This window comes from Mongoliitalea daihaiensis, assembly GCF_021596945.1.
Classification (GTDB): domain Bacteria; phylum Bacteroidota; class Bacteroidia; order Cytophagales; family Cyclobacteriaceae; genus Mongoliitalea; species Mongoliitalea daihaiensis.
Genome location: NZ_CP063779.1, coordinates 876,873 through 1,107,558 on the forward strand (window position 1 = coordinate 876,873; position 230,686 = coordinate 1,107,558).

At 39.6% G+C, this 230,686-nt stretch carries 188 protein-coding genes and 3 pseudogenes (1 of these 191 running past the window's edge); 87 read left to right on the forward strand and 104 right to left on the reverse strand.

Features of this window, described 5'->3' with window-relative positions:
• On the reverse strand, positions 1 to 223 hold the 5' end (the start) of the coding sequence (locus IPZ59_RS03605; protein ID WP_236138519.1) for a LuxR C-terminal-related transcriptional regulator. The gene continues 695 nt to the left of window position 1, outside the view; the window shows 223 of its 918 coding nt (coding positions 1-223); the start codon lies at positions 221 to 223; its stop codon lies off the left edge, out of view.
• 311 nt (positions 224 to 534) lie between these two features.
• Between IPZ59_RS03605 and recG the strand changes: the two genes are divergently transcribed.
• Complete coding sequence (recG, locus tag IPZ59_RS03610) at positions 535 to 2,628, forward strand: ATP-dependent DNA helicase RecG (protein WP_236139764.1); 2,094 nt, start codon at positions 535 to 537, stop codon at positions 2,626 to 2,628.
• 219 nt (positions 2,629 to 2,847) lie between these two features.
• Positions 2,848 to 3,771, forward strand: a complete 924-nt coding sequence (locus IPZ59_RS03615; protein ID WP_236138520.1) for a sterol desaturase family protein — start codon at positions 2,848 to 2,850, stop codon at positions 3,769 to 3,771.
• Positions 3,772 to 3,773: 2 nt separating this feature from the next.
• Here IPZ59_RS03615 and mtgA read toward each other — a convergent pair whose 3' ends face one another.
• A complete protein-coding gene (gene mtgA / locus IPZ59_RS03620; RefSeq protein WP_236138521.1) occupies positions 3,774 to 4,469 on the reverse strand; it encodes a monofunctional biosynthetic peptidoglycan transglycosylase in 696 nt (231 codons plus the stop codon).
• Entirely contained in the window at positions 4,469 to 5,290 is an 822-nt protein-coding gene (locus IPZ59_RS03625; RefSeq protein WP_236138522.1) for a class I SAM-dependent methyltransferase, read from the reverse strand. The genes mtgA and IPZ59_RS03625 overlap by 1 nt, the downstream gene beginning before the upstream one ends.
• A gap of 97 nt (positions 5,291 to 5,387) precedes the next feature.
• Here IPZ59_RS03625 and IPZ59_RS03630 point away from each other — a divergent pair, with 97 nt between their 5' ends.
• Genes IPZ59_RS03630 through IPZ59_RS03640 form a run of 3 tightly spaced genes read left to right on the forward strand, consistent with a single transcriptional unit; the run spans position 5,388 to position 6,909 of the window.
• On the forward strand, positions 5,388 to 5,855 hold the full coding sequence (locus IPZ59_RS03630; protein WP_236138523.1) for a MaoC family dehydratase: 468 nt from the start codon (positions 5,388 to 5,390) through the stop codon (positions 5,853 to 5,855).
• A 2-nt stretch (positions 5,856 to 5,857) separates the two neighbouring features.
• On the forward strand, positions 5,858 to 6,325 hold the full coding sequence (locus IPZ59_RS03635) for a nucleoside triphosphate pyrophosphohydrolase family protein (RefSeq protein ID WP_236138524.1): 468 nt from the start codon (positions 5,858 to 5,860) through the stop codon (positions 6,323 to 6,325).
• Positions 6,322 to 6,909: a DJ-1/PfpI family protein gene (locus IPZ59_RS03640; protein ID WP_236138525.1), complete on the forward strand. Its 588-nt coding sequence runs from the start codon at positions 6,322 to 6,324 to the stop codon at positions 6,907 to 6,909. The genes IPZ59_RS03635 and IPZ59_RS03640 overlap by 4 nt, the downstream gene beginning before the upstream one ends.
• 16 nt (positions 6,910 to 6,925) lie before the next feature.
• Here IPZ59_RS03640 and IPZ59_RS03645 read toward each other — a convergent pair whose 3' ends face one another.
• From IPZ59_RS03645 to IPZ59_RS03655, 3 genes are read right to left on the reverse strand one after another with little or no spacing between them, the layout of a single operon-like run.
• Positions 6,926 to 8,080, reverse strand: a complete 1,155-nt coding sequence (locus IPZ59_RS03645) for a lycopene cyclase family protein (RefSeq protein WP_236138526.1) — start codon at positions 8,078 to 8,080, stop codon at positions 6,926 to 6,928.
• A gap of 8 nt (positions 8,081 to 8,088) precedes the next feature.
• A complete protein-coding gene (locus tag IPZ59_RS03650) occupies positions 8,089 to 8,784 on the reverse strand; it encodes a response regulator transcription factor (RefSeq protein WP_236138527.1) in 696 nt (231 codons plus the stop codon).
• Positions 8,781 to 10,478, reverse strand: a complete 1,698-nt coding sequence (locus IPZ59_RS03655; protein ID WP_236138528.1) for a sensor histidine kinase — start codon at positions 10,476 to 10,478, stop codon at positions 8,781 to 8,783. Before IPZ59_RS03655 ends, IPZ59_RS03650 begins: the two co-directional genes overlap by 4 nt.
• A gap of 154 nt (positions 10,479 to 10,632) precedes the next feature.
• Here IPZ59_RS03655 and lysA point away from each other — a divergent pair, with 154 nt between their 5' ends.
• The 4 genes from lysA (at position 10,633) to IPZ59_RS03675 (ending at position 17,003) form a co-directional block, all read left to right on the forward strand.
• Positions 10,633 to 11,865, forward strand: coding sequence for a diaminopimelate decarboxylase (gene lysA, locus IPZ59_RS03660; RefSeq protein WP_236138529.1), 1,233 nt, complete (start codon positions 10,633 to 10,635; stop codon positions 11,863 to 11,865).
• A gap of 609 nt (positions 11,866 to 12,474) precedes the next feature.
• Positions 12,475 to 14,331 carry a T9SS type B sorting domain-containing protein gene (locus IPZ59_RS03665; RefSeq protein WP_236138530.1) on the forward strand — a complete coding sequence of 619 codons (1,857 nt, stop codon included), beginning with the start codon at positions 12,475 to 12,477 and terminating at the stop codon, positions 14,329 to 14,331.
• Positions 14,332 to 14,335: 4 nt separating this feature from the next.
• A complete protein-coding gene (locus tag IPZ59_RS03670; protein ID WP_236138531.1) occupies positions 14,336 to 15,364 on the forward strand; it encodes a PorP/SprF family type IX secretion system membrane protein in 1,029 nt (342 codons plus the stop codon).
• 109 nt (positions 15,365 to 15,473) lie between these two features.
• On the forward strand, positions 15,474 to 17,003 hold the full coding sequence (locus IPZ59_RS03675; protein ID WP_236138532.1) for a cryptochrome/photolyase family protein: 1,530 nt from the start codon (positions 15,474 to 15,476) through the stop codon (positions 17,001 to 17,003).
• A gap of 18 nt (positions 17,004 to 17,021) precedes the next feature.
• Here IPZ59_RS03675 and IPZ59_RS03680 read toward each other — a convergent pair whose 3' ends face one another.
• Complete coding sequence (locus IPZ59_RS03680; protein WP_394800726.1) at positions 17,022 to 18,164, reverse strand: DmpA family aminopeptidase; 1,143 nt, start codon at positions 18,162 to 18,164, stop codon at positions 17,022 to 17,024.
• 6 nt (positions 18,165 to 18,170) lie between these two features.
• Positions 18,171 to 19,589 (reverse strand): aldehyde dehydrogenase family protein, encoded by a 1,419-nt coding sequence (locus IPZ59_RS03685; RefSeq protein WP_236138533.1) that lies wholly within the window; start codon positions 19,587 to 19,589, stop codon positions 18,171 to 18,173.
• Positions 19,590 to 20,179: 590 nt separating this feature from the next.
• On the opposite strand from IPZ59_RS03685, the gene IPZ59_RS03690 reads away from it, so the two are divergent.
• Positions 20,180 to 21,154 (forward strand): PorP/SprF family type IX secretion system membrane protein, encoded by a 975-nt coding sequence (locus tag IPZ59_RS03690; protein ID WP_236138534.1) that lies wholly within the window; start codon positions 20,180 to 20,182, stop codon positions 21,152 to 21,154.
• Positions 21,145 to 23,529 (forward strand): OmpA family protein, encoded by a 2,385-nt coding sequence (locus IPZ59_RS03695; protein WP_236138535.1) that lies wholly within the window; start codon positions 21,145 to 21,147, stop codon positions 23,527 to 23,529. Before IPZ59_RS03690 ends, IPZ59_RS03695 begins: the two co-directional genes overlap by 10 nt.
• Before the next feature lie 108 nt (positions 23,530 to 23,637).
• Here IPZ59_RS03695 and IPZ59_RS03700 read toward each other — a convergent pair whose 3' ends face one another.
• Together IPZ59_RS03700 and IPZ59_RS03705 are read right to left on the reverse strand one after the other, a co-directional pair.
• Entirely contained in the window at positions 23,638 to 24,096 is a 459-nt protein-coding gene (locus IPZ59_RS03700) for a phage tail protein (RefSeq protein WP_236138536.1), read from the reverse strand.
• Positions 24,097 to 24,165: 69 nt separating this feature from the next.
• Positions 24,166 to 25,611, reverse strand: a complete 1,446-nt coding sequence (locus tag IPZ59_RS03705; RefSeq protein WP_236138537.1) for a S41 family peptidase — start codon at positions 25,609 to 25,611, stop codon at positions 24,166 to 24,168.
• 354 nt (positions 25,612 to 25,965) lie between these two features.
• On the opposite strand from IPZ59_RS03705, the gene IPZ59_RS03710 reads away from it, so the two are divergent.
• Together IPZ59_RS03710 and IPZ59_RS03715 are read left to right on the forward strand one after the other, a co-directional pair.
• Positions 25,966 to 26,802, forward strand: coding sequence for a tyrosine-type recombinase/integrase (locus IPZ59_RS03710; RefSeq protein ID WP_262912250.1), 837 nt, complete (start codon positions 25,966 to 25,968; stop codon positions 26,800 to 26,802).
• Positions 26,792 to 27,945 (forward strand): annotated as a pseudogene (locus IPZ59_RS03715) (IS91 family transposase). Before IPZ59_RS03710 ends, IPZ59_RS03715 begins: the two are co-directional and overlap by 11 nt.
• Positions 27,946 to 28,232: 287 nt before the next feature.
• On the opposite strand, the gene IPZ59_RS03725 reads toward IPZ59_RS03715, so the two are convergent.
• Positions 28,233 to 29,342 (reverse strand): SIR2 family protein, encoded by a 1,110-nt coding sequence (locus IPZ59_RS03725; RefSeq protein ID WP_236138541.1) that lies wholly within the window; start codon positions 29,340 to 29,342, stop codon positions 28,233 to 28,235.
• Between the two features lie 151 nt (positions 29,343 to 29,493).
• Positions 29,494 to 30,039, reverse strand: coding sequence for a hypothetical protein (locus IPZ59_RS03730; protein ID WP_236138542.1), 546 nt, complete (start codon positions 30,037 to 30,039; stop codon positions 29,494 to 29,496).
• 723 nt (positions 30,040 to 30,762) lie between these two features.
• Here IPZ59_RS03730 and IPZ59_RS03735 point away from each other — a divergent pair.
• Together IPZ59_RS03735 and IPZ59_RS03745 are read left to right on the forward strand one after the other, a co-directional pair.
• Positions 30,763 to 31,599: a tyrosine-type recombinase/integrase gene (locus tag IPZ59_RS03735; protein ID WP_262912251.1), complete on the forward strand. Its 837-nt coding sequence runs from the start codon at positions 30,763 to 30,765 to the stop codon at positions 31,597 to 31,599.
• Positions 31,589 to 32,741, forward strand: a pseudogene (locus tag IPZ59_RS03745) (IS91 family transposase). The gene IPZ59_RS03735 and the pseudogene IPZ59_RS03745 overlap by 11 nt, the downstream one beginning before the upstream one ends.
• 288 nt (positions 32,742 to 33,029) lie before the next feature.
• Here IPZ59_RS03745 and IPZ59_RS03750 read toward each other — a convergent pair.
• The 8 genes from IPZ59_RS03750 to IPZ59_RS03790 form a co-directional block, all read right to left on the reverse strand.
• On the reverse strand, positions 33,030 to 34,139 hold the full coding sequence (locus IPZ59_RS03750) for an SIR2 family protein (protein ID WP_236138541.1): 1,110 nt from the start codon (positions 34,137 to 34,139) through the stop codon (positions 33,030 to 33,032).
• Positions 34,140 to 34,353: 214 nt separating this feature from the next.
• Positions 34,354 to 34,836: a hypothetical protein gene (locus IPZ59_RS03755; RefSeq protein WP_236138546.1), complete on the reverse strand. Its 483-nt coding sequence runs from the start codon at positions 34,834 to 34,836 to the stop codon at positions 34,354 to 34,356.
• Positions 34,837 to 35,474: 638 nt separating this feature from the next.
• Complete coding sequence (locus IPZ59_RS03760) at positions 35,475 to 36,476, reverse strand: DUF4238 domain-containing protein (protein WP_236138547.1); 1,002 nt, start codon at positions 36,474 to 36,476, stop codon at positions 35,475 to 35,477.
• 570 nt (positions 36,477 to 37,046) lie between these two features.
• Entirely contained in the window at positions 37,047 to 37,736 is a 690-nt protein-coding gene (locus tag IPZ59_RS03765; RefSeq protein ID WP_236138548.1) for a hypothetical protein, read from the reverse strand.
• Positions 37,737 to 38,359: 623 nt separating this feature from the next.
• On the reverse strand, positions 38,360 to 39,340 hold the full coding sequence (locus tag IPZ59_RS03770; RefSeq protein ID WP_236138549.1) for a hypothetical protein: 981 nt from the start codon (positions 39,338 to 39,340) through the stop codon (positions 38,360 to 38,362).
• 625 nt (positions 39,341 to 39,965) lie between these two features.
• Positions 39,966 to 40,784, reverse strand: coding sequence for a KilA-N domain-containing protein (locus IPZ59_RS03775; protein ID WP_236138550.1), 819 nt, complete (start codon positions 40,782 to 40,784; stop codon positions 39,966 to 39,968).
• A gap of 623 nt (positions 40,785 to 41,407) precedes the next feature.
• On the reverse strand, positions 41,408 to 42,088 hold the full coding sequence (locus IPZ59_RS20295) for a VOC family protein (protein WP_317208034.1): 681 nt from the start codon (positions 42,086 to 42,088) through the stop codon (positions 41,408 to 41,410).
• 207 nt (positions 42,089 to 42,295) lie between these two features.
• Entirely contained in the window at positions 42,296 to 43,564 is a 1,269-nt protein-coding gene (locus IPZ59_RS03790) for a peptidoglycan DD-metalloendopeptidase family protein (RefSeq protein ID WP_236138551.1), read from the reverse strand.
• Positions 43,565 to 43,846: 282 nt separating this feature from the next.
• On the opposite strand from IPZ59_RS03790, the gene aspS reads away from it, so the two are divergent.
• Positions 43,847 to 45,601 (forward strand): aspartate--tRNA ligase, encoded by a 1,755-nt coding sequence (gene aspS, locus IPZ59_RS03795; RefSeq protein ID WP_236138552.1) that lies wholly within the window; start codon positions 43,847 to 43,849, stop codon positions 45,599 to 45,601.
• A gap of 191 nt (positions 45,602 to 45,792) precedes the next feature.
• Positions 45,793 to 48,663, forward strand: coding sequence for an outer membrane beta-barrel protein (locus tag IPZ59_RS03800; RefSeq protein ID WP_236138553.1), 2,871 nt, complete (start codon positions 45,793 to 45,795; stop codon positions 48,661 to 48,663).
• 75 nt (positions 48,664 to 48,738) lie between these two features.
• On the opposite strand, the gene IPZ59_RS03805 is transcribed toward IPZ59_RS03800, so the two are convergent.
• Positions 48,739 to 49,305: a fasciclin domain-containing protein gene (locus tag IPZ59_RS03805; protein ID WP_236138554.1), complete on the reverse strand. Its 567-nt coding sequence runs from the start codon at positions 49,303 to 49,305 to the stop codon at positions 48,739 to 48,741.
• Positions 49,306 to 49,431: 126 nt separating this feature from the next.
• Between IPZ59_RS03805 and pheS the strand changes: the two genes are divergently transcribed.
• The gene (gene pheS / locus IPZ59_RS03810) at positions 49,432 to 50,460 is read left to right on the forward strand and encodes a phenylalanine--tRNA ligase subunit alpha (protein ID WP_236138555.1); all 1,029 of its coding nucleotides are present in this window, start codon (positions 49,432 to 49,434) and stop codon (positions 50,458 to 50,460) included.
• Between the two features lie 30 nt (positions 50,461 to 50,490).
• On the opposite strand, the gene IPZ59_RS03815 is transcribed toward pheS, so the two are convergent.
• The 4 genes from IPZ59_RS03815 to IPZ59_RS03830 are packed head-to-tail and all read right to left on the reverse strand — an operon-like array spanning position 50,491 to position 52,643.
• Positions 50,491 to 51,258 (reverse strand): phosphoglycerol geranylgeranyltransferase, encoded by a 768-nt coding sequence (locus tag IPZ59_RS03815; protein ID WP_236138556.1) that lies wholly within the window; start codon positions 51,256 to 51,258, stop codon positions 50,491 to 50,493.
• Complete coding sequence (locus IPZ59_RS03820; protein WP_236138557.1) at positions 51,248 to 51,631, reverse strand: hypothetical protein; 384 nt, start codon at positions 51,629 to 51,631, stop codon at positions 51,248 to 51,250. Before IPZ59_RS03820 ends, IPZ59_RS03815 begins: the two co-directional genes overlap by 11 nt.
• On the reverse strand, positions 51,621 to 51,980 hold the full coding sequence (locus IPZ59_RS03825; protein ID WP_236138558.1) for a phage holin family protein: 360 nt from the start codon (positions 51,978 to 51,980) through the stop codon (positions 51,621 to 51,623). The genes IPZ59_RS03820 and IPZ59_RS03825 overlap by 11 nt, the downstream gene beginning before the upstream one ends.
• 51 nt (positions 51,981 to 52,031) lie before the next feature.
• A complete protein-coding gene (locus IPZ59_RS03830) occupies positions 52,032 to 52,643 on the reverse strand; it encodes a YkgJ family cysteine cluster protein (RefSeq protein ID WP_236138559.1) in 612 nt (203 codons plus the stop codon).
• A gap of 156 nt (positions 52,644 to 52,799) precedes the next feature.
• Between IPZ59_RS03830 and IPZ59_RS03835 the strand changes: the two genes are divergently transcribed.
• The 5 genes from IPZ59_RS03835 (at position 52,800) to IPZ59_RS03855 (ending at position 57,683) form a co-directional block, all read left to right on the forward strand.
• On the forward strand, positions 52,800 to 53,195 hold the full coding sequence (locus IPZ59_RS03835; RefSeq protein ID WP_236138560.1) for a hypothetical protein: 396 nt from the start codon (positions 52,800 to 52,802) through the stop codon (positions 53,193 to 53,195).
• A gap of 251 nt (positions 53,196 to 53,446) precedes the next feature.
• Positions 53,447 to 55,249 (forward strand): TrkH family potassium uptake protein, encoded by a 1,803-nt coding sequence (locus tag IPZ59_RS03840; RefSeq protein ID WP_236138561.1) that lies wholly within the window; start codon positions 53,447 to 53,449, stop codon positions 55,247 to 55,249.
• Between the two features lie 15 nt (positions 55,250 to 55,264).
• The gene (locus IPZ59_RS03845; RefSeq protein WP_236138562.1) at positions 55,265 to 55,954 is read left to right on the forward strand and encodes a potassium channel family protein; all 690 of its coding nucleotides are present in this window, start codon (positions 55,265 to 55,267) and stop codon (positions 55,952 to 55,954) included.
• Positions 55,955 to 56,186: 232 nt separating this feature from the next.
• The gene (locus tag IPZ59_RS03850) at positions 56,187 to 56,732 is read left to right on the forward strand and encodes a carboxymuconolactone decarboxylase family protein (protein ID WP_236138563.1); all 546 of its coding nucleotides are present in this window, start codon (positions 56,187 to 56,189) and stop codon (positions 56,730 to 56,732) included.
• Positions 56,733 to 56,828: 96 nt separating this feature from the next.
• A complete protein-coding gene (locus tag IPZ59_RS03855; protein WP_236138564.1) occupies positions 56,829 to 57,683 on the forward strand; it encodes a helix-turn-helix domain-containing protein in 855 nt (284 codons plus the stop codon).
• A gap of 686 nt (positions 57,684 to 58,369) precedes the next feature.
• On the opposite strand, the gene IPZ59_RS03860 is transcribed toward IPZ59_RS03855, so the two are convergent.
• Positions 58,370 to 58,774 (reverse strand): GxxExxY protein, encoded by a 405-nt coding sequence (locus tag IPZ59_RS03860; RefSeq protein WP_236138565.1) that lies wholly within the window; start codon positions 58,772 to 58,774, stop codon positions 58,370 to 58,372.
• A gap of 624 nt (positions 58,775 to 59,398) precedes the next feature.
• On the opposite strand from IPZ59_RS03860, the gene IPZ59_RS03865 reads away from it, so the two are divergent.
• Positions 59,399 to 60,139, forward strand: coding sequence for an energy transducer TonB (locus tag IPZ59_RS03865; RefSeq protein ID WP_236138566.1), 741 nt, complete (start codon positions 59,399 to 59,401; stop codon positions 60,137 to 60,139).
• Between the two features lie 259 nt (positions 60,140 to 60,398).
• On the opposite strand, the gene egtD is transcribed toward IPZ59_RS03865, so the two are convergent.
• The 4 genes from egtD to IPZ59_RS03885 all read right to left on the reverse strand — a co-directional run bounded on the left by egtD (position 60,399) and on the right by IPZ59_RS03885 (position 64,345).
• The gene (egtD, locus tag IPZ59_RS03870) at positions 60,399 to 61,325 is read right to left on the reverse strand and encodes an L-histidine N(alpha)-methyltransferase (protein WP_236138567.1); all 927 of its coding nucleotides are present in this window, start codon (positions 61,323 to 61,325) and stop codon (positions 60,399 to 60,401) included.
• A gap of 5 nt (positions 61,326 to 61,330) precedes the next feature.
• Positions 61,331 to 62,485 (reverse strand): ergothioneine biosynthesis protein EgtB, encoded by a 1,155-nt coding sequence (egtB, locus tag IPZ59_RS03875; RefSeq protein ID WP_236138568.1) that lies wholly within the window; start codon positions 62,483 to 62,485, stop codon positions 61,331 to 61,333.
• A complete protein-coding gene (locus IPZ59_RS03880) occupies positions 62,478 to 63,965 on the reverse strand; it encodes a BCCT family transporter (protein ID WP_236138569.1) in 1,488 nt (495 codons plus the stop codon). The genes egtB and IPZ59_RS03880 overlap by 8 nt, the downstream gene beginning before the upstream one ends.
• 98 nt (positions 63,966 to 64,063) lie before the next feature.
• The gene (locus IPZ59_RS03885) at positions 64,064 to 64,345 is read right to left on the reverse strand and encodes a DUF427 domain-containing protein (RefSeq protein WP_236138570.1); all 282 of its coding nucleotides are present in this window, start codon (positions 64,343 to 64,345) and stop codon (positions 64,064 to 64,066) included.
• Positions 64,346 to 64,887: 542 nt separating this feature from the next.
• Here IPZ59_RS03885 and IPZ59_RS03890 point away from each other — a divergent pair.
• The 4 genes from IPZ59_RS03890 to IPZ59_RS03905 all read left to right on the forward strand — a co-directional run bounded on the left by IPZ59_RS03890 (position 64,888) and on the right by IPZ59_RS03905 (position 69,023).
• On the forward strand, positions 64,888 to 66,444 hold the full coding sequence (locus IPZ59_RS03890; RefSeq protein ID WP_236138571.1) for a SulP family inorganic anion transporter: 1,557 nt from the start codon (positions 64,888 to 64,890) through the stop codon (positions 66,442 to 66,444).
• Positions 66,445 to 66,513: 69 nt separating this feature from the next.
• Positions 66,514 to 66,618 carry an AraC family transcriptional regulator gene (locus IPZ59_RS03895; RefSeq protein WP_229800618.1) on the forward strand — a complete coding sequence of 35 codons (105 nt, stop codon included), beginning with the start codon at positions 66,514 to 66,516 and terminating at the stop codon, positions 66,616 to 66,618.
• Between the two features lie 327 nt (positions 66,619 to 66,945).
• The gene (locus tag IPZ59_RS03900) at positions 66,946 to 68,250 is read left to right on the forward strand and encodes a VOC family protein (protein ID WP_236138572.1); all 1,305 of its coding nucleotides are present in this window, start codon (positions 66,946 to 66,948) and stop codon (positions 68,248 to 68,250) included.
• Positions 68,250 to 69,023, forward strand: a complete 774-nt coding sequence (locus IPZ59_RS03905) for a sulfite exporter TauE/SafE family protein (RefSeq protein WP_236138573.1) — start codon at positions 68,250 to 68,252, stop codon at positions 69,021 to 69,023. Before IPZ59_RS03900 ends, IPZ59_RS03905 begins: the two co-directional genes overlap by 1 nt.
• A 27-nt stretch (positions 69,024 to 69,050) precedes the next feature.
• Here IPZ59_RS03905 and IPZ59_RS03910 read toward each other — a convergent pair whose 3' ends face one another.
• On the reverse strand, positions 69,051 to 70,244 hold the full coding sequence (locus IPZ59_RS03910; RefSeq protein WP_236138574.1) for an ATP-binding protein: 1,194 nt from the start codon (positions 70,242 to 70,244) through the stop codon (positions 69,051 to 69,053).
• A 196-nt stretch (positions 70,245 to 70,440) separates the two neighbouring features.
• On the opposite strand from IPZ59_RS03910, the gene IPZ59_RS03915 reads away from it, so the two are divergent.
• The 5 genes from IPZ59_RS03915 (at position 70,441) to IPZ59_RS03935 (ending at position 75,140) form a co-directional block, all read left to right on the forward strand.
• On the forward strand, positions 70,441 to 71,022 hold the full coding sequence (locus IPZ59_RS03915) for a Crp/Fnr family transcriptional regulator (protein ID WP_236138575.1): 582 nt from the start codon (positions 70,441 to 70,443) through the stop codon (positions 71,020 to 71,022).
• Between the two features lie 1,338 nt (positions 71,023 to 72,360).
• Positions 72,361 to 73,569 carry an MFS transporter gene (locus IPZ59_RS03920; RefSeq protein WP_236138576.1) on the forward strand — a complete coding sequence of 403 codons (1,209 nt, stop codon included), beginning with the start codon at positions 72,361 to 72,363 and terminating at the stop codon, positions 73,567 to 73,569.
• A 116-nt stretch (positions 73,570 to 73,685) separates the two neighbouring features.
• Positions 73,686 to 73,892: a hypothetical protein gene (locus IPZ59_RS03925; RefSeq protein ID WP_236138577.1), complete on the forward strand. Its 207-nt coding sequence runs from the start codon at positions 73,686 to 73,688 to the stop codon at positions 73,890 to 73,892.
• Between the two features lie 102 nt (positions 73,893 to 73,994).
• Positions 73,995 to 74,180: a nucleotidyltransferase gene (locus IPZ59_RS03930; protein ID WP_394800736.1), complete on the forward strand. Its 186-nt coding sequence runs from the start codon at positions 73,995 to 73,997 to the stop codon at positions 74,178 to 74,180.
• Between the two features lie 126 nt (positions 74,181 to 74,306).
• A complete protein-coding gene (locus IPZ59_RS03935; RefSeq protein ID WP_236138579.1) occupies positions 74,307 to 75,140 on the forward strand; it encodes a DUF4382 domain-containing protein in 834 nt (277 codons plus the stop codon).
• Positions 75,141 to 75,163: 23 nt separating this feature from the next.
• Here the strand turns inward: IPZ59_RS03935 and IPZ59_RS03940 are convergent, their stop codons facing one another.
• The 9 genes from IPZ59_RS03940 to rfbC all read right to left on the reverse strand — a co-directional run bounded on the left by IPZ59_RS03940 (position 75,164) and on the right by rfbC (position 84,156).
• Positions 75,164 to 76,372: a tetratricopeptide repeat protein gene (locus tag IPZ59_RS03940; protein WP_236138580.1), complete on the reverse strand. Its 1,209-nt coding sequence runs from the start codon at positions 76,370 to 76,372 to the stop codon at positions 75,164 to 75,166.
• Between the two features lie 78 nt (positions 76,373 to 76,450).
• A complete protein-coding gene (locus tag IPZ59_RS03945) occupies positions 76,451 to 77,701 on the reverse strand; it encodes a pyridoxal-dependent decarboxylase (protein WP_236138581.1) in 1,251 nt (416 codons plus the stop codon).
• A gap of 27 nt (positions 77,702 to 77,728) precedes the next feature.
• Complete coding sequence (locus IPZ59_RS03950) at positions 77,729 to 78,469, reverse strand: shikimate dehydrogenase family protein (RefSeq protein WP_236138582.1); 741 nt, start codon at positions 78,467 to 78,469, stop codon at positions 77,729 to 77,731.
• Positions 78,466 to 79,401: a DUF368 domain-containing protein gene (locus tag IPZ59_RS03955; protein ID WP_236138583.1), complete on the reverse strand. Its 936-nt coding sequence runs from the start codon at positions 79,399 to 79,401 to the stop codon at positions 78,466 to 78,468. Before IPZ59_RS03955 ends, IPZ59_RS03950 begins: the two co-directional genes overlap by 4 nt.
• A gap of 49 nt (positions 79,402 to 79,450) precedes the next feature.
• Complete coding sequence (locus tag IPZ59_RS03960; RefSeq protein WP_236138584.1) at positions 79,451 to 80,221, reverse strand: phosphosulfolactate synthase; 771 nt, start codon at positions 80,219 to 80,221, stop codon at positions 79,451 to 79,453.
• A 43-nt stretch (positions 80,222 to 80,264) separates the two neighbouring features.
• The gene (locus tag IPZ59_RS03965) at positions 80,265 to 81,662 is read right to left on the reverse strand and encodes a tetratricopeptide repeat protein (protein ID WP_236138585.1); all 1,398 of its coding nucleotides are present in this window, start codon (positions 81,660 to 81,662) and stop codon (positions 80,265 to 80,267) included.
• Positions 81,663 to 81,793: 131 nt separating this feature from the next.
• Positions 81,794 to 82,753: an NAD-dependent epimerase/dehydratase family protein gene (locus tag IPZ59_RS03970; RefSeq protein ID WP_236138586.1), complete on the reverse strand. Its 960-nt coding sequence runs from the start codon at positions 82,751 to 82,753 to the stop codon at positions 81,794 to 81,796.
• A gap of 102 nt (positions 82,754 to 82,855) precedes the next feature.
• Entirely contained in the window at positions 82,856 to 83,605 is a 750-nt protein-coding gene (locus tag IPZ59_RS03975) for a tyrosine-protein phosphatase (RefSeq protein ID WP_236138587.1), read from the reverse strand.
• A complete protein-coding gene (gene rfbC, locus IPZ59_RS03980; RefSeq protein ID WP_236138588.1) occupies positions 83,605 to 84,156 on the reverse strand; it encodes a dTDP-4-dehydrorhamnose 3,5-epimerase in 552 nt (183 codons plus the stop codon). Before rfbC ends, IPZ59_RS03975 begins: the two co-directional genes overlap by 1 nt.
• Positions 84,157 to 84,266: 110 nt before the next feature.
• On the opposite strand from rfbC, the gene hflX reads away from it, so the two are divergent.
• Positions 84,267 to 85,538 carry a GTPase HflX gene (hflX, locus tag IPZ59_RS03985; RefSeq protein ID WP_236138589.1) on the forward strand — a complete coding sequence of 424 codons (1,272 nt, stop codon included), beginning with the start codon at positions 84,267 to 84,269 and terminating at the stop codon, positions 85,536 to 85,538.
• Here hflX and IPZ59_RS03990 read toward each other — a convergent pair.
• From IPZ59_RS03990 to IPZ59_RS04005, 4 genes are all read right to left on the reverse strand, one after another.
• On the reverse strand, positions 85,535 to 86,917 hold the full coding sequence (locus IPZ59_RS03990; protein WP_236138590.1) for a methyltransferase RsmF C-terminal domain-like protein: 1,383 nt from the start codon (positions 86,915 to 86,917) through the stop codon (positions 85,535 to 85,537). The two genes, hflX and IPZ59_RS03990, sit on opposite strands and share 4 nt — an antisense overlap.
• A 51-nt stretch (positions 86,918 to 86,968) precedes the next feature.
• Positions 86,969 to 87,568 carry a hypothetical protein gene (locus IPZ59_RS03995; protein WP_236138591.1) on the reverse strand — a complete coding sequence of 200 codons (600 nt, stop codon included), beginning with the start codon at positions 87,566 to 87,568 and terminating at the stop codon, positions 86,969 to 86,971.
• A 69-nt stretch (positions 87,569 to 87,637) separates the two neighbouring features.
• Complete coding sequence (locus IPZ59_RS04000; protein WP_236138592.1) at positions 87,638 to 89,158, reverse strand: P-loop NTPase family protein; 1,521 nt, start codon at positions 89,156 to 89,158, stop codon at positions 87,638 to 87,640.
• Positions 89,158 to 90,261 carry a vWA domain-containing protein gene (locus IPZ59_RS04005; protein WP_236138593.1) on the reverse strand — a complete coding sequence of 368 codons (1,104 nt, stop codon included), beginning with the start codon at positions 90,259 to 90,261 and terminating at the stop codon, positions 89,158 to 89,160. Before IPZ59_RS04005 ends, IPZ59_RS04000 begins: the two co-directional genes overlap by 1 nt.
• 155 nt (positions 90,262 to 90,416) lie before the next feature.
• Here IPZ59_RS04005 and IPZ59_RS04010 point away from each other — a divergent pair, with 155 nt between their 5' ends.
• The 4 genes from IPZ59_RS04010 to IPZ59_RS04025 all read left to right on the forward strand — a co-directional run bounded on the left by IPZ59_RS04010 (position 90,417) and on the right by IPZ59_RS04025 (position 92,912).
• A complete protein-coding gene (locus IPZ59_RS04010; RefSeq protein ID WP_236138594.1) occupies positions 90,417 to 90,629 on the forward strand; it encodes a hypothetical protein in 213 nt (70 codons plus the stop codon).
• Between the two features lie 214 nt (positions 90,630 to 90,843).
• Positions 90,844 to 91,110, forward strand: a complete 267-nt coding sequence (locus IPZ59_RS04015; RefSeq protein WP_236138595.1) for an acylphosphatase — start codon at positions 90,844 to 90,846, stop codon at positions 91,108 to 91,110.
• Positions 91,111 to 91,201: 91 nt separating this feature from the next.
• Positions 91,202 to 92,275: a peptide chain release factor 1 gene (prfA, locus tag IPZ59_RS04020; protein WP_236138596.1), complete on the forward strand. Its 1,074-nt coding sequence runs from the start codon at positions 91,202 to 91,204 to the stop codon at positions 92,273 to 92,275.
• A gap of 97 nt (positions 92,276 to 92,372) precedes the next feature.
• Complete coding sequence (locus IPZ59_RS04025; protein WP_236138597.1) at positions 92,373 to 92,912, forward strand: GNAT family N-acetyltransferase; 540 nt, start codon at positions 92,373 to 92,375, stop codon at positions 92,910 to 92,912.
• Between the two features lie 55 nt (positions 92,913 to 92,967).
• On the opposite strand, the gene IPZ59_RS04030 is transcribed toward IPZ59_RS04025, so the two are convergent.
• Together IPZ59_RS04030 and IPZ59_RS04035 are read right to left on the reverse strand one after the other, a co-directional pair.
• Positions 92,968 to 94,218 (reverse strand): cystathionine gamma-synthase family protein, encoded by a 1,251-nt coding sequence (locus tag IPZ59_RS04030; RefSeq protein WP_236138598.1) that lies wholly within the window; start codon positions 94,216 to 94,218, stop codon positions 92,968 to 92,970.
• Positions 94,219 to 94,420: 202 nt separating this feature from the next.
• Positions 94,421 to 97,237: a YCF48-related protein gene (locus IPZ59_RS04035; protein ID WP_236138599.1), complete on the reverse strand. Its 2,817-nt coding sequence runs from the start codon at positions 97,235 to 97,237 to the stop codon at positions 94,421 to 94,423.
• 188 nt (positions 97,238 to 97,425) lie between these two features.
• Between IPZ59_RS04035 and IPZ59_RS04040 the strand changes: the two genes are divergently transcribed.
• The 3 genes from IPZ59_RS04040 (at position 97,426) to IPZ59_RS04050 (ending at position 100,029) form a co-directional block, all read left to right on the forward strand.
• A complete protein-coding gene (locus IPZ59_RS04040; RefSeq protein WP_236138600.1) occupies positions 97,426 to 98,058 on the forward strand; it encodes a c-type heme family protein in 633 nt (210 codons plus the stop codon).
• A gap of 21 nt (positions 98,059 to 98,079) precedes the next feature.
• The gene (locus tag IPZ59_RS04045; protein WP_236138601.1) at positions 98,080 to 99,114 is read left to right on the forward strand and encodes a WD40/YVTN/BNR-like repeat-containing protein; all 1,035 of its coding nucleotides are present in this window, start codon (positions 98,080 to 98,082) and stop codon (positions 99,112 to 99,114) included.
• Positions 99,115 to 99,288: 174 nt separating this feature from the next.
• A complete protein-coding gene (locus IPZ59_RS04050) occupies positions 99,289 to 100,029 on the forward strand; it encodes a 1-(5-phosphoribosyl)-5-[(5-phosphoribosylamino)methylideneamino]imidazole-4-carboxamide isomerase (RefSeq protein ID WP_236138602.1) in 741 nt (246 codons plus the stop codon).
• An 88-nt stretch (positions 100,030 to 100,117) separates the two neighbouring features.
• Here IPZ59_RS04050 and IPZ59_RS04055 read toward each other — a convergent pair whose 3' ends face one another.
• From IPZ59_RS04055 to IPZ59_RS04080, 6 genes are all read right to left on the reverse strand, one after another.
• The gene (locus IPZ59_RS04055; RefSeq protein WP_236138603.1) at positions 100,118 to 101,527 is read right to left on the reverse strand and encodes a TolC family protein; all 1,410 of its coding nucleotides are present in this window, start codon (positions 101,525 to 101,527) and stop codon (positions 100,118 to 100,120) included.
• Positions 101,517 to 104,696 carry an efflux RND transporter permease subunit gene (locus tag IPZ59_RS04060; RefSeq protein ID WP_236138604.1) on the reverse strand — a complete coding sequence of 1,060 codons (3,180 nt, stop codon included), beginning with the start codon at positions 104,694 to 104,696 and terminating at the stop codon, positions 101,517 to 101,519. Before IPZ59_RS04060 ends, IPZ59_RS04055 begins: the two co-directional genes overlap by 11 nt.
• A 4-nt stretch (positions 104,697 to 104,700) precedes the next feature.
• The gene (locus tag IPZ59_RS04065; protein WP_236138605.1) at positions 104,701 to 105,834 is read right to left on the reverse strand and encodes an efflux RND transporter periplasmic adaptor subunit; all 1,134 of its coding nucleotides are present in this window, start codon (positions 105,832 to 105,834) and stop codon (positions 104,701 to 104,703) included.
• 68 nt (positions 105,835 to 105,902) lie between these two features.
• Positions 105,903 to 107,144, reverse strand: coding sequence for a serine hydrolase (locus IPZ59_RS04070; RefSeq protein WP_236138606.1), 1,242 nt, complete (start codon positions 107,142 to 107,144; stop codon positions 105,903 to 105,905).
• Positions 107,145 to 107,149: 5 nt separating this feature from the next.
• Complete coding sequence (locus tag IPZ59_RS04075) at positions 107,150 to 108,226, reverse strand: aminotransferase class I/II-fold pyridoxal phosphate-dependent enzyme (protein WP_236138607.1); 1,077 nt, start codon at positions 108,224 to 108,226, stop codon at positions 107,150 to 107,152.
• A 278-nt stretch (positions 108,227 to 108,504) separates the two neighbouring features.
• The gene (locus IPZ59_RS04080) at positions 108,505 to 110,019 is read right to left on the reverse strand and encodes a hypothetical protein (RefSeq protein WP_236138608.1); all 1,515 of its coding nucleotides are present in this window, start codon (positions 110,017 to 110,019) and stop codon (positions 108,505 to 108,507) included.
• A gap of 1,588 nt (positions 110,020 to 111,607) precedes the next feature.
• Here IPZ59_RS04080 and IPZ59_RS04085 point away from each other — a divergent pair.
• The 3 genes from IPZ59_RS04085 (at position 111,608) to IPZ59_RS04095 (ending at position 116,598) form a co-directional block, all read left to right on the forward strand.
• Entirely contained in the window at positions 111,608 to 112,774 is a 1,167-nt protein-coding gene (locus IPZ59_RS04085; RefSeq protein ID WP_236138609.1) for an ATP-binding protein, read from the forward strand.
• A 3-nt stretch (positions 112,775 to 112,777) separates the two neighbouring features.
• Complete coding sequence (locus tag IPZ59_RS04090; RefSeq protein WP_236138610.1) at positions 112,778 to 115,345, forward strand: winged-helix domain-containing protein; 2,568 nt, start codon at positions 112,778 to 112,780, stop codon at positions 115,343 to 115,345.
• Positions 115,346 to 115,881: 536 nt separating this feature from the next.
• Positions 115,882 to 116,598, forward strand: coding sequence for a toll/interleukin-1 receptor domain-containing protein (locus IPZ59_RS04095; RefSeq protein ID WP_236138611.1), 717 nt, complete (start codon positions 115,882 to 115,884; stop codon positions 116,596 to 116,598).
• A gap of 390 nt (positions 116,599 to 116,988) precedes the next feature.
• Here IPZ59_RS04095 and IPZ59_RS04100 read toward each other — a convergent pair whose 3' ends face one another.
• The 4 genes from IPZ59_RS04100 to IPZ59_RS04115 all read right to left on the reverse strand — a co-directional run bounded on the left by IPZ59_RS04100 (position 116,989) and on the right by IPZ59_RS04115 (position 119,451).
• On the reverse strand, positions 116,989 to 117,843 hold the full coding sequence (locus IPZ59_RS04100) for a hypothetical protein (protein WP_236138612.1): 855 nt from the start codon (positions 117,841 to 117,843) through the stop codon (positions 116,989 to 116,991).
• Complete coding sequence (locus IPZ59_RS04105) at positions 117,833 to 118,060, reverse strand: hypothetical protein (protein ID WP_236138613.1); 228 nt, start codon at positions 118,058 to 118,060, stop codon at positions 117,833 to 117,835. The genes IPZ59_RS04100 and IPZ59_RS04105 overlap by 11 nt, the downstream gene beginning before the upstream one ends.
• 110 nt (positions 118,061 to 118,170) lie before the next feature.
• Complete coding sequence (locus tag IPZ59_RS04110; RefSeq protein WP_236138614.1) at positions 118,171 to 118,338, reverse strand: hypothetical protein; 168 nt, start codon at positions 118,336 to 118,338, stop codon at positions 118,171 to 118,173.
• Between the two features lie 507 nt (positions 118,339 to 118,845).
• A complete protein-coding gene (locus tag IPZ59_RS04115) occupies positions 118,846 to 119,451 on the reverse strand; it encodes a helix-turn-helix domain-containing protein (protein ID WP_236138615.1) in 606 nt (201 codons plus the stop codon).
• A gap of 381 nt (positions 119,452 to 119,832) precedes the next feature.
• Between IPZ59_RS04115 and IPZ59_RS04120 the strand changes: the two genes are divergently transcribed.
• The 4 genes from IPZ59_RS04120 to IPZ59_RS04135 all read left to right on the forward strand — a co-directional run bounded on the left by IPZ59_RS04120 (position 119,833) and on the right by IPZ59_RS04135 (position 126,830).
• On the forward strand, positions 119,833 to 120,039 hold the full coding sequence (locus IPZ59_RS04120; protein WP_236138616.1) for a hypothetical protein: 207 nt from the start codon (positions 119,833 to 119,835) through the stop codon (positions 120,037 to 120,039).
• A 714-nt stretch (positions 120,040 to 120,753) separates the two neighbouring features.
• The gene (locus IPZ59_RS04125; protein WP_236138617.1) at positions 120,754 to 122,091 is read left to right on the forward strand and encodes a TlpA family protein disulfide reductase; all 1,338 of its coding nucleotides are present in this window, start codon (positions 120,754 to 120,756) and stop codon (positions 122,089 to 122,091) included.
• 63 nt (positions 122,092 to 122,154) lie between these two features.
• On the forward strand, positions 122,155 to 125,361 hold the full coding sequence (locus tag IPZ59_RS04130; protein ID WP_236138618.1) for a SusC/RagA family TonB-linked outer membrane protein: 3,207 nt from the start codon (positions 122,155 to 122,157) through the stop codon (positions 125,359 to 125,361).
• Positions 125,362 to 125,474: 113 nt separating this feature from the next.
• The gene (locus IPZ59_RS04135) at positions 125,475 to 126,830 is read left to right on the forward strand and encodes a RagB/SusD family nutrient uptake outer membrane protein (protein ID WP_236138619.1); all 1,356 of its coding nucleotides are present in this window, start codon (positions 125,475 to 125,477) and stop codon (positions 126,828 to 126,830) included.
• Positions 126,831 to 126,883: 53 nt separating this feature from the next.
• Here IPZ59_RS04135 and IPZ59_RS04140 read toward each other — a convergent pair whose 3' ends face one another.
• Together IPZ59_RS04140 and IPZ59_RS04145 are read right to left on the reverse strand one after the other, a co-directional pair.
• Positions 126,884 to 127,144, reverse strand: a complete 261-nt coding sequence (locus IPZ59_RS04140; protein ID WP_236138620.1) for a DUF6520 family protein — start codon at positions 127,142 to 127,144, stop codon at positions 126,884 to 126,886.
• A 184-nt stretch (positions 127,145 to 127,328) separates the two neighbouring features.
• Positions 127,329 to 127,775: a MauE/DoxX family redox-associated membrane protein gene (locus tag IPZ59_RS04145; protein ID WP_236138621.1), complete on the reverse strand. Its 447-nt coding sequence runs from the start codon at positions 127,773 to 127,775 to the stop codon at positions 127,329 to 127,331.
• A 231-nt stretch (positions 127,776 to 128,006) separates the two neighbouring features.
• On the opposite strand from IPZ59_RS04145, the gene IPZ59_RS04150 reads away from it, so the two are divergent.
• Positions 128,007 to 128,594, forward strand: a complete 588-nt coding sequence (locus IPZ59_RS04150; RefSeq protein ID WP_236138622.1) for a cyclic nucleotide-binding domain-containing protein — start codon at positions 128,007 to 128,009, stop codon at positions 128,592 to 128,594.
• A gap of 2 nt (positions 128,595 to 128,596) precedes the next feature.
• Here the strand turns inward: IPZ59_RS04150 and IPZ59_RS04155 are convergent, their stop codons facing one another.
• The 4 genes from IPZ59_RS04155 to IPZ59_RS04170 all read right to left on the reverse strand — a co-directional run bounded on the left by IPZ59_RS04155 (position 128,597) and on the right by IPZ59_RS04170 (position 133,860).
• Positions 128,597 to 129,124, reverse strand: coding sequence for a hypothetical protein (locus IPZ59_RS04155; RefSeq protein ID WP_236138623.1), 528 nt, complete (start codon positions 129,122 to 129,124; stop codon positions 128,597 to 128,599).
• Positions 129,105 to 129,713, reverse strand: coding sequence for a hypothetical protein (locus tag IPZ59_RS04160; protein ID WP_236138624.1), 609 nt, complete (start codon positions 129,711 to 129,713; stop codon positions 129,105 to 129,107). The genes IPZ59_RS04155 and IPZ59_RS04160 overlap by 20 nt, the downstream gene beginning before the upstream one ends.
• Before the next feature lie 271 nt (positions 129,714 to 129,984).
• On the reverse strand, positions 129,985 to 130,518 hold the full coding sequence (locus IPZ59_RS04165) for a fasciclin domain-containing protein (protein WP_236138625.1): 534 nt from the start codon (positions 130,516 to 130,518) through the stop codon (positions 129,985 to 129,987).
• 18 nt (positions 130,519 to 130,536) lie between these two features.
• Positions 130,537 to 133,860 carry a TonB-dependent receptor gene (locus IPZ59_RS04170; protein ID WP_236138626.1) on the reverse strand — a complete coding sequence of 1,108 codons (3,324 nt, stop codon included), beginning with the start codon at positions 133,858 to 133,860 and terminating at the stop codon, positions 130,537 to 130,539.
• A gap of 352 nt (positions 133,861 to 134,212) precedes the next feature.
• On the opposite strand from IPZ59_RS04170, the gene IPZ59_RS04175 reads away from it, so the two are divergent.
• From IPZ59_RS04175 to IPZ59_RS04185, 3 genes are all read left to right on the forward strand, one after another.
• On the forward strand, positions 134,213 to 134,893 hold the full coding sequence (locus IPZ59_RS04175) for a lysoplasmalogenase (protein ID WP_236138627.1): 681 nt from the start codon (positions 134,213 to 134,215) through the stop codon (positions 134,891 to 134,893).
• Positions 134,894 to 135,257: 364 nt separating this feature from the next.
• The gene (locus IPZ59_RS04180) at positions 135,258 to 136,604 is read left to right on the forward strand and encodes a PhoH family protein (protein ID WP_236138628.1); all 1,347 of its coding nucleotides are present in this window, start codon (positions 135,258 to 135,260) and stop codon (positions 136,602 to 136,604) included.
• 282 nt (positions 136,605 to 136,886) lie between these two features.
• Complete coding sequence (locus IPZ59_RS04185; protein ID WP_236138629.1) at positions 136,887 to 137,186, forward strand: hypothetical protein; 300 nt, start codon at positions 136,887 to 136,889, stop codon at positions 137,184 to 137,186.
• Positions 137,187 to 137,386: 200 nt separating this feature from the next.
• On the opposite strand, the gene IPZ59_RS04190 is transcribed toward IPZ59_RS04185, so the two are convergent.
• The 4 genes from IPZ59_RS04190 to uvrA form a co-directional block, all read right to left on the reverse strand.
• Complete coding sequence (locus IPZ59_RS04190; RefSeq protein ID WP_236138630.1) at positions 137,387 to 138,142, reverse strand: LytR/AlgR family response regulator transcription factor; 756 nt, start codon at positions 138,140 to 138,142, stop codon at positions 137,387 to 137,389.
• A gap of 135 nt (positions 138,143 to 138,277) precedes the next feature.
• Positions 138,278 to 139,015 carry a LytR/AlgR family response regulator transcription factor gene (locus IPZ59_RS04195; protein ID WP_236138631.1) on the reverse strand — a complete coding sequence of 246 codons (738 nt, stop codon included), beginning with the start codon at positions 139,013 to 139,015 and terminating at the stop codon, positions 138,278 to 138,280.
• Between the two features lie 13 nt (positions 139,016 to 139,028).
• Entirely contained in the window at positions 139,029 to 140,081 is a 1,053-nt protein-coding gene (locus tag IPZ59_RS04200) for a sensor histidine kinase (RefSeq protein WP_236138632.1), read from the reverse strand.
• An 89-nt stretch (positions 140,082 to 140,170) separates the two neighbouring features.
• Positions 140,171 to 143,023: an excinuclease ABC subunit UvrA gene (uvrA, locus tag IPZ59_RS04205; protein ID WP_236138633.1), complete on the reverse strand. Its 2,853-nt coding sequence runs from the start codon at positions 143,021 to 143,023 to the stop codon at positions 140,171 to 140,173.
• A 199-nt stretch (positions 143,024 to 143,222) separates the two neighbouring features.
• Between uvrA and IPZ59_RS04210 the strand changes: the two genes are divergently transcribed.
• Positions 143,223 to 143,615, forward strand: coding sequence for a carboxypeptidase-like regulatory domain-containing protein (locus IPZ59_RS04210; RefSeq protein WP_236138634.1), 393 nt, complete (start codon positions 143,223 to 143,225; stop codon positions 143,613 to 143,615).
• A 146-nt stretch (positions 143,616 to 143,761) separates the two neighbouring features.
• On the opposite strand, the gene IPZ59_RS04215 is transcribed toward IPZ59_RS04210, so the two are convergent.
• The gene (locus tag IPZ59_RS04215; protein WP_236138635.1) at positions 143,762 to 145,540 is read right to left on the reverse strand and encodes a DUF748 domain-containing protein; all 1,779 of its coding nucleotides are present in this window, start codon (positions 145,538 to 145,540) and stop codon (positions 143,762 to 143,764) included.
• Positions 145,541 to 146,628: 1,088 nt separating this feature from the next.
• Here IPZ59_RS04215 and IPZ59_RS04220 point away from each other — a divergent pair.
• Positions 146,629 to 147,798, forward strand: a complete 1,170-nt coding sequence (locus IPZ59_RS04220) for an ATP-binding protein (RefSeq protein ID WP_236138636.1) — start codon at positions 146,629 to 146,631, stop codon at positions 147,796 to 147,798.
• Positions 147,799 to 148,982: 1,184 nt separating this feature from the next.
• On the opposite strand, the gene IPZ59_RS04225 is transcribed toward IPZ59_RS04220, so the two are convergent.
• From IPZ59_RS04225 to IPZ59_RS04285, 13 genes are all read right to left on the reverse strand, one after another.
• Positions 148,983 to 149,924 carry a lytic transglycosylase domain-containing protein gene (locus IPZ59_RS04225; RefSeq protein WP_236138637.1) on the reverse strand — a complete coding sequence of 314 codons (942 nt, stop codon included), beginning with the start codon at positions 149,922 to 149,924 and terminating at the stop codon, positions 148,983 to 148,985.
• Between the two features lie 2 nt (positions 149,925 to 149,926).
• Positions 149,927 to 150,661, reverse strand: a complete 735-nt coding sequence (locus IPZ59_RS04230) for an LOG family protein (protein ID WP_236138638.1) — start codon at positions 150,659 to 150,661, stop codon at positions 149,927 to 149,929.
• 847 nt (positions 150,662 to 151,508) lie between these two features.
• Entirely contained in the window at positions 151,509 to 152,471 is a 963-nt protein-coding gene (locus IPZ59_RS04235; protein ID WP_189581708.1) for a DPP IV N-terminal domain-containing protein, read from the reverse strand.
• 660 nt (positions 152,472 to 153,131) lie between these two features.
• Positions 153,132 to 153,851 (reverse strand): lipoprotein signal peptidase, encoded by a 720-nt coding sequence (locus IPZ59_RS04240; protein ID WP_236138639.1) that lies wholly within the window; start codon positions 153,849 to 153,851, stop codon positions 153,132 to 153,134.
• Positions 153,852 to 153,924: 73 nt separating this feature from the next.
• Positions 153,925 to 157,305: an isoleucine--tRNA ligase gene (ileS, locus tag IPZ59_RS04245; protein ID WP_236138640.1), complete on the reverse strand. Its 3,381-nt coding sequence runs from the start codon at positions 157,303 to 157,305 to the stop codon at positions 153,925 to 153,927.
• 206 nt (positions 157,306 to 157,511) lie between these two features.
• On the reverse strand, positions 157,512 to 157,910 hold the full coding sequence (locus tag IPZ59_RS04250; protein ID WP_236138641.1) for a hypothetical protein: 399 nt from the start codon (positions 157,908 to 157,910) through the stop codon (positions 157,512 to 157,514).
• Between the two features lie 653 nt (positions 157,911 to 158,563).
• Positions 158,564 to 160,015, reverse strand: a complete 1,452-nt coding sequence (locus IPZ59_RS20240; protein ID WP_394800737.1) for a S8 family serine peptidase — start codon at positions 160,013 to 160,015, stop codon at positions 158,564 to 158,566.
• Positions 159,975 to 161,066, reverse strand: a complete 1,092-nt coding sequence (locus IPZ59_RS20245) for a S8 family serine peptidase (protein WP_262912253.1) — start codon at positions 161,064 to 161,066, stop codon at positions 159,975 to 159,977. Before IPZ59_RS20245 ends, IPZ59_RS20240 begins: the two co-directional genes overlap by 41 nt.
• 27 nt (positions 161,067 to 161,093) lie before the next feature.
• Positions 161,094 to 161,615, reverse strand: coding sequence for a hypothetical protein (locus IPZ59_RS04265; RefSeq protein WP_236138642.1), 522 nt, complete (start codon positions 161,613 to 161,615; stop codon positions 161,094 to 161,096).
• A gap of 259 nt (positions 161,616 to 161,874) precedes the next feature.
• A complete protein-coding gene (locus IPZ59_RS04270; protein ID WP_236138643.1) occupies positions 161,875 to 162,705 on the reverse strand; it encodes a TonB-dependent receptor in 831 nt (276 codons plus the stop codon).
• Positions 162,702 to 163,529: a hypothetical protein gene (locus tag IPZ59_RS04275; RefSeq protein ID WP_236138644.1), complete on the reverse strand. Its 828-nt coding sequence runs from the start codon at positions 163,527 to 163,529 to the stop codon at positions 162,702 to 162,704. The genes IPZ59_RS04270 and IPZ59_RS04275 overlap by 4 nt, the downstream gene beginning before the upstream one ends.
• A gap of 421 nt (positions 163,530 to 163,950) precedes the next feature.
• The gene (locus tag IPZ59_RS04280; RefSeq protein WP_236138645.1) at positions 163,951 to 164,295 is read right to left on the reverse strand and encodes a hypothetical protein; all 345 of its coding nucleotides are present in this window, start codon (positions 164,293 to 164,295) and stop codon (positions 163,951 to 163,953) included.
• 129 nt (positions 164,296 to 164,424) lie between these two features.
• Positions 164,425 to 164,676, reverse strand: a complete 252-nt coding sequence (locus tag IPZ59_RS04285; protein ID WP_236138646.1) for a hypothetical protein — start codon at positions 164,674 to 164,676, stop codon at positions 164,425 to 164,427.
• A gap of 98 nt (positions 164,677 to 164,774) precedes the next feature.
• On the opposite strand from IPZ59_RS04285, the gene IPZ59_RS04290 reads away from it, so the two are divergent.
• Positions 164,775 to 165,926, forward strand: coding sequence for an ATP-binding protein (locus IPZ59_RS04290; RefSeq protein WP_236138647.1), 1,152 nt, complete (start codon positions 164,775 to 164,777; stop codon positions 165,924 to 165,926).
• Here IPZ59_RS04290 and IPZ59_RS04295 read toward each other — a convergent pair.
• The gene (locus tag IPZ59_RS04295) at positions 165,923 to 166,546 is read right to left on the reverse strand and encodes a M48 family metallopeptidase (RefSeq protein ID WP_236138648.1); all 624 of its coding nucleotides are present in this window, start codon (positions 166,544 to 166,546) and stop codon (positions 165,923 to 165,925) included. The genes IPZ59_RS04290 and IPZ59_RS04295 overlap by 4 nt on opposite strands.
• A gap of 535 nt (positions 166,547 to 167,081) precedes the next feature.
• Here IPZ59_RS04295 and IPZ59_RS04300 point away from each other — a divergent pair.
• From IPZ59_RS04300 to IPZ59_RS04320, 5 genes are all read left to right on the forward strand, one after another.
• Positions 167,082 to 167,534 (forward strand): DUF1569 domain-containing protein, encoded by a 453-nt coding sequence (locus IPZ59_RS04300; RefSeq protein WP_236138649.1) that lies wholly within the window; start codon positions 167,082 to 167,084, stop codon positions 167,532 to 167,534.
• Positions 167,535 to 169,468: 1,934 nt separating this feature from the next.
• On the forward strand, positions 169,469 to 170,224 hold the full coding sequence (locus IPZ59_RS04305; RefSeq protein ID WP_236138650.1) for a hypothetical protein: 756 nt from the start codon (positions 169,469 to 169,471) through the stop codon (positions 170,222 to 170,224).
• 16 nt (positions 170,225 to 170,240) lie between these two features.
• On the forward strand, positions 170,241 to 170,669 hold the full coding sequence (locus IPZ59_RS04310; protein ID WP_236138651.1) for a DUF2846 domain-containing protein: 429 nt from the start codon (positions 170,241 to 170,243) through the stop codon (positions 170,667 to 170,669).
• Positions 170,669 to 171,715, forward strand: coding sequence for a sensor histidine kinase (locus IPZ59_RS04315; RefSeq protein ID WP_236138652.1), 1,047 nt, complete (start codon positions 170,669 to 170,671; stop codon positions 171,713 to 171,715). The genes IPZ59_RS04310 and IPZ59_RS04315 overlap by 1 nt, the downstream gene beginning before the upstream one ends.
• A 1-nt stretch (position 171,716) precedes the next feature.
• Positions 171,717 to 172,403, forward strand: a complete 687-nt coding sequence (locus tag IPZ59_RS04320) for a LytR/AlgR family response regulator transcription factor (RefSeq protein ID WP_236138653.1) — start codon at positions 171,717 to 171,719, stop codon at positions 172,401 to 172,403.
• A 126-nt stretch (positions 172,404 to 172,529) separates the two neighbouring features.
• Here the strand turns inward: IPZ59_RS04320 and IPZ59_RS20250 are convergent, their stop codons facing one another.
• Genes IPZ59_RS20250 through IPZ59_RS04345 form a run of 6 tightly spaced genes read right to left on the reverse strand, consistent with a single transcriptional unit; the run spans position 172,530 to position 177,213 of the window.
• Positions 172,530 to 172,661 carry a hypothetical protein gene (locus IPZ59_RS20250; RefSeq protein WP_262912254.1) on the reverse strand — a complete coding sequence of 44 codons (132 nt, stop codon included), beginning with the start codon at positions 172,659 to 172,661 and terminating at the stop codon, positions 172,530 to 172,532.
• 58 nt (positions 172,662 to 172,719) lie between these two features.
• The gene (locus IPZ59_RS04325; protein WP_236138654.1) at positions 172,720 to 174,015 is read right to left on the reverse strand and encodes a TRAP transporter large permease; all 1,296 of its coding nucleotides are present in this window, start codon (positions 174,013 to 174,015) and stop codon (positions 172,720 to 172,722) included.
• Positions 174,016 to 174,019: 4 nt separating this feature from the next.
• Positions 174,020 to 174,490: a TRAP transporter small permease gene (locus IPZ59_RS04330; RefSeq protein WP_236138655.1), complete on the reverse strand. Its 471-nt coding sequence runs from the start codon at positions 174,488 to 174,490 to the stop codon at positions 174,020 to 174,022.
• A gap of 58 nt (positions 174,491 to 174,548) precedes the next feature.
• Positions 174,549 to 175,532 (reverse strand): TRAP transporter substrate-binding protein, encoded by a 984-nt coding sequence (locus IPZ59_RS04335; protein ID WP_236138656.1) that lies wholly within the window; start codon positions 175,530 to 175,532, stop codon positions 174,549 to 174,551.
• Positions 175,529 to 176,188 carry a beta/alpha barrel domain-containing protein gene (locus IPZ59_RS04340; RefSeq protein WP_317208035.1) on the reverse strand — a complete coding sequence of 220 codons (660 nt, stop codon included), beginning with the start codon at positions 176,186 to 176,188 and terminating at the stop codon, positions 175,529 to 175,531. The genes IPZ59_RS04335 and IPZ59_RS04340 overlap by 4 nt, the downstream gene beginning before the upstream one ends.
• A 29-nt stretch (positions 176,189 to 176,217) precedes the next feature.
• Positions 176,218 to 177,213, reverse strand: coding sequence for a sugar kinase (locus IPZ59_RS04345; RefSeq protein ID WP_236138657.1), 996 nt, complete (start codon positions 177,211 to 177,213; stop codon positions 176,218 to 176,220).
• A 104-nt stretch (positions 177,214 to 177,317) separates the two neighbouring features.
• On the opposite strand from IPZ59_RS04345, the gene IPZ59_RS04350 reads away from it, so the two are divergent.
• From IPZ59_RS04350 to IPZ59_RS04385, 8 genes are all read left to right on the forward strand, one after another.
• Positions 177,318 to 178,964, forward strand: coding sequence for a UxaA family hydrolase (locus IPZ59_RS04350; protein WP_236138658.1), 1,647 nt, complete (start codon positions 177,318 to 177,320; stop codon positions 178,962 to 178,964).
• Positions 178,965 to 179,009: 45 nt separating this feature from the next.
• Entirely contained in the window at positions 179,010 to 180,215 is a 1,206-nt protein-coding gene (locus IPZ59_RS04355; protein WP_236138659.1) for an alginate lyase family protein, read from the forward strand.
• A gap of 70 nt (positions 180,216 to 180,285) precedes the next feature.
• Positions 180,286 to 180,552: a hypothetical protein gene (locus IPZ59_RS04360; protein WP_236138660.1), complete on the forward strand. Its 267-nt coding sequence runs from the start codon at positions 180,286 to 180,288 to the stop codon at positions 180,550 to 180,552.
• Positions 180,553 to 180,852: 300 nt separating this feature from the next.
• The gene (kduI, locus tag IPZ59_RS04365) at positions 180,853 to 181,692 is read left to right on the forward strand and encodes a 5-dehydro-4-deoxy-D-glucuronate isomerase (protein ID WP_236138661.1); all 840 of its coding nucleotides are present in this window, start codon (positions 180,853 to 180,855) and stop codon (positions 181,690 to 181,692) included.
• Between the two features lie 2 nt (positions 181,693 to 181,694).
• Positions 181,695 to 182,477: a gluconate 5-dehydrogenase gene (locus tag IPZ59_RS04370; protein ID WP_236138662.1), complete on the forward strand. Its 783-nt coding sequence runs from the start codon at positions 181,695 to 181,697 to the stop codon at positions 182,475 to 182,477.
• An 11-nt stretch (positions 182,478 to 182,488) separates the two neighbouring features.
• Positions 182,489 to 183,511 carry a LacI family DNA-binding transcriptional regulator gene (locus IPZ59_RS04375; protein WP_236138663.1) on the forward strand — a complete coding sequence of 341 codons (1,023 nt, stop codon included), beginning with the start codon at positions 182,489 to 182,491 and terminating at the stop codon, positions 183,509 to 183,511.
• 23 nt (positions 183,512 to 183,534) lie between these two features.
• Positions 183,535 to 184,956, forward strand: a complete 1,422-nt coding sequence (gene uxaC / locus IPZ59_RS04380; RefSeq protein ID WP_236138664.1) for a glucuronate isomerase — start codon at positions 183,535 to 183,537, stop codon at positions 184,954 to 184,956.
• Between the two features lie 13 nt (positions 184,957 to 184,969).
• Positions 184,970 to 186,385: a tagaturonate reductase gene (locus tag IPZ59_RS04385; RefSeq protein ID WP_236138665.1), complete on the forward strand. Its 1,416-nt coding sequence runs from the start codon at positions 184,970 to 184,972 to the stop codon at positions 186,383 to 186,385.
• A 252-nt stretch (positions 186,386 to 186,637) separates the two neighbouring features.
• On the opposite strand, the gene uxuA is transcribed toward IPZ59_RS04385, so the two are convergent.
• The gene (gene uxuA, locus IPZ59_RS04390; protein WP_394800727.1) at positions 186,638 to 187,813 is read right to left on the reverse strand and encodes a mannonate dehydratase; all 1,176 of its coding nucleotides are present in this window, start codon (positions 187,811 to 187,813) and stop codon (positions 186,638 to 186,640) included.
• Positions 187,814 to 187,947: 134 nt separating this feature from the next.
• Here uxuA and IPZ59_RS04395 point away from each other — a divergent pair, with 134 nt between their 5' ends.
• The 5 genes from IPZ59_RS04395 to IPZ59_RS04415 all read left to right on the forward strand — a co-directional run bounded on the left by IPZ59_RS04395 (position 187,948) and on the right by IPZ59_RS04415 (position 194,019).
• A complete protein-coding gene (locus tag IPZ59_RS04395; protein ID WP_236138666.1) occupies positions 187,948 to 188,961 on the forward strand; it encodes a LacI family DNA-binding transcriptional regulator in 1,014 nt (337 codons plus the stop codon).
• A gap of 87 nt (positions 188,962 to 189,048) precedes the next feature.
• Entirely contained in the window at positions 189,049 to 189,873 is an 825-nt protein-coding gene (locus tag IPZ59_RS04400) for an SDR family oxidoreductase (protein WP_236138667.1), read from the forward strand.
• A gap of 88 nt (positions 189,874 to 189,961) precedes the next feature.
• Positions 189,962 to 191,356: a 3-keto-disaccharide hydrolase gene (locus IPZ59_RS04405; RefSeq protein WP_236138668.1), complete on the forward strand. Its 1,395-nt coding sequence runs from the start codon at positions 189,962 to 189,964 to the stop codon at positions 191,354 to 191,356.
• Between the two features lie 12 nt (positions 191,357 to 191,368).
• Positions 191,369 to 192,718, forward strand: coding sequence for a Gfo/Idh/MocA family protein (locus IPZ59_RS04410; RefSeq protein ID WP_236138669.1), 1,350 nt, complete (start codon positions 191,369 to 191,371; stop codon positions 192,716 to 192,718).
• Between the two features lie 116 nt (positions 192,719 to 192,834).
• On the forward strand, positions 192,835 to 194,019 hold the full coding sequence (locus IPZ59_RS04415; protein WP_236138670.1) for a Gfo/Idh/MocA family oxidoreductase: 1,185 nt from the start codon (positions 192,835 to 192,837) through the stop codon (positions 194,017 to 194,019).
• A 251-nt stretch (positions 194,020 to 194,270) separates the two neighbouring features.
• On the opposite strand, the gene IPZ59_RS04420 is transcribed toward IPZ59_RS04415, so the two are convergent.
• From IPZ59_RS04420 to IPZ59_RS04440, 5 genes are all read right to left on the reverse strand, one after another.
• A complete protein-coding gene (locus IPZ59_RS04420) occupies positions 194,271 to 195,389 on the reverse strand; it encodes a hypothetical protein (RefSeq protein WP_236138671.1) in 1,119 nt (372 codons plus the stop codon).
• A gap of 764 nt (positions 195,390 to 196,153) precedes the next feature.
• The gene (locus IPZ59_RS04425; RefSeq protein ID WP_236138672.1) at positions 196,154 to 197,278 is read right to left on the reverse strand and encodes a DUF4221 family protein; all 1,125 of its coding nucleotides are present in this window, start codon (positions 197,276 to 197,278) and stop codon (positions 196,154 to 196,156) included.
• A 193-nt stretch (positions 197,279 to 197,471) separates the two neighbouring features.
• Positions 197,472 to 198,614, reverse strand: coding sequence for a cysteine desulfurase family protein (locus IPZ59_RS04430; protein WP_236138673.1), 1,143 nt, complete (start codon positions 198,612 to 198,614; stop codon positions 197,472 to 197,474).
• A gap of 77 nt (positions 198,615 to 198,691) precedes the next feature.
• On the reverse strand, positions 198,692 to 200,080 hold the full coding sequence (gene glmM / locus IPZ59_RS04435) for a phosphoglucosamine mutase (RefSeq protein WP_236138674.1): 1,389 nt from the start codon (positions 200,078 to 200,080) through the stop codon (positions 198,692 to 198,694).
• Positions 200,081 to 200,139: 59 nt separating this feature from the next.
• On the reverse strand, positions 200,140 to 200,370 hold the full coding sequence (locus tag IPZ59_RS04440; protein ID WP_236138675.1) for a hypothetical protein: 231 nt from the start codon (positions 200,368 to 200,370) through the stop codon (positions 200,140 to 200,142).
• Positions 200,371 to 200,441: 71 nt separating this feature from the next.
• On the opposite strand from IPZ59_RS04440, the gene mazG reads away from it, so the two are divergent.
• Positions 200,442 to 201,248 (forward strand): nucleoside triphosphate pyrophosphohydrolase, encoded by an 807-nt coding sequence (gene mazG, locus IPZ59_RS04445; RefSeq protein ID WP_236138676.1) that lies wholly within the window; start codon positions 200,442 to 200,444, stop codon positions 201,246 to 201,248.
• A gap of 1,280 nt (positions 201,249 to 202,528) precedes the next feature.
• Positions 202,529 to 203,683: an alanine racemase gene (gene alr / locus IPZ59_RS04450; RefSeq protein ID WP_236138677.1), complete on the forward strand. Its 1,155-nt coding sequence runs from the start codon at positions 202,529 to 202,531 to the stop codon at positions 203,681 to 203,683.
• A 73-nt stretch (positions 203,684 to 203,756) separates the two neighbouring features.
• Here the strand turns inward: alr and IPZ59_RS04455 are convergent, their stop codons facing one another.
• The 3 genes from IPZ59_RS04455 to IPZ59_RS04465 form a co-directional block, all read right to left on the reverse strand.
• Positions 203,757 to 205,832 (reverse strand): protein-disulfide reductase DsbD family protein, encoded by a 2,076-nt coding sequence (locus IPZ59_RS04455; RefSeq protein WP_236138678.1) that lies wholly within the window; start codon positions 205,830 to 205,832, stop codon positions 203,757 to 203,759.
• A 197-nt stretch (positions 205,833 to 206,029) separates the two neighbouring features.
• Positions 206,030 to 207,418, reverse strand: a complete 1,389-nt coding sequence (locus tag IPZ59_RS04460) for a dipeptidase (RefSeq protein ID WP_236138679.1) — start codon at positions 207,416 to 207,418, stop codon at positions 206,030 to 206,032.
• A gap of 3 nt (positions 207,419 to 207,421) precedes the next feature.
• A complete protein-coding gene (locus IPZ59_RS04465) occupies positions 207,422 to 207,697 on the reverse strand; it encodes a UPF0175 family protein (RefSeq protein WP_236138680.1) in 276 nt (91 codons plus the stop codon).
• A 78-nt stretch (positions 207,698 to 207,775) separates the two neighbouring features.
• Here IPZ59_RS04465 and IPZ59_RS04470 point away from each other — a divergent pair, with 78 nt between their 5' ends.
• Positions 207,776 to 209,338, forward strand: a complete 1,563-nt coding sequence (locus IPZ59_RS04470; RefSeq protein ID WP_236138681.1) for a zinc-binding dehydrogenase — start codon at positions 207,776 to 207,778, stop codon at positions 209,336 to 209,338.
• A 30-nt stretch (positions 209,339 to 209,368) separates the two neighbouring features.
• Positions 209,369 to 210,481, forward strand: coding sequence for a glycoside hydrolase family 130 protein (locus tag IPZ59_RS04475; protein ID WP_236138682.1), 1,113 nt, complete (start codon positions 209,369 to 209,371; stop codon positions 210,479 to 210,481).
• 4 nt (positions 210,482 to 210,485) lie between these two features.
• Here IPZ59_RS04475 and IPZ59_RS20370 read toward each other — a convergent pair.
• The 4 genes and pseudogenes from IPZ59_RS20370 to IPZ59_RS04490 form a co-directional block, all read right to left on the reverse strand.
• Positions 210,486 to 210,621, reverse strand: a pseudogene (locus tag IPZ59_RS20370) (BamA/TamA family outer membrane protein); the annotation flags it as partial.
• Between the two features lie 130 nt (positions 210,622 to 210,751).
• The gene (locus IPZ59_RS04480; RefSeq protein WP_236138683.1) at positions 210,752 to 211,570 is read right to left on the reverse strand and encodes a KilA-N domain-containing protein; all 819 of its coding nucleotides are present in this window, start codon (positions 211,568 to 211,570) and stop codon (positions 210,752 to 210,754) included.
• Positions 211,571 to 211,660: 90 nt separating this feature from the next.
• Entirely contained in the window at positions 211,661 to 212,791 is a 1,131-nt protein-coding gene (locus tag IPZ59_RS04485; protein WP_236138684.1) for a BamA/TamA family outer membrane protein, read from the reverse strand.
• A gap of 24 nt (positions 212,792 to 212,815) precedes the next feature.
• Positions 212,816 to 213,748, reverse strand: coding sequence for a hydrogen peroxide-inducible genes activator (locus IPZ59_RS04490; RefSeq protein ID WP_236138685.1), 933 nt, complete (start codon positions 213,746 to 213,748; stop codon positions 212,816 to 212,818).
• 111 nt (positions 213,749 to 213,859) lie between these two features.
• Between IPZ59_RS04490 and IPZ59_RS04495 the strand changes: the two genes are divergently transcribed.
• From IPZ59_RS04495 to IPZ59_RS04505, 3 genes are read left to right on the forward strand one after another with little or no spacing between them, the layout of a single operon-like run.
• Positions 213,860 to 214,891 (forward strand): Fe(3+) ABC transporter substrate-binding protein, encoded by a 1,032-nt coding sequence (locus tag IPZ59_RS04495; protein ID WP_394800728.1) that lies wholly within the window; start codon positions 213,860 to 213,862, stop codon positions 214,889 to 214,891.
• A gap of 3 nt (positions 214,892 to 214,894) precedes the next feature.
• Complete coding sequence (locus tag IPZ59_RS04500; protein ID WP_236138687.1) at positions 214,895 to 216,526, forward strand: ABC transporter permease; 1,632 nt, start codon at positions 214,895 to 214,897, stop codon at positions 216,524 to 216,526.
• A gap of 16 nt (positions 216,527 to 216,542) precedes the next feature.
• Positions 216,543 to 217,580 (forward strand): ABC transporter ATP-binding protein, encoded by a 1,038-nt coding sequence (locus tag IPZ59_RS04505; RefSeq protein WP_236138688.1) that lies wholly within the window; start codon positions 216,543 to 216,545, stop codon positions 217,578 to 217,580.
• Positions 217,581 to 217,582: 2 nt separating this feature from the next.
• Here the strand turns inward: IPZ59_RS04505 and IPZ59_RS04510 are convergent, their stop codons facing one another.
• On the reverse strand, positions 217,583 to 219,577 hold the full coding sequence (locus IPZ59_RS04510; RefSeq protein WP_236138689.1) for an IPT/TIG domain-containing protein: 1,995 nt from the start codon (positions 219,575 to 219,577) through the stop codon (positions 217,583 to 217,585).
• A gap of 73 nt (positions 219,578 to 219,650) precedes the next feature.
• A complete protein-coding gene (locus tag IPZ59_RS04515; protein WP_236138690.1) occupies positions 219,651 to 220,778 on the reverse strand; it encodes a metallophosphoesterase in 1,128 nt (375 codons plus the stop codon).
• Positions 220,779 to 221,766: 988 nt separating this feature from the next.
• Between IPZ59_RS04515 and IPZ59_RS04520 the strand changes: the two genes are divergently transcribed.
• From IPZ59_RS04520 to IPZ59_RS04545, 6 genes are all read left to right on the forward strand, one after another.
• Positions 221,767 to 222,360, forward strand: coding sequence for a hypothetical protein (locus IPZ59_RS04520; RefSeq protein ID WP_236138691.1), 594 nt, complete (start codon positions 221,767 to 221,769; stop codon positions 222,358 to 222,360).
• Between the two features lie 27 nt (positions 222,361 to 222,387).
• Positions 222,388 to 223,140 carry a hypothetical protein gene (locus tag IPZ59_RS04525; protein ID WP_236138692.1) on the forward strand — a complete coding sequence of 251 codons (753 nt, stop codon included), beginning with the start codon at positions 222,388 to 222,390 and terminating at the stop codon, positions 223,138 to 223,140.
• A gap of 79 nt (positions 223,141 to 223,219) precedes the next feature.
• The gene (locus IPZ59_RS04530) at positions 223,220 to 223,951 is read left to right on the forward strand and encodes a PorT family protein (RefSeq protein ID WP_236138693.1); all 732 of its coding nucleotides are present in this window, start codon (positions 223,220 to 223,222) and stop codon (positions 223,949 to 223,951) included.
• 826 nt (positions 223,952 to 224,777) lie between these two features.
• Positions 224,778 to 225,650, forward strand: coding sequence for a carbon-nitrogen hydrolase (locus IPZ59_RS04535; protein WP_308428169.1), 873 nt, complete (start codon positions 224,778 to 224,780; stop codon positions 225,648 to 225,650).
• Positions 225,640 to 226,692, forward strand: a complete 1,053-nt coding sequence (locus tag IPZ59_RS04540; protein WP_236138694.1) for an agmatine deiminase family protein — start codon at positions 225,640 to 225,642, stop codon at positions 226,690 to 226,692. Before IPZ59_RS04535 ends, IPZ59_RS04540 begins: the two co-directional genes overlap by 11 nt.
• 1,132 nt (positions 226,693 to 227,824) lie before the next feature.
• Positions 227,825 to 228,250: a MarR family winged helix-turn-helix transcriptional regulator gene (locus IPZ59_RS04545; RefSeq protein ID WP_236138695.1), complete on the forward strand. Its 426-nt coding sequence runs from the start codon at positions 227,825 to 227,827 to the stop codon at positions 228,248 to 228,250.
• Positions 228,251 to 228,253: 3 nt separating this feature from the next.
• Here the strand turns inward: IPZ59_RS04545 and IPZ59_RS04550 are convergent, their stop codons facing one another.
• Entirely contained in the window at positions 228,254 to 229,108 is an 855-nt protein-coding gene (locus IPZ59_RS04550) for an HIT family protein (RefSeq protein ID WP_236138696.1), read from the reverse strand.
• The gene (locus IPZ59_RS04555; RefSeq protein WP_236138697.1) at positions 229,105 to 230,166 is read right to left on the reverse strand and encodes an HNH endonuclease domain-containing protein; all 1,062 of its coding nucleotides are present in this window, start codon (positions 230,164 to 230,166) and stop codon (positions 229,105 to 229,107) included. The genes IPZ59_RS04550 and IPZ59_RS04555 overlap by 4 nt, the downstream gene beginning before the upstream one ends.
• A 151-nt stretch (positions 230,167 to 230,317) precedes the next feature.
• Between IPZ59_RS04555 and IPZ59_RS04560 the strand changes: the two genes are divergently transcribed.
• The gene (locus IPZ59_RS04560) at positions 230,318 to 230,578 is read left to right on the forward strand and encodes a Kazal-type serine protease inhibitor family protein (protein WP_236138698.1); all 261 of its coding nucleotides are present in this window, start codon (positions 230,318 to 230,320) and stop codon (positions 230,576 to 230,578) included.
• Positions 230,579 to 230,686 lie beyond the last annotated feature (108 nt).

Genomic DNA, 230,686 nt, shown 5'->3' on the forward strand with positions numbered 1-230,686 from the left:
ATTCTTGGTCTAAGCCCACTATAGGAAAGAAAAATGAGGAATTATAGGTATAGAAATCCTTAAACTTACTGTAAAATCCAATTACTTTAGAAATATCTCTTCTGACATCTACAAAATGTAAAATTGGATTGACGGACCTTTTGATCTCCTCAATAGCCTCCTCTTCCGAACAATCTAAAAATTCAGAAATCTGAACTGCCACGCAACTTTTTAATAAATTCATCAGTTCAATCTTTAAAGTTTCGTCTGATGATGTGATTATAACATTAAAATAAACTCCCATACAACACAAATTATCTGAGCAATTATACTCCAACTACTTTTTTTTGTTTCACAAATACATTTTTTTGTATGTTAAATATTTGTTAAGGCCCTAATCTTTTTATAAATGGTTATTTTTTTGTTTGAACGCATATTCTTTACCAAACGCTTCACTTAATTAATTTAACAGCTTCCAAAATCTTTTTTTAAAGCATAGATGTTTTATTACTTTGCTGTATGTATGTTTAATCTCATTCATTAGTCAAAACCACAATAGTGTCATTTTTCGATACCAAAATAGAGTACCTCAGGGGCGTTGGTCCCCAAAAAGCTGCCTTATTGAATAAGGAGTTGAATCTTTTTACCTATGGAGATCTATTGCAGCATTATCCTTTTCGGTATGAGGACCGAACACAATTCTACAAAATCAAGGATATCCACGAAGACCTAGAAAATGTACAGGTTATTGCGCAAATCAGACATGTGGAGACATTGGGGGACGGACGAAAAAAAAGACTCGTGGCCTATGTTTATGATGATACAGGCGAATTAGAATTGACCTGGTTTAAGGGGATTCAATGGGTAGTGAAAAAGTTGGTTAAAGGGATTCCGTTGGTCTTTTTTGGTAAACCAAACCGTTATGGCCGAAAAATCAGCATTGCTCATCCTGAAATCGAACCTTTGAGTCAATCAGCAGAGGATAAAAGTTTTTTCCAACCAGTATACTCAACCACTGAAAAACTGAAGGCTAAATTTTTGGATTCAAAAAACATATCCAAAATCATGGAGGGGCTGATAGCACTTGCCTACCCGCAGATTCATGAAACACTGCCAGCACATATTCTAGACCGATTCAGCTTGATACCTAAGCATGAAGCAATCAAGCAGATCCATTTTCCTACAAGCGTAGATCTCTTAAAAAAGGCACGCTTTCGACTGAAATTTGAGGAATTCTTTTTTATCCAATTGCGCTTGCTACACTTGAAATTATCCCGGACGGAAAAGTCTCAAGGGCAAGTACTGAATCAAACAGAATTACTCACCAAGTTCTACAAAGCGCATTTACCCTTTGAATTGACAGAGGCCCAAAAACGAGTAGTGAGGGAATCCTATGCCGACATGAAATCGGGGAAGCAAATGAACCGGTTGATTCAAGGAGATGTGGGATCTGGTAAAACCATGGTGGCATTTATTTGTATACTGATAGCGATTAGTTCAGGAGCACAAGCCTGCCTCATGGCGCCTACAGAAATATTGGCCAATCAACATTATGAAGGACTTAAGGAATATGCAGACCTGATGGGATTAAATATCGCTTTGCTTACTGGTTCTACAAAAAAATCTGCAAGAAAAGTCATCCACGAAATGTTACTCTCAGGAGATTTACATATCATCATTGGAACCCATGCGCTCTTGGAGGACATTGTACAGTTTAACAACCTAGGCTTGGCAATTGTGGACGAGCAGCACCGCTTTGGTGTAGCTCAGCGAGCCAAATTATGGGCTAAAAATGAACGCTTTATTCCCCATGTACTGGTCATGACGGCAACACCGATTCCACGAACGCTAGCCATGACTTTATATGGGGACCTAGACATTTCTGTCATCGATGAGCTGCCAGCTGGAAGAAAACCCATCCAAACCGTGCATCGCTATGACAAGGATCGATTAAAAGTATTTGGTTTTATCCGCAAACAAATCTTAGAGGGACGTCAAATTTACATTGTTTATCCATTGATAGAGGAATCCGAAACCTTGGATTTAAAAAATCTGATGGATGGATATGAAAGTATTTGCCGGGCCTTTCCGGAATTTCCTATATCCATCGTACACGGAGGCATGAAAGCGGCCGACAAGGACTTTGAAATGCAGCGCTTCATTAAGAAAGAAACAAAAATCATGGTTGCAACCACGGTGATCGAGGTGGGAGTAAATGTTCCCAATGCATCGGTAATGGTCATTGAAAATGCCGAGCGCTTTGGGCTTTCCCAGTTACATCAACTCAGAGGAAGAGTCGGCCGAGGTGCAGATCAATCCTATTGTATTTTGATGAGCAAGTATGAACTTAGCAAGGATAGTCGGATACGATTGGAAACTATGGTCAGAACCAATGATGGATTTGAAATCGCAGATGTAGATCTAAAACTCCGTGGACCTGGAGACTTGATGGGAACGCAACAGAGTGGGGTTGCAGATTTGCTAATTGCTGACCTCAGCAAGGACGCCCCCATATTGACAATGGCAAGAGATGCTGCCAGCATACTAATTACCGAAGATCCAAATTTAACTCAACCGCAGCATGGGATGGTACTCCGACAAGTCCGTGCTCAGAAAAAGCATGCGGTCAATTGGAGCCGCATAAGCTAATCTTTTCTTCAGCTACACAAAGCTCTCTCACTATATTTCCGCACCAAGAAAGTGGTTATTTTCCAAGCAATTGCAACGCTTTCTGAAATATTTCCAATATACTTTCACCAAATGAACCGTTGATAAACTTTACAAGGTGCATCCATCATAAAACATTTGCTTATTGGTCTAATTATGAATAATTTATAGAATATTCACAGTCACCTGTACTTTAAGTTTATGTCCAAAGAAAAACTCACAGTTGAGCAAATTTTAAGTTTAGATCTTCCAAATATCATCTTGTACGCTGCACCCATCTTGATTGGCCTCGTTGCATTAGAATGGTTCTTGTCCTACAAACAGAAAAAAGACTATTACGACAGTAAAGATACCATCGCTGCAACTTTTATTGGTTTGGTCAATGTAGGCATGAGTGCTGGAATCAAAGTTTTAACCTTTGGGATTATCTTGTTTTTTTACAATTTGGTCCCTTGGGCGATTCCACATACCTGGTGGGCCTATGTACTTTGTTTCATTTGGATAGATTTTTGGAGATATTGGGCGCACAGAATAGCACACGAGAATCGATTTTGGTGGGCCACCCATGTCACCCATCACAATTCAGAGAAATACAACTGGTCTGTTGCGTTTCGACTCAGTTGGACTCAGCATATCAAAATAGTGTTTTTCATACCTGTAGTCTTGGTCGGCTTTGACCCCATCATTTTCTTTATCTGTCATCAAATAGCAGTATTGTATCAATTTTGGATACACACGGAATACATCCAAAAATTGCCAGCAGTCATCGAATATGTATTTACTACTCCTTCTCATCATCGGGTCCATCATGGGAGTAATAAAAAGTATTTGGACAAGAATTATGGATCCACATTTATCATTTGGGACCGAATGTTTGGAACGTTTATACCTGAAGCGGAAAGACCTACTTATGGTTTGACTACCAACGTCCATTCTTATAATCCAATTACCTTAAATTTTCATGAATGGAGCGATATCATCAAAGATGTAAGAAATGCCAAATCATTCAAAGAGGCATATACCTTGGTCATGGCAAAACCCAGTGAATTGGCATCTATAAAAGAGCGATTCGATAAGATCAATAAGTTGGCAACGAAAAGTTTTAAAAAAGCAAAAGCTATCTAAAACTAACTCCCCATTCCTACAGGATTTAGATTATTCATTTGCCTCATAATCCACTCTTTTCTTCCTATGATATAAGGGGTAGGTCTAGCAGGGGTCCAACGACGGGGATTGGGTAACACCGCTGCTATCAGGGCTGCTTCACTTTTACTCAGCTTTTCTGCGGGCTTTTTGAAATTTGCCTGAGCTGCTGCTTCAATGCCATAGATCCCCTCGCCCATTTCAATGACATTGAGATACACTTCCATGATCCTTTCTTTGCCCCATATCAGTTCAATCAAAAAGGTAAAGTAAGCCTCCAACCCTTTTCTAACCAATGTTCGGCCAGGCCATAAAAACACATTCTTAGCTGTTTGCTGGGAAATGGTACTTGCTCCCTTGAGTCTTTTTCCTTTTTTATTATTCTCCCAAGCCTTTTCCATCGCCTCAAAATCAAATCCATTATGATCTAAAAATTTTTGGTCCTCGGCGGCCACTACAGCCTGAGGGGCATGCTTGGTTATTTTTTTTAACGAGACCCAGTCCTTGTAAAGCCTCATTTCTTTTTGAGGATCTTTTGCCTGCTCAACCAATCGGATCAGCATGAGGGGTGTAATTGGAACCATCACAAATTTATAAACGATGACCAAGCCAATGGTTACTCCGAAAAACCATAGGAGGGATTTCAACAGAAAGCGGAAAATGCGTTGCAAGATTTTCATTAGCAGATAGCAGAAGCTTGGATAAAACTATAATAAAAAATAGAATCTTCCATAGACTTCAATACATCCAGCCCTTCTTGCATAGCCAACACTTCTTCTGGCTTTAGTAATCCTTCAGAAATCAAAAGGGGAGCGCCACTGCTCATCAAATTTTTCCAATAGTCAAATACACGGTCTTTTTGAACTCGATCACGTTGATCTAAATGAAAGCCATCTGCTCGTAGAGAAATCTTTTGATATCCTGCTTGATCCAATAGATTGCCTATCTGTGCCCCAATATCCGGGTTACCACCTAACGATCGCTGAAATTCATTATATACCTGCCAATAGTGCATCACCGCCGGAATTACTGGATAAATGTAAAAGCTCGCATTGAATACTTCCGTAATTGAAACCGGTGCGCCAGACTTTAGAAATGGCTTCATGCTTTTCAATACTTGAAGGGGATTACCCACATGCTCCAATACCCAACAGACAAAAGCCCCATCGTACTGCTTTGGGAGGTCCAACTGATGAGCATCTTGCTGAATAAAATTTACCTGATCACTCGAATACCCCAAGCGATGCATATTTTCTATGGCCTTTTGAATCTGCTTGGCCTCATATTCCACACCGGTAATCTGCAAATGAGGAAACCTCCGCAGGAGTACCTCAGTTTGGGCGCCTACTCCACTGCCTATTTCAAGGAGATGCGTAACAGAGTTAAAATCTAAGGCATCGTAAATAGGTTTTTCTATCACAAGAGCTTGCTCTCGGAGCCTTTCTTGCTCTACTTCCTGATAACCATGAATGTAGCGTTTTTCTAAAGCTTGTTGTTCCATACAACGAATGTTTATACAAAGAAAGCGACTTTCTAGGATGGATTTAAAATTTTAGATTTTTTTCTACCTTTAAGCCTTCATCAAATAAAATGTACCTATGAGTCAGCTCATCATTGGCAGCTTTGAAGATTTTGAAAAATATATCGGCCAAGATCTTGGAGTATCGGAATACCACAGCATTAGCCAAAGCCAAATCAACCTTTTTGCAGATGCAACATTGGATCACCAGTGGATTCATACGGATCCGGAGCGAGCAAAAAAAGAAGGAAGTTTTGGAAATACCATTGCTCATGGTTATTTGACACTCGCCTTAGTACCCTACCTGTGGGAACAAATTGTTCAAGTTGAAAATCTGAAAATGATGGTCAATTATGGCATTGAAAATCTACGATTTGCACAAGCCGTATTGGTAAATAATAGAGTGAGGTTACATGCCAATCTCAAAAATGTGAGCAACCTCCGCGGCACAATCAAGGCTGAGGTCAATGTTAAATTAGAAATCGAGGATCAAAAGAAGCCTGCTTTCACGGGCACCTTGGTCTTTTTATATCATTTTAATGCATAAAAATGGAAGATCCTAAAAGTTTGACCTCCGTCGCAGCATTCCACCAAACCTTCAAACACCCCATTCTTTCCAGCCCACAGGTTCCCGATGAAAAACGGGCAGCACTCCGAGTTTCTTTATTAGCAGAGGAACTGAAAGAACTGGAAGAAGGCATACAGAATAAAGACATCGTTGAGATTGCGGATGCGCTGTGTGATTTGCAATATGTACTTTCCGGCGCCATCCTTGAATTTGGATTAGCAGATAAATTCAAAGCACTTTTCGATGAAGTGCAACGCTCCAATATGAGTAAAGCCTGTACCTCACTTGAAGAAGCAGAGGCCACAGTCACTCATTATCAAAACCAAGGCACGGCCTGTTTCTATGAAAAAGAAGGTGACTTATTCTTAGTGTATCGAACCGAAGATAGAAAAACCTTAAAATCGGTTCAGTACTCTCCAGCTGACTTAGCAAAGATTATCCATTCATGAGTAGACGCCTACAGCTCGGAATATTGGCTTTCCAAGAGATGGAAGTATTGGATTTTGCAGGTCCATTTGAAGTATTTTCCGTTGCCAACCAACTTGCTGACTATGCCATTTTGGATATTCAAGTGATTGGACTAGACTCTTCTGTTGTTATTGCAAAAAATGGATTGAAGATCATCCCAGATTGCAGCATCGAAGTGGTATCACGCTTAGATATCTTAATTATTCCGGGTGGTGATGGAAGCAAAGAATTGCTGAGGCATACCCGTGGAATGGATTGGATCTACAAGATTTCGAACATTTCTGGAATAGTCGCAACTGTTTGTTCTGGAGCCCGTATCCTCGCCCAATTAGGCTATCTAAAAGAGAAAACGTTCACCACCCATAAAGAAGTATTTGAAGATGTCTTGGCAATTGAACCCAGTGCTATACCTGTGAGAGATGTGCGCTACATTGACCATGGGAAAATCATGACCGCTGCAGGGGTGGCAGCGGGAATTGATCTTTCCTTGCACATCGTCGAAAAGCTATTTGGAACAGCCTCCAGAGAAACAACTGCTCGGTATATGGAATATCCTTTCCACTAGAAGAATCAGAGCTTGTTTATTGAAACAGTACCTTCATGCCTGATGTAATAAATGGGGCTTGAGGTACTGCATTTCGGATGCTAAACTCCTCCCAAAACCCACTTTCATTCGCTAAAAATGCTAAAATCCGCTCAGGATCTACCTTGCTGAACAGGTGTGAAAAAATTTGTTCTCCTGTCAAACTTTTACTCATCAAAACATCCAAAAGGGTCATATCGTACCATAAAAACATTTTTTCTCTCCAAGTAGGCTCCACCAGGGGAGAGTCTCCAGCTTCCAACCGTTGCGCAATTTTTGCTACTTGCTTTTGTACAAATTGGAAGGTGTACCCTGTGCTTGGTTTCGTATGGCCTCCTGCGGTACCGATGTTGATGATGCGTTGCTGCGGACCTATACTGGCTTGAAACTTTGCTTTGGACATGGGGATGATCCCGAATTCCTGATGCGTTATTTCGTAATGATGAATATGCAGGTTTTTTTCTATGTAATTTTCTAGGGCCTGCACATACTCTTCTTTTTCCAAGACTCTAGGTGAAAATAAAGTGTACTCCACCAAAGCCTCTGTCGGGCTTGTCGGTAACATGTACATAAAAGTTGCTCCATGCTGCTGGGAGAGTGTAAAATCCATAAGGGTCGCTACTCCACTTGTAAAGACCGGGGTATCGGTTTTGATAAACCAGCCCATAAAATGCTGCAACAAGGTATTCCCCTCATCCATTTTTGGATTGAAAATAGCTGTAGAATTAAATACATAGTCTGCCAAATACCGCTCCTGTGTGGTCTGAACGCTCGCCCCAGCCTGTTCTTCCTGAATGGATTGAATTTCATCATGTATGAAAACAACCTGCGGATGCTGCTCTGCCAAGTCTAGCACTTGACTATAAAAATCACCAGACTGTATCATTTTATAGCGATACTCTTTCATCTGAAACTCCTTGGTAACCTTAGGAGAGAAAAACTGCAAGGTGTCCCAGGCGTGGCACACCAAGGATTCGAAAGGTCCCGGTTCTTTTTCCCAAAAACACCAGGTCCTATCATTGAGATTTTTTTTGGCACTGTCAATGACGAGGATTTTTTTCTGGCTCAAGGACTTATTGGAAAGTAATTGGTGCAATAAGCTCAACCCTGCCAATCCAGAACCAGCGATGATAAAATCGTATTTCAGTGCCATTCAATAAATTAATTATCGGTTACTACCATTTTGAAGCCTTCGCCGTGGATCGTGATAATCTGTACTTTCGGATCCTCTTTCAAGATTTTCCTGATTTTGCTTAGATATACATCCATACTGCGAGCATTGAAATAAGAGTCATCACCCCAAATTTGTTTCAAGGCATGGCTTCTATTTACAATTTTATTCATTTCTGAAGCTAATAGACGTATCAATTCATTTTCCTTAGACGTGAGTTTGTGCCTCCCACTAGGGCTGTTGATATATTGTTCGTCATAGTGCAATTCAAAATCTCCAAACTGATATACCTTCAGAACTTCAGAATCTTCGGACTTTTTGGTTCTTCGTAAAATCGCAGCTATCCGTAGCAAGAGCTCTTCCATGCTGAAAGGCTTGGTGATGTAATCGTCAGCACCGATTTTCAATCCTTCAATGATATCTTCTTTCAGGTTTTTAGCGGTCAAGTAAATAATGGGTAAATCCGGCTGTACGATTTTGATCTCTTTCCCAAGCGTAAATCCATCCTTTTTAGGCATCATGATATCTAATATGGCCAAATCAAACTTATCTTTCTTGAATTTTGACCATCCTTCATCACCATCTCTGCATAGGGTGGTTTCGTACCCTTTCATGGTAAGGTATTCCTGTAAAATGTCTCCCAAATTTGGGTCATCTTCTACTACTAAGAGTCTCGATTTGCTCATGGCTGTTTTGGTAGTTTTATGGTAAATGTACTTCCTTTTCCTAATTCACTGCTGACGGTTACCAGACCTTGATGTGCTTCCACCATCGTTTTTACATAGGCAAGACCCAGGCCAAATCCCTTCACATCGTGAATATTTCCTGTAGGAACCCTGTAAAATTTTTCAAATATTTTTTTAGCAGAATCTTTGGACATGCCTAACCCGTTATCCTTTACACTTACACAGAGGTATTGACCATCCTCCCACAATCTTATTTCGATCGTAGGTTTGCTAGGTGTATATTTTAAAGCATTGTCCAGCAAGTTATTGATGATGTGAGCAATATGAAAAGCATCTCCTTGCAATTGGGTATGTTCAACTTCTGCAACCAAACTGATTTCCCCTCCTTTTTTCTCTACTTGCAAAGCAAATTGAGCAGTAATTTTTTCAACTATTTCACGGAGTTCGATCTGCTCCAACTTCAATTTAAGATCTTGCTTATCTAAGGTCGCCGCCTGCAATACTTTCTCTACCTGCGTTCCTAAGCGCTTATTTTCATCCTTGATGATATTTAGATACCGCTTTCTAAATGTCTCCTCCTGAGCAAAGGCTGGGTCTTGCAAAGCCTCCACAGCCAAACTCACCGTAGCAATAGGCGTCTTAAACTCATGAGTCATATTATTGATAAAGTCATTTTTGATTTCTGACAGCTTTTTCTGCAAAATAATGACCCGAATAGCATATACAAAACAGAAGATCACGATAGTCAAAAAGCTTAACGAGCTGATCAATGGAACCCATATTTGGCGTAAAATGTAATTTCGTTTATTTGGAAAATTCACAACCAAAAAATTATCTTTTCCTAAAATATCACTTGGAAAAAGCTTTGCCTGAATTCCCTTTGATACCAAAGAAGAAGAATCAAGAATATCTGTCAGTGGGATCATCACCTTGGCATCTTCAATAATTGCAAGTTCAAAGGGCTGTCCTATACCCCGCTCCTTCAATTGATTCCTGAACAATTCCCGTACTTGTACGGTATCAAGCCTGCTCAAGATATTTTGCTGGCCTTCCAATAATTCTGCCCAAGCCTGGTTCATAGCCTCTATCTTCATATTGGCTCGCCGGATTTTTTCCAAGGCATCGGCAATATTGTACTCCGTCACAATCTCTTGACCCCTCCTTTGCGAAAACGTTGACTCTGTTTGATCCAAATATTGCAATTGCCGCTCTTTTTCCTGTAAAAGAATTTCCATTTCATCAGGAGTAAATAAAGAAGAGGCAATTTCAGGTGTTAAATACAAAAAAAATTGCTCCAAATCACTGCGAACATTAATCTCTACACCGCTGGACTGAATGATTCTCCTGAATCGCTGACTCACATTGGGAATCGTCAACTGCATCATGGAGTCCCGCACCGACGGTCTTCTGCGCTGTAGGGACCGCGTACTAACTTGAATATCGATGGGCTCGATTTTTTGAAATAAAAATTCCTGTAAATTGGGGTCTTTCGCAAGGTAACTTAAAAAGATTTCGCTAGTCTCTCCTTTTTCCAGTTGACTAATCGTACTAAAAAGAGATTGGTAAATGTTTTGCTCGAAGCGTTCCTCATTGATTTTGAAAGCATTCTTAACCCAATAGTACTGAAAGCCGATCAGTCCAATACTGGCCAGTGTCATCAATACAATGATTACATTCATTTGGAACTTTGACATAGAACAAATTTAAAGGGATTCATGTTGGGATTACTCAACTTAACAAAATTTAACCCACCAACGAGCAGTTTGAACCCTGCGAACCATCAATTTACATCCCTCATCCAATAAATTCAGAGGATAACTGTATCTTTGAGCATCAATTTACAAGAGTATGCAAATCAACGAAAACTTCTACCATATTCAGGGTATACCATTGACTTCTTTAGTTGAGCAATATGGCTCCCCCTTATATGTATACGATGCCGACAAAATCCTTCATCAAGTAGGTTTGTTAAAACAAGCTTTTTCAACAGTAGATTTAAAAATCAAATACGCCACCAAAGCCCTGTCCAATATCAATATTCTTAAATTATTGAGAAAAGCAGGAACAGGTGCGGATGCTGTTTCCATAGAAGAGGTATTGCTATGCTTGCATGCGGGTTTTGAACCCAAGGATATCATGTATACGCCCAACAGTGTGGGCTTTGCTGAAATCCAGCAAGCTGTCGATTTGGGAGTCATGATCAACATTGATAGCATCCCCATGTTGGAACACTTTGGGACATTTTATGGCAACCAAGTCCCTGTCTGCATTCGATTAAATCCACACATCCTCGCTGGAGGAAATGCAAAGATTTCTGTCGGTCATATCGATAGTAAATTTGGTATTTCGATCTTACAGCTAAAGCATATTCTAAAAGTAGTAGAGGCCTATGACCTAAATATCACAGGACTACATGTGCATACTGGTTCGGATATCCTGGATGCTGACGTTTTTCTGAAAGGTGCAGAGATTCTATTTGATGCAGCGCGTGAATTTCGTGACCTGCAATTTTTGGATTTCGGGGGAGGCTTTAAAGTCGCTTACAAGCCAGGGGATATCGCAACAGACATTTTAGATGTTGGTGCAAAAGTATCCAAGGCTTTTCAGGAGTTTTGCGAAGAATATGGAAGACCATTGGAAATTTGGTTTGAGCCTGGAAAGTTTTTGGTGAGCGAGTCAGGTGTTTTGCTTACAAAAGTGAATTTGATCAAATCTACTCCTGCATCTACATTCATTGGGGTGGATACCGGCTTAAATCATTTGATTCGCCCAATGATGTATGATGCCTATCATCATGTAGTCAATATCTCTAAATTAGATGGACCTGAGCGCGTGTATACCATTGTAGGATATATCTGCGAAACGGATACCATTGCTGCTGATAGGAAACTCAAGGAGGTGCAGGAAGGAGATATCATAGCCATCAAAAATGCTGGAGCCTATGGTTTTTCCATGGCATCCAATTACAATTCCCGATTAAAGCCAGCTGAAATATTGATTTTGGATGGAAAGGCCCATGTTATCCGGGAACGAGAGAGCTTTGAAGATATTTTAAGACATCAGATTGATATAACATTATAAGTAACCAAACCCGGGATATCCCGGGTTTAGTTTTTTAGAACCTTTTTTTAAACCACTTTTATCTTCTTCTAGCAATCTTTCAGACAACTTACGTTCAAGCGTTGGCCCATGTGTTTTATTCGGCAACTTTGTAGAACATTTGATACCTACTTGGTTGCCTCCACATACCTGTGCATTTTTTACGATTATCCAACTATCACATTCTCGGGCATATATGGAGCCGGTAAGTCCATTTGTGAGAATTTTTTTGAAGACTCAAAAAAATATTTCTAAATCAAAAAAAATTTTTTCCTAGCTGAATTGATCAAAGCCTGTATTACATATACAGAAAAAAGTACCCTCAAAACAAGATTTTGAAACCTATAACAATTCAAAGAAAAACAGTACAATTTAGCGATGATCGCCTTCTAAATGTTTTTCGTGAAACGTTTGTTTTTCATAATATTATTTGCTAAAATATAGATGAAGACAAGTTTTTAGCAATATCATTTTGATAGTTATAAAAAACAAAAAATAATATTCTAAATCTCAATCTTCAAAAATCCGATTTTGAAATACAAAATTGGTACTAGCAAAAGGGACTAAATCGGGCAAGAGCCCACCAAAGAAATGAAAGCGATCATCACACAAGTTTCTCTTATTATGGGGTTGGTTACCGCCCTAATGGTAGGGAATTGTGTATTTGCACAGCAACTCAACTTCAGCAACAATCCACTCAAGGAATTTGCAACCACCCAGAGGGTAGAGAGTCAACCCACAACTCCTGAAATCCAAGTAACCGTTTCTGGTAAACTAGCCCTTTGTTCTCATCAGGAGAGGGGCCACATACTTTTAGACATCGTCGGGGGAACTGCTCCCTACCGCTTTTTATGGAACAATAATGAAACAGTTCAAAATCGCTACAACCTCTTTGCAGGAACCTACACGGTAACAGTAACAGATAGTCAAAATATTTCAGTAACTCAGAGAATCATTGTTCAGCCTCCTTTCCCATTTATAGTTGACCTAGTAGAAAAAGTAGATGCTACCTGCGCCACTGGAAATGTTGGTTCTGCCAAGGTCCATGTACGCTTTGGAAGAGGAGAGCCATACAAAGTAAAATGGAGTCATGGCTTGGAAGGCAGTATGGAAGCCAACAATCTCCGTCCAGGATCTTATCATGTGACTATTTCAGACCTTTATAATTGTGAAATGACCGTTTCTTTCGCAATTCAGGGAGATCCTGAAGGTATGAAAATCACTGAAAAATTGGAGCAACCTTCTTGCGATAATGGGCAAAAAGGTGCTATCAGCCTAGAGGTTAGTGGTGGTAAAGCTCCCTACAGCTTCTTGTGGTCTAATGGCAGCACTGCTCGGGAATTGAAAAACTTAGATCAAGGAACTTATGTAGTGCTTGTAAAAGACGCCAATGGCTGTACATATCAGCAAGAATTTGCTATCGAAGCTGGAGAGGCATTAGAGATAGAAGCGCTCAAAGTTATTGACAACTTTTGTGCAGCTGGGCAAGATGGAGAAATTGAAGTATCCATCTCCGGAGGAAAAGCACCCTATCAGATCCGTTGGAACAATGGTCAGCAGACTGCCGCTATCAAAAATCTGAGTGCAGGAGTATTCACCATTGAGGCCATTGATGCAGAGGGTTGCAAAGTGAGTAAATCATTTGAAATCAAGGCGCCAGAATTGCTTCAGGCCAAACTCGAGTCTTCCGTTGAAATGAACTGCGAAACAGGAAGAGCACTAGGCTATGCTTGGGTAGAAATCGCAGGAGGTATCGCACCTTACAACATTCAATGGAGTAATGGAAACTCCAATACCAGAGAAATTACTTTTACTCAATCTGAGGATTTAACTGTACAGATTACCGATGTCAATGGATGTACAGTCCAAGCAAAGATTAAAGTGGACTTACCCTATTATGGGGAACTCGGAAGATTAGACTTCGAATACCGAAAACTAGAAATCAGTTCCGAGGATGAAGTCTTCATTGCTGAACCCCTGCAATTCATCAGCTTTATTTCTCCGGACTTTATCGCTTGGGAATGGGAATTTGGTGATGGTACTACTAGCACCGAAAAAGATCCCATCCATATCTACAAGCAAGCTGGAGTTTACAGCGTCACTCTCAGAGCATTTGATATGTATGGATGTTCTGCAACTCAAATACATGAGGTATTGGTACTCAAAGCCAATGAGTGGGTAACAATCCCAAGTGCTTTCACACCTAATGGTGATGGATTAAACGATTTTTTTAAGCCTGTTGCAAATGGCATCAGCAAATTTGAAATGAGCATATTTAACAACTGGGGAGAGGAGTTATTCAGAACTTCCGCTATCGAGTCCGCCGGTTGGGACGGTACCCATAGAGGTCGATTGTTGCCAAGAGGCAATTACATGTACAGGATTTCGATGATTACCTTGACAGGAGAAGTCATCCAAAAATCAGGTTCTATCACATTAATCAGATAAGGCCATGAAAAAGATACTCGTATTGATCGCCCTCATGATGCTTGCAATTTCTGTGAAAGGCCAAGATATTCAGTTCTCTCAGTTTTATGCTGCTCCGGTTTTCTTAAACCCAGCCTTTGCAGGAAGCTCTGAGATGACACGATTTGGAGTCAACTACAGAAATCAATGGCCTGGAATGTCCCATACTTTAAATGCTTATTCCGCCTATTTGGATCACTATGCATTCAACATCAATAGTGGATTTGGTATCATTGCCAACGGCGTGACTGAAAGCATGTCAAACTTGAGAACCAGTGAAATAGGAGCAGCTTACAGCTACAGATTACAATTAGGCTTCAATAGCTTTTTAAGATTTGGAGGTCAGGCAAGCTTTGTCAGCAGAGATGCGGATTTCAGTAATGTACTTTTTGGAAGCAGCATTGATCCACTCACCGGCGAAAGCAGCTTGCCTTCCGGGGAAAACCTTGGATTGGATGTCAATCATCGCTATGTAGACTATCATTTTGGAATGCTCTATACCAATGAAAAAGCTTGGTTGGGAGTATCAGCACATCACATTGGTCAACCAAATATATCTTTCATAGATGACCAAATATCCAAGTGGCCAATCAAATACTCTGTCCATGGGGGAGTCAGCTTTGATTTAGCTGGAGGAATGGGAAGAAATTACATGAATAGAAATGAAAATCAACGAAATTTGGTGATTGCGTTCAACTATAAGCATCAAGATCCGTTTAATCAGTTGGATTTGGGAACTCAACTTGTATTACAACCCCTCACCTTAGGTCTCTGGTACAGAGGTTTACCCACTCCTGGACTTAAAAGGCCAAACAATGAATCGTTGATAGGTGTTGTTGGAATATCTTTAGGCAATGGTATAGATATCGGATATAGCTACGATTATACCTTGTCAAACTTGGGCATAGCCAATACAGGAGGAGCACATGAAGTCTCTATGAGATTTTCCTTCTTAGCAGGCAGTTCCCAAAACGCAGCAGGCAGAAAATCAAGTATGCCTTGCTTTAGATACTAGAATTTAGTCCCTATAAATACCAAAGCCTCTCTAACCCTTGGTTTTTGAGGCTTTTTCTTTTTTCAAACATTCTACTACATTTTTGATTTTATTAGCAAACAACTTTCGTATGTCCCAAACGCTTCGATTGATTTTAGGAGATCAACTCAACATTAAGCATTCTTGGTTTGATGAACCTCAAAAAAACGTTCGCTATGTTTTAATGGAAATGAGGCAGGAAACAGATTATGTACAGCATCATATCCAAAAGATCGTAGGATTTTTTTTGGCGATGAGAAATTTCGCCGAAGCGCTAAGACAAAAAGGGCATCAAGTCGATTATTTTCAGCTAGATGATGCTGACAATACACAGCAACTGGAAACTAACCTCACGTATCTTATTGAAAAATATGGGATAGAATCTTTTGAATATCAACTTCCGGATGAGTATAGACTAGATCAGCAATTGAGCGCTTTTTGCAAGCAGGTATCTATTCCGACAAAAGCATACGACACCGAACACTTTTTAACAAGCCGCACTTTTCTGCAAGAGTTTTTCAAAGGAAAGAAAACTTACCTGATGGAATCCTTCTACCGAGAAATGCGCAAAAAATACGATATCCTGATGGACGGCAAGGAGCCATTGACCGGAAAGTGGAACTATGACCATGATAACAGAAACAAATTAAAAGATCCTCTGCTCTTAAAAGCTCCCAAAACTCACCCCAAAGATGTAAGTAAACTAATGGATGTACTCACTGCCTCCGGTGCCAAATGGATTGGATCGATTGATGCAGCGACGTTTGAATGGCCAACTACTCGGGAAGAAGGACTGGAAATACTTTCTTATTTCTGTGAGCAATTACTCCCAAAGTTTGGACAGTACCAAGATGCCATGTACACAGGACATACCTTTTTATTCCACAGCCGGCTGAGTTTTGCCATGAACATAAAATTGATCAGCCCCTTGGAGGTGGTCAGTGAAGTGGAAAAATACTGGTACAGCCACCAAGACAAGGTGGACATTGCACAGGTGGAAGGATTTATCCGTCAAATCATTGGATGGAGAGAATATATGCGAGGAATTTATTGGGCTAAAATGCCGGATTATGCTTCCCTTAATTTCTTTGAACATTCACGAAAACTTCCTGAATGGTTTTGGACAGGAAAAACCAACATGAATTGCCTTCACCATGCCATCGGTCAGTCCTTAGACCATGCATATGCACACCACATTCAGCGACTCATGGTAACTGGAAACTTCATGCTTTTAGCAGGAATTGACCCATCTGAGGTGGACAAATGGTACCTGGGAATTTATATCGATGCCATCGAATGGGTGGAAATCACCAATACCCGTGGCATGAGTCAATTTGCTGATGGTGGGATTGTCGGTACCAAGCCTTACGTTTCTTCTGCCAACTACATTGATAAAATGAGTAATTATTGCGATGGCTGTGCATACGACAAGAAAAAGAAAACCGGCGCGAATGCCTGTCCCTTCAACAGCCTTTATTGGGATTTTTACCAGCGTAACGAGGATAAACTAGCTAAGAATCCGAGAATCGGCATGATGTACAGAACTTGGAGCAAAATGAAAGATCAACAGCAAATCTTAGAGCAGGCGAAAACCCACTTGGAAAATATTGAAAACTTGTAAGCTAGTATTGGTTTTGATTTAAGGTATTTTGACCTTTTGATAGGTTTTCATTAGTTCCAAAACCTTACCCTTTGGAAGGGCTTCTACTTTTCTCCCATCTTTTCCAATCATATCTTCTGCTGCAAAGAGGGAATTGATGATAGCCTCCTCCGTAGCTTCTATCACCGCTAGAAACAAGGCACTTGCATGGTCGTTTGAAAGCAAGATAGGCATATAATACTCTCCTTGTTTAACTTGGTGAGGAATTCTATTTTCCTGAAAAGTAGAAAAAGCAATGACATAATCCCCTGATCCATTGGAAGCAATCCCTCCCGTCTTTCCTAAGCCGAGCATCGCACGCGATGCCAGTCGCTTGAGGTTCCGTTCACTCAAAGGGGCATCCGTAGCCACTACAATCATGCATGAACCATCTGCTGATTCCAATTGATTTTTGAAAACATATTGACCTAATTCTTTTCCTATAGGGACACCATTGATTTGCAAGACCCCTCCAAAATTACTTTGCACCAGTACTCCTACCGTATAGCCTCCCAGAGACTCTGGTAACACTCGAGAAGAAGTACCTATGCCGCCTTTAAAGCCAAAACAAACAGTACCCGTGCCCGCTCCTACATTCCCCTCTTCCACTACACCTGAACCTGCTTGCTGAATTGCCTCTAGCACATCTTCTGAACTGATATGCATGCCCCGAATATCATTCAAAAATCCATCATTGGTTTCTCCTACCAACGCATTGACCGATTGGACTTGCTCATTGCCTGCTTGATTGAGTGTGTAACTCACCACAGCAGCGATGGCCGGAGCTACGCTTAAGGTATTGGTCAAGATGATGGGGCTTTCTAGATTCCCTAGCTCTTCCACCTGTGTACTTCCTGCAAGCTTACCAAAGCCATTGCCCACATAAATTGCAGCAGGAACTTTTTGCTGGAAAATGTTTCCCGGATGTGGCAGAATAGCTGTGACTCCTGTTCGGATCGAACTACCTTCTATTTTTGTCAGCTGTCCTACCTGCACACCCGTGACATCTGTGATTGCATTAAGGGCACCGGGCGATAATACGCCTATTTCCACTCCATATTTTCTTGCTGCCGATTGGGACATCACGTGATAGCTCGTCAAGAAAAGGAGCAGGGTTATTATATAGTTGCTACGGGTAAACATGTTGAATTAAAACCATTTCAATAAGGAGGCTACGACTTTTTTGGCCATGGCTCCGTAGGGTGGGTAAAGGGGTTTTGATGCAGTCAATCCAATGCGCTGCTCCATCACAGCCTTTTCATTGCTAAAAGCGAGGAATCCATAATAGCCATGTGCTTTTCCGATACCACTGTTATTGACTCCCCCAAATGGTAGCTCCGTTTGAAGAAAATGCAATACACAATCGTTGGCTACGGCGCCTCCGGAAGAAGTACTCGCAATCACATTTCGATTGAATGAATCAGAATTAGAAAACGTATACAGCGCCAACGGTTTAGGGTTAGCATTGATGTAATCAATCGCCTCGTCAATTTCTTGATACTCCATCAATGGAAGTAATGGACCGAAAATTTCTTCCTGCATGATAGCCATGTCTTGTGTCACATGTGAAATCAATGTTGGTTCAAAGTAGTTTTCAGATACATCTATGGTACCTCCATACTCGACCACGGCTCCTTTGGAAACAGCATCCTGCAAGAGTTGGGACAATCGCTGCAAATGCTTGGTATTCACGATACGGGCATAATCAGGGGATGCTTGAACCCCTTTTGCTGAGGGATTATACATGTCCTCCAAGCTTGTTTTAATCGCTTCCACGAGTTGTTTTTTGACCGAAGTCTGAACTAACAAATAATCCGGTGCTATACAGGTCTGACCACAATTGACAAATTTACCCCACACGAGTTTCGAGGCCGCATCTTTTAGATCCACTCGCTGATCAATTACCGCTGGAGATTTCCCCCCCAATTCCAGCGTAACCGAAGTCAAGTGCTCAGCAGCTGCTTTCATAATAAGTTTACCTACCATCGGACTACCAGTGAAAAATATATGGTCAAATGGCTTTTGAAGTAAGCGCTGGGCAACTTCCACTTCTCCTTCTATGACCGCAACCACGTTTTCATCAAACACTTCTGCACATAATCTTCTGATCAGTGCGGAGGTATGTGGAGTCATTTCGGAAGGCTTGATGATCGCTGTATTGCCAGCAGCCAAAGCAGATACCAAAGGCCCCAAAGCCAAATTGAAAGGATAATTCCATGGAGCAATTATCAGACAGACGCCTTTAGGTTCTAGCTGCACATAGGATTTGCTGCCGAGCATAGTTAAAGGAGTAGGAACTTTCTTCGGTTTCATCCATGAAGACAAATGTTTCAGCGTATGATTGATTTCAGATGTGACTACAAAGATTTCACTGATATCAATTTCTGTATACGGCTTTTTAAAATCTGCATGGATAGCTTTTCGAATGTCTTCTTGATGATCCTTGATCCAATTTAAAAGGGCCGTCAAAAGTTTGACTCTTGCTGCTACCGGGCTTCTCCGTTGCTTAATCGCTTGAGTTTGCTGTAAACTAAATATTCTATCAATGGTATGCGCGGTATTTTCCATGAGTTGCTCTGACAAGTTAAAGCTGATTGATGTTTCAAGTTATCAAATTTATTAGATCCTGTCACTGCAATGAATGAAAAAAACTAGGAAGAATAAACCTTCGTCTTTGTAATTCGTTATTTACTCATCACCTAAATAGTTGTTTTATGCAGTGGAGCCTGGAAAGGATTATTCCCAAAGAGATTTTGGGAGAAAATCATCGAATACGTATTATAAAAGAATACATCAAGAAAATTAAAAAAGAACGAAGAAAATAAGTTAAAAGAGGCTAAATGCCTCTTTTTTTTGCTTTTTACGCATTATCCATTGTTTAGAAATACATTAAAAAGTATTTCATTGCTAAAAAAATGAATTACAAATAAAAATTTTTTCGATTTCTCTTTGATATGAAAAACAAAAAAGTGTATTTTTACAGCAGAAATAAATATTTGAAATTTTAAGGATTTCAAATACTTATCATTTCAAAATAAAATATCCCTAAGAACAGCTTTAACCAAAGCATTCGATTGAACTCTAACTTGACTAGCCAGTGATTATTTCTGGAATCAACAACCGAATCGAGGTTATCAACTGCTAAAAATTAACGATGTATGAAAAAGATTTTTGGATTTCTGATAATCGCTTTGACCATAACCGTTTTGGTTCCATCAAAATCTTGGTCGCAACAGCTTCCGCAGTTTAGCCAGTACATTTTTAACGGGCTACACATCAACCCTGCTTATGCAGGGTATAAAAACCAAGGATACATTCAGAGCACCTTCCGTAACCAATGGGTAAATTTCCCAGGTGCTCCCCGTACCTTTACAATCACAGCTGACCTAAGTGCCAATGAAGGCCTGATGGGCTTCGGTGTATCCCTCTTGAGTGATCAGATTGGACCTACCAGTACTTCTACAGGAATGCTGACATACAGCTACCGCATTCAGACCGGTAAGGAGAGTTTCCTTGGTCTGGGTATCAGTGCTGGGGCCAGCCAATACATGATCGATGGAAGTATGCTCGATCCAGTAGATCAGTTGGATCCAAATCTTCCCCTAGGAACAGAGGTGATGTTTACCCCTAACATGAACATGGGTGCTTTTTTCCATACCGACCGCTTCTATGCAGGTGTGAGTGCCTTCAACATGGTCGGCAGAGGAGTTCTAGAGCGTGAGGATATTTCACTCGCTTTTCACGATTTTCATTACTACATTACCGCAGGGGCATTGATTCCCGTGTCCGATCGTGTGGAGTTTAAGCCTAGCTTTCTGATCAAGGAAGTAAAGGGTGCACCGACCAGTGTCGACATCAACGGAATGTTCTTGTTTATGGAGCGTCTGTGGCTCGGAGCCAGCTACCGTTCCAACATACGGATGTGGAACGAAAACCTAGAAGGTACGCTCAACAACCGCACAGCAGTGGCTTTCATAGCAGAGATCTTTGCGACAGAAAATCTGCGTATCGGCTATGCCTACGATGCCAATCTGAATGCCTTGCAGAATTATAGAAACAATTCCCACGAATTTTCGGTAGGTTATTATCTTACTCCGCGGAATGTTAAACTTAAAAACCCGAGATGGTTCTGATCATGAGAAGCAAAACTACTTATATCAAATTTTTGGCAGCCCTGCTGCTGTTCATGTACACAATCACCGCCGAGGCGCAGCGTCCCCTGCTCAGGTTTGCAGACAAGCAGTTTGAACTAGAAAACTACGCGCATGCAGCCCAGGTATACGGTGAAGCGTATGCACGCAAAGAAACGTACGAGACAGCCCGAAAGCTGGCAGTGACCTATCAGACCCTGAGGGATTATGACAAAGCCTTCGAATGGTGGGGTAAAACAGTAGCCTACGAAGAGTCTAACAAGGATGATTTTTACCTCTACCTGATGGCAGCGATGCAGGCAGGAGAGGCGGAAGACCTCAATGCTTTCCTCACAGCAGGCGGATACAGCAGCTTTGATTTTCCTGGCCTCGACCTGGAGACGCTTGAAAAACTTTACGGAGAGCGCAAAAACGTGAAACTGGTACAACCCAAAGGCATCAACAGCAGCGGCTCGGACTTCGGACTTTCCCGTCATGAAGACAGCCAATATTTTTCCAGCGACAGGGGTGGGGTTTCCTCCTCCAAGCGCAAGGCCATCAGACTGGATGCCAAAAACAACCTGTTCTCCGATGAGAAGAGTAATTTCAACGAGCGCGAGTACTACAGACTTTATGTCAAGGAAGGTTCGGAAGAGGCCAAGCCTATCGTGATCGATCTGGAAGGCGTACAGCACGTATCCGATGTTCACGTGTACGGGGAAGGAAGCAAAATCATGTACACCGCCTTTGTGGGGCAGACCAAGGTAGGCAGCAGAAAGCAGAGCATGAAGCTGACCAATTTCCCAGGGATTTTTTACGGAAATCTACAGGCAGATGGTACGGTCTCCGACAGTAAGCCTTTCCCGCACAACAGCATGCTGGAATACGGGATGATGAACGCCTTTTACGATGCGCAAAGCGGCAGACTCTATTTTGCTTCCAACAGGGAAGGAGGCTATGGGGGTTACGATATTTATTATGTGGAGTATGATGGGGTGGACACCTTCGGAGAGCCTGTCAACCTCGGCAGCGGGATCAATACCATGGAGAGCGAAAGCCATCCTTCCCGTGTAGGGGACTGGTTTTACTTCAGTTCCAGGGGCCATGTAGGATTGGGAGGCATGGATATCTTCCGTGCCCCGTACAGTGCAGCAAGCATCGGCACTCCTGAAAACATGGGCGTACCGTTCAACAGCCCAAGGGATGATTTTGCCTATGTAGAGTTTTCGGACGGCAAGCGTTACCTGTCTTCGGACCGAGAGGGCGGCATGGGTCTGGATGACATCTACTTGGTCGAAGATCTGCACAAGCGTCTGATCGCTCGGGTGATCGACTGCGACGGCAACATCATCGCCGAGGAGTTTGACGCAGACCTTCGCCAAAAAGGAGGCGATCAGCTAAATACCAAGCGAGGAGCCACTGGAGAACTATTGGCAGACCTAGAGCCAGAAAAGGAATTCGGATTGGTGATCAGCAAAAAAGGCTATTTCACCATCACGGACAACACCTTGAGTACGGTCAACCTGAAGGAGGAGAAGCTCGAGCGTGAATACAGGCTTGCAGCCATCCCTTATCAGACACCCGTATATGTGGATATTGTCTACTACGATTTGGACAGATCCAAAATCAGAAAAGATGCACAGGAAGCACTCGACAAGATAGCAGAGCTGATGAACCGATACAGCTTCCTTGATCTGTTGGTGGGCAGCCACACAGATTCAAGGGCGAGCAGGGCATACAACGAGGCACTGAGTCAGCGCCGGGCGGATGCTGTCAAGGATTACCTAGCAGGCTACAACATCGGGGCGGAGCGTATCAGGCTTGAATGGTATGGAGAGGAAGTACTCACCAACGACTGTGGGGACGGGGTACCCTGTCCGGAGCCGGCACATCAGCTCAACAGAAGAAGTGAACTGGTACTCGAGGCATTCCCCGACAAAGACAAGCAGTATGAGCTGCCCAAGGAGCTGATGGGTAAAGACCTCTGCGATATCAACGGCCTGTTTGACAGCCTGCGAAATGAACTGAACAGCCTTCCGACCATCTACTTTGATTTTGACAAAAATACATTGAGATCAGTGCATAAGAAAGAACTCGAACGTACGGCCATCATGCTTAACCGCATGAAAAACCTACAGCTATCTATCGCAGGCCATACCGATCAGCGAGGCAGCGAGGAGTACAACAAAGGGCTGAGCGAGCGCAGGGCACAGGTGGTGATGGACTACCTAGTCAACAGGGGAGTGGATGCTGCACGCATGCAGTACCAATGGTTTGGAAAAACCCAGCCGGTCAACGACTGTGGAGCCATCCCATGCACAGAAGCCATGCATCAGCTCAACAGAAGAACAGAACTCCGATTGGGAGGGGTAAACTAATGGTATTTATAAGGGACTAAAAATATTTACTTAGGGACTAAATTATGGTTAAAGCCAATGCTACTAAGCATTGGTTTTTTTCTTTATTTGCTGGGTATAGTTACCTGTTTATCTTTTATTTGTTTCAATCCCTCCATGATAAACTTCCATATGATCTATAGCTACTCCGCTTTGCCCTACCTCTGCATTATCTGTAAAAACAAGTTTTGCTAACGAAGCATTTCTTAAGGTCCATAGTATGATTACAGCCCCACTTTCATCCGCCAATGAAATGGTAAGATCTTGACGATAAACGGTACCCGACTGAATTTGTCTATACCAATCCCAAAAAATACTCTCTTTACTAACTAGCCCATTCTTCAAGAAAATAGGCTTATGCTGTCCACCACTCCCAGGTACGCTGCTGGTAGAAAATACAGGACTAAAGCTATGTCTATATTCTAACACTTGTGGCACCATTTCCAAGCCATCAACTTCTTGAAATGGAATATTTCTTAGTGATCCCCAATCTACCAAAAAGACAAGTTTCGGTACAGGCCAGGTGTTATCTGGTAATTCTTCTATCATGATGCTCACGTTTTTATCTTATATATGAAGGGGGCATGGACCACAGATACTCGGTTTTTTTGCACTCTTTCAGTTATCTATATAATTTCGGAAAATATAATTTACAGGATCCACTTCTAAGTTAAGAAATTCATCTGGCTCAACCGATTTCATGCCCTCTTCTTTTTTATTAGCTAAATTATAAACCGAAGAAATTTGATACGTCAGCTTAGAATTAGGCAAAGCAAAATGAGCCAAAGCAAAACCATTGAAAGAGTATAAATTACCCGTTGCTTGTCCAATTACCTGACCCATATTGTAAAACTTAAACATTTCAGCGAAGATTGATCCTGCCGAAAAGGTGTTATGGTCTGTAATCAAATATACATTTCCAATGAATCTTTCTGTAAGCGGAAGTGGATGGATCATTTCATAATTGACTTCTACCATTTCATTCAGTTTTGCACCATAAAAAATACTCGCATATTCATTCACTAAGTAAATTGGTTTAAACCATCGGATACTTTTAGGCACAAACTTTCTGTCAAATGCTTCTTTAAATTCCGGAGTTATTTTCCAATATGCTTTGGATAACTTTCTAAATGGTTCTGTGGCAAAATACCGTGCTAAATGTTCACCGTAGCTGTCAGCACCTCCTGTGTGCCCTCTAACATCTATTATTAAGTGCGCGGAATTATTGTTTTTTAATGTTTGAAAGGATTGTTTGTAAAAGCGTTTAATTTCTTTTTCATCACCAGTAAAGTCTGAAATTTTCATATAGCCAACTTGGTTATCCAATAAGTTGAAACTGTATGATTCAGTTTGATTTTTCATCAACCCTTTTCGGCTTTCCCATTTTATGCCGGTTACAAGAATTGAATCTATACTGGAACTTTCAATTGCTTTAAAATGAATGTTAAAATCTTCCTCCCAAGGGTAGGTTTTCCATAAATAGAACCCCAAATCATCCGATATTTCCAAAAGTTTTAGTGAGTGGGTTTCTCGTGTAGCGTGGGTGAGTAAATCGCTAATCAATTCATCAGAAGTCTTCCCATTAATTTTTATTATTTCTGTATTTTCGGGCAAAACCTGCTCTTGATTTTCACTTCCTGAAACAAGTATTTTATTATCAACTATTCTTGCCGAAAGGGGAAAGAATAGTTTCCCTTTTTGTACATAATCTGAGAGAACATACCTATCAATCGCATTGGAATGCGCATCATTGTAACCAATGATTATTTGGTCGATCATACGCCAAAAGTTTATCATGGTCAAACTATCTGGAAGCTGTAGCTTTATGGAGTCGATCTTTGATTGGTGATGGGTTTTTGGGAAAAATCTATAGGGATTCGGGTGAATCCTCTCAAAGGTGCTTGTTAAGTGATCCAGATCAATACACATTTCTTCCTTTGATATATATCTATTGATATCAACCAACCTGATGGATTCATCTTCTGATGAGTCAGACAATGAAGCTAAATAAGCAATCGTGACTATCAGTACCGCAATTAAAATCCATCTAATTTTCTTGTTCATTGCAAACTTTATATTTCTGATGTTCTAATGGCAGTTCTGTTAAAGTAATGGAGGACGGCAGTTTGCGGATATGACATGTTGCAGACTTCGGAGCACTTCACTGTCAACCAAGCATAACTTGTCCCGCAAAAGCGGGAAACTTTGACAGAAGCACGACTTGTTCCGCCAAAGTGGGAAAGCTTGATTTAACCACTGAACCGCCACTTTTGGGTAGGTGCTGTTGAACTGACACCCTACGGGTGAGCGATTTACCTAAATTCTACTTATTTTTAGTTATATCAAAATCTTTCATCATGAAAACTCAAAAAAAACACGCTGGGCACCGTAGCCCTCAATGATTCCGCTCAGGGGTATTTGCTAAAACTCGCTTCTTTCCTAGAAGCAAAAGCATATTCCCCCATGACCATCCGCAACTATATGGCCGAAATGCGCTTTATTTTTGCCTATTTCAATCATCTCAATCCTGAGCAGCTCACCCAAGATCACATCGCCTCCTACATCAACTACATCAAAAAAGAACATGCGGTGAGTAGAGATAAATGTAGAATGACAGCCCAAAGCTGTAGCTTCTTTTTTAAACACATTTTGCCTTCGCCCTACGTAGTGCCTCACGCCCTCTATCCCCGAAAGGAGTTCAGGCTTCCTGAGATTCTCACCCAAGAGCAGATCAGTCATGTAATCCAATCTACTACCAATATAAAGCATAAAGCCATCATTGCTCTGTTCTATGGAACAGGGATCAGGCTGAGCGAACTTCGTTTTCTTGAAATGAAACATATTTCTCGGACAGACATGCAGCTCAAAATTGTGGCTGGTAAAGGTAGTAGGGACAGGTTTACAATCCTTCCTGCTGCCGTTCTTCCTCTACTCGAAGCATATTACAGGGTACACAAGCCGAAAGTCTTTCTCTTTGAAGGACAAACTCCAGGCAAAGCTATGAACGACCGCTCCATACAGCATGCCATCCGCATGGCCATGAATCAGGCGGGCTTTGAACAGTATGGTTTTTCTGCACATTCTATCAGGCATTCCTTTGCTACACACCTCTTGGATGCCGGTACGGACATCCATACCATCAAGCAGCTACTTGGACATTCCAAGATAGAGACTACCATGATCTATCTCCACCTGACCAAACAGCGCAGGGATAAACTCGTCTCTCCTCTTGACCTGCTCGGTCATGGAAACTGATGTTTCTTTTCAGTCCCTGTTCAGGCATCAATCCATCTCCAACTTCAATCCTTACAGCAGAGCGGTCTTTGCCGATCTTACTGCCTGTCATACCGCCGCAAAAGGGTATCACCTCAGCAGGTGCAATGAGCTGCATTGTGGAAACATCGCCCATAGATACCATTCCTGCGGCAACAGGCACTGCCCCAACTGTGGAAGCATGAAAAGGGATGCCTGGATTGAGAGTAGAATGGACGAACTCCTACCTACCGCCTATTATCACATTGTCTTTACCCTGCCACATGAACTCAATCCAGTATTCATGGGGAACAGAGCTAAGCTATTCGACCTTTTGTTTCTGGCAGCTTCCCAAACCCTGCTCAAGCATGCAAAGATGCCTGAATACCTTGGTGCCGAACCGGGGATCACAATGGTACTGCACACATGGGGACAGGATCTTAGTTTTCACCCTCACGTCCACTGCATCGTCAGTGCCGGAGGATATGACGGACAGAGATGGGTAGATGCCAAACGCAAAAACAACCGATTCCTTTTTCCACAGAAAAGTATGGCAAATATATTCAAAGCAATCTTCATGGAAGGGTTGGAAAAAGACAGCTCAATTGGCTGGATTGGAAATAAAAACAGCTTACTGAAAGCCATAAGGTTCAAAAAATGGAACGTCTATGCCAAAGCTCCTTTCGGTTCGCCTGACAGGGTAGTGGAATATCTTGGACGTTACACACACAAGATTGCCATCACCAGACACCGAATCCTTGAGGTCAACGCAACACACATCAAGTTCAAATACAAAGACTATTCAGACGGTTCCAAAACAAAACAGATGTGGCTTACCCATCAGGAATTCCTTCGACGGTTTGAGCAGCATATATTGCCAAAAAGGTTTGTCAAAATCCGACACTTCGGATACCTGAGACTACAGGAAAAACTGAACGGTTGGCACTGATACGGTCGTCACTTAATATGCAACCAGCCAAACCCAAAGTCATCATCCCATTCCAGATCAGAATGTTTGAAAAATACGGCAGGGATATCCACAAATGTCCCTGCTGCGAACATGGAAGAATGGAGACCATCTTTGATACTAGGGACAAACCAGGAAGAAAGCCAAAACCTCTTAAACCAAATCCCGCACCTTCTTGATCCAATTTCTGGATCCAAGAAATCAAGGGTTGGGTCCAAGACATGCCGAAAATTCAAATCCCCAGGTGTTGGGTGGGGGAAGTCATGCCCAAAGCAAAGCAAAAACTCCCAAAGTCATCGAAAAACAGAAACAACCGCTTCCTAAAATCCACCAACCCGCCTACTATTCCACCTAGCAAGACCTTCACCCTGCGAATGTCAGTCAACAGCCACTAGCAAAAAGCCCTGATAGATTTTTTCTCCTATCAGGGCTTTTTTTCGAGGACTTTTCTCTAGTGGGCTAAATGTTACCTGCTGTTATTTTCATTCATTAAGTTGTCAAATAGTCGTGATTTTAAGAATTTCTCAAAAGTCATTTCTTTATAGTTTACATTTTTGGAAAGTGTTTCATATCTATGAACCAAGTCTTTCGCTGAACTTTTATTTATTACAATTATTTCATTTTCGGGATTGAAGTGTCTCTTTACCAAAGCACGGATATGAACGTCAGCTTCAGGAAATGAATAACCAATAAATATTAATTTTTTAGCTCCACGTATTGTATAGCCTGCTTCTTCGTATAGTTTGTTAAAAATAAAGTTGTTGTTGGATTTTAAATGCGAAGGGACTTGTATTAATGAGGTCAATTTATGTCCGTCAAAAGGGCAAGTTGTAATTTGACTTTCAGTAAAAGACTCAAAAGAATCAGTTTTAAGGTTAATTCTATGTTGCCAAGGTGTCAGACCTACTTGAGCACAACAGCTACAATACTTCCAATTTAAGCTTCCGTGAATTTTTATAAGTTTTGTCCTGATAGGTGTATGTTCACCGAATTGAGTTACCGGTCTATTGGGATTTTCCCACCAATCAAAAGGCGTTATGTTGTTTGGGTATCGGAAGTTTATTAGGTCAATGCAATAATCAACTAAATAATCACTATAAATTTTGTCAAAAGCTTCGTCAATTAGTGTGTCATAATTAGTTGTAATTACACCAATTTGTTTTCTGTTTATTCTGATTGTTTCCCAAAATTGCCTAAAATTTTCACTTGTCTTGGTTTTGCTACTGATTACATAGTGAAGTATTTTAGTCAGATTGGTTTTTAATTTAATCAATTCTGTTATAGTCCATTTACTTGATAAACTAAAGGAGTTATTTAGGTGAAAGTCTATAAAACCAAATACTTCTTCAAGTGTGGGTAGTTTTCCGTTTATCGAAAAATTTTCTTGTAAAAACTCTCTAATCTGTTTGCCTGGTTCCGATTTGGTTATTTGTAAGTCGTTATTGTTTAATATTATTGGGATAATATCAGATTGTATTGGTATTCCGTCTGGATATGAAGAGCCTGCACCAAAAATGAAAACTAATTCAGGTTGGTCATTCTGTAAAGGTAATATGTTGTTCTGTCGTGTCCTCATTTATAATAGCAGGTAACGTTTTGCGTATATGACTTGTGGCGGTTTTTGAAGCACTTTCTTGTCGGCTTGCAACAAACTTACTTAAAAGCACAAAGCTTGAATTTATCCCTTTTCCCGCCATAAGTTATATACGCTGTTGTGGTGTCGTTTTTTATTTTTTTCCTATTGGTACTTTCAATTCTTTACGAGTCCATTTTGTTTTAATCTCAATGAATTCAACAAATTTGGATAGTCCAACGAGATGTTGATGAACTTTTACTTGCTCGTTTTGTGTCTTCAAAACCAATAATCCCGAAAGAGCTTTAAATCTAATATCAGAAATGTCCGACCATTTTATTTCTTTCACTTTTCCGTACACATTGGTCGCAATTATCGAATTGTCGCCAAATGTTACTCTATGATTTCGGTAGTACATTAAGCAAGGTATTCCTGTTCCCCAAAAAATGAGTAGCATTAGAATAACGCCAATCCAAACTCCACTGTCATTTACCCCTGCTGTTAATGGAAGGAAAATCAGGAACAGTAGTCCGAAAAGTGAACCGACAATTCCCATAATCCCATAAAGCTTATTCATTCTTAAATTGAAATATCCACTTTCGTCCGATGCAACCGCTTTTCCTGTCGCTTTAGTCAAAAAGGCAAGAGCTGTCGAAACGGCTATTCCAATTATTGTATATAGAATTATCTTCTCTGTCATCGTTCGTCTTTAAATGCACCACAACTTACTTATATGTCTGAAAAACCCACCCATATATACCCTACGGAAGCTTGCTAAGTCTGATTTTTCAGCCGTATTTTCAACTCCCTAAACCTACTAAATACCCTCCAACGAAAAAATACCCTGATCAGGGTATTTATTTAGTTTTTTACATAGGTAAATGACTCATTGCTTTACTCATTCCAACATACGCCATCTTTTGAAGATTGTCAGTAAGGCCATGCTGTTGTCCCGGTGACGAATGATCTGTTTTACTTATGGATAGTGATCGTTTTTTTTCTCCATGATTTCCGATGGAAGTTATACCCTAAAGCAACTGATAACTGATCAAAAAAAGTGGTCAAGATTATCGGATTTATTGGTAAAGATTCTTCAGGGTATACCATCCACTCCATTCGTTTAATCCCCATAGCTAAACCAGCTCTGAACAGCGCTACACTTCTGTCAACGTTTTGGCGCTTGGCGAAGAAGCGGATTTCGAAGCACTAAACTGTCTGCCAGCACTGAACTTGATACGAAGCACAAAGCTTCAAGTAAGCCCTGAACCGCCACTTTTGGGTAGGTGCTGTTGAACTGACACCCTACGGGTGAGCGATTTACCTAAATTCTACTTATTTTTAGTTATATCAAAATCTTTCATCATGAAAACTCAAAAAAAACACGCTGGGCACCGTAGCCCTCAATGATTCCGCTCAGGGGTATTTGCTAAAACTCGCTTCTTTCCTAGAAGCAAAAGCATATTCCCCCATGACCATCCGCAACTATATGGCCGAAATGCGCTTTATTTTTGCCTATTTCAATCATCTCAATCCTGAGCAGCTCACCCAAGATCACATCGCCTCCTACATCAACTACATCAAAAAAGAACATGCGGTGGGTAGAGATAAATGTAGAATGACAGCCCAAAGCTGTAGCTTCTTTTTTAAACACATTTTGCCTTCGCCCTACGTAGTGCCTCACGCCCTCTATCCCCGAAAGGAGTTCAGGCTTCCTGAGATTCTCACCCAAGAGCAGATCAGTCATGTAATCCAATCTACTACCAATATAAAGCATAAAGCCATCATTGCTCTGTTCTATGGAACAGGGATCAGGCTGAGCGAACTTCGTTTCTTGGAAATGAAACATATTTCTCGGACAGACATGCAGCTCAAAATTGTGGCTGGTAAAGGTAGTAGGGACAGGTTTACAATCCTTCCTGCTGCCGTTCTTCCTCTACTCGAAGCATATTACAGGGTACACAAGCCGAAAGTCTTTCTCTTTGAAGGACAAACTCCAGGCAAAGCTATGAACGACCGCTCCATACAGCATGCCATCCGCATGGCCATGAATCAGGCGGGCTTTGAACAGTATGGTTTTTCTGCACATTCTATCAGGCATTCCTTTGCTACACACCTCTTGGATGCCGGTACGGACATCCATACCATCAAGCAGCTACTTGGACATTCCAAGATAGAGACTACCATGATCTATCTCCACCTGACCAAACAGCGCAGGGATAAACTCGTCTCTCCTCTTGACCTGCTCGGTCATGGAAACTGATGTTTCTTTTCAGTCCCTGTTCAGGCATCAATCCATCTCCAACTTCAATCCTTACAGCAGAGCGGTCTTTGCCGATCTTACTGCCTGTCATACCGCCGCAAAAGGGTATCACCTCAGCAGGTGCAATGAGCTGCATTGTGGAAACATCGCCCATAGATACCATTCCTGCGGCAACAGGCACTGCCCCAACTGTGGAAGCATGAAAAGGGATGCCTGGATTGAGAGTAGAATGGGAACTCCTACCTACCGCCTATTATCACATTGTCTTTACCCTGCCACATGAACTCAATCCAGTATTCATGGGGAACAGAGCTAAGCTATTCGACCTTTTGTTTCTGGCAGCTTCCCAAACCCTGCTCAAGCATGCAAAGATGCCTGAATACCTTGGTGCCGAACCGGGGATCACAATGGTACTGCACACATGGGGACAGGATCTTAGTTTTCACCCTCACGTCCACTGCATCGTCAGTGCCGGAGGATATGACGGACAGAGATGGGTAGATGCCAAACGCAAAAACAACCGATTCCTTTTTCCACAGAAAAGTATGGCAAATATATTCAAAGCAATCTTCATGGAAGGGTTGGAAAAAGACAGCTCAATTGGCTGGATTGGAAATAAAAACAGCTTACTGAAAGCCATAAGGTTCAAAAAATGGAACGTCTATGCCAAAGCTCCTTTCGGTTCGCCTGACAGGGTAGTGGAATATCTTGGACGTTACACACACAAGATTGCCATCACCAGACACCGAATCCTTGAGGTCAACGCAACACACATCAAGTTCAAATACAAAGACTATTCAGACGGTTCCAAAACAAAACAGATGTGGCTTACCCATCAGGAATTCCTTCGACGGTTTGAGCAGCATATATTGCCAAAAAGGTTTGTCAAAATCCGACACTTCGGATACCTGAGACTACAGGAAAAAACTGAACGGTTGGCACTGATAGGGTCGTCACTTAATATGCAACCAGCCAAACCCAAAGTCATCATCCCATTCCAGATCAGAATGTTTGAAAAATACGGCAGGGATATCCACAAATGTCCCTGCTGCGAACATGGAAGAATGGAGACCATCTTTGATACTAGGGACAAACCAGGAAGAAAGCCAAAACCTCTTAAACCAAATCCCGCACCTTCTTGATCCAATTTCTGGATCCAAGAAATCAAGGGTTGGGTCCAAGACATGCCGAAAATTCAAATCCCCAGGTGTTGGGTGGGGGAAGTCATGCCCAAAGCAAAGCAAAAACTCCCAAAGTCATCGAAAAACAGAAACAACCGCTTCCTAAAATCCACCAACCAGCCTACTATTCCACCTAGCAAGACCTTCACCCTGCGAATGTCAGTCAACAGCCACTAGCAAAAAGCCCTGATAGATTTTTTTCTCCTATCAGGGCTTTTTTTCGAGGACTTTTCTCTAGTGGGCTAAATGTTACCTGCTGTTATTTTCATTCATTAAGTTGTCAAATAGTCGTGATTTTAAGAATTTCTCAAAAGTCATTTCTTTATAGTTTACATTTTTGGAAAGTGTTTCATATCTATGAACCAAGTCTTTCGCTGAACTTTTATTTATTACAATTATTTCATTTTCGGGATTGAAGTGTCTCTTTACCAAAGCACGGATATGAACGTCAGCTTCAGGAAATGAATAACCAATAAATATTAATTTTTTAGCTCCACGTATTGTATAGCCTGCTTCTTCGTATAGTTTGTTAAAAATAAAGTTGTTGTTGGATTTTAAATGCGAAGGGACTTGTATTAATGAGGTCAATTTATGTCCGTCAAAAGGGCAAGTTGTAATTTGACTTTCAGTAAAAGACTCAAAAGAATCAGTTTTAAGGTTAATTCTATGTTGCCAAGGTGTCAGACCTACTTGAGCACAACAGCTACAATACTTCCAATTTAAGCTTCCGTGAATTTTTATAAGTTTTGTCCTGATAGGTGTATGTTCACCGAATTGAGTTACCGGTCTATTGGGATTTTCCCACCAATCAAAAGGCGTTATGTTGTTTGGGTATCGGAAGTTTATTAGGTCAATGCAATAATCAACTAAATAATCACTATAAATTTTGTCAAAAGCTTCGTCAATTAGTGTGTCATAATTAGTTGTAATTACACCAATTTGTTTTCTGTTTATTCTGATTGTTTCCCAAAATTGCCTAAAATTTTCACTTGTCTTGGTTTTGCTACTGATTACATAGTGAAGTATTTTAGTCAGATTGGTTTTTAATTTAATCAATTCTGTTATAGTCCATTTACTTGATAAACTAAAGGAGTTATTTAGGTGAAAGTCTATAAAACCAAATACTTCTTCAAGTGTGGGTAGTTTTCCGTTTATCGAAAAATTTTCTTGTAAAAACTCTCTAATCTGTTTGCCTGGTTCCGATTTGGTTATTTGTAAGTCGTTATTGTTTAATATTATTGGGATAATATCAGATTGTATTGGTATTCCGTCTGGATATGAAGAGCCTGCACCAAAAATGAAAACTAATTCAGGTTGGTCATTCTGTAAAGGTAATATGTTGTTCTGTCGTGTCCTCATTTATAATAGCAGGTAACGTTTTGCGTATATGACTTGTGGCGGTTTTTGAAGCACTTTCTTGTCGGCTTGCAACAAACTTACTTAAAAGCACAAAGCTTGAATTTATCCCTTTTCCCGCCATAAGTTATATACGCTGTTGTGGTGTCGTTTTTTATTTTTTTACTATTGGTACTTTCAATTATTTAAGAGTCCAATTTTTTTTAATATCAATGAATTAAACAAATTTTGATAGTCCAACGAGATGTTGATGAACTTTTACTTGCTCGTTTTGTGTCTTCAAAACCAATAATCCCGAAAGAGCTTTAAATCTAATATCAGAAATGTCCGACCATTTTATTTCTTTCACTTTTCCGTACACATTGGTCGCAATTATCGAATTGTCGCCAAATGTTACTCTATGATTTCGGTAGTACATTAAGCAAGGTATTCCTGTTCCCCAAAAAATGAGTAGCATTAGAATAACGCCAATCCAAACTCCACTGTCATTTACCCCTGCTGTTAATGGAAGGAAAATCAGGAACAGTAGTCCGAAAAGTGAACCGACAATTCCCATAATCCCATAAAGCTTATTCATTCTTAAATTGAAATATCCACTTTCGTCCGATGCAACCGCTTTTCCTGTCGCTTTAGTCAAAAAGGCAAGAGCTGTCGAAACGGCTATTCCAATTATTGTATATAGAATTATCTTCTCTGTCATCGTTCGTCTTTAAATGCACCACAACTTACTTATATGTCTGAAAAACCCACCCATATATACCCTACGGAAGCTTGCTAAGTCTGATTTTTCAGCCGTATTTTCAACTCCCTAAACCTACTAAATACCCTCCAACGAAAAAATACCCTGATCAGGGTATTTATTTAGTTTTTTACATAGGTAAATGACTCATTGCTTTACTCATTCCAACATACGCCATGTTTTGAAGATTGTCAGTAAGGCCATGCAGTGGTACCGGTGAAGAATGATCTGTTTTACTTATGGATAGTAATCGTTTTTTACTCCATGCTTTCCGGTGGTAGTGCTACCCAAAAGCAACCCATAAAAGTCATATTAAAGTGGTCAAGATCATCGGATTCATTGGTTAAGATGGTTTGGGCACAGCATTCGCTTAATCCCCATAGCTAAACCAGCTCTGAACAGCGCTACACTTCGGTCAACGTTTTGCAGCTACCCGAAGGTGGCGATTTCGAAGCACTTCACTGTCAACCAAGCATAACTTGTCCCGCAAAAGCGGGAAACTTTGATAAAAGCACGACTTGTCCCGATTTCTCGGGAAAGCTTGATTTAACCACTGAACCGCTACTTTTGGGTAGGTGCTGTTACCAGCCGTATTTCTTCTAAAATAGTCCAAGGTCTTTCCCTTTTTGTATTAAGTCCCCGAATGATTTCATTTTTAAATTTTCTTCTTCTGTCAATGGACGTTCTGATATTTCCTTTGTTGCTAAATATCCTTTAAGTGAACTGTCCGAACCAAGTATAAACCTTTCTGAATTTTTTAATTGTTCATAGTTTGAGGTCAATTTCTCAGTAAAACACATAGTCCCACTTACGTTGTGTCTTAGTAACAAATGCTTAGTTTCTTTGTCCGAATATGGCATAAGAAATAACATATGCTTGTTGTCCAGAGGTAATTTTAGAATGTTCGTTGGGTCGAAAGGAGCTACGTGTCCGCCATTAATGTTTGAATAAACAACAGGATTGTCACTGGTAATAAACTCACAGTTTTCGTCTACCAATCTTGAAACATAAATACCGTCTCTTATTGTTCGGAGTTTAATTAGTCGTAATGCCACTTGAAGTTGTGTCAAGATTTGGACAGGGCGACTTTCATATTTATTTTCTTTTTGCAACTGTTCAAGAGTTTTACCTGCTACTGATATTTTCTGTTTATCAAACATAAAATAGTCTTTACCTGTCTGCTGACACATAAAATATGCTTGTTCTAAAACTCTATTGAAAAACTCGTTATGTAAGTTTACCCATTTCGTGGTTCTGTAAAACATAGTAACCACAGTCGAAATAATTAGCTCTCTTTCTTCGTCTGTTATTGTTTTTTTGTCAGGGTCAATTAGTATTTCATAAATTTTATTGTAGTGAACTTCATAGTTGTCGGAATAAAATTTTTCAATCAACATTCTTTCTTCGGCTGTGTCTCCAGGAAGTGTATATAAGTCCTTTTGAAGGCAAACATTAGAAATGTTCATTTCTATAATCTTATCTTCTTTGCAGTCTGCTGTCGGTAATGCTTTAATGAAAAATTCTCCCGAACGCTCTGTCGAAAAGTGTTTAAGATATGTTCTTGGAACGTAATGTTGTCTTTTTACTTCATTTTCTGGCATTTTCGTCAGTTTTTTAATATGGCAGGTAACTTAAATATATGTCTGAAAAACCCACCCATATATACCCTACGGAAGCTTGCTAAGTCTGATTTTTCAGCCGTATTTTCATCTCCCTAAACCTACTCAATAACCTCCAACGAAAAAATACCCTGATCAGGGTATTTATTTAGTTTTTTACATAGGTAAATGACTCATTCCTTTACTCATTCCAACATACGCCATGTTTTGAAGATTGTCAGTAAGGCCATGCTGTTGTCCCGGTGACGAATGATCTGTTTTACTTATGGTTAGTGATCGTTTTTTGTTCCATGCTTTCCGGTGGAAGGACTACCCTAAAGCAACCCATAAATAATCATATTAAAGTGGTCAAGATCATCGGATTGATTGGTAAAGATGGTTTGGGCACAGCATTCGTTTAATTCCCATAGCTAAACCAGCTCTGAACAGCGCTATACTTCGGTCAACGGTTTGCATATGACTTGTGGCGGTTTCGAAGCGCTTTCCTGTCTTCCAAAACCAAAGCTAGCTACAAAGCGAAAACCTTGCTGGTAGCCGTTCACCCTCCATAAGCTATATGCGTTGTTGTAAAGCGTTTTTATTTATTTCATTTTCAATCAATGATTTGAATTTTTTAAGTCCGTGTTCATATTTTTTGCTGTGCCAGTATCGTCCACCTGTTCCAGGATGGCATACAAATTCATATCTTACTCCTGATTCTGATTTTGGAATTTTCCACCTCAATTTGTCCCAAGATAGTTTAGATACAAAAATTACTAAATCAGGTTCTATAATTTTCACAACTTCATTAATTGTTTTTGCTCCAATTGTATAGTCAATTGATTTACAAAAGTTCTTTATTGAATCCCCAGTTTCTGGTGCTGGTCTTTGAAAGCCATTCATAAAAGCTACGTTTGTCATAGCTCTAAATTCCTCAACTTTCATAAATTCAGACATTCGAGTATTCAGTTCTCTGAATATCATATGTCCAGCTGGTTTCCAGTTTCCTTTCAGTATGACCCTTGTGTTTATCCATGCAATTTCTTCATCGGATAAGTCCGCTTGTGTGGAACTATACCATTTTTCGGGATTTTTGCTTATTGTCGATTTTGGTGGTAAATAATGACTTTCAGCAATCAGCATTATTTTCGGTGAATTGTTTTTTCCGTAATTTTTCCCGACAAAAGGTAGCATTGAAGGAAACCTTTGATAATGGTCAATTTCATTCAGTTTACTATCAAAAATTTCAGTCGATTCGTTCATAGTTTGTTGGTTTGATTAAATGTTTTACAACTTACTTATCCACCTGAAAAACCAACCCACATACACCCTACGGACGCTCATGAAGTCTGATTTTTGCAGCCGTATTTTCATCTTCCTAAACCTACTCAATACCCTCCAACGAAAAAATACCCTGATCAGGGTATTTATTTAGTTTTTTACCTAGGTAAATGACTCATTCATTTACTCATTCCAACATACGCCATGTTTTGAAGATTGTCAGTAAGGCCATGCAGTGGTACCGGTGACGAATGATCTGTTTTACTTATGGATAGTGATCGTATTTTACTCCTTGCTTTCTGGTGGAAGTTATACCCTAAAGTAACTGATAATTGATCAAAATAAAGTGGTCAGGATCATCGGATTGATTGGTTAAGATGGTTTGGGCACAGCATTCGTTTAATTCCCATAGCTAAACCAGCTCTGAACAGCGCTACACTTCGGTCAACGTTTTGTGTATTTAATTAGTTGGCGATTTTAATACACAAATCTGTCAGTAAGTGACGAGCTGTCTTTAAAGCACTTCTATGTCAATAAGTGACTGACCGCCAATTGATTAAATACACTGTTACCAGCCGTTTTTCTTTCGTCTGTGTCCAGTGTCATTATTCGTTAAACTTTTTATTTGTCCTAATTAACTCTCTCCAATTACTACCAAGTCCCACTACTACACCGTCACTACCTGCAAAAAATTCTTGCTCGGCAATAGAACTAAATTGCTCAAAGTCAAAAATTCTTGTCGGTTGAATTTCTTTTAAACTCTGTGTTTTATAAGCATCAAATATTTTTCTGTCAAGTCCAATGGTAAGATTAATGGCGTCAAATGTGTATGTAACAAAACCGCCAAACTCTTTGGTTGCATTGTCGTTGCTCGATAGAATGTTGAAAATGACTTTGTAGTAATTTGCTAAATATTCTTCGCTATCAGTTTTGATGTCAAAATAATCGTCATTGTAACCTTCGGGGTCAGACCAGTCAACCGTTAATTGTCCATTTGTAAAATGTGTAACTACTGCTACTCTTAAACTGGGATAGTCAGCACCAATTCGTCTTAAATTTCTTGTTTGGTTTTTTGCTGATGCAAGTAGTGTTGCTTCCATTGTATTTGTCCTGCCTTTGCTTTCCATAATTGTCCATCGTCTGCGATTGTCAAGTCCAATTAAGTCAGGTCGTGAACGACTTGAACCAAAACCAAACGCTTGTCCATTTCTTGAAAATTGGTCTCTGTAAACGTCAATGTGAAGTAGCCAAGGAATATTTAAAAGTTTTGCAGAAAGTAGTTTAGTAAAGGTCAGTCCTAAGAAATATGAAACCGCACTTTTTTCAGAAGGGTCAAGGTGTTCGTATGCTGATGACTTCACTAACGTTGTCCCATTTTGAGCAATGTTAGCAACCAATATTGAAGCTCTATACAAAATCTCATACTCGGAATAAATACCGTTACTCAAAACATCAATGAAGTTTGCTCGTCCAACGGTAATTGCTGACCACATTAATTCTTGAACTGTAAATTGCAGTTGTTTAGCGCCTTGAAAGTCCGCTCCAAATCGTGGTGGAAAGTTTTGACTGTTGTAGGTTATTTCCATTGGTCTTTGTCGTTTAGCTGTGTCCTAAAATGGCTGGTAACTTACTTATATGTCTGAAAAACCCATCCATATATACCCTACGGAAGCTAGCTAAGTCTGATTTTTCAGCCGTCTTTTCATTTCCCTAAACCTACTAAATACCCTCCAACGAAAAAATACCCTGATCAGGGTATTTATTTAGTTTTTTACATAGGTAAATGACTCATTCATTTATCCCATAACAACATACGCCATGTTTTGAAGATTGTCAGTAAGGCCATGCTGTTGTCAGGGTAGCAAATGATCTGTTTCAAACTATTACTAGTGATTGTTTTTTACTTCATGCTTCCCAGTGGTAGTACTACCCTAAAGCAATCCATAAATAATCAAAAAAAGTGGTCAAGATTATCGGATTCATTGGTTAAGATACTTCAGGGTATACCATCCACTCCATTCGTTTAATCCCCATAGCTAAACCAGCTCTGAACAGCGCTACACTTCGGTCAACGTGTCGCAGCTAGACGTCAGGCGTAGCTTACCCTTCTAATTGTCCCCTGAAAAGTTGCTCTTAAAAATATCCATCTTTTGTGCACCTACCCAACGCTTGCGACTAGATGCTGTTGGTGGTTCGATGTTATTTCCTTCCTTATTTTAGTTTTTTTATTGCGTTACTTTTAAGCAAAGATTTCATTTGGGCTATCGCTACTTTGTTTAGTTCGATAAGACGTTCTTCTTGCGTTAGTCTCTGTTGGATTAGTAAGGCGTTAATACTTTCCATATTGCTCAATACAACTAATTGTTCTAATGTCGCATAATCTCTTATATTACCTTTTTGCTCGGGATTGCTTTCCCTCCATTCTTTTGCTGTAATTCCAAACAGGGCAACATTCAATAAGTCAGCTTCATTGGCGTAAACAAAACTTGTCTGTTGTTTGGTGATTTCTTTTGGGATTAGGTTTTCTTTGATGGCGTCTGTATGAATATGGTAATTTACCTTGGCTAATGTCCTTTGTAAGTTCCATTCTAATTTCAGTCGGTTGTTTTCATCCTCTTTCAGACGTTGAAATTCATTGACCAAGTATATTTGAAACTCAGGACTTAGCCACATTGCGAAGTGGAACGCAATGTCTTTGTGTGCATAAGTTCCTCCGTAACGCCCAGCTTTTACGAGCATACCAACTGCATTTGTTCGTTCAATCCATTGTCCGACAGACATTATGAATCTATTCACTCCTGCTTCTTGGGTAATTACCCCGAATTCGGGGTAATTAAAATTTGGGTTGTTAATCTTTTCCCAAACACCAATATATTCCAATGTATTTTTGTTCGTAATCCACTTGCCAATTAAGCCACTTCCTTCACGAAAAGAAGCTGTCATATCGGTCAAACTGATATAGTCAGTTTCATTTTGATTAATTACCGTTATCGGTGATTCATTTACATTTAGTTTTCTATTTTTTACCATTATTTATTTCACTAATCGTCAAAGTTACAAAAAGAAATTATGGTTAGAATGAGTTGTTCTTGTTTGGTTTTTATTCGTCTTCGTCTTAGCTGTCATGTCACTTTACAATGACCGCCAACTTACTTATCCGCCTAGAAAAACCCACCCATATACACCCTACGGAAAATCGTGAATTCTAATTTTTTCAGCCGTATTTTCAAATCCCTAAACCTACTCAATACCCTCCAACGAAAAAATACCCTGATCAGGGTATTTATTTAGTTTTTTACATAGGTAAATGACTCATTCCTTTATCCCATAACAACATACGCCATGTTTTGAAGATTGTCAGTAAGGCCATGCTGTTGTCCCGGTGACGAATGATCTGTTTTACTTATGAATAGTGATCGTATTTTACTCCGTGCTTTCCGATGGAAGTTCTACCCTAAAGCAACCCATAATTGATCAAAATAGAGTGGTCAAGATCATCGGATTGATTGGTTAAGATGCTTCGGGGTACACACTGCAATCACTGAAAAATAGAAACCAACTTTGATACAAGGGATAGATTCGCCAGAAAATAAAAGTCCTTCAAGCCAAATCCAGCCCCTACTAGTGTTTAGGTGATGTAGTTGCTGCGTAGTTTATTCAATATCATTTGTAATGTAACCATTTTCAAGTTCTACCAAGTCAAGTTTCATGAATTCTTGAAGATGCTTTGAGTTTAAATGGTCATGGAATGCTTTTTCATTTTCAAAACATTCCCAAAGAATTATTTTTGTCGGGTCATTTTTCAATTGTTTAATGTCAAATGAAATGTTACCGGTTTCCAAAAGTGTCTGTTTTCTCAAATTTTTGAGTTGAGCAATAGCAAAATCAATATTTGCTACGTCTTTTATTTTTAAAACTCCTGTGGAGTAAAAATTTTGCTTTGGTTTTTTTGGTTCTATTAAGTCCCAAAGATTACCATATAAATCCTCAAAAACGGCTACTGTCCCATAGTCTTCAAAACTTGGTTCTCTAACAATCTTTATTTTTTTGTCTATCAGGTTTTGATAGTCTCTTTTGAAATTGTCAGTATTCAAAAAAAGAAAAACTCGTCCACCTGTTTGGTTTCCAATTCTGCTTTTTTGCTCTTCATTTACTCCTTTGGCTAATAATAAAGAACATTCTTTTGCACCTTTCGGTCTAACCAAAACCCAACGTTTTGACTCCGATAGCATAGTGTCTTCGATTAAGTCAAAATGTAATTTTTGTGTATAAAATTCTATTGCCTTGTCATAGTCGTCCACAACAATTGCGATATGTGTCAAGTTTTGCTTCATTTTTCTATATTGTTGTCGTCCGATAAGTGCAATTCTCTAAAAAATAACTTATTATTAAATTCTGCTGGGATCCCCATGGTATTTAAAGGTAAAACTAAATCCATTCATTCTCTGCATCTCCGCTCCTAAGCACAAAAAAATCCCCTGAGGCTTTTCAAACCTCGAGGGATCTCTTATAACTCTCTAACCAAGAAACCGATAATTCAATCAATTATCCGCTAATAATTTCTCTTCTGACTGAATTGGGATCGCGGCTAAAACTCCTAATTTCTCTGCTTTGACCAACTCGAAAGCTGCCCTGTTTGCCGGGGAAATCGGCTCTGTAGGTGGGATTTTTTCCTTTAACCAATCCACTTGCTTCCCATTTTTCCAGAATCTGAAACACAAATGCGGACCGGTAGCCAAACCTGTGCTCCCAACATAACCAATTACCTGCCCTTGCTTCACGCGCATGCCAGGTTTCATTCCCGAGGCAATTTTGGACATGTGTAGGTATTGAGTCGTGTAGGTTTCATTATGCTTGATTTTAACATAATTCCCATTAGCACTCGTAAAGCGTGCCTCTACCACTGTGCCATCTCCTACTGTTCTTATCTCTGTCCCTGTAGGGGCAGCATAATCGGTCCCTAGATGGGGCTTATAGCGCTTTTGAACCGGATGAAATCGATTCAAATTATATCGTGATGAAATGCGGGTATATTTTAAGGGATCTCTTAAAAATGCCTTTTTAAAACTATTCCCCTCCTGATCAAAAAAGGAAACTTGTCCATTTTGCTCAAACGGGATAGCAAATAACTCCTCCCCTTTATGCTTAAAATAGGCAAGTTCAATCTCACCATTGCCTACGACTGTCTCATCCACTATTTTTTCTTGAAAAACCACCTTAAACTCATCTCCTTTTTGCAGGGAACCAAAATCAATGGACCATCCAAATAAATCGGCAAATTGATCCACTACATCGTAACTGATCCCTAATCCTGTCATGTTGGAGGATAAATTGGATGTGATCTCTCCACCCAACTCAACCGGGCGGTAACTAACAGGTCTTTCTTCTTTGTAAATCTCTATGTCTTCAAAATTGATGACCACATACTCCAAGGGGTTGGGCTCATAGATAAAAAATTGTGCCTGAGAGGAGTCTTTCGCTGTTAAAACTGTGAATTTTTTGTTGTAGGCAATTTTTCGAACATCAAAAATCTCTTTGGACTTTTTGGCTATTTCATCGATGATTTGAAAAGGTATATTGAAGGGGGCCAAAATTGATGAAAGGGTCTGGTTTTTCCCCACTACACCTTCAATTACATCTAAATCCTTGGCATTGATTCCGTAAAGTAATACTTCTTCCTCTTCCTCTTCTTCGTAGACTTCCAGTTCAGGTTCTTCAGGGATAGTATCAGAATACACTTGATTGTATAAGTAATAACCGGCACCTAAACATAGCACCAAAATCCCTGTGCTGATCCATTTTTTATTCATGTGTAGTATTGTTGGCTGCGGATGATATTCAAATAAATTTAAATTCCGTTCAAATAACAAGTTTTTCAAGGTTTTTATACCCAAATATTCTAACGAAGGTTACAAATCAGAAATTGCCCCGGACATCTCTTGAAATAATTAGAGGATAAATGGATTTTGAAAAAAATCAATTGTTCGGAATATTGCTTACAAAAACTTCCATGTTTCGGTCATAATTATTCATTTCTGTCGTATACTTGGTGACTTTGCTTATCTTTGTCGACTTAAAAAAAAGAATAACAAATGCTACGAACACATACCTGCGGAGAATTGAGAATTGATCACGTAAACCAAGAGGTGACTCTTGCCGGATGGGTACAGCGTGTACGCAACAAAGGAGGTTTGATTTGGGTGGATTTGAGAGATCGCTACGGAGTGACCCAATTAATTTTTGAAGAAGGGTCTACGGATAAAGCTTTATTGGAAAAAGCTGCTTCATTAGGAAGAGAGTTTGTGATTACAGCCACAGGTATCGTCATAGAGCGATCCTCAAAAAATGATAAAATACCAACGGGAGCTATTGAAGTAAAGGCTGCCAATTTGGAGGTGCTAAACCCTGCTAAAGTTCCTCCATTTATCATTGAAGATGATACGGATGGAGGAGATGAACTTCGAATGAAATATCGCTACTTGGACCTTCGCAGGAATGTGGTGAGGGAAAAATTGCAGCTGCGCCACCGCATGATGCAGGAAACCAGAAAGTACATGGATGCTGCAGACTTTATAGAAGTAGAAACCCCAGTATTGATCAAATCTACTCCAGAAGGTGCCCGTGACTTCGTAGTTCCAAGCAGGGTGAATCCTGGGGAGTTTTATGCATTGCCGCAATCCCCACAAACCTTCAAGCAATTACTCATGGTCAGTGGCTTTGACAGGTATTTTCAAATTGTCAAATGTTTTCGGGATGAGGATTTGAGAGCAGATCGTCAGCCTGAATTCACACAGATAGACTGCGAAATGTCCTTTGTATCCCAAGAGGATATCTTGCATACGTTTGAAGGCTTGACCAAGCATTTATTTAGAGAAGTCAAAGGCATTGAACTAGAAGAGGTCAAGCGCATGACCTATGAAGACGCGATGAAATTTTACGGCAATGACAAGCCAGATTTGAGGTTTGACATGAAGTTTGTGGAATTAACAAATGTTGCACAAGGGAAAGGATTTTCGATTTTTGATGCTGCTGAATTAGTTGTAGGTATCTGTGCCAAAGGTGCCAGTGAATACACGCGCAAGCAGATCGACGAAATCACAGAATGGGTAAAGCGACCTCAAATCGGTGCAAAAGGCTTGGTCTATGTCAAATGCAATGCAGACGGTAGCTTTAAATCTTCAGTAGATAAATTTTACAGTCAAGAAGATCTAAAAGCTTGGGCACAACTCGCAGGTGCCGAAGCTGGAGACTTATTGCTGGTATTATCCGGAGAAGCCAAGGCAACACGCAAGCAACTTTCGGAATTACGCTTAAAAATGGGCGAAGACCTTGGTTTACGAGACAGAAACGTGTTCAAGCCACTTTGGGTGGTGGACTTTCCATTGTTGGAATGGGATGAGGATACTCAACGCTATCATGCCATGCACCATCCTTTCACCTCTCCTAAAAAAGAAGATATTCCGTTGTTGGAAACAGATCCAGGATCGGTACGTGCAAATGCTTATGATTTGGTCATCAACGGTGTTGAAATCGGTGGTGGATCCATCCGTATTCATGACCGCACTACCCAACAATTGATGTTTAGGCATTTAGGATTTTCGGTAGAAGAAGCACAAAAACAATTTGGATTCCTAATGGAAGCTTTTGAATACGGGGCTCCTCCACACGGTGGAATTGCGTTTGGCTTTGACCGCTTGTGTGCTATTTTTGGAGGCTCAGATTCGATCCGAGATTACATAGCCTTCCCTAAAAACAATTCCGGAAGAGATGTGATGATTGATTCCCCAAGCACAATTGCTGAGGATCAATTAAAAGAACTGTCTATTCAGGTTTCCATCCACAAATAATTTACTTTTCTCCACACCTGGTTTTTGCACTCAGTTTTCTGGAATGCAAAAACCAGGTTTTTTTTTACCTGTCCTTAACCTCCATTTTATCCATTTAACATCTTTTTTTTCCATTCAAAACTTAGGTGAATAGCAATTTAAACTATTCATTCATTTCGCAGTCTAAATCGTAGTTCAATTAATTCTACCAAATGAAAATTTCTACCACTATTAAATTTTTGTTCGTGTTTTTGTTCATCTATTCTTTTGATGTTCAAGCACAAAGACCTGGAGGCGGTCAAGTCCCGATATTAAAAGGGAAGGTCATCGAAGGAGCCACAAAAGAAGGAATGATCGGGGCAAACGTCCTTATTAAAACGGTTACAGATTCTTTACTTACATCCACAGTCACAGGAGTAGATGGGTCTTTTGAGATCGAGCGCCCAAGAATCCCCTCTGTAAAGATTGAAATCACCTTCCTCGGCTATCAAAAAATCACTAAAATCCACGAAAGAGGTCAAGCCTTGGATTTGGGCACCCTTTCCCTCGTAGAAGACTCCAAGCTTTTGGGAGAAGTCGTCATTCAAGGCCAAATCCCTGTAGGAGAAGTAAAAGGAGATACCACCTCTTTTAATGCAAATGCTTTCAAGACCAGAGAAAATGCCGATGCAGAAGATCTTATCCGTAAAATACCGGGTGTAACCATCCAAAATGGTGAAATCCAAGCAAAAGGAGAGCGTGTAGAGAAAGTTATTGTAGATGGGAGAGAGTTTTTTGGCTCAGATCCATTTTTAGCATTAAGAAACCTGCCTGCCGATGTAATCGACCGAGTAGAAATCTTAGATCAACGTTCAGATCAGTCCAGATTGACCGGATTTGACGATGGTAATTTCTCTAGGACAATCAACATTGTAACCAGACCTGACCGAAGAAATGGTCAGTTTGGACGCGTCTACGCGGGTTACGGAACCAACGGCAGATATTCAGCTGGAGGAAATTTCAATATGTTTAAAGGAACCAAACGTGTTTCCATCATTGGTTTATTCAATAATATCAATCAACAAAACTTCTCTTCCCAAGATTTGGTAGGTGTTGGTGGCGGAGGTGGTGGTCGCCCAGGTGGTGGCGGCGGTCGTCCGGGCGGTGGAGGAAATTCTAATTTCCTTATTGGACAGGATCAGGGTATCATTACGACCAATAGTTTGGGATTAAACTACTCTGATAAGTTTGGCGAAAAGATGAATTTTTCAGGCAGTTATTTCTTTAACTCTACCAACAACAATTTATTTAGACTTACCAATAGAGAAATTGTCCTTTCTGAAACCAATAGACAGTTTTATGAAGAAAGTTTACTGAATACCATTCGTAATAATAACCACCGAATCAATGCTCGAATCGAATATGATATCGATCCAAAAAATGCATTGATCATCACTCCTTCAATCAATTTCCAGAATAATTCCACTTTCAATGATCGGGATGCCATCAACTTATCGGGGGTTTTAAATCCCTTGAGTGCTACTAGATCCCTGTCAGATGCTACAACAGAAGGTTACAATATTTCAAATAACTTGGTCTACAGGTATAAGTTTGAGAAAAAAGGAAGAACACTTTCGACAACTGTCTTCACATCATGGAATCAGCGGGATCAATTTTCCGAGCTGATTGCAGCCAACAGAGACTTTATCCGAAACATTAGTGATACCTTAAATCAAGAGACCATTGGACTTTCAGATGGATTCAACTACCGAGCAACTATACAGTTTACGGAAGCCCTGAGCGAAAAATCATTATTGACAGCTTCCTATCAGGTAGGCAATAACAAAACATCAGCAGATCAGCAGACTTTTGCCCTGTTACCAGAATTAGGTATCATGGTACTTGACACAGCCTTGAGCAACGTCTTTGAGAATAGATTTATCATTCAGCGCCCAAGTGTTGGCTATAGCTACAACTATAAGAAATGGAATGTGAATGCTAACTTGGACTATCAGTATGCCATCCAAGACAATGAGGCATTGTTTCCAGTAGATCGTGTCTTCAATCAAACATTCAGCAATTTCTTGCCAGGGATGAATGTGTCTTACAGAAACATGCAATCTGGGCTGTCCTTTAGAATGCGATATAGAACAAATACACAGGAGCCTTCGGTCAATCAGCTACAAAACGTTATCAACAACCAAAATCAGCTACAGCTTTCGATAGGTAATCCGGATTTGGGTCAAGCGTTTAGCCATAACATCTTCACCAATATTTCAAAAATCAACCTGGAGAAATCAAGAACCTTCTTCACATTTGCTTTCCTTTCCTTCACAGAAAACTTTATAGGGAATACTACCTTTATCGCCCAAACAGACACCTTGATCAACGGAGATGTATTATTGAGGCCAGGAACCCAGTTGACTAGACCTGAAAACCTTTCCGGACAATTCAGATCTAGAATATTTATGACCTATGGTGCCCCTATCAAAGGAATCAAAACCCAGTTTAATACCAATACCAGTGTATCCTACAACAGAACGCCCGGTATTATCAACGGTCAGAAAAACTTCAACGACAATATTGATTTGGGACAAGGAGTTACATTTACAAGTAACATCTCCAAGGATGTAGACTTTACATTGCAGACCACGGGTACTTACACAATTGTAAACAGCAGCTTACAACAGAATTTGAACAATAATTTCTACGTTCAAAGTTCTAATATTCGCTTCTATTATTCTCCAAATGGTGGAAAGTTATTTATTTCCAATACCGCTCAAAACAATTTATTTAGAGGTTTATCAGCAGACTTGGATCAATCTGTTTGGTTATGGAACATTGAGGCTGGTATGCGATTTGCAAAAAATAACAAGGCAGAATTGAAAGTCACCATATTTGACTTATTGAACCAAAACAATGCCATTGCTAGAAATGTAACCGATGTAGCTATTGAAGATACGTTTACTCGAGTATTAAATAGATTCGCATTGCTGACCTTTTCATACAATATCGGCAACTTTAGACCACAGGAGCCAGCGCAAGGTGGACCGGGTGGGATGATGCGTGGCGGATCTTGGGGCGGAGGAAGCAGAACTTGGTAAGCACTACAACCCATTTGGTAACAAACAAAAAAAGAGGCAGTTGCCTCTTTTTTTGTTTTGTACTCTTGTTGAGAATCAACCTTTTGGCAAAACAACAGTATCAATTACGTGAATAACACCATTGGATTGGAATACATCTGCAATCGTAACTTTAGCTTTTCCTCCATTTTCATCTGAAATGTAGAGTATCTTTCCTTCCATCCAAGCAGTCAATTTTCCACCCTGTACCGTAGTCAACGTAGCTTTGCCATTCCCTTTTTTGATAGCCTCTGAAATCTCTTTCGCTCCCATTTTTCCCGCTACAACATGATAGGTCAAAATACCCGTTAAGGTTCCCTTATTCTCTGGCTTTACCAAAGTCTCAACTGTACCTGCGGGCAATTTTTCGAAAGCAGCATTGGTTGGAGCAAATACTGTGAATGGACCCGAAGACTGCAAGGTCTCCACTAAACCTGCCGCCTGAACAGCCGCTACTAAGGTTGTGTGATCTTTCGAGTTCACTGCATTTGCTACAATGTTTTTGGATGGATACATAGGAGCACCACCGACCTCTACTGTTTTTTCTTTTTGACCGAAAGCTAGACCTGCTGTTAGCAAGCAAAATGTAAATAATGCGGATTTTACAAATGTGATTGTTTTCATGAGTTTTTAAATTTTATTGTTTGGAAGCATGTACGAGTTCCAGATCAATACTGGATTTAGCAGCTTATAAAAAATGTTTTTCCAAGCAATTATTTTAGATTTGTGCTTTCTAATTAAGAACCATCCATGATTCAGGAGAAAATAGAGAAAATTAAGGAAGCCATTCAGGAAGCAAAAGCAGCAAATCAAGAGCAGCTGGAAGCTTACCGAATGCAGTTTATAAGTAAGAAAAGTGTTGTCGGCGAACTCTTTGCAGAAATGCGCACTATACCAAATGAACAAAAAAAAGCATTTGGCCAGGTTGTGAACGAAGTAAAAGAACTAGCTGAATCCAAGTTTAAAGAACTTATCGAGCATGTCTCGGCCTCTACTAAGCAATCCAAATCTACTGAATTAGACCTCACACTTCCTCCTTCTAATCTTTCAGCTGGCGGTATTCACCCCTTGACTGCTACCCGACAGCGTATCATTGAGATTTTTGAGCGTATCGGATTTAACTTATCTGAAGGTCCTGAGATCGAAGATGATTGGCATAACTTTACAGCATTAAACTTTCCTGAAAACCACCCTGCTCGAGAAATGCAGGACACTTTTTTCTTAGAAAAAAATCCAGACATTGCTTTACGAACACATACTTCTTCGGTGCAAGTCCGAGTCATGGAAAATCAGAAACCACCAATCCGTACACTTTCTCCGGGGAGAGTTTACAGGAATGAAGCTATTTCTGCAAGGGCTCATTGCATTTTCCATCAGGTAGAGGGCTTGTATGTAGATAAAAATGTAGGATTTGCCGATTTGAAAAACACCTTATACCACTTTGCCAAGGAAATGTTTGGGAAGGAAACAAAGGTAAGATTTAGACCTTCGTATTTCCCATTCACAGAACCAAGCGCTGAGATTGATATCAGCTGTCAGCTTTGCGGAGGAAAAGGCTGCAATGTCTGTAAAGGTACGGGATGGGTTGAAATCGGGGGTTCAGGAATGGTAGACCCCAATGTCTTGGAAAACTGTGGGATAGACTCCAAAGAATATACAGGTTTTGCCTTTGGAATGGGCATAGAGCGTATCGCCATGCTGAAGTATCAAATCAAAGATTTACGCTTATTCACTGAAAACGATGTGCGGTTTTTACAACAATTCCGCTCGCTAGTATAACCACAAAAGCTCTCCTCTGGGGAGCTTTTTTTAATTGGATGTGACACGAATAGTGGTCAAAAAGTCTCCAATCTCCCGCAGGAACTTGGGGTTTTTGGCCGCAGCATTGCCTACTACAACTATATCTGCTCCTGCTTGATATGCGGCCTTTACAGCATTTAAATCTCGTAGTCCTCCACCTACAAACAAGGGGGCTTGGATATGTCTCTTAAATGATTTGATCAACTGAGCTGGCACTGCTTGACTGGCGCCACTCCCTGCTTCCAAATAAAAGTATTGTAGACCTAAGTACTTTCCAGCCAATGCCGTAGCCACCATCAATTCGGGCTTATCGGAAGGAAGAGGCAAGGTCTGAGAAATATATTGTATGCTGCTGTGATTGCCTCCATCCACCAGCATATAGCCTGTAGGAAGGACTTCCATTGTTGTTTTTGCCAATAAAGGAGCCACGGTCACGTGTTGCCCTATCAGCAAGTCAGGATTCCTGCCTGATATCAACGAAAGGAATAAAATACCATCAGCTAACTCTGAAAATTGAATGGCATTTCCCGGAAAAATTAGTACCGGTATGTTCGGAAGGGCTGATTTGATGCACCGAATGATATCATCGAGATTTTTTTGCTGCACCAAACTCCCTCCAACCAAAATAAAGTCGATAGGAGTATCAGACATGCTCAAAAGTAGCTCTTGAAAAGAGGGTATATCTACTATATCATCTGGATCAATCAACCAAGCAAGAGCCTTATTCCCGGTGAGAACAAATGATTGGAAGGTTTGTGCAATGGAATTAGGATTCATCTTCGGTTGGGGCCACAGTCTCTTGTTCATTCAATCGCTTTATCAGCAACTCTTTCCCATAGTTCATAGCGAGTGGCAGCAAAGCCATACCAATTCTTCCCAAAAGTCCCGGTTGATTTTTTTGAGTCAGCCTATGTTGCAATTCCTCATCAAGTAACCCTTCCTTTTCTAACACCTCCAGGACTTTCTCCGTCTTCTTTTTCTTTTTCGAGCCAAGTATTTTGAATGTAGCTGCAGCAATCAATGCAGAACCAAGCACTACAGCACCCATTTTGAGGTAATCTCCTGATTCATTTTTGGCAATGGAGAGTTGCATTTTAAGTGTCTGCTCCAATTCCTCTGCTTTTTTTTGAAGCTCTTGATTAGTCATCATTTCTTGGGGTTTTGTCCGCTCCAAAGATAAATGCCTTCAAAAAGGTCTTCAACGATCTCCCGAAAGACCTAGAATCTCTCGCTAAGAAGAAAATCAGGAATACAATCAAATACAAAATGGCTACCAATAAAAATCCTTTGTACGATGAATACATCAAATCACTCAAATAAAATGCGAGCGATAAACTCATAAATAAAAGAATCATTACCGAAAAAACGCCCATCAAAACGAGTAAAAAAACTCTGGTAAGAATCATTGAAATCTGCTCGGAGATTTCGCTCTTGACCATATTTATACGAACCTCGATGAGTTGCTTGATTGTCTGTACAATCTCTGAAATATTAAACATGCGATTAGACGTTGTTGAAAGTTGAATACAATATACAGCAAAAATCGTGCATCAAAAACAGTCTGTGGCTTCAGGTTCCTGATTTTCGGTGTAAAACTGATAAGTCAACACGTGCTCTATCGCCTTTCGGATAGCTTGATTTATGGGAAATTGATCCGCCGTAAGTCCTTGATCAATCGTAAAAAGTTGAGCATAATAACCACTACTCGACGGAATTTCCAATCCCTGATTGACTGCTTGGGCTGTCAACTCAAAGGCGGATTGCTTTTCGGTTTTTATCTTTTTACAGGTGATAATTTCTTTTTGTCCATGCTTGTTGGTCCGGTGAGATGAACTGAACAAGCGACAAATCATCCCCCGATTGTGATAATCTGAACAAAACCCCATGGCACCATCTTCTGAAAGGCTTTTATAAACTATGCACCAGTCATCTTCTGTCTTGCTATCCAATAAGTCAAGCGCTGCTTCTGCCTTTCCCTTGTCATACAAATCAAACGCTAAGGGTATAAATTCCATCACCGTAGCACTTACTTTGGGATTGGAGCAACACTTCCCACAGCCACTGATACAGGTCAGTTGGCTTACATCCATAAAGGCCTTCACTTCCTGATCCAACTGATCAAAGACCCTCCTCACTTCTGTTGATTTTTCCCGTAAGTTCATAGCGTTCAAATAAAAGTTTGCGAAGGTACAGAGACTTTATAACATCTACAATAGCCTAAAACCAGCTTACGTATAAAACGCTAGGAAGTTAATTTTCAGAAAATTAAATAAATTTGTATACATTTATTATCATCCACACAGTTCCGTCACTTGCACATGAAAAACATAGGCATCTTCCTTCTATTCTTTCTCCTGATGAGCGCTTGTGCACAGGTGTCTGAAGAGCCTATATTAGAAGAAGAGGTTCCTGAAATCATCACCGAAAGACCTCGCATTTGCTCTGATGAATGGGAAGTAGTTTCTGGAGATTTTGATCTTTTCCGTACTTGGACATTTATTGGCTTTGAGCATACTTCCAGAAAGGAGTTTAGTCAACTTACTTGTATGGCGAAGATAGCTGACTTTGCTCTGAATGGTGAAACTTTTGAAGGTATGAGTCCAATCGATCTGACCTTTATTAGTGATAAAGCATGTCAGATAAATGCTTTTGACATTCCTTGGGTTGCAAATACCATTGGATTCACCCTTTCTGGTTGTCTAACTGAAACCTAAGGTGGAATAGTTGTATGGGAGGACAGTAACCGACGCACACATTTAGAAAACCCCGCCCGAAACACCTTGCCGGTATTGGAGTTTGATGCACAATTTATTAGAGGAATTACGGGGGCAACTGTCTACAGAATTACCGCAAACCGACTCTATCTTTACGGTGGACTTGAAAATATGGTGATGGTTTTTGGAACCTCAAACTAATATACAAAGTTTTATGCTATCTTTCCGCTGTATAAAACAGCTAACAAAAGTTGCGACTCATTTCTGATAGCCCCGATAGTAAAGTTCTGTTAAAAAAGAAACTCTTTTCATTCAATGCCCAATTATTGCGGATATTGAGTTTTGCTGCTTTTTCCTTGTTGGTATATGACTTGGGCTTTGAAAAAGAAATCCAAACTGGCTTTTTGGGAATCTTATACAATATTTTTTTATTATCTATCTCATGTAGCTTTACACTGAGGCTATTCTCCAAAACAGAACGATACAGTACTGCTCGGTACTTGGTAGAGATATTCATTATTCTGTTCTTACTACTCGTCTCATTAGCCAACTTTGGATTAATTCAATTTGACAATACGATCATCATCGGTAACCTCCCCATTAAATCTATATTGGTGAATTTACTGATTTTTATCCTTTTCCTGATTGAACTTAGTAAGCTTACATTATCAGTAAACCAATTAAAAATTCACCCTGCCTTAGTCTTCATTTTGAGTTTCTTAGTGGTAATTATCATAGGAACAGGCATGCTGCTATTACCAAATGCAACGAAAGAAGGCATCAGCATAATTGACGCGCTATTTACCTCAACCTCGGCGGTGTGTGTGACTGGATTGATAGTCTTGGACACCTCATCAGATTTTACATTTCTAGGGCAATTCATTATTATGATCCTCTTTCAAGTTGGTGGCTTAGGAATGATGACCTTCACTTCATTTTTTGGCTTTTTCTTTAAAGGTTCCTATTCATTACAAAATCAACTCTTTTTAAAAGATTACATCAACGAAGATAATATTGGCGCTATCAACTCTACTTTAGTAAAAATAATTTTGTTTACCCTAATTACTGAAGGGGTAGCTGCCTTATTGATCGTTAAAATCATCGATCAAGATCTTTTTGACAGCATGGGTGACCAAGCCTTTTTTGCTATTTTTCATGCCATTTCAGGATTTTGCAATGCGGGCTTCTCCATTCTTGGAGATGGACTATACGAGGTAGGTTTCAGAGAAGAGTACACCGTTCATTTGATTATTGCTTTCACGATTATTTTGGGAGGGATCGGGTTTCCCGTAGTCCTTGGATATTTCAATTACCTTCAACATGTCGTCGTTGATACGACCAAGATGATTACAAAAGATAAAGCCTATGAACATGCCCCTCGGGTGGTGAATGTCAATATACGCTTGATTGTTTACACCACAGGAATATTGCTTTTGCTAGGCTTTGTGACCTATTGGATTTTTGAATCCGAGCATACGCTAGCAGGCCTCTCAGGCTATGGCAAATTTGTAACTGCTTTTTTTGGGAGCGTAACTCCCCGAACAGCCGGATTCAATACCGTAGATATGTCTGCATTGGCTATGCCTACTATTTTGATTTACCTTTTACTCATGTGGATTGGTGCATCACCTGGATCCACAGGGGGTGGATTGAAGACTAGTACCATCGCAGTTGCTGTATTAAATGTGGTCAGCATTGCCAAGGGAAAAGACCGGGTGGAGATATTTAAAAGACAGCTATCCGCTGAAACATTGAGAAAAGCTTTTGCCGTGATTTTACTTTCTTTTTTAGTGATTGGACTTGGAGTATTTTTTGTAGTGTTATTTGATCCACAACTGCCATTGGTCAGTGTTGCCTTTGAAATTTTCTCTGCCTTTTCTACCGTGGGACTAAGCCTAGGCATCACTGGAGACTTATCTACAGGAAGTAAAATTGTCGTGACCATCATCATGTTTCTAGGAAGGGTTGGCACCTTAACTGTTCTGGTTGCCTTTGTGCGAAAAGCAAGAACATTACGATATAAGTATCCAGAAGAAGGCGTATTCATTACTTAAAAACAGAAGCAAATTATGAAGTACATCGTTGTAGGATTAGGGAATTTTGGTGGGCACTTGGCTGCAAGATTAACCAGTTATGGACACGAAGTGATTGGGATAGATGCCAGTGAAGATAAAGTTGAGGCTGTCAAAGACAAAATCACACATGCGATCGCCATGGATGCAACCGACATCCACGCAGTTAAGAATCTTCCCTGCAAAGAAGCAGATGCTGTTATCATTGCAATTGGGGAGGATTTTGGGGCATCCATCATGGTAACTGCACTTTTCAAGCAACTACAGATCAAGCGATTGATTTCCCGCTCCATTAATAAAGTGCATGAAACGGTCATACAGGCTATCGGGGTAGATGAAATCCTGCATCCGGAAGAAGACTCTGCCGAGCGAATGGCTAAAAGTCTCCAAATGAAAGGAGTCATTGACTCTTTAGATGTATCGGACAACTACAATATCATCGAAGTAAAAGCCCCTCAACGGTATGTAGGCCTCACGATTGCAGAGACAAAAATCAGGCAGGATTATAACATTAACATTTTGACCCTCATCAAGATGGAAGAAAAACCCAATATTTTTGGGGTAAAATCAAAAAGCAAGAAAGTAACCGGGGTGGTAACAGCCGATACCAAAATTGAGGCAGGGGATATTCTGCTATTGTTTGGTCACATCAAGGATATCCAGGAGATATTGAGTTTGGAGGATTGATTCTTGGTTTTACGGTAGCTAACTTTTTTCAAGAAACCCTAAACTTGTTTTTAGGTAACAAGCTACATAAACATACTTTCGCCTTCCGTGAAGTGTATATAATCGAGTCTTTTTGAGTAATTGAATGAAAATCACACTATAGGAAGAATTGACATGCACAAGGGATTAATTCACATGTGTGCAGAGTCAATTTACCTCCACCTTTGTAGCATCAACAAAACAAAAAATACTGATGACTACTCAAACAAAAAGATTCGAAGTACCTACCTTAGAAAATGTATCCGAAAAAAACCGAGGAATCTTAACTGCTATCAAAGAAAAGGTAGGAATGGTTCCGAATATCTATGCGACTTATGCACTTTCTGCTCATGCATTGGAGCGATATATAACATTTGCCAATGCCAAATCGAGCTTTAACAACAAAGAGAAAGAGGTGATCAACCTTGTCGTGTCACAGGTCAACGGCTGTTCTTATTGCCAAGCGGCACACACTGCCATAGGAAAAATGAACGGCTTCACTGACGAGCAAATCATCCTCTTGAGAAAGGGTTCTGCTCCGTTTGATACCAAATTTGACGCATTGGTGAAGACAGCCAAAGCAATTGCTGAGAATAAAGGCAAAGTAAATGATGATACGCTAGATACTTTTTTCAATGCAGGCTATAACAAAGAAAATTTCATTGATTTAATCGTAAATGTAGGAGAGAAAACCATCACTAATTTTCTACACAATGCGACGGAAATTCCGGTAGATTTCCCAGCAGCACCACAATTGTAAAAATCTGCTTTTAATAAAACACAAAAAGCCTTTTCCTTTGGGAGGGGTTTTTTGTTTTCTTTACAAAAAATAGGAAAACCAAAAAACGGTAAAGTAATGGAATACCTCTACAATGAAAAGAAGCTTGGTGCCAGCTTTATACTCGTGTCCGGTCAAGCAATCCATGAAAAATTGAATGGCTCATCGAGATTTTTGAAATTCCTATGGAACAAAGGCACAGAAGAAATTAATATTAAGGTCAATCATTTTCAAGTATCCATCAAACCCAATCATGTCGCGTGCACTACCTACCATCAGGAAGTGAGAATTCCACATGATTCAAAAGATCTGGTTGTACTTTTATTCAATCGGGAGTTTTATTGCATACATACCTTTGACCAAGAAGTTTCTTGCAATGGACTGCTCTTTTTTGGTTCAGACTTCACTCCAATCTTACAGCTTGATCCTGATGAAACTGAAAAACTAAGCAATTTGCTTCAGGTGTTACAACAAGAATTTATCATCCATGATGTCAATCAGGAAGAAATGCTCAGGATTCTGCTAAAAAGATTCATTATACGCCTGACGAGGTTGGCGCGCAAGCAGTTACTTAAAAACTCAGAAAAACAGGAAGAAATTGATTTGGTTAGGTCTTTCAATGTTTTGGTTGAGGAGCATTACAAAGAAAAGAAGTCTGTAGCTGAATATGCCGAATTGTTACATAAATCTCCGAAAACGCTTTCGAATGTATTTTCAAAAGTAAGTCATACATCGCCTTTACAGGTGATCCATGAAAGAATAGCGACTGAGGCCAAGCGATTGCTGATCTACACAGAGTTACCGATAAAGTCGATAGGATATGAATTGGGGTATGAAGAATATCCTCAGTTTAGTAAATTCTTCAAAAAGACTACGGGCATGAGTCCTGTAGATTTCAGAAGTTCCGGGATTGGCTTACCATCAAGGAATTAAGGACTAGCTTAATGAACCTTAACTCCTAAATGGTTTTTTACCATGAAGGAATTAAGAAAATTAAGTCCTCTCTTAACGCCCCTTCACTCCTCAATGGTTTACTTTCACAATCAAGGAATTAGGTAAAACCTTAATGCCCCTTCACTCCTTAATGGTTTATCCTCACCATAAAGGAAAAAGAAAAATCTTAATAAACCTTCACTCCTTAATGGTTTATCCTCACCATAAAGGAAAAAGAAAAACCTTAATGAACCTTAACTCCTTAATGGTTTATCCTCACCATAAAGGAAAAAGAAAAACCTTAATGAACCTTAACTCCTTAATGGTTTTTCACCATGAAGGAATTAAGAAAATTAAGTCCTCTCTTAACGCACCTTCACTCCTCAATGGTTTACTTTCACAATCAAAGAATTAAAAACCCTTAATGAACCTTAATCCCTTAATGGTTCACTTTCACCATCAATGATTTAAGAAAAACCTTAATAAACCTTAACTCCTTAATGGTTTTTCACCATGAAGGAATTAAGAAAATTAAGTCCTCTCTTAATGTCCATTCACTCCTCAATGGTTTACTTTCACAATCAAGGAATTAAAAAATCTTAATGAACCTTAATCCCTTAATGGTTTACTTTCACCATCAATGATTTAAGAAAAACCTTAATGCCCCTTAACTCCTTAATGGTTCATCATTCAGGGAGTTGTGCAAAGTATTCATTCACAAAAGGTTTTTTGCTACGTGTAATGTTATCAGTGAAGAAATTGATCAAAAGTCCCTGTGGCTTCTTTAGAAGCTTCATGTAAGTCAATAATTGCGCTTCGTGGACCGGAAGTATATTCTCTATGGCTTTCAATTCTACCACTACCGTTTTATTTACCAGCAAATCGACCCTTAAATTGACTTCCATCTCCAAGGAGTCATAAATTACAGGAACCCGCATTTGCTGATCAACTTCGTAACCATTTTTTAAAAGTTCGTGCCGTAGACAATGCTCATAAACACTCTCAAGCAATCCTGGACCCAATTCTTTATGAACTTTAATTGCAAGCCCCACAATTTCATAAGATAGCTGAGTTACCTCTCGTTTTGTCATAAGCGGAAACATTTATTATAAACCTTTCGACTAACCACACCCATTAATCTAGTAATTTTTTTGTTACCATAAACGGAATTAAAAAAATCTTAATGAACCTTAATCCCTTAATGGTTTATTCTCACCATGAAGGAATTAAGAAAATTAAGTCCTCTCTTAATATCCATTTACTCCTTAATGGTTTACTTTCACCATCAATGATTTAAGAAAAACCTTAATGAACCTTCACTTCTTAATGGTTTTTTACAATGAAGGAATTAAGAAAATTAAGTCCTCTCTTAATGACCCTTCACTCCTTAATGGTTTACTTTCACCATCAATGATTTAAGAAAAACCTTAATAAACCTTAACTCCTTAATGGTTTTTCACCATGAAGGAATTAAGAAAATTAAGTCCTCTCTTAACGCCCCTTCACTCCTTAATGGTTTACTTTCACAATCAAGGAATTAAAAAATCTTAATGAACCTTAATCCCTTAATGGTTTTTCACCATGAAGGAATTAAGAAAATTAAGTCCTCTCTTAATGACTCTTCACTCCTTAATGGTTTATCCTCACCATAAAGGAAAAAGAAAAACCTTAATGAACCTTAACTCCTTAATGGTTTATCTTTCAAAATATTCATCATGCGTAACATTTTCATCTTTCTAGTTGGCATCCTTATCAGTTTCCAAAGCATAGGACAGACTACCATCTATTTGAACGAATACCGAGTTCCCATCCAACCAAATCCAACATCCCCTGCCAGTTTTTTTATGATAAAAACCGGCAATGAACTTTCAGAACTGATCCTTACATTCACTACCGATACGGTTACGGTACTACAAAAAAGGGTAGATAAAAACGAACAAGGAATAGCCACCAAAAAAATTGATACCGAATACACCAACGATGGAGCGCTCACCACTCGAACAACAAAAGATTTACTGACTTCCACCACCACTATAGAAACCTACTTTACCGATGGCATACTAAAAAGTAAAAAAGTAACGAAATCCGGAACACTCATCGAAGAGCAGTATTACGACCAAGATGGACAGGTCCTTCCCAAACCTACTTTAACCATGCCTTTACCTAAAGGGGACATGCAAGGTTGGTTTGAATATTTGAATAAAAACATGAAAATGCCTAATGAAGTCAAATATTCAGGATTAAATGAAACCGTGTATGTGAAATTTGAGATTGATACCGAAGGTGCGATAAAAAATATTCAAGTGTATAACCCGGAGGAAGTTCACCCATCTATTTCCAAAGAGGCAGTTCGTCTGCTCTTGAAATACCCCCATCGCTGGAAACCTGGCACTAGCAATGGAGAAAACGCTGTGATGGATATGATTCTTCCCTTACGATTTAAGTATGGGAATTAGACCTTTGAAGGAATCCATTATCTCTTGGGTCATATTGATTCAAAAATCATTCCTTTCACCGATGCCTCACAAGCACAGATTGAATTTAAGCTAACTGCTGGATCAAAAGACTATTCCTTTTTTGAAAATTTGGAACATCGGTTGAATCCATTGTTTTGAAGTTTAAAATTATTAAAAATTAATCGAGGGTTTCAAAAATCAGTTTAAAACATCCATCCGAAAACCCCCTTTAACTAATAACCAATTAAACAGGTTTTACTCATTTCCTCATCAAACTCAGCGAGAAATAAATTTTTTCGTCAGTAAAATGTCGTTCCCAAGAAAATCCAGTTTTCGCCGCAATGGTGTCGAGCTCCTTCAAACTGTACTTTTGGGATATTTCAGTGTGAATGGTTTCATAGCGGTCGAAGTTGATTGAAATATCTCCAATACTAATCCGTTGAGCTTGTAAACTCACCAAAAAACTTAAGGCTGAACCAGTCAAAGGGTTGTATACCCCATAATGCTCAAAGGCTTCCACGTCAAAATTAGCGCCCAATTCTCTGTTGATTCTTCCCAGTAAATTGAGATTGAATTTTTTGGTCACTCCTTCGCTGTCGTTGTATGCTGCCCGAATGATGTGAGGGTTCTTTTTCAAATCTACACCCATCAAAAAAAAGTCTCCTGGTCTTAAAAAATCATTGATAAACTGAATAAACCCTAAGGCTTTTTCCCCTGGAAAATTTCCAATATTACTTCCCATAAAAAGAAGCAATCGGGGATTTTTCCGTTCTTTTAAAAGGGATATGGTTTCTAAATAATCTCCTGCCACTGCCTCAACATTTAATCCCGGTAATTTTTGAGATACCAAAGCCTTATTCACTTCTAGGATTTCAGGAGATATATCCATGGGAATATAGTTTAGATGCTTGATCGCTTTCATAGCCTCTTTCAAAAAGATGACCGTTTTAGAACCATCGCCTGCACCCAGCTCAATAATATCCAAAGACTCAAAAGGGATTTCGGAAAGAATTTCGGTGGATCTGTTTTGCAAGATTTCTACTTCACATTCTGGGAGATAATATTCTTCCAAAGCCATGATTTCTTGGAAAATTTTGGATCCTCTTTCATCATAGAAGTACTTGGAAGGGAGTGATTTTTGTCCTGATGTCAACCCATGGATGACATCCTCATAAAATTGGTTCATGCTTGTTATTTTACTAGTCTTATTCCTGAAAAAAGCCATCTGCAAGAGGCATGAAAAAAATTTCTATACGTCTTGCGACTATGTCCCTCTGGCGTTGCAACGGATGCCCCTCGAAGTACATTCTGATTACTCATAAATTTTCCATTGTATTCACCCAAAGCACCAGGAGCTTTTTGAAATCCCGGATAAGGTAAATACGCACTGTAAGTCCATTCCCAAAGCTGTCCCCACTTGAGCTTATCAGCAGCTACTTCCCACTCAAATTCCGTAGGCAGCCTCATGCAGCTCCATTCAGCAAAAGCTTGTGCCTCATAGAAACTCACATGCTGTACCGGTAAGGACTGATCCACTTTTTCGAAGCCTTTGAGTGTATAGTGGAACCAATCTCCATTTTTTTTGTGCCAGTAGAGGGGTGCTACTATTTTTTCCCGTAAAATAAAATCCCAGCCTTCCGAAAGCCAGCAATTGAAGTCCAAATACCCACCATCCTCCATGAATGCCATGTACTCTCCATTGGTTACTAAATTTTCAGCAATTTCAAAGGATGGAAGGAAAACCTGATGCTGCCCCAGTTCATTGTCAAAACAAAATCCTTGTCCAGATGCTCCTATGCTATGTAAGCCCTCTTCTATCCGTTGGAATCCTTTTCTATTTTCTTGCACTACTCCAAACCCTTCCCCATAAATAGGAAAAGTAGGCTGATTCCCAAGAATGTATTTGATATCGTACATCAAAAGCTCTTGATGTTGCTGCTCATGGTTGATTCCTATTTCGATGATATCCAAAATTTCTTCAGCGGGCCCGGTATCCAAGAATGCCAACATTTGCCCTGTAACATATTCCCGATAGGCCATCACTTCCCGAACGGGAGGTCTACTCATCAAACCTCTGTTGGGTCGAAGCACCCTGTCGCCTGCATTATTGTAATAACTGTTAAACAAATAAGAAAAATCCTCATGATACAGAACGTAACCTGAACAATATTTTTCCAAAACAAATGCCTCAAAAAACCAAGTGGTATGACCCAAATGCCATTTAGGCGGGGAAACGTCAATCATAGGCTGAGGGACGTAATCTTCAATTTCCAGAGGCTTGCAGATATTGCCTGAATAGTTTCTACACAATTCAAACCTCTTTTTAAGTTCCTTTACTCTATTCATGCTTCGTATCTTTCCAAAACAACAATCTAAGAAAATAAAACGCCATGCCCAAAAACATCCCACTAAAAGGAAGAGCACATACTATTAAAAGCTGAGATACAGCTTCCAATAATGATTCTTGGCCTATCAAAAACAAGACAATGGTAAATAAACCTATCAATAGTCCCCATGTCCACCTAAACTTCTTCAAAGGCTCTTGCTTGCCAGCATCGCTAAACATACTCAATACGAAAATGGCAGAGTCTACGGAGGTAATCAAGAAGGTAAAAACCAAAAAAAGTGAAATACCTTTTGTCAGAGCTGCAAATGGTAAGTAGTCAAAAAACCGGAATATAGCAGTGTAGATGGACCCAAAATCCCCCGCATCAGCAATTCCCGATTCCAGTAAGTAAAAAGCCTGCTGACCAAAAACAGTAAACCAACAAAAAGTACCTAATGAGGGAATAATCAAAACTGCTAGAATAAAATCCCGAATCTTTCTTCCTTTGGAAATTCTTGCAATAAAGACACCCGTAAAAGGAGCCCAAGCCAACCAAAATGCCCAGTAGAAATACGTCCAATCTTTCATAAATTCTGCCTTTACTTGAAGTCCACCCAAATTGAGACTCATGGGTACAAACTCATACAGATAAGTCGTCAAGGTGGTCAAAAAGCCAAAACTAACTCCTTTTTGCCAGCCAGAGTAGGCAACAAAAATCATGAGAACTAATGCGAGACCAATAGTAAGGTTGGAGATATTTCTGATGCCTGCTTTCAGTCCGAGAAGTGCCGATACGGTCGCTAACATGCATACCACAATGACCACGTAAATTGCTTCTAAGGGAGCCGGAGAAAACCCCCACAAGCCCCCCATTGCTTCCAGCAACTGCCGCCCACCAAGCCCTAATGCTGCCACGACACCCAAAAGAGTGCATATGATCGTCAAAACATTCATCAGTACCCCTATGATGGATTGTTGGGATTTTCCCGCTAAAAGAGAGGAACTTAATGCTGGTTGATTTTTTACAAACATGATATAGGCCATGATCAATCCAAAAAGACCGTAAAAGGCCCAAGGGGTCAAGCCCCAATGAAAAAAAGTATATTCCAAGGCAAAATCCGCCTTTGAAAGTGAAGAGTCTCTAGGGGGACTTTGGTAATAGTAAACAGGTTCCTGTACTGCACGAAGCAAAAGACCTGCCCCCATACCAGTACTGTATAACATGGCTATCCAACTAAACCAGTTGTAATCTGGCGTTTCTCCGCCAAGACGGATATTACCAATTTTTGTACAGGCAAGAAATAGTAAAAGCAGGACAGAAAAAAGTCCCAATACTAAATAGTAAAATCCAAAGCCCTGCAATAAAAAGGCTGACAACTGACCCAAGTTTTGTTTGAATGATTCAGGGAATAGAAAGCCAAAACCCAAGAATGCCAAGCAAAAGCTCCCGATCAAAATTTTAGTTACTTTTTGAGGTTGGCTCAACGCTTTTAAAATCATTTTCGACCAAATGTCCATAAATACTTACGATCCCTGAATATCAAAGTAATCTACACTTTGACCTTCATTGATTTGTAGCAGGAATAAAATTCCAACATTTAAGGCTTCACCTCCACCCCTTTCCAAAAAGCTACATAATTTTTTATTTCCCTAGCGGCAGGCTTCGTGTCAGGATAGTACCAAGCAGCATCTTTATTCACTTTACCGTCTACTTCCACATGATAATACGATGCTACTCCTTTCCAAGGACAAGTAGTATGTGTATCGGATGTTTTGAAAAACTCCTGCTTAATAGCATCTGCTGGAAAATAATGATTCCCTTCCACTTGAAGCGTTTGGTTACTTTCAGCGATTATTTGATTATTCCAGATTGCTTTCATGATTGATTGATTTTGTATTGAGTTTAAGATTTCAACTATACATATTCAAGATAATGAATTCTTCTGGACTTATCTAAATTAATTGACTCTTCCATCCTATTTGATGAATCTATCAACCAAATGCAAAACAAGGCAATCGAGTACGGGAAAAGGAAAAAAGTGTCTTTGCCCAGTATTTATCTATCAAAGGGCCTGAGGCTTGCCAAAGGCATCCTTATCGTATAGCCATGCTATTAATCCCAAAATTGATTTTAGGCATAAAACAATCACTGAAACCCAATACAAACTTTTATTTTAAAAAGAGTCGATTATGTCTGGAAAATTAGCAATAATTTGATAGTAAAATTTCATTAATTGAAATAAAATTCTGATTTTCTGTTTCAAAAGGTTAACTTTGAAGTTTAAATTAAATCAGTATTGACCCATGACACTTACTCCACCCTGATTATTTTGTTTTTTTACCTCAGCGTTTTCCCGTTTTTAAACAAGGTCTCCTAGCCTTGCATTGCATCAATAATTTAGAATTTCCCAAACAAAACAACATGACACAGATGTTTTACCGCCTGTTCAAACCGACACAGGCAAATCTGAAAGACGAAGTATTATCAGGCTTGACTGTAGCCTTGGCTTTGGTGCCAGAAGCAGTAGCTTTTTCTTTAATTGCTGGAGTAAGCCCCTTGATCGGTTTATACACGGCATTTATTATCGGTTTAATTACCTCTATTTTGGGTGGTAGACCCGGAATGATTTCCGGTGCTACGGGTGCTATTGCAGTGGTAGTAGTAGCCTTAGTAGTATCTCATGGGGTGGAATACCTTTTTGCAGCCGTCGTTTTAATGGGCCTGATTCAAATTGCAGTAGGGCTTTTAAAATTAGGTAAGCTGATACGCCTTGTTCCGCATCCGGTGATGTTCGGATTTGTAAATGGTCTGGCTATCGTCATTGGAATGGCCCAGTTTGAGCAATTCAAATTTACCACAGCGGCCGGCACAGTGGAGTGGATGACTGGAAATCCATTATATCTAATGATAGGATTGGTAGCTTTGACCATGGTCATCATCAAGTTTCTACCCAAAGTAACTACAGCGGTTCCTTCTGCATTGGTTGCTATCCTGACCATCTCTTTGGTTGTAATTTTTGGAGGAATAGATACCCGAACAGTAGGCGATTTGGCCTCTATCAGTGGTGGATTGCCTGAATTTCATATTCCGATGGTTCCATTCAATTGGGAAACTTTTATGATTATACTTCCCTATGCTGCTATTATGGCTGGGGTTGGTCTGATTGAGAGTTTGCTAACCTTGACTTTAATCGATGAAATCACCGAAACCAGAGGACATGGAAATAAAGAGTGTGTTGCGCAGGGTGTCGCTAACCTGACTACTGGATTCTTCGGTGGCATGGGAGGTTGTGCCATGATAGGACAATCTTTGATTAATGTGAATGCCGGAGGTCGTAGCCGGATTTCGGGGATTGTGGCATCTGTAGGGTTATTAATCTTTATCCTATTTCTTTCCAGCTACATTGAAATGATCCCTATGGCAGCATTGGTTGGCTTGATGTTTATGGTGGCTATCGGAACTTTTGAATGGGCTTCCTTGAAAGTATTCAGAAAAGTACCTTTTCATGATGTCTTAGTAATGGTAGTAGTTACCTTAGTGACAGTCTTCTTACATAACCTTGCCTTGGCAGTGCTGGTAGGGGTGATTATTTCAGCCTTGGTATTTGCCTGGCAAAATGCCAAAATGATCCGCACAAGAAAGCATATTGATGAAAACGGAGTGAAACATTACGAAGTATTCGGACCCTTATTTTTTGCTTCAGCGATGACTTTCGGGCAGAAGTTTGACCCAATCACAGACCCGGAAGAAATCATCATTGACTTTGCAGAAAGTAGAATCGTCGATCACTCAGGTATCGATGCTATTCATAAAGTAACCGAGCGCTACCATAAAATGGGGAAAACCGTTTATATCCGACACTTGGATAGTTCTAGTAAAGTCCTTTTGAACAAAGCAGAAAAGATCATCAATGTTAATTATACCGACGATGATCCTTCTTTCAAGATTGTATTTGATGAAGAAAAAACGATGGTGTAGTTATTATCTCAATAAATGATTGAAGGCCTTGGGTGAAAGCTCAAGGCTTATTTTGAAAACATCAACCAAATCGCCGATTTACTTCAATTTAACGATGCCTCCTACTTCGTTAAGTTCTTTAAAAAACATACTGGCGAAACCCCTCATCAGTTTAGGGGGAGGTATTTTGGATAAAAAAGATAGTTTCTCGCAGCGATCGCAACGATTAACGCAGGGCTCGCTGCGTGAAAATATTTAAATACCCCCCGCTCCGCTCGTTGCGAATTTCTTTGCGCTCGCCGCGTGAAATAGTTGAAAACCGAGGTGCTAAATAACCTCAAAGGTTAAACCCCCACCCATTTTTACCACAATACCTGTATATACCTAGGTTGTTTTTGTAATCGGTGAATCATCTTTAAGTCTTTCATCCATCAACCTATGTTTAAAAAATGCACCTGGTATCATTTGAACGTTAAGCATTCTCATTTTTTCATTAACTTCCTGTTTCAATCCATCCCCTTTATGAAAAATATTCTCTACTTATTGCTCCTAAGCCTTTTGTTCAGCTGCCAAGCCTCCACTGAAAAAGCCGAACATTTGGGTCATATCCATGCCTTTATAGAAATGGTTGCCGCGGATGTGAAGCCCATTGCCCTAAGCGAACCTATGGAATCCCAAATGGTGGATAAACTATGGGAGGACGTCATCGCCATGGCTGAGAATGCGGGGATAGGGGTATTTAGAGAACCTGAGTTGGTACAAACTTCCTTATTTCCTTCGTCTGTGGCTTCAGGAAAAGAAGTGCTGATTTTCCATAAAGAAAATTCTCTCGCAGCCTATTTGGACTTAAAAAGCAATCTCTCCAAACTCGATTCGGAGGCAGCAGCAAGACGATTCGGGAGATTATTGGGCTATCCTTCACACTACATCAATCACTTACTTTCCAAGAATACGGACTTTCAATCACTCCCTGATTTCGGTATCCAAGCAACCAACATTTTTCTTTATTACAAAGACCTGCAAGGGGCTGATGCTTTTTATGGGCAATTGCTTGGGTTAGAAAAGGTGTCAGACTACACCTTCGCAAAAACCTTCCAAATTTCTTTGGATGCCTACTTGACTATCGTAGATGAATCTGTCGGAAGGCACAAAGCCGATGAACCAAAAACTGTTGCCATCGCCTTGTTGACTGACCAATTGCCCGAATGGTACGCCTATCTGTTAGAGAAAAATGTTCCTATCAAATACACCTACAAACCAAAAACTGACAATGCACATGATGGCTTTGTGGCTATTGATCCGGAAGGGTATTTGCTGGAATTTGAAACTTTCAAACAGCATCCTGAAAATGAATTGTTGATGCCTCAATTGCAAAAATTTGATCCGCTACCAACCACCGACCCTTCCATCGCAGCAGGTTTGGGTTTTTATGGAGCTGTATTTTGGACCTATTATGAGGACTTACAAGAAGCGGAAGTCTTCTACAAGGAAAAAGTCGGTCTTCCATTGATGGTCGACCAAGGTTGGGCAAAAGTATTTCAGGCATCTCAAACAGGATATATCGGATTGGTTGATGAGCGTAGAGGCATGCACAATTTTACCGAAAAAAAGGGTAGCAGCATTGCCTTTATTGTAAATGACTTGGATGGCTGGTATCAATATGTACAAACACAGGCTCCATTTCCACTACACGGGGAGTGGTATGAAGGCGCTGAAAAACGCTACCAAGCATTTGTTGGCACTGACACAGGAGGCTATTTCTTAGAATTTAACAGCTTCAATCAACATCCTGACAACGATGCATTTCTAAAACTACTGAAGCCCTAATGGAAATTTTGTTTATTGCCATTGCTGCATTTTTCACGGCTATCCTCACTTTCTTTTCGGGGTTTGGCTTAGGAACCATCTTGACTCCTGTTTTTATGGTCTTCTTTCCCGTAGACCTGGCAGTTGCATTGACAGGAGTGGTGCACTTTTTCAATAACATCTTCAAATTATTGCTGGTAGGAAAAAATGCGGATAAAGCAGTCCTCATCAGATTTGGAGTCCCTGCGGTGATTGCTGCTTTTGCGGGTTCTTGGGTTTTACTCAACATCACCGAATTGGACCCACTATTTAGCTATGAACTTTTTGGACGGATCTTTTTGGTCGAGCCGATGAAATTTATCGTCGCTATCCTTTTGATAATTTTTGCTTTGATGGACTTAATCCCCTATTTCCAAAATCTTCAATTTGGGAAAGAAAAACTAGCCTTAGGAGGAGCTTTGAGTGGCTTTTTCGGAGGACTTTCAGGGAATCAAGGAGCACTTCGTGCCGCATTTTTGATCAAGGCAGGATTATCCAAAGAAGCATTTATCGGCACAGCAGTAGTCGTATCCACCTTTGTTGATTTTACCAGACTGAGTGTGTATGCTACCCGCTTTGTAAGCACGGATGTAAGTGATAACCTGACTGTGGTAGTGACTGCAACCCTTGCAGCAATTGCAGGTGCCTACATTGGAAACAAGCTTCTGAAGAAAGTGACACTGAAATCTATTCAAATGACGGTAGCGGTTTTGTTGATCTTGATGTCAGTTGCCTTAGCGGCTGGGTGGATTTAGAAGAAGAAAGCGTTTACAGTAATCCTATCAATATAAGAAACCAAAAAGCCATAGAGGAATAGATTTCCCCACTGGATATTCAAGGTCATCTTTGACAAGCCAAGAGTTTTCAATTGCACTGACTTGCTTAGCATCTTTATTTTTACCTCCAATCTCAAAAACATATTTACTATCCACCAAAAAATCACCTGCTTTTGGATATGAAATGGTATGATTAACCCCTACTTGATTGTTAAAAAACAATTCTCTTACAGTACCGATTGCAGGAGATTCTTCCGAAAGTGCATACAACAGATTGGTATTTTCAAGAAATATTTTTTCAGGTTTTTGAAGAATTGCGGTACTGTTACCACTACTTTGAAGAAGACTTAAAAGCCGCGCTTCCTCCAAAAAATACAGGTAATTATTAATCGAATTTCTATGGATGCCCGTCTTTTCCGCAAGTTTATTAATATTAGGTTTAAAGGGCACTTGCTGCGCTACCACAAAAAGCAACTGTAACATTTTTTTTGCATGCCTAATATCGAATCCTTTAAGTTCGGCCATATCATATTCTACAATCAGCCGTGTTTGCTGCTTGATTCGTTGATAATACCCCAACTTATCTTCAGATTGATAAGGGTAGTAACCTTGCTTGAGATACTCTTGAAAATACCTCAAGGGCTTGAAATCAGTTGGGAAGTTGCTCCGAATACTTTCTTTTTCAAACAAAGGCTTTTCTAACTCAATAGAAGGTAAATCCAATCCATAAGTATATGTAAGATATTCACGGTAGGAAAGCCCTTTCAACTCATACATAAGCGCTCTCCTGCTCAAATCCCCTTCCTGCTTGGCGATATCAATAATGGATGAACCAGTAAAGATTATTTCTAAATCTCTATACCGATCATAAAGATTTTTGATTTCCTGTGACCATGTAGGATACTTATGCACCTCATCCAATACCAACAGTTTACCCCCCTGCTGATAAAATGTTTTTACTGTGTCAGTCAACCGATTCCCTGAAAAATATATATCATCCAAAGAAAAATACGCTTTCTGTGAAATCGGAAGCTGGGATTCTTTTAATCTCTGGAGTAAGAGCGTAGTTTTACCTGTTCCCCTGGCACCTTTGATACCTATCAATCTGTTTTCCCAATTAATTTGAGCAAAAAGATATCTTTTAAAGTCTAGAGAGACTTCATGAATCAATTGTTCGGAATTTAACAATAGCTCTTCCATAACTGTACATATACTTGTGCAAATATAAACATTTAATGCATTTATACTTGTGCAAAAAATAAATATTTTGCATATTTGAACATGCATTAGTTGAAAAGCCCTTCTTTACACACGATAGAAAACAGCTTTAAGAAAATCTGTTGAGTTTAAACCCATTAATCCGCTAAGCAATCCTAACAACAAAACCATCATCCCTTTGACAGAAGACTTTTCAACTTTGATCCACTACTTTGAAAGACTCCAAAAACTTTCACCTGCCTCTCAGGAAGCAATTAAGGCTATTTGTTCAGCTGTACATATTCCCAAAAACCAGGATCTCCAAGCCATTGGGCATACCTGTAAGACTATATACTTTGTCAAAAAAGGGATAGCCAGGATCTACTACTACAAGGATGGAACTGACATTACAGAATCCTTTGCCTTAGAAAACTCGCTGATTGCGAGGGTAGAGAGTTTGTTTACAGGTAAGCCCAGCAAAAAAGGTATTCAAGTTTTGGAAGACGCTGATTTCATCGGTATTCATTCCCCAGCCTTGTTTGATTTATATGATACTTCCCCCGAAATTGAGCGCCTGTTTCGTAAAATTTTTGAAGCTGCCTATGTAGATACCGTTAATAGGATAGAAAGTATCCAATTCCATACGGCTGAAGAGCGGTATCATGACCTTATAACCTCTTCGCCTGATATTTTACAACGTGTTCCCCTCAAGCACATAGCTTCTTACCTCGGAATCACCCAAGTCAGCCTAAGTAGGATACGAGCAAAAGGAGCCAGATAACTCATTTTTCATCAAGTTCGTTCCATGGTTTCCGCACTTTCCACGAGCATATCCCCACTTTGCGACAGCAAACCCATCCGTGTCAATCCGTGACAATCTCATTCCAAATCTGTGTTTAAAAACCAATCCGGAAATAGTTAAGACATCAGGGCTACGCCCCTCTAATTGCTAACGTTCAATGGCTACTACGAAGATATCAGGGCTACGCCCCTTTTGTTCCATACTCCAAGGAAGTTTCCTCCACAAAATCATTCCTGAATTTTCCTTCTAATTTTCCCGTGTCTTCCGCGCCTTCTGCGAGCTACTCCAACTTTGCGACAGCAAACCCATCCGTGTAAATCCGTGACAATCTCATTCCAAATCTGTGTTTAAAAACCAATCCGGAAATAGTTAAGACATCAGGGCTACGCCCCTCTAATTGCTAACGTTCAATGGCTACTACGAAGATATCAGGGCTACGCCCCTTTTGTTCCATACTCCAAGGAAGTTTCCTCCACAAAATCAATCCTGAATTTTCCTTCTAATTTTTCCGTGTCTTCAGCGTCTTCCGCGAGCTACTCCAACTTTGCGACAGCAAACCCATCTGTGTCAATCCGCGATCATCACATTCCCAATCTGTGTCCAAATTTCAAACACAGATCTCTACAGATCAACACAAATCTCCACGGTTTTTTTCTCTATCAAAAGCACCAAAATCCCAAATAAACCAACATCTTCCTATCCACCATCCCTTAGCGACAGCCAAAAAATCTGTGTCAATCAGCGGAAACCACTTTTCAAATCTGTGTCTAAATTTCAAACACAGATCTCTACAGATCAACACAAATCTCCACAGTTTTTTTCTCTATCAAAAGCAACAAAACCCCAAAATAAACCAACATCTTCCTATCCATCATCCCTTGGCGACAGCCAAAAAATCTGTGTCAATCAGCGGAAACCACTTTTAAAATCTGTGTCCAAATTTCAAACACAGATGTCTACAGATCAACACAAATCTCCACAGTTTTTTTCTCTATCAAAAGCAACAAAACCCCAAAATAAACCAACATCTTCCTATCCATCATCCCTTGGCGACAGCCAAAAAATCTGTGTCAATCAGCGGAAACCACTTTTCAAATCTGTGTCTAAATTTCAAACACAGATCTCTATAGATCAACACAAATCTCCAAAGTTTTTTTTCTCTATCAAAAGCAACAAAATCCCAAAATAAACCCCAATCATCCTTTTTCGTTTGAATTCTTTCCGAGTATTCCCCGCCCTCCGAGAGCCTACTTTTTAACATATGTAAAAGGAATCCGATGCTTAGCTTAGGACTTTTGTGTTTCAATTCAGAAATACATGGAAAAAATATCATTGGGCTTACAAGAGAACTGGAAGCAATTTACCCTTTTGGTGATCATCAATGCTTTTGTGGGTGGGATGATTGGCTTGGAGAGGAGTATTCTTCCTCAGATAGCCGAATTGGAATTTGGAATAGCAGCAAAATCGGCCGTTCTTTCCTTCATCGCGGTATTTGGTACCATCAAAGCCTTCTCCAATTACTTTGCAGGCACATATGCCAATAGGATAGGAAGAAAAAATCTATTAGTTATCGGATGGATTTTTGGACTTCCTGTGCCATTTATCTTAATGTATGCACCTTCATGGGATTGGATTGTAGCGGCTAATGTGCTTTTAGGTATCAATCAAGGTTTAGCTTGGAGTAGTACCGTCGTTATGAAAATTGACCTCGTCGGAGAAAAGCAGCGCGGATTTGCCATGGGACTCAATGAATTTGCTGGGTACTTAGCAGTGGCTGTTGTTGCTTTTTTGACAGGATACATAGCTTCTGAATACGGCTTACGTCCATATCCTTTCTATCTGGGGATAGGGATGGCAGTCCTAGGATTACTTGGCTCTATATTTCTAATCAAAGACACCCAAAAACATGTACAAGCAGAAAATACAATTAGCACTATCCCTCGCCTAAAAAATAGTTTTTGGGAGACCACATGGAAGCACCCAAATTTAGGTTCCGTTACCCAAGCTGGACTGGTCAACAACTTAAATGACGGGATGGCTTGGGGTCTATTCCCCATTTTACTTGCCAGCAAAGGATTCGATTTAGAAGCTATTGGGATAGTTATGGCCACCTATCCTGCTGTATGGGGATTGGGACAGTTGATTACTGGAAAAATGGCGGATCTGTATTCCAAAAAAGCATTGCTTTTCATCGGCATGATTTTACAAGGTATTGTATTATTGATTTTTCCATGGGCTATTGAACTCTCCCATTATATCATTTTATCTGTGATACTAGGTTGGGGAACAGCCATGGTCTATCCCACATTTTTGGCTACGGTGGCTGAAAATACACATCCCGAAGACCGAGCTGGTTCTGTGGGGATTTTTAGACTTTGGCGTGATTTGGGCTACGCCATTGGTGCAATCCTCACAGGAATTATTGCCGACAGACTGGGAATCAATTATGCCTTAGTCGTTATCGGAGTTTTGACGATTGCCTCGGCTGTAGTTTTGGGTATTCGTATGAAAAAAGCGTTAGATTAATAAGTAATTTCCTGATTTTTGGCAACTTATAATTCATTAAATTTAAAATTAAAAATATAGTGAGTACTATTGTGCTGTATCTACGTTACCATATTCGATAGCTAATCTAAGTCTTGATGAAAAAAGAAAAAATCCCGATTTATTATATTGATGAAGACAAAGACCTTGACTTACTAATAGAGCAAGCATCAAAATCAAATATGGAGGAAAATATTGCCCGCTATTTTCAACATTTAGCCTTCAATTTTGCACTTGCAGGAATAGATATTTATACACACAAAATTGAAAGAAAAATTTATTACATCGAAGATGAACTCAAATAATAAGTTTCCTGAAGATTTTTACTCTTTCATTACTGCACTCAACAAATATGATGTTGAGTATCTCTTGATAGGTGGGTAGAAATTTTAAAAAAGCTTGATACAATTGATTTTCAATTTGCCTATCAAAGAGCTGAAACGCGTCTCTTGGACGGTTTACAAATTAAAGTAGTTTCTTTGGATGATTTGATTTTATTGAAGCAAGCAGCAGTAAGGGGGCGTGATAAGGAAAGAGATAATGAAGACCTGAACTTTTTAAATAGGCTGAAAGAAACGCTAAGAAAAAAATAATTTATCCCACAGACGTTAAATAGTTTAAGCGAATTTTTTAGAGTCACTTAAGCCCCATTAATGATTGATGGAAAAGTTTTTGGCATTTTTCTTGATTTGAAAAAAACTCAACCAACTATAGTACCTATGTTACAATTGAAAAAATTTAACTGGATTTTGGGTCTTTTTATGTTGCCTTTCTTGGCTTGTGATAGCTTAGACCGAGATGAGAGCATCTCCGAAGGTATGGCCCGTGTAAATGTTTTTCTAGTGGATGCCCCCGCTGCTTTTGATGAAGTTTGGGTGGAAGTAGTAGCTGTAGAAATTTTACCTAAAGGTGGACGAGAAGAAAACGAAAGCGCTTGGCTGAACTTACCCTACGAACGAAATAATGGTAAAATCAACCTCTTAACATTAACAGGAGGAAACTCCGAAAATTTAGGTGCTATTGAAGTGCCTGCAGGAGAAATTTCCCAAATCAGATTGATTTTGGGTACTGACAACTACATAATTTCCGATGGACAGCGACTTAATTTAACTACACCAAGCGCACAACAAAGCGGATTGAAATTGAAAGTAGACAAACCAATCCAAGCAGGTGTAAGCTATGATTTGGTTATTGATTTTGATGTGGCACGATCTATTGTGAGGGCAGGTAATTCTGGACAGTTTATTTTAAGACCTGTCTTGCGTGTTGTAGCAGAAGCTTTAGCCACTTTAGAAGGTACAGTGTTGCCTTTGGAAGCAGGACCAGTATCTGTACAGGCAATTCTTGGACAGGATACCGTAGGTACCTTCACTAATGAAAATGGAATTTTTGTGATGAGAGGATTGAGAGAAGGAACGTACAATGTATTGTTGACTCCAAATGAAGACTTTGAACCTTTACTCTTAGAAGGATTGGTATTGACAGCAGGCGAAACCAAGCGATTGGAACCTGAACAATTAATCCAGGCAACGGAAGAAGTGGAAGGAGATTAATCCCAAACAATGCAGCAAGAGGCTCATGGACAGATACGCTCCTGAGCCTCTTTTGCTTGGATAACACCCAAACCTACAGCCTTGTGAAGGTCTTGGCAGGCATCTATTTTTTTACCCAATCGATAGCGGGTTATCCCTCGCTGATAATAGGCAGGACCAAAGGCAGGGTCCCAAACCAATGCCACGGAATAAAAAGCAATAGCTTGCTCCCATTGGCTATTTTTATACAATGCGTTCCCTTTTCCATAATTGGCACGTACATGGGTAGGCTCTATGGCCAACACTTCTTCGTAGCTTTTTACTGCCGCCTCCCACCGATCCAATTTTTCCAATACATAAGCTAAATTGAATAATACCTCCACATCATTCGGTTGCAGCTCATTGGCTTTGTCCAAATCCCTGAAAGCCTCTGACCACTTTTCCTGTTGTATCCATTGAAAACCCCGTTGCTTATACGGCAGGTAAAAGTCCGGCTCATCCTCTATGGACTGACTGTACAATTCAACAGCCTTTTCCCAATCACCCGTTTTCTGAGACAATTCAGCCAAATACTGATGCGCAACTGTATGATAGGGGTCCAACTCCAATGCCCTCAAAAAATACCCTTCTGCCAATGCTAACTCTCCCTTCACTTGATACACCTTCCCTAGGTTAATTAAATAATCAGGTTGTCTTGGATTGAGCTTAATGGCCTCTGAAAATGATTGGATAGATTCTTGGTATTCCTGCATCTGCAAAGCCACTAAACCTAGCTGCATGTAAATGAGGTCTCTCTTACCCCCTTGCTGAGAAACAATCCCGGTAATTCCAGAAGAAAACGAGGGACGCTGATACAATATGGTCGTTGTCTCTCGGATAGGCGTGTAGAGCAAAGCCTTAAAATCCTCTTTGGCAAGTGCATATTGCTTCAATTGATAGCGAACCATGCCTCTAGAAAAAAGCCCTTCCGAATGCATCGGGTCCAATTCCAATAAAATATTCAAATCAGTCAAGGCTCCTTGCAGATCGCCCGCCTTTTCGAAAACTATCGCGCGATAAAAATACACCTCCGCAAAATACGGTCGCTCTTGAATGATTCCAGTCAAAATTTCGAATGCATCTACCAACTCCCCTTCATCTGAAAGTTTGAGTGCCTCCTCCATTTGCTTATCCAATACAGAATACTGAGCCAAGGCAGTTCCAACCACGCCAAGCCATGCAATTGTCAAGCAATAAATCTTCCATTTCCTCACACATCAATTTTACAAAAATTATTGGAGTGTTAAAAGCAAAGAGGCACCTTCCGGCGCCTCATGACTTTTCTATTATGCTTAATTCAAAGATTTCAGTTCTCCCTCAAGCTCCATCAAAAACGCATCGATGGTGCCTTGTTTCACATGAGGCATCACCACAATCTTGAACCATTCTGCTTTCCTATCATAGGCATTTGCCACTAAATAATATTTATGGGCCAATTCAGCAGACATATAGGTAGCCTTGATAGCAATGATGTTGAGGTATGGGTTGCGAAAATATTCCACTCCCATCTTTTCCAGTTTTTTGCAGATTCGTTCTGTACGATCGCAGAGCGTTTCCATTTTGTATTTCCAGCCCTCCGAACCATGGATTTGTAACAACATCCACATGGAAATGGCATTTGCCCCAGAGCGACTTCCACTCACAGTATAGTCCTTGCCTGGAATATACTTTGCTTCATCCGTCTTGACATATTCAAAGAAACCTTTCCTAATCAAAAATAAGCCTGTTCCGTAGGGCGTCTGAAGCATCTTGTGCCCATCGGCCGTGATGGAATTCATGTACGGATTCTGAAATGTAAAACGACTAGTAGAGTTGGTAAAAGGATAAATAAAGCCTCCATAGGCTGCGTCCACATGAATTTTGAAGGGTACATTCATGTTGGTAAAAAAGTCCCCTAGCATATCAATGTCATCTACCGACCCAAACATGGTCGTTGAAAGATTGGCGATGACGATGAAGTATTTGATCCCTTGTTCGGTTGCCAGCTTGAATTTTTCTTCCAGAGAGCTTTTCAAAATCTCCCGTGAATCAGTATCCACATCCAAGATGATATTTGTTAAACCGAGAATATTTGCTCCTTTCGGCATGGAATAATGCGCATCTTGGGAGTAAACCAAACCAATCTCACCAAGTCTTGCCCCAAATTCTTTTTGGAAATAATTGCGGTACACCCACATTGCCTGAATGTTTGCTTCCGTACCCCCTGTTGCAACGTATCCATCCGTCGCATTGGGATCACCATTGAAAATCTCCTCTGCTGTCAGCTTGATCAGCTCTCGCTCAATTTTTTGTGTGCCTTCAAAGACCTCCAATACAGACTCCTCACTAAGGGTGTGCACTCCTATATGATTAGGATTCCTCACCATCGCTGACATATAGGGAGCATCTTGCAAAAAAGGCGCATCCGGATAAAATTCGGAAGTATCCAAATAGGTCCCCGGGATACCCAAGATGGGACGGTCACCTCTGTAATCTAAATTTTGCTCTAAGGCATCAAAAACACGCGCCTTTACTTGTTCATGGGATAATTTTTTCCAGTACATGATAATTTTTTTAAATGAATTGTAAAATCAGTTCCAAATTTTCCAGGCAGCTTCGGCCTGTAATTCGAGCATTTCCAATCCATTTTTCACCAATGCACCGCGCGCTTCCAATGAGCGCATCAAAAAGGTCTTCTCAGGGTTATATACCAAATCATACACTTTATGCATGCCCGTAATCCAATCCGGATTAATTTCAGGCATTTGTTCAGTAGTTGGATAAGTACCGAGGGGAGTAGTATTGATAATTAGGTGGTGTTTCTGCAAGTAATGCGGATCCTGATTGAGTTGCTGATAATCGATTTGATTTTTTTCGGCATCAGCCACTCGGGAGACTGAGACATAGTTGATCCCGAGATCCTTCAAAGCCTGTTTAACCGCTTTGGAAGCACCACCTGTCCCTAAGACCAGTGCTTGTATTTGTTCACCTTTCAACCAGGCATTTAAGGAATCTTTAAACCCAATATAATCCGTGTTGAATCCGGTAAGTCTACCACCATTGACTTTGATACAGTTGACAGCCCCGATAGCCGCACAGGCAGGATCCAATGCATCAAGCAGTGGAATAACCTGTTCTTTATAAGGAATGGTCACACTCAAGCCTTCCAACTCAGGGTTTTCAGCTAGCACCATTTTTAAATCTGAGAGCTGAGGAATTTCATATAAATCAAACTGACAAGTATCCAATCCTTCCCGCTCAAACTTGGCGGTGAAGTATTTTTTGGAAAAAGAATGTCCCAAAGGATAACCAATCAATCCGAATTTTCTCATGTTCTGTTGATATAATAAGCAGCTCGTTCGATACCCAATACTAGGATGATTCCAAAAGAGAAGGCTACGATTGCATGCAAAAATAAGGATTCCTGACCAGTAACTGCTAGGTAATTTTGAGGAAGTATATTTTCTGTTAGGAAAGGTTTTTGGGCTCCTGAAGAAGACATTCTATAAGAAATCACCTGTTTCCATGGCCAGATTTTATTAATAGATCCCAGCATAAAACCAGATAAAACAGCGATGGTGATTGCGTGAAAATTTTTCAGAAGCCAAGAAATTAAACGACTAAAGGACAACAATCCAGTGATGCAACCAGTAGCGAAAACAGCCAAAGTAAGTACATCTTTGGAAGAAACTGCACTTAAAATCCGCTCGTATTGTCCCAGAATCAACAAAAGAAAACTACCCGATATACCTGGTAAAATCATTGCACTGATTGCAATTGCTCCTGCAATAAATACAAACCAAATTGCATCCGGAGTACTTGTCGGAGGTAAGCTTGTCACACCATAGGCAATCACCGTACCGATAATCAATGCAACGAATGCGGCAATGGTCCACCGTTTGATATCCCTAAGAATTATAATCGCGGAGATAATGATCAACCCACAAAAGAAGGACCACAAAGGTATCGGATACTCCTCCATCAAAAAGGTAATCAGCTTGGACAAGGTAAAAATACTCGTGAGAATACCGGCAACTAACGTTAGTAAGAAGCCTCCATTCACATGAGTCCAAAAATTATTCATTTGTCCCTTCAGCAGTAATTGAAGGGCAGTTTTATCAATGGACTTGATGCTATCCAAAAGCTTTTCGTAGATGCCCGTAATCAAAGCAATTGATCCACCAGATACACCTGGTACTATATCTGCTGCGCCCATGGACATTCCCTTCAAAAAGAGCAATACAGAATTTTTGATTCCACTCATAATTGAATAAAAAAGGCTTTCCGGCATTAATCAGAAAGCCAATGATAATTTAAATTTTATGTGTTCCTAAGAAATGATCAAAGGTATCTCCTCTCAAGCCAAGTCGAATGGTTTCGAGCGGTATGAGTTCGTTTGGAGCAATATTTCCCAAATTGACATTTGCGCCAAGAAGTTTCACAAACCAAACTTGTTGCTCTTTTTGAGGAGCCTCCCAAATGATTTTATCTTCTGGGATTTTCGTGAGTATCTCTTCCACTAAACCTTGTCTAACTTCTCCAGAATCCCTGAAAAGTCCTACCGTTCCTCCTTCTCTCGCTTCACCGATAACTTTCCAACTACCAGCATCAAGCTCATTTTGCATTTGCTCTATCCATTTATACGGAGGGATGATTTTGGCAGCATCTTTAGATCCAACCTCTGACAAAACAGTTACATCCTGCGAAAGGATACGGATAAACTCACACTTTTTATCATGGGGTAAGCTAATAGACCCATCTGATACCTCTGCAAATTGTAACCCGTACTTTTCCAAAACTTTTCGATAATCCTCAAATTGACCTCTGATTACAAAGGCTTCAAACAAGGTGCCCCCAAGGTAAACAGGTACACCTGCATCCCTGTAGATTTCGATTTTTTCCGCAAGATTTTTGGTTAGGTAGGAGGTAGCCCAACCTAATTTTACAATATCTACAAAATCACTATTAGCACTTAAGAAATTTTCAACTTCCCGGATACTCAAACCTTTATCCATAACCATGGTAAAGCCAGATGTGCGCGGTTTTTCAGTACGCACAGGAAGATTTTTTAGAATGTAGTTCATTCCAATAAAATTTGGTGAATAGACGTCAATTATTACACACTTACTATTTGTACTGAGAAATAATCTTGAAAATTGCCTTTTGCTGCTTGAGTTCCGGCATCAGTTCAAAGAGTATCGTGTGTCTTTCAAAGTCCAAAGTTAATGCATTTTCCAAATAATTAAAGGCCTCTTTGTATTTGCCAATTTTAAGCAAAAATACAACCATCCTATAATAGATCTCTGATTCATCGGGAAGTTCCTCTATTCCTTCCTTTAATACATCTATACATTCTTCAAATCTATTTTGGTCATAATAGATGATCGCGAGGTTGATATAGGTCTCCATGATACCAGGCTCCAATTTAATAGCCTCCTCATAAGCCTCAGAACTAGCTTGCAAATTTCCCAATTGATACTCCGCATCTGCTAGTCCTACCCAATAATTAGGGTTTTCGCCTGTGAGAGAAATTGCTTTTTTAAAATAATGAATGGCCTCAAAAAACTTCTCTTTTTTGAGCATACACATGCCCAAGCCAAACCAGGCATCATCGTATTCAGGATCCAGCTTCGCTGATTTCTTGAAATACTTAAATGCCATATCAATCTGATCTAACTTTTCGTAAGCTGCTCCCATGTAGCAACAGTTCTCCGCATTGGCACCTTCGCAATTGATCGTGTTTTGATAGGCTTCAAGTGCCAAATCAAATTGCTGAGTATTCATGTAAGCATTCCCCAGATTGAAATAGGCGCTCGCAAAGCTATCATCAATAATCAATGCATAATCGTAGGCCTTGATCGCTTCATCGTAGCGTCCCAGTCTGTTGTATACCACACCTAGATTATACCAAGCTCCTGCCGAGTAGGGGTCTTGATCGATAAATTCCTGATAAAATTGCAAGATTTCCTCAAAGGTGCCTTCCTCCTCCGTGATCATCGCTAATTGAAAAAGAGCATCTTCATGATTAATGCGAAGCTTGACGCATTCCTTGTAGTAGTAGATAGCCTTTTCTGTATTGTTTTCAGAACGATACAGATTACCAAGCAAATAATAGGCTTCTGCTTTATCTTCCGCCAAAGGTATAAAGCCTTCCAGCATTTCAATGGCTTCTTTACCACTGCCCGCCATCATCATAGCATTTGCATAGGCAAAGACAATATCCTCGTTATTAGGGGAAAGATTATTGATGTTTTCCAACAACTCCAAACCCTCTTCCAATTCGTCCACGAAGATTAAGCTTTGAGCCTTCAAAAGTTTGATTTCAACACTGAATGGAAACTTCTCTAAGGCATAATCTGAAGTTTTTAGAGCCTTCACAAACTTCTGTTCTTCGAAGTAGAAACGAATAATATTTTCAAACTCTTCTTCTTCAAAATAAAGCTCTAAGTTCGATTTTTGGGAATTTTCAAACCTTTCCACAAGATTTTTATCCTCCTCCCACTCATTTTCAAAGTCTCCTGTCATTGCAAGGGGTTTTGGTTTTCTTAAGTTACCAAATAAATCACAGCTCCAAAATCATTTGGAAAATATTTTTTTCACTTTTGCGAAAATTACAAGGAATTGTAAAATTGCATTGGGTAAACAACTATTCAATTTTAATCGTTCGAACGTGCCCACTGAAAGCTTTGCTCTAGCGGAGTAAAATCAAAAGGAATCACCGATGTAACCTTAGAATTGTCCATGGTAACTTGAAGTTGCGCCATCATTGCAGTCTGCTTGTTCAAGGGAGAATTAGAGAAGCCCAACATTTTACCTATTCCTTGTGCAAACAATGCAACTTTTAGCATCCATGAATCCACGGGCTTGGATGGGGCTTGCTTGCCAAATACAGTTGCCATGCTTGCAAAAAAGTCTTTGTAGGAAATGCTATTTGCATTCAAAATGAACGACTCATTCCAGCTATCTTTTGTATAAAGTCTATACATCAACTCTACTACATCTCTAACGTCTATGTAATTGATGGTTCCCCGAGGAAAATATTTACGCTCTTGCAACACATAATCATAGACCTGTGCGCTGGATCGATTATCTGCTATTTTTGTCAAGATCACAGAAGGATGAACCACCAATGCTTGTAACCCTTCTTGTACAGCTCTCCAAACTTCCAGATCACCTAAGTACTTAGAAATCGCATAGGGCGTGTTCCAAGGAGAATTAACCCATTTTTGGGACTCATTGATGAGGTTTTGTTCAGGTGATTTTCCAAGCGCAGCAACCGAACTGACATGGATCAACTTTTTAACTCCTTTTTCCAACATGGCATTTACCAAGTTGCCCGTTCCTTCCCAGTTGATTTTATTCAACTGATATTGATCTTTTTCGTCAAATGAAATCAATCCAGCAGCATGGATAACCAAATCAATTCCTTCCAAGGCGTCCTCCACACTGATGGGATCCACTAAGTCTCCTTCATGCCACACTACAGGAAAATCCTTAGGCAATAAGGCAGTGGATGAATCAGGTCTTTTTAAGCCATGAATTTCCCCAAGCTTCGAGAATTTTTGCGCCAATCTACTTCCAAGAACACCAGTGATTCCTGTAATCAGGATTTTCATGAGCTTATATTAAAGTTTAATAGTATTATGGAATTGAGCGTGGGACATACCTAACATGTATATGCGATAAATAAATACTTATCTGCTTAAGAAAGCTCGATTTCATAGAGACTTGTTAAGCGCATCTATTGTTGGAAGCTTCTCATAATACTTTGATTTGGGCAGGGTCTCCAACATATCCAAATAACGATGATTATGGCAATCAGTTCCGAAGAATTTTACTTTTTTCTCATCGATCAACATTTCTGCAAAATTCTTTATCGGCTTGGAATAAAACCCTGTAAGAGACAAAAGGTTAAGTTGAAAATAAACGTCTCTGTCCAGCAATTCTCCAAAAAATTTCTTGTCTTGTATTAAGTATTGATAGCGTTCGGGATGTGCAAATACTGGCTTGTAACCCTGCATTTCCATAGCAAAAAATATTTCGAAAAGCATTTGGGGCTTATTGATAAATCCAGTTTCTACCAGTACATAATTATTGGCCAACGTAAGCAATTTTTCACCTTTCTGTACTTTATCTAAGAAAATCTCATCTAGGTAGTACTCTGCAGCCGCTTCAATTTCGATGTCTATATTTTCTTTTTTTAGCGCTTTTTTGACATCCTTTAAACCTAGCTGAATGATTTCAGGGGTGTTTTTATAAAACTCTGACATGACATGAGGCGTGGTAATAATCTTACGAAGACCCATTTCATGCAATCGGCGAATCATAGAGATGGAATCCTCCATGTTTTTTGCGCCGTCATCTATCCCTGGAATAAGATGTGAATGCACATCTACCTGCATCCAATCCAATCGCAAGGGTTCAACATGTACTTCTTTTGCTCTTGTAAAGAAATCCAATATTCCCATTATAGTCCACCTTCACTTAAATTCACAAACGCTTCTAATGTAGGCCAAAGCTTATCTTTTTCAGATAAGATCGGTTCTGACACCTTCCAATCTATCATTAACGCAGGATCGTTCCAAAGGATGCCTCCCTCACTTTCTTTGTTGTAATATTCCGTACATTTGTAAGAAAATACTGCATCCTCCAAGACAGAAAATCCATGAGCAAAACCTTCGGGGATATAAACCATGTTATGAAGAGTAGCATCCAACACCTGAGTAAAGGTTTTACCAAAAGTTGAGGAGTCTTTTCTTAAATCTACCGCTACATCCAACACCTTACCCGTAATGACTCGTACCAATTTTGCTTGCGCAAAAGGAGCTTTCTGAAAGTGCAGCCCTCGTACGGTGCCCGCTTTCGAGTAAGACTGATTTTCCTGCACCCACTTCCTATCAATCCCAGCCTCAACAAATGCCTTTTCTTTGAATGACTCAAGAAAATAACCGCGGTTATCTTCGAATACCTGAGGATAAATCTCAAATAATCCGCCTATGGGAGTTTGAATAATTTTCATGCAACTTTCTTTTCTTGGACTCAAATATAACAGCTTTTCGGCTGAGGATGATAAATTTGTAACATATAACTTGCGGAACTAATCCGCATTTTAAATCCTTATATGCACCTATGAGCAAATATTCAAGAAAAATTCAAAAACTGTACGATACTGCACCCAAACAAGAAACTGCTGTATTGGTGGCTCTTATCAATCAGGGACAAACCGAACAACAAGTCAATGAATATTTGGAAGAGTTAGCTTTTTTAACAGAAACTCTGGGAGCAAAGACAGTTTATAGATTCACCCAACGCATGGAGCGGCCGGATGTAAAAACTTTTGTAGGAACAGGAAAACTGGAAGAAATCCAATCCTATGTAGAACATTTTGAGGTGAATATGGTCATCTTTGACGATGATCTCAGCCCTTCCCAAATGAGAAATCTGGAAAATGAACTGAAAGTAAAAGTATACGACAGATCACTTCTGATTTTGGATATTTTTCTCAATCGTGCTCAGACTGCTCAAGCCAAAACACAGGTCGAACTGGCTAGATTCCAATATATATTACCTCGATTGACTCGTATGTGGACACACTTGGAACGTCAGAGAGGTGGTACCGGAACTAGAGGGGGAGCTGGTGAAAAGGAAATTGAGACCGATAAACGAGATATCCGAAACAAAATCACCTTGCTAAAAGAAAAACTTCGGGAAATTGAAAAACAAGGTGAAACACAGCGAAAAGGCAGAAAAGGAATCGTACGCGTAGCACTCGTCGGCTATACCAACGTGGGTAAAAGCACGCTTATGAATCTAATGACCAAAGCAAACATATTGGCAGAAAATAAACTCTTTGCTACCGTAGACTCCACTGTTAGGAAGGTAGTTTTGGATAATATCCCTTTTCTCCTGTCAGATACAGTAGGTTTTATTAGAAAACTGCCTACCCACCTCATCGAATCCTTCAAGTCAACTCTGGAGGAAGTCAGAGAGGCAGATTTACTTGTTCATGTAGTGGATATTTCCCATCCAAATTTTGAAGAACACATTGCAGTCGTACAACAAACCTTGAACGAAATTGGAGCAGGAGATAAAAGTATGTTGCTTGTTTTTAACAAAATAGACCTCGTCCCTGCCATGCCTACAGAAGAAGAGCGCATGCACATGAGTGATATAGAACTAGAGCAGCAAAACTATCTGGAGTTCGATAAATTAGCAGATGCTTACACCAAAAAAATTGGCGTTCCTCCTGTTTTTATGGCAGCTCAGGAAGCGTTGCATCTAGACGAGTTTAGAATTGCACTCGTGAGAGAGGTAAAAAAGCAACACCTCAAGATTTATCCTCATTACCTACAAGATGAAACCATCGACTGGAGTGTTTTCACAGATACTTCCACAGATTAAAGGTTTTTAATCCTCCACTCTTTTGGATAGTAGTTATTGGTGCGGTTACCAAGATTTTTAAGTAATCCCAAGCTTAAACCTTGGTACTGCATCACAATCCAGCCTTCCGGAATTTCTCCTAACGTACTTTCTTCCTTTCGCAAAAAGTCTCTTGCGGAGGATAAATCCAGTTCCTTGAGTGGAAACCCTTCTTTTGGTAAGATACTTACTGCCCACTCATGACTAGGTATCCATTGATTTTTATTGATTTTCCCTAACTCAATCCCAAAATATTTGATACTGAGGTATTTGCTCAAATACTCGAAATAGAGCTGATGTTGCTTCCTCAGAAAAAAATAACTATCCTGTAAGGCGTAAAAGACAGATTGCTCTGGAAGTGAAATTAATGATCGGAGTTGCTGAGCATATGTACTTGAAACTTGCTTCAAGTGAGGGTGCTTAAAGTCTTTCATCCGTCGAATACTCCCGATATACGCATGATCAGGCCTTTTAAAAACAGTTACAAAAAATCCTTCTCCTGGTACTTTGTGAGGAAAAAAGCGGTAACCATAAAAGGTTTCCTCAGAACTTTCGATGCGAACTTCTTCAATACCCCACTGTGTTTCCAAGGGAATTCGCACTGGCTGGTAGGAGAATTCTTCCGTGATGAATTTTACGATCTCTTCATTTTCCTGCTCGTTGTATGTACATGTACTATACACGAGATAGCCTCCACCTTTCACTAATCCTGCTGCATGGTCCATAATTCGCTGCTGACGCAACGCACAAAGTGCAATATTGTCTTGGGACCATTCTCGCATAGATGCTGGATCTTTTCGAAACATCCCCTCACCTGAACATGGGGCATCAATCAAGACTAAATCAAAAATTCCTTCTAAGTCCTTGAAATGTTCGGGATCGTTATGCGTGACTAGGGTATTTCCAATACCCCATTTAATGATATTCTCTTTGAGAATGGATGCCCTGCTCTTGATTACTTCATTGGCTACGAGGAATCCTTCTTCGCCTAAATAACTGGAAAGTAAGGTTGATTTTCCTCCTGGAGCAGCAGATAAATCCAAAAATAAGCCATCATTTGGAACCCGTTGACTCCTCAAAATATGATCGATAAACATGGAAGAGGACTCCTGAACATAATATGCACCTGCGTGAAATAGCGGGTCTAAGGTGAAAGAAGGTCTATCTTCTAAAAAAAATCCTTGTTCTGCCCAAGCAACGTGACGGGCACTTAATGGCAAATTAGATAGTTTAAAAGGATTGAGACGAACTGATACAGCAGGTTCGAGCTGAAGTGCCTCATAGAAATCCTGAAACTCAGCTTCACCCAATGTGTCTTTCATTCGTTGGGAAAAATCAGCGGGAAGTTTAAAATCAGGCATAACTATATTTTTTGAAAACAAAATTAAAAATTTACCGGCAACCTACTGCCCTTATCTTTTGACTGGAATGGAAAAACCAACACCCACATGGTGCTGCATAAGTGAGAAATCAAAAGAAACCGTAGAAATACCATAACGCACATGTATGCCCTTAACATCCAATAGTAGCCCTGACTCTAAGGCAAAGAGGTTTTGATTCAAATCGGCATTTCTTGCCCATCCCATTTCTAATAAGGTCCCATCCAATCCAAATTTCTCCAACTCCCAAAACTCTCTTCTATGATGTAAACCTCCTCCCCAATAAAACCATATAGGGTTGAAAATTTTATAAGTAAATCCTACCATTGCTTCGACTACTCCCATTTTATGAAATCCTGTAGCATTGGCCGTAGGACCATCGCCAGAAACCTGCTGACCATTTCTAATCAAATAACCCTGAGGCTTGGTCAATATATCCAGATTTCCTCGCAAGGCCATATACGATCCTCCTCCTTTTTGTCTTAAATTTCCTAGGCTTAGACCAATAGGCATCGTTGGGTTGTAATTGTAGGAAAAAAAGAATCGATGAGACAATGGCTCATTTAAAGGCTCCTGCTGGGCATTCGATATAAATGGGAACAACAGAAAACAAATGACTAGAGTTGCTTTCATACACTTGCTGGGTGAGATATGCGAAGGTATAAAAATTAAATAAAAAACCTCCCTATTGGGAGGCTTTGGTTATTCATCATCTTCATCAAAATCATCCGTAGGATTTCCCATTTCGAACATGCTACTGAAGAGATCCTTAAACTGCAAACCTGTATCTAGCATCCGCTTGCTAAGTTGACTGTATTCAGCCAATCCATGAAGTAAAAACTCCATAAAAAACTCTTTTTCTTTTTCAGCCAAACGCGGAATAGATTTAGTCACCAAATCCTCCAAACCTGGAACTTGGTGAAGCTCTACTTTATAGGTTTTATCTGACTGAGAAGTCAATAAGTCCAACGTATTTCCCTCACCAAACCATGCCAATGGAATCACATAAGGGTTTCCTTCCTTATCTTTTTTCTTCTGCTCAGGAGAAGGAAAGTAATCCACAAACACTGTACGGATTGCTTTTCCTATGAGATTGTAAGCCACTAAGCCAGCACCCTCTTGCTCTCCTTCATAGACCAGCTCTACTTTTCCAGTAATGGCAGGAATCACACCCATCAAATCTGCTATCCTTGCGACAGTTTCTTGTTCATCATTCAAATACAGCCTTCGCTCTGCTGCCGACACTAGGTTTTCCAGTGCCGAGATGGTCAGTCGAGCTGAAACCCCACTTTTCTCATCCACAAACTCACTATTTCTTGCCTCTACAGCAATCTGCTCAATCAAATCTTTTAATAACTCGGGAACATGAATACGATCCATAGGTTTCCCTTTCAGATTGGCTTCTTGAGCAGTGATTTTTTTCCCTATTTCAATAGACTTAGGGTAATGGGTGATGATTTGACTTTCGATTCGATCTTTCAGAGGAGTCACAATAGACCCTCTATTGGTGTAGTCTTCTGGGTTTGCAGTAAATACAAATTGTATATCGAGTGGCAATCGCAATTTGAAACCTCGTATTTGAATATCTCCTTCTTGAAGGATATTAAATAGTGCTACCTGAATTCGGGCTTGCAAATCCGGCAATTCATTGATGACAAATATGGATCGGTGTGACCTTGGAACCAAGCCATAATGAATCACCCGCTCATCATTGTACGATAACTTCATGGTAGCCGCCTTGATTGGATCCACATCCCCTATCAAATCAGCCACTGATACATCAGGAGTGGCTAATTTTTCGGTATATCGATCCGATCGGTGCCACCAAGAAATTGGTGTATGATCCCCTCTCTGGGTAATGAGGTCTTTAGCGAAAGAAGATAGTGGCATCAAGGGATCGTCATTTAGCTCAGAACCTTCAATGACAGGGACATATTCATCCAATAAAAGAGTCATCATACGAGCTATTCTGGTTTTTGCCTGCCCGCGTAATCCTAATAAGTTGATATTGTGCTTGGATAAAATAGCACGTTCAATATCAGGAATTACTGTGTCTTCGTACCCCCAAATACCTTCAAAAACATTTTGCTTGGCTTTGATTTTTTGGATCAAATTTTTCCTCAGTTCTTCTTTGATAGAAATCGGCTGATAACCAGAAGCCTTTAATTCTCCCAGTGTTTTTATTTTTAATAAATCTTTTGGAGCAATTGCGTGGTAGTCCATTATTTAAATCTTTTGGTTCTGTTTCTTCTATAATCTTCAAAAATCAAATCTCCTAGCCCTTTCAAGCTACTGTAGTATGCATTACCATTATTAACCTTGGTAAATTCTTTTACAAACTCTTTGAGGTAGGGGTCAGAGGCAATCATGAAAGTAGTTACAGGAATTTTTAGTTTTCTGCATTGAGCAGCTAACTTCAAGGTCTCATTGAGAATTTTACTATCAATACCGAAACTGTTTTTATAATACTTGATGCCCACTTTCAAACAGGTGGGTTTTCCATCTGTAATCATAAAAATTTGTTTGTTAGGGTTTTTTCTGCGTCGCAACAAATCCATTGCGAGCTCTAGTCCTGCCACTGTATTGGTATGATAAGGTCCAACTTGAAGATATGGCAGGTCTTTGATTTCTATTTGCCAAGCATCATTTCCAAACACAATAATGTCTAAAGTATCTTTTGGATATTTGGTTTTTATCATCTCAGCAAGAGCCATTGCGACTTTTTTGGCTGGAGTAATTCGATCCTCTCCATACAGAATCATTGAGTGACTGATGTCAATCATCAATACAGTAGATGTCTGCGTCTTATGTTCTTGTTCTATGACTTCTAAGTCATCCTCTGTGAGGAGAAAATCACTAGCAAAGCCGTGATTAATCTGAGCGTTTCGGATGGAATCTGTCAAGGCAATATGATCTAAGTTATCTCCAAATGCATATGGTCTTCTATCTGTACCTTGTTCTTCTCCCAAACCACTGTGAGTGGTCTTGTGACGGCCTGACTTGCCTTTCTTTAATTTACCAAAAATCTCCTCTAAAGCACTTTTCCGAATGGTTTGCTCTGCTTTTGCGGTAATCTGAAAACTACCTTCTTGATTTTCCTCCGTTAAGTAACCTTTGGATTTAAGATCATCTATAAAATCCCCTATTCCATAGGAGGGATTGGTCATTTGATAGCGTTGATCCAAATTGGTCAACCAACTCAATGCTTCAGCTACATCTCCTCCCGTCATGGTGACTAATTGAAGGAAGATATTGAGCAAATTTTCGAAAGTACTCTTGTCAGGGTCTTGCGGTGGTATATACTGTGAGAATCTAAAACCTTTCATAATAAGTGTCTAACAAAATGTACCCAAGAGTAGTTTAAGCTAAACAATAAAAAAAGCTACTATGCATTCGAGTCTGATAGAAATCAGATCACTGCAAAAAAAATTTAATCCGTCTGCCAGATCGCATGTGAGCAATAATCAACAATTGTAATCCTATGAAAAATTATCTCTTCCCCGTCTATTTGGTTACAGCATTTCTAATTGTGTATGTAACAGCTATTCAGGCCAGCCTCAGTACCGCCTTGATTTTGTTTATGTTTTCAATTTCACCCATTCCAATTCTGTGGATGGTTTACCGTGTATTGACAGCCGATGTAGAAGTAACTTCTACTTTTGAAGAAAAATGGTACGAAGATTACACCGATTAATTTCAATAAAAACATCATAGTATTCAACATTTTTTAATTTAATTTTTATTTCAAAAGTCTGAAAACATACGGTATACCTTCAAAAAGAAACATCGCCTTTTTAAAAATTTAATTTTTCCGCTCTTAATTTGTATTAACCGAATACATATTTTGGTAGGATTTATTTATCAATGCAAAATACATTTGTGGTATCAAAACCAACTATACCAACTAGATGATCAATCGAAGAATACAAGTTTATGGGAAGGTACAAGGGGTTTTCTTTCGGAAATCTACCTATGAAAAGGCGCTCGATTTAAGGATCAAAGGTTGGGTCAAAAATGAAGCTGATGGTTCTGTTTCTGTAGAAATAGAAGGAGAGCTGCATGGAATTTTAGCTATGTCAAGCTGGTTGAAATCGGGCCCACCACTTTCAAAAGTCACCAACATTAAGATCGAAGAACAAGAAGAGCAAGGATACGAAGATTTCAAAATTTTGTAATCCCCAAATTATTCCTCAAGAGTTAAGGTTGCTAAATTTTTTACTCCCTTGGGTTTTGCTAATTTTACGCCCTCAAAAAATCATTAAAACTATGCTTGATAAACTACAAGCGCTGAAGGATAGATTTATCGAAGTCGGTCAACTCATTGTACAACCTGAGTCCATGTCCGATATGAGTAAATATACCAAACTGACCAAGGAATATAAAGATCTTGAAAAAATTGTCGCTTTATACGATGAGTACAAACTCGTATTAGATAATTTGACAAGTACCAAGGAAATTCTTGAAAAAGAAAAGGATCCTGAGTTTAGGGAAATGGCAAAAATGGAGTTGGATGAATTACGGGCCAAAGAACAAGAACTCGAGGCAATGATCAAGCAGCAGCTGATCCCTAAAGACCCAAATGATTCCAAAGATTGTATTTTGGAAGTTCGCGCAGGTACAGGAGGGGATGAAGCAGCGATTTTTGCTGGCGACCTTTTTCGAATGTATCAACGCTTTTGCGAAAAACAGCAGTGGAAACTCACCGTTCTTGACTTGACCTTTGGTTCTTCCGGAGGATACAAAGAAATCATCAGTACCATTACAGGAGCAGATGTCTATGGAATGATGAAATACGAATCCGGTGTACACAGAGTACAACGCGTTCCTGCGACGGAAACCCAAGGAAGGGTGCATACCTCAGCTGCCACCGTGGCGGTGCTTCCTGAGATGGACGAAGTAGAAGTAGACGTCAACATGAATGACATCCGAAAGGATACTTTCTGTTCCTCAGGTCCAGGTGGTCAGTCAGTCAACACTACCTATTCGGCTGTGCGATTGACGCATAATCCTACAGGTTTAATAGTGACCTGTCAAGATGAAAAATCACAGATAAAAAACTTTGAAAAAGCCTTGAAGGTATTGCGTTCCCGCTTGTATGAAATCGAATTGGCCAAGCATAACGAAGCTGTAGGCGCGCAACGGAGATCTATGGTTGGGAGTGGAGACCGATCCGATAAGATCAGAACATATAATTACCCACAAAGCCGTGTAACAGACCACCGAATCAATAAGACGGTATATAACCTTCCTGATGTCATGGATGGAGATATAGCGGATTTTATTCAGGCACTTCGATTAGCGGAAAACTTGGACAAAATGAATGAAACTGGTTTGGAGTAAGTTTTTTTTGAAAAATAAACTTATATTTAAACTTAACGAGCCAAAAAAGAATAATCGTTTGCTAAGGCCGTTATAACAGTTAAATCCCAAAGTATTCATGAAAATCCAAGGAAAAGGAAAGGTTAGTTTGGTGCGATGGCATGATGGGCATTTCCACGCACTTTACCCCATAGCCAACAACCCAAAAATCGCCGCTAATCTCAAAGATATCTTCCCTTCTCCTTATACCATACACGATGCTCGGCATTGGATTGAGCATAACATCAAGTTTACCCCTCCACAAAATTTCGCTATCGAGTATGATGGGCAACTAGTGGGTTCTATTGGCGGTGAAATCGGTAAAAATGAGCTGAGAACCAATATGGAGATTGGGTTTTGGGTAGCAGAACCTTTTTGGGGAAAAGGCATCGCTCAAGAAGCCTTGCAATTATTCACAGAGTATCTGTTGGAGAATTTTCCTAACATCAGGCGCTTTTACGCACAGGTATTTGATTTCAACATTCCTGCTATGAAAGTATTGGAGAACTCCGGCTATGAAGCTGAGGCTATCCTGCGTCATGGATACATTAAAAAAGGCGTGGTAGGAGATCTTTTTCTATTCGTCATCATCCGGGAAGAGGTAGAAAAGTTTGATTGATATCTTTTAAAAACTTTAAGGGCTCTTTGGTAAGTTGCAAAGAGCCCTTATTTTTTTATACTTGATCTAATGCCTGAGAGATATCCCAAATAATATCATCAAAGTGCTCTACTCCAATGGAAAGCCGGACAAGCTTCTCGGAAATATGTATTTCTTCCCGATCTTTTGGAGACACGTCGCTATGTGTCATGGTAGCAGGATGCTCCGCCAAGGATTCTGTACTGCCCAAGGAAACCGCTAGCTTCATCAATTTCAGGCTGTTTAAAAACTTAAATGCTTCTGCTTCTCCACCCACAATATCAAATGAAAGCATAGCCCCAGCACAAGAAAGTTGCTTTTGATAAATTTCGTACTGCCGAGTTCCCTCAGGAATAAAGCCTAGGTAGTACACCTTTTCTACCTTTGGATGACTCTGCAAAAAATTGGCAACTTGTACAGCGTTCTCAGCCTGCTTATTCATACGGACTTTCAAAGTCTCCAAGCTTCGCATCAACAACCAACCTGTCCAAGGTCCTGCCATGTTGCCTAAAAAGGTTCGAAGGGTTCGCACCCGCTTCATGTATTTGGAACCTCCCAATACAGCCCCTGCAATCAAATCAGAATGACCTCCGATATACTTGGTTGCGGAATACACCACCAAATCCACTCCATGCTTCAAAGGGTGTTGCCATAAAGGCCCCATGTACGTATTGTCTACCACTACTACCACATCCTTCTCAGCGGTAGTCAGTGTATCCGCAACGAATTTACAAGCTTCTAAATCAAAGAGCGTATTGGTGGGGTTGGCTGGTGTTTCTACATACACCATTTTTACTTTAGACCCCAAATTCAAGGTTTCTACCATATCTAGGATCTCAGCAGCATCCTGATCAGCGGTGAAGCCCATGCCTACAATCCCATATTCTGGCAAAACCTTATTGATAAAATGATCGGTTCCTCCATAGACTGGCTTGCTGTACAAAAGTACGTCTCCTGGTCTCAAAAACTCCAACATGACTGTAGAAATCGCAGACATGCCACTTTCAAACACTGCACATTCATCTGCTTCATCCCATAGACAGAGGCGCTCTTCCAAAATCTGTAAATCAGGATTGTTTAACCTAGAATAGATAAGACCTAACTCTTCATTGGGTCCTTTTTCCCGTTGCCCATAGGCTACTTGAAAAAACGCTTTTCCCTCTTCTGCTGATTTAAAAACAAAGGTGGATGTTTGGAAAATAGGGCATTTGACCGCTCCTTCGGATAACTCAGGCTTGTATCCATAAGACATCATCAGACTCTCCGGATGAAAACTTCTATCGTACATAATATTTGGGTTTACCATGCAAATGACACAAAAAGTCTGAAACAAAACAAGAAAGCTCAAAAAATAATATTCTGTTTATTGTTTAATTATTAAGCATAAGTTTTGCAAATTCAAAATTTTATTTTGTTTATTCTGGGTTTTGATTTCAAAAATAGTTGAGAACTCACAAAAATTATCTTTCAAATCAGAAATGTTTTGAAATTCATTGCTTAACTACCAACTTCCTTGTATAAGTCTGCTCGCGTGTTTGGATCAAGATCGTATATAAACCAGTCGGAAGCTGTTCTACTCTCAACATTGATACATCTTCACGAGGGACAATCTCTCGACTAATTTGTCCTAGGGCATTTACAAAAGTAATTTTGCGGACATCTTGCAGGCCATTAAAATCTATATTGACCAACCCTGGTGAGGGATTCGGATATACTTTGGGTGTGCCCGAATTTATTTCTGGTGAAATACTGGTAATCAAATTCACTAACACAGGAAAGCTACGCTCAGGTCCCATTTCACATTCATTCATAGGAGTAACAATTACCTCAAAATTACCCTCACGCTCCCAACGAACAGTGGCCCTATTAGTACCTTGACCCGCTACCACTCTGCCCCCTCCACTAGTAACCCTCCATTGAAAGTTAACATTGGCAACCTGTTGGACCTCGTACACTTCTTCCGTAAAGGCAGTAATATCTGGCCCTGAAATCACCGAAGGTTGTGCTGGTGGTTGCTGTACCCTGATGGACTTGGTAAATGTCTGACCTCTCCCACAAGGATTTTCAGGTGTCACTGTCAGCGTTTGTTGATTGAGGCTATTCCACTCTACAATGACACGATTAGTCCCTTGTCCCTCACGGATAAGCCCCCCAGTAACAGTCCATATATAGGTGCTCCCTGGAAAATCTTCCAATTCATAAGCAGTTGTTGTATTCAAACAAACGGCTCCGTCACCCATGATGTCAGGAATAGTCTGAGGTGTAGTGGACACAACTACCTCTAGTCCTCGAGTTGCACCATTACCACATTCATTTTTGGAACGAACCAACACAGCATTTCTGCCAGGTACATCCCAGCGCACAACAATTCTGTTGGTACCCTGACCTTCCATGATGGTCCCACCATCTATTCTCCAATCAAACTCTTCATCAATGCCAGCTGTTTCTTGAATGCTGTATACCTGTTGGCTGAGACAAATTCGGTCCTCTCCAAAAATCACTGTGGGGGTGGCAGGAACTTGACAAGCATAATCAAAAAACGTCCCTTTTTCCCCAACAGCATATCCCTTACTCAAGGAACCAAAACTAATTCCTGTAAAATTCTGAAATGTTCCAGTTTCCATACGGTCCCAAGTTTCTCCAGAATCTCGCGTACGCAAAATCAACCCCCTCTCACCTGATATAAATCCTACCTGCTCATCTAGGAAATCTATTCCGGTCAAATTTTGAGTGAAAGGCACATTAATTTTTCTCCAGGTTTTGCCTTCATCGATGGTTTTTAAAATAGTACCGCGATTACCTACCACAATTCCTGTGGTATCATCCATAACTTTAATTGCAGTGAGATCCTCTGAAGTCGGAACAGAAATTCGTTCCCAATCACTCAATTCCTCAGATCTTCCAATGTAACCTCCTTTTCCAATGACTATCCCAACCAAAAATCCAAATCCTCCATAATCTACCAAGTCTACCGTGGTATTTGATTCCGATAACTTTTGCCAGGACACACCACTATCGACCGTACGGACAATAAATCCGCCGTCACCTACAGCATACCCTATAGTATTTGCATAAAAAAACAGCCCATTGATACTTCTATTTGAGCCTAAATTTAATGAACTCCAATTGCTTCCTGAGTTTGAGGTTCTTAGCACAGTCCCAGCATCTCCGGAGATGTAACCAAAATTATTGCTTGGAAAATCAATATCTTTGAAGGTAATAGAAAGTGGTCTTGAGCGATCTACCAAGGTATTTCCACCATTTGAGGTAACAAAAAACCTTCCGCTTTTGCCAATGATGTAGCCCAAATTATCCGTCCGGAATTTGACACCAGTATAATCTACATCTCGGCCTGAAAGCCGGAGTGTCCAACTGTTACCAGCATTAATGGATGAAATGACAAACCCATTGGTCCCAACACCAAAAACAGTATTGGTATTGCCTCTAAACTTAACATCCACATAATCCTCAGCATTATTTACATTGATACCATCAAGCGTGAGTCCTCCATTAATGGTGCGGATGATGGTAGCATTCCGTCCTAAAAAAACCCCAGAACTAGTATTGAGTCTAGAAAAACTGACAGTTAATAAGTCCCGCTCTGTACCTGAATTAAGCCGGGTCCATTGCAATCCTGCATTTTCTGTTTTAAGCACCAAACCTCGATTTCCTACTGCATAACCAACCATCCCACTGATAAAATGTATTCCGTTGATTGCACTGGTCTGATCGGTGGATAGTAAAGACCAGTTGTTTCCTCCGTTGAAAGTCCTAGCAATTTGACCATTGGAAGCTGCTATGTAACCAGTATCTTGATTGTGAAAATATAGATGATTGAGATTGACGCTGAGTCCAATATTTTGTCGCACCCAGGTAAGTCCACTATTGGTAGAGCGGTAGACATCGCCATTATCTCCCACTGCATACACTCTGTTTTGACTAAGAAAAGACACACTCTTCAAGCGGGCGTTGGTGGCAATTTGTATCAGATTCCATTGTTGACCACCATTGGTAGTTCGGTAAATTTCTCCATTCTCACCCACAATCAAGCCTAAATTTTCATCAAAAAAATCAATGCCATTCATTTGGGTCTTGGTAGGCGGTTCCTGCTCTACCCAGCTGAGACCTCCATCGATTGTTTTTAAAATAATTTGCGGCCCAGCTATGTAACCTTGCTCATCCGAAACCCAAGAGATACCGGTAAAAGAATTTCCCCATCCCCCTATTCGTTTCCAAGATTGTTGTCCAAAGGCCAGAGAAGAGCCGAGGAATAAAATTGCGAGCACAAGAAGGAGCTTGTTTTTCATTGAAATGGATAAGCTTATCGTACAAATTTATCATTTCTCAACATAAAAAAAACATTATTTGGCAGTAATGGAGAAATCATTCCGTTTACAAAAGTCTCATTTCTTCACAAAATACTTTTTTGATTTTTCTAAATGGTTTTTCTACGTTATTTTTAAGAAAAAAAGAAATGAAAAATGTTGTCATATTGATGTATTTAATATCAATTCTGAGTGCCTGCGGAACCAATGAAAGAGTGAGTAGGGAGGTTTTTGAGGAAGTAAACAGAAGCATGGAAGCAAAAAAACTAAGCGAATCTCAAATAATTGAAGTCGGCATGAAATGGGGAGAAGAAATCAGTACAGAAGCCCAACAACAATTGATCAGCGCCCTTCAGAAAGCTATCCAAGAAAAGGGCGTAGCTGGAGCTGTAGATTTTTGTCATGTACAAGCCTTGCCGATTTTAAAGGAGGTAGATACCAAACATGGCGTTCAAATAAAGAGGGCTTCCGTCAATTATAGAAATCCATTAGACAAGCCAGATGATACAGAAGCAGTCATATTGGATGCTTATCAGTACAATGTAGAAGAAGGCATCATGTCTGAACCCAACATCCAAAAAGTGGAAGGGGGAGAAGTTTTTTTATATACAAAAGCCATCTTAATTCCCAACGCACTATGCCTAAATTGCCATGGAAGCCCTGGTACCGACATTGCTCCGGAAACTTGGAAAGTCCTCCAAGAAAAATATCCCAACGATCAAGCTATCAACCATAAAGTAGGTGATTTGAGGGGGATGTGGAGCATTCGTATCCCCAAAAAAGAAGTTGTGAAACGTATGTAACAAACCTTTGCACCCAAAAGCATGAAGAAAATATTCCTTCTTTTATTCCTAACCAGCATTTTTCTTTCCTGCAGTCAGGACCGTAAACATGTAATTGTTGAAAGGCCTATTGGCTGGCAACTTAAAGAGACCCCAACAGATGCCTCGCTCAGAGGTTTATCAGTTTTAACCAATAATATCATTTGGGCCAGTGGTTCCAAAGGGACTTGGTTGCGCTCCTTGGATGGAGGGGAGACTTGGGACTTTGGTATAGTTGCAGGCTTAGATTCTGTAGACTTTCGGGATATTATTGCCTTTGATGCCAGCACAGCCGTGGTCATGTCGTCTGGACAGCCAGCTGTAATCTACAAGACTGTAGATGGCGGTAAAACATGGGATTTAAAATATAAAGGACCAGAAAATGCATTTCTGGATGGAATCACATTTGTTGGAGATAAAGGCTATGCAATCGGGGATGAAGTGGATGGCAAGTGGATGGTCCTTCTCTCAAAGGATCAAGGAGAACATTGGAAATGGCTCGAAACGAGCCCTGCAGCCCCAGCAGGTGCAGGTTCCTTTGCAGCAAGCGGAAGCTCTATTTTAGCAGATCAAGATAACATTTGGTTTGTAGGTGCAGGGCTACACTCTGCGATCTATCACTCCAGCGATGGTGGAACTCAATGGACCAAAACTGCCTTGCCTTTTCCAGATTTGAAAGAATCAGCAGGGGTATTTTCAATATTTAAAGTGAGTGATAAAAAAATAGTGGGTGTAGGCGGGGATTTTCTGCAAGCAGACGCAAACGAGCATGCTTTTGTGTTTTCGGATGATGGAGGAAGTAATTGGTCTGTTCAAGATAGCCAAACCTTATCGGGATACCGCTCTGGAGTAGTTTACTATCCATTTCAGCATTGGTTAATTGCCGTAGGCCCTAATGGAACAGACTTTTCCAAAGATGTAGGACAAAATTGGGAAAAACTTTCAGACGAAGGTTTTCATGCCGTAAAGTTATGCAAGTCATTTAAAAACGTATGGGCCTCAGGATCAGGAGGAAAAATAGCTCGATTAGAATTTTAAAAAACTGAATTCCAAGAAATTTATCCTCCCCAATCAGATAAAAAAGAAAAGAATTTACCTGAGTATTGTAAAAAATATCCCTCTTATAGTATATTTAAGGTTCCTTGGGACAAATTTTTACTAACCATAAGTCTCAAGAAAGCGTAAAATTCTCTAAACTAGCACAGAAAGATCATGTTTGACTTAATTCCTTCCATATACCTAATCAACGGAAAATGTGTCCGTCTTAAAAGAGGTGATTTTGCCACAGAAAAAGTGATTTCAAATAATCCTTTAGAAATAGCACAAGCATTCGAAGACCATGGTATTCGATGGCTTCATCTGGTGGATTTGGATGGTGCAAGAAGAGGCGAACCAAAAAACTATCATATCTTAGAAGCAATCACAGGATACACAAACCTTAAAGTAGATTTTACGGGAGGTGTTTCTACCGATGGTGATGTTTTGAAAACATTTGAGTTTGGTGCAGCAGGCATCACGGCTGCAACTGTAGCTGCTTTGCACCCGGAAAGATTTTCACAATGGATTCTTTCCTACGGACGGGAGAAAATTAACTTAGCTGCAGATACCAACCCCCAAGACAATAGAATAAAGGTGCGGGGGTGGACGAAAAAAACAGAAATCGATCTATTTGATCATATTGAATACTTCTATGAAAGAGGACTCAAATACCTGAAATGTTCGGATGTAACTAGAGACGGAGTGATGGAAGGGCCCAACTTCGAGTTGTACAAAGAAATTATTAAAAGATTCCCAAATATACGCTTGGCAGCAAACGGAGGTGTGAGAAACATTGATGATTTCAAGCAATTGGTTGACATCGGAGTGACAGCCGTTGTTTTTGGTCGTGCATTTTATGAGGGATTTATCACATTAGAAGATTTGGATAAGTTTATGGCTGAATACGGTCAGTAAGTATTGAAAGCAAAAGGGCTTTTCAAGCGATGAAAAGCCCTTTTTTTGTACTCTTTATTAACATTCGTTTTTTCAAAAATCCCCTCCTCTACCAGTTACCTCCTGTTGCTTTGTACAATTTGGCATATGCACTCATCAGGGATTGCTTCAATGCTACAAGCTCAAGCTCTGCATCGAACGCCTGTCTCTGAGACTCCAAAAACTCTAAATAACTCGTGACTCCTTGATTATACCGCTCTCCACTAAGGTATTGAGCATTTAGCGCTGCAGATTTCCTAACTCTCATGATAGCGATTTCTTGGTGCAGAGTTTTGATCTCAATCTTAGCATCTTCAACCTCACGAAAAGCATTCAAGATCGTGTTTTCATAGGCAAAAAATGCCTGATTATTTTGACTGTACGCTATATCCACCTGCCTTTTTAACTGACCCCAAAAAAACAAAGGACCCATTATTTGACCGCCGACATTCCATAGAGGGTTTCTAAGGCTCCAATCACCAAAATCGTCCGTAATGATGCCCGCTGTTCCAGTCAGACTGATGGTAGGTAACCTTTGAGCTCTGGCAACTCCCACCATAGATTGACTTTTCATCAATTCATATTCAGCAGACAATACATCAGGACGATTCTTCAACAAATCTATCGGTGCAGGCATCATTTCATCTACTTCTGAAACAAAAAATACTAAAGCTTTACCTTGTGATATCGATGATGGATTGCTGCCTATTAAAAAGCTTAAGGCATTCTCAAGTTGCATCTTTTTCCTCTCAAACCTTGGAACAGCACCTTCTGCAATCGCTTTTAAAATCAAGGACTGATCGACATCAGTTTGCTGAATAATCCCTTGATTAAATCTTGCTATGATAATTTGGTGAACGCTGTCTCTCAATGCGTAGTTTCGCTGAGCAATCTCCAACTCATCCTTGGCCCGCAACCATTGGAAATACGTGGACGAAACTTCTGCTACAAGCGATAACTGCACACTTTTCAAACCATACTCACTTGCTAAAAGATCAAAACGTGCCGCATCTGATAAATTTCTTAACCTTCCCCAAAAGTCAATTTCCCAGTTTAAGCCTGAGCCAGCAATAAACAACTCATTAACCTGCCCAATTTGATTAAACAAAAAATTCCCCCGTTCACCGGATGCTTGGACACCAAATTTAGGCAATAGCTCGGCATTTTGGATTCGCAAGGCATACCGGCTTTGAAGAATACGCTCTGCTGCAATCATGACATTTCGATTATACACAAGAGACCGTTTGATTAATGTATCTAAAACCGGGTCTTCAAAGCGGCTCCACCAAGTCAGATCAAAAGATTCACTGATCTCCAAATCAGCTGTATTTATCAACTGCGAACTTGGATCACCTGTTGAAACATTATCTGCTCGAAAGCTCTCAGGCACTAAAATTTCAGAACCACTATAGGGTTTGCCAATTTTACAAGACGCAATCCCCAAACCGAGAAAGCAAATAAGCCAAAGTCTATTTTTCATCTCCAGTATGCTTTAAAGGTTGAATGAACGTCCGCTTTTGCTCATATTTGAAAACTTTGCCCACGAGAACAAAAAGTAATGGATACAAAAACAATCCTAAAAATGTAGCCATACCAATACCTCCTAAGAGTGCCATTCCAATTACTTTTCGTGCCTCGGCACCAGAACCTGTGGCTAAAACCAAGGGAAGAATTCCCAAAATAAAAGAAAAAACAGTCATCAAAATCGGTCTAAACCTCAACTTGGCTGCTGACATTGCTGCATCAAACAAACTCAAGCCCTCATCAAATTTTAGCTTAGCAAACTCTACAATTAAAATGGCATTTTTAGCAGCCATGGCAATTAATAGAATCAATGAAATTTGAGCAAAAATGTTATTTTCAAAGGACAGGCTAAATATCCGAGCTAACTCCAAAAATAAAAATGCACCAAAAATAGCAAATGGAGTACCTAACAAAATACTGAAAGGCAAAGACCAACTTTCATACTGAGCTGCTAAAATTAAAAAGACTAGAAAGAAAGAAAAAACAAAAATAACAGCAGCTGACCCTGCAGACTTTTTCTCTTGGAAACTCATCCCATTCCAACTATAGGTCATATTTTCAGGCAGTACTTGTTGCGCAACCTCCTCTAAAGCATCCAAGGCCTGCAAAGAACTATAGCCCATCGCAGGCACTCCTGTGACCTCTGCTGACCGAAATAAATTGAACCGATTGGTATACTCAGGACCACTAGACTCACGCACATCCATGAATGTACTGATCGGCACCATTTCACCTCGCTTATTTTTTACGTGAAAAAGCTCCAATCCTTCTGCGCTCTGACGATAATCCGCCTCTGCCTGTATATAAGCTCTATAAATCCGCCCAAATTTGGTGAAATCATTGACGTAAGCACCTCCTAAAAATGCCCCAAAAGTTTGATAAACTTCCGGAAGTTGTACACCAGTCTGCAAAATCTTATCAATATTCAAATCTATGGACCGCTGAGGCACCGATGCTTGATATTGTGTAGAAGCTCTGGCTATTTCAGGACGCTGATTAGCCGCTTGAATAAATTCCATAGTTTTTTGCTGCAAGTAAAGTGGGTCTTCTCCCAATTTGTCCTGTATCATCATGCTAAAACCAGCACCAGAACCCAAGCCTGGAATAGCCGGAGGACCAAAAGCGAAAGCAATCCCATCTTTTACTTCTTTTGCTAAAACTGCATTGATTTTTTGAGTAACATCCTTGGCCGTTACACCTTTGCGCTCATCCCAATCAATCAAAGAAATAAACATAAAAGCTGCATTGGTACTTAAGGCATCCGCCAGCATATTGTACCCCACAGCAGTAGCAACACTCTCTATTTCAGGAATACCTTCTAGCATTGCCTCAACTTTTGCAGCTAACACATCCGAACGTTGTAAACTAGCAGCGCTCGGCAGTTGAACAGCAAGAAAAACGTAGCCCTGATCTTCTTCTGGAATAAAGCCGCCAGGAAGTCTAGAACCCAAAAATGCACTTGCCAGTACTGTCAGTAATATAAACAACACTCCACGTTTCAATTTGCCTGTTACCACCTGCGTAATGGTGGTGTACTTGTCGGTAACTTTATCAAACTTTTTATCAAAAGCATTGAAAAACCTACCTAATAGACCATTTCGTTCGTTGGAATCTTTTTTTGGTTGTAAAATCAATGCGCACAATGCCGGCGATAGAGAAAGCGCATTGATGCTAGAAATAATCACAGATACTGCTATCGTAATGGCAAATTGCTGATAGAGTTTACCTGTAATCCCAGGAATACCAATCACGGGTACAAAGACCGCCACCAACACCAAACTCGTTGCGATAATAGGAGCAGTTACTTCTTTCATCGCCGCCGTAGTGGCTTCTTTGACTCCCAACCCTTCTTCCATTTTGACCTGTACGGCCTCGACTACTACAATGGCATCGTCCACCACAATCCCAATCGCCAAAACCAAACCAAGCAATGAAAGCACATTGATGCTAAAACCAAGCATGGGAAAAAGCATAAAGGCACCAATCAAGGAAACTGGTATTGCCAATGTCGGAATTAATGTTGCTCTCCAGTCCTGGATAAATAGGAAAACCACAACAATCACAAGTAATAATGCGATGATCAATGTTTCTACAATTTCACTGATTCCCGCAGTGATGGGCTTGGTAGCATCCAAGGAAATTTCATGTGCGACACCCTCTGGGAAGTTGATGCTCATTTGGTCTAGCTCCTTTTTGATATCATCAGCTACCTGTACTGCATTGGAGCCTGGAGACTGATAGATGGAAATCAAGGCTGCATCAGAGCCATTGGTCCGGGTAAACGCACTGTAACTCTCGGTCCCTAACTCTACACGAGCTACATCTTTCAGCCTCACTTCGGAGCCATCCTCATGTGTTCGGATAACAATCTCCCTAAACTCTTCTTCTGATTGCAATCGTTCGGGCAGCTTTACCACATACGTAAACTCTGTTCCGGGAGGAGCAGGCTCAGCACCGAGTTTACCACCTGGTACAATTACATTTTGGGATCGGATCGCTTGACTGATTTCGTTGATGGTGATGCCCATTTTGGCCAAAATATCCGGCTTTACCCATATCCTCATGGAGTAATCAGAAGCACCAATGACACTTACACGACCCACACCAGGAATTCTTGCCAGCCGGTCTTTGATATTGATCATGGCATAATTACCTAAAAATTGCTGATCATATTGTCCATTGGGCGAAACCAACGAAATCAGCAACAGGGTATTAGACATTGACTTCTCGGTAGTGACCCCCATACGCGTCACTTCCTCCGGAAGCTTGGCCATGGCAGAAGAAACCCTGTTCTGCGTAAATACAGTATTCATATCCGGATCTGTGCCAATATCAAAGGTAACTTGAATACTGACCGAACCATCGTTAGAATTGGTGGATTTCATGTAAATCATATTTTCCACCCCATTGATTTGCTGCTCCAGAGCAGATGCCACAGATTGTTCTACAGAAATAGCATTCGCCCCAGTATATTTAGCACTCACACGGACTACAGGTGGGGTAATGTCAGGATATTGCTCTATGGGCAATGTTCCTAAAGAAACAAGTCCCACGGTTACGGTAATAATGGCTATAACAATGGCAACAATAGGCCTTCTGACAAAGAAATGATGCTGTGAGTCCATAAGGTTACCGTTGAGAGTTAAAGGTCACCAATTCAGGAGTAATTTGGCTACCAGGCTTTACCGTCATCAGACCTTCGAGCAATACACGTTCGCCTGCACTCAACCCTGATTGCACAATAAAATAGTCTTGATAGGTTTCTAGAATCTCAATCCGTTTTTGGCTAACCATACCATCTGCATTGACCGCCAAAACATTGAAAAAACCCTGAAGTTCAAATACACAGCGCTGAGGAACTAATATAGCTGCCGGTAAGATATCCACGACACCTTTTACTTTAGCAAATTGTCCTGGTCGTATCAATTTATCTGGATTTGGAAACTTGCTTTGCACTAAAATAGAACCCGTACTGGGATCAATATTTCGGTTCAAAAATGTGATCTCGCCCAAATAAGGAAAACGCTCCCCATCAGCAAGGAAAAGTTCAAGCGGCCTGCTTTTGAGATCTCTTTGATTTCTATTTTCTACTATGAATTGCCGTGCAAAAGCTAAATAATCTTTTTCGTTTAAAAAAAACTCCACAATGATACTATCAATTTGAGAAATAGTGTTGAGGATGACCGGATTGGGACTTCTACCTACATATTCCCCCTGCTTTGCGTTGGTTTTACCGATCACTCCATCGAGTGGAGCGATGATTTTTGTGTAGCTTAAATTCACTTTAGAAAGTTCCAAATTGGCAGTAGCAGCTTTAACAGATTCTTCTGCTGCACTCTTCCTTGCTTTTGCTGCATCCCAATCCCGTTCACTGATTGCTTTGATACTCACTAAGGGCTCAATTCTAGTCAGATCATTGGTTGCATTGACCAAATTTACCTGTGCTTCTGAAAGCCTGGATTGCTCTCGTGCCACATCCAACCGAAAAGGACTATCATCGATGGTATATAGGAGTTGGCCCTTTTTCACTTCCAATCCTTCCTGAAAATGGATCCTTTCCACAAAGCCATCAACCCGAGCCCGAATCGGTATATCAGCTTTTCCATATACCTGACCCACAAATTCTTTGGAAAGAGGAACTTCCTGGGCGATAATTTCAACCACCTGGAAGGACTGCAAATCTGTAATTGTCTGCGACTTTTCCCTGCAAGCGAAAAGACTAACTGATATCATCAGCGCACTCCAAAAATGGCTAATCTTCATAAAACTTAAGGCTAGTAAGAAGCCTTAAAATAAAAATTACTTTGGTAAATTAAAAGAAGTGAACAGGATTATTTTGTTTCAAACAATTCTTTCAAATTAATAGGATAATTTTCATTGGATTTTGGCAAATTTAATTGCCTTTGATAAAGGTAATCTCCCAATTCTGCAAAGAAAGGTAGCCCGATAGTTTCATATTGGTAATTGTCATCGTTTAAGGTTTCATTTTCATTGACATAGATGACAGCAGACACTAGAAACTCAACCCCTTCGTTTAAATCGACTACATAGGCACCATCCAATAAGTGACCATAAGCCCAACCTGTTTTATTAAGGATTCGGATATGTTTGGGCATGGGTTCTTTGGATCTACCAAACATGAAAAACTTGGAATAGGAGTCGTAATACTCTGGAAGTTGATAAGATGGGTAATCAGATTCTCCAGGAAGCATGCCCATATATTTCAATACAAACAGTCTAGACTCCTCACTTATTTTGAAGCGTTGATGCACGGGAAAGGCCTCCGGAAAAACGATGCGTTTCACTACCCCGTGCAAATCACTCAAAGCAAACTTATTTTTATAAGTAAAGTCCATCGGTTTTTCCACTAACATTCCTCCCTGGTAAAATGCTTTACCAATGGTGGGATTATCCGCATTCTTATATTCCACTTCCGTATGCCTAGCCTCGAGCGAATACAATAAATCACCGTTTTCAGAGTAAAATTTGATCGGATTAACATGCCTGTTCTCTTCTTCCGACATAGGCAAACTTAAGCGATGATTGATCACCGTATGTACCAAACCTTTGGCTTGTAGAGATTGATTTATGTAATCTTGACCCAATAGCTCGTACAATCTATTATAGGCATCATTATCGCTGACGAGTAAAATTTTCTTGATGTAATGCTCTATACTCGGTAGATTATCTAGAGCAGTACTGTCTAAGCTAGCAGATGTTTGCGAGTTTCTAACTGAGTCTGTGATCATGATACTTTGGGTGGTTAATCCATGGATATCTAGGGACTCTAACCACTCTAAAGCCAACAGGGCTACTGGAAGTTTGACCGTGGAAGCTGGATAAAAATACTTGTCATCATCCAACGCAATGGAATGATCGGTAAATTGGATTTGACCTGATATGTCTTTTGAAGGAGTAGAAAATAAGATTTGAACTTGATACTGTTCAGGATTTTCTAACACCTTCTTAAGTGTAGGATATGCCTCAGGAATGGATTGAAAAGGTACATCTATCTCCGGTTTTCCACAAGCAACCAAGAGAGGAATAAACAAGAGAGCAAAAAACCTTTTCATAGAATTTAAATGGTTATAGGTTTGGTGTCTTTAATTTGTTGAAGTGTTTTTCCTAACAAACTTAAATCACCTTTCGTGTGGTAAGCAGCAACGACAATACGATTGATCCAAGGATCTGTAGGGGCAGGATATGGAAATGAGGAAACAATAATTTTCGCTTCTTCTAACTTTTTAACCCATTTATTGTCCTTAAACAAGAATATCGGAAAATTTGGATTAAAATCCAAGGTTCCGAGGTTAGCAGCTATCACTTGGAAATACTGTATATTTTCGAGCAACTTACTTTTCTGAACCTCATATATTAATTGTGATTTTAGAAAGGCGTATAGATAAGCAGGAGGGGGAGGGGATGCACCTCTAAAGACTCGTTGATTGGCAATATCGATGAGAGGAAAGGTCAATCCAAGCGAAATACCTGCTGGCATCCCAAGTCCTTTGCCCAAAGAGCCCGTAACAAATAAATCTACAGGAAGATACTTCCATTTCGAATAATTTCCATAAATACTTGTACCCGTCACACCAAAAGCATGACTATCGTCCAATAATACTTTGTATTCATGCTTTCGTGGAAGATGGCCTATCCATGAAAAATCATAAACAGCCGGTTTCAAAGGGTTAACCGAGTTGGATAGAATTAAAATCTTTTGAGGCTTTAACTGTTCACAAGTCTCCTCTACTTCACGCTGCCAATCAGCAAAAGTCTGTTTGATCTTTGGTTTTAATTCTTCTGGCAAAATTGCGGGGTGGGTATCTGGAGAAACGAATATATAATCAGTAGATTCCAAGAGGTATGAAAGAGTAGCTTGACCTGCCAGGTATCCACTACTCCAAACAAGTGCTTTTTCAGCACCGGCCCCGATTGCAAATTGGTTTTCAAATTCCTCAAAAGTTGACATTCGAACATTATTGATCCTGCTCAGGCCATGATTGGTGCCTAACTCAGAAAAACCCTCTACGATCAACTTCTGAAAATCGGGATGTGCACTCATACCAAGATAATCCGTTCCACTGAAATAGAGGAATTCCTTGGAGTCAATTGAGATTACTCGTCCTAATTTATTTTTTACATAAAATAAACTCATACAAGAAAGGCATAAGGGTGTGGTGACAACTTTTCAATGCCAACATGAAAGTAAGCCAAATAATAATACTTTTCCAATAATTGAAGATGTAATTTTTAATAACTTTTTTAGTTTTAAACAAAAAATCACAGCAGATGTTGATTAATCTTTCAAAAAACAGTCAAACCAACCAATATTTATTTTTTGAACAACAAGCTTGATTATCCTTCAACAACGTATAAGTTAAAATTGAAAAAAGGCCGATTTTTTAATATCAACCTTTTTTCAATAATTAATCATTAACAAATTTCAGTTGAAGTACTATTCCTAAATATAACCTGATAAGGGATAGATCTAATTACAACATATTCTCTATCCATATTTACCTCAGGTTGAAGGGATCTTAATGTAACTTTAACAAAAATTTCTTGTGATAATCTAATTAAATTTTGATAATCAGTATAAAAATATCCTCCTGAATTAGCAAAACTTGGAATTGAGTTTGGAAAAACATCTGGAGAAAAAGCTACTTTTATATCAACTATATGCATCCCAGAAGTCGGGTTTAAACTAATGTTATTTAAGACTTCATTGTAGACAGTAGCATACTTTGAAATAGTTATTGTTTCACACTCACCTGGATATTGCTCACTTGGTTGAGAAAGATATTCAGTATCTAAATAAACTTTTTGGACTTCTTTAAAATTAATTAAACCATAAGATATTTGATTTAATGGTTTAAAAGCAAAGCCGTCATTAATCCAAGCTGTTGAATCGGCATTTACTCTAATTTCTTTTCTTAAAATCCTAGTAATTAATGAAAATGACATTCCCAAATCTGCGTCCAAAGTTATAGGTATAGTTTGAGTTGTTTTTTTACCCCCTAAGAAAAATTTAGCTATTCCTACAGCCCCAGTTGCAATATCAAAAGATTGCAAAAAACTTGTAAGTTTTAATTTTTTATATTTTTTATCTACTGCAGAGAGAAAAGCCCCAGTATTTTTAAAGACATCATGTATTTTGATCTCATTTTTTTCAGTCACAAGAGCCTTTCCTGTTACAGCACCAGATATTCCTCCACTACCAATAGTTTCAATAATCCCATAAACCTTAAAATCAAAAATTGTGTTTGAATTAAAATTTGGATCGAAGCCTAAATAAAAGTCATGAACGGACCATCCCCCTTGTTCTGCCATATTAGAAATTGATTCCCTTACCTGATTTGGAACAAGATTAGTTAAAACCCCTTGTTGAAAATTTTCTGACGTTAATGTAAACAAGCCACTTGATGTGAATACATTGTTATGAAGGCCAAGTCTAACTGATTGAAAGACATATTGAGATCCAAAAGCATTGAACAAACACAATCTCAATAAACCTCTTCTCCTATTATAGACTAAGAACCAAGGGTCTCCTTCAACTGGATGATTTTCATTAAACCCAAAGTCCCTTGCAACTAATACCCATCCATCATTAGGCAACATATCTCTTTGGCTTGCATCAGTTGCAATATCACTTGCTTGAAAATATGGAAGTTGTTTTTGTCGAATTACGCCAAGCCCACCGCTATTAGAGGTCCACATAGTCTGCATAGTTGAAGAATACCATTGCCAATTAGAATTTCTATTGGGATCATTAATTGGAAATACTCTAGCGGTTAAATCAGCAGAGTCAAGACTTTGAATAGAAAATATCTCTTGATTTTCTATTAATTCTTTTTCAAGCTGTTTCGTTGTTTCATAATCATCAATTTCTGCACATGCGAAGAAAGTCAACGATAAAATAAAGAAAATATATTTAGTTAAATCTTTCATTTGTTTTTTGATTAGATTGTTTAATTGTAAGACACTCACCTTTAGACCATTGTTAAAGAAGCCTTATCTTTAATCAAATACTTAAAACTAAACTTGAAAGGCTAAAATATTTTTGATCTTTTTGCTATGATTAGCAAAAAAATCTCCGTTATTAGGTGGTCGGGGTCTGTTCATTGTAAAAATATTTTTAAAAAATTAGGTAAAAAATCAACTATTAACTAAAAACTCTGTTTACCAAATAATTAAGTTGTGATTTATTTATATTAAAAATATTTTATCTTTTTTAAAAATAAGTTGAACTTAATTTTATTTTATAGAGCTTTTCTAACATTGCTCTAAATTTTTATTATTTTAAATGAAGAGTTAAAATAATTAGTCTCAATTTTACAACATTAAGAAATTGTTAACAGTATAATTTTTAACTCTTGGAAAAGAGTATCATTATTGAAAAAAATTTATCATTTCTTCTACCATAAAGATTGTAATAATGAATACTTGTTTATTGCAAGCGAAACTCAATTTGAAATTAATGCACTAAGCAGGACGTTATTTTCGATTTTTTTTTAACATCGAAATTTTACGATTTTCAAAAATTCCATAAGCATTATATGGACTTTTAGTCTAGATATCAGTCAAAACTGGGATGTTGAAAGTGCTTAAAGAAAGGACATATAGGAACCAAATCCTATTAATCTATTAATTTTCAAAAGAGGGGTTATTTAAAAGCAACAGATTCACCATACTAAGGTCCATAAGGGTTTCCATCCATTATATAGCTAACAGAGGATCAATTATAGGTCCTTGGCGTTATTGGTTTACTAATCAAGGATTTCCACTCTTAAATAAAACTGATCAAAATACTGCTCGGAATTTACAAGAGTTTTCCATGTTCTAAGGATACTCCCATTTTCAAATTAAGCAACTCCTAACTGACAAATACTGCTGTAATCCCCATTGGCCGTCTCAACATCAATCGCAAAATAGTGGTTGTCCATGGCTTAAATGTTTGAAAAACAAGTCTAAACAATTTATTCTAGTTGGAAAATACCCTGATCAGGGTATTTTTCATCAAAAGACTCAATTATCCCCATAATAGTCTAGGCGAGACTACGGAGTTCTTGGCTAGACCAAGACTTGTGAGAGGTTAAACCTGATCCGATCTCTTTAGGAAAAAAAGTCATTCTCACCAAACACCTTAGTAAGCCCTTCTACTTCAGTGCCCTTCTTTTATGAGATCAATCTTTTGGTCCCACCGAATAGGTTTTCTGCCGGGATGTCAGTTTAATCCGACCATACAGGCCAAATTCATATATAAAAACATACTTATTGAAGGGGGCAGTTTGCTCCAGAATTATCTATCAAAAAACTGGCACAGTTTGAAGCGAAATAGATGATAGATATCAACTCTTTATATAAACCTAACATAATGGTTGCCGCCCCTACTCCATTTTAGCACTAAATTACAACGAAACTTACCCATTCTTTCCACTTCCTAATCTTCTTTAATTTCATTTGACAATAAAATTTTTGCTAAAATATTTGACAATAAAAAAATTGTCACTAATTTTGACAATAAATAATTTGTTAAATGAAAAATAGTCTAGGAAATCCAGCAAGGGGAGAAGCATTTTATCCCCGAGATTCTGAATTAAAAAAAATATACAGAGTTCTCGATAAAGGAACTTCAATTTACCTATCTGCACCTAGAAGAGTAGGGAAAACCTCAATCCTTAAGCATATTGAAGAGTTTCCTCAAGAAGGGTACTACTTCGTCTATGTTATTACTGAATCAGTTGACTCTGAAAAAGAGTTTTTCAAAGTCATCTTTGAGGCAATTATCAGAAGTGAAGCTATTGGTAATCTAAGTAAACTCTATGATTCCATAAAAAATGGTATTGAAGGGATCCTAGGAAGAGTCAAAACAGTTTACCACGTTGAGCTTAGAGAGAAAGGTGAAACAGATTATTTTCAAATACTGGTTGATCTCTTTGAAAAAATCAAGAAAGAATATGGTCACGTGGTGATTTTGATTGATGAATTTCCCCAAACTATCCAAAATATTCTTAATAAGGAGGGTGAAAAAGCAGCGGAACATTTCATTCAAAAAAACCGAGAGCTAAGGCATAATGCATATGTCTTAGATAAAATCCACTTTATCTACACTGGATCTCTCTCACTTTTTCCAATGGTTGAAAAAGTAACTGAATTAACAGCAGTGAATGATTTGAGAACAGTAGAGGTCGCCCCACTTACCTACAACGAAGCGCAAGATTTTTTAATAAAACTTCTTGAATTTGATAATGTCCAGCTTGAGGAATCAATTTTACAGTACACGTTGGACAGAATGGGGTGGTTAATTCCTTTTCATTTGCAATTGATTGCGCAAGAAATTACTGATGTATACGAAACGAATGAGGAAGACCTGATAACCTCAAAGGAAATAGACCAAGCGTATGATCAAATAGTTCACCTGAGAAATAAACCCCAATTTGAGCCCTATTTTGCGAGGTTGGCCACACTATTCAAAGGAAACGAATATGCATTTGTATTTGAAGTTTTGGAGTTCATAGCATCCAATGATATAATAACAATGGATAAGGTCCATGACTTTGGAGTAAAGCATACTGTGGAAGAAACACGAAGGACGATGGATATATTAGAAGGTGATGGGTATTTGTTCAAAAGCGAGGAAAAGAATTACAGGTACACCTCACCAATTCTTCAGATGTGGTGCAGAAAACATATATGTAAATAGGCCATGAGCGTAAAAACATTATATAATCCAGCTGGTCTAGAGAAGCCAGAACTGATCGAATCCTTCGTGGTAAGGACTAAGATTTTTGAGAAGATTTTTTCAGATATCAAGTCAAGTGATATGAAATATCCAGAAAAACATTATTTGATCCAGGGACAAAGAGGTATGGGAAAAACAACACTTTTACTTCGTCTGAAATATGAGATTGAAAATTCTGGAGAATTAAATAATTGGCTGCTTCCTGTATTTTTTGGAGAAGAATCCTACGACTTGACTACTTTATCAAGGTTGTGGGAAAAGCTGTTAGATTATCTAGATGATGCACTTGACACGAATGGTGAGCATTTTGAACATACTGAAGCCTTCATTGATTTTGAAGATTACGAAAAAAAATGCTTTGATTACCTGATCGAAGTTCTACAAAAAAATCAAAAGAAGCTAATTATATTCTTTGACAATTTTGGACAACTTTTTTTAGACAATCTCAAGGACAAGGAAAAAAGGAGGCTTCGAGAGATCTTAATGCATTGCAGTGAGATAAGGATTATTGGAGCTTCTGCCATTGTCTTGCAGGATTTACATGACTATTCTGAACCATTTTATGAGTTTTTTCAAATAGTAAGACTAGAGGGCTTGACAAAAGAAGAAACATTTCATTTGATTGAAAAGCTTCAAGAAAAAAGTAAGCAAAAAATAAACTTAAAAAAGGCAAAAGGTAAAATCGATACACTCGCAATTCTCACTGGTGGAGTAATTAGAACCCTAATGATGGTGTATCAAGTGTTATTGGAAGATCAAGATGGCTCTGCCTTGAATGATTTAGAGACTATTCTGGATCAAATCACGCCACTGTATAAAAGTAGGATTGAAGAATTACCTGTTCAGCAAAGAAGGATTGTTGATGTTATTGCAAAAAATTGGGATGCCATAAGCGCAAAAGATATTGCAACTCAAATCCGGGAAGATGGTAAAAGAATCCAGACTAAACTAGTATCAGCACACTTGGCTCAATTGGAAAAAAACAACGTTATCGAAAAAAAGCAAACCAATACCAAAAACCATCTTTATCAAGTTAGGGAGCGGTTTTTCAATATTTGGTACTTAATGCGAAATGGAAACCGGAGAGACAGAAAGAAAGTCAAATGGCTAACTAAGTTTCTGGAAATGTGGTATGATGACGAGGAAAGTATAAATTCATTTATTGAAAGACATATTTCCCACCTAAAGTCAGGTAAATATCACCCTAAGTCTGCATTATTGTTAGCAGAAGCATTAGTTGATTCAGAAAAAATAGATGTATTTAAATTGGATGTATTGATTAAAGAGACATCTGGTATTCTTTCTGAAGAGCAAAAGTCACAGTTACCTGATATAGAAAGAAGGAAATTTTCTCTAGCAAAGAGATATTATGATCAAGGTGATTTAGAGGGAGGGATTGATGTTTTAGAAAGGATTCCAAAAAGAAGTCATTACCAAAGAATACTCTTGACTTATTTTTATTTGGAAAAGAAAGATTTAAAGAATGCATTAAAAGAATTTGAATCTATTTCAGAAATCTCAATAGGGGATCTTAAAGTTGTAAAGTTTCTTAGTGCTGAATTAAAAAAGCCTGATGTTTTAGAAAAGATTCTTAATAATTCTCCTAAAATTAGTAAGGGGAAATCATTTCTAACTGTTGCGGAAGCATATTTAAGATTAAACAAAAAGGATTTAGCCGAGGTGAATTTTAAAAAAGCAATAGCTGAGAATGAGGAAGAAGCATTCTTAAAATTAGCTGATTTTTATGAAGACGTAAAGAATTTTGAGAAGGCAGAATTTGTTTTAAAAGCAGGGTTGAAAAGTGATGCAGTTTCAGTTTATGATTTATTAGATTTTTATTTATTAAGGCTTCCCACAGGAAAGGAGGATATTCAATCTGCTGGTGAACTATTGTTAAGCCTTCCTGAAAGTGATTTAGATTATTTTTTTTATAAATCCTTGATCTTATTAATAGAATTAGGCTCTAGTGTCGAAGAGCCTGATTATCAAGTGAAAGCCAGAGAGTTTCAAATTTTTCTTGAGAGAGCATGTACGAGGTTTAATGAAGAAAAAGTATATGATGAAAGAGAAGAATTTATTACTTACAACCTCCTCACATCTTATTTACAATTTTCTTTAGACAAGAAAAAGGCTAGAAATTTAATGAATTTAGTTTTGGAAAGGGAGAAAGTTCCAAATCAGTTGTTGGTAAAATTTAGCTTTCTTATGACATGGGAAAGGAAGTTTAAAGAAGCGATTGAGTTAATAGAAAATCAATTGCACTTAGATGAGGTATTCAAAGATAGTTATCTAATTGATCAACTTAATACTACGATACTTTTGCTTTTAGCAAAGGATCAGTATCACCTAGTTTTTGGGATCTTTTCAAAATTCAATGAATTTAAAGAGGTTCTGAAGCCGACCTATTATGCATTGATGACACTGTTAAAAGAAGAATACCCAAATGAACTAGTTAAAATGGGTGATGAACTTACGCAGCCCGTTAATGACATCTTATATACTATCAAAGAAATGAAATTGAAATATGAATAACTGACGATAATGTCATGAAAAATGAAATTTATACTGACAGGCTAATCATGAGTCTGTCATATTTACCGAATGAAACACTATGTTCCAATTATAATTTTGGTCAATGTAAATAAAATGGAATTTAGTTTGGAGAAAGGTGTTCAGCAATTTCTTGGCACAATGAATGTTAAAAAATGTTAAACACCTACTAAGGTGCTGGTAATGAAATAAAAAAGGGGAGAGCTTCTGTTGGGAAAATAGGCTCCCCCGCTTTTACTTGGATTTGAGACCCCAAAGGTAAGAGTTTTTTATTTTCCTGGTAGGTATTCCTTCTGCCTAATTGATAGAAGGGTTCAAATGCTAAACCAATGGCAAAAACAGCAGATGGGAAGAAAATTGTCCCAGTTAAGCCACATACCAAGAAGGTAGGTGGCAAAACAGTAAAGGTGCCTGGACATAGAAGATCCACACCAAATTAAAGCCTAATCGGCTTCGGGCCGATCTATGGTCGGCCTATTTTAATTATTTATCACCTTACCTTAAAAAGTTATTTAATTATGTCTAGATGTACAGCACCAGTTTATGGGCACAGAACAGCAAGTGCGGCGGCGGCTTGCCCGGCATGTGGAGGAAGAGGAAGTTATCGTAGTTCCTATTCATATCCATCTTATTCCTCGTTTTCTTCTTCTTCATATAGTTCGGGAAGTCGAAGCAGTAGCAGTGGAGGAAGTAAAACGAGAGTTCGATGGGCCTCACCAGGCTCTACGATCTTATATACACCCTCAGAGATCCGAACACTCACACCAGTGAGAGAAAATGTGGAAAAACGAGCAGATTTGACAGACCTTCGGGATGTTTTTCTCTGTCATGCTTGGGATGACAGAAAAGATGCTGCCAAAGAACTACATGATTTATTAGTGTCAAAAGGTGTTTCTGTTTGGTTTAGCGAAAAGGATGTTTTGTTGGGATCATCATTACTCCGCGAGATTGACAAGGGATTGGCAAAGTCTCGTGTCGGGATAGTTTTAGTTACACCTTCATTTCTAAAACGAGTGAAAGGAGAAGGAATCGCTGATAAAGAACTTTCAGCTCTCCTTGCCAGGGACTTATTGGTACCAATAGTTCATGAAACAACCTTTGAAGCATTAAGAAATGTGAGTCCTCTTCTTGGCTCAAGAAGTGGTCTAAGTACTATAGAAGATTCAATGGGGAATATTGCATCCAAATTGGCGGAATTGGTTTCTGTTGAGCCTTATGAATATTTTGAGGCTTAAAAAATAACCTGTCTTAGTTTAAAAAATTGTGGGTTCTAAGTTATCCCAATTAAAAACTGGATTGACATCAGGGTGGGGGTAGTCCCTTGAATTAGTCGGAATCCTCATCCAGCCCAAACGATGTTTTTAATATTATCATGAATGATCAGATGGATTCTGAACAAGTACATAACAATTAAATGGCTTAGACAAGCAACAGTTTCTTATCCAAACATGTCTTATCACTAGGAATTGAGGATACAAATTAGTCTAACAAAATGGACTATCCGACTGCATGATAATAGCCGTATGAATCGAGAGGTTTACTGCCTGTCCCGAAAGTCGGGATACGGTTCTGTGAGAGGTTTAGGGGTGGAATCCCCCTTTACCTACTCGACTGGCAACTGGCTTTTATTTTCCAAGTTGATAAATGGCTGCCTTCAATACCTGCCACGATATTTGAGCTGTATGCTTATCTGGATTAAATCCTGAACTCAATTGCTGGTATGGATGTATGTAATTTCTAAAATCTCTCAATGAGTGACTAAACTTTTTTACATCCTCTTTTATTAATCCAACTTCAAATGCCGTATTTATTAAATCATTTAAAGTCCATTCGTGAAATGGTTTTACTTTACCTTCTTGATTTTTTGGTGAGGAATTAGCAATATTAAATTTCTTTGGTTCTTTCATTGCCACTCCTAAAAGAATACCCTCAAGACTACTACCGCACAAGAAAATTACTGAAAGAGGTGCATTTGTACCAAGGCATTTTTTTATTTCCTCAAAACGTAGATTAAGTATTTCTGTAATAGTTCCATCAAGACCTATTTTTTCAATATTTAGTTCTTTGAATTCACGATTTAAAAACTCGGTTTCTGTCAATTCAGATTCTTTTTCTTCTTCTCCAAAATCAATTTCCCCTGCTTTTTTGAAATGTATTTCTTTATTCATTCTGACGACTTGCCATCCATCAAATGCTATATACTGATTGAATTCTGAAATGAACTCATCTAATTCCTTAAATCTTCCAATGAAGTTAACTGGTGAAAACAACGATTTAATTGTTTTGTCTAAATCAGCTGTTCCATTAAGTTTTTTTAGTTTTTCGTCCGTAAAGTCCTTTCTTGATGGAAATCCTTGTCCATAAGAGTCGTTGAATCCTAAATTATTGAAAAATGATACAAGTTGAGGTCCTGACCTATATTCAGTTTCTTCGTTTATTAGAAGTCGAAGTTTTTCTAAAGTCTTAGGGTTAATTGTCATTCTTTGGATTAATAATGTGTTGTCGAACTTCAGAAACTTTGATTGACCAATAATGTTCCTCTCTTAGGTTCACAAGTAATTGGTCGTTATCAATTCCGTGTACAGTCCAATACTCATCAAAATTTGACTGGGTCAGTATTTTTCCACTATACACATCGTCAAAATATACTTCGTCTCCAATATTTATGTCTTTTATATCATATTTGTTGTATTCCATCTCTGTGTGTTTACCTTGTTGCCAACGGTCCTCAGCTTGGAGACGGCGGACGTTCGGAACACCTCTCTTCCAGCCTACTCCAATCGTTAACAATATACGAATCTCCTTCTTTAAACGAAACTGTCCGCTGTATCCAAGGTGATGTTATGCAATGGACCAGGTTTTCGGAGCTGAAATTTCCTCTCTAACCTAATTCGAACTCCCCTTTCGTTTATCCCTTTCACAGCCTCCTGCCTTAAAATCAACGCAGCCAAAAGCTTCGGTTTTTTCGTTTTCATCGAATTCACTTTTTAAAATCTCTTTGAATGAAAAGATTCTAAAGTGTTCATTGATCTTGTAGGTAACGGGGTTTCAACTTTTTCTTGTTTTACCTGGCATAATTGCCTTGATTGAAAAAAGCCTCACTTTCAGAAACCAATATCCTTTAGACCATTTTTATCTTTTCTTGTTGAAACCAATTTGAGGTTCCCTACTGAGGTTTTCCCCCTTTTTTGCGACCCCAAACAATACTTGCTAAACCAAGAAATCAAAAGCGACGAATTCACTTTTTTCCCCTCCCAAACAATCTTCAATTCTTAACATTCACTCTCTGTTTTAAACCAACTTCATAAAAATCCTAATCTTTTCATTTTAAACAGTCCGCTTTTCAAAAGGTGCTCCTTGGTCTGTTGCATAACATTTTATTTTCCTTTATAGAGGAAAGCATTCTTATTTTAGGGCGCCTTCCTCTATTATAGTGGAAATAACCTTTTCCCAAACCTACCCATTCCCCCTCAAACAAAAAATCAAATAATCTTCTTGCCCTTTTCGCTTGTAAAATACTTTTGGTGAGGATTGTTTGGGCTTATAGGATCTGTCAATTGCAGCCAATTTAATTCTAAGGCAATACCTATAGTTCTTTTAAAATTATTTGTTGTGTTTTTTAACCCAAGATTGCCAAGTATTTCTTTTTTGGACTTGGGCTTAATACAAAATGTAAGTGTTTTTAAGATTCTTATTGCATTAATTGAAGAGAATTTGGAAGCAAATTCATTACCCTTCAATCTTTTTACTTCTTCTATTACTTGTTCTTTGATAGGCTCAAGCAACAAATCAGGATCAAATTCTTTGCAATCTTTTCCAGAATTCACAGGCAGTTTAAATAAATCTGTGTAGTCTAGGCCAAGATTATTTAATAAGTTAAAAATCGTCTCAATGGTTGGGTTTGCTTTGCCGCTTTCATAATGCGAATACTGAGATCTAACTATATTTTTTGCGTCTGAGAAGTCATCTTTTGTTTTATACCCAAGCTCTAATCTGGCTTTTACAAAAAATTCAGATAGCTCTTTTTTGAACTTTAAAAGTCTTTTTTCTTTGTTTGATTCCTTTGAATTGCTCTCCTCATTTCGCATTCATAAAAGAATAAACAAAAAAAAATTGATAAAATCTATTAAAATAGGAAATTTGTGTTTGTTTATATTTATTTGATAATTATATTAGTAGCGACAAATTTAGAATTAAAAACAGATTCAAAGAACCAAATGAAATAAATTACTTATTCCAACGGTTAATACAAAAAAGGTATTTCTAAAGAGTCTCGGCTGCAAATTCTGACACTTAAATCGGACGAGACGATAGGGAAATGCCCATAGCAAGCTATATTTGTATAGTTATGTTATGGGTTCCTTATCGTAATTCCAATCCGTAGGCCGTCAGAAGCCAGCAGCTTGGTTGTAAGGAGCCCTCCATAACTCCTTTTTCAACTACCGACTCGTTTAAAACTTTTCAAAAACATGAAAGCGAGCAACACTATACAGCTTTATATTCTAGAATTCAGAAGACTTGTTTCTGAGAAGCTTGGAATCGTTTTGCCTTTCTTGTGGAGAAAAGTTGCCTTCGAGTCCAAAATTAGCATGCTCGGCATGCTGGTACTGAGCTTTGAAATAGCGTTGACAGCCTATGACAGGCTATTTCCACTCAAACCCAAAAACCCTATCTGAACTTTTACAATAATCATCCTATCAATTGATAGGTGATGCTGCTTCCCGGTAAGGAATCGTGTCATGGTCTCTTGTTTGGCGATCATGTTTGCCTTATTCCTTTTGACCTATCCGCTGCAGAGGAGGGGTTCATGTAACTACAATCATTTTACTCGCCGATCAATCGCTGCCAAAAAGGTGGCCTGGAAGAACTATGGCTGTTCGTTCTTGGAAACCCTCCAAGGCTGCTATTGATCCACATCGAATGCATGAAAAAAATTATCAACGCATGCTTCCTGGGTTTGCCATGCCTTTATCGAAGTATCCAATGCGGAGTGCAAGGACTCTACAAGTCCGATTCCTGTAATGAGATTTCTTTAAGGGCAGTCATTTTCCTGGGAGCAAAGTACCCTTGTATCCTGAGGTTGGCAAGAAGCATGATCCTTCTGCACCTCCAAGTAACCCAATCTTTCCCATCAAAAAACAAGCACATAACCCCTATGAAGATAAATAATAAGAATCCCTGAACCGAGCCAAAGTTGCTATCCCCCATAGGCTCTCTGAAACTCTCCTCATAAGGTTAACGATCAACCAAACCCAAATGTAGCTAGCGGATTCACACAAGGTGACGGTACTGCACAGGGAGGGAAGCAAGCTTCCGGGCCGAAGGTTCAGCTTATTGCATGCTTTCGGTCTCCTTATTTCACTAATCATTAATTACCAAAACACATTCAAATGATTTATAAAACCACATCATCAATTATATCAATAGTTTTATTCCTTTGTACATTAAAGGCTTACAGTCAGGACCAAATTAATCCTGCGGAAATTGTACCATTAAAGGTAGGCGATTATCTTCCTGATTTGGTATTGGACAATGTCCTATTCAACGAAGGACATCCAATTGACTTATCTAAGTATAAAGGTTCCTTACTCATTTTAGACTTCTGGGCGACTTGGTGCGCTCCATGTGTGGCATCTTTTCCGAAATTGGATATCTTGGAAAAAGAGTTTAAAGGAGGGATATCATTTCTACCTGTGACATACGAAGACTCAGCTAAAGTATCTGTTCTCTTCGAAAAAAAAGAGAGTCTTCGTCCTCTAAAAAAAGAGATGCTAGTACGGGACAATATCCTAAGAGCTTTATTCCCACATACCTCATTGCCCCACTATGTTTGGATAGACCAAAACGGAAAGTATGTAGGCTCAACAGGAAAAGATGAAATTAATTCTACAACAATAAGAAATGTAATTTCTGGTAACTTTTCAGATTTAGGGATCATTCAAAAGAACCAAAAAGTGATGGATGATGAACCCCTATTTTCAGGAAATAAGCATCTTTTGGGCAAAAACCTCAGCTATCAATCCAGTTTTGGTACTCATATTCCAAGAATTAGCGGAAAATATAAGTTTTACAATACCCCAGAGGGAGGCATTAGGCTCACCATTTCAAATCTAAGCCTTCCATGGATTTATAAAGTTGCTTTTGCGGATGTAGGAGGACATATTACCCTTGGTCAGATAAGGGTAGAAGTATCTGACGAGTCAAAATTGACCTATAAAAAGGAGCTACATGGGGACCTTAGTCAATGGATGAAAAGTAATACTTTTTGTTATGAGCTCATTGTATCTGCTGAGTTTATGGACAGCCTATATACATTGATGCGAAAGGATTTATCAGTATTATTTCCGCAGTACCATGCCTACGTTGAACAAAGAGAAGCGGATGTTTACTTGTTACAAAAAACAGGCGACCCTATCCCTTTTGGGAAAAAAACAGATCTCTCAATTTTTACTGACAGTTTTACGGGCTTTACAATGAAAGACCGTTACCTAAATTCCTTTATTCTTTCACTCAATTCAAAATGGCTTCAACACTTAAATACACCTGTAATTGACTTGACAGGAATAGAACTGCCCCTTAGCATGCAGCTAGATGTTAATGCATCAGATCCCGAGGATATAGATAGGGGCTTGAGAGCCTTTGGGCTGAGCCTTACAAAAGGCAAAAAGCATATTCCATTCTTGATAATTACAGATAGAGATGCTGAAACTAAATCGGAGGTTCAATAATCATTGGATGAACACAAAAACATGATTTACAAAAGGAATTTTAACCCAACCAAATATCAAAAAATGAAAAGACAATTACTTATCCTATTCATGATATTCTATGTAGGAACTGCGAAAGCCCAAATAAAAGGAGTAGTATATATGAAAGCAACTAAAGAGGCTCTACCTGGTGCCACAATTCATGTTGTAGGAACTGATAAATACTCGATTAGCAATGAAATTGGTGAATTTGAAGTTGCTACAGAAAATGGAAACCATACTCTAAGGGTTAGTTTTATCGGTTTTGAAAAGCAAGAAATATCCGTAAAAGTACCTCAGGAAGGGATAATTGAATTTTTTTTGCAAGAAAGTGGATTTGATCTGCAGGAGGCAGAAGTTTTCTCTACGGGATATCAGGAAATCCCAAAAGAAAGAGCCACAGGCTCATTTGAAAGACTTGGACAAGAAATGATTGATAGGCCTGTTGCTCCCGATATTTTAAGCAGGTTACAAGATGTTACACCCGGGCTAATCTTTAATAGAAACGGACCAGCTAATGATAGGCTTTCTATCAGAGGTAGAGGGACTCTATTTTCTAACACTTCTCCCTTGATCGTGGTAGACAACTTCCCATATGATGGAGATATAGAAAACATTAATCCAAATGATGTTGCAAGTATTACAATACTTAGAGATGCAGCAGCAGCATCAATATGGGGAGCTCAGGCAGGAAATGGTGTAATTGTAATTACTACAAAAACAGGAAGTGCGAAAGAAAAATTAAGGGTTTCAATTAACTCTAACATAAGAGTGGGTGAAAGGGAGGACCTATTTTATGCTCCCATCATGACAGTGGATGAATTTATCAATGTGGAACAAATGCTATTTGGGAGAGGCTTTTATAACACAGCTGAAATCAGTTTTTTAAACCCACCACTAACACCTGTTGTTGAGGCTCTGATAGCCAATAGGGATGGATTTATCAATGATCAGGAACTGAACACAAGGCTGAACCTTTACCGTGGGATAGATACAAGAACATCATTTTTAGATGAGTTTTATAGAAAATCGATAGATCAACAACATAGTGTGGCAATTTCAGGAGGGTCTGAAATTCAAACCTATCGGCTATCCATTGGCTATGACAAAAATCTCGGGACTATAAGGGGCAGAGATAGAGACAGACTGACAATTTCAGGGAACCAAAGTTGGAATCTGTTGAAAAACCGTTTACAGATTTCTTCTGGAATATATCTAGCAAAAAGCAGAACCGACAATCAAGGATTGAGTTACAATAATTTAAGAATGGACACCAATACTCCCCTTTATCCGTATGCAAGATTCCGAAAAGAAGATGGATCACCCGCCCCAATAAACAAAGATTTTAGCAACAATTTGATTGAACAGGCAAGTCAAGATGGGTTATTGGATTGGAGATACTTCCCACTTGAAGAAGCCTTTATCGGAGAAAATTATACAATAGCTAATGACCTCCGGCTAAATTTGAATCTTTCATATAAAATCATCAATGGGTTAGATGCTGAGGTACAATATCAATATTGGAATTTAAATTCTAATTCAAGGAATCACAGGCCAGTGGAAAGCCATTTTGCGAGGTCTCTAATCAATGATTTTACCCAACTTTCAAATAATGGTGGATTGATCCGCAATATTCCATTAGGCGGAATATTAACCAATGGAAAAACATTGACTTCCTCTAACCATATACGGAGTCAATTAAGATATTTAAAATCTTTTGGTAAATCAGACTTATCATTGTTGGCAGGTGGAGAAATTAAGTCTTTGACTAATAATTCCTTTTCAAACAGATATTATGGATATGTAGAGAGAATCGCAGGATTCTCACCTGTAGATTATATCAATCTATTCCCGACCTATAGTTCTATGGGTATCATGACAAGAAATATTCCAAATGCAGACTTTATAAGGGGCTTAAATGATAACTTTATCAGCTACTATTCAAACGGTTCTTACACGTTCGATAAAAAATATACCCTTTCTGCAAGTGCAAGAAGAGATTTGTCAAATTTATTCGGAGTTGAAGCTAACCAAAGGGGTGTTCCATTATATTCCCTAGGCGGGTCTTGGCTACTATCCGAAGAAAGCTTTTATAAAAATATTTCTTCCTGGGTTCCTTTTCTTAAATTTCGAGCTACTTATGGCTACAATGGCAATATAAATAAGGAGATTTCAGCCCTTACCACCGCTAGGCAATCAGGAACCAGTACTTTTTCAAGACTACTTGTCAGATCTATAGTAAACCCCCCTAACCCAGATTTAAGATGGGAAAGAATAAGGATAATCAATCTCGCTACTGAGTTTGCCACTAAAAATGATAGATTATCTGGATACTTTGAATTCTATTTTAAGGATGGACTTGATTTGATCGGCGCTACTCCTTTTCCTTCTTTTTCTGGCATTAGCAGTTTTATCGGAAATACCGCAAGTACATCAGCTCAAGGGTTTGATTTTTCTTTAACAAGTAGGCTTATAGATAAGCAGTTTAAATGGACATTACATAATTTCCATTCACATATAAATGAAAAAGTAAATGATTATGAGGTCGTTGGTACAGCTATCAATTATCTCCAAAGAGGCACAGGTGTAGGATCACTTTTACCTATTCCATTAACCGGAAGACCGCTTTATGCAATTTATTCTTTTCCCTATATGGGACTAGACCCTAATTCTGGGGCTCCTATCGGTATTTTAGATGGAGAGCCGAGTATGAATTATAATACCATAGTTTCGACTACAACTCCAGAAGAACTTATTTTTCATGGAGCAGCTAGACCAACACATTTTGGCTCTTTTAGAAATGAGTTAAGCTACAAGGGTTTTAATTTATCGATGAATATTACTTATCGACTTGGGTATTATTATAGAAGAAATTCCATCAGATATTCTACAGTATTGAATGCTCAAGGAGGACATGGAGACTTTTCCAAAAGGTGGCAGCAGCCAGGTGACGAGTTAATTACTCAAGTGCCATCAATGCCTGATATTATCAATACTAATAGGGACAATTTGTACCTATATTCACCTGTACTTGTTGAACGGGGTGATCATTTCAGATTACAAGACATAAGATTGTCTTATTCGTTTAATCATGCTCAAAATAGCCATCCCATATTTCGAAACCTTGAAATCTATGGTTACGCCAATAATTTAGGAATTCTTTGGAAAGCAACAGATGACCCTCTTGACCCAGATTTTCAGACATTAAGGGCACTAACAAGTTTTGCGGTTGGTTTGAGACTAGATTTTTAATAAAATAAATCAATAAAAAAATCTCGAAAAAAGCACTTAAAGAGGTATTGTTTGCAACCCTCAAAGTCAACTATGTAATCATTCATAACTAATAAATCAATTAAAGTAAAAAAATGAAAAAGATAATTTTCACTATTCCAATGATAATAATGCTAACAGCAAGTTGTGCATACCTTTTGGATGAAAAACCAAGCACTGATTTAGTCATCCCTGATAATTTAGAGGATTTAAGAGGGTTATTAGATTCGGATATAACCGTAATTGGGAAAACAGGCGCTTTACACACAGCATCCTCAGATGACTTTTATTTAAGGGAGTCAGGATTTCAAAATGTCCAAGAGATATTTTTAGGAGCCTATCAAATAAATTATGACCAGTTAGAACAGTTCAGAAATGGTGATTGGGAAGTTCCGTATGAACAAATATTTTATTGCAATGTAGTTTTAGAGGAATTGGAAAGGATCAACCCTAATCAAAGTGAAGTAGTTGAATATAATGACATTAAAGGGTCGGCTTATTTTCTACGAGCGTATGCATACTTTGAATTAGCTGTCCAATTTAACTTGCATCCAAATAACCCACAAGCAATCAATGCACTTGGTCTTCCATTAAAAAAGGAGGCTAATGTAAATATTCATCCAAGTCAGTCTTCTATTGATGAAACTTTCCAATTTATCATGGATGATTTAAATGAAGCTAGGTTATTGTTAGTCAATAAACCAAAAATAAATACAAGACCATCAATTCATGCGCTAGAAGCTTTTTTTGCGAGAATTTATTTGTATTTAGGTAAGTATGAACTAGCATTGGAGGCAGCAAACAAAGCATTGCAATTTAATAAGGAGTTAATTGATTTTAATCAACTCAATTTATCAGCTGCAAGACCAATGCCAAGAAGTGATATCAATCCAGAAATTATTTTCAATAGTGTAATGCTATCCCAAACACCTCTTAGGTTGGCTCCTGGATCAGCTAGTCTAGAATTATTCCAAAGTTATGAAGAAAATGATCTAAGGAAATCAGCTTATTTTAATGTAGTACAAGGATTTCCATTATTCAAAGGGACTTACACAGGTTTGATTCCCTTTTTTACAGGTTTAGCGACTAATGAAATGATGCTAATTGTGGCAGAGTCGGCGGCAAGAATGAATGATTATAATTTAGCATTGGAAAAACTAAACCAGCTGATGAACAACCGCTATAGACAAGGAACATTTGTATCAAATACAAAAGAAAATACTCCTGATGTATTGAAAAAAATATTAGAACACCGCAGAAAAGAATTGGTATTTAGAGGGTTACGGTGGTATGACTTTAAAAGACTAGCATTTGATTCAGAAAACCAATTTGAAATCGTAAGAAAATTTGGTGAACATGAATTGCATTTAAGTCCTACAGACTTAAAAACTGCGTTTCCAATCCCATTACACGATATTGAGTTAAGTGATCTTATTCAGAATCCAAGATAGAAAATAAACCAACCCTAGCATCTATGAAGCTAGGGTTGCCATGTTACAAATATTTATAATGGAACATAAATACCTGAAGTTTCAGAATTCGGAACTCTGACACCATTCAATTCTTCAAAGGTACAAACCGAAGTAGGAGCATCATCACAAGTATAATCTTCATTTAGGATTTGTCCAGTAATATTAAAGGGGGCTCCATCAATCATCGCAAACTTTTGAATGTTTGCATCTGCTGTTGGTTTAGTAAATGCAAAAGCAAATACCGCAGCCAATACAAATGCGAATAATGGTAATCTTTTTATTAAAGTATTCATCACACACTTCTTTTTTTGACATTCAAAAAAGACAGTAAAAACGTTTTGGTTGTTATCCTACTCTATTAAAGGCTTTTCGGATCCGCCCGTCCCGGCCATCGGGTACCGCTTGTCTCTCACCCCAAGCAATCGAGAGAAATGGCCAGTTTCTTTATTTTCTTCTTAATATTTGTCGAATTACACCTCAGGGTTTTACTTGTTTCCCATATCCAATTCCCAACACTAATACTGTCACACTTATCAATGACAGGTTCATCACCAGATGGGCGCCCCAGCCTATACTTTCGATAAACCCGGCACAGTTGCAGGGTACTCTTGGAAAGGCTCCCCACCAGACCAGTCCCACATAGGTACTAAATACTGTAAGCAAAAGGACAGACCCCATCAACCCCCACCACCTTGTACGTCCTAAGATCAGAAGCATGGCCAAAACCAGTTCTGAAATAGGCACCACATAGCTGAGAATCGCAGCCAGATCGGAAGGAAAGGTCTGATTATGGAATGCCGACCAACTTCTATCCCATGCAATTAGCTTCTCAAATCCAGAGTATGTCCAAAGACCAACCAGAATAGCAATAGTAAAGTGGAGAATATAACTTCCAAACTTTACTTTTACACTCTTAAATTCCATAACTCAAGCTATATAATGAACTGATATTCTGTTTAATTTAATTTCTATTCTTTTGAGAAAAAAACAATTTAAGCAGTATTTAACAGCATTTCCTGAATCTAATTCCCAGCACTGAATTTGAGGAAATCAATATTTTGTAAACTCTACATTGTTGTATACATTCATTCAATTTCCTATGTTTGCCTAGAAGAGTAGTAGAAAATTTAGTAATGGTTTTTTAATTCAAATAGAATGAGAGGTAAATGTCGGATACTTTTATTGAAAAAATATTTTGATCATCTAATCAAAATAGATGAAAAAATCTATTTTGAGTTAGACAAATACTTAATAAAAAGAAGTTATAAAAAAGGATCTTTCATCAAAAAACCTGGTGAAGTTGACAGGTATGCTAGATTTATTTGCACTGGTTTTGTATCCAAACAGTGGCCATCCAAAAAAGGTAGAAATTATAGACTTAGAATATTCAGTCCCGGGCAAGTAGCCTCAGATTTTTCATCATATTTTAATGATGTTCCCCATGATTTTTCCTTAAAGTCAATTACTTATTGCTCTACATTTGAACTAGAAAAATCATTAGAATCCCAACTTTTAAAAGAAGTCCCCGAAATCATTCCTCTCGCTTCTTTAATTAATAGAAGAATTTTAATGGAATCAATTCAATGGTATCAAATTTTTAGCATGAATAGAGAGGATGGAATCAAAAACCTTAAAGAAAATTTTTCTCAAGTTTTAAACTTCTTCTCAGATAAAGACCTTGGATTCCTTTTTAAATGCTCAGAATACACTATAAAAAAATTGAAAAGAAACCAATTTGGTTAGATTTAATCATTATCCAAGACTAAACCAATGTCTTTTAATGACTTAATTAATGATTCTGTATGCTCACCGCAAATAGACCGAATTAATTCAATTTTTGTATTTTGGAAAATGAAAAGAGCTTGATACAACTTAATTTCTCTAGGGTTTTGCAGTTTCTTAAGAAGTGAACTAACATCAATTATTTTTAACATACAAAACACAACTTCAATTTCAAACTGAAGTCTATTTTTAAGGAGATACTCCTCAAAATCCGTTCTCCATTCATAACGAATCCGATCTATAGGATGAACAAGAAATTCTTCCTCCATAAAAACATCAGGAAAAGAAACAGACACAGTTAAAATATCCTGAAAAAGAAGTTCCTTATGAATTTTAATATTTGGCTTTAAAATAAATTTTAAATATTCATCAGGAAAAAAAATTACATCATCTGTAGGAGCGTAATAAAATTCTCCTTTATCAAATTTTACAAATTTAAATAATCGGTCATGATACCGCATCTTAATAAAATCATAATGCTTGGTGTTCATCGGTATATAAAGTATAATCAATTGTTAAATCTAATTCTCCTACGATTTGGTAAAGATGATTTATTGAAGTTTTTCCAATATTCATAGCTTTAAACATCAGATCATCAGGATAAAAAGAAATTAATTTTGCAAATTCTTCTAACGTAATTGGACGATTATTTTTATTCTCTATTCCTAGGAAAAACTTTCTAGAATCGCGCGCAATGTAGGACTCAATTAAATTTATCAATCGATAACGAAGGTGTGGCTTTAGTTTATTAAAAAAAAGATCTTTATAATCCTTACTCCAACTATCTTTCAAATGAAAAGGTGGTTTCCTTTTTTTCCAATTTATAGAAGGTGCAAAACGAATAAGTTTAGACTTTTTATAAAGTGTAGTCAAATATTCATGCAAATGAAGTTCAACTTCATCATTAGGGTAAATAGTTAAGCTAAGATTTTTATAGTTAAAAGGCGGTTCGGAATAGTTAAGAAAGAACGGTTGAGCAATATAAGTAAACCATCCATCATCATACGAAAAAAATACCCATGTTTCATTACTAAGATAACTATGCAAAAATTTATAGCGTTCTTCATTTAATACTATCATAAATCAGAAAATATTTATTTTTAGAAATACTATTAACACTGCTGCCTTTTATAAAAATAAAAAATAACAACTCTATAAGAAATAAATCGATATTTAATTTAATTTGATTTCCCTGTTAAGCTTGTAAAAAGGCTTATTTGGGAAACAAGATTTTTCCATTCAATTACAAAAACTCAAATGATAAGTGCTTATCATCTAGTAAAATTTTAAGGAAAAAAAAGCCTTCATTTCTGAAGGCTTTTCTATGATTTAAACTTATATAAATTATAAATTAACTACCAGGCACTAATATTTGGTCAATTACATGAATTGTACCATTTCCATCTGTATTGGATCTTAGGATATTTACAGATTGACCATTTAATAATACATTACCATTAGTTCTTGTTACAGAGATATTTCTACCCGACAGAGCCGTTTGAATCGATGTGAAGTTGGTTTGACTCAACATGCTTCTAGTAACATTGGGGTTTGCAATATGGAATCTTAAAACATTGGCCAGATTAGGAACATCAGCAGCAGACTCAAAACCATTTGCAGCTAAGAAATCAATAAACGCTTGATTAGTTGGTGCAAAAATAGCGCGTTGATCTTGCGTCCTATTTCCAACTAACAAACCTAATAGGTTGTTTTGTTGAACTAGTTCCAAGAATATGCTTAAATCTTGTTGTTGTGCAACAATATTGCTTAACAATTCTCTATCCGACAAACCTGTTGGTTCAACTGAGTAGTTTTCATCAATGCAGCTAGAGAACAACAAACTGAAGACTACTAAGGATGATAAGATGTATTTTAACTTTTTCATTTTATCTGCTTTAAATTTTTACTTGAAAATATACCTAACACCTACCTGCGCGCTCCAAGTTTGCGAAAGCGCAATTATAGATTGAGTTGTAGTACTTGGGAACTCAGTAGGTTGTCCTTGGATTGAGTTTATTGTAAATCTAGCATTACCTTGTGAATCAGGACCTGCATAATTCATAATGTTTCTTTGGATAACTTGATTTCTCACACCCCAAGAGTCAGAGATCATGTTTCCAAAGTTTAAGATATCTAAAGAGAACTGTAACTTATGCTTGTTTACATCTTTAGCTAAATGTAAATCCTGTTTTACGCTTAAGTCAAATCTGTGTACCCAAGGAAGTACTGCACCATTTCTCTCGGTAACTTGACCTCTTCGGCTTCTCAAATAAGGGTCCTGCTCAATGTATTGATTAAGAATTTCCCATTGTTCGGCTGCGGTCTGTACCAAAACACCGTTTGCAACTCTGTCTACTAATTGAGAATCTTCAAATGACTCAGGAACATACATTAACCTAACGCCACCACCGTCACCGAAGTTACCAGAGTAGGTATAGCTAAATCTTCCTTGCTCACCACCATCATAAAACAACGAGAACTGAGTATTATTAAGTTCGTTAAGACCTTTCGTGTTGAAAGCGATTAAACCGACAACCCTATTTGGTTGATCAAATCTTGAGAAACCTCTTTCAGGATTATTTCTATCTTGTTGAACACCAGTTGGCCATAAAGAAGCTGCCTGAGAGCCACCGTCTAATCCAAAGTCAGTTTTCTGACTTCTAGTGTAGGCTAAGCTAGTAAAGATACCTTTACCCCAATCTTTTTGAAGGGACAAGGTGATTGAAGCATACTCACCATCATTGATATTTGTCAAGTAGAAAATCTCATTGATTCTGCTACCATTAACTGTAGTTCCTTGAGTGTAAGTAGGGTACGGGTTACCAGCTACATTGATAACATCCCCTGTTGGGGTGCTAAGCAAGTTCGCAGAGAAAGGACTGTTATAGTCTCTAGAATAAAGTCCTTCTACAGAGAATACGAAGCCTTTTCCGAAAGAATAGTCTGACGCTATATTCGTTCTCCAAGTTTGCGGCATTCTAAAGTTAGGGTCTGTTATATTAATTGAATTTGAAATAACAGGCTCTTGCTCCGCTGGATTAGGTCTGTAGAAATTAGGGTCAGGTTGAAAACCTTGCCACTCGCCAGCTCCCCACTGATTCTGTAATCTACCTATACCACCTCTTGTAACCCCATTTGCATTAATCTGGTTTGATAAATGAACGAAGATTGGTCGTCCAGTAAATAGACCTGTTCCACCTCTTACTTGTAAAGAGTTGTCTCCTCTTGCATCCCAGTTGAATCCAACTCTAGGAGACCAAATTGGATTTACAGGCGGAAACTTGCTTACATCAGGTGAAATAAACTGCCCAGGATTTCTTGGGTTTTCCAAAGATAAATCTAGTGCCTCAAGTCTTTCATTTCTTGGCGCATCAACAGGATAGAAAGGTAAATCAACTCTAATACCACCTGTTAATTTCAAGTTATTTGTAACCTGAAACTCATCTTGAATATATAAACCAACCTGTCCAAACTCAACTCTGTCAGTAGGCAATACATTTGGATTATTTGCGTCATAAGAAAACCCAATAGCAAAACCATCAGGAACTACATTTGGGTTTTGATTGATAACACTCTCTACAAAAGAATTGTAAGAATTAAATCTGTACCAAGAATTCCAAGTAGGGTTAAATGCGTTATCAAATGTCATGTATTCGAAGTTAACACCCGCTGTTAATGTGTGTCTCCCTTTGAAATAGTTGAAGTTATTAGTTAAGTTAAAGGTCTTGTTATCCAATAAGTTACCTACTGTAAATAACTCATTACCTAGAGACATAAAGTAAAGTGGAGTATTATTTTCAAACTCTAATACTTCAATCATTGGGAAAGTTTGTCCACCAGGTACTCCTCTTTGCGTTACTGCTGATGTATAACCTATATTTAAAGAGTTTGCCATATTTGTACCAATAGTAGAGTTTAACTCAGCAACAATTGAAGAAACTCTATCTTCTGAAGTATAATTGGCGTTAGCAAATGTTAATGCTTCTGGACCAAATCTATTAGTATTGGTAAATCTTGCACTTGCCGGTAAACTTCTAATACTGTTACCATTAACACTAACATCTCTCAACTGCTGGAAGCTATTATATCTAACTACCAATTTGTTTTTATCATTGATATTGTAATCCAATCTCAAGTTCAATCTTGTTGCATCATCAGAGAACGGTACATTTTCGAAAGCACCAGTCTCATAACCATACAAACTTCTCATTCTTTCTCTAACAAACTCAGCTTGATCGGCAGTAACTCTAGATACAACTTGGTTATCAGGAAGAAGACCTTGTGCTGGTCTTGCCGCTAGACGGTTATCGCCAGGAAGTGCATTTTTCTCGAATTCAGCACTAGCAAAGAAAAATAATTTGTTTTTAATAATTGGACCTCCAAAAGCAACACCATTGATTGTTGTTTTAGACTCAGAGAATGGAACCTCTCTACCACCATTTAAAGTGATACCCTGAAGTCTGTCATTTCTGAATAAAGTATATGCGGTACCTTTCCACTCATTACTACCTGATTTAGTAATAGCATTAACATTTGCACCTGTAAATCCACTTTGACGTACATCGTAAGGAGCTATGTTAACTTGTACTTCCTCAATAGCATCGAAAGAAATTGGATTGCCACCTGCGAACTGACTAGAACCTAAACCAAAATTGTTATTATATAAGTTACCATCAATGGTGTAGTTATTATATCTCTGATCAGCACCAGCGAAACTTGTACCATTACTTTGTGGAGTCAAGCGAGTCAGGTCATTAATACTTCTATTAATGGTTGGCATAGATTCAATTCTATCCCTACTCAAATTGGTCGCTGCTCCAGTTCTGTCTGCATTAAAGATATCACCCTGACGCCCCAATACTTCAACACCTTCAAGCTCAAGACCATCTGATAAAACAGCATTGATACTGAAGTTCTGTCCGAGAGACAAGTTTATGTTTTCAAATACTCTGTTTTCATACCCTACAAAACTAATTGTAACCTGATATGGACCCCCAACTCTTAAGTTTGGTAGTACAAATCGACCTTCAAGATTAGAAACTGCTCCATATCTTGTACCAGATGGCAAGTGAACCGCAACTACATTGGCACCAGGTAAGGATTCTCCTGATACATCTGTAACGACCCCTTGCATACTTGCAGTTGTCACCCCTTGCGAAAACGCAGTAGTCGATACGAAGATCAACATTGCTGCCGCAAAAAGACTCTTAAGTAATGATTGCCTCATAATTTTTGTTTTTTGTGGAAATAAATTTAGTTTAGGAATAGTTTTTTTTCCGCTACAAATGTAGGTCTCTTATACAAGTATTTTTTTTTGGAATTGTTAAGTTTTAACATTTATTCACATTCAAACTTAACAATTTCTTAACATTGGAAAAGAACGAAATTTTTCTAACTGGAATTTATTCCTTCACAAAAGACTCAGAAGATGGTTTTATTCTTCATAAAGCAAATTTTATTTGTATCTACCTTCATTTGTTAACAAATCTTTACCGAAATGTTAACCCGAGCGAAATCATATTTTTACAAAATAAAAGTGAGTCAAATCCGTATATTTGGAGATGAATGAATCCCAAGCAATGAAAAAGAAAAATATACTTTGGCTTTATTTGTTTTTGTTGGTATCCATGTTGGATATCTTCCTGACTGCTAATGGGCAACAGGAAGAACGGCTCTATACCAAAACACTCATCATGCCTTTGTTGGGAATGTATTTTTGGCAGGTAAGTCATGCTTTGAAAAATACCTACATCCGAAAAGCGATGATGGCTGCTTTAATTTTTTCCTGGATAGGCGACACCTTGCTTTTGTGGCAGCAGCTGTTCTTATATGGTTTGGGAGCGTTTTTTATGGCTCATATTTGTTACATCTTCGCATTTAAAATAAGCCAAAAACAGCCATTTAAAATTGGCACAGTGAATTTTCTTAAGCTGTTTTTATACAACCTCCCCTTTTATATAGGCGCAGCGTTTGTATATTTTTTAGTAAATCCCGGGCTTGGCCCTATGAAAATTCCTGTCGTGGCCTATATAATCATCATTGTCATGATGGCAACCACTGCCCGAGAGCGATACAAGGAAACGAGCCCTGAAAGTTTTTGGCAAGTCCTCATAGGAGCTTCCTTGTTTATGATTTCCGATAGCATCATTGCAATCAACCTATTTTTTAAACCCTTTCCAGAAGCCTCTGTACTCATCATGGGAAGTTATGTGGTCGCACAACTTTTGATTGTCAGAGGAATTCAGGCGCATTATCAGTAGGAGGAATTAGGAATTAGGAATTAAGAATTAAGAATGAGGAATTAAGAATTAAGAATGAGGAATTAGGAATTAAGAATGAGGAATGAAATGAGGCCTTTGCAATCGTGGTAATTATTTTTCTGTGAATTCAGTGCTTTCTGCGAGCTTCTTTCAGCCCTGTCTCCCATTAGGGAGGTCTGCGTGAAAAAACTCTTTCATGTCTACTCGTGAAATTATGTCGCTCTTAAGTCTCTATCAAAAAATATACTCTTGATAGTCAACTAAATAAAACCCATAAACGGATTTTTTTGGCTTTCAATGGTAATCTATTATTTATTTTTCTAACTTATTACCGCACTAGTATACCACTAACTACTTTACAATCATGCCAAGAGCGAAAACCGACAAGGACCGAAAAATATTTGTGTTAGACACTTCGGTCATCTTATATGCGCACAACTCCATTATGAACTTCGCTGAGCATGATGTGGTGATTCCGATCACCGTACTAGAAGAGCTGGATCAATTTAAAAAAGGTAATGACACCAAAAACTTTGAAGCTCGGGAATTTATCCGCCTATTGGATACCCTTTCCAAAGACCATATGATCCATAATTGGACTCCATTAAACGGAAAAACCAAAGGCAATTTCAAGGTCCTGATGAATCCTGAAACAGCCATCAATGCCAACATGATTTTTGGAGAGGAAAAAAATGATCATAAAATCCTGAATGCAGCCCTGCACCTCAAACAAAAAGAAACAGATCGAAAAGTGATTTTGGTAAGCAAGGATATCAACCTTCGCTTAAAAGCTAAATCCCTAGAAATACATGCTGAAGATTATGAGACAGGCAAAATCAAAAACCTCTCAGAAATAGAAAATACAGGCAAATTTGTGATGGAAGGAATTGCTCCAGAAATCATCAATGACCTATATGATCACCACTCGATCGAAGCCAAGCACGTATTGGGTACCCGCAAGCGAAAATCCAACGCATTTTACATTTTAAAAAGTGAAAAAAATTCTATTCTCTCCTACTACAATTCGGAAGACAACACAATAGAACGTGTGGATAAAAGGCTTGCTTATAATATCAAACCCAAAAATGCGGAACAAACATTTGCCTTACATGCCATCTTAAATCCACGGATTAAGTTAGTCTCTATCCAAGGAGTCGCAGGAACAGGTAAAACCTTATTAGCCTTAGCTGGCGCACTTGAACAACGCAGGGATTACAAACAAATATTTCTCGCAAGACCCATTGTACCACTAAGTAACAAGGACATTGGTTTTCTTCCAGGAGATATCAAATCAAAATTGAATCCCTACATGGAACCACTGTGGGATAATTTAAAGTTTATCCAAAACCAATTTAAAGAATCTGATAAAGAGTATCAAAAGATTACGGAGCTCGTCAATCAAGAAAAGCTCGTCATTCAGCCACTTGCATATATCCGGGGGCGCTCACTCTCCAATATCTTCTTTATCATTGATGAGGCTCAAAACCTAACGCCGCATGAAATCAAAACGATTATCAGCAGGGCTGGAGAAAACACAAAAATTATATTTACTGGTGATATCTTTCAGATAGATACACCTTATTTGGATAGCCAAAGTAATGGGCTGTCTTATCTCATTGACCGGGTAAAAGACCACCCCTTGTATGCACATATTAAACTGGAAAAAGGGGAACGATCAGAACTAGCTAATTTAGCAAATGAGCTTCTTTAAATCTGCCTCAACACAACTGGCTTCTCGGCAACTATCAAAAGTATACCGAGAAGCCCTAATTTTTAAACTCTTTACGCTTTAAATTAAAACATTATACCGTATTTGTAATTAAAACAGGTTTATATTTTTTATTCAGCTGATATTTTTTGTTATTCAAAATATTATTTCGAAAAATTTTTTCCAAAAATGAAACCTTTTGATCTTTTTCTCTGTATATACCTCAGCTTTCAATGAGAAGCTATTATGAATATATTCGAAATATTTAAAGGTTAATATACGGTTATGAAAAGAATGATTTTGTTTACAGCTAGTTTATTGTTGAGCAGCCAATTATTATTTGCTAGCTCACATGAAGGTGAGAAAACAGTAAAATTTGAGGATTTATTGAGAGATTTTAAAATAGAAGTCCTTGAAAACGCCCCTAAAAAAGCTCCTTCCATCGTTTTCATCAATAAGTGTGGAGATGTCGTGGGAGAATTGTACGGTGACAAGACCGAACTGAATGAAAAGTTTCAGGCATTGATAAAAGAGGGTCACCTGATGACTACCTCGGAAACAATGGAAGTTTATTTGATTAAGTAAAAAAAAGGCTGTTTTATAAGTAGTACTTCAGAAATGACCCCCAAACAAAATTCTGTTTAAGGGTCTATCCATATGTGAGTTAGTGTCTTTGTGGCTAAATATGCCACGAAGGCTCTGAGACACGAGATTTCGCTGATTGAACACCAAAAAAATTTGGGCAATGCTTTAAAGCATTGACTTATGAGACAGCCTCTTTTTTTTTAACTTTCAGTAATGGTATTTAATTTCGCAAGGAAACTATTATAGTATTGCCTTCCTACCTGTACCACATCTCCCGATTTTAAGGTAATATCCCTGGTATTAAAACTCTCAATTTGGTTGAGTTGCACAATAAAGGACTTTTGAACTCGCAGAAAGAGAGAAGGTGGTAATTTGTCTTCCATATCCTTCATTGACTTACGAATGGTATAATTTTTAGCTTTTGTAAATATGGTTACCATATTTCCGTTAGCCTCTACATAGTAAATATTTTCATAAGGCACTCTTTCAAAAGCATTATCCGATTTAATAAAAACGGCATCGGTCACCAAATATGGGCTTTCATCAGCTGTTTTTACACTGACAGATTCCACAGAAGGTTTGACACGCTTATTGTAGAGTACAATTTCTACAATTGCATGTATATCATTGGTATTAAATGGCTTAACAATAAACCCTGCTGGATTGATTCTTTTCGCTCGTTCGATAATCGTCGGATCAGAATAGGACGTCACGAATACAATGGGTACATCTACCATCTGATGTACAATCTCACCCAACTCAATGCCATCTTTATCACCTTTCAATTTGATATCCATAAATACCAAATCTGGTTTATACTTTTTGATGATCTTAACAGCCTGATTGGCAGAGTTAGCTATATCAATATTGATATAACCTAGAAGCTCTAATATCTCTTCGATATTTTCCGCGATGTTTATATCATCTTCAACGATAAGGATTCTTTCCTCTTTCATAAGTCTTTTTGGGTTTGACTAAACAAGGATTGTACGAACTAGTTTTTTGTGTATATAAGAACAATAAGTCTGTATATTTACACAATTATAAAACTAAAATCAACTAAACAGAAAAATATTCGAATAATTGATGGATTAGAGGCTCATCATATCCTTAAATCTAGCTGCTTGCCTCCTACTTACTTCAATTCTGTCACCACCACGAAGCGTAACTACAAGTCCACCGTTGAACCAAGGCTCTATGCCTTCCACCCAACTCAGATTAATAATGTGTTTTCTACTAGCCCTAAAAAAAGACTTCTCATCCAGGCGCTCGTCTAAAGCATTCAGTGATTTGTGGATCATAGGCTTGAAATTATCAAAGTACACTTTGATATAGTTTCCGTCTGATTCAAACAACCGAACATTAGACAAGCGTACAAACCAGCATCGATCTCCGTCTTTTACAAAGACTTGATCATTCAGTGATAATTTTTTATCGGTAGATGAATCCGAGTCTTGTGAAGATTTTTCGACATTATCTTGAAGCTTTTTCTGCAAACGCTCAATGGTCTCTGCAAGCCTTTTGGGCTCAATAGGCTTCAACAAATAATCCAATGCATTAACTTGGAAGGCTTTAATGGCATATTCATCGTAAGCAGTAGTGAAAATTACATAAGGCACGTTATCCAATTCCTCCAATAAATCGAACCCTGTTTTTTCCGGCATCTGTATGTCCAAGAAGACCACATCAGGTGATAAAGCCTCAATTTTTTCTTTGGCATCGTCTACGTTGTTAGCTTCACCTACTACTTCAACCTGCTCAAATTGGGAAAGAAGATTGATTAACTCTTTTCTTGCTAATCGTTCATCATCTATGACAAGTGCTTGCATGTTTTTCTTATTTTTAGCCTAAGGTAAGGTTTTGTTTTGGAATTTTTATTTCTGTGATGACAAAATCACTCCCTGAATTATAAATTTTAAAGGATGCTCTTTGCCCATATATTAATTTTAATCGCTGTATGGTGTTGGTTATTCCATGGCCTTCCCCACTTTTTCTTTTAGGAGTAGGTGCTGTTTTCAACTGCCCTGAATTAATTACTTGAATTACCAAATCATCTGAAATCCCTTCAAAACACTTAATTTCAATGACACCACCTTTTACACGATTTGAAATCCCATGTTTGATTGCATTTTCAACAATCGTCTGTAACATCATGGGGGGGATTTTGTAATCATACGCCTCTCCATCAATCAAATACTTCACCTGCAAACGCTCTTCAAAACGGATCATTTCCAGATTCAAGTAGTCTTTGACAGTGTTTAGCTCATTTTCAAAATCAATGACTCTTTTTTTATCCATCATCAAAGAAAACCTCAGGATATTGGATAATTGAGTGATGGCAATTTTAGCCTTCTTGGGATCTTCATCCACCAAAGCTCTCACAGAATTTAAAGCATTAAATATGAAATGGGGGTTTAATTGACTTTTCAGATGATTGAGCTGAATCTCATTAATCTTGGCTTGGTACTTCAAGGTTTGATTATAGTTGTCCAAGAAATGAAACAAAAAATACAGCATTGCCCATAGAGAGTAAAATAGGAAACTGACGAATGTGTTAACAGCAATCACCAAAGGCCTGAAATCTGTCTCTGCATTCAGAGTTCCAAATACCCAGTTCAATAAGATTTGTGCAAGGGTATTGGTTAACGAAAGCGCCCCGAGAGCCACTAATGTATAGCTCAATAATCGGCCAAACTCTAAATTGAACCATCCATATTTTTTAATAATAAACCTCAAAAAATGTGTCGAAACTAGATAATACGCCGCTAAAGCAGAAAAAGCCCAAAGCAGAACAGGCGTCAAACCTCTATCCAAAGATGCAAAAAAAAGATTGATCAGAGCATAGCTCAACCACCCCAAAAGTTGCAAAATCCAGTAGAGTCTGATTTTATTCATGATGATACAAATATACTATCACACACTCGTATGTTAAAGTGCATATTACAGCAAGGAACTGATCAAAAGATAACAGGTGATATGGTCATTCAAGCTAATTCTTCCTTCAAAAACTTAGCTGTATAACTTTGCTTATCTTTTGCCACTTTTTCTGGTGTTCCTTGGACCAAGATTCTACCTCCTCCATTGCCGCCTTCCGGTCCAAGGTCCACGATGTAATCAGATACCTTGATAATATCCAAATTATGTTCAATGATCAGAACAGTATTTCCTTTATCTACCAATTTCTGTAAGACTTGTAATAAATGTTCAATGTCCTGAAAATGAAGTCCAGTAGTAGGTTCATCTAAAATATAAAAGGTATTTCCTGTATCCTTCTTGGATAGTTCCGTAGCTAACTTGACACGCTGTGCTTCCCCACCTGACAAAGTCGTAGCATGCTGACCAAGGGTTATGTATCCGAGCCCCACATCATTCAAGGTTTTGATTTTCCGAAGAATCTTGGGCTGATTTTCAAAAAACTCAACTGCTTGCTCTACCGTCATATCCAAAACATCAGAAATCGATTTACCCTTGAATCTAACCTCTAGGGTCTCCCGATTATAGCGCTTCCCCTTGCAGGTTTCACAAGGAATATGTACATCTGGTAGAAAATCCATCTCAATCAATTTCATCCCTGCTCCTTCACAATCTTCACAACGGCCACCTTTGACATTAAAACTGAATCGACCTGGTTTATAACCCCGGATTTTTGCTTCAGGCAATTCTGTAAATAGTGTTCGAATATCTGAGAAAACACCCGTATACGTTGCAGGGTTCGATCGGGGAGTCCTTCCAATCGGAGATTGATCCACTTCTATCACCTTATCCAAATGCTTCAAGCCATCAATGGACTGGTAGGCCAAAGGCTCTTTTTTCGAATTGTAAAAATGCTGATTAAGAATTGGATACAATGTCTCATGGATCAGCGTACTTTTCCCACTTCCAGAAACTCCCGTAACGCATATCATCGCTCCTAATGGAAGTTTCAAATCAACATTTTTAAGATTATTACCAGATGCTCGTTTTAATTCCAAAAAATTGCCATTACCTGTTCTTCTCTTAGCAGGAACTTCTATTTTCAAATCTCCAGAAAGGTATTTGGCCGTCGTACTTTTCTTTTGTAAAATTTCCTGAGGAGTACCTGCAGCCACGATCTGCCCTCCATGCCTGCCTGCTCCTGGCCCAATATCCACCACAAAGTCAGCTTCCAACATCATATCCTTGTCATGCTCTACGACCAGTACGGTATTGCCCAGATCACGTAAATCTTGCAAAGCTTTGATCAACTTCACATTATCCCGCTGATGCAAGCCAATACTGGGTTCATCCAAAATATACAACACACCAACCAACTGCGTTCCGATCTGAGTAGCCAAGCGAATTCGCTGCGCTTCCCCACCAGAAAGTGTTCGCAAAGGCCGATTGAGGGATAGATAATCCAAGCCTATATCGAGTAAGAAACCAATGCGCTTACGGATTTCTTTCAAAACTTCTTTGGCAATGATGTTTTGCCGATCGGATATACGCTCCTCTAAACCTACAAACCAGTTACCCAAGGTCTGAATATCCATCATAGCCAATTCACCTATGTGCTTATCCGCTATTCTGAAATGCAAGGCCTCTTTTTTTAAGCGATAACCGTCACAATCCGGACAGGTTTTGGTGATGGTAAACTCACTTACCCATTGCTGAATTTTATCCGAGCTGCCTTCCTGGTATTTCTGTAAAAAATTGACAATCCCTTCAAAGGTCGTATTCCATTGCGTACCTGGATACTTGACAGAATCCACAGCAACTTCAATTTTATCCCCATACAACAGGACATTGATCACTTCTTCGGGCAATTTGCTGATAGGCGTACTCATACTGCATTTAAAATGCTTGAGAATAGCTTCGATTTTTTTGAATATCCAGATATCCCTATACTCACCCAAAGGCGCTATTCCGCCTCGGGTAATGCTCAAACTCGGATCAGGGATGATGCTTTCCTTGGTGATTTCTTCCGTCACCCCCAAACCATTACAGGTAGGACAAGCTCCATAAGGACTGTTGAATGAAAAATTATTGGGGGCGGGTTCATCGTATGAGAGCCCTGTGGTAGGATCCATCAGATACTTAGAAAAATGATGAACTGCTCCTGATTCATCGCGAAGCATGATCACACCTTTTCCAAGATTGAGCGCAGTCTTCAACGATTGAGAGATACGGAATCGGTCTTCTTCCTCCGCTACAATCCGATCCACAACGATTTCAATATCGTGGATTTTATATCGATCCACCTGCATTTTAGGGACCATTTCCATGACCACGCCATCTACCCTTACTTTGGAGTAACCCATTTTGCGGATTTGCTCAAATAGCTCACGGTAATGGCCCTTTCTTCCTTTGACCACAGGAGCTAAGATGTAGAGCTTTTTCCCCGTAAAATTTTCAAAAAGCTGTTCAATGATTTGATCCTCCGTTTGACGGATCATCTTGATCCCTGACAAGTAGGAAAAGGCCTCTCCGGCGCGGGCATAGAGCAGACGCATAAAATCGTAGATTTCCGTAACTGTCCCAACTGTTGAGCGGGGATTTTTGGAAGTAGTCTTCTGTTCGATGGAGATTACAGGAGAAAGGCCATTGATTTTATCCACATCCGGTCTTTCCATCCCACCCAAAAAAGAGCGGGCATAGGCGGAAAAGCTTTCCATGTAGCGTCGTTGACCCTCTGCATAGATGGTATCAAAAGCCAAGGAGCTTTTACCACTGCCACTCAAGCCGGTAATCACAACCAACTTGTTTCTAGGAATACTTAAATCTATGTTTTTTAGATTGTGTTCTCGGGCACCGAAAATCTCAATATATTCTTGTTTTTGCTCAGTCAGAGTGTCTGTCTCAGGCATGTAGGATTGTTGCATGGGGTTCAAATGGCAAAAATACGCATTATAAATGGCACATCACAGGAGTTGCCAAAAGTAAAACTTGCAAGGCAGAACAAAGTTTGAAAAGTGGGTATCCTTCTCATAATAATTAGTTTTACATAGGTCCTGCTGAATATTTTTAAATTTTTTTCACAACAAAATCTAACCTTTATAAAATTTTGTAGTACAACTCATTATGAAAAGAATCACAATATATTTATTCGCTTTGGCCTTTTTTTCGATTGTATCTAATACAAATGCCCAAAATCTAATGGGTGGAATTCTTTACAATCAATCAAATGAGCCCATACCCAATGCAGAAATAGAAATAACTCATTCGCCGAGTGGTTTGATTTATTATCTAGTAACCAAAACTGATGGTTCATACCAGTTGCGAAATGTTGAAACTCCGGGTCCTTACTCCATCAAGGTAACGCTTGAAAATTCGGTATGGGTTGGTAACATCAGGAGAAGACTCAATCAATCATCCTATCCGATAAAGCTGGCGATGGAAGAAGGAGAAGGTGTTGAAGAAAGACATACAAGTGTATCTATGAGTGTAAGGATTTTACTAAATACTTCAAAATAAAAGTCTTAGCCTAAAAATTGGGCATAGATGGTTCAAGTTTTCAAAAATTTTCATGAGAACTTGATCCATTATTTTTTTACAACTAAAGCTTGACTATAGCAGAATATCTATTCCACTTAGAATCAATGGAAAAGGCTTTCTGTAGCCTAATTTTTACTTTTAAAAATTCTTTTTTCCTTCCTTTTAGTTTTAGACTCTTTCTCTCCAGATTGGATTCCTTGATCCCCACCGACATTTCTATTTTCCAACTGCTTTCCTTTCAATTTTTCTTGGTCTTCACCTGTTATAGTACTTCGCAAACCCGAAAAAATCAACTGCCACCAATAGTTGAAAATGGACTTATGGGGCTGACGGAGAAAATAAACCTCCCCTTCTCGTAGACTTCCACTTTTACTGGGATTAGAGCCTCTTACTACCAACTTATTAGCTAAAAATGAGCCTATTTTCCTCCAAAGATTATTATCCGATTTAAAATCTTGGTTGAGCAACTCCAGTGCAAGGTCATCAAATCTAACAATCAAATCCCCTGTTCCCTCATACTCATTTCCCGCAATGTTGAAATCCAATCGCTGAACAAATCCTGATTTGATGCTAGCCTTTGCTTCGGGTTCGATGATGTTGTTTAAGGAGGCTAGTGGTTGATCCCTCAATGTTCCACGCAATGTAAATCGTCCCTCAGGATGTACCAAATCATAACGAATCAGTGCTTGAAGGGAGCCTTGGCCCATCAGTTTTGCACTCGCATCAACTGTCAGCCAGTCATTGTCACCTCTTTTTTCAGGAATATTCGACATATTTTGAATAGTTCCATTGAGTTCAGAAAAAAACAGGCTTCCAGACCTAGGAGCAGCATTGTCAGGACGCTCTTCGATGATGATTTTCCCATTTGCTATCTGTACATGTTCGATGTGAAAAGGCTGTGCAAGTTCGGATAACACTGCATGGATCAATTGGGGCCGTTTTTGAAGATTTTCTGTCTTTCGCTTGTCTAAGAAGGCTTCCAAAATCAAACCCGTTGCTTTCACAGTGTCGACCTCTATAATGCTTTCTTTGAAGAACTTATTGAAATTGAACCCCTCTAAATCAAGCGCCAGCGAATCCAGTTGAATCCAAGCCTTGCGCTCACCAAATAAGCCTGTATACTCATATTTACCCAACTTATGCAACAGACCTGCATAGCCAATGGTGAAAAACTGTTCTCTTGTATCCAACTCAATCGCATTCGCTACCAGATATTGTCGGTAATCATCGAAATGAAGCTCGATACCTTCGATCGTTCCATGGATATCCTCCACAGAAAATAGTGATTTGGGATTCTTTATATCTTCCTTCGTAAGCTGAAATTGGCGGATGTTCAAATCCAGATCCACCAGTGCTAAACGTATGGAGTCTACTTCGTTATTGTATGCTCGTATCGAAAGATCTTGCAAATCAAAAAAATCCACTTGAATCAATTCGTAGTCTTTTGGACCATCCCTTTTTGGTTTTTTTTCCGCTTGCTGGGTTTGAGTGGCTGCAATCAGGGAATCCAACGGAGGCGTAAAAGATCGGATAGAAACTCCGTGCAACAAAGCCGTGTCCACATGAATACTATTTTCCAAAAGAAAAGCCCTCCACTTAAACCCGGAGACTTGAAGTTTTTGGATATCTGCCAAAACAACTGTCCTTCCCCCTTCCAACTCCTCTGATTGACCGATATGGATGCTATCAATTGTCAAGTAGGTTCCCGAGTAATTGTAATCCAGCACAATCTTCCCGAAACTAATTTCATGTCCATAAAACGTATTTGTTCGCGTAATCATGTTGGTGACAATCCGATTGGCATTGTTATTCAAATACCAATTGATAAGCCAAGGAATTCCCCTTGCAGCCAGTAAAAGCAACAGCAGCACAAAGAAAATAACTATGGCAAGCTTGCGGTTCATAGGGAATTAACTCTTGTAAGATAAAAAAATTTGAGACATTAGTTGATAATAATAAGCAAAGATCTTTTGGTTATTGAAATACTTAAAAATAGATATTTATCGATATTGGTAGATAATTGGATATTAAAGGGCGGATGAATAAAACTTTGCGCTCATTGCGATAATCGTGGCGGACGTGGCGTGAACTTATTTTTTGAAATAAGGTGGAAATAAAGTAGAAATAAATTGAAATATTAGATAGTGACTTCAACCACCAATTTGCGTCAGCAAAGCATCAGTGGTAATCTGTGAAAATCAGTGGCTAAAAAAGGATATTAATTGATATTTGGATATTGAATGGATATTAGGGGGCGTATCAAAAAAATCTTGCGCTCGTGGCGAAAAACGTGGCGGACGTGGCGTGAACTTATTTTTTGAAATAAGGTGGAAATAATGTTGAAATAAATGGAAATATTGGGTTGTGGTAACAAATACCAATTTGCGTCAGCAAAATATCTGTGTTCATATGTGAAAATCAGTGGCTAAAAAAGATATTGATTGATACTTGGATATTGAATGGATATTAAGTGGCGTATCAAAAAAATCTTGCGCTCGTTGCGAAAAACGTGGCGGACGTGGCGTGAACTAGTAGTTTGAAATAAGGTGGAAATAATGTTGAAATAAATGGAAATATTAGATAGTGACTTCAACCACCAATTTGCGTCAGCAAAACATCTGTGGTAATCTGTGAAAATCAGTGGCTGAAAAAGGATATTGATTGATATTTAGATAATAGGATATTGGGGAGGCGCATCAAGAAACCACCTTGCGCTCGTTGCGGTAATCATGGCGGACGTGGCGTGAACTTATTTTTTGAAATAAGGTGGAATTAATGGGGAAATAACTTGATATTGGAGGATATTGGATATTGGGGGCGTATCAAAAAAACCGTTGCGGTCGTTGCGGTAATCGTGGCGCGCGTGGCGTGAACCTTTAAAGGAGTACAATTTGAGGTGAAAAAGACATTTTTTGCACTTTAATAATGCATTTTTTTTACTTTTTTGCACTTTTACAGTGCGTTTTTTCTATATTTACACAACTAGATTGCCATGGAAACATTATTTCAATACTCAAATAAACTAATATCTGAAGTAAGTGTGGAGTTTGTTCGCCATGCTTACAATTCAATCAATTGGAACAACCGAATGCTTGGCGTAATTGGTCCAAGGGGTGTTGGTAAAACAACACTGCTATTACAATACATAAAAAACAATCTTTCCCTGAAAGAAACACTATATGTCACAGCAGAGGATTTCTACTTTGCCAACAATCGCTTGATTGATGTAGCGAGTGAATTTGTCAAATGGGGAGGTAAGCACCTTTTTATTGACGAAATACATAAATATCCAGATTGGTCAAAAGAATTGAAGCTGCTTTACGACTATCATCCTGATTTGAAAATAGTATTTTCAGGCTCTTCCGTGTTAGATATAAAAAAAGGAAGTGCCGACTTAAGCAGAAGGGCTGTCATGTTTTACATGCAAGGATTATCATTCAGAGAATATCTAGCTTTCGCCTACCAGCTACGGATAAGACCTTATACATTGGAAGAAATTCTAGCAAACAAATTACAGCTAAAAGAAATCCCACATCCGTTGCCATTATTTCAAGAGTACTTAAAAAAAGGATATTATCCATTTGCAGCCGAAGAAGGCTTTCAAATAAAACTTATGCAAGTAGTCAATCAGACCTTGGAAGTAGACATCCCAAGCTTTGCAAATATGAATGTTTCTACCGGAAGAAAGTTGAAGCAACTGATGGCAATAGTAGCCGAAAGCATCCCTTTTAAACCCAATATGAGCAAGATTGCTGAATTACTATCAATTTCCCGAAATAATGTGGGAGATTATTTCCTCTACATGGAAGAGGCAGGTATGATTATGCAAGCCCGCAATCCAACAGAAGGAATAAGAGCCCTAGGAAAAGTAGAAAAAATCTATCTTGAAAACCCCAATCTTGTTTTTAGTTTGGCTAATCAACACCAAGATAAAGGAAACCTTCGGGAAACATTTTTTATGAATCAGCTTAAATTAACCCATGCAATCACTTCTTCTCCCATAGCAGATTTTAGAGTTGATGGTATAGACTTTGAAATTGGAAGAAAAAACAAAAGTGGCAAACAATTGAGTCAAGCAAAAAATGGATATCTCGTAAAAGATGATATAGAAACAGGTTATCTCAATACCATTCCATTATGGAATTTTGGATTTTTATACTAGCTTCATTACGAATAGATATTGTTTGATACTTGGATAATAGGATATTGGGTTGTGGTAACAAATACCAATTTGCGTCAGCAAAGCATCTGTGGTAATCTGTGAAGATCAGTGGCTGAAAAAGGATATTGATTGATATTTGGATAATAGGATATTGGGGGGCGTATCAAAAAACCTTGCGCTCGTGGCGGTAATCGTAGCGGTCGTGGCGTGAACTTATTTTTTGAAATAAATGGAAATATTGGATGGTGATGTCCAATACCAATTTGCGTAAGCAAAGTATCTGTGGTAATCTGTGAAGATCAGTGGCTAAAAAAGATATTGATTGATATTTAGATATTAGTGGATATTGGGGAGGCGCATCAAGAAACCACCTTGCGCTCGTTGCGAAAATCGTAGCGGGCGTGGCGTGAACTAGCATTTTGAAATAAGGTGGAAATAATGTTGAAATAAATGGAAATATTGGATGGTGATGTCCAATACCAATTTGCGTCAGCAAAGTATCTGTGTTCATCTGTGAAGATCAGTGGCTAAAAAAGATATTGATTGATACTTGGATACTGATGGATATTGGGGGCGTATCAAAAAAACCTTGCGCTCGTTGCGAAAATCGTAGCGGTCTTGGCGTGAACTTATTTTTTGAAATAAGGTGGAAACAATGTTGAAATAATTGGAAATATTGAGCTTTGGTACCAAATACCAATTTGCGTCAGCAAAACATCTGTGGTAATCTGTGAAGATCAGTGTCGAAAAAAGATATTGATTGATATTTAGATATTAGTAAATATTGGGGAGGCGCATCAAGAAACCACCTTGCGCTCGTTGCGGTAATCGTAGCGGGCGTGGCGTGAACTAATAAATTGAAATAAGGTTGAAATAAAGTAGAAATAAATGGAAATAATGGATGATTGTGTCTAATACTAATTTGCGCCAGCAAAGCATCTGTGATAATCTGTGAAGATCAGTGTCGAAAAAAGATATTGATTGATATTTGGATATTTATGGATATTGGGGGCGTATCAAAAAAGTTTGCGCTCGTTGCGATAATCGTAGCGGGCGTGGCGTGAACTTATTTTTTGAAATAAGGTGGAATTAATGGGCTGTGGTTACAAATACCAATTTGCGTCAGCAAAACATCTGTGTTCATCTGTGAAAATCAGTGGCTAAAAAAAGATAGTGGCAAGACATCAAACGGGCAGAAGGATGGTGTAGGTCTTGCCTTTGGAGACATTCAGTTTCGTGGAGCGAAGCCATGGGTTGTGGATTTTTAAATCCTTGTAGCTGCTACCGTGTTTGATCGCCCAATCTGCCAAGTTAGGAATGGAACTCTGCACTTGTAGGGCTCTCAAGGTAGGAAGCTCATACAACTCCTCCTTTGGCAATTCAAACCCATAACGCTCAGAATTCTCAAAAAGCTCCTTAAATGCCACAATCCTGAAAATGTAGCGGCTCGTCTCCTCATTGAGCCACAAGTCGTAATAATTGTTGTGACGCTGCTCGTTCTTCCGTTTAGAAAGGCCGGAAATTCCCATATTGTAACTCGCGGCCACAGAAGTCCAATTCCCAAAATTAGCATAGGCCTTCTTCAAATACTTGCAGGCCGCTACGGTAGATTTTTCCAAGTGGTAACGTTCATCTACATCTTTGCTCACTTCAAGGTTATATTCCTTGGCCGTCGCATCCATAAACTGCCAAAATCCACGCGCTCCAGCCGGGGATACCACATTCAGCAAATTGGATTCCGCCATCGCTAGGTATTTGAAGTCCTCAGGAACACCATTTTCTTTCAAAATCTTCTCAATAGTCGGCAAAAACTTATTAGCCCGCTTCATCAACAAAATAGCATTGGACTCCCAATAGGCATTCACATAAATCTCTCGTTCAAAGCGCTCCCGAACCTCTGGGTCTTTCAAGGGAAGTTCTTCACCTGCGAAATTTACTTTATCAGGTAGGGAAAAAATATTCACCCGCTTATCGGGAATCGTTATCCGTATTTGATTGCCATCACTGGTATTGACTGTAAGCTGTGGCTGCTCGGAGGCCTCCTGCAAAAGCTTAAACTGAAAAAGCACTACCCCTATGAGTAGTGCGATCAAGGTATAAATCACTATAAGATGAAATCGCTGCAAGCTTAATAATTTGGTGTCAGTAAATACTTGGAATAGAAATCATCAATCACCTTCACAGCTTCTACTGCATCATCTACCACATAGAACAAATCTAAATCCGGCTCAGAAATGTATTTATAATCTTCCAAAAGGGTCTTCTTAATCCAGTCAATCAATCCTCCCCAAAACTCTCTTCCTACCAATACGATTGGGAAACGACCAATTTTGATGGTTTGGATCAAGGTCAATGCTTCGAATAATTCATCCAAGGTTCCAAATCCACCAGGCAACACGACAAATCCTTGGGAATATTTCGTAAACATCACCTTTCGCACAAAGAAGTAATCAAACATGATCATCTTGTCCGGGTCAATGTAGATATTTCCTTTGGCTTCAAAAGGTAGCTTGATACACAAACCAACGGACTTACCATTCTCCGAATTAGCTCCTTTGTTGGCTGCCTCCATGATCCCAGGACCTCCACCGGTGATCACTCCGTAACCATGACGCACCAATTTGGCCGAAATCTCTTCAGCCATGATATAATGCGGATGGTCAGCTGGGGTACGTGCCGAACCAAATACCGAAACGCACGGACCAATTTTACCAAGCTTCTCAAAACCCTCTACAAATTCGCTGATTACCTTAAAAATTACCCAAGAGTCCTGACTCTTGATTTCATTCCAATCACGCTCTTTGAACGCTTTACGTATTTTTTCTTCTCTCTTCTCCTCAAAATTCTCAAATCTGCTACTCATAGATATATTTTTTATGTTCAAATGTATAAAAATTCCTTGAATTCGTTGAAACCTCCATCTATTGACGGATTATTGAACGATTTTAGTTTTTAAAAGTTCGAATTTAGAAGTTTTTGAAGAACATCGAATTAAAAACAAACCGAAAAAAACCAGAGACTCTATAGTGTTATTTTTCATTACTTATGAAATCAAACCTTATGACATTAAAATACATATAATCCTCATTGTAGTTTTTATGGTATTCATTATTCATAGATAAATATAATCCATCCTTTCCAACAAAAGCTCTGTAAGAATCCACCTCAAAATCATGAAATTCAGTTTCTCCTAAATACTTAAACTTTTCATTGAATACCAATATCTTAAAATTGGGACGAACCACATGTAATTCATCAATGGGTAATGGGTAGATTTCAGGGTCCGCAGGCAAGTCAAAAAACCGTTCCGATAGAAAATAATATATTTACTATCACCGACTAAATTAAGAAACCTCAAATAAACATCTCTCATGAAGTTTTTATAGTGAATGTCTAAAAGTACCCTAATCCTGAAAGGAATAATTGGGTTTAAATATCTTGAAGATCTTTTAAAAATATACTTTCAAAGTAGGCTTCTGGGTAAAGCTGAAACTTTTCAAGACTTGCGTATGAGCTAAGGTTCTTTGTTGCCACCATGATCATGGTCGAAAAGTCTTCAGCCTCTTTCATCCGCTTATGTAGAACTTTAACCTAGAGGTTGAGTATTAATGCCACCCAAATATGGATTTTGAACCCCTTCTCACTGTCCGCCAAAAATATCTGTTTGAACTGTCCCTCTTTTCAAAGCAGGAATAGCGTGTATTAAATTGTTAAGGGGTTAAAAATTGATTTTCAAAAGTGAGTTGGAATGATTGGTTACTGACCAAATCCAATATATGTAGTCTACCGTTGCCTACATTTGAATTGGTATAGACTATTTTACTACTATCCGGTGACCATTCGGCACTATATGCGTTGCTTAATAGCATTGATTTTCTTTTTTCTGCAAGAAATAGAAGAAATGTCCTTACTATTGTATCGGGGCCATCTCCATTTGCGGTAAATAAAATCCGGTCTTTTCCGGTGGAAATTCTTAAATAACCCAGATAATGAAATGGATCTGAAAGTAGACCCAAAAGGTTTGTTTGCTCAGAAGTAACGTCTATTTTAAGGAGGTCGAATCGGATTGATCCTTTTCCATCCGGAACACCTCTATAAGAAATAATTTCATTCTCGTTATACCATTGAGGATCTCCAATATTTCCCGAATAAACTTGGCGGATTTCTTTTGTTTGCGAATCAAGAATCCAAATACCTTGAACTGAAGCTTTTTCAGGAGAAGTGTAACTTCTCCTGTATACTAAATTACTCGAAAAGCCTTCGAAGTTTGGTGAAAAATTTCTCCCTTCAAAGGTCAGTTGTTCTGAGCTGTCACCTTCCAATTCGGTGATCCAGATTTGGGCACCAAGGGAATAAGCAAGCCATTTGGAATCAGGGCTCCAGGCAGGATTTTGTCCACCGGGTATCCAAAAAGTGTTTTCACTGCCATCAGGCCTAATCCTGTAAATCCCTGTATAGTCGGTTCGGCTGTCCACATGATAATAGGCGATCCATTTGCCATCCGGGCTCCAGGAAGGTTCATAGTCAATCACTTCAAAATTAATGCATCCATCAATACATATAGGATCTTCCTCCAATACATTTGTGCAACAGATTAGCAGGCTAATAAAAATTACTATCCCAATTGAAAGGGTATATTTTTTATAAATCAAATATGCTTTGGATAATCCCATGGCAACTGAATTTTTGTGAGACCCATTAAAGAGGTACTTTTAAAATTAATTAAACTAATATAGTAATTAATTTAAAAAAAATAAATTCTAATTTTTTTTGATGAACTATTACTATCCAATGGGATCTTTATATTTTCAACTATCTGGTATGAAATAGAGATTTATCTGTACTGGTTTTAGATTCACAAGACAAAAAAATGACCGAGAGCAAACCTAAAAAAATATTTTTATATCAGGTTTCTGCATGATTCAAGTTCTTTACATTTAAAATTACGGAAGAATCACCCCCAAATAAAAAAACAGGGTACCTCAAACTATTTCATTTCAACTTATTTACAAAAGAAAAAATTTATTCAATTTAGCTGTACGAGGCGAGAGCCAAAATTTTGATAGTGGGTAATTTTTCTACCGACGATTATTGGAAGTGGGTTAAAACCCACACTCCTAAGTGGCTTACTATTCCGGCCAATGTGTTAAAACCCATGGCAATTGATTGGTTCTACATACGTATTTTTTCTCCAACCTGTTAGCTTTCCTGGATTTTTAGTAGGTTAAAACCTACAAAAGAGGAATGTTTTTAAAGAACAATTCAAGTAATTACACGCCCTTAAATTATTTCGCCGCAAGGCATATTTCAACTTTATATCGCGCTAGCATATTTCATTTTTCTCGCTTCTCATCTCCTGATTCTAAACTCTCGCTTCTCGCCTCTCGGTTCTCATCCACTAGCTTCTCCTCTTCTCCCTCAATAAACTGTCGCTGAATCTCATCCTCTTGCTCAACTACCGCTGATTTTTGGTTCTCCTCCTCTTTGAAAAACCTACCTTGGAAAATTAAAATGATAGCTACTCCTACAAAAATGGAAGCATCTGCAATATTAAAAATCGGCCATAAGGCAGTATAACTACCACCCACGAATGGAATCCAAGTTGGCAGATAACCTTCCCAAATATCGATGTAAAACATGTCGATTACTTGTCCATGAAACCAAGGAGTTGGTGCATTAAAGGGCGCATTATTGAACCAAACACCGTAAAAAATACTGTCTATCAGGTTACCAATAGCCCCTCCCAAAATCATGGAGATACAGACGATATATAACGCATGCATTTTTTTCTCAATGATGCTGTAGAGGTAGTAGCCAATCCCAAACATCGCTACCAAACGAAAACTTGTCAACAATAACTTACCATATTCGTGGCCAATCTGCATACCAAAGGCCATGCCTGGATTGGTGGTATAGTGCAATTTAAACCAATCCCCAAAGACTTTGATCTGTCCAGGTGTGCCAAAATCCATTTGGTAATGGACAATCAACTTCACCACTTGGTCAAGCACAATTACGAGTAAGGCAATGCCAAAATATTTTAAATACTTCATGGATTTCAATTGAAAGCTACAGATTTAAGGATTTTTTGCCAATCCCCCAATCTGTAGCCTTGATTTATTTGTGTTAAGCTTTGGTAACCTTTACCTGCAATTCGAAATCATCCATATCCAGTGCTATCGCACCTTCCACTTGGTCTCTGACTTCCAACGTCAAAGCTTGGGTTTCGGTTTGGATATAGCCAGCAAAGTTTTGAATCGCCGCATCGATGAGTGCTTCCTGTTTGCCTACTTGGATGTGAATCTTATCCTGCACTTCCAATCCCATGTCTTTTCGGAGATTCTGAACGCGGTTGACCAAATCTCTGGCAATCCCTTCCTGCTTCAATTCTTCAGTTAAGGTAATGTCCAATGCCACAGTCAAACCTTCGTCCGTAGCAACTGACCAACCTGGAATATCCTCGGAACTGATCAATACTTCTTCCAATAACAATTCGATCTCTTCTCCATCTGCAGGAACCATAATCTTGCCCTGCTTTTCGATGGTATTGATTTCTTCTTGTCCCCAGGATTTGATAGCCGCAACGACAAATCGCATTTTTGGTCCCAACTTTTTACCCAACACAGGTAAATTAGGCTTGGCATTCTTCACCAAGATACCGGAAGTATCGTCGATGTATTCTACCATCTTAATATTCACCTCAGACTTTATCAATTCCTCCACGTGCATGATCTGACGCTTGGTCTGCTCATTCAAGACAGGAATCATGATGCGCTGCAAAGGCTGTCGTACCTTGATGCCGATGTCTTTGTTTTTTCTCAAGGAGTGTACCAAGGAACTGATGCGCTGTGCCATATCCATGCTGGCTTCCAATTCTTGATCAATCAAGTCACTTGCTGCCGACTTCCAGTCCGTCAAATGAACCGACTCTAACGCATCGCTGGTGGATGCCGTCAGATTTTTGTACAACCAATCTGCATAGAAAGGCGCAAAAGAAGACATCAACTGTGTGATGCTCAATAAGCATTCGTACAAGGTCTCGTATGCTGCCTGCTTATCCTCATTCATCTCCCCTCTCCAGAATCGTTTCCTGGCTAGGCGAACGTACCAGTTGGACAAGTGATCCACGGTAAAGTTCATGATCGCACGGGTAGCTTTGGTGGCATCGTAATTGTCCATCGCGCCTTCCACTTCTGCAATCAAGGACTGCAACTTGGAAATGATCCACTGATCCAATTCGGCACGCTTAGCTACAGGGATGGAGGCATTTGTGTCGTAGACAAAAGCATCCAAATTCGCATACAGCGCAAAGAAGTTATAGGTGTTTTGAAGCGTACCGAAGAATCTGCGCTGCACCTCCACGACACCATCCAAATTGAATTTCAAATTATCCCAAGGGTTGGCATTGCTGAGCATATACCAACGCAAAGCATCCGGTCCGTATTCTTTCAAGGTCTTGAACGGATCAATCGCATTGCCCAATCGCTTGGACATTTTGTTGCCGTTTTTATCCAACACCAGACCATTGGCAATCACATTTTTGAATGCTACCGAGTCAAAGAGCATTCCTGCAATCGCATGCAAGGTAAAGAACCAGCCTCTTGTTTGGTCCACACCTTCGGCGATGTAATCTGCTGGATAGTTGGCTTGGAAGATGTCTTGATTTTCGAATGGATAATGCCACTGCGCATACGGCATGGCACCCGAGTCAAACCAAACGTCAATCAAATCCGGCTCTCGGAACATTTTCTCTCCCGTAGAAGAAACCAAGACCACATCATCCACATAGGGCCTATGCAAGTCCATTTCTTTGCCTTCCCAAGGAGATTTTTCCATCACACCAGCAGCTATGGCTTTGTCCATCTCGGCTTGCAACTCCGGTACGGAACCAATGCACTTTTCTTCCGAACCATCTTCTGTTCTCCAGATCGGCAGGGGAGTTCCCCAGAATCGGGAACGGCTCAGGTTCCAATCCACGAGATTTTCCAACCAGTTTCCAAAACGACCCGTACCGGTAGCTTCAGGTTTCCAATTAATGGTCTTGTTGAGAGCTACCAACTTATCCTTGTAGGCAGTAGTTTTGATAAACCAGCTTTCCAAAGGATAGTACAAGATTGGCTTATCTGTTCTCCAGCAATGCGGGTAGCTGTGTTCGTATTTTTCGACCTTGAAGGCCTTGTTTTCATTCTTTAAAATGATAGAAATGATGATATCCGTATTCTTGTATTCCTTGTTGGATTCATCATCATTGGTGTAATTTTTTACAAAGAAATCATCCGGACCAAACTCCTTGTGGGCGCTGATTGCGTGTTCCTTCATTTTAGCAGCTAAATATGTGCCTACTACAGACAAAAATTTACCCTGCTTATCCACCACAGGAACTTCGTTGCCTGCTTCATCTTTTACAAAAACGCCCGGAATGTTATTTTGCACCAAGGTACGGAAGTCATCTGCACCAAAAGCTTTGGCCAGGTGAACGATACCCGTACCATCTTCTGTAGTCACATAATCACCTGCTACAACCGTAAAGGCAGGATGAGGAAGGTTCAGTTCTGCAATTGGGAATAACTGTTGATATTCCAGCCCAAGTAAATCCTTTCCTTTGAACTCCTCCACGATTTGGTAAGGAATCAATTTGTCTCCGCCTTTAAAATCCTCCAATGCCTTATCTGCTGCCTTTGGGTTGAAATAGGCGCTCATTCTGGCTTTTGCCAAAATTGCAAACATCGGCTCGAAGGTATAGGGATTGAAGGTTTGGACCTTTACATAATCCAGGTTTTCTCCCACTGCAAGGGCAGAGTTGGACGGTAAGGTCCAAGGAGTAGTCGTCCAAGCCAGGATATAGGTATTTTCCTGATTTTTGAGTTTAAACTGCGCCGTGATGGAGGTATCCTTCACATCCCGGTAGCAGCCCGGTTGATTGAGTTCGTGCGAACTCAGCCCTGTCCCCGCAGCAGGAGAGTAGGGCTGAATGGTGTAGCCTTTGTACAACAAGTCTTTTTTGTACAATTGCTGCAAGAGGTACCACAGGGATTCGATATAGTTGGCCTCAAAGGTGATGTATGGATCATCCAAATCCACCCAATAGCCGATTTTTTCGGTGAGGTCATCCCATTCATTTTTGAAACGCATGACTGTCTCGCGGCATTTGCGGTTGTATTCCTCTACGGTGATTTTCTTGCCGATATCTTCCTTGGTGATCCCCAATTCCTTTTCTACCTGTAATTCTACCGGCAAACCGTGCGTATCCCATCCTCCTTTACGCTTTACTTGGAAGCCTTTCAAGGTTTTGTATCGACAAAAAATATCCTTCAAGGTACGCGCCATCACATGGTGAATACCGGGTGTACCATTAGCAGAAGGTGGTCCTTCAAAAAAAGTGAAGGTTTCAGCCCCTTGTCGTTGGGTGACAGACTTATTGAATATGTCGTTTTCTTTCCAGTATTGGAGGATACTTTCTCCTATCTGTGGATAATCTACTTGCTTAAACTCCTGGTATTTTTTCACAGTCTTCTATAGCTTGATGGGGATTGGCCCCAAGATAATTACAATGTACACCTGCAAAGGACTGGACAAGCCTTTGACACAGCCGCAATTAGTGCAGTATAACACTCGAATGCGGGCACAAAGTTAAGAGATTTTACAGGATTGGAGAGAAATTATTGGGAATTGTGAGGAGAAGCGGTTGCAATAGAGAAAAATAAAGAAATTAATCAAAGCCCCCACAAGCTAACTCCAAATAACTCCTTGACTTTGGTTCTGTTTTTTAGAAATTCTTGGTAAACCAACGGATCATCCAAGACTAACCTTGTTCCGTTACAGAAATATTGAGATTGGTTGGTAGAACTCATTAAAGAAGATTGAAACTCTATGACTTCTTCTGAATTATACCTATAAAGAATAACAGCACTTTGTGGGATATTTTTTATTGATTCGAAACGTGATTTGAACCATGGCATCTTTTCTAATGATTCAATATCTCCACATTTTATGCTTGTAATATCTTCTGAGTTATCCACACATGAAACTATTAGCATAATGATTGCAATTGAAATTAACTTTAAAAGTCTAATCTTTTGGATATTTTTGATTATTTGAATTAAATTTTTCATACTTCATAAAACGAGGTGCCATAATTCAACTATATAAATCTCAGTATAATATCCAAATATCACAAATCCACAATATGCTTGACCTCAACAAGTTGGATAAAATTTTACTTTTCCAAGCCCCAAAAACCAAACATTATTCTAAAGCCTTAGGTCACCCCCCCCTTAAAAACAAACTAATTGATAAGCATTAATTCATTTTTCGGAATTAAAAACTTTTTTCATAGTTTTTTGAAAAAATTTTGGGTGCAATTTTTACTGGTTAGAAAAAAAAGCCTGCTTTTCCTGAGGTTGGCTAACGAACACAGATAAATAGGATTTTCAATCCTGTCTGTCTTTAAGGAAAAAGAATTACAAATTCTTTCTATCTATACTCGAAATTAAAAATTTCGAGTAGCGGCTCCTCGGCCTAAAAGGTAGGAATATCTTAGAAATGGGTACAGCACATTTCATGATGTAGCGAGTATGAATGCCGGGCCTGAAAGGCACGAATAGGGATTATTGACATTTAGCTGAGTCAAAAGAAATGTTTTATAGGTTGTAAGTTTAATTCTAAAGAAATTGACTTTAGGTGGAAGACATGCTTGAACCTATGGAGAAAAAATTAAAGGGGAACTACAACAGTTCCCCCTTCTTCTAAAAATTTGAATTAGACTTTAATCAATCAGAATTTGTTCTCTTATTAATTCCCCATCCACCATTACATGGATAAAGTAAACACCCTTTTTCAGGCTTCTGACATCGAAAACAATTTTTGAACCTTCCCTATAACCTTTGGCCATTTCCCTACCTTCTGAATTTAGCAAGGTGGCGGACTCAATAGCTGGTGCATCTTCCTTAGAAACATCTGCTGTGACAGGCATCATTTCTATATTTAAGATATCACTGGTAGGATTAGGATAAGCTACCATAGCAAAAGAGCTTGGGCACCCCCATGTCTGTCTCGTTAGGAAGAAATTGTAGTTGGCACCTTGTCCACAAGAATTGGAAGCCCTTGCGGAGATAGTAATGGACGACATGTGGGACGGAAAAGTAAAGTCCATCGTATTGTTTCCGATCCAATGAGGAACACCCGAAGGAACTGTCCAGGTGGCTGTTCCTACATTTCCACCGACAGGAGTGACATTTAGAAAATGGTTGCCCGGACATAAGGATACATTCTGACTTGGAAAAACAGGCTGATTGTTAACCCCCATATTGGTTATATGGGGCGTGCCGACCCATACCGTTCGGGAGGACGAAGCTGTACCACAACCATTGGTGATATTGGCAGTGATTGTTATTGGTCCATTATAATTGTTGAGACGTGTGGCTGATCCGGTGGAACTGTTAATGCTTAAGCCTGATGGATTAGATGATACCCACGAAACGGTGGAACCTGTCGGTAAAGTGCCCACAGAAAATCCACCTGTCGTGCAGATAAGGGAATTGCCGTGAATATTAACCGCCCCGGAAAGAGCCCTGCACACATTGAGCCTTCCAAAACCCAGTTCATTGCTTCTACCGTTGGTATACACATATCCACCTACCTCATCTGCGGTCTGGGTAAGAATATTGAATACCTCCATCTGCGTTAACCCCGGCCGGACCGAAAGGACCAAAGCTGCAGCAGCTGCCACTTGGGGACAGGCAGCAGAAGTTCCTCCAAACCTTGCAGTGAAGTCCAGATGCTGTGCCCCAGTATTGGGAAGGACGGAACCTAATGGAGGCAAAGGGCTGGCATTAAAACAATCTCTTTCCTTTACTGGATTATAACCCGGTGTACCTGGGATATCTATAGTATAAACTTCTCTGGTTTCTGTAGGAATCTGACAAGAATATGCCCTATGTGAAGGAGCAACTATATCAATCATTTGATTATTATGCGAACCGGGATTACTAGTAGGACTATAATTGGCCTGTAAATCATCCCTGTCCGAAGCACCAACTGTCAAAACTCCGGGAACAGTCACATTTGCAGGGAATAAAATTACTCCTGGATTTGGAACAGGAGCAGCATGGTGTGCCGTATTGCCGGCTGCAAAGACAACAACAGAACCCAATCCACCTCTTCCAAGGGTAGTTGCCCTAAGTATGGCAGCTCTTATTGCAGGGAAAAAAATTTGGATTTATACTTTCATAATTCCAGCTATTTGATAAAATATGGGCTCCATTTTCATAGGAAAAATCAATTGCCTCTGCAACTTTTGTTATTGATGCATTTTTAATCCTAATTGGCATTATTTTTACCCCTGGAGCAATACCTGAAATCCCTATATTGTTGTTTTGGGTAGCGGCTATGATTCCCGCACAGGCATTACCGTGGTTGTCATCCCCTGTTGGAGAGGGATCGTTTTCGTTACCATTACCGAAGTTACTTCTGTTTAGCCGAACTTGTCGGGTATTGGGAAGATCTACGTGGTTGGAAGTAACTCCCTCATCAAGAATTGCAACGATGATATTTGAACTACCGGTGGTAACAGTCCAGGCTTCGGGGGCATCAATATCTGCATCGGCAGTACCGAAACGCCCATCTGCAATTTGCTGCCCGGTATTGTGGAGATAAAATTGGTTATTGTAATAAGGATCATTGGCAGCTTGATGGAAAACAATATCCGCATAGAAATCAGGGTGACTGTAATAAACCAATCCACTTTCATAATATAAATTGGCCATGGACAATGCATCTGTACCTCTAGGAACTTGCAGAAGCAAATAGTGTTCATTAGCTTTAATAACCTCCACCTTATTTTCAGTATTCAGTTTATGTAAGGCTTTTATCGAAACATTATCTTTTAATTCAATGATAAACCTATCAGTAAATCCCATTTCCACACCTTCTACGGATTTATATATGGGATTAATGGAAGCTACATCTTCTCTGTTTCCCAAATCTTTTTGGATTTTAACTGATTCAGTACCCCGGGTTTTCAAAACAATAGTACTATCATCTCTCCAGTCAATCTCATTCTCTTTAAGATCAGGGAATTCTGACAGTAATAACCTGCTATCAGACTTTTTATTGATAGTAAACTGTACAATGATTTTATCCTCCACTTCCGACAAAAATATTTTTTCATCGTAGGCATAATAGAACCTATCTTGGGTCTTGTTCAATAAATTGGCTGCAACTATTACGCCCAATCCCAAAACAATCAGAAATTTAAAAATCGTTTTCATAAGGCTGAATTTTGAATTGGATTAATTTTAATTCTTCGAAGCTTTAACTACAATCACCTGATTAAATAACCATTGCTTGATAAAGTCAGCCATATTAAAGTCTGCCCGACATCTATTAATTTGAAGTTCATGTTCTAAAGCTTTTCGATAGGTAACCTTGATTGGATAATTCTTTATCAAGGAATCGGGATAATATAAGAATTCAGGAAAGTAGGCTGAACCACCGGAATACCTGAATTCATGCTCCGGTATAGTGTAAAGCGGCCTATTTGGATTAAGCCCAACTGGCGCAGGCATTGTGAATTTCTTAGGGGAAAGGCTGTAAGTGGCAATGGTATCAGAAAAATCGTTGGAAATGATCACATAGCCAACCCTATACTGATGATTGATGGTACAGGGATTAAATCCAACTATAAAACCATCCATTTCAAATGTTTCAAAGTCCTCTTTTTCTACACAGGCCAATTGAATCAAAAAGACAAGTACCATAAACACGTATTTCAAGAAACGATTTTGGATATTTTTGATTATTTGAATTAAATTTTTCATACTTCATAAAACAAGGTGCCATAATTCAACTGTATAAATCTCAGTATAATATCCAAATATCACAAATCCACAATATGCTTGACCTCAACAAGTTGGATAAAATTTTACTTTTCCAAGCCCCAAAAACCAAACATTATTCTAAAACCTTAGGTTACCCCCCCCCTAAAAACAAACTAATTGATAAGCATTAATTCATTTTTCGGAATGAAAAACTTTTTTTATAGTTTCTGGAAAAATTTTTGGGTGCAATTTTAACCACCTACTTCTTTCCAACAAACCGATAAGCAATCCCCAATTGAAGGGCAAGATTCCTATAACAGATTTCATCCTGAATATCATAAGTGATGGATGCAGCCAACGTATTGGTCCAATAGTCATGAGGATGGTCAGAACGGAGGTAGGTGGCTGAAAGGTTCATGCTTAGATTTTTAGAAATTGGATAAGCTAGCTTGGTTTCCAGTCCATAGGCGAATTCCCTTAAGCTAGTTGGTACTGGACCGTCAATGGGATAAGGTCTTCTATTGATTTCGGCGCTCTCGGAAATTTGAAAGAACCAGGTATAAAAAGGAAACTCCAAATTATTTATCCCTGCTAATCCAGTAAATCGAACTTCAAGACGATTAATTGGCAAACGATATCCTACCCCCAAGAAGTACAAATTAGCACGATAAGGATCACTTTCAAGTCTTCCTGGTACTTCAAATGGCACTCCATTTAAATCAATTTGGGATTTAAAATTGGCATCGTAATAGATCTGCTGTGGACGAGTGTCTATGGAATGGTGGGTTTTTAGATAATTTAGGCTCAGAAAAACCGAAGAAGTGAGATGATAGGTCAAGTGAAATCCAAGACTATAACCCAATTCGGCCTGCCCTCCTTCATTTTTGAGAAATCCCTGAAATCTCCTAGGACTAGAGCCTGATGGAACTGGTTCCAGCGATGGAGCGATAGAAATTGCATTGAATTGAGCAACCGGTACAGCCAATCCACCGGAAAAGCCTAATTCGATTTTTTCGAAGATTTTTGTTTGAGAAAAAGAAACAACTGAGATGATGAAAATTAGGATTATTGTTAAGAATATTTTTTTCATTTTGTTAGCTTGTAAGATATCCCACCTGATGCAGTAAATACTTTAAAATTTATTTCATCCTTAATTTCAAAATTTCGTGACCCCACTAGGGGCACAGTCCAATACTCGTGGCTATGGTCTGATGTTAAATATTTAAATTTAAGATTAATTCCGATTCTATTCGAGATGGATTTTTCTATTCCAACACCCAATCCGTATAGGAGTGCGGGTAACTTATCAGGGACAGAACGCTCTGCAAAAGAAGCAGGACGCAAAATTGTAATTGGCCCGGGGGAGTCAAATGTCCAAGTGTAAAATGGAAAAACCATATGATTAACTCCTGCATATGCCTCGCCAAAAAAGGACCAGGCCCCTATGACTTTACGATAGCCAAAACCACCATACCAACCATTAGCTTGATAATTTTCTGATTCGAGCGAACCCAAAATCTGAAATTCATTCCCAAATGAATCCGCTCTGTCCTGTAAATTAGCTACAAAATAGTCCTCCTGCGGGCTAACATCTACTGGGTTTGTAAACCTTGAATAGTTAAGTGAGAAATAAAATGAGGGAGAAATAGTGTATGCTAGAGTTATACCTAAACTGGCTCCGGTTTGAGCCTGCCCTCCTTCCTTCTTTACAAATCCTCTAAATTCTCGATATGGATTTTCCTGATTAAAATTTTGATCCAAGGAGGGCTCAACGGATGAATTGGAAAATGCTCCTATAGGAATACTTGAGCCTACTTCAATTTCCAGCCGAAACTTATTTAGTAGTTCCTGTTGAGAAAAACAGGTAGTATTTACTAAACAATAAAATCCCAGAAGCAAATAAATCTTATTCATTTTTCATCAATCTAGATTCCAAAATCCATCATGCCCGCAATTTTGGGCATTGACTTTAATTGCCAAGAAAACTAAAAATGTAATAAAAAGTAGCTTCTTCATAAAATAAAATTTTAACTAACTTACTAATAAAGTATTTGTCATCAAACTGATTTCCAGCTTTTTTTGAACAAAAATTAATTTCAAAATTTATCTCACACAATGACTTGGGGAAATTTTCAAAATTGGTTAAAAATTAATCAATGACCCATGCAGAACGACTGATCATTGAAACGTATTCTGAGCTTTTGTAAAGTTTAAGCATAAAAAAAATATTAGCGCTTGTAGAACGTTTTACGAAATCTAAAAGGAAAGTTGAAAAGTCTAAACTAAAACGAATAATTACTTAATCATTTGGTTTAGATGATAATGAACTCATGTCCTACCTCAAGCCATTCCTCAATTTCAAAATAATAGACTCGGGATTGGGCGATTCAGCAAACTTACCTGATAATTCTACATATACATCCTCATTAATTGCCTTGGCCCTCGGTATAAAATACTTTGAAAAATAAATGGGATAAATTTTTAATCCGCTCATATCAAACGTAGTTACATGGTAGAACCCATCCTGTCCATTACGATAGACCAATAGAAATTTATTTTCATCTAGTAGCTCAACATTGATGATTCTATCTTCAGTAGTCAATGGAAGGACGCCTTGAAACAACTTTTGTGTACTGCCTGGATTATAGAAGTAAAATCTCCTGCTTTCTTTGTCTATCAATACGATAGTAGCATCCTTAAAATGATACCCTGTTGGGAATAGACCAAGGTGATATCGGGTCTATCTATCAAAGACCTGTACAAGGTGTCCTGCCTGAATGCATCAAATACCAACTCTTGCGCAAAAAGGCTATTTTCGGTCAAAAATATGTTTAACAGTCGTAAACGAGTCATTAACCCGAGCTACCTTTTGTTGACTTCTATCCAAAATAAAATAGTCTTCGTCAAATTCTCTTACGGGTGCATCTATGGTATAGATACCCAAGGATTCAAAAAGATCAATGCTGACATATGTCAGACTCTTATCTGTACCTTCTGATGAAGGCTCATTTGTAGAACATGCAGAAATAATTAAGACAAAATATACAATGTTACGCATCACACTTTCTAAATTTTAATCAACCCATCCTTTTTTCTTCTATCCAATTCAATAAAAATTTTATCCCTGCAATTTTAAAAATTATTTTTAAATTTGCAGGGATGATAGAGCGATTTATTTATACAGAATTTGAGTTTTCGGTATCCAATTTTCCGGTAACGGGAATTATTGGGCCAAGGCAGGTAGGAAAAACTACCCTAGCAAAAAACTTTGCTTACCAAAAACCTTTTGTTTATTTGGATTTGGAGAAGCTGTCAGACATCAACAAACTCAATGACCCCGAGCTATTCTTTAATTCTATCGCAGACCATACGGTAATACTGGATGAGATTCAACACAAACCCGAGTTATTTCCTTTGATACGATCATTGGTGGACGAACATCGCGTGCCAGGGAGATTTATAATTTTGGGTTCTGCATCTCCCGAACTGCTAAAGCAATCTTCCGAAAGCTTGGCTGGTAGGATAAATTATATGGAAATGTTTCCCCTTAACCTGTTAGAGTTGGACAACACCGTTTCGCAAGAAGATTTATGGGTTTATGGGGGATTTCCAGAACCGATTTTAAATGGAGGAAAAAAATTTATCCAACGCTGGTGTAGGAGTTTCATCAATAGCTACATACAGCGGGACTTACCATCACTTGGACTTCCTGCCGACCCTAGTATTTCTAGACAATTGATGGTAATGATGGCTTCTATCAATGGCTCTACGCTTAACTACAGCATGTTGGCCAAGTCTCTTGGTCTTAGCATGCCCACTGTCAAAACCTACTTGAGCTATTTTGTCAATGCATTTCTAGTTACCGAACTTCCAGCTTGGTATGTAAATATTCGAAAGCGGCTGGTGAAATCTCCCAAGCTTTATTTGAGAGACAGTGGTATGTTACATTACCTACTGGGTATCAATGATAGAGATTCCCTTTTTGGAAATATCGCTGTTGGTGCTTCGTGGGAATCATTTGTTATTCATCAGGTTCGGTCTGTGCTGCACATTGATGATGAAATCTACTACTACAGAACTCAAGATGGTGCTGAAATAGACCTTTTGATTCGTAGAGAGAACCGATGGTTTGCAGCAGCGGAGATCAAGCTTAGTCTTTCTCCCAAACTGACCAAGGGAAGTTATCTTGCTATGGATGACCTAGGGATTACTAAGCTATTTGTCATTACACCTGGAGAAAGCCGATACCTCTATGAATCAACTATTGAAGTCATCGGATTGAAGGATTTTCTTTTGGTAATAGCAAATTAATCTTCAATTATTAGATTTTGCACACTTTTAAGTCGCTTAGAAAGTGGTGGATAATTGATAGTTGTTTTTTCCATTTCACGATTTGTGATCTCATTTAATTTCAAAAGTGTATTACAGTAATCTTCTTTACCCACCATGTTGGCAGCATACCTGTCTGCCTCCAATTCAAACTTTTTCTGGACAAACCCCGGTATAACAATTAAAAGCAAGCCCAAAAGGCAACCATGGATTGCCACCATAGCACCTTCTGTATATTCACCAAACGTGGCAAACAATGGGTAAAGCAAATAGGATGAAATCATAAAAATCGCAGATGCTGAAATGTTGGCTAGATATGCTCGAAACATATGGTTCTGATCTAAGTGTCCGATCTCATGGGCTAGTAGATTCTGCATGTGATTTTCATCCATTTTCTCTAAAAGTCCCTTGCCAATCAAAATGGATTTACTTTTTCCATATAGTCCAGTTGCGTAGACATTGACAATTTCCTTATCCAATATGTATACAAAGTAATCTCTATCAAAACGCTCCTTTATTACTTTTTCAAAATAGGGGCTCCTTCTACTAGATCGATCAAAAAACGCATAGAAATAGGGCTTGATAAGAAAATCAAAACTCATGACCAAAGGCACAAGAAGGAAAGCCCCAATAAGAAAAAGATAAAATTTTTTATCAACGAAACCTTCAATTATTAAAAACGAAGTCATTAACAAGCATAGAAAAATGAACTCAACAAGTAATGCTCGCAGATCGAGTATTTCTTTCCAAAAGACTTTTTTTGCTGAAAAAACAACCATAATCCTTCTTATCAACACTATGGTGAGCGCAAGAAAGCTCCCTTTAAACAGAATTTCGGGTATGATAAACATAAATAGATGTCATAATACAAAAACTTTATACGATATAATCTCAAACTAAAGTTGGGTTTTTCATGTCAAAAAAAAGAATTTTAACGCCCCCCAGAATTGGATTTTTACTATCTATAATTCAGATTTTTAACAAAATTTTATCCGTAATCGCAGAATTCATTAAAATTTAGCGATTATAATCGCTGATTTTATATAATTTTTGCGATTTCAGGAGGGTAGGATAGATATATCATAAAAATTGGTAGCTTTAAAGTAGTCATTACATTTCCCAAAACCACCTTCTCAAATGAAAAAATCTATCCTCCACCCAGACCATCGCCAAGAACTACTAGACAGAGTTGCCAAGCTTGAAGCAGGAGACCAAGGGCATTGGGGAAGTATGCAGGTGGAAGAGATGCTGGCACATGCTCGGGAGGTAGCGGCGGCTGTATTGAAATCGCCCAAACCTGAGAAGAAAGCAAACTTCAAGCAGGTGCTAGGCAAATACTACTTTTTTTATTTCAAAAAAGAATTTCCCAAGCTGGTCAAAGGACCTAAGCGCTTTGATATGAAAGGGAAAGTGGATCAGGGAAAATTTCAAGAAGAAAAGCAGGGCTTACTCGATACCCTACAAGCCTTCGGGAGCATCAGCCACCAACTTCAAGGTTTTCACCCCTTCTTTGGACCGCTGAGTCACAAGGAGTGGGGTATACTGGTGTGGAAACATACCGATCATCATTTGAGGCAATTCGGAGTGTAGGGGGTTCTCGCGGAAGGCGCGGAAGACGCGGAAAAATAGAAAGGAAAATTCAGGATTGTTTTTGGGGAAGAAGCATCCTTGGAGTATGTAACGAAAGGGGCGTTAGCCCTGTGATCTTCGCAGTAAGCATTGAACGTTAGCAATTAGAGGGGCGTAGCCCTGATGTCTTAACTATTTCCGGATTGGTTTTTTGACAAAGATTGGGAATGTGATGATCGCGGATTGAAACAGATAGGTTTGTTGTCGCAAAGTGGGGGTTGGCTCGCGGAAGGCGCGGAAGACGCGGAAAAATAGAAAGGAAAATTCAGGATTGTTTTTGGGGAAGAAGCATCCTTGGAGTATGTAACGAAAGGGGCGTTAGCCCTGTGATCTTCGCAGTAAGCATTGAACGTTAGCAATTAGAGGGGCGTAGCCCTGATGTCTTAACTATTTCCGGATTGGTTTTTTGACAAAGATTGGGAATGTGATGATCGCGGATTGAAACAGATAGGTTTGTTGTCGCAAAGTGGGGGTTGGCTCGCGGAAGGCGCGGAAGACACGGAAAAATAGAAAGGAAAATTCAGGATTGTTTTTGGGGAGGAAGCATCCTTGGAGTATGTAACGAAAGGGGCGTAGCCCTGTGATCTTCGTAGCAAGAATGGAGGTTTGGAATAAGAGGGGCGCTAGCCCTGATATCTTGAGGGGCATCCGGGTGATTTTTTTTGACACCGATTGGAAATAGGATTATCACAGATTGTCACAGATATTTTTTGCTATCGCAAAGTTGGAGCTAGCTCGCAGAAGGCGCGGAAGACGCGGAAAAATTGGAAGGAAAATTCAGGATTGATTTGGGGGAGGAGACTTCCTTGGATTATGGAACAAAAGGGGCGTAGCCATGTCATCTTCGTAGAAATATTAACATCTGATGACCTTTCAGGGGCGTTAGCCCTGTGATCTTCGTAGTAAGCATTGAACGTTAGCAATTAGAGGGGCGCTAGCTCTGATGTCTTAACTATTTCAAGATTGTTTTTTTGACACAGATTGGGAATGTGATGATCGCGGATTTACACAGATATTTTTTGCTGTCGCAAAGTGGGGGTTGGCTCGCAGAAGACGCGGAAAAATTGGAAGGAAAATTCAGGATTGATTTGGGGGAAGAAGCGTCCTTGGAGCATGGAACAAAAGGGGCGTAGCCATGTGATCTTCGTAGAAATATTAACATCTGATGACCTTTCAGGGGCGTAGCCCTGTGATCTTCGTAGCAAGAATGAAGGTTTGGAATAAGAGGGGCGCTAGCCCTGATATCTTGAGGGGCATCTGGGTGATTATTTTTGACACAGATTTGAAATAGGATTATCACAGATTTACACAGATAGGTTTGCTGTCGCAAAGTGGGAGCTGGCTCGCAGAAGGCGCGGAAGACACTGAAAAATAGGAAAGAAAATTCAGGATTTATATCGAGGAAGAAAGAGCCTTGGAGCATGGAACAAAAGGGGCGTAGCCATGTCATCTTCGTAGAAATATTAACATCTGATGACCTTTCAGGGGCGTTAGCCCTGTGATCTTCGTAGTAAGCATTGAACGTTAGCAATTAGAGGGGCGCTAGCCCTGATGTCTTAATTGTTGGTAACTAACCCATGTTTCCTTCATAAAAGTGTGTAATTGCACATTTTTTCCTTTGAAAAAGTGAGGCAAGATACATTTTAATGAAGGAAAACTAATTATGGTATTTGTATAGTTGAAAATATTATGCCGATGTCAAAGAAAACCTATGAAGATAAATTTGATTTAAAACCCATATCAATCTAATACAGCTCTATTTGGAAATATATGCCTAAATCAAAAGAAAAATCATTTTTTTAGGTTTTCAGCTCAAGTTTTGGGGGCTTTATCACCTTTTCTTGTTATTCCCGAGAGAGCATTCTTTTTTTGTTCCGTAATCAAACTTTATAGTTATGTCCGGTTTTCTGAAATGCTCGGTTTTCTTGTTGGCCTTATCTTTCTTTCAGGGAGCAGGCCATGCACAGACCATTGATTTGGATGAAGAAGAAGGAATGGATTTTCCTGTTCTTTCAGAAAGAGGTACCTATTACTATATCACGCCCATGGGAACATTTGGATTACAGCTGGGCCATCAGGCCATGCAGAGAAGGCTGGATAATTCCTTTGGTCTCAAAATGAACAGGTTCACGGACTACTCAGGCATAGGAATAGGATGGAGAAGGAATTTGATGTTTTATAATTTCAATTTCTACTTCCCCGCTATTGCCTCTATAAATTTTGACAGGTCTTCAACTGGTTCGACGATCATAGAATCCAGAGATTTTTTTGGGGACTTTTCAATAGGCAGAGCTATAGTGGCCAATAACCATCATTTTATCATTTTGAGAGCTGGCTTGGGAGTCGTGGGGAGAGAATTAAGCATCACCCAATATGATGGCAGCAGCTTTGATTTCAACAATTTCCGTACAGGAAATGGGCAGGCCTGGCCAAGATTAGAACACATTTCAGGTACTTTAGACTTAGGACTGGAATACTTGCCAAGGGCTTTGAGGGCAGTGTCAGCCATGGAGAGCATACAGCTGGGATACAAGACCGGAATCGGCTCGCCAAGGTGGAGATCTTCTGATGCTCCATTACTCAACTCGTTTGGTGACAGGGTTTCATTTATTTATCTGAAGGCAGCTGTGGTTATCTCAAGAGAGCGCTGACATGATTTGGTATTCGATGGCAAAGTGGATTCTTGTTTTTATTCCCCTATTCTTTTATGTAGAAAGCTCTCAAATTTCTAATAAAGAAAAGGAGGCTATTTTGGTGGTATACGTCAAGCCAAGCCTTAATTTTTCTTCATTCAGGCTTTTGCTGGATGAACGGGAGGTCCTTCCAGAAATCAGGAGAAATACATACTACGTCATCAAAACCACACCGGGAAGAGTCAAACTGGAGACGAAGGGAGCAACATTGAGAAACCTGACTGAAAATAAATCTTATAGTCTTACCTTGGAAGCCGGAAAAACCTATTACCTCGAAGCCATCAGGGAATATCAGGTATTGATGAGTACGCTTCACTTGGTAAGAAGGCCGCAACAAACAGGGGAATTGGCCATAGAAAAAATGAATGCCGAGTATATTGATCTCACAAAGAGCAATTTGTAATGAAGGATAAAGGATTGGCTGTAAAAATAATCAGGCCGGTAGGAATACTCTTGTTTCTTGGAGTATTGGCTTACTGGCTGATCCGGATTTTTCAGCTCATCCAAGTGGAGATGTCCGCCGGGGATGAGAATTATTTCGGAAACCTGCAGGTGTTTCTTCTTAGCTGGCTAGCCGTTTTCTTTTTGGTCAATTTACTGGCTTGGGCCAATTTTAAGTTTCTCTTCTTGAAGTGGAAAGAAGGTAATATACCTTGGTATTTGTTTTGGGGACTTGAGCTATTGCTGTTATTGGTGTTTTTCGAATTTCTGCAATGGACGGTCATGTATGAGGAAGAGATTTTGAAAGATAACCTGATCCTCACAGGGGTTGTCGCACTTTATTTTCTTGCGATTACATGGTTTTTTGATTTGATTTATACCAGGAGAAAACAGGCCGAACTGATACAGCAGAAAGAAAAGGCTGAGCTGAACCTATTACAGTCACAGCTCAATCCCCACTTCCTTTTCAATGCCCTGAATTCTACATATAGCTCCGCAATTCAGGAAGAAAGTCCGCATACTGCCGCTCAGATTCTTCAGCTTTCGGACTTAATGAGGTTCGCCTTGGAAAAATCCAAGAGGGATTTTATCAGCATAGAGGAAGAACTTAATTTTGTGGATAAGTATATCAGGATTCAGAAAAATAGGTTTGGAAGTACGGGAGAAGAGTTAATGGATATAGAGATCAATTGGGATGGTTTTCCTGTGGGTATCAGTCCCATGTTGGTACAGCCATTTTTGGAAAATGCATTCAAATTTTCTGAATTTGGTCCGGGAAATCAGAATAGTAAAATCCTTGTCAGGATCTCGGTGGAAGAAGGGGAGTTATCCATTCATATTGAAAATACTTACCTTAAAGGACAGCTTAGGGATAATAAAGGCACTGGAAATGGAATTGACCTGGTCAAAAAGAGGCTGAAGAGCTTATACCCGGGAAAGCACAATTTGACAATAAAGGATACTGGCAAGTTATTCACAGTTTTGATGAAAATAGATTTAAAAAAATGATATGTTGATAAATGCCATCGCAATAGACGACGAACTTCCAGCTATTGGAATCGTTAAGAGTTATGTGGATAAAGTCCCTTTTATCCGATTGGTCGAGAGTTTTACCGATCCAAAGGAAGGCTTGGAATATGTTTATTCCCATCAGCCCGACCTGGTATTTTTGGATATCAACATGCCGGGAATGAAGGGTACTGAGCTGGCAAAGATCATTCAGCCATTTGGCAAAAGCTTTATTTTTACGACGGCCTATTCCGAGTTTGCCCTTCAGGGCTATGAATTGCAGGCCTTGGACTATCTATTGAAGCCCTTCTCTTTCGAAAGGTTCCTGACTTCACTCAACCGGGCTTATCAGGAAATTGTTAGGAAAAAAGGGGAAGAAACCAGCGTTTTCTTTAAAGACAGTTATGATTGGATTAGGGTAAATCTCAGCGAGCTTAAGTATGTCAAATCCGAGGGCAATCTTTTGTTTATCCACACCAAAACTGGGAGTCTTAGCACGAGGATGACCCTGCAGGAATTGATCGCTATACTTCCAACTGATACCTTTATGAGGATTCACAAATCTTGGTTGGTCAATCTCAATGCAATAGAAAAGCTGGAAAAGCATCAGGTCTGGATTGAGGGGGATGCGGTTCCTTTGGCCAATAATTACAGGGAAATGGTGGAAAAGAGACTATTGAGAAAATGATAATCATATCATTGATAAAATCTCGCTGTTTCATATTGCTTCGCAAAAGATTTATTAGTGAAGACCATTGAGGGTTGATACTTAATATACCTTATTCCTTTGTGCCTCCGTGCCTTTGTGGCCTCCTTATTCAAAGTTAAATTTTGCTTCTTTTTTCAACTCCACAATCACCACTCCATTTTTTCCTTCCTCTCCATAAAGCTCCCAAGCCGAACTGCCTTTATCTCTTAGTGTAGAAAAAGAGAGAATATATGACAAGGAAAGAAAAAAATAGCAAAAAAATTCGGAGGCTCTTGTAGCCTCTGAGAGCAGCTTCCTACAACCCCAATACCCTCGGTAGCCACAGCGTCAAATCAGGCCATAAGGTAATGACTACCAGGCCCAAGATCATGGCAATGAAGAAGGGCACTAAAGGTTTGACGATTTTTTGAATACTTAGACCCGATACTTGAACCCCAAGAAATAAGACAGAACCCACAGGAGGTGTACACAAGCCAATACATAAATTCAAAATCATAATAATGCCAAAATGTACAGGGTCTACTCCTAAAGCCGTCACAATTGGTAAGAATATGGGAGTGAAAATCAACACAGCAGGTGTCATATCCATAAAGATCCCTACAAAGAGTAAAATGAGGTTAATCATCAAGAGAATCACAAAAATATTATCACTCAAACTCAATAAAGAGGCCGAAATTGATTGCGGAATATCCTCACTTGACATCACCCAAGACATACTCATGGAGGTGGCAATCAAAAGCATAACAATGGCCGTAGTTTCCGAGGACTTCAATAAAATCGCTGGGAGTTCCTTCAACTTCAACTCTTTATAAAAAAATGAAAGCCCCAAGGTATAAATCACGGCAATTGCAGAAGCCTCCGTTGCTGTAAAAACCCCTGCCACGATACCACCAATCACCACAAATAACAGCATCAAAGAAGGAAAAGCTCTCCCAGCCTTATTGGTCAATTCGCTCCAGCTCGTAGTCTCCCCCTTAGGTAAGTTGTGCTTTTTGATAAAGATCGCAGCGGTACCCATCAATACCAATCCAATAAAAATCCCTGGAATATATCCTGCCACAAATAGGGCTGCAATCGATACCCCCCCAGATGCCAAGGAATATACAATCAACACATTGGAAGGAGGGATGATCAATCCTGTAGTTGAAGAAGTAATGTTGACAGCAGCACCCAATCCCTTAGGATAGCCCTCCGCATCCATACGCTTACCCAAGATGCCTCCAATAGCAGAAACGGCCGCAGCAGCCGAACCCGCAATTGCCCCGAAAAGCATGGCTGCTATCACATTCACATACAATAGGCCTCCAGGTAATTTTCCAGTCATCGCTTTGGCCAAATCAATTAGACGCTGGGCAATTCCCCCGCGGTTCATAATTTCACCAGCCAATACAAAAAAGGGGATGGCTAATAGCGAAAAACTATCCAAACTCGTCCCCATCCGTTGGGCTATCGTCGTCGCAGAAGGCATGGATTCAACGGTCACCAAAAGGGTAAGAAAACTGGAAATCCCCAAACTCCACGCCACTGGTACACCCAAAATCATCAAGGTCACAAAGGATAAAACCAAAATTAGTATACTCGTCCATTCCATAATTTTACGCTTGTTGATCGGTTAAGAGGGATTGAATTTGAAGCACTTGATACACCACAACCAATAATCCACTCAGCGGGATAATCGTGTACACATACGCGAGGGGAATTTGGAGGGTAGCAGACTTTTGTCCCAAGATAAAGGTAATAAAGACCAAATTAGCCCCACCTATAATCATGATGACCAAAGCAAACAATAAAATCGCAGCCGCAATAAAAATCAACAAACGTTTCTGTTGCACGCCTTGTAGTTTTTGGGGTAAAATATCAATGGCCAAATGTTGATTTTGTCCTGCTACATAGGCTGCACCCAACATACCCAACCAAATCAACATGTAGCGGGACAGCTCATCAGTAAAGGAACTAGGATTTTGTAACAGATATCTTGAAAGGACTTGCCAAGTCACATTGATAACCATAGCGCCCATCAGAAGCATGAGTGCAGTAGCGATGACTTTATCCAATTTTTCCTTCATGTGTGAATTTTTTTTTGGTCTTGGCTTGGCGATTTATGAGTTTCTAATCTATCATTGCTCAATCCTTGGCGGATTGAATTCGTTCTACCAACTTGTATAAGTCAGGGTTATTTTGCTTGATGGATTCATATAAGCTAACCACCGCTTCACGAAAAGGTGTCTGGTCTGGATAGCTGATGATGACTCCTGCTTTTTCCATTTCCCTCAAAGACATGTCTACTGATTTTTCCCAGAGTTGATATTGATAAACAGCTGACTCATCAGCCGCTTCCTGTAGCCATTCTTTTTCTTGATCGGTCAACAAATTCCAGACTTTGGTGCTGATGACCACTACATCTGGAACAGCAGTGTGTTCATTAATGGAGTAATATTTGCAAACTTCATAATGACGGGAGGTGTACAGACTTGGAGGATTATTTTCTGCCCCATCTACAATTCCTTGCTGCAAGGCAGTATACAATTCTCCATAAGAAACAGGGGTAGGGGAACTGCCAAAGCTTTTGATCATGTTGATGGCCATATTGCTCTCCAAGGTTCGGATTTTTAATCCTTTGATATCATCCAACGTCTCTACTGGTTTTTGTTTGGTATAAAAACTGCGCTTACCTGCATCGTAATAGCACAAGCCACGCAACCAAAACTGTTCCCCTTCCAACAATAACTCCTTTCCAACATCCCCTTTGAGCACCAAATCCCGATGAGCATCGTCCCGAAAAATGTATGGCATGGAAAAGACCTGCACACGGGGAGCAAAACTTTCCAACGTAGCAGCAGAAACCTTGGTCATCCCCAAACTGCCAATTTGAAGCAATTCCACCAATTCCCGTTCAGAACCTAACTGCGAATTGGGGTAAATTTTGATTTCCAGCTGTCCGTTGGATTTTTCTCGGGCCAAGTCTGCCATGTACACCATCGCCTCATGCACCGGATGGCTTACTCCCAATCCATGTCCAAGTTTGATGATGCGTTCACTTCCTTTTCCTGCACAAGTAGTAAGCAGTGGGATGCATAGCAAAACCACCCATCTGTTCCAATTCCTCATGGCTTTACTTCTTGAATAAGTTCCAGGCTTTGTTGAATACTCAGTTGAAGACGCTGCATGTCATTGTCAGAAATCCACTTCGGATTGATCAACTGAGAGCCCATTCCCACGCAGTGAACGCCCGCCCCAAACCATGCTGCTAGGTTTTCTCGCGTGGGTTCTACCCCTCCTGTTGGCATCAATTTTATATCTGGAATCACAGACAATACTGCTTTGACAAAGCCTGGTCCAAGCAGGTTCCCCGGAAAAGCTTTGACCAGCGTAGCACCTAAACTTTTGGCTTGAAACACTTCTGTAACCGTTGCACAACCCGGAATCCACAATAACTGATTGAAATTGCAATACCCTGCTACTTCGGAAACTAATGCAGGGGAAACTATAAAATCTGCTCCCATGAGATGAAATTTTTCTGCATCTGTAGCAGTAAAAATGGTACCAATCCCCAAAAGCAAATCTGGATAGTGCGCAGCATGTATTTTTAGTGCTTGAAAAACCTCTGCTGCTTCAGCTGTTCTATTGGTAAATTCAAAAACGCGTACCCCAGCGGCATAAGCAGCATCGAGTACGCGTATGGATACATCGATTGAAGCATGGCTAAAAACAGGAATCATTCCTGCATTTCCCATTTGTGCGACAATCTGATCGGTATTCATCATGGTTGTATAGGTTTGAAAGTAATGGTATGTTAACGAAGTAATTTTCCTACATGATTGCCGGCCACCAAGGCCTGAACTTCTTCCACGGAAACCAGATTAGCATCTCCAGAAATTCCATGTTTCAGTACAGAGGCTGCTACTGCAAACTCCAGCGCTGCTTGTTGCTCCATGTGGAGTAAGCCATAGATCAGCCCTGCCATGTAGGCATCGCCACCCCCAATTCTATCCACAATCTGTGGCATATCGTAGGATTTGGAAGTAAGCAGTTCTTGACCATTCCATAAGACAGCACTCAACTGATTATGGTTAGAAGAAATTGTTTCTCTTTCAGTAGTACTGATATAAGCAATGGATGGATAGTCACGCTTCGCAAGATGACAGGCTTCAACATATTCAGATGCTTGAATGTCCATACAATTTTCAAAATCTGTGAGGCCAGCAATGACCACATCTGCATAACGGATTAATTCAGGCATGATTTCCAATGGACTCTTGCCATAGTTCCATAGATTACGTCGGTAATTGATGTCAGCACTAACTTTTACTCCATGATTTTTTGCTGCTTTAAGTGCTTTCAAAAGGAAATCAGCAGCAGCCTGCGAAAGGGCAGGGGTGATTCCAGTCCAATGAAACCAAGCTGCGTCCAGAAATACCGCATCCCAATCGACTTCCGAGGCATCCCAATTTGCAAATGCAGAATCAAAGCGATCATAGATAATTTTGGATGCACGCTGCATCACTCCATTTTCGAGAAAGTAAAGACCCAATCTTCCGTCTTGAGCATACACATGGGTGCAATCCACAAGATGTTTGCGCAGATAGTTTTTCACAGCAAGACCTAAATCATGCGCAGGTAAAGCCGTCACGTGTTGTGAGGGTTGACCCCAATGGGCCAAAGAAATGGCTACATTAGCCTCCGCTCCTCCAAAGTGCACCTCAAATTGCTCTGCTTGCACAAAGCGCTCATGCCCTGGCGTGGAAAGCCTCATCATGATTTCTCCTATGGTGATGATTTTATTGCGCATGCCTGATGATACGTTTAATTGTTGAAATTACTGACTTTGCTTTTTTTCCTAAAATAATTTAATGTAAATTGTGCAATCGTTTGCGCAATATAAGAAAAAATTACATGAACGCCAGATTTTTAAAAATCCATACAAAAGATAATGTGTTAGTGGCTTTGACCGATCTGAAACAAGGAGAAATCATTGAGCAGGAAGGCAATACATGGACACTTGTGCAGGACGTCCCTGCCAAACATAAATTTGCTTGTGAAGTAATTTCTCCGGGACAACCTATTTACATGTATGGGGTAATTGTTGGTAAAACAAAAATTGACCTATCCTCCGGCCAGATAATCACCACCCAAAATGTTGCCCATGAAGCCAACTCTTTTGGCGAAAAAACAGAGATAACTTCATGGGCAGCTCCAAGCATTGAAAAATTTACTAACAAAACATTCAAAGGATTTCATCGAGCAGATGGACAGGTGGGTACTGCTAATTATTGGTTAATTATTCCCTTGGTATTCTGTGAAAACAGAAATGTAGAAGTGATCAAAGATGCATTTTTAGAGGAGTTGGGTTTTGCCAAGCAAAACCCATTCAAGTCATTGGTACAGCAAATGAAGGCCCTGTACGAATCTGGCAATATTCAAGAAATTGAAAAACTGGTAGTAGAACAAAGCATAGTTGAAGGAACAAATCACTTATTTGAAAATATCGATGGATTAAAATTCTTGACCCATCAAGGGGGCTGTGGAGGAACGAGACAAGATTCAGAGATGCTTTGCACCCTTTTGGCTGGGTACATACACAACCCCAACGTTGCCGGTGCGACCGTTTTAAGCTTGGGTTGTCAAAATGCACAACCTGCCATCCTTCGGGATAAATTAGAAAACTTGCAGGCAAATTTCCAGAAGCCAGTTTATATCTTAGAACAACAGGTAGAAGGAACCGAAAATCAACTGATTTCGGAAGCGATCAAAAAAACATTTTTGGGATTAATTGAGGCCAATAAATACGAGAGGCAAGAAGCACCCTTGAGCAAATTAAGCATTGGATTAGAATGTGGTGGTTCAGATGGCTTCTCGGGTATTTCAGCCAACCCTACAGTTGGCCACGTCTCTGATTTGATAGTCGCTTTAGGAGGAAAGACGATGTTATCCGAATTTCCTGAGCTTTGTGGGGTAGAGCAAGAATTGATCAACAGATGTGTAGACAACTTAATTGCAGAGAAGTTTTCGCACCTGATGTCAGCCTATGAGTCAGCAGCTGTGAAAGCAGGTTCGGGTTTTGACATGAACCCATCTCCAGGTAATATCAAAGACGGATTGATCACCGATGCTATTAAATCAGCAGGTGCAGCCAAAAAAGGAGGTACTTCACCAGTAGTGGATGTGTTGGACTATGGAGAATACCTTCAAAAAAACGGACTTAACCTATTATGTACTCCTGGCAATGATGTAGAAAGTACCACAGCCATGGCGGGTTCAGGAGCCAACATTATCCTGTTCACCACAGGTCTCGGCACCCCAACTGGGAATCCAATAGTTCCTGTAATCAAAATTTCCTCCAATACCCGACTGGCTGAGCGCATGCCTGATATCATTGATTTCAATACTGGACCGATTATCACAGGGGAAAAAACAATTGAAACTATGGGCGAAGAGTTGTTAGATTATATCATTTCAGTAGCCTCAGGTGAGCATCAAACAAAAGCTCAACATTTGGGCCAGGATGATTTCATTCCTTGGAAGCGGGGACTGTCTTTGTAAGACTGTCAAGTTATCATTGATTGACATATAATAAAACCACCACTTATGAAAACAGCTTTTATCTATCCTTCTCTTGTCATTACTTATTTGATTTTTGGATTTGCATTGACTAGCGATGCACAAATCCTATCAACTCCAAATAAATTGCAGGAAAAAATCATCCTTGAAGGACGTGATCGTATCATAGAAAATGCCAACCGATACCTGCAACAGGAACCCGTGACCGTCACTGCAAAAGTGTCCGAGCGCAGTGCAGGAGGACCTAATGATTTTTACTCAGAAGGTGACTATTGGTGGCCGGACCCAAACAACCCTGGTGGACCATTTATTCAAAGAGATGGGGAACGGTTTACGGATCGTTTTGAACATGACCGACTTGTGCTTAGAGATTTTGCTGAATATACTGCAGCCCTAAGTAGTGCCTGGCTACTCACGGGAGACCAACGGTATGCTGATCATGCACTGATACACCTGAGGGCTTGGTTTACAAATCCTGAGACCCTGATGAATCCACACATGTTGTATGCGCAAGCCATCCAAGGGCGGGTGACGGGCCGAGACATTGGGATTATTGACGCCTACCATCTGATTGAAGTGGCACAATCCGCTCGAGCGCTTGAAAAAACCAGGGCTATTCCTGATGAAGATATCAGGAGAATCAAGAATTGGTTTGGGCGCTTTATCACGTGGATGACCACCCATGAATATGGTATCGGAGAAATGAACCGGCTGAATAATCATGCGACTACATGGGCGGTTACCGCCTCTGCCATGGCAAGATTTGTGGGTCATGAGGGGATCCTAGATTTGGCAAAAAATCGCTTCAAATACATCCTCCTGCCAGACCAAATGGCCCTTGATGGAAGTTTCCCCCAAGAACTTGGACGAACAAAGCCTTACAGCTATTCCCTTTTCAACTTAGATGCATTTGCCAATTTGGCTTTTATCCTGTCTACACCCGAGGATAATCTGTGGGAGTATATTACGCATGATGGGAAATCCATGCAGTTGGGAATAAATTTCCTGACTCCTTTTATTGAAGACAAAGCAAGTTGGCCCTTTGCTGAAGATATTGATATCCATGAAAAATGGCCTATCCGTCATTCGCTGTTATTGTTTGCTGGTCTTTCTTGGCAGGATGAGCGATATATAGATCTTTTCTTAAGTTTTGATCCCCAACCTACCCACCCGGAAGTTTTACGAAATCATCCTGTGAGGCATCCTATCATTTGGATGGAAGACCTATGGTGAAGGAAAACTTAGCTAAAAGGTCTGGAATCGTACAACCGAAGAAATCATAATAATCCTAAATGAGGCAACTTTGCAACCCATTGGACGGGAAATTCCAAGGCCTGTAACTTGGCAACAAGCCCTACTTGTCTCCGAATCTGATTTCATCATAGCGCCTATCCCCGACCTACGCCGACTTGGTGGCCCCATGCAGGTCGAATTAATTGCTGGTTCAGGAATCTACCAAAAAAAATGTAAAGTATTACCTGCGTTGGGAAAATGGAGGAGCCAACCGAGTCCGAGAGGTTCCCAAACCTTGGCCACAGCCGACCATGCTACGTGTCTACAAGGTAAGTGAAGTCAGATAATTTCAACCGAACGTTTAAGAGGCCAGTGAAAAGAACACAAAGATATTAGTAAATTAAGTGCAACAAAAAGCAATCGTTTGCATAATATATCATCTTTTTTCTCGTATTGTATAGGATGAAAAAGTATATTTGTTTGAGTATTTTCAATCGATTAAAGAATCAAAATCCATATTTAATTTGTATTTTAAGGCTGATTTTGGAATATAATAGACAAATTCGAAGCCATCACCTTATTAAAACTTGTAAAATAATCTTATATTGCGCAAACGATAGCATAAACTATACCCACGATGCACACCTTTATACATACAAGATATTCTAACCACCCCTCTGATGTCAAGCAATACGATACGCAGCAGCTGCGGGAGCATTTTGTAATTGAATCATTATTTTCAGCGGATGAGATCCACGGAGTATATTCCTTAAATGACCGTTTGATCGTAGGCGGGATTTTCCCTCAATCCAAATCCCTTGAACTAGAAACTGTAGATCAGTTGAAGTCGACTTCCTTTTTGGAAAGAAGAGAAATAGGAATCATCAATGTGGGAGCAAGTTGCACCATAGATGTCAATGGAGAATCATTTACGTTGAATCATAAAGAAGCCCTATACATTGGCAAAGGTGCAGAAAAAGTTGTTTTTCACCCCTCAGAATCAGGAGACGCCCTCTTGTATTTTAATTCTGCACCTGCCCACACTAGCTTTCCTACTACCAAAGTTGATAAAAGTAATGCTGAAATAGTGGAACTTGGTTCAGCGGAAAATTCCAATGCACGAACTATCTACAAGTTGATTGTAAACTCAGTTGTGAGCACCTGCCAACTTCAGATGGGCATGACGGAGTTGAAAACAGGTTCGGTTTGGAACACCATGCCGGCACATACACACGATCGGCGTATGGAAGCTTATTTCTACTTTGATTTGCAAGCGGGACAGACCGTTTGCCATTTTATGGGCAAACCTCAAGAAACCCGTCACATGTGGCTGACTAATCATCAAGCCATTATTTGTCCACCTTGGTCTATTCATAGTGGGGCAGGAACATCCAATTATACCTTCATTTGGGGCATGGCTGGGGAAAACCTGAATTACGGAGATATGGATATTGTTTCACCGGATCAATTGCGTTGATTATGAGTAATCTGTTCTCATTGGAAGGAAAAGTTGCCTTAGTTACGGGTGCAACCCATGGCTTAGGAATGGCAATGGCAAAAGCTTTGGCAAAAAATGGAGCAACCTTAGTAGTCAATGGCCATACTGCTGAAAAAATGGCTGTCGCATTGCAGGAATACGAAAACGATGGAATACAAGCAAAAGGCTATCTCTTTGATGTCACCAATGCAAGTCAAGTAGCAGAAAACATAGAAAAAATCACTACTGAAATTGGCCCAATTGACATTTTGGTCAACAATGCAGGAATGATCATGCGAGTACCTGCCTTGGAGATGGACCCTGAAGATTTCAGAAAAGTCATCGATGTAGACTTGGTTTCACCTTTTATCCTATCTCAAGCTGTTGCCAAGGGCATGGTGGAAAGAGGAGGAGGAAAAATCATCAATATCTGCTCGATGATGAGCGAACTGGGTAGGGATACTGTCTCGGCCTATGCAGCAGCCAAGGGCGGATTGAAAATGCTCACCAAAAATTTGGCTACCGAATGGGCCAAATACAACATCCAAGTGAACGGCATAGGTCCCGGCTATTTTGCCACAGAACAAACCAAACCTATCAGAGTAGATGGTCACCCGATGAATAACTTTATTCTAGAGAGAACACCTGCTGGTAGATGGGGAGAGCCCGAAGATTTAGCTGGCGCTACGGTCTTCCTAGCATCTAAGGCCAGCAATTTTGTCAATGGACAAATCATCTATGTGGATGGAGGTATTCTGGCAACGATTGGCAGGCCTAGAGATTAATTCAATAACGTATGAAAAAAGGAAAAGCAACCATTCACGATATTGCTGAAAAATTAAACATCACCGCTTCGACGGTTTCCCGTGCTTTGAATGATAACCCGCGGATTTCAGAAACTACCAAAAAGCAAGTGGTCAAGATGGCAAAACAGCTCAACTACCAACCCAATCACATTGCTTCTGCCCTCCGAAGCGGCAAAAGCAAGCTGATCGGAGTAGTCGTACCAACTGCCAATCGTAATTTCTTTTCATCCGTAGTAAGAGGGATTGAGGAAATCGCCAATAATCTAGATTACAAGGTGATCATTTCCCAATCCTATGATGAGTACGACAAAGAAGTTCAAACCATCGAGGCCTTGCTCAATGCTCGGGTCGACGGCATCATCGCATCTATAGGCAAAAACACCTCCAATTTCGACCATTTTAAAAAAGTTCTCGAAAAAGGCATCCCATTGGTTTTGTTTGACCGGATTACCAACGAATTGGAAGTATCACAAGTAGTCATTGATGACTACTTAGCTGCCTATCAGATGACTGATCACCTAATCAAGCAGGGTTGTCAAAACATTGTACACTTTACCAGTCCTAAAAAAATCAACATTTATCGGGATAGATTAAGAGGCTATGAAGACGCTTTAAGGGACAACCAAATTCCATTGGATCCAAATCTCATTGAAGAAAGCAATATGCAATTGGATGACGGTAGACAAAGTACCGAAAATCTCTTACAGAAAGGCATCCAATTCGACGCAATCTTCTCAAGTTCAGATTATGCAGCTATGGGTGCATTACAAGTGCTCAAAGAAAAAGGCTTCAAAGTACCTCAGGAAGTCAAAATTGCAGGCTTTGGTAATGAGCCCTTTACCTCATTCACTGATCCACCGATCACTACGGTAGACCAAAAATCAATTCCCATGGGGAGAGTCACAGCAGAAACTTTTTTTGCCATCCTCAATAGTGACAAAACAGAAGTTACCCCTCAAAAAACGGTGTTGAAACCCGAGCTAATTCTTAGAAAATCAACCCAACAAGATTAAAATCTCATTAAACCTATTTGCTTATGTATCCTACCGAAGTCACAAGAAAACGTTTCTTATGCGAAGATTTTTTATTAGAGTCAGAATTTGCCAAAATCCTGTATCATAAGTATGCAAAGGACTTGCCGATCATTGACTACCACAACCATCTTTCTCCTGAGGAAATCGCTCATAACAAAAAATATAGAAGCATTTCAGAAGTTTGGCTTGCCGGAGATCATTACAAATGGAGAGCCATGCGAACGCTCGGAATTGATGAAAGATACATAACAGGGAATGCGAGTGATCAGGAAAAATTTCAAAAATGGGCGGAGACCGTTCCCTACACCCTTCGGAATCCTCTGTTTCATTGGACACATTTGGAACTCAAGCGATACTTCCACATTGATACACTATTGACCGGAGCAAATGCGGAGGAAGTATACTTCCAAACTACGGAATTGCTTCAAGAAAATTCCTTCAGAGCGAGGGGATTGCTTCAAAAAATGAATGTAGAAGTAGTGTGTACTACTGATGACCCTTCTGACAGTTTGGAATACCATAAACTTGCCCGTCAGCAAGCAAGCAGTCCGAAAATGTTCCCAGCTTTTAGGCCTGATAAAGCATTTGCCGCCGAAAACCCATTTCAATACATTGCCTACATCGGAAAATTATCCGATAGTGTAGGCTTTGATATCAATCACTACGGAGATTTGTTGCGAGCGCTTCAAAATAGAATTGACTTCTTTGCCGAAAACGGTTGCACCATTGCTGATCATGGCCTGGAACAGTTATTTGTTTTTACCGTTGGAAAGTACTCTCCTGAGCTTTTGTTCCAAAAACTAATGTTTGGGCAATCCTTACAACCCGAAGAAATCAACTATTTCAAATTCCATACCTTATTGGAATTATGTAAAATGTACCATGCCAAAGGTTGGGTTCAGCAGTTCCATTTGGGTGCTTTGAGAAATACCAACAAACGCATGTTGGCTACCTTAGGACCTGATACAGGCTTTGACTCCATTGGAGACTACAAGCAGGCAGTCCCACTTGCGGGATTTTTGAATCTTTTGGACTCCACGGATCAGTTAAGTAAAACCATCCTCTACAATTTAAATCCCGCAGACAACGAAGTCTTGGCTACCATGGTAGGTAATTTCAATGATGGCTCGATTAAAGGCAAAATTCAATTCGGTTCCGGCTGGTGGTTTTTGGATCAAAAAGATGGCATGGAAAAGCAAATCAATGCGCTTTCCAATATGGGCCTTTTGAGCTGTTTTGTTGGGATGTTGACGGATTCTAGGAGTTTCTTATCCTTTCCAAGACACGAATATTTCCGTAGAGTCTTGTGCAATTTGATAGGTAAAGATGTAGAAAAAGGAGAACTGCCGGCTGATGACAAATGGCTAGGTAAGATCGTTTCTGACATCAGTTACTACAATGCCAAAGCATATTTCAATTTCTAAGTCGGTCAAGTCTATGAAACCTTTACAGCATCTTACCCGGGAGAATGTATCAACGATGCCGAGACCCGTCAAAATTATTCAATTTGGAGAAGGTAACTTTCTACGTGGATTTTGCGATTGGATGATTGATTGTATGAATGAAACAACTGATTTCAACGGCAACATTCAAATCGTACAACCTTTGCATCAAGGTATGGGTACCCAAGTCAATCAACAAGATGGCTTATACCATGTTGTCTTGCAAGGCATTCACCAAGGGCAGGAAGTCAATGATGCCAGACTAATTACCGCTGTAGAAGGAGTTATCAATCCTTACGAGGATTTTATAGGATTCAACAACTTGGCAAAAAATCCCGACCTACAGATATTACTTTCGAATACTACAGAGGCAGGCATTGCTTTTGATCCGATGGATCTTTCCTATGAGCAAATTCCTCAGACATTTCCAGGAAAAGTTACCCTGTTGCTTTGGGAGCGCTACAACCATTTCAATGCGGCCAAGGACAAAGGCCTTTTGATATTACCTTGCGAATTGATTGAGAAAAATGGAGAACAGCTGAAATCCTGTATTCTTCAATACATACACCTATGGAAACTCCCACAAGCATTTGCAGAGTGGGTTATACAATCCAATATATTCTGTAATACCCTGGTAGATAGAATTGTACCTGGTTTCCCACACGAAAACATTCAGGAAATCCAGCAAAAACTGGGCTTCAGCGATTCTCTGGTGGTGAAAGCAGAACCTTTCCACTTGTGGGTAATTGAAGGTCCAAGGCATATTCAAGATATCTTTCCTATCCATCAATCAGGACTACAAATCAAAGTGGTAGATGATTTGACACCTTACCGAAGTAGAAAGGTCCGAATTCTTAATGGTGCCCATACTGCGATGGTTCCTTTGGCATTTTTGGAGGGATTGAGGACTGTTAGGGAATGTTTGGAGGACGCAAAGTTTGGCAAGGTTGTGGAACAAATCATCTTCCAGGAAATTATCCCAAGCATGGACATGCCACTAGAGGAGTTAGAAGCGTTTGCGGCGGCAGTAATGGATAGATTTAGAAATCCGTTTATCCGCCATGAGTTAGCCAGCATTGCGTTGAATGCTGTAGCTAAGTTTAAGGTTCGGGTGCTGCCAAGCATCTTGGATTACCAGCGTAGGCAATCAGTACTTCCCTCCACATTGGTGAAATCATTTGCAGCCCTTATAGTATTCTATAAAGGAAGCTACCAAGGAACAACCTTTCCTGTCAATGATAGCGTAGAGATTGTTGGTTTTTTTGAGGAGGTATGGAATGAATCATCCGAAATACCTTCAAAAATTGAGAAAATTCTCTCCAATGAAAGCCTTTGGGGAGATGATTTGCTGAAAGTTGAAGGACTGCATGAAGGTTTGGTAAAAGCCATTTCGGAGTATTTCTCAAATTAAAGGCTATCTAAAGAAGCCGAAAACATCAAAAGAAAAAGAGGCTGTCTCATAAGTTAATGCTTTAAAATAATGCCAAAATTTTATTTGGTTTGTAATCAGTGAAACTTTGTGCCTTAGAGCCTTCGTGGCATTTCTAGCCACAAAGCCACTAAGTCACAAAGGGATTGATTCTTAAACAGAATTTTGTTTGGTTAATAAAGCTGAAGAGCAATTTATGAGACAGCCTCTTTTTGATTGACAACAGGAATTAGATTAAGACTTGTAGGTAATTCCCGCTTCCACTCCTCTCAACTCAGCCAAGCCTTTCAATCTACCAATAGCCGAATACCCTGGATTCGTTACCTTCTTTAAATCATCTAACATTTGATGCCCATGATCAGGTCTCATCGGTAAGGACTCCTGACGCTCTTGTTGCCAGTGTAACAGTTCCTCAATAACTGCCGCCATTGGAACATCTCCAGCAAGATGATCTGCTTCATAAAAATTGCCCCACTCATCCCGCAAGGTACTTCTCAAGTGAATGAAATGAATGCGCTGTCCAAATTCACGAACCATAGCTGGTAAATCATTGGATGCTAATACTCCCAATGAACCCGTACAGAAAGTCAACCCATTAGTGGGACTAGGGTTATTTTCGAAGATTCTTCTGACATCACCCGAGTCACTCACCACTCTAGGCAATCCAAAAATATCAAATGGAGGATCATCCGGATGGATAGCCAATCTGAGTCCATGTTTATCAGCTACCGGAATTATCTGACTTAGGAAAAAATCTAAGTTGGCAGCTAAGCGGTCATGATCGATTCCCTGATACGTATCCAATGCCTCCTGAAACTGCTCTAAGGTATAACCCTCCTCCGAACCTGGTAAACCTTTGATAATGTTACTTATTAATTGCTCTCTGTCTACTAGTGATAGACCATCCACATAATCCTTAGCCCTATCGATGATTTCTTGAGTATAAGCAAACACGGCTTGAGGTCTTTTTAAAAGAAAAATATCAAAAGCTGCTACCGCTGTCATATCAAAACGCAAGGCCTTCGCTCCACTGGGCAACTCATAAGCCAAGTCCGTACGTGTCCAATCCAAAATAGGCATGAAATTGTAACAAACCGTTTGAATCCCTGCTGCCGCTAGGTTGACCAAAGACTGTTTATAATTTTCTATGCATTCCAAATATTCACCTGACCGGGTTTTGATATGTTCATGAACCGGTACAGACTCCACCACATCCCAAGTCAAACCAGCTGCTTCAATCATGGCTTTCCTTTGTTGGATTTCTTCAATTGACCACACGTGTCCATTTGGAATATGATGCAAAGCAGTGACAACACCTGTAGCACCCGCTTGTCTGATATCCTGCAAAGACACCGGATCGTTGGGTCCATACCAACGCATCGTTTGTTTCATTAAATACTTCAGCTTCATCGTTTGGCTATTTTTCAAAAAAATAAAAGTAAGGATTGCTAAACGATAAATCTGGCCTTTTACATGTTTCTTGTGCAATCGTTTCCGATTTTTTGAGCATATTTAGCATACAAAAGCAGCCCAATAATCCTGAAATGTCAGAAATTACTATCAAGTACCTTGCCCAGAAGCTCAACTTAGCCACGTCTACAGTCTCCCGTGCACTGAACGACAGCCATGAGATCAGCGAAGGCACCAAAAAGAAAGTAATGGAGCTGGCACAATCCCTCAACTTTCAGCCGAATGCCTATGCCAAGGGACTCCGTCAACAAAAAACCAAAACCATAGGCATCATCGTCCCCGATCGGGTGAATACTTTTTTTAACTTAGTGATAGAAGGAGCAGAAAGCGTATGCAGGGAAAATGGTTATAGCTTGATCGCCTACAATTCTTATGAAGATGTGGAGCAGGAAAAGAAAATCATCTACAGTTTACTTGGGGGAAAAGTGGATGCAGTCATCATGTCATTGGCAGATGAAGAAAAAGAAGCCAAACACCTAGAATGGTTACGTGAACGCAACCTTCCCGTCATTTTCTTTGATAGAATTGCCCAACACCTCGAGGGGATTAAATTTACAACCAATGACCAAGAAGCAGCTTACATTGGTACCAAGCATTTACTGGAAAAAGGCTGTCAAAAAGTAGTGTATCTAGGGCTGTCCAATACAAGCAGTGTAGGAATTGCCCGTAAAAAGGGGTTTATTCAAGCACATCAGGAATTGGGTAAAAAACTAGATACCAACTGTTTGATGGAATTGGGCCACAACAACAAAGAAAATCAAGAAATTTTGGAAAAGATGTTTTTTAAACTTTCACGGCCAGATGGGGTGCTAGCCGCAGCAGAGAAATTAGGATTAGCTACTTACCGAGCCTTGGCTAAGACACGAATTAAAGTTCCGGAACAAGTGCGGGTCGTAAGTTTTACCAATATGCAAATTGCCGACCTATTAAATCCACCACTAAGTACCATTGCCCAACCTGCTTTTAATCTTGGTAGCGCATGCGCTTTGGAATTGATCAAAGGGCTAAAAGATAAAAAAATAGACCTTATCCAAGAGAAACACATCATCATCCCCTCCGTTTTTACCCCAAGGGAAAGTTCGAAATAATGGAATCGATTGCGCAGATTTCAACCAAACTATTGGGCTGGGTGGGTTTTATTAGACAACTTTGACTAACCAATAAACCTATTCACCATGCAAGGAATCGCAGGAAAAGTAATAGTAATCACAGGCGGATACGGCGTTTTATGCGGAGCCATGACCCAAGCACTCGCAAAAGCTGGAGCAAAAGTTGCTATCATCGGATCATCTCAGGAAAAAGCAGATGCATTTGCCCAAACCATGAAAGGAGAAGTGTTAGGGTTTGGCGCAAGCGTTCTAGATAAACCCGCTTTGGAAACTGTGTATCAACACATCCTCCATACCTGGGGTCCCTGCGATATATTAATCAATGGGGCAGGTGGCAACCATCCCCAAGGAATCACAGATAGACCTATGATGGAGGTGGATGACTTAACTAATGACTCTGTCAAAACCTTTTTTGACTTGGATCCTTCAGGTTTTAACTATGTCTTCGAATTAAATTTTCTAGGCACTTTAATTCCAACTCAGGTTTTTGCTAAAGATATGGTCGGGAGAAAAGGCTGTTCGATTGTCAATATCTCTTCTATCGCTTCCTTCAAACCTCTCACCAAGGTATCTGCATACAGCGGTGCCAAAGCGGCAATTTCGAATTTCACGCAATGGCTTGCTGTACACTTTGCCAAAACAGGCATACGCGTCAATGCAATCGCACCAGGATTCTTCTTGGCGGACCAAAACCGTTCGCTTCTTACCAATTCCGATGGTTCACTGACACCTAGGGGACAGCAAATCATCAACCAGACTCCAATGGGAAGATTTGGATCACCGGAAGATTTGCTTTCTACACTTTACTGGCTACTGGATGAACATTCAGCATTTGTTACTGGGGTAGTAATCCCAGTGGATGGGGGATTCAATGCCTTTGCCGGAGTTTAAAAGCCTTTGCATAGGGCTTCATCCCCTGATTCCCCTGCATATTCATATATTCTAAATCAATACAATATCCTCTAAACCCAACTAACCTATGAAACATCCGATTAGATACTTCTCCTGCTTATTACTAGGGGCAGTTATGGCAGTCAGCAGCTGTCAACAATCAAATACCTCCACAGAAACCGAAATATGGGTTCCCATATTCGACGGCGAAACACTGAACGGCTGGAAGGCTGTGATGGGGCAAGCAGCATTTGAAGTAAGCAATGGAGAAATCATCGGTATTGCCAAGCATGGCACACCCAACACCTTCCTAGTGACCGAACAGCTTTACGATGATTTTATTCTAGAATTTGATTTAAAAATCAACCATATCTCCTCCAACTCAGGTGTCATGATCCGAGGGCAATTTGACCCAGAGGCTAATGATGGCAATGGCTTGGTATATGGCTACCAAATCGAAGCGGACCCGACTGACCGTGCCTGGTCAGGAGGATTATATGATGAGGCGAGAAGAGGCTGGATATATCCTTTGGACTTAAACCCAACTGCAAAAACTGCCTTCAAAATGGGCGAATGGAACACCTATCGCATTGAAGCTATTGGTAATGAAATCAAATCATGGATTAATGGTCAAGAAGTTGCCTATGTGGTGGATGCCATGGAAAGTAGAGGACATATTGGGCTTCAGGTACATTCCATTGGAAACATAGCGGATGAAGGGCAAAAAACTTATTTCAGAAATGTCCGCATACAAACTGAAAATCTCCAAGCTACACCCTTTTCAGGAGATGTGTTTGTGGTAAATACAGGTTTAAACGAGTTGACTGACTTGGAAAAAGCCAATGGTTGGAAATTATTGTTTGATGGCCAAACCTCTAATGGTTGGGTTGGTGCTTACAAGGATGCATTCCCTTCGCAAGGATGGCATATCAAAGATGGGATTTTGATGGTCGAAGCATCCGATGGATCTGAGTCCATGAGCTTTGGAGATATTGTGACAGTGGATAAATACAGTGCTTTTGATTTAGCTTTTGACTTCAATATCTCCGAAGGGGCTAACAGTGGTGTGAAATACTTTGTGACCCTCAAAGAAGGAAATACAGGTTCAGCCATCGGCTTAGAATATCAAATCTTGGATGATGATAATCATCCAGATGCAAAAAATGGTAGAGATGGCAATAGAACGTTGGCTTCTTTGTATGACTTAAAAACCGCTAATAAGCAGGCCAGGTATGTACGCAAGCCAGGAGAATGGAACCAAGGCAGGATTATAGTACACCCTGATAACAAAGTAGAACACTTCATCAATGGTGTAAAAGTACTGGAATACATACGCGGCTCCGAAGATTTTAGACAACTGGTCAGCGAAAGTAAATACAAGGTTTGGGAAAATTTTGGAGAAGCCCCAGAAGGACATATCTTGCTACAAGACCACGGTGACGAAGTGAAATTCAAAAACATCAAAATCAAAGAATTAAACTAACCCAAGATACACATGGACAATCATAATCAATCCAGAAGGGATTTTCTAAAAAAAGGTACGCTTCTGAGCGCAGGGTTAAGTTCCTTGGGAGCCGTGGGGTTCTCTGCCAAAAGCTATGGCAATATCATCGGCGCCAATGACCGTATCAACGTTGGTGTCATCGGACTTGGCAGAAGATTGGGAGCCTTTATTCCTCCACTGACAGACAAGTCTACCAATGTACGGGTAGCCTACTTGTGCGATGTCATGCGCTCTCAAAGAGAAAAAGCTGGAAAACAATTTAGCCAACTGCTTTCTTACAGTCCACCATTGGAGAACTCATTTTTCAAAGTTATTGAAGATAAAAGTGTGGATGCCATCATCAATGCCACACCAGACCATTGGCATGCACCAGGTACTTGGTTGGCTTTAGAAGCGGGCAAACATGTATTTGTTGAAAAACCCTGTAGCCACAATCCAAGAGAAGGAGAGTTATTGGTGGCGTATCAAAAAAAATACGGTAAAGTAGTGCAAATGGGCAATCAGCAGCGCTCCTCCGATCATAGCATTGAAATCATCCAGGAAATACACAATGGAGTCATTGGAATTCCCTACATGGCGAAGGCCTTTTATACCAATGCACGAGGAAGAGTCCCTAATCCAACGGCATCAGCTGTGCCTGATGGATTAGACTGGGAGCTATTCCAAGGACCATCCCCACGGAAAGCTTACATGCATGACACCTGGGATTACAACTGGCATTGGTACGGTTGGGACTTTGGCACTGCCGAAACTGGAAATAATGCTACCCATGAGTTAGATGTGGCAAGATGGGCGTTGCAAGTAGATTTCCCTAGCCATGTGGCTGTAGATTCCGGTAAATATCATTTCCAAGATGATGGTTGGGAAATGTACGACACCATGCATGCCACATTCAAGTTTGAAGGTAACAAAACTATCATTTGGGACGGTAAAAGCAGAAACAACTATGACATGTATGGCGGTGGTCGAGGAACCATCATTTTAGGAACAGAGGGCTCAGTTTTTGTAGACCGTGAGCACTATAAGTTAGTTGATCGGGACGGGAAACTCATACGTGAAGCCAAATCAGCAAATGCAGAAGGTGGTACAGCCTTGGGCGGTGGAGGAGACATGAGTACAACCCATGTAGTCAACTTTTTGGATGCCATCAGAGGCAAAGATAAGCCCCGTTCGCCTATCGACGATGGAAGAAAAAGTACACTCTTGTGTCACTTGGCAAATATCTCTTCCCGCATCGGAGAAAACTTTGATTGCAATCCTGCTAATGGCCATATTTATAACCGCAAGGGAATGGAACTGTGGGGTAGGACCTATGAACCGGGCTGGGAACCCAAACTTTAAGGTTAAAAAATCAGCGCTGAGCTCAAATTCAGCGCTTTTTTTAGCTTATCAACCATTTATCAAAGTTGGTTTGGGAGGTGAAAATGTTTCACTTAGATTTAAAAAAAAGAGTATCCTTGAAAAGACGTGATTTTATAAAGACAAGTGCTGTACTAGGATTGGCAAGTACCATTCCTGCATTCGCTATTCATAAGGGACTTCAAAAAAAGTACCGCATAGGAATTCTTGGCTATGGGGATAGAGGTAGTGGACTACATGCAGTGTTCAACGAACTCCCGGATTTATTCGAGGTCACAGCCGTATGCGATACCCTAGATTTTAGATTAGCCAATGTCAAAAACTATGCTGATGAGTCTTCTGTAAAATCCCACAAAGATTATCGAGCGATGCTGGAGGACACATCACTGGATGCAATTGTCATCAGTACTCCCCTCTATCTACATTTTGAACACGCCAAAGCTTGTTTGGAGGCTGGGAAACACATCTTCTTGGAGAAGGCCATGACCCATACCGTAGAGCAAGCGCTATCGCTGCAAAAAATCGCATCAAACCACACCCAGCAAACCATCCAAATAGGCCATCAGTACCGCTATTCTCCCTTGTACTTCAAAGTCAAAGATTATATCCGCTCGGGTTATTTGGGAAAAGTCACCCAGATAGAAGTACGATGGGATAGGAATGGAAGCTGGAGAAGACCTGTGCCAAACCCAGAGCTAGAACGGCAGATCAATTGGCGTATGTACCATGAGTATTCGGGCGGATTAACTGCCGAACTCCTTTCCCATCAGATAGATTTCATTGATTGGGCCTTTGAAACTAAACCAGACTCTCTTTTTGCAACGGGCGGAATTGATTACTTCAAAGATGGCAGAGAAACCTTTGACAATGTACAAGTATTAGCCCGCTACGATCAAGCAGGGATGGTGGGAAACTTTGGAGCTACATGCAGCAATGCGCACGAGGGATATCTTTTCAAAATCCGAGGAAGTAAAGGAACAGTCTCATTATTTTTCAACGATGGCTACTTCTATCCTGAGGCAGACCAATTAGCCGAACTGCAACAGGTAGATGGAGTATCCGGCGCCACCAAACTTAATTGGATGGCAGACAAAAAAGGCATTCGCTTGATTGATGAACCCCTGAAAGATGGTAGTTTTTATGCCTTGACTGACTTCTACCGCTGCATTGAAGAAAATGCATTGCCACATTCTAATGTGATGAATGGTGGAGATACTGCGATTATTGTGGCGTTAGCAAATGAGTCACTGAAGGATGGACAAATCAAACGATTGGATTCCTGACTAATCGTAGTTGGAATCATACAAATACCTATCACCTACTTTGGAAAGATTTTTAGATGCTTCCTTGATATGCTTTGAGTTCATCTTTTCCAATTGATTTATATAGAAATCAAACTCATCATTTTTTTGATTTGAGCACAAATCAATTTATAGAGTTTATCGATTCAGCAACAAATCAATAGTCCGTATGGCCGAGCATTTTTTTTAAAAAATGAGTTAAACCAGAAAGAGTAATGAAATTAATTATTTAATTAAAGGTCCTCAAATCCAAAAACCCCAAATTTCAACTCATCCTCATTTTCTTGATAGGCCTTTAGGTCCACCAAGTGGTACTTATTGTTCAATACAAATGATTGATAACAGGTATAATGGTCATCCAAAAACGCACGAGTAGAGAGAAAATTAAACTCTTTATCAAATTTATATACTGCAAATCTTGGTAACTGTGCTTCCGAATCCGGTTGCAGAACCTCAATTAAGAATCCTTCCTCCATTTCAAGGATTTTCCAAACTTTTTGCTGCTGACCACTATAAGCTCTTAATTCATAGATAGCCTCTTGACTTAAAGAAGCAAGTTCTTCATAGGTGAGGTCTGTTGGTATAGGTTTCTTCCAATTTTTAAGATCTAACTGCAATTCTTTGAGCAAGCTCCCTTGCAAATCATAAATCCTAAGAATATTTGAAATAGAAAAGCCTGTTATCAAGCCTTGGTAATGCGTTGAATAAATACCAAAAGGACCGGGTAACATATGCCCTTCCCCCCAAAATTTTTCTACATTTTCTTGGGGAAGTGGCGCCAGATGCTCGTAAGTTTTGTCTTCTAAGGAAAGGCTTAGTATACTATGATAAATTTTATTGGGGTTTCTACTTGGATACAAACCAGCAAAATAATTGAGGTAAAGCTTATTTTTTTGATTGAAAAAAAGCTTATTGCCATCAGAAAAGTAGAAATATCCATGGTCCTCTTCAAAATCAGGAAGTTTGAGTGTTTCTATCAAATCTCCTTTTTTATTAAATAAATAAACTACCGAACCAGCGTTTGAAATAAGGAAAACGCCATCCTCTCCAATATGGGTATTCACTAAAAAATGCTCGGGAATTGAATTTGGTCCGTCCAAAGGAATAGTTTTTCTAAAGAAATCCTTCCCGGTTTCCAAGTTACTCAATCTCAACTCTCCATTCCACATATTGTAAACAGCTACCACAGGTTCTCCATCCATGGTTGACACACTGAAGGAAAGAAAAATAAAGTTATCTTTTTCTGTAAGTGGTATGATTAGCTCCGTTTTGGAGATTGTAGCTGCTTGCTCTTGGGGGCCTGAGCAAGACATAACGAAGAGAATAAAAATTAGATACTGAAGTTTCATCATACTTTAATTGGAAGACTACCTCTTTATTTAAGGTTAATGCATGTAAATTCTTGGAAATAAATGCAAAAAAATTAAACTTGTTTGATAGTCTTCGTTTGCTGTTAAAATTTTTAAATAATAGTAACCGTGCCATCACAATTTGGACCAATTGACCCACTAGTCTTTGGAGTACATGTATCTGTTGAGAAAAAACGGACACAATAACCCACATTAGCGGACGGATCCGAACTTACTGTACACTTAGTCTTTCCTGGTCCAGGAGGAGGGTTAACTGAAGCATCACTAGCCGTTGAATAGTTTGACGGAAGTTGCAGAAGCATGACGCAAATGCCAATCAGAAGTCTTTTCATACTGATTTTTGTTTGGTTTTAACTAATTAAGCTTTAATATATGTCGTCAAAGAAAGAAAGAAAGAAAGAAAGAAAGAAATAAGCAAATTTTTTGGTTATTTTTTCGTTATTCATATTGAAAGATTCACAGTTGTAATATTTATTGAATTGTAATCATAATACCAGGATTTATCATCTTTGGAATTTTTGATTTAATTGATTATCTGGATTTATACGAGTAGCGATCCAAATGTGCACATTCAATAGCTTTCCAAGGCTTGTGTTGTATGTAGACCCTTGATAGTGGTTAATTATCCGCAATACGCTGTCTAATATTTTTACCTTGGTGAAATTGCGGATAATTATATTGATCTTAAATAATACACAGAACCATAATTCAAATCACTAGAAGGTTTTCGAAATCAAAACAAAAAATTACCCCACCTTCAATCGCACAAAGCCCAACTCATCATCTACATTTTCATGGATCCAAATTGTCCCATTTTTTACAAAATATACCCCGGGCCTTTTGCGGTAATCAGGGAGAAGAGTCTCTCCAAGCATTTGAAGGTCTTTATCGAAAACAGTTAAAACGACTTTATAGTAGCTTTCTCCATCTTGATTTTCAGATGGTTGTTGAATACTTGACAGACGATAGAAGCGCTCGGTACTTTCATCCCACACCCATCTACCAAAACTCACTTGAGAACCCAAAATCTTGGTTTGCTCGGTAAATTCCTCTCGACTACTGACTTTTTGTTTTTGACCACCCACCTTCTCGTTGGGTGTGAGCAAACTGTTGTATTCAATCAAGGAATAATCGGAAGAAATAGGATCAAACACCAAGGTTTCATTGAACATATCCGAATGAATCAAGACTTTATCTCTGTATTTCTGCTTATACACCGAACCCATAGAAGCCATTTTCATCCCATCTCCATCCAAAATGATTGAAAACTTCTCCATCTTTTGTGGATACTCAAAATCAATCATCTCTACGGTTTTTTCCTTTAAATCTAGCTTAGCCATGTAAGGAATATGCTCAAACATATTCATAAGGCCTATCAAAACTGTTTGCTCATCCAAAAACACATATTCCGTCTTGAAGGAAAAGCTCGTCTCTGCATCCGGAGCAAAATAATCGGTAGGGTGCAAACTCACGGACTCTGTCAAGTTACCTTCCAAATCATACAAACCACTTTTATCAAAACCATGCATAAATATCCTTCCATCTGGAAATGTACGAATGGCCATCACATAAGCAGATACAGCATTGGGCCCGTCATTAGCAAATGTAACTTTCTTATCCAACGCTTGCTGATTCAAATCAAAGACCTCGAGTTTCATGGATTTTCTATCATAGTTGTAGAGAAATCGTGTATCAGGGCTGAGGGTATAGGTAAACATACTTGCCCCCGCCATAACCAATTCCTCCCCTGAATCAATTAACACTGTATCTTGTAAGATGGTCAATTGAAGATCTCCTGAACCCCTAGAACCCTCTTGGGAAGAGCAGGAAAAGATTAAGAATGCAAGCGTGATAACCAATAAGTGTCTCATAAGCGTATAATTTTAAACAAATTATCGCTTTAGTTTTAAAAACACAAGTGATTGCCTGCTTTTTTAGTAAATATGCTTTATTAATGCTTTGTGAGTTGAAAAGAATTCCGCTTAGAAGCAAAAAACCCGGCAGGATTTAAAAACCTGCCGGGTCTGGCTCTATTGCTACCATTAGTAGGAATGGTGTGATAATTTACACACTCACTGCGTAAAGCTCTTTAATTTTATCTACTGCATAGGAGACTTCCTCTAAGGTATTGAATCGACTAAAAGAAAAACGAACGGATTCACGCTCGGGATTATGATTCAATGCTCTTAAGACGTGAGAACCCACAGTTGCACCACTGCTACAAGCAGATCCACCGGATGCAGATATGCCATTCAGGTCCAGGTTAAACAACAACATGCCTCTATTTTCCTCCGAAGGAGGTAGGCTAACATTTAACACCGTATATAAACTATTCTCCAAATCTCCAGAAGCCCCATTAAACGTAACGCCAGGTATTGCGGCTTCCAGTTGAGATTTAAATGCTTGCTTGATTGAACGAATATGGGCTTGATGGCCTGCCATATCTTCATAGGCTAATTCCAAAGCTTTAGCAATCCCAACGATGCCAATGACATTTTCAGTGCCTCCACGCATGTTACGCTCTTGCGCACCTCCGTATATAAACGGATGTATTTTCTTTTCCTTTTTGACATACAGGAAGCCAACGCCTTTTGGCGCATGAAATTTATGGCCACCAGCCACCACAGCATCTACGGGTAAATTCTTCAAATCGTGTACATAATGGCCCATGGTCTGCACTGTATCAGAATGGAAAAAAGCACCATGAGCTCTTGTCAGTTGACCGATCGCCTCTAAGTCATTGATTGTCCCTACCTCGTTATTGGCATGCATCAAAGAAACCATGGAATGAGGATACTTTTCTAAAAGCTGTTGGAGTTGTTCCAAATTTACCTCACCTTCCGCATTGACCTCCAACAAGCTCAACTGAATTTTTCCCTTTTTGGCACATTCTTCCAAGGTATGCAATACCGCATGATGCTCGATTGGGGAGGTGATAGCATGTGTGATACCATGGGTTTCCATGCCACACACCAAGGCTGTATTATCTGCCTCCGTACCTCCCGAAGTGAAAAAAATCTCAGCGGGAGATGTATTCAACAATTCAGCGACCTTCTTTCTAGCTTTCTCAATGGCAGAACGCACCTCTCGCCCATGGCTATGCACAGAAGAGGGGTTCCCATAATGCTGTTTCATAAACGGCAGCATCGCTTCAATGACTCGCTCATCCATGGCAGTAGTCGCCGCATTGTCAAAATACACTCTCATAACTTCCTAGTTTGGGTTTATAAAGAAAGGCGCTACAGATTGTATCCATAGCGCCTGCAAGTTAAGAAAATCTTTTTTTATGATTCAGTAATTACCTCTTTGATATCTGTGATGAGTTTATTCGCCAAATGCTCGGCGGTGGCTTGAGAAGCAGACTCCGAGTAGATTCGAATGATGGGTTCAGTATTTGATTTGCGGAGGTGAACCCATTCTTTATCAAATTCGATTTTAACCCCATCAATATCGTTGATAGGCTGCTTGCTATACTTTGCTTTGATCGCCTCCAACACTTTGTCCACATCGATATCAGGAGTAAGTTCGATCTTGTTTTTAGAAATATAATAATTTGGATAGCTAGCTCTTAGCATAGAAATACTTTTTCCAAATTTTGCTAAGTGCGTCAAAAACAACCCTATTCCAACCAAAGCATCTCTACCATAATGGGACTCAGGATAAATTACTCCTCCATTACCTTCTCCTCCGATGATAGCATTGGTTTCCTTCATCTTATTCACAACATTCACCTCACCAACTGCAGCCGCTTGATAAGCACCTCCTCTTTTTTCGGTCACATCACGCAAAGCACGGGTAGAACTCAAGTTTGATACTGTATTGCCCGGAGTTTGAGACAGCACATAATCTGCCACTGCCACTAAAGTATATTCTTCTCCAAAGGCACTTCCGTCTTCATTCATAAAACACAAACGGTCTACGTCTGGATCTACAACTATGCCTAGATCATATTTTCCTCGGTTAAGCTTCTCAGCGATATCCCGTAAGTTTTCTGGAAGGGGTTCTGGATTATGTGGAAAATGACCATCTGGCGTACAATACATTTCTTCTATATCTTCCACGCCCAAGGCTCTCAATAATTTGGGAAGGGCTATGCCACCGGTTGAGTTTACACAATCAATGACCACTTTAAATTTGCGAGCAGCAATTGCCTCTTTATCTACCAAAGGCAGCGCTAGTACATGCGCAACATGTTTGTCAATATAGTCATCTTTTACAGTGTAGGAACCTAGTCTTTTGACATCAGCAAATACAAAGTCCTCCTTATCGGCACTTTCTAAAATTGCTTTTCCTTCAGCATCAGAAATAAATTCCCCTTTATCATTCAATAACTTCAATGCATTCCACTGAATCGGGTTATGACTGGCAGTAAGGATAATTCCTCCACCAGCTTTTTCCAAAGGAACCGCTAATTCAACTGTAGGGGTGGTACTCAATCCCAGGTCGATTACATCAATTCCTAACCCCTGAAGCGTTGCAGCAACAAGCTTTGAAACTATCTCTCCAGAAATCCGGGCATCTCTTCCGATGACCACTTTTGGATTGTTGGTATGGTTTTTAACCCAATACCCATATGCTGAGGTAAATTTCACCACATCCAACGGAGTTAAACCCTCACCAGGCTTGCCTCCGATAGTACCTCTAATACCAGAAATAGATTTAATTAAGGCCACGTTCTAAAATTTGTTTGTATAATGAAAAATCCTGGAATTCCAGGAAAAATAATTGTAGCTTATTTGAATTTGGCTAGCACTTTGTCTACCTCATTGTCAGGATTGGCACAACTGCTATTGGGATCCACTTCTTTTCCACAATAACTGCATGTCCCCCCTTCTTTATTGAGATATGGATTTTGAGATGCACATGTTCCTTTGAATTCACCGTTTTTCAAAAAAATCAATCGTACCGACATCAAGATAAAGAAAAGCGCCAAAAAGCCTACTGTTAAATATAAGGTTGCCATATCAATTTTATTTCTGCAAATTTACACAATACTTTCCAAACGTTGCTACTCTTCGAATAGTTTCCATTCTTATGTCTCAAATATCACAAAGACCCGGCCAACTTCAAGCTTTTGACAAATTATTGACTATCATGGATGAATTGCGGGAGCAATGTCCATGGGACCGTAAACAAACCTTGGAAAGCTTACGACACTTAACTATAGAAGAGACGTTTGAATTGTCAGATGCGATTTTGGATAACAACCTCGAAGAAATTAAAAAAGAGCTCGGGGATATCTTACTTCACATCGTTTTTTATGCCAAAATTGGTTCGGAAAAAGGAGCATTTGATATGGCGACTGTAATAGATTCCCTATGCGAAAAATTGATTCGACGCCATCCTCACATTTATGGAGATGTAAGGGCTGATGATGAAGACGCGGTCAAGCAAAATTGGGAGAAAATCAAGCTACAAGAAAAAGGAAATGTTTCGGTCTTAGGGGGAGTTCCCAAATCCCTTCCTGCCTTAATCAAAGCCATGCGCATACAGGAAAAAGCAAGAGGGGTTGGTTTCGATTGGGAAGAAAAACATCAAGTCTGGGAAAAAGTGGAAGAAGAGATGCAGGAGTTTAAAGAAGAATTCAATGCGGCCACAGAAGCGTCTATAGATAAGGAAAAAGCAACAGCCGAGTTTGGAGATTTATTGTTTTCTCTCATCAATTATGCCCGCTTTATTGACATCAATCCCGAAGAAGCGTTGGAGCGAACCAATCTGAAATTTATCAAGCGCTTCCAATACCTAGAACAAGCCGCCAAAGCAACTGGGAAAAGTCTTGACCAAATGAGTTTGGAAGAAATGGATGTGTATTGGGAAGAGGCAAAGAAATTAGGAAAATAAAACTCCGGCAGGAGTTGAATTCAAATTTAAACCCGCGATTTAATTCAACCCCTACCAGGGTTGGGATTACCGAAATGGATTATCCACATCAAAACCCCGGGTAGCAACCCGGGGCTAATATCCTGCGGAATAAACCCCTATCGGGGTTTGTACTCAGGATCAACATTCAGTTAGAGATGCAAACTTCCGTTGAACAGTTGTCCCACGATACGACAAGTTATTACCTATTTGAAAAATTATATCACTATTTCCAGCGGAATCCAACTCCGACAGGAGTTGACTACCGAAGGTTATTAGCCCCGAGTCGCAACTCGGGGTGAAAAAGATACACCAAATCCTAATTGCCCAACTCCGATAGGAGTTCAATTCAAATTTAAACCCGCGATTTAATTCAACCCCTACCGGGGTTGGGATTACCGAAATGGATTATCCACATCAAAACCCCGGGTGGCAACCCGGGGCTAATATCCCGCGGAATAAACCCCTTTCGGGGTTTGTACTCAGGATCAACATTCAGTTAGAGATGCAAACTTCCGTTGAACAGTTGTCCCACGATACGACAAGTTATTACCTATTTGAAAAATTATAACACTATTTCCAGCGGAATCCAACTCCGACAGGAGTTGACTACCGAAGGTTATTAGCCCCGAGTCGCAACTCGGGGTGAAAAAGATACACCAAATCCTAATTGCCCAACTCCGATAGGAGTTCAATTCAAATTTAAACCCGCGATTTAATTCAACCCCTACAGGGGTTGGCATTACCGAAACGGGTTATCCACATTAAAACCCCGGGTGGCAACCCGGGGCTAATATCCTGCGGAATAAACCCCTTTCGGGGTTTTGGTTCAATATCTACATTTTGCAAAAGAAGCTGATTTTTGTATCTAAAAGTAACATTGTATTGGACAATCAACGGGAGCTGATTCCTTCACAATTCCCGAAAAAACACATTTTAGGTACAATTATCCTGGAAAATCCGTTGGCAAAAATGTTATGTCCTACCAATCAATATTGAGCAGGAAATAAATACCAACTCCGACAGGAGTTGACTACCGAAGGTTATTAGCCCCGAGTCGCAACTCGGGGTAAAACGATACACCCAAATCCAAATTTCCCAACTCCGATAGGAGTTGAAGTCCAATACCTGAATCCTATTGAAATAAGAATTTCGTATTAAAAATCATTAGTAAATGGGTTAAGAGCGCAAATATAGCAGCTGACCAAGCAGTTTATCTACACTAAATTAGGGTAAATGGGATATGTTTATAACTTGCACCCATGCGTCAAACATCCTATATAGAAATTAGTACATCCGCTTATGCGGCTAATATTGAATTTTTAAAACAAGACCTAGGCCCTCAAACCCAACTTTCGGTAGTGGTCAAAGGAAATGCCTATGGGCATGGTATCGAACATATCGTAGCACTTGCTGAAGCAAATGGTGTCCGCCACTTTTCAACTTTCTCAGCAGATGAAGCTTGGAGGGTATGTCAAGCTAGCCAACACAACAGTCAAGCCATGATCATGGGTATGATTGACCCCGAGGATTTACAAGAGGTGATTGCAAAAGGTATCGAATTCTATGTCTTTGATTTCAACCGCTTGGAGCAGGCAATTGCTATTGCTAAAGCGACAAATACCCCTGCAGCTATCCATGTGGAAGTAGAAACGGGTTTTCACCGAACTGGCTTTGAATGGGATGAACTGAAGTGGTTGACAACCCTACTCAAAGAAAATGCTTCACATATCCGATTGAAAGGGCTTTGTACACATTTTGCAGGAGCAGAAAGTATCAGCAACTATGTGCGGGTAAGAAATCAAATCAAGCAATACCGAAAATTCAAAAAGTGGTTTGATGCCCATGACATACACTTTGAAAAATACCACACGGCATGTTCGGCTGCCAGTCTATTGTATCCAGAAACAAAAATGGATATGGTTCGGATTGGAATTGCCTCTTATGGCTTTTGGCCCACACAGGAAACATATATGTACCGTTTTCAATCTTTACCACTAGACAATAAAAACCCACTCAAACGCCTTATTTCTTGGAAAAGTAGCATCATGAATACCAAAAAGGTAAAGATGGGAAATTTTATTGGGTATGGTTCCAGCTACATGGCTCCTCGAAATATGACAATAGCACTGATTCCTGTAGGCTACTGCCATGGGTTTAGCAGACTTCTCAGCAATCAAGGAAAGGTTTTGATCGGAGGGGTGATTGTTCCGGTAGTAGGAACTGTCACTATGAACAGCATCGCAGTGGATGTCACGGACTTGGAAAAAGTTCAGGCTGGAGAAGAAGTAGTACTCATTGGAAAACAAGGTAATTTAGAAATATCGGTAGCTTCTTTCGGAGAGTCTTCCCAACAGGTAAACTATGAATTACTTACGCGCTTGCCTCAGAATATTCCTAGAGAAATTGTGGATTAAATCGTCCTCAAAATGAAAAAACCTAACAGGTATTAAAACCTGTTAGGTTGAGAATATCAGTTTATTGTACCAATTACCGCCTTGTAAACTCCGCTTTTGCCTCATCCAAGAAGTTGATAAAATTCTGGATATTGGTATCATAAGCTTTAGGACGAATCAGTAATTCTTCTTGCTGATCCAAAATCACATAGTATGGCTGTGCATTGTTATTGAATCGGGTGATTTGGAAGTCTGCATTTTGCTTGCCAATGGTATTTTTTACTTTTCCATCGTAGTCTGACGTATACCATTCAGCTTCTGGAAGCTGATAGCGCTCATCGATGTACAGGGCCACCATCACAAAATCTTCCTGTAAGCGTTGCAACACTTGAGGATCCGACCACACACGAGCTTCCATTTCTCGACAATTCACACAACCGTGACCTGTAAAGTCAATAAACAAAGGTTTATTGGCTCGCTTAGCTGCGGCCAAAGCTTGCTGATAATCAAAGTATCCCTGCAATCCATGGGGTAAGTGTAGGAAATCTGCATACTTGGGTTGATCGTCCAGTGTAGTTGTTTTAGCCCCTGTTCCTCGGTTATCTAGGATATTAAAATCATGTGTAGCCATTGGAGGAAGATAACCGCTCAAAGCTTTCAAAGGCGCACCCCACAAGCCTGGGATCAAATACACCACAAATACAAAAGTCACAATGGCCAACATCAGCCGTGGCACGGACAGGTAATCCATGGGAGAATCGTGCGGCAAGCGTAATTTACCTAGCAAATACAAGCCCAATAAGAAGAATATCACAATCCAGATTGCCAAGTAAATATCTCTATCCAACAATCCCCAATGATACACTTGATCTGCTACTGAAAGGAATTTGAAGGCCAATGCCAACTCCAAGAAGCCCAATACTACTTTTACCGAATTCAGCCAGCCTCCTGATTTTGGAAGAGAATTTAACCACTCAGGGAAAATGGCAAATAGCGTGAAAGGAATGGCAAATGCTAGAGAGAACGAGAACATTCCGAGAATCGGTTTCACCAACGCACCACCTGCTGAGGAAATCAAGATAGAGCCTACAATCGGACCTGTACAGGAAAATGAAACCAACACCAAGGTGAAGGCCATAAAGAAAACACCTGCTAATCCCCCTTTATCAGCTTTGGCATCTATTTTATTCACAAAGCTACTTGGCAGCGTCAACTCAAACATGCCCAAAAAGGCCATGGCAAAAAAGATAAAGACTAAGAAGAAAAATACATTGGGTATCCAGTGCGTAGATAGCCAATTGGCAAATTCAGGCCCCTGTATCGCTGCTACTGCTGTACCAGCTATCGTATAAATAGCAATGATGGAAAAACCATACAAGAAAGCATTTCGGATACCCGAAGCACGGGACTTGGACCGTCCGGTAAAGAAGGTCACCGTCATCGGAATCATGGGGAATACACAAGGCGTCAACAAAGCAGCCAAACCGGCAAGGAACGCAATGATCATAAAACCAATCAAGCCTTCTTGCTCCTCATCAGCTGTCAAGTCAATGTAAGTCGGCGCTTCAGAGGAGCCGGTTTCTTGAGTAGTAGCTGGCGTAACTATCGCTTCCCCCGCTTCTTCCAACACTTCCTCCACACTTTTATCCAAGGTCACTGCTGCTGTGGTAGCATCGCTTACTGGTACAGTTCCTGTTGCCGTTGCTGTAATCGTAAAATCTTCTTCAAAAGGAATGCATTGACCTGTGACATCGGAACACATCTGGTAATTTACCGAACCTACCAATTTGATAGCATTACCCGTGACTTTAACCGTCTGCTCAAATGTTCCTGAACCCACAAAATAGGTCACGTCGCCTTCCCATATTTCGTCGTATTTCTTCTTGGGATTGATGGCTTTAAGCCCATTGACCAATTGCACACCCTCCAAAGTTTTTAACTCCAACTCCGTCAACATCGGACCCAAATCCGGATCGAAGTCATTGGAGTAAATGTACCAATCCCTTGGAATCGTTGCTTTAAAGGTGATTTTCACCTCAGAACCAATACTCGGATTTTTATCTGCCAACTGAATGCTCCATTTAGGAGGCGCAATCAACTGTGCCGAAGCTTGGAAGCTGAGAAGTACGAAAGAGAAAAGAAAGAGAATGCTTTTCAGGTGTGTTGACATGGTATAAATACTTTTCCGCTGTAATAATGAGGAAATTAGGCAAATAGTTCAGTAATCCTTCGCACAAAAGGGGATTTTGATAGTTGAAAGGAAGATAGGAATTAAAAACAACCTGCAGTCAACCATCATGCTAGTAGACCTGATGTAAGTGACTACAGGTTTTTATTTGTATTTTCAATGCCCCTTGAGATTATCACTTAAGCGCGCGCCTGATCGGTGAAATGCTTGAAGAAAAGAGCGATAGTTTCGATACCCATCAAGTAATTTTGAATTCCATAATGCTCATTCGGCGAGTGCAAAGCATCTGTATCTAAACCAAAGCCCAATAAAATAGGATCTAGGCCCAATTCCTGCTGGAATAGTGCACAAATTGGAATGGAACCACCCTCTCTTGTAGGAATCGCTTTTTTACCAAAAGCTTCCTGAATAGCTAAGTCAGCTGCTCGATAACCCGGCGTATCCGTAGACACAACCGCAGGTGCACCTCCATGATGAGGAGTTACCTTTACCTTCACAGAAGCAGGCGCAATGGATTTAAAGTGCGCTTCAAACAAATTGGATATTTCTCTAAAGTCTTGGTTTGGAACCAAACGCATGGAAATCTTCGCATAAGCTTTCGAAGGAAGTACCGTCTTGGCACCTTCTCCTGTATACCCACCCCAAATGCCATTGACATCCAATGTTGGGCGGATACCTACGCGCTCAATGGTGGAATAACCTGCTTCACCGTGCACATCTGCTACGTCTAATTTCTTCTTGTAATCCTCTAATTCAAATGGCGCTTCATTCAAGGCCTTTCTGTAAGCAGCGCTGTACTCCTCCACTTTATCATAAAACCCAGGGATAGTGATGTGGTTGTTTTCATCCTGCAGGGAGGCGATCATTTTACACAAGGTGTTGATAGGATTGGCAACGGCACCTCCGTAGGTTCCAGAATGAAGATCTCTGTTAGGTCCAGTTACCTCCACTTCCATGTAGGCCAAGCCTCTCAAACCCACCGTTACGGAAGGGTCCTGCAAGGAAATCATGTGCGTATCGGAGACCAATACCACATCCGCTTTCAATTTTTCTTTGTTGGCTTTGACAAAAATATCCAAGTTGGCTGAACCCACTTCTTCTTCTCCCTCGATCATGAACTTCACATTACATGGCAAGGAGTTATTGGCCATCATCGCTTCAAACGCTTTCACGTGCATATAAAACTGACCTTTATCATCTGCTGACCCACGTGCGAAAATAGCACCTTCTGGGTGTCTGTCGGTGGTTTTGATCACCGGTTCAAAGGGTGGAGAGTCCCATAATTCATACGGATCCGCAGGTTGCACATCGTAGTGGCCATATACCAAAATCGTAGGAAGGGCAGGATCGATGAGCTTTTCACCGTACACAATAGGGTAGCCGGCAGTTTGACACAATTCTACTTTATCTGCTCCTGCTTTTTCTAACTGCTCCTTTACAAAATCCGCAGCAGCAAATACATCGTTCTTAAACTTCGGATCTGCACTTACGGAAGGGATACGAAGCAAATCAAACAACTCATTTAAAAAACGCTCTTTATTGTCTTGAATGTAGGTTTTTACTGACATTATTTATTGGGTTACAATTCTACTAATTTTATAAATTTTGGCGAGCATAATTGCCCGCATTTTTAACATCATCATCCAAATGCTTTCAGAAGTATTAAACAAAGAAACTCCGTATACCTCTAATAATTCGAGAAATGTTCTTTTAGAAACACCAACAATAGAAGCGCCTTGACCTGAAGAAATTTTTCCTGTCTCAGACAGCTTGCTTGCAGCAGCCAAGAGAAAATCTTGTGGTTCAATTCCTAGACTTTCGGGCAATTCAATTTTGATCGAACTCATATGGGTTAAATGAATTATCCAGAGTACAAAATTACATTTATTATCAGGATTTGCCTATTTTGGGCCAAACTTTTGAATATGAAAGCAATTATCTGTGAATCATACGGGCTACCCGATAGCCTTGTTTACAAAGAGGTGGCAAACCCAGAGGCAGGAGCTAAAGACGTCATTATAGAAGTTGCTGCCTGTGCGGTAAACTTTCCCGATGTATTGATTATTCAAAACAAATATCAATTCAAGCCTGAACTCCCTTTTTCGCCTGGAGGAGAAGTCTCGGGGGTTATTAAATCGGTGGGTAGCCAAGTGAAACATCTTCACGTTGGACAACGAGTCTTGGCCTTGTGTGGTTGGGGGGGATTTGCAGAAGAAGTGAAAGTGTCTGCTGATCGAGTATTTCCCATTCCTCCCTTTATGGATGATGTGACAGCGGCATCCACACTCTACACATTTGGAACCTCTTATTTTGCACTAAAAAATCGTGCACAATTGAAATCGGGGGAAACACTCCTCGTATTAGGAGCCTCTGGCGGGGTTGGTTTGGCAGCAGTGGAATTGGGAAAAGTCATGGGTGCTAGAGTAATAGCTGCGGCTTCCACTGTGGATAAGTTGAATAGTTGCCAAGAAAAAGGGGCTGATTACTTGATCAATTATGAAACAGAAGACATCAAGGAGCGAGTCAAAGAATTAACCCAAGGCAAAGGAGTAGATGTAGTCTTAGATGTGGTTGGTGATAAATACGCCGAACCTGCACTCCGCAGCATGGCTTGGAAAGGTAGATACTTGGTAGTGGGTTTCGCTGCAGGAGAAATCCCTAAATTCCCGCTGAACTTAATTTTGTTGAAGGGTTGCTCAGTGATGGGGGTGTTTTGGGGAAGGTTTTCCACAGAGGAGGTGCAGGCCAGTCAGCAAAATTTGGTGGAATTGGTGGGGATGATTCAAGCTGGAAAAATCAGTCAGCATATACATCAGCTGTACAGCTTGGAAGAAAGCCGGAGAGCCTTGCAGGAAATGATGGAAAGGAAGGTGGTGGGAAAGGCGGTAGTGGTGGTGAGAGGCGAGAAGCGAGAAACGAGAAACGAGAGAGAGGGAATGAAGAATGAGGAATTAGAAATTAGAAATGAAGGTTTAGAGACAAGAGCCAAGAAACAAGATACAAGACCCGAGACGGATATTGAAGAAAAGAAACGAGTGTTTCGGTCGGTGGGGGATTTGAGGGGGGCTGTGGGGAGTTCTTTGGGGGTAAGTGAATGGGTAGTGGTAACTCAGGACTTGATTCATCAGTTTGCGGAGACCACGGATGATAAGCAGTGGATACATGTGGATACCGAAAAGGCAAAAATGATGCTGCCCGGAGGGAAAAACATTGCGCATGGATATTTGACATTATCCTTGATTCCCAAACTACTCTATGGTTTACTCCCGCTTGAAGGGGTACAGATGGCGCTTAATTATGGTACGGAGAAAGTTCGTTTCCCGGCACCTTTGTATTCAGGTAATTCCGTCCGACTTCATGCATCCATTAGCAAAGTGGAAGATCGGCCTGACGGGGCAGTAAGTCTGCATATACAGGCCACTATGGAAGCAAAAAATTCCGACAAACCCGTTTGTGTGGCAGAGATTATTACAATTGTAAGGTTTTAAGTAAATTCATTAAACCATCCTTAATAACCAATGAAAATGAAACTACTTGGAATGATATCTCTCCTGTTTTTTGTAGTCATGAGCTCTTTGCTAGCACAGGACAAAAAATGGATGATGGGACCTTTTGAGCGGCCAACAAATGCTGAACCTATCATTACGCCCACAGATGCAACTAGCTGGAAAGATCCTATGACTGGAAAAATGGTTCGTTGGGAATCCATGGCAACATTCAATCCAGCAGCAATTGTTATGGATGATATGGTACATGTATTGTATCGAGCAGAAGAAAAGCTCGGAGAAAAGGAAATAGGAGGCCATACTTCCCGAATAGGAATGGCAACCTCAAAAGATGGTTTTAACTTTAATCGAGAAAACGCACCAATTTTTTATCCTGACGACGATAACCAAAAAGAATTTGAGTGGACTGGTGGTGTGGAAGACCCAAGAATAGTCGTAACGGAAGATGGAACTTACGTTTTAACCTACACTCAATGGAATAGAGAATATCCCCGGTTGGCTGTAGCAACATCCAAAGATCTTAGAAACTGGGAAAAACATGGGCCAATATTTAAAAATTTTGGTGAAGGGAAATACCATAATCAAGAAACCAAATCGGGCGCTATTGTAAGTGAGCTCAAAAACGGAAAATTAATTGCAGCAAAAATTCATGGGAAATACTGGATGTACTTTGGAGTTCCCCACATATGGCTTGCAAGTTCGGATGATTTGATCCAATGGAGCCCTGTTGAAAGCATTGATGAAAATCTCGTCCCGGTGCTAAGCCCAAGACCTGGATACTTTGATTCATGGTTGGTAGAAGCAGGTCCTCCTCCTGTGCTTACCGAAAATGGTATAGTTGTACTATATAATGCAGGCAACCAACAGAATTTGGGGGTCAAGGATTTAGGAAACCGACTTTACACAGGAGGACAAGCTTTATTTAGTAAAGAAGAGCCATGGAAGTTATTGGATCGTACGGATGTTCCATTTTTAAAACCGGAATTGCCTTTTGAGAAATCAGGTCAGTATGTAGACGGAACAACCTTTATCGAAGGATTAGTACACTATGGCGGTAAATGGCTTCTTTACTATGGAACAGCAGATTCTATGGTAGGCGTTGTTAGCTGGGATGGTAAAAATTAGTTTGCTAAAAAGCCTCCCCAATAAACAAATAGAAACCTGTTCCTTCTTTAGTGAAAGCCACATCCAATCGAGTATAGATATCCTTTTTTGGAAACAGTAAAAAACCGGGCGCCTGCACCGGCAGTCCAGGCTACTTTGTTGATGGAGGCTTGGGAAAAATCATGGGTAATTACAGCTTCACTAGTAGATAATTCTAAACATTTTCAATACCAATTGATCGTTTAATTAAAGATGAGTAAAAAATTTTAGCATTTTTTATTTATAAAAATTTCATTTTAAGAGTTTTCTATTTTCTAAATCAACTAATATTTGCATTTGTTGTATTGCAATTTGGTTTAGTTTAACTAACCGTTCATGCTGCTCCATTTTTTCTTGGATAAATAAAGCATTTAAATTCTCTAAGTTAGCCAAACAGATTAACTCATTAATATTTGCAAAATCCCTAATATTTCCTTTCAAGTTGGGATTAGCATCCCTCCATTGCTTAGCTGTCATACCAAATAATGCGACATTTAAAACATCTGCTTCATTAGCATAAATCATTGAAACCTGAGCTGGAGTTAATAAAGCTGGAACCAGATATCTCTTTATAGCATCTGTGTGAATGTGGTAATTAAGTTTAGCCAATTCTCTTTTGGCAGACCACCCCAAATGCTTATGCTCCTCTTGCTTTAAACGCTGGAATTCCTTTACCAAATATAATTCAAACTCAACTGATACCCAGCTTGCAAATTTAAATGCAATATCTCGCTGTGCATAAGTCCCACCACCAGCTCCACCTTTAGAGATTATTCCAATTGCTCCTGTTAGTTCTATCCATCTGCTAGGACTCATTGTAAAAGAGTTACTTCCTGATTCTTTCAAAAGGGGGTCGAATTCGACCCCCCTAAAATGTGGGTTATTTAAGTGTTCCCAAAGACCAAGGTATTCTAAAGTATTCTTTAAGCGCATCCAATTTTTCACCACATCTTTGGGTTCTATTGGGTTTTTTTGCTTGGCGATATCAGTAATACTAATAAAATCTTCGCCATTAACATTCAAGGTTTTTATTGTTACCTGTTTTACTACAATTTGCTTAGCCTTTGCCATACTAACTGTTTAAAAGTTGTCAAGTTAAATCTTTAGTCCAATTTACTAAAAACTAAGGAAAAATACTGGGTTTTTTATTTTGATAATTACCTAAAACGCCTCCCCAATAAACAAATAAAAACCTGTTCCCTCTCGGGTGAAAGCCACATCCAATCGAGTATAGATATCCTTTTTTGGAAACAGTAAAAAGCGAGCGCCAGCACCAGCAGCCCAAACTACCTTATGGATGGATGCTTGTGAGAAGTTCGGGACGACTGTGGCAGTACTAGCAAAAACAGTAGCACCTAGACGATTGGTAAAGCCCAAAGGTAGAGGAAGCATGCGGTACTCTACCTGCGTAGCGATTTGATTGCGGTCCCGAAACCTACCAAAATAATAACCACGCATCATACTATCCCCACCCATCAATGCCAATTGATTGAAGGGAACATCACCTGCCATAAATTGACCCAATAACTGAAAAGCCAGCACATTATTAGCACCTACGGGTCTAAACAAGCGAGAATCCAATAAAAGTGCGTTGAAATTGAAAGTACTTAAGGCAGGGAAATAGCGAATCAAAGCCAACTCTGCAAAATGACCATCCCGAACATTCAGGACATTGTGGCGATCGTCGTACACGAGACCCAAGCCCAAACCCAAATTTCGTGAACCTTCAAATCCTAGGGGTAAATCAAATTCAGGTGCATTCTCGGCTTTTCTAAAATCTACTTGAGATAATTGGTTGTATTCTACCTCCAAGCCCCAATACATGTTTTTTCGGATTTCACGAAGTACCCGCTCTTTGATCCAGATTTGATTAGCGTCCACCAAGGCCAAGTAATCACTCGGGCTATCCATTCCAATTCCATGGTATTTCAAAGGGAAACTTTGCAAGCGTATTTTCCCTAAAAAGAACCACTTATTTTTATCCGTATAGATGGCATGATCAAACCAAATCCCGTACTGGTTTTCCAAGGTGATGAAGGTAAACCCGTTAATTTCACTCAATCGATTGGTGGTGTCTCGCTTGGGATAGTACACATAGAGGGAAGAAAACCCAATTTCCCAACTTGTCTCGGGGGCATAGGCTAAGGTAGGGTATACCAAAAATTGTGGCCTGCTGATATCAGAGGTATCGTTCAATACCTTGTTGAGGTATTTTCTTGCAAATAATTGTGCCTGAGCTTCTTGCAACAAAAAAATAGATATCAAACACAACAGGAACAACTTTCCCTTCATCCCAATAAAATTTAAGTCCGAAAACTACTTAAACTTTACGACTTTACCATGAGCTTTAGATGTCATACTTTGAGGAATGTTTTCCGAAATTTCATTGAAAAGCAATTCCACTAGTTTTTTCTTAAGATAACTTCGATTCAAGACAATGCTGACCTCCCGCAAGGGTTCCTCGCCTTCAAAAGGCCTTAAGCGTTCTTTTTCCTCGGATGACAAATCAAAGGTCGCCAACTCGGGAAGCAATGTCATTCCCTCGTATTCATTGACCATATTTTTCAATCCCTCCAAGGAACCACTTTCATAGTGGAAATTCATGCGCTGAAACTTTGTTTGATCGCACAACCTGAATACCTGATCACGAAAACAGTGGCCTTGTTGCAGGACCCACATATCATCCGTTTCCAAGTCAGTCACTTGAAGTTTGGGCTTCACAAGCAACGGGTGACCATCCGATAAATACGCATAGAATTTTTCATAGAACATGGGCTTTTCCAAAATCCCATTTTCCTCTAAAGGAGTAACGACGATGCCAAGGTCTAACTCATCATTTTTAAGTTTGCGGATAATTTCCTCTGTCACCAGCTCTTCAACTTGAACTTTAACCTGCGGATATTTTTCCAAAAAACTGCGAATAAATCTGTGCAACAAATAGGGGGCAAGGGTTGGAATAATTCCAATTTTAATCAGTCCTGAAATGTCACCTTTCAATTGGGCCACCAATTCAAAAATACTTTTACTCTCAGAAACCACTTTTTTAGCCTGACTAATTATCTGCACACCAATCTCTGTTGGAATGACGGGCATCTTGCTGCGGTCAAATAAAATGACCCCCAATTCATTCTCTAATTTCTGGATTTGAGCACTGAGCGTAGGTTGTGTTACAAAGCATGATTCTGCCGCCTGACCAAAATGTCGGTGCTTATCTACGGCCAAAACATATTCTAATTGCTGAATCGTCATATGAAAAACGTCAGGGTAAGTATAATAAGGTAGCAAATATAAAATCTTTTTTTCGTTTATTTAGATTTGATTTAAATAATGATTAATTTTGCCCCATCAAAAGTACAAACTATGTTAAGATCACTTATACAATCGACATTTATAGCAATCGCGGGAGCTTTCCTAGTGGCTTGCAGTACGGGTACCCAAGAGGAAGTTGTCAACGTTTACACGCACAGACATTACGAAGCTGATCAGCAACTCTTCGATAAATTTACAGAAGCTACAGGCATCAAAGTAAATGTAGTTTCTGCTTCCGCAGATGAATTGATTCAAAAATTGGAATTGGAAGGCCCAAATTCTCCAGCAGATGTATTGATTACCGTAGATGCTGGAAGACTTTATCGAGCACAAAGCAAAGATTTGTTTCAGCAAATATCTTCCGAAACATTGAATGGCAACATTCCCGCTAAATTTAGAGAACCTGCGGGTAATTGGTTTGGCCTAACGTATAGAGCTAGAATTTTGGCCTACAGTGTAGATCGTGTAAATCCAGAAGAATTAAGTACTTATGAAGCACTCACAGAGGAGCAATGGAAGGGAAGAGTCTTGACCCGATCCTCTGAGAATATTTACAATCAATCGCTATTGGCTTCTGTGATCGCACATAAAGGCAGTGAAGGAGCAGCTGAATGGGCCGCTGGTTTATTGGGCAATATGGCGAGAGAACCAAAAGGTTCTGACAGAGATCAAGTAAAAGCAGTGGCTTCTGGTGAAGGAGATGTTGCGATTGTTAATACATATTACATCGGTATTATGCTCAATGATGCCAACGAAGAAGAGCGAAAAGCAGCAGAAAAAGTTGCCATCTTCTTCCCAAATCAAGATGATAGAGGCACGCATATCAACATTTCAGGAGCAGGTGTAACCAAGTACGCTCCAAATAAAGACAATGCAGTAAAACTATTGGAATATCTTTCATCCAAAGAGGCTCAGGAGTTTTTGGCATCTATCAACTTTGAATATCCAGTAAATCCTGCTGCATCTTTCTCTGAGCAATTGCTCAAGTGGGGAACATTCAAAGCAGATGAAATTAATTTATCTGTATTAGGAGAAAATAACAGTGAAGCTGTCGTAGTATTTGACAAAGTGGGGTGGAAATAAGCATTGGAATTAGTAAAAAGAAAGTATTACTGGTGGAATAAATGGACTGGCTACTCGCTGCTGATACTGCTGCTAGTAGCCACTCCTTTATTGACCATTTTTTTTAAAATCTTCGATAGCCCTGGAGATAGCTGGAGACATATTTCAGAAACTTTGCTTTGGGGATATTTTCAAAATACGGTATTGCTCCTACTGGGAGTAGCTTTTTTTACCTTTCTGTTGGGAGTGAGTACCGCTTGGCTCGTATCCAACTATGAATTCCCTGGAAGAAAACACTTTGAATGGTTATTAATTCTTCCCTTAAGTTTTCCAGGGTATATTATGGCCTACACCTATGTAGGTTTGTTGAGTTTTACAGGACCTATCCAAAGCTTCTTGCGCAATAATTTTGATATCACATTTAAAGGTGCTTTGGTTGACTTGATGAATTTGCCAGGGGCTATCTTCATACTTTCGGTAACCTTGTTTCCCTATGTTTTTCTCATCAGTCGCACCTCTTTTCTTCAGCAATCTAAAAGTCTTCAGGAGGCTTCCTTCCTGCTGGGGGCCAATCGTTTTCAGACTTTTTTCAAAGTAGCCCTGCCCATGGCTAGACCTGCCATAGTTGGGGGCATTGCCTTGGCTTCTATGGAAGTATTGAACGATTATGGAACTGTCAAATATTTTGGTGTAAACACTTTTACCACAGGCATTTTCCGTTCTTGGTTTTCTTTGGGTGATTCCACTACTGCCATTTACCTCGCGGCTATTTTGATGGTTTTTGTTTTCAGCATTCTATACCTTGAATCTTGGCAACGCGGCAATAGGCAATATGCCTCTTTAAAAGGTACTCATAAACCTACAGTTAGGCTTACTCCTACGAAAACCAAACGCTATTTCTACACAGCTCTTTGTTCATCTGTATTTCTGATAAGTTTTCTCATTCCATTTTTTCAGATTATTCATTGGGTTAGTTTAACCTATCATAAAGTTATCAACGAGGCGTTTTTTTTGCTGGTATACAGAAGCTTTACCTTAGCCGCAATCACTGGAATAGTCATCGTCATCCTGTCGGTAATTTTATTGTATACGCTTCGATTGAGTCCGTTCAAATGGATCAAAAACATCACTAAAATCTCTACTTTAGGCTATGCTATTCCTGGTGCTGTGATTGCTGTAGGAATTATGATTCCTTTTTTGGCGTTTGACAAATGGATTTACAATACTTTTCTGACAGCCAAAACAGCTGGTTTGTTCCTATCAGGAACACTCTTCGCTTTGGTATTTGCTTATGTGGTACGCTTTATGGCCGTAGGTTACAATCCTGTGGAATCAGGATTTCAAAAAATCGGCATTCATGTCAATGAGGCAAGCCGCCTGCTGGGGAGTAGAAGTACCAAAACCCTTTTCAAAATAGACCTCCCTTTGATCAAAAACTCTCTTGTATCAGGCGTATTATTGGTTTTTGTAGACGTCCTAAAAGAATTACCCTTAACTTTGATTCTTCGACCGTTCAACTATCAGACGTTGGCTACCAAAACTTTTGATATGGCTACCAATGAAATGATTGCTGAATCGTCCAATGCAGCATTGATTATCATATTGACTGGAATTATTCCCATAATTTTGCTCAATCGACTAATCAACAAAAAATAGGACAGACCCAGAATGGATGAATATTCTCTCACTTAAAAACGTCAACAAAAAATACAGCCAAGCCAAGGAATTTGCTGTCAACCATGTCTCTTTTGAAGTAGCAGAAGGAGAGATATTAGCATTGGTTGGAGAAAGTGGATCCGGGAAGACTACTCTGCTTCGCCTGATTGCTGGGTTAGAACATCCAGATGATGGAATCATCTCACTTTCGGGACAGGTAATTGTAGAAGGAAAAAAATCCGTTCCAGCTCATGAACGAAAAGTAGGAATGGTATTCCAAGATTATGCCCTTTTCCCTCATTTGACTATTTTGCAAAATATCCAATTTGGATTAGATAAAAAGCTCCCCAATAAAGATGAGGTTGCTGAAGAGACCCTACGCTTGGTAGGGCTGAAAGAAGACTTTAACAAATATCCCCATCAATTATCCGGTGGGCAACAACAGCGGGTGGCTTTGGCAAGGGCTATTGCACCGAATCCAAAAATTTTATTAATGGACGAGCCCTTTAGTAACTTGGATACTGTCCTCAAAGACCAAGTACGGGAGGAAATCAGACAGATTATCAAGAAAACAGGCATCACGGCCATTTTTGTAACACACGATACCCGGGATGCATTATCTACGGCTGATCGAGTGGCAATTTTGCACAAAGGCTACCTCCAACAAATCGATATTCCAAAAAACCTCTACGAACAGCCTGTCAACGGCTATGTGGCTAATTTTTTTGGTAAACGCAACGAGATGCTAGCGACGCCTACCAAAGATGGTTTCTATACTTCCTTTGGTTTTATTTCCGACCCGGAAGCTGTCAACTATCAATCACAGGTGCGTATTACTTTCCGACCCGAACATGCAGAAGTTGTACAGCGGGAAGGGCAGCAATTGATCGGAAGAATCGCCAAAGCTTCCTATTTTGGAGATCACCAAATCGTAAAAATTGCAGATTCCGAAGGTAAGCGCGTGAGTATCCGGACCAACCCGGGGAGAAGTTTTGATGGGCAGGACCGGGCACATTTCTTTTTATGGAAGTATTGTATAGAGGAAGCGTTTTAGGCCTACTTCTTTACCCATTTCAATAAATCGTATTCTACGCCTTCATTGATGTAGTTAGTTTCGGCAGCCCCACCGCCGATGTAAGCTTCCCCATTCAGCACAAAAGCAAAACCACGGTATCTTCCCTTATGACCTACAGGGGGGCCATGGGACCAAGTATTGGTCTGAGGGTCATATACATGGGATTCGGGAGAACCCGAACCTCCCACAGATGAACCAATCGCGGTATAGCCTTTCCCATTCAAAGCAAAACCAACAGAGTACAATCGAGCATACGCTTGATCTGCCATCCTAGTCCAAGTATCGGCTATGGGATCGTAGCGCATCATATCCACTTCACCCGTATTGCTCGCACCATCCGTAATATAAGCTTTACCGTCGATCACAAAAGTTACCGCCTTAATTCTTCCGGCAGCTAAGGGTTGTGCAATCGGCTTCCATTGATTGGAGGTTGATTCATAGCTGTAAAAATCCTGATAAGAGGTATTATCTCGCATGCCCATACCCAAATAAACTTTCTGACCGATGGCAAACATGGAAGAGTTAACCCGATAGGGACCTATGAAGCGCGCCCGTTCCTTCCAAGAAGTCCCATCAAATTCCCAGACTTCATTCCGATCATTGGCAGTATATAGGTATCCTTTGTTACCTGTCGAAGCAGTATTCCCAAAATGGCTCAGTTCAAAAGGTAATTCATGCTTTTTCCAAGACAGATTTGTAGGATTAAACTCCCACATATACAATTTTTGGAAATCATTTTTCCCCACTGCAAATACATAGGCCTTATTGTTGACGACAAATGTGCCTGGCCCTCCATAGTAAGCAAATGGAAGTGTTGTCGAAATCAAGAGCCACTCATCTTTAATACACACATCTGTTTGGCCTTTGGTAGAAGCTCCAGCTACTATCACCTCCACCGTCATCTTTCCTCTAGGGAAAGGACCTTGGGGTACCATAGCGTATAGCTTATCTGGGTAAACATCCATCACTTCCGCTTCCACTCCTTCCAACAAAACCGTGTTTTTATGGGAAATCGGGTGAAAGTTTGAACCAAAAATCTCAATCATTTGATAGGTATCCATGCATTCATCATAAGATTCAATGATGGGGGCTTTGATTTCGAAAAACTCCTCCGAAATCACCGTCTGCCGTTGAGCTTTCACGGTAATCTTACTTTTGGCTATATCCAAATCATCCGGCACTATTACAATCAATTTATTTCGCTCAGCACCAATAACCTGCGCAGGTACTTCCCCAAAATACACTTCATTTTCACTCGGTTGGTCTCCAAAATGCGCACCTTCAATGATCACTTCCTCACGAAAAGTAGCCGTCAACGGTGATATTTTGTTAATCTCAGGAGCTGCCAATTCATAAGGGTATTCCACAGCTTTGCCATAAACTACTGCACGGATGATAAACTTTGCACTTGTGAGATTAGGTGGAATGACCGTAGTGATGACACTGTCCTGAGCAGTAAATGTTCCTATAGGCTGTTGGTCAAAATAAAGGGCAGTACTTTCACGGCTTACTCCCAAGTTTGTTCCCACAATTTTTATGGTCTCATTGAGGTGAGCTTTGGTAGGATCTACGCGTGAGATTTGAGGAGCCACACTTCCGTTGGAAAAAAAAGAAATGATTTTACCATAAAACATTCCACTGGCAGACTCCCCATATGCACGAAAATAATATTTTTGCTGATCCTGAATCCCTGATAGTACTGCTGCAGAAAATTCTCCTTTCCCCTCCGGCGTACCCAAAGAGACCTTTCGTTGGGCCAGATTCCATACGTTGGTGTCTTGGGTGTACATAAAACCATGTTCCGTGAGCCCCTTTTCCTGAATGATTTCACCAAAAAAGCGTGCACCTCCATCCGCCAAAATTTCAACACGGCTTGATCGCACCGCATCCACTCGGATATCCGGACCATCATTTTCCGAACAAGCAAACAAGGTAATTGCTAGCGAGGTATATAAGAAAAGCTTCTGAAACTTCATAGGGAAAGGCTAAGGGTACAAGATGTTAAAATAAATCAAAGAAAAATTACAATCCTAGCAATTACCAAAAGTCTTAGTCAAAAAACATATGACGGATTTCATGAAGTGGTAATTCCTCCAAGACCTCTCGTTCAGAGATTCCATTCAAATTGTGCCAAGAGACTAATCGAACCGCTCCATCCGCTATCTCTATTCCTGTAATACTATGGTCACTGAAGCAGCAGCAACCAGCATTGAAATAGGTTGGGCGGTACTTTCCGTTGGTATTTGCCGCTACCCGACATTGCTCTGGATGTCGGTCTATTTTTTCTTGCAATTCATGGATTTTTTTGATTTCCCCATGCACTTCAGCCTCTGCCAAGGCTTCTTTCAATGACTGCAAATGACTATACGAATGAAAAATTGGCTGATGCGTATGGCCTGTAATTAAAATCAGATTTTCCTGTTGCTGACTCCACTCGTACATGATCCGATTATGAAGTGTTTTCTCCGTTTGAGTACTGGCAGGAGTGTTGATGTTGATTTCAAGAAAAGATTGAAAAGGTCCCCAGATATAGGTGACAAACCACTTAGAAAACGCATTCCCATCTGAATTTTGATCCCCCTGATGCCCATGGGTGCAAAAGACATCTACATTTTTCCCGTTTTCCAATGCTACACGTATGACAATTCCCCCGTAGATATTGATTGCCTTCCCATAGAGTTGCCGAAGATACATTTCTGCAAAGGGGTCTATTTTCCAAAAAAGATCATGATTGCCATAGATTTTATAAAATGCATTACGCTCCACAAACATGCGCTCTCGTTCAAAAGTAGCTTTGTTGTGCTTCATGATAGAAAAGATGTTAAACTTCCAAAACTCCTCTGAATCTCCCAGATTGATATACATTGCCCCTTTTCCATTGTAATAATCCAAGGCTGCCAAATAATTCTTTTCTGCATTCCTAAACTCATCGCCGGTACCTCGATTCCCTTTATGATGGTCCGAAAAAATAATAGTAGTTCCTCCCCTAAGGTCCAATTCATACAACGCACCCTCCTTGGAATTGGGGTTATCCACAATTTCACGATAGATTTCTGTCAAGCGTTTAAATACCTGCTCTTTATCCGGAGAAGAAGACACCCTCCTAGCCAACCAAATCGTCGGTTTCCTCAACAAAAAAATAATCGGCTGTTTCAACTTGTTCAAAAAATTCTTCATGCTATTTGGATTTTCCTGAAAGTAACAATTTCTGTATACATACCCAAATGATTGGGAACGCAGATGAGGCGGGTGCAAGCAACGCAGATTTTGGGAAGATTTTTTTATGAACAAAACTCACTCGTTGCGAACGTTGCGACAAATCGTTGCGCTCGTTGCGAGAAATAGGCCCTGTAAAGAATAGTGAAGAAGGCATTTGTGAAAATCCTCAAGCCTTGTGTCAAATTAAAAACCATGCTATTGAACATAATCTCATGGGCTACCAAAGCAAAAACCTTCTGTGTTAATCTGAGCAATCTGTGGACATTTTTATTTTAGATTTTAGAAGTCAGAATTTAGATTTGGTGCTATGCAAGTCCATGAGCATATAATCATTTTTTTCGGCCGTGGCGTCAAACCGTTGCGCTCGTTGCGTGAAACCTATGGAACGCAGATGAGGCGGATGCAGGCAACGCGGATTTAGACTAGAATTTTTTATATGTTTTAGGGTCAAAAAATAGACTTTAATTCTTACCAATTAAAATTAAGCGATTATAAGTACTTAATAATTGGATATCGACCAATTTTTGAAAACTTATTTTTTTTTGTGGCGTGAAAAGTGGTATTAACTCTAGACCCCACTAATTATGAGTACTTTACAGTACATTCACAAACATGACAAAACATTCAGTAATTATGTTTTGAAAAAATAACTAAAAATTTTAAGATATACGCAGGTTGGAAAGTTGGACTTGGTAAAGGGTTTTATGAAGCTGCTAAAAACTTTGATAAAGAATGGAAGGGTTTTGCCCAGGAAGCTAAATATGGAGTTAAAATTAGTTTTTAAATGAAAAAAACGGTGTTAAGCATTTCATTATGGCTATTGTCCCTAGCTGCTATTGCCCAGTGGCCTAGGGAAGCACCTGTAACCGTTCCAAAAGAACGCTATGAAAGAGGAGGTGGAATTTACATTATAGTTCCAAGTTATACCAATACTCAAAATATCCAAATGAATTCAATTCTCCTAGAAAATGGATATCCCTTAATCCCTATTGGAGGATTTAATTATGGAGTTGGTTTAACTTGGAGATTGAATAGATTTGAACTAGGTGCAGAAGCATTATTGGGAAATCAATCAAGAACTAGAGCAGATATAAATTCAAGGATCACAAGAAATACGACGACAGTAAATATTCCACTAAAGTATCATTTTGTTATCAAAGAAAAATATTCTGTTTTCGCTCTTTCTGGATGGTCGGGTACGCAAACAAATTTAACCGCATCTAAACCGGTCACTAACACAAGTAATATCAATTCGCTATTGTTGAATCCAGGAACATCTGTTCAACTGGAACATCTTTCAACTGGTTTATTACTTGGTGGTGGTATTGCAATTCATCGACTACAGCAAGATTTTACAGGCGGATTTATAGTTAAATTTGGATATAGATTGCCATTTCATAATGGATTTGAATGGGAATCTAGGTTTGCTCAGTTTACAAATTCACCAATTGATAACTTTTCCTATTTCTTCCTCCAATTTGAAATAGGTATATTTTCAAACTACAAAAAAGGTGAACTGAAACCAGCTGAGCTTTTTTAATGAAATCTAGGATAAACTTAAATTCTTATGGTAGTCAAGTTTTCTGGTATCCTATGTTTTATGCTTCTGATGTTTTCAGTAGGTTTTGCACAAGATGATGAGGAAGTTTATGAATGGGAACGTCCAAGACCTGATTATAATAGAGGGCTCAATGCGTATATCATATTTCCTGCATTTACTATCAGTTCTCCGGCAAGCATCAATCAATTGCTTCATGCAAATGGATACCCTGTATTACCAAGAGGGCACTTGAACTTAGGGTTTGGATTGAATTATAGGATCAACAGATTTATGGTTATAACCGATCTTTTTTGGGGTAACCAACTAAAAACAAATCCAGTAGATGACCCTATTAACCAAACTACTAGAAGAGTATCCTGGTCAGGAAATTTTGGATTTGCATACCATGTGATAAGAACGGATGGCGGTGCCGTATATCCTTTTATTGCCTACAGTTTTACAGAAACTACGCTCTTCTTGTCAAGATCCACTTCTTCTACTTCCTTAGATAATATTCTAAGCAATCCCGGAAACTCTGTACATCTTAATAATTACTCCAATGGATTGTTTATAGGTATTGGAATGGATGCGCACGATTTATTCTTAGAAGACTCTATAATTGGATCAATCAGAATTGGTAAAAGGATTCAAACTAATCCTATTGAAAACTGGAGTAGCAGGTACACTCAATTGAGCAATTCACCGCTTGAAAGTTTCAATTATTGGCAGATCCAACTTTCAATAGGCGGTGCATTTAACTGGGATAGAAAGAGGCATTAGAACTTATTTCAATTTGTTCCCAAACGTGCTAATCAGTAGATTTTATTAAAAATATAAAAGGAATTTAATGTAGAAAAGAATGGTACGATGGCTTCTGATTTCTTTGTTATCATTGTTCAACCCCAGTCTTCTCTTTGCCCAATGGCCTAGAGAAGAACAGGAAAAAACAGAAAAACCTTATTACAAAAGGGGACTGGGGCCATATTTGGTGGCCCCTTCATTTACCTATACCCATACTATCAATCTCAACAATTTCCTTGCTGAAAATGACTATCCTACTATACCTTCTGGTGCATTTAATATTGGATTTGGTTTTAATTGGAGATTTAATCGATTGGAAGTCGGACCTCAAGTTCTTTTAGGAAGACAGTCAAATGAATCTTTAAATCCACAATCGAAAATTATTCGAAGAGCAGTAACTGCAAACCTGCCACTGTTGTATCATTTGTGGATTAAAGAAAATTATTCCCTATTTGGATTTGTGGGTTTTTCCGGAACAGAATCTAGTTTAATTACTTCTAAAAATACGGGAGGCATGGGTACTATAGGTTCAATCCTTCAAAACCCAAATACATCCGTCGAACTCAATCACTTGTCGTATGGTGCCATAATTGGTTTAGGAGTAGCATATCAGAATTTATTTAAAGAAGATTGCGCAGTGGTACGATTAAAAGTTGGGTTCAGAGTACCTCCACGCGAAGGATTTGCATGGGAATCCAAGTATGTATCCATACTTAACTCCCCAATAGACACATTCCCACAGTTTTTGATTCAGCTCGAGATAGGAGGAATAACTAACTTTAACAAGTAATTACAATCAGGTTCGAATCGCTAAGCTTTGCGAAGAGATTTTCGCTCTCAAAAATTATCAAGACTGCTTGGCAAAAAATCTACGAAATCTGTGGACTTTTTTATTTTAGATTTTAGACGTCAGAATTTAGATTTGGTGCTACGCAAGTCCAAGAGAATATAATCATTTTTTTCGGCCGTGACGCCTATACGTTGCGTGAAACCAATGGAACGCGAATGAGGCGGATGCAAGCATCGCGGATTGGGAGCGGATTTTTTTATGAAAAAACTCACTCTTAGCGGGCGTAGCGATCAATCTTGGCGCTCGTGGCGTGAAATGGGTCCTGTTTTGACTACTGAGGGAAGCATCAGTGAAAATCCTCAAGCCATGCGCCAAATTAAAAACCTTTCTATTGAACATGTTCTTCCTAACTACCAAAGAAAAAGGCCTCTGTGAAAATCTGTGCAATCTGTGGACTTTTTTATTTTAGATTTTAGACGTCAGAATTTAGATTTGGTGCTACGCAAGTCCATGAGAATATAATCATTTTTTTCGGCCGTGGCGTCAAACCGTTGCGCTCGTTGCGTGAAACCTATGGAACGCAGATGAAACGGATGCAAGCATCGCGGATTGGGAGCGGATCTAATTAATTAAACCTCAAAACTTTGCGTCCTGGCGCCTTTGCGTGAAACAAAAAGCCGAGACTCCAAACCCGAACTATTCGTATTATTTGTGCCATTCGTAGACTCCCTCAAATATTTTTAGCGGATTCTACGCATTCTGCAAACCATTACCGATTTTTTGGTTTATTTTTGAACTAGTATTTCACCTTTTTACAGATTTTATCTTGAAACGAATCGTAAATGTAGGCTTGGTTCAAAACTCTTGCAGTGCTGACCTCGCATCCAACTTCCAAAAAGCAGCACAAGGCATCCGTGAAGCCGCAGCCAAAGGCGCACAGATAATTTGCTTACAAGAACTCTTTGGTTCCCTTTACTTCTGCGATGTAGAAGACCATGAAAACTTTAAGCTTGCCGAAAAAATACCCGGACAGTCCACCGAACAATTCAGCAAACTTGCCAAAGAACTCGGAGTAGTCATCATTGCCTCTTTGTTTGAAAAGCGGGCCGAAGGCTTGTACCACAACACCACTGCGGTATTGGATGCCGACGGAAGCTATCTCGGGAAATACAGAAAGATGCATATCCCAGACGACCCGGGCTACTATGAGAAGTTCTACTTCACCCCAGGAGATTTGGGATATAAAGTTTTCCAAACAAAATTTGCCACGATTGGCGTATTGATCTGCTGGGATCAGTGGTATCCCGAAGCTGCACGCATCACTTCGCTGATGGGGGCTGAACTCTTATTCTACCCAACTGCCATTGGTTGGCACAAAGACCAAGATGAGATCACGAATCGTGAACAGTACCATGCCTGGCAAACCGTTCAAAAATCCCATGCTGTAGCCAATGGTGTACCGGTAATTGCTGTCAACCGTGTAGGAGTGGAAGGAGATATGAAGTTTTGGGGAGGGTCCTTCGTGACAAATGCCTTTGGGTGGGTGACCTATCAAGCGGATCACGAACAGGAATTGGTACATGTAGAAGCAATTGACATGGCTCAGTCGGACAGATACCGAACCCATTGGCCATTCTTGAGAGATCGCCGCATCGAAACCTACTCCCCGATCTTAAAGCGATTCATCGATGAAGATTGATACAGGCAAAAGCCCCAAAGCGTTAGGCTATCGCTTTCCGGCAGAATTTGAGCCCCATGCAGCAACTTGGTTGAGTTGGCCACATAAAGAAGCCTCTTGGCCAGGTAAAATTGACAGCATCTTTCCTGCTTATGCCAAATTTATCCAATTGCTAAGCGAAGGAGAAGAGGTCCATATCAATGTTGCCAATCCCTCCATGGAAGCCTTTGCCAGAAAGCATATAGAAGCGGCAGGAGCAACTATGGATCAGGTATGTTTCCATTACTTTCCTACCAACGATGCTTGGTGCAGAGACCATGGCCCTGCTTTTTTGGTCAATGATCAAGCCGAGCAGCGCAAGGCCTTGGTCAAATGGAATTACAATGCTTGGGGAGGAAAATATCCGCCTTTTGACTTGGACAATGAAATCCCTTACCATATTGCACGGTACAGAAACATCCCCACATTTAGTCCGGGCATCATCATGGAAGGTGGTTCGATTGAAGTCAATGGCAAAGGCACGCTGCTGACCACAGAAGCCTGCCTGCTCAACCCCAACAGAAACCCACATCTCTCCAAATCAGCCATTGAAGTGTATCTTCGAGCATATTATGGAGTAGAAAACATTTTATGGTTAAAGGACGGAATCGTTGGCGATGATACGGATGGGCACATCGATGACCTGACCCGTTTTGTCAATGAAGATACCGTTGTGACAGTAGTGGAGGAGGATAAGGCCGATGAAAACTATGAGGTGCTCAAAGAAAATGTGGAATTGCTGGAACAGATGACCTTGGAAACCGGAAAATCCCTCAACATAGTCGAGCTGCCCATGCCAAAGGCAGTCATCTTTGAAGATATGCGCTTGCCAGCTTCCTATGCCAATTTCTACATTGCCAACACATTCGTCATCGTCCCCACCTTTCGAGACAGCAACGACGACAAAGCCCTATCCATACTCCAATCCTGCTTCCCTGATCGGAAAGTCGTAGGTGTAGATTCTTGGGATTTGATCTGGGGATTGGGAAGCTTCCATTGTCTAAGTCAGCAAGAACCTGCTTGAGAAGCGAGATTTTGGACTTGCCTGCTGCAATCAGGAGCGAGAAACGAGACTGCTTTGATAGAAAGATTCTGAGGGATAGCGTGTGATATATGCTTACGCGATGTAACTTGATATATGCCTAGCGGCGATATAAGAGGGGCATGTAAAAAAGAAAATAGTCCTTAAAAAAGTATCAAGTGTTTTTAGAAAGAGTCATATTAACCCAGATGAGGCGGGTGCTAACATCGCGGATTATGGACGGATTTTTTTTATAAACAAAACGCACTCGTTGCGAACGTAGCGACAAATCGTGGCGCTCGTTGCGAGAAATAGGCCCTGTATGGAATAGTAAAGAAGGCATTTGTGAAAATCCTCAAGCCTTGCGTCAAATTAAAAACCATGCTATTGAGCATAATCTCATGAGCTACCAAGGCAAAAACCTTCTGTGTAAATCTGAGCAATCTGTGGACATTTTTTTCAGATTTGATTTCGGTCAATATTTTCATTGCGGCCGTGGCGACCATTCGTTGCGCCCGTTGCGTGAAACCAACATATCGAATGATGTAGAGAAGGGATAGGAACGCAGATCAAACGGGTGCTGACATCGCGGATTTTATACGGATATTTTTAAAAAAACCTCAAAACTTTGCGCCCTAGCGTCTTTGCGTGAACTAAAACCGAATTTCCAATGATCAAACATTCGTGTCCATTCGTGCCATTCGTGGACAGTTTCAAAAATTTTCTACGACTTCAACGATTTCTTGGAGCAGTCTTTCCCTTTTGCTAGTGATACCATTGGATCAGAAAATAATATTTTCAACGTTCTAAGAAAATCCATGAATTAAAAATAGTATCTTCCTTACAAATTTGACGATCATGGCAAAAGAACAACATGCGAAAAAGGCTGAAAAGAAAAAGCCCGAAAAAAATCTGAAAGAAAAAAGGGCAGATAAAAAGGCAAAGCAAGAAGAAAAGAAGAGGAGAGACTAAATTATTCCTTTTCAATCAATTAGGATAACTAGCGGCAATTAGCCGCTTTTTTTGTGCCCATTCCTGTCATTCGTAGACCCTTTCAAAAATTTTCCGCGAATTACGTACTTTCCGTGAGCCAATTTTGTTAAATTTAATTGTTCACAATTCAACATACGTTATTATGTCACTCCTTCAACAAGAACTCGGCTTCCGTTTTTATGTAGCTTCCCGATTGTTTTCACAACAGTATAGAGACCTATTAGACAGCTTAGGCCTAACTTATCCACAATACTTGGTCATGCTTTGTTTGTGGGAAAAGGATGGCTTGATAGTTTCACAGATTGGAAAACAGCTTTCCTTGGATTCAGGCACCTTGACCCCCTTACTCAAATGCCTGGAAGCCATGAACTTGGTCAGAAGAGTTCGTTCCGAGTCCGATGAGCGCCGAGTAGAAATCCAACTCTCCTATCCTGGCAAAAGCCTCCAATCCAAAGCCATCCCCATTGCCCAATCCATGGAACAAACCCTCAGCGGATGGAAAGAAAAAGAACGAGAGAAATTGGTAGAGTTGATGGATCGATTGATTGGGGAGTTGGGGAAGGAATAGGGGTTAGTATTTTCTTTTGGAGGGGATAACGCCACGAACACCACCAAAAGGATCTTCCACATCACCCTCGTACCTAGGAATTAGATGGATATGTACGTGGTTAATGGATTGACCTGCTACTTTGCCCACATTGATTCCTACATTAAAACCAGCTGGATTGAGTTTTTCTTGGATCTCCTGTTTGACTTCATTTAGCATAAAATTTATAGCTGTTTGTTCTCGCAACGTCAATTCAAAATAATTATCCACATGTCTTTTAGGTATAATCAGAGCATGTCCTTGATTCACAGGAAATTTATCATAAATCGCAAAAACTGAGGCTGATTCAGCTATCAGCTCCATTTGAGGCGTAGGATTACAAAAAATACATTCCATATCACTGGAACGACTCAATTGATTGATCGGCGTATACGCATAGATTTCACAACTATCATTGAGAAAAACAGATTGATAAGGCAAAATAACATTGCATTGATACGTCGGTTTTTGATGAATTTTGTGTGTTCGATAACCTTGGTAAGTCAAGTCTCTACGAACAGCAAAGAAAGCTTTCCCTAGAGGTTGAAGGAGTTTAGAAATCTCAATCAACACCTTGGTTTGCTCTTCTAGGTGCAATACATTCAAGACATACAAACAAATAACAGTATCAAATTTTCCTTGTGGATAAGTTGGAGCGTAGTGCTTATCATACCCTTCAATTTGATAACCTTTAGATTGCAATACCTCCACATCTCTCCCATAGCCACACCCAAAATCCAATATTCTTCCCTTCAATAATCCTCTTTCCTCTAGAAGCCTAGCGGGGAAGGAGATCTTGTCTCGCTCTTTGGCGGTGAGATGGGAAAATTCATTTTTCATGACTTGGATAAATATTGAAAGCCGCTATTATGAGCCATAATTATCAAAGGATGAAAAACATCCTTAAATCTTTTCTCTTCAAAGACATTTGGAAGATCTTCTATTCCATCAAGGTTTTTAAATAGATACAAGTAATCAAAAAGATAATTGGAAGTTGGTTTTTTACTTAATACGATTTCAACCGCTTCCTTTTGAATTCTATAAAATCCATCAAAATAATCGTCTAAACTCGGAAGTTTATTGCTTTTATGAGAATTAAACCGAGGGTCAGCGGGAACAAGGTTCCACATTAAGTCATGGCAGACATAGCTATAAGGAATAAAATGCTCGACTGCATAATTTGATTTATTTAGCTTCTCACCAGTATATATGCAATCAATTTCTCCCAACTCATCAAACACTACATTCCAAAAATTTCTTCTTTGATTGGTTAAGGCGCTTCTTACAGCTGGTTTTATGAGTTTATTTGGTATTTCAGGAACACCCGGGTTACGCTTTTGCAAAAATACAGCAAGATTCCAATAGCAAAAATCTTTCAAAAATCGAATATTTTCAATCAGATAGGCAAGCCAATTCGGATTCAATTCTATTCGGTCTTGATACAAAGCGTATAAGCATTCATTATCAAAGTTTTTTGACCCAGCATAAATATCTTTTTTGCTTTTATTGCTATCAAACCACGGTGAAAGAAACCAATGAGGCACCTGATTGTCGAAGTGATAAAGTGCTTTTTGGGTTTGTAAATTTTGGGATTGTGTTAACTTTGAGACTATAACCTCTTTGTTTTCATCAATTGAAATTTTCTCAAAAGATTTGATATTTTCAATTTCTCGGTGAATGACATCCTGTTTTCCAAAAGAAACTTGAAAGTAATTTACAGTGTACCATGGAATGGCTATCATATTCGAAAAAAGTTCTGTCTTTGGAATAACCAATCTATTTGCACACAAGGATTCAAGAATACTCAAAAACCAATAGTACTTGTACGTAGCGGATGTGCTATCAAAACAAGATGCTAGAAGTTGGGTAGGAAGGTTTGAGTCCTTAGGAAATTCCATAATTTATTTACATTTTGGTGAAAATACTAATTGACAATCCATTCACCAACTCACTATACTATTTTAAACGTTTAAATTTTTGGCAAAAAATTTGTCCTACTACGTGTAGCACTTTCACCTCCTTTCTCGTCTTAAAGAAAAAACCAACGCCATGAAACAACTTGCTAATCTACTATTCGTCCTTGTTTTTGTTGTTGCAACAGCATTTCAATGTGATGCCATTGACCCGGTACTTGATGGGGAAGATCAATTGGGAAAAGACTGCTTCGATAAATCAAAAGTAAATCCCAATGCTGTGTGTGCCGCCATCTACCAACCGGTCTGCGGCTGTGATGGTAAAACCTATGGCAACGCCTGTGAAGCGACTGCCAGAGGAATCCTGAAGTTTACAGAAGGGGAGTGCGATAAATAAACTGTATTTCTACGCTAGCTATTCTGAGACAAAGATTTGAACTTATACTAGTCTCAAATTTCTATCAACTGACCGATTTTTCCGCTAACGGTTAGTTGAAAGCCATTG

Coding starts and splice junctions, on each gene's coding strand:
- IPZ59_RS04420 (WP_236138671.1), bottom strand. CDS start 195,389: ATGATGAAACTTCAGTATCTAATTTTTATTCTCTTCGTTATGTCTTGC.
- IPZ59_RS04305 (WP_236138650.1), top strand. CDS start 169,469: ATGTCCGGTTTTCTGAAATGCTCGGTTTTCTTGTTGGCCTTATCTTTC.
- IPZ59_RS04275 (WP_236138644.1), bottom strand. CDS start 163,529: ATGAATAAGATTTATTTGCTTCTGGGATTTTATTGTTTAGTAAATACT.
- IPZ59_RS04385 (WP_236138665.1), top strand. CDS start 184,970: ATGAAACCTTTACAGCATCTTACCCGGGAGAATGTATCAACGATGCCG.
- IPZ59_RS20295 (WP_317208034.1), bottom strand. CDS start 42,088: ATGAAGCAAAACTTGACACATATCGCAATTGTTGTGGACGACTATGAC.
- IPZ59_RS04010 (WP_236138594.1), top strand. CDS start 90,417: ATGAAAAATTATCTCTTCCCCGTCTATTTGGTTACAGCATTTCTAATT.
- IPZ59_RS03955 (WP_236138583.1), bottom strand. CDS start 79,401: ATGAGTGGAATCAAAAATTCTGTATTGCTCTTTTTGAAGGGAATGTCC.
- IPZ59_RS04030 (WP_236138598.1), bottom strand. CDS start 94,218: ATGTACGATAGAAGTTTTCATCCGGAGAGTCTGATGATGTCTTATGGA.
- IPZ59_RS03855 (WP_236138564.1), top strand. CDS start 56,829: ATGGAATACCTCTACAATGAAAAGAAGCTTGGTGCCAGCTTTATACTC.
- IPZ59_RS04315 (WP_236138652.1), top strand. CDS start 170,669: ATGAAGGATAAAGGATTGGCTGTAAAAATAATCAGGCCGGTAGGAATA.
- IPZ59_RS04065 (WP_236138605.1), bottom strand. CDS start 105,834: ATGAAGATTAGCCATTTTTGGAGTGCGCTGATGATATCAGTTAGTCTT.
- IPZ59_RS04440 (WP_236138675.1), bottom strand. CDS start 200,370: ATGGCAACCTTATATTTAACAGTAGGCTTTTTGGCGCTTTTCTTTATC.
- rfbC (WP_236138588.1), bottom strand. CDS start 84,156: ATGAAAATTATTCAAACTCCCATAGGCGGATTATTTGAGATTTATCCT.
- IPZ59_RS20245 (WP_262912253.1), bottom strand. CDS start 161,066: ATGAAAACGATTTTTAAATTTCTGATTGTTTTGGGATTGGGCGTAATA.
- IPZ59_RS04400 (WP_236138667.1), top strand. CDS start 189,049: ATGCAAGGAATCGCAGGAAAAGTAATAGTAATCACAGGCGGATACGGC.
- IPZ59_RS03680 (WP_394800726.1), bottom strand. CDS start 18,164: ATGTTTACCCGTAGCAACTATATAATAACCCTGCTCCTTTTCTTGACG.
- IPZ59_RS04095 (WP_236138611.1), top strand. CDS start 115,882: ATGTCTAGATGTACAGCACCAGTTTATGGGCACAGAACAGCAAGTGCG.
- IPZ59_RS04510 (WP_236138689.1), bottom strand. CDS start 219,577: ATGAAGTTTCAGAAGCTTTTCTTATATACCTCGCTAGCAATTACCTTG.
- IPZ59_RS04485 (WP_236138684.1), bottom strand. CDS start 212,791: ATGAAGGGAAAGTTGTTCCTGTTGTGTTTGATATCTATTTTTTTGTTG.
- IPZ59_RS04090 (WP_236138610.1), top strand. CDS start 112,778: ATGAGCGTAAAAACATTATATAATCCAGCTGGTCTAGAGAAGCCAGAA.
- IPZ59_RS04235 (WP_189581708.1), bottom strand. CDS start 152,471: ATGGGATTATCCAAAGCATATTTGATTTATAAAAAATATACCCTTTCA.
- IPZ59_RS04545 (WP_236138695.1), top strand. CDS start 227,825: ATGTCACTCCTTCAACAAGAACTCGGCTTCCGTTTTTATGTAGCTTCC.
- IPZ59_RS04125 (WP_236138617.1), top strand. CDS start 120,754: ATGATTTATAAAACCACATCATCAATTATATCAATAGTTTTATTCCTT.
- IPZ59_RS03725 (WP_236138541.1), bottom strand. CDS start 29,342: ATGAGGACACGACAGAACAACATATTACCTTTACAGAATGACCAACCT.
- IPZ59_RS04185 (WP_236138629.1), top strand. CDS start 136,887: ATGAAAAGAATGATTTTGTTTACAGCTAGTTTATTGTTGAGCAGCCAA.
- IPZ59_RS03775 (WP_236138550.1), bottom strand. CDS start 40,784: ATGGTAAAAAATAGAAAACTAAATGTAAATGAATCACCGATAACGGTA.
- IPZ59_RS04480 (WP_236138683.1), bottom strand. CDS start 211,570: ATGGCAAAGGCTAAGCAAATTGTAGTAAAACAGGTAACAATAAAAACC.
- IPZ59_RS04150 (WP_236138622.1), top strand. CDS start 128,007: ATGAGAGGTAAATGTCGGATACTTTTATTGAAAAAATATTTTGATCAT.
- IPZ59_RS04210 (WP_236138634.1), top strand. CDS start 143,223: ATGAAAAGAATCACAATATATTTATTCGCTTTGGCCTTTTTTTCGATT.
- IPZ59_RS03920 (WP_236138576.1), top strand. CDS start 72,361: ATGGAAAAAATATCATTGGGCTTACAAGAGAACTGGAAGCAATTTACC.
- IPZ59_RS04340 (WP_317208035.1), bottom strand. CDS start 176,188: ATGATGAATACCGATCAGATTGTCGCACAAATGGGAAATGCAGGAATG.
- IPZ59_RS03880 (WP_236138569.1), bottom strand. CDS start 63,965: ATGATTTTAAAAGCGTTGAGCCAACCTCAAAAAGTAACTAAAATTTTG.
- IPZ59_RS04075 (WP_236138607.1), bottom strand. CDS start 108,226: ATGAGTTTATTTTATGTAAAAAATAAATTAGGACGAGTAATCTCAATT.
- IPZ59_RS04025 (WP_236138597.1), top strand. CDS start 92,373: ATGAAAATCCAAGGAAAAGGAAAGGTTAGTTTGGTGCGATGGCATGAT.
- IPZ59_RS03860 (WP_236138565.1), bottom strand. CDS start 58,774: ATGACAAAACGAGAGGTAACTCAGCTATCTTATGAAATTGTGGGGCTT.
- pheS (WP_236138555.1), top strand. CDS start 49,432: ATGATTCAGGAGAAAATAGAGAAAATTAAGGAAGCCATTCAGGAAGCA.
- IPZ59_RS04410 (WP_236138669.1), top strand. CDS start 191,369: ATGGACAATCATAATCAATCCAGAAGGGATTTTCTAAAAAAAGGTACG.
- IPZ59_RS04290 (WP_236138647.1), top strand. CDS start 164,775: ATGATAGAGCGATTTATTTATACAGAATTTGAGTTTTCGGTATCCAAT.
- IPZ59_RS04525 (WP_236138692.1), top strand. CDS start 222,388: ATGGTAGTCAAGTTTTCTGGTATCCTATGTTTTATGCTTCTGATGTTT.
- IPZ59_RS03705 (WP_236138537.1), bottom strand. CDS start 25,611: ATGAACAAGAAAATTAGATGGATTTTAATTGCGGTACTGATAGTCACG.
- IPZ59_RS04495 (WP_394800728.1), top strand. CDS start 213,860: ATGTTAAGATCACTTATACAATCGACATTTATAGCAATCGCGGGAGCT.
- IPZ59_RS03835 (WP_236138560.1), top strand. CDS start 52,800: ATGAAAAACATAGGCATCTTCCTTCTATTCTTTCTCCTGATGAGCGCT.
- IPZ59_RS04240 (WP_236138639.1), bottom strand. CDS start 153,851: ATGAAGTATTTAAAATATTTTGGCATTGCCTTACTCGTAATTGTGCTT.
- IPZ59_RS04560 (WP_236138698.1), top strand. CDS start 230,318: ATGAAACAACTTGCTAATCTACTATTCGTCCTTGTTTTTGTTGTTGCA.
- IPZ59_RS04045 (WP_236138601.1), top strand. CDS start 98,080: ATGAAGAAAATATTCCTTCTTTTATTCCTAACCAGCATTTTTCTTTCC.
- IPZ59_RS03845 (WP_236138562.1), top strand. CDS start 55,265: ATGAAGTACATCGTTGTAGGATTAGGGAATTTTGGTGGGCACTTGGCT.
- IPZ59_RS04310 (WP_236138651.1), top strand. CDS start 170,241: ATGGCAAAGTGGATTCTTGTTTTTATTCCCCTATTCTTTTATGTAGAA.
- IPZ59_RS04555 (WP_236138697.1), bottom strand. CDS start 230,166: ATGGAATTTCCTAAGGACTCAAACCTTCCTACCCAACTTCTAGCATCT.
- IPZ59_RS03755 (WP_236138546.1), bottom strand. CDS start 34,836: ATGACAGAGAAGATAATTCTATATACAATAATTGGAATAGCCGTTTCG.
- kduI (WP_236138661.1), top strand. CDS start 180,853: ATGCACACCTTTATACATACAAGATATTCTAACCACCCCTCTGATGTC.
- IPZ59_RS04300 (WP_236138649.1), top strand. CDS start 167,082: ATGAAAAAATCTATCCTCCACCCAGACCATCGCCAAGAACTACTAGAC.
- IPZ59_RS03830 (WP_236138559.1), bottom strand. CDS start 52,643: ATGAACTTACGGGAAAAATCAACAGAAGTGAGGAGGGTCTTTGATCAG.
- IPZ59_RS03615 (WP_236138520.1), top strand. CDS start 2,848: ATGTCCAAAGAAAAACTCACAGTTGAGCAAATTTTAAGTTTAGATCTT.
- IPZ59_RS04110 (WP_236138614.1), bottom strand. CDS start 118,338: ATGAAAACGAAAAAACCGAAGCTTTTGGCTGCGTTGATTTTAAGGCAG.
- IPZ59_RS03655 (WP_236138528.1), bottom strand. CDS start 10,478: ATGTCAAAGTTCCAAATGAATGTAATCATTGTATTGATGACACTGGCC.
- IPZ59_RS03900 (WP_236138572.1), top strand. CDS start 66,946: ATGAAAAATATTCTCTACTTATTGCTCCTAAGCCTTTTGTTCAGCTGC.
- IPZ59_RS04140 (WP_236138620.1), bottom strand. CDS start 127,144: ATGAATACTTTAATAAAAAGATTACCATTATTCGCATTTGTATTGGCT.
- IPZ59_RS03635 (WP_236138524.1), top strand. CDS start 5,858: ATGGAAGATCCTAAAAGTTTGACCTCCGTCGCAGCATTCCACCAAACC.
- IPZ59_RS04175 (WP_236138627.1), top strand. CDS start 134,213: ATGAAAAAGAAAAATATACTTTGGCTTTATTTGTTTTTGTTGGTATCC.
- IPZ59_RS04005 (WP_236138593.1), bottom strand. CDS start 90,261: ATGAAAGGTTTTAGATTCTCACAGTATATACCACCGCAAGACCCTGAC.
- IPZ59_RS04220 (WP_236138636.1), top strand. CDS start 146,629: ATGGAAACATTATTTCAATACTCAAATAAACTAATATCTGAAGTAAGT.
- IPZ59_RS03645 (WP_236138526.1), bottom strand. CDS start 8,080: ATGGCACTGAAATACGATTTTATCATCGCTGGTTCTGGATTGGCAGGG.
- IPZ59_RS04465 (WP_236138680.1), bottom strand. CDS start 207,697: ATGAGTTCGATCAAAATTGAATTGCCCGAAAGTCTAGGAATTGAACCA.
- IPZ59_RS03950 (WP_236138582.1), bottom strand. CDS start 78,469: ATGAGAAAATTCGGATTGATTGGTTATCCTTTGGGACATTCTTTTTCC.
- lysA (WP_236138529.1), top strand. CDS start 10,633: ATGCAAATCAACGAAAACTTCTACCATATTCAGGGTATACCATTGACT.
- IPZ59_RS04085 (WP_236138609.1), top strand. CDS start 111,608: ATGAAAAATAGTCTAGGAAATCCAGCAAGGGGAGAAGCATTTTATCCC.
- uxaC (WP_236138664.1), top strand. CDS start 183,535: ATGTATCCTACCGAAGTCACAAGAAAACGTTTCTTATGCGAAGATTTT.
- IPZ59_RS04180 (WP_236138628.1), top strand. CDS start 135,258: ATGCCAAGAGCGAAAACCGACAAGGACCGAAAAATATTTGTGTTAGAC.
- IPZ59_RS04055 (WP_236138603.1), bottom strand. CDS start 101,527: ATGAAAAATAGACTTTGGCTTATTTGCTTTCTCGGTTTGGGGATTGCG.
- IPZ59_RS04190 (WP_236138630.1), bottom strand. CDS start 138,142: ATGAAAGAGGAAAGAATCCTTATCGTTGAAGATGATATAAACATCGCG.
- IPZ59_RS04165 (WP_236138625.1), bottom strand. CDS start 130,518: ATGAAAAAGTTAAAATACATCTTATCATCCTTAGTAGTCTTCAGTTTG.
- IPZ59_RS03790 (WP_236138551.1), bottom strand. CDS start 43,564: ATGAATAAAAAATGGATCAGCACAGGGATTTTGGTGCTATGTTTAGGT.
- IPZ59_RS03925 (WP_236138577.1), top strand. CDS start 73,686: ATGAAAAAAGAAAAAATCCCGATTTATTATATTGATGAAGACAAAGAC.
- IPZ59_RS03805 (WP_236138554.1), bottom strand. CDS start 49,305: ATGAAAACAATCACATTTGTAAAATCCGCATTATTTACATTTTGCTTG.
- IPZ59_RS04455 (WP_236138678.1), bottom strand. CDS start 205,832: ATGTCAACACACCTGAAAAGCATTCTCTTTCTTTTCTCTTTCGTACTT.
- IPZ59_RS03700 (WP_236138536.1), bottom strand. CDS start 24,096: ATGATAGAAGAATTACCAGATAACACCTGGCCTGTACCGAAACTTGTC.
- IPZ59_RS03695 (WP_236138535.1), top strand. CDS start 21,145: ATGGTTCTGATCATGAGAAGCAAAACTACTTATATCAAATTTTTGGCA.
- IPZ59_RS04335 (WP_236138656.1), bottom strand. CDS start 175,532: ATGAGGAATTGGAACAGATGGGTGGTTTTGCTATGCATCCCACTGCTT.
- IPZ59_RS03935 (WP_236138579.1), top strand. CDS start 74,307: ATGTTACAATTGAAAAAATTTAACTGGATTTTGGGTCTTTTTATGTTG.
- IPZ59_RS04395 (WP_236138666.1), top strand. CDS start 187,948: ATGTCAGAAATTACTATCAAGTACCTTGCCCAGAAGCTCAACTTAGCC.
- IPZ59_RS04170 (WP_236138626.1), bottom strand. CDS start 133,860: ATGAGGCAATCATTACTTAAGAGTCTTTTTGCGGCAGCAATGTTGATC.
- hflX (WP_236138589.1), top strand. CDS start 84,267: ATGAGCAAATATTCAAGAAAAATTCAAAAACTGTACGATACTGCACCC.
- IPZ59_RS04250 (WP_236138641.1), bottom strand. CDS start 157,910: ATGAAAAATTTAATTCAAATAATCAAAAATATCCAAAAGATTAGACTT.
- aspS (WP_236138552.1), top strand. CDS start 43,847: ATGCTACGAACACATACCTGCGGAGAATTGAGAATTGATCACGTAAAC.
- IPZ59_RS03625 (WP_236138522.1), bottom strand. CDS start 5,290: ATGGAACAACAAGCTTTAGAAAAACGCTACATTCATGGTTATCAGGAA.
- IPZ59_RS04105 (WP_236138613.1), bottom strand. CDS start 118,060: ATGGAATACAACAAATATGATATAAAAGACATAAATATTGGAGACGAA.
- IPZ59_RS04470 (WP_236138681.1), top strand. CDS start 207,776: ATGAAAGCAATTATCTGTGAATCATACGGGCTACCCGATAGCCTTGTT.
- IPZ59_RS03890 (WP_236138571.1), top strand. CDS start 64,888: ATGACACAGATGTTTTACCGCCTGTTCAAACCGACACAGGCAAATCTG.
- mtgA (WP_236138521.1), bottom strand. CDS start 4,469: ATGAAAATCTTGCAACGCATTTTCCGCTTTCTGTTGAAATCCCTCCTA.
- IPZ59_RS04330 (WP_236138655.1), bottom strand. CDS start 174,490: ATGAAGGAAAAATTGGATAAAGTCATCGCTACTGCACTCATGCTTCTG.
- IPZ59_RS04540 (WP_236138694.1), top strand. CDS start 225,640: ATGAAGATTGATACAGGCAAAAGCCCCAAAGCGTTAGGCTATCGCTTT.
- IPZ59_RS03800 (WP_236138553.1), top strand. CDS start 45,793: ATGAAAATTTCTACCACTATTAAATTTTTGTTCGTGTTTTTGTTCATC.
- IPZ59_RS03640 (WP_236138525.1), top strand. CDS start 6,322: ATGAGTAGACGCCTACAGCTCGGAATATTGGCTTTCCAAGAGATGGAA.
- IPZ59_RS04425 (WP_236138672.1), bottom strand. CDS start 197,278: ATGAGACACTTATTGGTTATCACGCTTGCATTCTTAATCTTTTCCTGC.
- egtB (WP_236138568.1), bottom strand. CDS start 62,485: ATGAATAGAGTAAAGGAACTTAAAAAGAGGTTTGAATTGTGTAGAAAC.
- IPZ59_RS03760 (WP_236138547.1), bottom strand. CDS start 36,476: ATGCCAGAAAATGAAGTAAAAAGACAACATTACGTTCCAAGAACATAT.
- IPZ59_RS03945 (WP_236138581.1), bottom strand. CDS start 77,701: ATGTACTGGAAAAAATTATCCCATGAACAAGTAAAGGCGCGTGTTTTT.
- IPZ59_RS04035 (WP_236138599.1), bottom strand. CDS start 97,237: ATGAAAAACAAGCTCCTTCTTGTGCTCGCAATTTTATTCCTCGGCTCT.
- IPZ59_RS04375 (WP_236138663.1), top strand. CDS start 182,489: ATGAAAAAAGGAAAAGCAACCATTCACGATATTGCTGAAAAATTAAAC.
- prfA (WP_236138596.1), top strand. CDS start 91,202: ATGCTTGATAAACTACAAGCGCTGAAGGATAGATTTATCGAAGTCGGT.
- IPZ59_RS03825 (WP_236138558.1), bottom strand. CDS start 51,980: ATGTTTAATATTTCAGAGATTGTACAGACAATCAAGCAACTCATCGAG.
- IPZ59_RS04550 (WP_236138696.1), bottom strand. CDS start 229,108: ATGAAAAATGAATTTTCCCATCTCACCGCCAAAGAGCGAGACAAGATC.
- IPZ59_RS04355 (WP_236138659.1), top strand. CDS start 179,010: ATGAAAACAGCTTTTATCTATCCTTCTCTTGTCATTACTTATTTGATT.
- IPZ59_RS03685 (WP_236138533.1), bottom strand. CDS start 19,589: ATGGAAAATACCGCGCATACCATTGATAGAATATTTAGTTTACAGCAA.
- IPZ59_RS03990 (WP_236138590.1), bottom strand. CDS start 86,917: ATGCCTGATTTTAAACTTCCCGCTGATTTTTCCCAACGAATGAAAGAC.
- IPZ59_RS03995 (WP_236138591.1), bottom strand. CDS start 87,568: ATGAAAGCAACTCTAGTCATTTGTTTTCTGTTGTTCCCATTTATATCG.
- IPZ59_RS04345 (WP_236138657.1), bottom strand. CDS start 177,213: ATGCGCAATAAAATCATCACCATAGGAGAAATCATGATGAGGCTTTCC.
- IPZ59_RS04015 (WP_236138595.1), top strand. CDS start 90,844: ATGATCAATCGAAGAATACAAGTTTATGGGAAGGTACAAGGGGTTTTC.
- IPZ59_RS04135 (WP_236138619.1), top strand. CDS start 125,475: ATGAAAAAGATAATTTTCACTATTCCAATGATAATAATGCTAACAGCA.
- IPZ59_RS04295 (WP_236138648.1), bottom strand. CDS start 166,546: ATGAGTTTTGATTTTCTTATCAAGCCCTATTTCTATGCGTTTTTTGAT.
- IPZ59_RS04115 (WP_236138615.1), bottom strand. CDS start 119,451: ATGCGAAATGAGGAGAGCAATTCAAAGGAATCAAACAAAGAAAAAAGA.
- IPZ59_RS03975 (WP_236138587.1), bottom strand. CDS start 83,605: ATGGGAATATTGGATTTCTTTACAAGAGCAAAAGAAGTACATGTTGAA.
- IPZ59_RS04070 (WP_236138606.1), bottom strand. CDS start 107,144: ATGAAAAGGTTTTTTGCTCTCTTGTTTATTCCTCTCTTGGTTGCTTGT.
- IPZ59_RS04270 (WP_236138643.1), bottom strand. CDS start 162,705: ATGAAAAAAATATTCTTAACAATAATCCTAATTTTCATCATCTCAGTT.
- IPZ59_RS04370 (WP_236138662.1), top strand. CDS start 181,695: ATGAGTAATCTGTTCTCATTGGAAGGAAAAGTTGCCTTAGTTACGGGT.
- IPZ59_RS03865 (WP_236138566.1), top strand. CDS start 59,399: ATGCGTAACATTTTCATCTTTCTAGTTGGCATCCTTATCAGTTTCCAA.
- alr (WP_236138677.1), top strand. CDS start 202,529: ATGCGTCAAACATCCTATATAGAAATTAGTACATCCGCTTATGCGGCT.
- IPZ59_RS03815 (WP_236138556.1), bottom strand. CDS start 51,258: ATGAATCCTAATTCCATTGCACAAACCTTCCAATCATTTGTTCTCACC.
- IPZ59_RS04120 (WP_236138616.1), top strand. CDS start 119,833: ATGAAAGCGAGCAACACTATACAGCTTTATATTCTAGAATTCAGAAGA.
- IPZ59_RS04100 (WP_236138612.1), bottom strand. CDS start 117,843: ATGACAATTAACCCTAAGACTTTAGAAAAACTTCGACTTCTAATAAAC.
- IPZ59_RS03765 (WP_236138548.1), bottom strand. CDS start 37,736: ATGAACGAATCGACTGAAATTTTTGATAGTAAACTGAATGAAATTGAC.
- IPZ59_RS04430 (WP_236138673.1), bottom strand. CDS start 198,614: ATGAGAGTGTATTTTGACAATGCGGCGACTACTGCCATGGATGAGCGA.
- IPZ59_RS03965 (WP_236138585.1), bottom strand. CDS start 81,662: ATGACAGGAGACTTTGAAAATGAGTGGGAGGAGGATAAAAATCTTGTG.
- egtD (WP_236138567.1), bottom strand. CDS start 61,325: ATGAACCAATTTTATGAGGATGTCATCCATGGGTTGACATCAGGACAA.
- IPZ59_RS04230 (WP_236138638.1), bottom strand. CDS start 150,661: ATGAGTAGCAGATTTGAGAATTTTGAGGAGAAGAGAGAAGAAAAAATA.
- IPZ59_RS03650 (WP_236138527.1), bottom strand. CDS start 8,784: ATGAGCAAATCGAGACTCTTAGTAGTAGAAGATGACCCAAATTTGGGA.
- IPZ59_RS03850 (WP_236138563.1), top strand. CDS start 56,187: ATGACTACTCAAACAAAAAGATTCGAAGTACCTACCTTAGAAAATGTA.
- IPZ59_RS03885 (WP_236138570.1), bottom strand. CDS start 64,345: ATGAAAGCAATCTGGAATAATCAAATAATCGCTGAAAGTAACCAAACG.
- IPZ59_RS03905 (WP_236138573.1), top strand. CDS start 68,250: ATGGAAATTTTGTTTATTGCCATTGCTGCATTTTTCACGGCTATCCTC.
- IPZ59_RS04080 (WP_236138608.1), bottom strand. CDS start 110,019: ATGAAAGATTTAACTAAATATATTTTCTTTATTTTATCGTTGACTTTC.
- IPZ59_RS03665 (WP_236138530.1), top strand. CDS start 12,475: ATGAAAGCGATCATCACACAAGTTTCTCTTATTATGGGGTTGGTTACC.
- mazG (WP_236138676.1), top strand. CDS start 200,442: ATGTCTCAAATATCACAAAGACCCGGCCAACTTCAAGCTTTTGACAAA.
- IPZ59_RS04000 (WP_236138592.1), bottom strand. CDS start 89,158: ATGGACTACCACGCAATTGCTCCAAAAGATTTATTAAAAATAAAAACA.
- IPZ59_RS04515 (WP_236138690.1), bottom strand. CDS start 220,778: ATGAAGAATTTTTTGAACAAGTTGAAACAGCCGATTATTTTTTTGTTG.
- IPZ59_RS03820 (WP_236138557.1), bottom strand. CDS start 51,631: ATGATGACTAATCAAGAGCTTCAAAAAAAAGCAGAGGAATTGGAGCAG.
- IPZ59_RS03910 (WP_236138574.1), bottom strand. CDS start 70,244: ATGGAAGAGCTATTGTTAAATTCCGAACAATTGATTCATGAAGTCTCT.
- IPZ59_RS03750 (WP_236138541.1), bottom strand. CDS start 34,139: ATGAGGACACGACAGAACAACATATTACCTTTACAGAATGACCAACCT.
- uvrA (WP_236138633.1), bottom strand. CDS start 143,023: ATGCAACAATCCTACATGCCTGAGACAGACACTCTGACTGAGCAAAAA.
- IPZ59_RS04060 (WP_236138604.1), bottom strand. CDS start 104,696: ATGGACTCACAGCATCATTTCTTTGTCAGAAGGCCTATTGTTGCCATT.
- IPZ59_RS03690 (WP_236138534.1), top strand. CDS start 20,180: ATGAAAAAGATTTTTGGATTTCTGATAATCGCTTTGACCATAACCGTT.
- IPZ59_RS03970 (WP_236138586.1), bottom strand. CDS start 82,753: ATGAAAATCCTGATTACAGGAATCACTGGTGTTCTTGGAAGTAGATTG.
- IPZ59_RS04460 (WP_236138679.1), bottom strand. CDS start 207,418: ATGTCAGTAAAAACCTACATTCAAGACAATAAAGAGCGTTTTTTAAAT.
- IPZ59_RS04265 (WP_236138642.1), bottom strand. CDS start 161,615: ATGAAAAATTTAATTCAAATAATCAAAAATATCCAAAATCGTTTCTTG.
- IPZ59_RS04200 (WP_236138632.1), bottom strand. CDS start 140,081: ATGAATAAAATCAGACTCTACTGGATTTTGCAACTTTTGGGGTGGTTG.
- IPZ59_RS04195 (WP_236138631.1), bottom strand. CDS start 139,015: ATGCAAGCACTTGTCATAGATGATGAACGATTAGCAAGAAAAGAGTTA.
- IPZ59_RS04040 (WP_236138600.1), top strand. CDS start 97,426: ATGTATTTAATATCAATTCTGAGTGCCTGCGGAACCAATGAAAGAGTG.
- IPZ59_RS03630 (WP_236138523.1), top strand. CDS start 5,388: ATGAGTCAGCTCATCATTGGCAGCTTTGAAGATTTTGAAAAATATATC.
- IPZ59_RS04475 (WP_236138682.1), top strand. CDS start 209,369: ATGAAAATGAAACTACTTGGAATGATATCTCTCCTGTTTTTTGTAGTC.
- IPZ59_RS04325 (WP_236138654.1), bottom strand. CDS start 174,015: ATGGAATGGACGAGTATACTAATTTTGGTTTTATCCTTTGTGACCTTG.
- IPZ59_RS04405 (WP_236138668.1), top strand. CDS start 189,962: ATGAAACATCCGATTAGATACTTCTCCTGCTTATTACTAGGGGCAGTT.
- IPZ59_RS03670 (WP_236138531.1), top strand. CDS start 14,336: ATGAAAAAGATACTCGTATTGATCGCCCTCATGATGCTTGCAATTTCT.
- IPZ59_RS04130 (WP_236138618.1), top strand. CDS start 122,155: ATGAAAAGACAATTACTTATCCTATTCATGATATTCTATGTAGGAACT.
- IPZ59_RS04320 (WP_236138653.1), top strand. CDS start 171,717: ATGTTGATAAATGCCATCGCAATAGACGACGAACTTCCAGCTATTGGA.
- IPZ59_RS04145 (WP_236138621.1), bottom strand. CDS start 127,775: ATGGAATTTAAGAGTGTAAAAGTAAAGTTTGGAAGTTATATTCTCCAC.
- IPZ59_RS04350 (WP_236138658.1), top strand. CDS start 177,318: ATGAACGCCAGATTTTTAAAAATCCATACAAAAGATAATGTGTTAGTG.
- IPZ59_RS04215 (WP_236138635.1), bottom strand. CDS start 145,540: ATGAACCGCAAGCTTGCCATAGTTATTTTCTTTGTGCTGCTGTTGCTT.
- IPZ59_RS04505 (WP_236138688.1), top strand. CDS start 216,543: ATGAATATTCTCTCACTTAAAAACGTCAACAAAAAATACAGCCAAGCC.
- IPZ59_RS04490 (WP_236138685.1), bottom strand. CDS start 213,748: ATGACGATTCAGCAATTAGAATATGTTTTGGCCGTAGATAAGCACCGA.
- uxuA (WP_394800727.1), bottom strand. CDS start 187,813: ATGAAGCTGAAGTATTTAATGAAACAAACGATGCGTTGGTATGGACCC.
- IPZ59_RS04160 (WP_236138624.1), bottom strand. CDS start 129,713: ATGATAGTATTAAATGAAGAACGCTATAAATTTTTGCATAGTTATCTT.
- IPZ59_RS03960 (WP_236138584.1), bottom strand. CDS start 80,221: ATGAACTACATTCTAAAAAATCTTCCTGTGCGTACTGAAAAACCGCGC.
- IPZ59_RS04520 (WP_236138691.1), top strand. CDS start 221,767: ATGAATTCAATTCTCCTAGAAAATGGATATCCCTTAATCCCTATTGGA.
- IPZ59_RS03675 (WP_236138532.1), top strand. CDS start 15,474: ATGTCCCAAACGCTTCGATTGATTTTAGGAGATCAACTCAACATTAAG.
- IPZ59_RS04530 (WP_236138693.1), top strand. CDS start 223,220: ATGGTACGATGGCTTCTGATTTCTTTGTTATCATTGTTCAACCCCAGT.
- IPZ59_RS03770 (WP_236138549.1), bottom strand. CDS start 39,340: ATGGAAATAACCTACAACAGTCAAAACTTTCCACCACGATTTGGAGCG.
- IPZ59_RS04050 (WP_236138602.1), top strand. CDS start 99,289: ATGTTTGACTTAATTCCTTCCATATACCTAATCAACGGAAAATGTGTC.
- IPZ59_RS04155 (WP_236138623.1), bottom strand. CDS start 129,124: ATGAACACCAAGCATTATGATTTTATTAAGATGCGGTATCATGACCGA.
- IPZ59_RS03730 (WP_236138542.1), bottom strand. CDS start 30,039: ATGACAGAGAAGATAATTCTATATACAATAATTGGAATAGCCGTTTCG.